The sequence below is a fragment of the Pseudomonas mandelii genome, assembly GCF_024138395.1.
Classification (GTDB): domain Bacteria; phylum Pseudomonadota; class Gammaproteobacteria; order Pseudomonadales; family Pseudomonadaceae; genus Aquipseudomonas; species Aquipseudomonas mandelii_E.
Map to the genome: position 1 here is coordinate 286,943 of NZ_JAMYDU010000001.1, position 227,750 is coordinate 514,692.

The following is a 227,750-nucleotide window of genomic DNA, read 5'->3' on the forward strand; positions in this document are numbered from 1 at the left end:
GAAGGGCGTTTACTCGTAGACCGCCATCGCGGGCAAGCCCGCTCCCACAGGTTATGTAGTGAGGCTGCAATCTTTGGCATCACACAAATCCTTGTGGGAGCGGGCTTGCCCGCGATGAGGCCCGAACAGTCAATGCAAGATTCAGCGCGGCATATACCCCAACTGCCAACGCCGCGGTATCTTCAACGACAACAACCCCAGCACCCCCGCCAGCAGCCCGCTGACAAACAGGGCCTTGAGCCCAAGATGATGTTCCAGCAAAGCCCCAATCACCGCACCAGCAAACATCCCGGCCCACGGGATCAATTGCACCCGCCAGCCATTGCGCCGCTCGCCAAGCATCCACCGCCCCAGCCCACGGCCAAACCGCGACAACGCGCCGGTGACGTAAGTCAGCCCGACCGGCAGGCCGTTCACTTCTTCCACGGCGGCATTGAGCATGCCCATGGCGATGATTGCCGCCAGCAGCGCTGGCAATTGCGTCTCATAGGGCCAGGCCGCAGCGCCGCAGAGCAGGGTGGCGATGCACAGCAGCAACGGCAACGCCCGTCGGCCACCGATCCGGCTGACGACAATGCCCAAGGCGTTGCCGGCGACGAATGTGGCCACGAGGATTACCAGGCGCAGGGTCAACCCGAGGTCGCCATCGCTGATAGCCACGGCCAGACGGGTGGTGTTACCGCTCATGAAGGAAACGAAGTCGCCACTGGCCATGAAGCCGATGGCATCGGTCATGCCGGCGAGCACCGACAAACTGGCGACCAGCGACAAGCCGATGCGCCCGCGCCATTTATGGGTATGCAAATGGCCCGGCGTGGCCCGGGTACTTGAAGGCGAAGGCAGCATCGAAAGCTTCCTTGAGCAGCGATGATTATTTGGTTAACCCATATAACTCGCAATACTCCAGCCAGTCCATGCCGGCCATCTCCGCGACTTCCTTATGCACCTCCAGGCGTTGGGCCTGGTAGTCCTCAGGCGTGGCGGCGGTCAGTTGCAGCGTCAACTCCCAGGCAAACAAACCCAGGCGCTCGGCCTCGGCTTCGAACGCTTCATGCAAGCGCTCGTCGCGGTACTGCGCCACCGTCACGCCCTTGGCCTGGGCCAACAGTGGATTCAGGTTATCCAGTTCGACGCGCAGTTCAGGATGCTCATCGAGAAACTTCTTCAGCGCCTGCTCGTGTTGCTGTTCGGTTGCCGCCATGGTCACTCCTTGGAAGACTGCTTTTTGCTCGCCTTGGCGGCCGCGGCCAGACACTCCAGAGCAAATTGCTCGGGGTAGGTCATCTGGATCGGCGTGGTTTCGCCTTTGACGGTTCTTTCGCCATCGAGAATGTAACGAATCCGCTTGTCGGTGACGCCAATTCGCTTGGCGATCCAGGAAGGTGTCTGACCGATCTGGCTGATCAGCTTGTCGGCGTATTCAGCGGTCGGTTTGTAGTATTCGGCGTTGGGTGTCATGACCTTTCCAGAAAAATGCGCCCGGAATAATGGGCGATGCGGCGTTAATGGCGCGACAGGGTGCGCGAATCGTTGCGCGGTGTCGCGGTATAAATGAAGTAAAGCAGAACGATACGCTGCGCTGCGGTGATACAGTCCGCTTTTTCCTGATGAGCGAACGCAATGCGAATTCTGATGATGGCGCTGGCCGCAACCTTGCTGGCGGGCTGTGCCGGATCGGCGATGAATGACGCCCGCACCAAAACCCCGTACAAAACCCTGACCTCGGACAAACCGGAAAAAGTCGTCGCCCAGTGCGTGCAATTTGCATGGCAGGACGAGGCGGTGTTCGGCGTGGATGCGGGCGCGTATTTGCAGCCGGGTGAGAAGGGTGGCTCCACGGTCTACACTCGTTCGGCCGAGTCCTTTGTGGACGTGACCACCGACGCCTCCGGTACAGCGTTGAGCTACTACGCGCAGCATGACGATTTTGTCGCCAAGCGCCGATTGGCGGCGTTGGCTACCTGTTTGTAAGCAGGCGCCTTGTGCACCGGGCAGATGCAGTTCCTGTGGGAGCGAGCTTGCTCGCGATGGCGGTTTGTCATTTGACATTGATATCGACTGACCCGCCGCTATCGCGAGCAAGCTCGCTCCCACAAGGTTTTGCGTTTTAATCAGCCCAAACGCTTCTGAAAAAAGAAGCGCTTATGGCCCGGCGGGTAATCGTCGATGTGCCCCAACTCGCTGTAGCCATGCTTCTTGTAAAACTCCGGCGCCTGGAAGTCGAAGGTGTCCAGCCAGATCCCGATACATTCCTTTTCCCGCGCCAGGTCTTCGGCCATTTGCATCAGCTTCGAACCCATCCCTTGTCCCCGGGCCTGATCCGGTACCGACAACAACTCAATGAAAAACCACCGGTAAAACACTCGGCCATAAAGCCCACCGAGAATCTCGTCGCTGTCATTGCGTACCAGCAAAGCAATTTGCTCCGACACCGTGGCCCCGGCCTTTGAGGCGTTGTAGGCGCGCAGCGGTGTGAGGATCGCCTCGCGCTCCTCCTGAGTGGCGTTTTTCGACAATTCGATTCGCAGGGTCATAGACAACACATCCTTATGGCAGTGAACACGGAGCCTATCCCGGTTGCGGTGATTGTTCTATCCCCCGCAGCCCAAGGAACCCCCGGGGCCCCTGGAATGTCTAGCCTAAACAGCGTCATTCCTGAACGCGGCCTATGAGGACACTCCGTGAATATTTTCGAAGCCTTGCGCGAAAGCCATGACCGCCAACGCACCTACGCCGATGCGCTGATCCAGACCAGCGGCGATACCCCCGAGCGGGTCGAGGCTTACAAGCAGCTCAAGTCCGAGCTTCAGGCCCACGAAACCGCTGAAGAGCGGCATTTCTACATCCCGCTGATGGAGTTCGATAATGGCGTCGACCTCAGCCGTCATGCCATTTCGGAACATCACGAGATGGACGAAATGATGGAGGAACTGGACGAGACTGAGATGTCCAGCCCGGCCTGGCTGGTGGTCGCGAAGAAGCTCGCCGAGAAGGTCAATCACCACCTGGAAGAGGAGGAGCAGAAGTTTTTCCAGATGGCCGGCAAGTTGCTCGACGACAAACAGAAAGAGACGCTGGCGGGTCAGTATGAGAAGGAATACAAGGCTCAGCTGTCTTAGCGCCAGGCTTTCGTTTTCGCCTAAGATGTGCGCCTTCTGACGAAAAAAGGGATGTTGTCATGTTGAACACAGCCGAGCGGGTCAACCTCATCGAGTCTCAGGTGTTGTCCCACGACTGGTACCTGCTCAAGAAAATCACCTTCGATTACCAGCGCAACAACGGCGACTGGCAGCGTCAGACTCGCGAAGTCTACGACCGCGGCAATGGCGCGGCGATTCTGCTGTTCAATCGCGAGAAGAAAACCGTCGTATTGACCCGCCAGTTCAGGCTGCCGGTGTTCGTCAACGGCCACGATGGTTTGCTGATTGAAGTGGCGGCGGGGCTGCTGGAAGGCGTTGCGCCTGAAGAGCGCATTCGTGCTGAGGCCGAAGAGGAAACCGGCTATCGCGTCCACCATGTGCAGAAGGTTTTCGAGGCCTACATGAGCCCCGGTTCGGTGACTGAAAAGCTGCATTTTTTCATGGCCGAGTACGACGCCTCTTCGAAAGTCAGCGATGGCGGCGGGCTGGAGGAAGAAACCGAAGAACTGGAAGTGCTGGAGTGGAAGTTCGATGACGCGCTGGCTGCGTTTTATCGCGGGGAGATCTGCGATGCCAAGACCATCATGCTGCTGCAGTATGCAGCGATGAAGGATGTCTTCGGAGCGGTTTGAGCCGGTTCGTCTGATTCGAGAGAGCGTTCAGGCACAATGGTCGAGCATTTCGGCACAGTATCCAGCCTTCGCGCTCTCTAGACTCGTACCTCACGCCAACACTCAGATGAGGTCACGATGAACATCAGAATAATCCTATCCGCATTGTCCATGGGGGTCGTGCTCACGGGGCACGCTGCCGAGTTCTCGCTGACGAGCCAGGATATTGCCGAGAACCGCCCGCTGACCAGTCGCGAGGTGTTCCAGGGCTTCGGTTGCGAAGGGGGGAATACGTCTCCCGAACTTTCCTGGCGCAACGCCCCATCGGGCACCAAAAGTTACGCGATCACGGTCTACGATCCTGATGCGCCCACCGGTAGCGGCTGGTGGCATTGGACGGTGGTCAACTTACCCGCTTCAACCAGCAGTTTGCCAAGAGGGGTCGGCTCGAACCTGCCTGCCGGTGCAGTACAAGGGCGAACCGATTATGGCCAACCGGGGTTTGGCGGAGCTTGTCCTCCTGTAGGGGATAAACCGCATCGATATCAATTCACCGTATGGGCGTTGAAAGTCGATAAGCTGCCACTCGACAATCAGGCCAGCGGAGCCTTGGTGGGCTATATGCTCAATGCCAACGCCTTGGCCAAAGCGACCATTACTTCAACTTACGGACGTTAAGAACGATGCGCCCTTGTTTCGGCATACAGCACCGGGAAAATATTATCGATGCTTGTGTCATACGGGCGCGACAGCCCCATACATTGCAACGGGTGCCGATATTCGCTACCGCGTTGTGTCGAGTGCGGCAGGGGGAAAAGCTGCTGCAATGGGATGACCGGCAGATGCGTGCAGGGCCGCAACATCTGATTCTGATGCCGGCCGGGCGTGAACTGGGCATCTCGAACTTTCCCGGCCTTCACGGTCACTACATCGCCGATGTGGTGATCTTTCCTGGTTCGACACTGCGTAACTTCAGCAGCCGATATGGCCAGCAGATCATGAGTCATCGCCGTGCCCTGAAGACAGATCTATGTGTTCCTCTGGACAGGCATACAACGCAGGCATGGGATCAGTTATTGGCCTCCATCAATGCGGATGCTCCAGATGCATTGCGCACCCACTATGGGGAAGCGGTTCTCCTGAGCCTGTGCCTTGGCGGCCAGGCCGGACCGCTGCTGATGGATCGCAACGATCCCCTGTGCGAACGGGTGCAGCAGTTGGTCATGGGCAGCCCGGAGAGGGACTGGACTGTTGCGGATGTCGCACAACACTTGAACCTTGGCGAATCGACTTTGCGTCGTCAACTGGCCAATGAAGGGGACAGTTTCAGGAATATTCTTGAAAGTGTTCGACTGGCTACGGCGCTGCAATGGTTACAAACCACGTCTCGTCCCATCGGTGAAATCGCCGGTGCCAGTGGTTACGCCTCGGCCTCACGTTTTGCAGTACGCTTTCGCTCGCACTATGGCTTGTCGCCACGGGAATTGCGGGCGGCGATTTAGATAATTCCTGTCCCCTGTCTTTTTGTAAGGGGCCGTTAGATAAACAAATCATCCATCCTGCCAGCCCCGTGGCACTCGTATCCTTCCAGTGTCAGTAGCCGTTCCTTAGCCTCAAGCCCACCGGCAAACCCCGTCAGTTTCCCCGACGCACCGATCACCCGATGACACGGCGCGATAATCGAAATCGGATTCTTGCCATTAGCCGCACCTACCGCCCGAACCGCGCTGGGATTGCCGATCTGCCGGGCGATCTCGCTGTAGCTGCGAGTCTCGCCAAATGGAATGGTCAGTAACGCCTGCCACACCTTCTGCTGAAATTCCGTCCCGGCAAAATCCAGTTCCAGCTCGAAACTGTTACGCGTGCCAGCGAAGTATTCCTGCAACTGCTGCGCGGTGCGCACCAGGATCGGGTTGTCCGCTGCTTCAGTCATCGGCCCCAGCCTTACCCGGCCCGGTTTGTCGTTTTCCCAGAGGATAGCCGCCAGTCGTGCGCCTTTCGCCACCAGTTTCAATTCGCCGACCGGAGACACCAGGGTGGTGAAGGTGTAAGTCATGCCGGCGGACTCCAAAAAAGTGTTTAACAGGGAGCCCAGCATACTGCCTCGTCGGGGAGGCGCAATACGCAATCCCAGCCATACTTGCCTACTGCTCTTGAACCGTTCCCTCTGTTTTTAACAGAGCCTAAAAACAAAAAGAGACCGACTCATGAAGTTCGAACCTTTTACCAAATCGCTCGTGGCAACCACATTGGCGCTGAGTTGCCTGACCGCCCACGCGGCCTCCGTCGCCCCGGTCGCAGCCGAAAACGGCATGGTTGTCACCGCTCAGCATCTGGCCAGCCACGTCGGCGTCGATGTGCTCAAGAGTGGCGGCAACGCTGTCGATGCCGCCGTTGCGGTGGGTTATGCGCTGGCGGTGGTGTACCCCGCGGCGGGTAACCTGGGCGGTGGCGGTTTCATGACGATTCAATTGGCGGACGGGCGCAAGACCTTCCTCGACTTCCGTGAAAAAGCCCCGCTGGCCGCGACCCCCGACATGTACCTCGACAAAGAGGGCAACGTGGTCCCGGAGTTGAGCACCCGCGGCCATCTTGCCGTTGGCGTGCCGGGGACCGTTTCGGGCATGGAACTGGCCCTGAAGAAATACGGTACCAAACCCCGCAAGGAAGTGATCGCCCCGGCAATCAAGCTTGCTGAAGACGGTTTTGTGCTGGAGCAGGGCGATGTCGACTTGCTGGAGTACGCCACCGACGTCTTCAAGAAAGACATGCGCGATTCGGGCTCGATCTTCCTGAGCAATGGCGAACCGATGCAGGTCGGCCAGAAACTCGTGCAAAAAGACTTGAGCAAAACCCTGCGGGAAATTTCCGAGAAGGGCGCCGACGGTTTCTATAAAGGTTGGGTGGCCGACGCCATCGTCACCTCCAGTCAGGCCAACAAGGGCATCATCACCCAGGCCGATCTCGACAAATACCAGACCCGCGAACTGGCGCCGATCGAGTGCGATTACCGTGGCTATCACGTGGTCTCGGCGCCACCGCCAAGCTCCGGTGGCGTGGTGATCTGCGAGATCATGAACATTCTCGACGGCTACCCGATGAAAGACCTGGGCTTCCGCTCGGCTCAGGCGATGCACTACCAGATCGAAGCGATGCGCCACGCGTATGTGGACCGCAACAGCTACCTCGGCGACCCGGACTTCGTGAAAAATCCGATCGCCCATCTGCTGGATAAAAACTACGCGACCAAAATCCGCGAAGTCATCGATCCGCAGAAGGCCGGCGTGTCCCGCGAGATCAAACCCGGCGTAGCGCCCCACGAAGGCAGCAATACCACCCATTACTCGATCGTCGATAAATGGGGCAACGCGGTGTCGGTGACCTACACCCTCAACGACTGGTTCGGCGCCGGCGTCATGGCGAGCAAAACCGGGGTCATCCTCAACGATGAAATGGACGACTTCACCTCGAAAATCGGCGTGCCGAACATGTACGGTCTGGTGCAAGGCGAAGCTAATGCCATTGCTCCCGGCAAGGCACCGCTGTCGTCCATGAGCCCGACCATCGTCACCAAGGACGGCAAGGTCGTCATGGTTGTCGGCACTCCCGGTGGCAGCCGCATCATCACCGCAACCCTGCTGACCATCCTCAACGTGATCGACTACGGCATGAACATCCAGGAAGCGGTGGATGCGCCGCGTTTCCACCAGCAATGGCTGCCGGAAGAAACCAACCTGGAGAACTTCGCCACCAGCCCGGACACCAAGAAAATGCTCGAAAGCTGGGGGCACAAATTTGCCGGGCCGCAGGACCCCAACCATATCGCAGCTATTCTGGTAGGTGCGCCTTCGCTGGAAGGCAAGCCAGTGGGCAAGAACCGCTTCTATGGAGCGAACGACCCACGGCGTAATACCGGGTTGTCACTCGGTTACTGAAACAGGCGATCACCGGCCACTTCATCTCCCTGGGTGGCCCCGATCCCCTGTAGGAGCTGCCGAAGGCTGCGATCTTTTGCCTTTGATGTCAGCGAAAGCAAGATCAAAAGATCGCAGCCTTCGGCAGCTCCTACAGGGGCTGAACGCAAGCTCGACAGCTGCTACAGAAAGGGAGTTGAATTCCATCGTTTTACCGACCTATCTAAGGAAGGAAACCATGAGCACCGCACTCCTGATCATAGATGTCCAACGCGCGCTGTGCACCGGCGAGTATGAATGCTTCGACATCCAGCGCGTCATCGACACCATCAACGATCTCAGCACCAAAGCCCGGGCCGCCGACATCCCGGTCATCCTGATCCAGCACGAAGAAGAGGGCGACCTGTTGCAATACGGCGGCGAAGGCTGGCAACTGGCCGACGGTCTGAAAACTTCATCCCAAGACCTGCGCGTGCGCAAAACCACCCCGGATTCGTTCTACCAGACTCACTTGCATGAACAGCTGCAAGAACTGGACGCCACACGCCTGATCATCTGCGGCCTGCAAACCGACTACTGCGTCAACGCGACCGTTCGCCAGGCGCATCAATTGGGCTACGACGTCGTGCTGGTGGCCGACGCCCATTCCACCATCGACAACGGCACGATGAGCGCCGAAGACATCATCGCCGAACACAACAAGGATCTGGCGCACCTGACCGGCTCCGTGGCGCGGATCGATGTTGTCCGGGCTAGCGAAATCAAAGTCTGAAAACACTATCAGCCCCGTGGCGAGCGAGCTTGCTCGCCTGGTGCTGGACGCAATCGCTGCGCCTATGGCATGGTCAAAAAAAATACGCCATGTAGCGAACAGGATCAGAACAATGGAGGAGGGTGATGAGGTCGGCGCCAAGGCGTCGATGGCAACGCTGAAAGCGTTCAATCTTTGCGTACTGCACTTGGGGCGTCTTGCCCGGAATCGTGGTGCATCCCGGTTCATCACCGACGGCCTGCAGGCATTTAGCCAACTGGTGCCCTTCGCTTCGGCCTGGTGGGGTGAGATGTCTGCGTCAGGCGTCGATGTTTCGCCCAGAAACTGGATGCATGGGCGAATCAATCTGCCCGAGTCGTTTGCCGCCGAGTGGCACACGTGTGCGCGCAACGACAAATTCTCCCATGACACCATGAGTCGACCCGGTGAGGTCTTGCGCGATAGCGGCTTCAATGACCCCAATGAAGAAGTGAACGCCTTCGCTCGGCGCCACGATCTCTACTACCTGATGTGTATCACCTTCGAATTGCCTGAAAGCGGCTTGATGTTCTTCGTCTGTCTCTACCGGGGCATTGATGCCTCGGCTTTCAACGACAACGAGGCCGATCTGTTCTCGGCTTTCTGCGACCACTTGTTGCAGCTGTGGCGATTCCAGGTACAGGACATGATTCGCTCCGACACGGGCAACGGGGCGTCTGATTTTGGCGTCGCGCGCATGGACGGCAGTTTGCTGTACGTGGGGGCAACGCTGTGCGCAGCCATCGAACGGGAGTTACCCGGCTGGAACGGTTCAATGCTTCCCGCGCAGGTGATCGCGCAACTGCAAAAGGCACCCTGCGTCATGCGCCTGGGCCGCTGCGTCCTGACACTGAGCCCTAACGCCGAACACGTCATCCTGTCGCTCGAAGCCCAGTCGCGCGGGGCGATGCTCGCGCCACGCGAGCGAACGGCAGCGATGCTGTTTGCCGCCGGCCATTCCTACAAGGAGATTGCCAAAATCCTGGAGTTGAGTCCTGCGACAGTGCGCACCTATCTGCGCAACTGCTACCTGCAACTGGGCGTGAAGAGCAAGGTGGAACTGGGTTCTGTACTGCGTTCAGCGACCTCGCTCGCGGATGCGACGCGCCGCGATTAAATCCGCCTACAACGCGCCCTCTGTAGGAGCGAGGCTTGCCCGCGAAGAACGATAACGCGGTGTGCCAGACCTGACGCCTTCGCGGGCAAGCCTTAATGCCAGTCAGTTAAGCAATTTCAGCCGCGATGCACTCTTTGTAGCAGCTGGCGAAGCCTGCGTTCGGCTGCGCAGCAGTCGTAAATCCGGCTGATGCGGTCTGCCTGACATACCGCGATCTCTGATTTTACGACTGCTTCGCAGCCGAACGCAGGCTTCGCCAGCTGCTACAAAGAGTGCGTCGCGGCTGAAATTGCTTAACTGATTGGCATTAGGGCAAGCCCGCTCCCACAGGGAAAGCATTGGCAATAAGCGTTGTGCCGGGCACCACCATCGCAGACCTACGGCAACAGCAAATACCCCGCACTCACCGCCAGCAACAACGCCATGATCCGGTTGAACAGGCGCATCCCCGCCGGATTGCTCAGATAACCACGCAAAAACGTCCCGGCATATGCCCAGCAACCCACCGACAAGTAGCAGATCACCAGATACACCGCCGCAAACTGCCACACCAGCCGCGCTTCGCCATCGGCGACAAACGCCCCCATCCCGGCCACACAGGCCAGCCAGGCTTTCGGGTTGAGCCATTGCATCACCGCGCCATACAGCATCGACGGCGCCCGACCTGACTCCTTGGCATCGAGCTGACCGTTATCAGTGGCCAATTTGAAAGCCATGAACAGCAGAAACGCCACCCCCGCCCATTGCACCACCCGCGTCAGCGCCGGCCAACGTTGCAACACTTCATGCAAACCCAACCCCATCAGCACCAACAGCAGCACGAACCCCAGGGTCGCCCCGGCCACATGCCGCTGACTGGCGCGAAAGCCGAACTGCGCGCCAGAGCTCAACGCCACGATGTTCACCGGTCCCGGCGTAATCGAAGCCGCCAGCGCAAACGCGGCCATGGAAAGAACAAGACTCATCGCATACCTCTTCAATTCAGTTGAACAGGCTTAAAGGTAAGGAGGCACCTGAGCGACGTATTGAAGAAAACTCCCCTCTGCGTTATTGCAAGCCTGCCACGATGTGCCCTGAGGCGGGCCTATACTCTAAGAGTCGGCACACTCGAAGCGACTTGCAATGGTGTTTGGTATACGGGGTATCGCGTCGAGTGATCGTTCACGCAGGCCACGGCCTGCCTTCGTCGTAGGGAGGAAAAGATCATGGCGCGTAAATATATTGACTGCCGCGAGTTTCCAAGCGCTTCCAAATGCTCGGTCGCGTTGTCCGCAGACTCTGAAAACGAACTGCTCGAGGCTGCCGCGCAGCATGCGGTCAGCGTTCACAAGCACACCGACTCACCGGAACTGCGTGCTCAACTGAAGACAATGTTTCACGACGGCACTCCGCCTGTTGAAGCACCGCGTCCCGCTTGATATGGCCCCCCGTAGGATCTGCCGAAGGCTGCGATCTTTTGATCTTGATCTTCGGCGATCTTGATGAAAATCAAGATCAAAAGATCGCAGCCTTCGGCAGCTCCTACGGGGATTTGGTGTGTATGGGAGACCTTGTTTGATGTCAGGTTTGAGCGCTTCAGAAAGTGCGTTGGCTTGATGAGTTCCTTTCTGCCAACTCTATGCACTTCAGCGCCAGGATCGTCGTCGGATCGACAAGAGTCACGGTGTGCCCATTGATTTCAAACGCCTCGCAATGGTCGAGCACCAGGGGCAATTCCGTACACCCCAGGATCAGCACCCCCGCCCCCAACTCACACAGGTGTTCGGCTGCCAGCAGCAGCTGTTCTTTGCAAAGCCCTTGGGTGAATCCGGCCTTGATGCCTCGCTGTCCATAGATGGCGTCCATGACCATCGCTTGGTAATCGACGCCAGGCGTGAGGATTTGAAGCCCGGCGCGACGGGCGGCCTGGTGATAAACCTGGCTTTGCACGGTACCGGATGTCGCCAAAAGACCGATTGCCTTACCCGAACCATATTTGTGCACTATCCATTCCACCGTCTCGGTCAGCATGTTCACGATGGGTACCCTCAGGTGCGTCTGAATACGCTCAACGAAAGCATGGGCGGTATTGCAGGGTATCGCGATGGCATTGGCGCCCGCGCTTTCGAGACGTTTGCAGGTTGCATACATCGCCATCGTGGGATCCGTTTCATCTCGTAGCAGACTGGCCGTTCGGTCCGGTATTTGCGGGTTTTGCTCAACCACCATTTTGATGTGTTCCTGATCCTTCCCCGCCGGCGTATGGGCGACCACCTTGCCCATGAAATCCACGGTGGCGGCAGGCCCGACGCCACCCAGGATGCCAAGTTTGAAAGGGGGACGTCTGGTCTGTCTGCTCTCCACCGTGGCGAAATTCGCGTAGATCTCATTGATGTCCAGGACGGCAACCCCTCGACGCTGCAGGTCAGCGCAGACCAGCGAAAGCTCTGTCATGCCGGGCAAGATCACCGTGGCGCCCTGCACCTGCAAGGAGAGGCACGCCTGGTAAACTGCTTCAAAGGGTACGCCTTCCAGGTGACCGTCCTTGATGCCGTTCAAGCCATACATGGCCTCCATCAACGCCGATTGCGCTTGCGGATCCGGGTAAACAATCTTGAAATCCTTTTCGAAATGTCGTTCGAACAACCCGCAATGGCGGACAAAGTCGGAGGCGATGACCCCCAGGGTCGCTTGCGGCTCGACGACGTGGCTAACGTGCCGGGTCAAAGCGGTCATCATGTCCAACACCGGAATGCCAAGCTCCTCCTGAATTTCAGCGCGAAAAGTATGACTAGCGAAGCATGGAAGCATCACGGCATCGAAGCCACTTTCCTCGAACGACTTGCACACCTGGAACACATAGAACTTGCGCGAAGTCATGCTCGCTCCGCTGTCCAGGGGCAGCAGCACGTCCTTGAAAGGGTGCTGCTCAAACAGGAAATGGTATCGGCCCTGGTCCTCCAGCACGGCTCTGGACTTGACCAACTTATAGAACAGATCGCCCCCGGCCAGTGACCCGAGCCCACCGACAATACCCAGTTTGCGGACAACAGAAGCTTTGTTAGTCGACTTCGCTTTAACCTTCATGACCTAACTCCTCTAGCCACCGAAACCGGTTCGGATCGAGACCGTACTGGAGCCTGTGCTTCGCCCTCCTCCACGGGTTCTTCATGAGGCTCGGACTTGGCGACGACGGCCGTTGCGATACTGTTCCCCACAACGTTGGTGGCCGTGCGAGCCATGTCCAGGAACTGGTCAATGCCAATGATCAGCAGCAGGCCGGCTTCAGGAAGATTGAACATGGGCAGCGTCGCAGCGACGACAACGACGGAGGCACGTGCCACACCCGCCATGCCCTTGCTGGTGACCATCAACGTCAAAAGAATCAGCAGTTGCTGGGTAAAGCTCAGGTCGATGTTGTACGCCTGGGCAATGAACATGATCGCGAATGCCTGGTACATCATCGAACCGTCAAGGTTGAACGAGTAACCCAGGGGCAACACGAAGCTGGACACCCGTTTTGGAGCGCCAAACTTCTCCAGCGCTTCAATGGTTTTTGGGTAAGCGGACTCGCTGCTGGCGGTCGAAAACGCCAGGAGGATCGGCTCGCGAATCAGTTTGCCGAGGTCAAAAACCGATCGTCCGAGGAACACATAGCCTGCGCCGAACAACACCGCCCAAAGGATGACAATCCCCAAGTAGAACTCGGCAATCAGCTTGCCGTAATCAACGAGTAAACCAAGCCCCTGGGTAGTAATGGCCGATGCGATGGCGGCGAAAACACCAATCGGCGCGAAAGCCATCACGTAGTCGGTGATCTTGAACATCACCTTCGCCAACTCCTCGATGGAGTCCGTTATCTTCGTGTAGCCAGCGCGTTTGACACCTGCCAGGGCGAATCCGAAGAACAGCGAAAAGACCACAATTTGCAGGATCTCGTTGTTAGCCATGGCCTCGGCAATACTGCGAGGGAACACATGACTGATGAAGGTCTTGAGACTGAAATCGCCCGTGTTGACTGGCACGGCCGCGGTTGCATGTTGAACAACCTCCATATTCAATCCGGCACCGGGTTGAAACAGGTTAACCAGCCCCATCCCGATCATCAGTGAGATGACTGAAGCCGTCACGAACCACGCCATTGCCCGCATGCCGATCCGTCCAACGGAACGAGAGTTACCCATGCTGGCGATGCCACCGACCAGCGTTGCAAAAACCAGGGGGGCGATGATCATCTTGATCAATCGCAGGAAAATATCGGTGACCATCGAAAAGTAAGCCGCAATCTCCTTGGCACTTTGCTCGCTCCCTGCGAAATGGTGACACGCCCAACCCACAAGCACGCCCAGCACAATGCCAATCGCAATTCGACGTGGAAGCTTATTTTTCTTCACGGAGCTGTCCTCAAGTAGTTATTGGATTTTTTTACTTGGCAGGGTCAATTTGATTCGCCCAATGCTCTGAGGGGCATTGGTGCTGTGCTGATTCTAAGGACCGGATCAACCAGGCTTGATGAGTAATCCTGCTAGGCCCATGCGCTTTTGGAATAGTTATTGAACAGCCGCGATGGCCAGGCGATTCCAACGTAAAATGGCGCTCTCACAGCGGGAGATCCCGATATGCAAATCAAATGGCTGGATGATCTTCTAGCGATTGCCGAGTTGAAAAATTTCTCGCGCGCGGCGGAGGTCCGGTGTGTGACGCAGTCGGCGCTGTCACGCCGTATTCGGTCACTTGAGGAATGGGTGGGCGTCGAGCTGGTTGACCGTGGCACCTATCCCGTCCAGCTCACCGCTGCCGGAGTGACTTTCTGTGAAGAAAGCAGAGAGGCGCTGGCGGGATTACTGAGACTGCGCTCAACGTTGCGCGAAGTGGAGCGAATGCCGGGACGATCCATTCAGGTCACGGCTGGCCACAGCCTCTCGATGACCTTTCTGCCTAAATGGCTCTCGCAGTTCCAGCAACACAATGAACAGTTCAATGCACGGGTGGTCGCCGCCAATATTCATGATGCCGTCATCGCGTTAGAGGAAGGCAGTTGCGATTTGATGATGGTCTATCACCACCCTCTCGCACCCATCCTGCTGAACCCTGAGCGTTTCGGCAGCCTGACGCTCGGGCACGATGCTTTCATCCCTTTGTGCGCGCCAAACGCCATAGGCGAACCGCTGTTCCGCTTGCCCGGAAGCTCCGGCAAACCGGTGCCCTATCTCGCCTACACCGCAACGACTTTTCTGGGGCGCGTCGCAGACATCGTTATCAAGAACGGCCCTGCACCGGTCGCGCTGGAGCGCTGTTACGAAGCGGATATGGCGATGCTGCTGATGCGCATGGCGATCGAGGGCTACGGCGTGGCCTGGTTGCCACAAAGCGCAGTCATCGACGAAATGGAGCGAGGGCTCTTGGTCAGAGCGGGTGGTGAGGAATGGAGTACGCGCCTGGAAATCCGGTCGTACTGCGCCATTGCCAATCAAAATCCGACGATGCGTAATCTCTGGAAAACCCTGGAAAGTGCCTCGTTACGCTTGCCTGCTGCCTCGATTTAAAGTAGCCGATGGTCGTTGCATTTCGTTCGTCGCCAGCGTTTGGCTTAAGCTGAATAAACCGGGACGAACGGAAACCTTAGTAATGGCGACCATTAACGGATCTGGATTGGCATCAAACGGTAACTCCCAAAGGAGACGACCATGTATGCGGTTATAAGAACCTACCTGGGTGCTGGAGCAAAGCAGCTTTTCGAGCTTTTGGAACAACGCAAGACCGACGTCGAAGCGACCCTGCGGACAGTGCCTGGCCTGGTCAGTTACACACTGCTGAATACGGGTGATGGCGGTACGGCGGTGACTGTTTGCACGGACAAGGCCGGCAGCGATGCAAGCTTGAAAGTTGCGCGCGAGTGGATTCAGAAGAATGCCTCGAATATCCGCGCGAACCCGCCGATCGTGACGGAAGGTCCGGTCATTGTGCAGATCAAATAGCACGCGCTTCCAGTTGACCTTAAATTAAAAGTGACAGACCGCGATTCAAGGCAAAAGCCGAGCGACCGTGGTCTGTCGCGTGTTTTTCCCAAGCCCTGTTCTTCTTGTTATCCCAACCCGTGCAAGGGCTGTGATTAAAGGTCTTGGCGTGGGCAATCCAACTTCACGGGCACAGCTCACTGCTCGTCGAATAGTTCGCCTGTGCACTTGCATGTAGAAGATCTCCTGCTTAACTCTGAACCTCCGGCCAATCAGTGACTCATTGGTCACGACGCCCGCATTGGCGGTATTTGCCTCGTGCTTCACTCTCAGGTCCACGTGTTCTGCTTTCTGCGATATGGCCCCTATGGGCAGTCGCTCACGCTCTGCGCTGAATCCAGTTGGTCAAGGAAGAAAATGACATGATGCCGAAAACTGCCATCATCGATGATTGGTAAGAAGTACAAGGTTTATACCGAGCATTATCTATCTGGAAAGTCACAGTGAAGTGCATAGCCACTTGACTCGCCAGGACTCTTCGCAAGGCAGTTTTTGATGCGCCTTGTACCAGTCCTTGCGGTTTAGCTCTATGACGATACGACGATGGAGTTTGGTCCATGCGAAAGAAAACAACAGCGGCGAGCGCTTTGCCCGGATCCGCGTCCCTTGTTAAAGCAGAGCGAAGCGCAGTATTTGGCCTACCTGGTCGAAGTCTGTTCCCTACATTGCGTACTCTGGCGCTGCAAGGAATCAAGCAGCCTATCCATAGTGCCCGCCATGCTCTAGCCCTTGGCGGCCAACTGGGCCGCGTGCTGATCGGCAATACGTCGCCTACCTCCCCGGTCCAGGATGCGCGCTTTCAGGACCCATCCTGGCGCTTCAACCCCTTCTACCGCCGCCGTCTACAGGCCTATCTGGCCTTGCAGAAGCAACTGAACGCCTGGGTCGACGAGAGCAGCCTGGCGGCCGACGACCAAGCCCGCGCACGCTTCATATTGGCTCAACTCGGCGATGCGCTGGCGCCATCCAACAGCCCGCTCAACCCGCTGGCGATCAAGGAACTGTTTGACACCGGCGGCGCCAGCCTGCTCAAGGGGATTGGTCATCTGATTGACGACCTGCAGCACAATGGTGGCATGCCCAGCCAAGTCAGCAAACAGGCTTTCGAGATCGGCCGGAATATCGCGATTACCCCTGGCGCCGTGGTGTTCCGCAACGAACTGCTGGAGCTGATCCAGTACCAGCCGATGAGCGAAAAACAGTACGCAACACCACTGCTGATCGTGCCGCCGCAAATCAACAAGTACTACATCTTCGACCTCAGCGTGGAGAAGAGCTTTGTTCAGTACGCACTGAAGAACGGTTTACAGGTGTTCATTATCAGCTGGCGTAACCCCGACGCTCGCCATCGCGAGTGGGGCCTATCGCGTTATGTACAAGCCATCGAAGAAGCCCTCGATGTGACCCGCGCCATCAGCGGCAGCAAAGAGGCCCATCTGATGGGCGCCTGCGCTGGCGGTCTGAGCATCGCCGCCCTGCAAGGCTATCTGCAAGCCAAACGACAGCTGCACAAAGTCGCTAGCGCAACCTATCTGGTCAGCCTGCTGGACAGTCAGATCGACAGCTCAGCCATGTTGTTCATCAATGAGCAAACCCTGAAAGCCGCCAAGCGCCGCTCCAATCAGCAAGGCGTGCTGGATGGCCGCGACTTGGCCAAGGTCTTCGCGTGGATGCGCCCGAATGACCTGATCTGGAACTATTGGATCAATAACTACCTACTCGGCAAGCAACCCCCGGCCTTCGACATCCTCTACTGGAACAACGACAGCACTCGCCTGCCGGCCGCCCTGCATAGCGATCTGCTGGACTTCTTCAAACTCAACCCGCTCACGCACCCTGGCGGCTTAAAGGTCTGCGGCAAGCCGATTGACCTGCGCAAAGTCACGGTCGACAGCTTCAGCATCGCTGGCGTCAACGACCACATCACGCCCTGGGACACGGTATACCGCTCGACCCTGCTGCTCGGTGGCGAACGGCGCTTCGTGCTATCCAACAGCGGGCATATCCAGAGCATCCTCAACCCGCCAGGTAATCCCAAGGCCAATTACCTGGAGAACGACAAACTGCCATCCGACCCACGCGCCTGGCATTTCGACACGCAGAAACACGATGGCAGCTGGTGGCCAGATTGGCTGGGCTGGATTCAGGCGCGCTCTGGTGAACAACACGAAATTCAGCTGGAGCTGGGCAATCAGAGTCACCCACCGATGGAGGCCGCTCCAGGCACCTACGTGCATGTGCCTTGAACCCTGACTTGAAGATTGAAAAGACCGGCCGGGGATCTCTCGGCCGGTTACCATCGCCTTCCGGGGTGAGGCACCATCCATCAGCATCCGCAGCAAAATAGTTCGATTGGGTCCAGTCTGAAATAACTGGCACAAACCTGAGGACTCAATTTTTTCGGTTCAAAACACCGCTCTGTTATTCCTGGACATGAAGTGCCGCGCTCAAGGACGTAATCCCCCAAGGCTATGTTCAAGGAGAAAGCACGTGTCAAACCACGCAGTTCAATCATCTTGTTCGGTGTGTGTAGTCATTCCGATGTACAACGCCGCGAACAGTATTCAAAAGGCGCTGGAGTCGCTGAGCCATCAGACCCGCCTGCCCGACAATGTCATCGTCGTTGACGATGGTTCAAACGACCTCGGTCCGCAAATAGTCAAAGACTACGCGGCGCCCTTTCCCTTGACACTCTTGCAGCAGGCCAACGAAGGGCCGGCCAGCGCACGGAACAAGGGTCTCCTCCACGCCGAAGAAACATTTGTTGCCTTCCTCGATGCCGATGACCAATGGCATCCGCAAAAACTGCAAAAGCAGTTGGCACTCTATGAAGAACTGACTCGCAAGGGACATCGGGTCGGACTCATCGATAGCTACCAGTTGAGTGAGTTCAGCGACGGGAAACGACAGCTGGAAGTACGACGAAAATGCGGTCGTCATTTCACCAATTTCATTCATGAAAACGTCATCAACGGTACGTCCGGCGTGTTGGTGATCCGCGAAGTGATTGTGGCCTTGGGCGGCTTCAATCAAGCACTGCATTTTTCCGAAGACCGCTTTTTGTGGACCCGGATCGCCGAGCACTGGGAGATTCATACAGTGCCGCAGGTGCTGGTAAAGCGTAGCGTCAATAGCGAAAACATGACCGCGCAACCACAAAAATACTACCCGCACAAAGTCAAATTCATCGAACTGTACCTCGCACGCTATGGGGCAATGCTGACCAAACAGCAGCGCATTCATTTCGTGCTCGCGAACCACGCGGAATTTCTCAATGCGTTTTCCAGGCGCGGTGAACACAAGCATGTCGTCACGGTGTTCAGGCGAATGCTTGAGTATTCGTGGCAAGCGCTGATTTTCTTTAAGGGCAAACCGACCCTGCGCTATCTCTATGCGCGGGTGAAAACATTGTGCGGAGCCGCTTGAGTTCCCCCTTTTTCACTTCCAGCCAGTTAAGGCGCAGAACCTATGGGAGCGGGCTTGCTCGCGAAAGCGGTGTGTCAGGCAACATTAATGGCGATTAATGGCGCTGCTTACCTGTTGTATCTGGCCTGGCAACTGTGGCGCGCCAATCCCGAGGCCGAGCAACTTGTGACCGGCGCCCCAGTTGGCATTGTCGCTCTGGCGGGGCAGGAGTTTCTGGTGGCGACGGGTTGATCTTTACCCTTGAGACGGCCCTTTCAGTTCGACCTGATTGCCGTCCGGATCGAAGCAATAGATCGACAACCCTTTACCTTCAGCGCCGAAACGCACGGCGGCTTTCTCGGGCGTCACGCCGAAGGACTGCAAGTGAGTGACCAGCGCTTCCTCGTCGAACGGTTCAATGCGCAGGCAGAAGTGATCGACGTTGCGCCGTTCGTGGCCAGCGCCGGCACCGCCCTTGCGGCCGAGTTCGCCCTGGATGTCGACGAGGTCGATCATCGAGGTGCCCGCACGCAAATGCACCATGCCCAGATCATCGCGGCGCTTGATCAGTTCGGCGCCGAATACCTCGCCGTAAAACGTGATGCTTCGTTCGAGATCCTTGACGCGCAGGACGATGTGATCGATGTGTTTGATCGTGAACGGTTGCATTAGGAGGATTCCTGAAAATATCGTTTACAGGATTATCGGTAACCCGATGACTGTAGCTCAGTGCTACAAAAATTCACTGTCGATTTTCCGGTGGAGTCGCCTGGCGACGCGGCCTATGCTCAGCCCATGAACCTACAAAACGCTGTGCTTCCGCCCCACGCCGAGATGGTTCGCGCCATGCTCGAACGCGACACCGCCTACGAGGGGGTGTTCTTTACCGCGGTCAAAACCACTGGCATTTTCTGCCGCCCCGGCTGTACGGCGCGCAAACCGAAGCCGGAAAACGTCGAGTTCTTCGCCCATGCCGATGAGGCGATGTCGGCGGGTTATCGGGCCTGTCTGCGTTGCAAGCCGCTGGACGCCGCGGCCATCGCGCCGGACTGGGTGCAGCGGCTGCTCACATCCGTGGACGCCGATCCCGACCTGCGCTGGACCGATGCCCAGTTGCTCGCCGAGGGCATCGAGCCGCTGAAACTGCGCCGCTGGTTCAAGCAGCATTTCGGCATGACCTTTCACGCCTGGCTGCGCAGCCGACGCCTGGGCATCGCCCTCGGCGGCATCAAACGGGGCGAATCCATCGACAACGCCGCGTTCGATTCCGGCTACGAATCCCTGAGCGGCTTTCGCGATGCGTTTCAAAAGTCGTTCCGCATCACGCCCGGCCGCGCCGCCCACAGCGAGCCCCTGCTGTTCACTCGACTGACCACACCGTTGGGGCCCATGATCGCCATGGCCGAACAGCGTGGGCTGGTGCTGCTGGAGTTTCTCGATCGACCGGCGCTGACCAAGGAAATCGAAGAATTGCAAAGCCGACATGGCTACGCCGTGGCCCCCGGGCATAACGGGCATTTGCAGCAGATCGGAGAAGAACTGGTGCAATACTTCGCTGGTAAACGAACCGGATTCAACGTGCCACTGCACCTGCCCGGCAGCGCTTTCGCCCGGCAGGTGTGGGCTGAACTGATGAAAATCCCCTACGGCCAGACCACTACTTATGGCGCCATCGCCGCGCAACTGGGCAAGCCCGGCGCCTGTCGCGCCGTGGGCCTGGCCAACGGCCAAAACCGCTTGGCGATTATCCTGCCCTGCCACCGGGTGATCGGTGCAGACGGCTCGTTGACCGGCTATGGTGGAGGGCAACCGCGCAAGGCGTTTCTGCTCAGGCTGGAAAGCGCCGCGGTGCAAATCACCCAACAACTGGCGTTCTGATCACTCCACCGTTTATTCAAAAAAAGTCATAAGGAAGGACATTCGATGGACACACTCGACCACCAATTCCACCAACTGCATCAGAGCGGCCTGCTGATTCTGACCAACGTCGCCGATGCCACCGGGGCGCGATTGGTGGAACAGCTGGGCAGCAAGGCCGTCGCCACCAGCAGCGCGGCGGTGGCCTGGGTTCACGGTTATCCGGATGGCAACACCTTGCCGCTTGAACGTCTCGTTTCCACCGTCGAATCCATCGCCCGAGTCATCACGGTGCCGTTGACCGTGGACATTGAGGCGGGTTACTCCGATGACCTGGGTCGGGTCGCAGAAGTGATCGACGCCGTCATTGCCGCCGGTGCCGTGGGGATTAACATCGAGGACGGTGCTTCGCCGCCCGAGCTGCTGGCCCGCAAGATCGAAATCGCTCGCCAAGTCGCCAATCGTCGGGACGTGAAGCTGTTTATCAACGCTCGCACCGACGTGTACCTCAGGGGCCTGGTGCCGGCCGAAGATCGCGTGGCAGAAACACTCAAGCGCGCCGCGTTGTATCAGGCTGCTGGTGCCGACGGGCTGTTCGCGGCGGGCGTCACGGCGGCGTATGAGATCGAAGCGCTGTGCCGTGGCACGACGCTGCCGGTGAACGTGCTCGGTTTCGCGGGCCTGCCTTCGCCTGAAGAACTGCAAGCCCTTGGCGTGCGCCGTTTGAGCGCCGGCTCGAGCATCGCCGAATTCCTCTACGGCGCCATGGCATCGGTGGCGAAAAGCTTTCTGGAAACCGGAAAACTCGATAGCGGCGACCTCAAGGCCTTCACTTATGGCCAAGTGAACGCCCTGCTGGCCCCCACCGGCAAAGTTTGACCGCAAGCAATGGAGTGCGGCGCTGCGGGGTGAGGGCTAATCTTCCCGCAGTCACCCGCGCTTCAGGATGTTCCATGCCCGACACCTATCAACTGGCCAGCGAATTTCTCTCGGCCCTCGATGCCGACTGGCAACGCCACATCAGCGCCATCGGCCCCTGTCTGCATCAGCCCCATGCGGCTCGCGATCCTTATGAGTCGCTGGTGCGGGCGATTGCCTATCAGCAACTGCATGCCAAGGCCGGCGACGCGATTGTCGGCCGGCTGCGGGCGTTGTTTCCGGCGAGCACCTTTCCCAGGCCTGAGCAGATTCTGGCCACAGACTTCGAGCAAATGCGCGGTTGCGGGTTTTCCGCCAGCAAGATCGCGACCATTCAGGGCATCGCTCAGGCAGCTCTGGACGGCGTCGTCCCGGATTACGCCACGGCCCTGGCCATGGATGACGAAGCATTGATTGAGCGCTTGATCACCTTGCGCGGGGTGGGTCGCTGGACGGTGGAAATGCTGCTGATCTACAGCCTCGAGCGGCCGGACATTTTGCCGGCCGATGACTTTGGGGTGCGCGAGGGATATCGGCGGTTGAAGGGGTTGGAGGTGCAGCCGACTCGTAAGCAGATGATTGAAATCGGGTTGGCGTGGCGCCCTTATCGGACGGTGGCGGCGTGGTATTTATGGCGGGTGCCCGGCCGGTAGACCACGTAATCGTTCATCGCGGGCAAGCCCGCTCCCACAGGGATTGAGTCTGTTCACAGATTTTTGTCCCTCCCACGGAACCTGTGGGAGCGGGCTTGCCCGCGATAGCGGCCGCTCAGCCACCCTGAATTCAACTGCCCGGCAACCCTGACCGTCTAGGCTGTGTTGAGTCATCCCAAGACCCGTCGGAGGTTCCCATGCAGCTCGAAGGCTCCTGCCATTGCGGCGCGGTGTCGTTCAGCCTGACCAGCGCCCACCCCTACCCTTATCAACGCTGCTATTGCTCGATCTGTCGCAAGACTCAGGGCGGTGGCGGTTATGCGATCAACATCGCGGGCGATACCGCCAGCCTCAAAGTGCGCGGTCGCAAGCACATCTCGATTTACCATGCGCGGCTCAAGGACAAAGGTGACAAACGCGCTCACCGCAGTACCGCCGAGCGGCATTTCTGTTCCGTTTGCGGTTCGGGATTATGGGTGTTCAGTCCTGAATGGCCGGACCTTATTCACCCCTTCGCCTCGGTCATCGACACGGCGCTGCCGGTGCCACCCGAGCACACGCATGTGATGCTCGGTTCGAAAGCATCATGGGTGGAAGTCCAGACACAGCCCGCTGACCGACAGTGCGATGTCTGGCCCGAAGAGTCCATCGCCCAGTGGCATGAGCGCCTGGGTTTGAGCCACTAAGCCCGTTCACAGTCTTTGACAGTTTCCCGACAAAGCTGTCAAAGATTGCTGGCCGGCACCCGCCTAGCATGGGCGCATCCAATTTCCCCTCGGGTGCTCCCATGTTCCGTTCGTTGTGTCTGCCGTTGACTTCATGCTGCCTGCTCATCTCTTCCGACCCATTGCACGCCGAAGACTGGCGCTACAGCCTGCGAGCCGGTGCCGCCAGCGTGCCGCGTTACAGCGGCAGCGATGAACGCGTAGTCGCGCCGCTGTTGGGGGCAAAGATCATCAGCCCTTATGGGGTTTTTCTCGATACTCAAAAGGGTTTTGGCTGGGCGTTTGATGAAGACGATTTCGGCCTGAGCGTGTACATCGGCGCCAGTGATGTGCGCAAGGATCGCAAGAGCGGATTCAAAGGCTCGGATGAACTCGACGGCATGGGCTCGATCAAGTCGCGCCCGCTGCTGGGGCTGGACGGGACCTATAACATGGGGCCGATCATCTTCGGCGCGACCTTCGAACATGCACTGGAAAAAGACGATGACGATCACGACACCGGTTCGGCCTGGAGCCGGTTGAAGCTGAGCATCAGCGCTCCGTTTTATGAGGGTGACTATGGCAAGCTCGTGGGCAGCCTCAACAGTCAGTTCGGCGACAGCAACTACATGCGCACCTGGTATGGCATCAGCGCGGCTCAGGCTTCACGCAGTCAGTTCCGGGCTCATGACACTCATGGCGGGCTGTTCAGTCGCGGGGCGGATTTGACCTGGTCGTTGCTGATCGATGATCAGTGGAGCCTTTCGACGGTGCTGGCCGTTCAGTACCTGGCCAATGATGCGGCGGACAGCCCGATTGTGAAGCGGCGGATGCAGACGTCGTTGGCTGGGCAGGTGGTTTATACCTTCTGAGATCGAGGATCGTTCCCACGCTCTGCGGGGGAACGATCAAAACCCTGTAGGAGCGAGGCTTGCCCGCGAAGGCGTCCGCAAGAACGCCACAGCTAATCGACATGCGCCCAGGTCATGCGAAACGACGCCCCGCCCCAAGGCGAGTCCCCCACTTCCACTTGCCCGCCATGGGATTGCGACACTCGTCGCACCAGCGCCAGGCCCAGGCCGAAACCACCGGTGCGGCGATCGCGGCTGGCGTCCAGGCGCGAGAACGGTTCGAAGATTTTCTCCCGCCCGTCCAGCGGCACGCCCGGCCCGTCGTCGTTGACCCGCACTTCGTAATGATCACCGGTGCGCACCAACGACACTTCCACCCGCTCGTCGGCGTAGCGAATGGCATTGCGCAGCAAATTGATCACCGCGCGGGCCATGAACCGCGGTTCGATGCGAACTTCGTCGACCTGACATTCGACAATCAACAGCTGCACCCCGGCGGCCTCAGCCTCCAGCGCCACGCTGCCAACCACGCTGTCGAGCCAGTTGCTGGCCTGAATGTTCTCCCGCGTGATCACCGTGGCGCCGCGCTCAAGGCTGGCGTAAGTGAGCAGCTCGGAAACCATCTCTTCCAGCTCGCCGAGGTCCGCGTACATGTCGGCGATCAGTTCGTGATTCTGGGTCGGGTCGGATTGTTGCTTGAGCTGATCAAGTTCAAACGACAACCGCGCAATCGGCGTGCGCAGTTCGTGGGACACCGCGTTGGTCAGCTCGCGATGATTGGCAATCAGGCCTTCGATGCGCGCCGCCATCAGGTTGAAGTGTTCGGCCAGGTCGCGAATGTTCGAACGCTTGGACAACTGGATGCGCGACGACAAGTCGTTATCGCCGAATCGCTCGGCGGCCAGGCGCAGTTTTTCCAGATCGCGCCAGTGCGGGCGCACCCAGAATAACAACACGAAACCGATCATCACCGCGATCATCAGATAGGCCGCGGCAATGTAGAACGACATCAGGCTCGGCTCGGCCGGCAGTTTGATGCTGAGCAGCTGCGAGCCGTCGTCAATGCGCGAGATGAATTGCGTGTACTCGTCGCGAATCACCAGCAGGCCTTGGGCCAACTCGGCTTTCTCCTGATCGGTCAGGGACAGTTGATCGGTCTCGACCAGGGTCAGGCCCAAGCCGTAGTGGGGGCGCACGGCTTCCAGTTGGCGCTCCTTGGCCGCACTGTCCAGGCCGCGCAACTGCTCGGCCAGCGACCAGGCCTGGCCCCGCCCCGCCTCTCGGTTGTAGCTCTGCATCTGACCGTCGAGAAGCGCATCGAACGTTCGCTCAACGGTTTGCAGGCCCAATACCAGGCCAACCGTCATCACCAGAAACAGCCCCAAAAATAACCGCAGCATTTACAGCTCCCACGCAAACGGATTGAACAGGTAACCCTTGCCCCAGATGGTCTTGATGCACACCGGCTCGCGCGGGTTGTCCTTGAGCTTGCCGCGCAATTTACTGATATAGACGTCGACGCTGCGGTTGAGGCCGTCGAAGGCGATACCGCGCATGCGGTTGAGAATGTCGTCGCGGGACAGCGTCTTGCCGGCGGCGCTGGCCAGCAACCACAGCAGTTCGAATTCCATGGTGGTGAGCTCGATGCCCTCGCCCGCCAATCGCACTTCGCGGCAGCTGCGGTCGATGCTCAAATGACCGAACTCCAGCGCGCTGCACACGCTGCTGTCCGGCATCTGACGGCGTTGCAAGGCGCGCAAACGCGCCAGCAGCACCGGTGGTTTGATCGGTTTGATCACGTAGTCGTCGGCACCGGATTCCAGGCCGAGGATGTGATCGAGGTCGTCTTCCTTGGCGGTGAGGATGACGATCGGCGTGTCGGATACGCTGCGGATTTCGCGGCACACGTGCAGGCCGCTCTGGCCCGGCAGCATCAGGTCGAGCACCACGATTTTCGGTTTGAAGTCGAGGAAAGCGGCCAACGCGAGATCACCGCGGTGCACCTGTCGGACCTCGAAGCCGTGTTGGGACAGGAAATGCGCGATCAGCCCGGCAAGCTTTTCGTCGTCTTCCACCAGCAATACTTTGCCAAAACCCAGGTTATCCATAACGACCGTTTGCCAACCCTTGAGTGAAGTGGCCGGCATTATGGCGCCAATCACGGGCGGGACGGTTATCGCAGGCAGCAAAAACCGGCCGCGTGGGCCGGTTTTTGGCGATGTTTCATTCTTTTAAGAGTTTTTAACAATTCAGACGCAAACGATCGCAACGTGCGGATGGAATGTGTTGGAGCACGGCTTGCCGGCGAAAGCGTCCTTGAGATCGCCTTCGCGGGCAAGCCTCGCTCCTACAAGGTTATGCGGCGGCTGGCACACCGCTGTGAAAGCGAAACTCCACATCCGGCGACTCGATCAATGCCTGCTCGGCGTCCCGAACTTTGTCGATCACCTGGGCGATGTCCTTGGCGTCACCGTACTGATAGGCCAGTTTCAGGTAACCCTGGAAATGCCGCGCCTCACTTTTCAGCAGACCGAAGTAGAACTTGCCCAGTTCTTCATCCAGATGCGGCACCAACGCCTCGAAACGCTCGCAGCTGCGCGCTTCGATGAAGGCGCCGACCACCAGCGTGTCCACCAGCTTTACCGGTTCATGGCTGCGCACCACTTTGCGCAGCCCCGAGGCGTAACGCCCGGCGGACAGCTGACGCAACTCGATCTTGCGCTTTTTCATCAGGCGCATGACCTGTTCGTGGTGCACCAGCTCTTCCCGGGCCAGACGCGACATCAGGTTGATCAGATCGACGTGGGAGTGGTATTTGGCAATCAGGCTCAACGCCGTGCTGGCCGCCTTGAATTCGCAGTTTTTGTGGTCGATCAGCAAAGTTTCCTGATCGGCCAGCGCGGCCTGGACCCAGCCATCAGGCGTGCGGCAGCCGAGGAACTCGTGAATTTCGGGAAGGATCATGGGGCTCACGGATAAAAGGTACAGAACGAAGGGCGCCGATTATACCGGGCTGCCGACAGACCACCAGCCGCGACCGTTGATATGCATCAAGTCGCCGAATGCCGACCAGCAACTATAGTTGTCCAACGCAGTATTTTTTACTTCATGGAGATTCCGATCATGCAAGCCATTCGCAGCATTCTGGTGGTCATCGAACCCGAGCATTCGGAGAGCCTGGCGCTCAAACGGGCCAAACTGATCGCTGGCGTGACCCAGGCCCATTTGCACCTGCTGGTCTGCGATAAAAAGCATGACCACGCTGGCATGCTGGGCGTGCTCAAGGCAGCGCTGTTGGAGGACGGCTATAGCGTCACCACCGAACAAGCCTGGAACGACAGCCTGCACGAAACCATCGTCGATGTGCAGCAAGCCGAAGGCTGCGGACTGGTGGTCAAACAGCATTTCCCCGACAGCCCGCTGAAAAAAGCCCTGTTGACCCCGGCGGACTGGAAACTGCTGCGCTACTGCCCGACTCCGGTGCTGCTGGTGAAAACCTCGAAACCCTGGACCGGCGGCGTGATCCTGGCGGCCATCGATGTCGGCAACATCGACGGCGAACACCGCACCTTGCACGCCAGTATCATCGATCATGGCTATGACATCGCCAGTCTGGCCAAGGCCCATTTGCACGTGATCAGCGCCCATCCATCGCCGATGCTGTCAGCGGCCGACCCGACGTTTCAGCTCAAGGAAACGATCGAGGCCAGTTACCGCGAGCAATGCAAGGCGTTCCAGGCCGAGTTCGACATTGATGATGACCACTTGCATATCGAGGAAGGCCCGGCGGATGTGTTGATTCCGTACATGGCCAAAAAACTGGGAGCGTCGGTGACGGTGATCGGCACCGTGGCGCGGACCGGGTTGTCCGGGGCGTTGATCGGTAATACGGCGGAAGTGGTGCTCGATGCGCTGGAGAGTGATGTGCTGGTGCTCAAGCCGGATACGGTCATGGATCATCTGGAGGAGATCGTGACTCAGCATTGAGATTTGCAGTGCCGGTTAAATCGCCTTCGCGGGCAAGCCTCGCTCCTACAGGTTATGTATCGATCATGAAAACACCGATAACCTGTAGGAGCGAGGCTTGCCCGCGAAGCTCTTAAGATTTACCCGCCAAACGCATCCTTGAGAAACCCCGGCGCAATGTAGCGCTGGTAATGCGCCTCAGACAGCAGAAAAAATTCCCGATCAATGGCATCGCGCAGTTCCGGCAGGTTCCAATCGCGGAACTCCGGCAGCAGCACCATCCCGTAGGCTTCCAGATTGTTGATGACCCGCGCCCCGCGGGCAATCAGCTGATAAGCCCAGCAATATTCCGACTGATGCGGCACAAAGCGGATCTTGCGCTGTTCCAGCTGCAGGCGCAGCAACGCGGGATCGAAAATCTCTACCTTGCTGGCCATCACCTGCGACAGCAGTTGCTCAAGACGCAGCCACACCGCGCGTTTTTCTTCCTCGTTGTAACCGTTCCAGTGAATCACTTCATGGTGGAAACGCTTGCAGCCACGGCACACCAGATCACCGTAAACAGTGGAGCAGAGGCCGACGCAGGGGGTCTTGATGGTCTGATTGGGCATAGGTAGGCAAAACACGGGAAAGCAGAACAGGTCGGCATGTTAGCCCTTTGTCTAACATTCATCACCCCTCAAAGTTCAGGGGCTAACTTACCTAAAAAATTTTTTTGCCGTAGAATCAGCCAGCCTTTTAAGGCGCCAATGTCCGTTAGAAGCTGTTTTCAAAGCGTCACGAGCACAGTCGTTCCTTCAGAGCGGTGTTGGCGAAGGGTTTTTCAGCGGTGAAAAACCTGACGCCAACCCTCATCAGCTCCCCGTTCTGCAGGCGTAAAACTTTGAAAGCAGCTTCTGTAAGGAATTGCCGGTAATTCTGGCTAAGCGGCCCACAACGCCACGCAGCGCATGAGTACGGCAATTTCGGGATGAGCGTCCCGGACACCCATTTGGGACCACTGATGAGGGTAATAACTGTGCTTGAAGCCTACCGCAAACATATCGAAGAGCGTGCAGCACTGGGTATCGTTCCCCAGCCGCTTAACGCCGAACAAACTGCAGGCCTGGTCGAGCTGCTGAAGAATCCCCCGGCTGGCGAAGAAGCCTTCCTCGTTGACCTGATCACCAATCGCGTTCCGCCAGGCGTGGACGAAGCTGCCTATGTAAAGGCCGGTTTCCTCTCTGCCCTCGCCAAAGGCGAAGCCAAATCCCCTCTGATCGACAAGAAACGCGCTGTTGAACTGCTCGGCACCATGCAGGGCGGCTACAACATCGTGACGCTGGTCAATCTGCTGGACGACGCCGAACTGGCGCCAGTGGCCGCCGAAGAACTCAAGCACACCCTGCTGATGTTCGATGCCTTCCACGACGTCGCTGAACGCGCCAAGAACGGCAACGTTCACGCCAAAGGCGTTCTGCAATCCTGGGCCGACGGCGAGTGGTTCAAGAACCGCCCTGTGCTGGCCGACAAGATCAGCCTGCGCGTGTTCAAGGTGACTGGCGAAACCAACACCGACGACCTGTCCCCGGCTCCGGATGCCTGGTCCCGTCCGGACATCCCGCTGCACGCCCTGGCCATGCTGAAAATGGCTCGCGACGGCATCGTGCCGGACGTGCAAGGCTCCATCGGTCCGATGAAGCAGATCGAAGAAATGCGCAACAGCGGCTTCCCGATCGCCTACGTCGGTGACGTGGTCGGTACCGGTTCGTCGCGTAAATCGGCCACCAACTCGGTGCTGTGGTTCTTCGGCGACGACGTTCCTTTCGTGCCGAACAAGCGTGCTGGCGGTTTCTGCTTCGGCAGCAAGATCGCTCCGATCTTCTACAACACCATGGAAGATGCCGGCGCACTGCCAATCGAATTCGATGTGACCAACATCAACATGGGCGACGTGATCGACCTGTACCCGCACGCTGGCAAAGTCTGCAAGCACGGTACCGACGAAGTCATCACCACCTTCGAAATGAAGACCCCAGTGCTGTTGGACGAAGTCCGTGCCGGCGGTCGTATTCCGCTGATCATCGGCCGTGGCCTGACCGACAAGGCTCGCGCCGAACTGGGTCTGCCAGCATTCGACCTGTTCAAGAAGCCGGATGCCCCGATTGAAAGCACCAAGGGTTTCACCCTGGCGCAGAAAATGGTCGGCAAGGCATGCGGCGTAGTCGGTGTGCGTCCAGGCACCTACTGCGAACCGAAGATGACTACCGTGGGTTCTCAGGACACCACCGGTCCAATGACCCGTGACGAACTGAAAGACCTGGCGTGCCTGGGCTTCTCCGCTGATCTGGTGATGCAGTCGTTCTGCCACACCGCGGCTTATCCAAAGCCGATCGACGTGACCACCCACCACACCCTGCCAGACTTCATCATGACCCGCGGCGGCGTTTCCCTGCGTCCGGGCGACGGCATCATCCACAGCTGGCTGAACCGCATGCTGCTGCCGGACACCGTCGGTACCGGTGGTGACTCGCACACCCGTTTCCCGATGGGCATTTCGTTCCCGGCCGGTTCCGGTCTGGTCGCATTCGCCGCTGCCACCGGCGTGATGCCGCTGGACATGCCGGAATCGATCCTGGTGCGTTTCAAAGGCGAGATGCAACCGGGCGTCACCCTGCGTGACCTGGTTCACGCCATTCCTTACTTCGCGATTCAGGCTGGCTTGCTGACCGTCGAGAAGAAAGGCAAGAAGAACGCCTTCTCCGGCCGCATCCTGGAAATCGAAGGCCTGGACAACCTGAGCATCGAACAGGCTTTCGAGCTGTCCGACGCCTCGGCCGAACGTTCAGCTGCCGGTTGCACCATCAAGCTGTCGAAAGAGTCGATCACCGAATACCTGCAATCGAACATCACCCTGCTGCGCTGGATGATCGGTGAAGGCTACGGCGATGTGCGTACCCTGGAACGTCGCGCTCAAGCGATGGAAGCCTGGATCGCCAACCCTGAGTTGATGGTTGCCGATGCTGACGCCGAATACGCTGAAATCATCGAAATCGACCTGGCCGACATCAAAGAGCCTGTGCTCTGCGCGCCAAACGATCCGGACGACGCCCGACTGCTGTCCAGCGTTGCTGGCGAGAAGATCGACGAAGTGTTCATCGGTTCGTGCATGACCAACATCGGTCACTTCCGCGCTGCCGGCAAGTTGCTGGAACAGGTCAAGGGTCAGCTGCCAACCCGTCTGTGGCTGTCGCCGCCGACCAAAATGGACGCTCACCAACTGACCGAAGAAGGCTACTACGGCATCTACGGCAAGGCCGGCGCACGCATGGAAATGCCAGGCTGCTCGCTGTGCATGGGTAACCAGGCACGTGTAGAGCCTAACTCGACTGTTGTGTCGACATCGACCCGTAACTTCCCGAACCGTCTGGGTGACGGCGCGAACGTCTACCTGGCTTCGGCCGAGTTGGCGTCCGTTGCGTCCATCCTGGGTCGCCTGCCGACCGTCGAGGAGTACATGGAATACGCTGGCAAGATCGACAGCATGGCGGCCGATGTTTACCGCTACCTGTCCTTCGACCAGATCGCCGAGTTCCGTGAAGCTGCAGCGAACGCCAACATCCCGGTCGTTCAAGCCTAACGTTACAACGCCATAAAAAACGCCGCCCATCGCGAGATGAGCGGCGTTTTTTTATGCCTGCTCCCAAACACCGCACAAAACCTGTAGGAGCGAGGCTTGCCCGCGAAAGCCATCACGCGGACAAACTGCAAGACCGCGTCATCGTTCTTCGCGGGCAAGCCTCGCTCCTACAGGGTATTCAGCGTGCCTGGAGGATCGGCACTCAAGCAGTCAGGGAGTAGATCAACGCAGTAATCGCCACCAGGCCCACCGCTGTCACGAAGACATTGGAAGCATGACCACGAAAGCGCGCCATGGCCGGAACCTTGCGGATCGCGTACATCGGCATCAGGAACAGGATTGCCGCGATGATCGGGCCGCCGAGGGTTTCGATCATGCCGAGAATGCTCGGGTTCAGCGTGGCAACGATCCAGCAGACCACCAGCATGAACGTCGCAGTCATACGGTCCAGCGTCTTCGGTGCCGGGCGCTTGCCACTCTTGACGATCAGGCCCTTCAAGCCTTCGCTGGCGCCGATGTAGTGGCCCAGGAACGACTTGGAGATGGCCACGAAAGCGATCAACGGCGCGGCGAAGGCGATGGTCGGGTTGCTGAAGTGGTTGGCCAGGTACGACAGGATCGACAGGTTCTGCGCCTTGGCTTCCGCCAGTTGTGCCGGCGACAGGGTCAGCACGCAGCTGAAGACGAAGAACAGCACCATCACCACCATCAAGAGGTGGGCGCGGGACAGGATCTGCGAGCTGCGCTCTTCGGCATGCACGCCGTAGCGACGCTTCTGGTCCACCGCAAACGCCGAGATGATCGGCGAATGGTTGAACGAGAACACCATCACCGGAATCGCCAGCCATAGAGTGTGCAGCAGCGCCGATGGCTCAGGCAGCGTGGTCGCGGTGCTGAGAATGCCGCCATTCCAGTGCGGAACCAGGAACACCGCCAGGAACAGCAGCGCGACGATGAACGGATACACCATCAGGCTCATGGCCTTGACGATCACCTGCTCACCGCAACGCACCACTGCCAACAGGCCGAGAATCAGCACGAACGACAGCACGGCGCGCGGTGGCGGCATGATGTGCAGTTGATGTTCGAGGAAACTGCCCACGGTGTTGGTCAGGGCCACGCTATAGATCAACAGGATCGGAAAGATCGCAAAGAAATACAGCAACGTGATCAGCGCACCGGCCTTGATGCCAAAGTGTTCTTCCACCACTTCGGTGATGTCAGCGCCTTCGCGGCCGGACAACACGAAGCGGGTCAGGCCACGGTGGGCGTAAAACGTCATGGGGAACGCCAGCAACGCCAGGACCAGCAGCGGCCAGAAGCCGCCTAGCCCCGCGTTGATCGGCAAAAACAGGGTACCCGCCCCGATTGCCGTGCCAAACAGGCCCAGCATCCAGGTGGTGTCATGGCGATTCCAGCTTTCGAGACTCGCTGGTGTCGCCGCTACATAGCGTTCGTCGACGCTATTGGCCTGATCATTCATCCGGTCGGATCTCCGCTTTCCGGTCACTTGCCACCCGGTCAGGACGAGTCGGAAAAAACCGACAGGCAGCGCCCTGGCCGAAACAGGGGCGCGATTGTCCGGGATTAATCAACAGAAGCAAAGGCTTAGCTGAGGAATGGTTATGCGGATCAGATGCGGCTGGCCCTGCGTTCTTCTGTAGGAGCGAGGCTTGCCCGCGAAGAACGATAACGCGGTACTCCTGATGGACCGAGGCGACTGGTTCGCGGGCAAGCCTCGCTCCTACACAGATTGCATTACGGCTGCGCAACATTCATCGCGGACAAATCCTCTCCATCTGCCTCGCACTGATCTAGTGTTGTCATTAGAAGGATCGCAGGCTTCGCCAGCTCCTACCCTTGGTAGCCAAAACCCCTGGCCATTGCCAAACCGCTCTGGCGTCAGCAATCTGAAGTGACGTTCGAGCCCCCGACATTCCGCTGCCCGCAGGAGCCCAGCATGACCGCAACTGTTCTGGTACTGGTTGAAACCATTAATGAATACCTGCCGATTCTCGAACATCAGGGGTTTCATTTGATCCTGGCCCCGACCCCGGCCGAGCGCGCCGCTGCCATTGCCCGACAGGGCAGTCAGATTGATGCGGTGCTGACCCGCGGTCCATTGGGCCTGCACGCCAATGAAATTGCCGCCCTGCCCAATCTCAAGATCATCTGCGTGATCGGCGCCGGCTATGAGCACGTCGACCTGCAAGCCGCCGCCGACCGCGGCATCACCGTCACCAACGGGGCCGGCGTCAATGCCTCTTCCGTCGCCGACCACGCCATGGCGTTGCTGCTGGCGCTGGTGCGCGACATTCCCCGTTGCGATGCTGCCGTGCGTCGGGGCGAATGGCCGAAAATCATGCGCCCTTCCCTAGCGGGTAAACGCCTGGGCATCCTCGGCCTCGGTGCCGTCGGCATCGCTATCGCCAAACGTGCCGCCAACGGCTTCGACATGAGCGTGAGTTACCACAACCGCCAGCATCGCAGCGACGTGCCCTACAGCTTCTGCTCGACGCCGACCGAACTGGCGCGCCACTCGGATTTCCTGATAGTCGCCGCACCCGGCGGGCTCGGTACCCAGCACTTGATCAACAGGCAGGTACTCGACGCTTTAGGGCCCAACGGATTTATCGTCAATATCGCGCGGGCCAGCGTGATCGTCACGGCAGACCTGATAAGCGCGCTGGAGCAACGACGGATTGCTGGCGCCGCCCTGGATGTCTTCGATAACGAACCCCAGGTGCCGGACGCCCTCAAGGGACTGGCCAACGTGATTCTGACGCCGCATGTCGCCGGATTGTCCCCGGAAGCCACCCAAGGCACCGTGGAACTGGTCGGCAAAAACCTGACGGCGTTTTTTTCCGGGCAACCGGTCCTGACCCCGATTGCTTTACCGCCGCCGTCGGCAGCCGCCCGGAACACTCATTAAAGGAACCACTAAAGGACGCCCAACAGCGTCCACAGTCGACGGGATTCGGCATCGGCGCTTATCAGCTCCCCAAGCAACTCGCTCAGGGGCTTGTTGCCCCACTCCACGCCCCGTTTAATCAAATAGGGCACCGGGCTGTGGGGTTCGGTGCGCGCCAGGTACTCGGCGATCAACAGCAATTGCCGGTACGCCTCTTCACGATTCGCCGGCTCGCTGAACGTCTGAGGGGCCGGGATGATGTCCGGCACAGCGGCTGGGCTCGATGTCGCCACCGCAGGCGTTTCGACAGGCGCCGGGGTTGGTTTTCGTGGGTGCATGGCGATGAACTCCTGAACCAGCGTCAACAACGCTTCGATCACATCCTGCAGCGCTTTGAAGCCTGGGGCCTGGTTGCCGAGATACGCGTCGCTCCACACCTCCAGGCGTTGCAAGTGCTGCTGGCTGAGCAGCAGCGTGCCCTGGCTGCGCAACCAGAATGACAACGGGGTGGCGCGAATCTGTTCGGTGAGTTTTTTCTGTTCGTTGCGCGCGTTCTCGGCTGAGGTCTTGGCCGTTTTACTGTCGCTGGCCTGTACCTGGAGCAGCTGCAACCGGCGCCAGGCATCCAGACAGAAACCATCGAATTCATTGTTGCGCGGCTCGAACAACGGCACTCGGGTCAGCAACACTTCAGCGTAGCGTCGAGCCAGCCATTCGAGCGGTATCACCCGCCATGACTGATCGCCGTCCTCAGCCTGTGGGTGCAGGTGCTCGGGATAGCGTTCGCATAACCCGGCCACCAGCGCCAGGCTGCCCGGCAAACCTTCGAGCCCGTCCTGATGCAGCCAGGCCTCCCCCAGCCAGGCGCTGAGCATCAAATCCTTGCTGCGTTCGAGCAGCAGGCTGGTGGTCAGTTTTTCCAGTTCCGGCCATTGGGCGCGCTTGATCGACGACTGCCACACCCCCGTGGGCAAACTGGTGTCGTCCTCACGGCGCAGTTCGCGCAACCGGTCGAACTCAGGCTCATAGCGCAGGTCCTGGCCACAGGGCGCCTCCGCGCTGATCGGTTCGAGCAGTTGGGTGATCAGTTCCGGCAACGGCGTTGAAGGTTGATTCACAGGCCCTCCTTTTGCGGTTCGATGTCCTGGGCTTCAATGCCCGCGGTCGATCTCGTCACCATGAACGGTGAGCGTGGGGCCCGGGTTGGCAAGGGCTGAATGGACAACGGCAATTTCGAGCCCTGGGTCATCAACGACAGACGCACAAACATCAGGGTTTGCTCGGCGGTGGCGGTGCTGGACTGCGTCGTCACGGGCAGGCGCAAGGTCAACGGAAAATCCGTGTAGTCCATGTTCGGCTGGCGTTGCACCGACACGTGCGAACGCATCAAGCGCAATAACGACCACGGACCGCTGTACTCCCAGCCCGCTTCCAGATCCCGCACCACCAGGCTCGGCTGTAACGGATCGTTGGCCGGGCGCTGGTAGCCATTTCGGGCCCAACGCAAGGTCAGCCGAATCGGTTGGCCGACCATCCAGCGCAGGTTCTGCTGAGCCTCGCCGGGGTAGCTGAGCTGTTGATTGCCGGCATTCAAGCCCCAGGCGATCACCTGATCGGCACCGCGTTCTTCCTCTCGATCGGTGCGCCAGCGCACGTCCATCTCCAGCCCCAACACACCGCTCTTGTCGCGCACAAACATCGGACCCAGCCAGGTGCTGGCTTGCTTCAGACGATTGAGAAAGTCCTCGGCGGCCAAGCGCTCCGGGGTCTGGCTCAGCAGCAATCCGGCCTGCGCCACCGGCAAACGCTTGTCGATCAGTTCCAGTAAATGCTGAACCCTGGCCGGGTCGGCGTCAGCCGCTTGAAGGCCATTGGCAAACGGAAAGCGCTCCGCCAGGTACTGATTGAAATAGTTGGCCAAGTCGTTCCACGCCGCCGCGGCCTGTTGCTGTTGCAGGAATTGGCAGCGTTGCATGGCGGTTTGTTGCAGATCCACCGCTCGTAACGCCAGTGTTCCGCGCCCGCCAGACAGGTTGGCGGTTTGCAGGATCTGGCCGCAGGACGTGGCGTCCATTTCGATGAAGTCGCGGCTCACCAACTGCTCGATCTGCGCCGGCGAACTGGCGGGATTCTGCTCCTTGTACTTGAGCAGTTCGTCGTTGAGCGCATTGAACTGCGTCACACGTTCATAATCCAGCGCCGAGAGATTCTGTTGCTGCACTTTCAGCCATTCCAGCGCCGAAGTGCGGCGCTCGGTGATGCCGAGCATGGTGTTGAATTGCTGCTTGAGGCTCAGTTTCAAATCCTGCACGTCGTTGGCGCCATACAGTTGCAGCCCCAGGTTTTTCGAGCCGTCCCACTGACTGATTTCGGCGCGTCCGCTGAACAGGGGCTGGGCGACGATTTCATCGAGGCCACTGATAACTTCGGCCAAGGCGCGGCGGTTCAAGGCTGTTTGCAAACGCGTGGCCAGATCGCTGCGACGCACCTCGACAAAGGCTTTCTGCAAGGCAATCGCCTGGGAGGCCTGCACATTGAAGACGCCGCCGTGGGCCTGCGCATTGTGCTCGCGCAGGCTCGACAACATGGCCTTGACCACCGCGCCTTCGGCCGCTTGCAGCAATGCACCGCGATACGCCGGGGGAATACGCGGCAACTCTTCGGCGGCGTAACTCTTGTAGCTGGCGAAATAGTTCAGCGCACTGTCGAGGTCATCGCCATCAACACCCTGCCCCTGCCCACTCGGGGCTTCGGACCGATCCGCCTGTAAGGCGATGGCCACAAAGTCACGTTTGAATAGCGCCTGCACGGCGTTATTGAGCTGCACCACATGTTCCTGCAAGACCAGTTGCCCACTGCCTTGCTGAATCAACAAATTATCCCGGGAACCGGCCTGAACGATCCATTGATCGCGAAAGCTCTGCTGCAGCTTGGCCGCCTGCATCTCCAACTGTTGTTCCAGTTGCGGTCCGAGCAAGACACTTTTGCGCACATTGTCCAGCAACTCGCGATAGCCAGGCACCAGGTCCTGACCTTTGCCCCGGCCCCACGCCGAATTCGTCAGGCCGATCACAGTTTGCAGGTCATCGACCAGTGCTCGCAAATCTTCGAGCTCGGTGAGGGTGTTGCCACTGCCGGCTTCGAGCCGTTCCAGATGCAGCTTGAGATAACCGGCCTGACGCACGAAATTGTCGGCCAAGAAATACTGATCCAGCCAGCGCTCCATGAGCCCGAGGAAATTTTCCTCGATCACCGGACTCTCGACGGTCAGGTCCAGTGGCCGCAAGTCGCTGCCATCCACATCGAATAACGCCCGGTTGTAAAAACCGGCACGGTGCAAAGTGCCGACGTTGAGGTTTAGCGATAACGCGTTGTTGCTCAGCAACACCAGGTCTTCGAGGGGGGCCTTGGGGCTGTTCAGCGCCTGACTGAACCACTGGTTCTGCTGCTCCAGACGTACCGCGCGCTCTACCAGATCCTTGGCCTTGACGTAGTTTTGCCATTGGGCCGGATCTTCGCTTTCAACGTTGCCCCGTCGTTCGGTGTTGCGGATGGTCTTGAGTTGCGCCAGCTCCGCGCTCAACAGGTCGCGCAACGGCAGCATCAAATGGTTGTGGGCGGTCAGGCGCAACTCGCTTGCCAGCTGCGCATCCAGCGAAGAGAACCAGGAGGTCGGAAATACCACCGAGGTGAAGCTCCAGCCCGGCGCCTTTTCCAGCACCCGCCAGAACCCCTGGACGTTGCGCCGGGTCGACTCCAGCCGATGAGATTCATCGGTGACCGCCGCGTAGTTTTTCTGCGCCCCTTGCAACAGGCGCGAGAGTTCATGGGCCTCCTTGACCGAATCCTGCCAGACCCACAGCATGCCCGCGCCCCAAACCACCGCGACCACCAGCGCCACTGCTCCGGTCACGCGCTGCCAGCGCTGACGCAGGCGTAACAGACGCGGCACCACCTGGGCCAGGCCGCGCTCGGCAACCACCCGCCGCTGCCACAATTGCCGGGCGAAGGCGCTTTGCTGCAACCCGGTGTCGTAGGCCGAAAAGCCGTCAGTGCTGTCTTCCGAGGGCTGATTGGCAGTGAAATAAATACCGCGAAAGCGCGGCGCCTCGCCTTGAGCATTGCCCTGAAAAACCGGCTCCAGCAAAGATTGCAGATGGCGCCGCATGGCTTCGAAGCGTTCCGGCAAGCCATACAATTCGCTGCTCAACTGCCCGGACAAGGCGCCGATTTCGATGATCGATTCCGCCAAGGCCCGAGTCACCTGATCCAGCGCCTGATCGCTCCATTGCGCTTGCCAGACCGCATCGATCCCGTGGGGCGACGACCAACCCACCGTGCGTTCGCGGGCCTCGACCGGTAGCGCGGTGATCAATTCCTGAAAGCCCGGCAACTCTTCCATGCCGGTAATGACCACGTACACCGGCAGGCTCAGCCCGAACCGTTGCAACACATCGATGAAGCGCCGGCGCGCCGCCAACCCGAGGGTCGTGGCTTGCTCGACGTTGCCCAAGCGGCTGACCGGCACCGTCCAGATCACCCCGTCCAGCGGACGTTGACTGCGCAGGCGCAAGATCAATCCCAGCAAGCGCCACCAGCCGCCCCGTTGCAAGTGCATGCCTTCATCCGGCAAAAACAGCGCCTGTGGCACCACCAATACCGCACCTTCAGGGTCCGACCACCAGCGACCGAACCAGGCCGGTTTGTCGGTGGGCTGCAAGCGCCACTGCGTACACAACTGCGTGCCCTGGGTTTCGTTGCCGAGCATCAGCAGCCATGGAATCTGGTAGCGGTCCTGGGCGCCCTGCTCCTGCTCCATGTGCCGCACCGCCAGGTAAAAACTGCGAATCGCCGCACCGCTTTGCGTGCGCAACCACCAAACCGCCACCCCGATAATCGCCAGCACCAACAGCACGGCGATGATGAGGCCGATAATCCCCAGCGTGCTCATGAGTCTTGCTCCGAGGCGGTCACGGAATCGGTCAACTGCAAGACCGGTTCGAGTTCCAGACGAATGTCACGCCAGAACAACTGCCCCAACCCGGTCAGCAGCAGCACCATGGCGAGAATCCCCAGGCCCAGGCGAAAACCGTCGGGCAACGAAAGGCGCACCGGCAATTGCACCGGCGGCACGGCCGAAGGTTGTTCGAGCCGGGCACTGACGTCGGCATAATCCGCCTCGTGCTGCCAGGCAAAGGTGAACAGCGCCAGGCGCCATTTTTCATGCTGGGCCTGATTCTGCTCGCCGCGCAGACGTCCCTGAAACCCCAACACCAGACACTGCAGATAGACATTGGCCAGATCGCGAGTGGTGGGGATTTGTTCGTCCAGCAGCTCCTTGATCGCCAGCGGTATCCGTTCACCGGCCTGACGGCTGGAATACAACCGCGATTCCAGCGGTTTTTCCTGCCAGGCCGACTGGCCCGGCCACGGCGTAAACAGCAAGGTTTCATCGACCAGCGCGACAAAGGCATAGACCAGCGCCTTGACTTGCTCTGTGGCGGCGTCACCGACTTTGGCGAATGCCGTTCTCCAAAGACGCTGGGAGATCTGCGTGGAGAGTTCGACCACCGCTTCCACCAGCGCCTCGTCCTCGCTGTCCTTGGGCAACTGGTTCCAGTCCTGGGACCATTGCTGCCAGGCCTGGCGAAAAGCACTGCTCAATGGTGCTTCGTGGAGGCCTCGTGTACCCGACCCGACATTGCCCTCAGACATATGACGTTCCTTCCTTGATCAAGCACTTTCACCCGCCTGGGCGACAAACAACACCACTTGCCATGGACTGCTGGCCAGCCTGGAAGCCGGTGCGGCAATCAGCAACGGCAACTGCCCGTCGAACCATTGGCCTTCGGCCGTTACCACAAACAACCGCGTATCGTCGCCAACGCTGTAGGCCACTTGTTCATTGCGACTCATGGCCTGATGGGACAACCCGCTCATGCGCTGGCGACTGAGCAGCGCGATGTGCGGCTGCGACGCAATGATCGCCCCGCGCAACCATTCACTCGCGGCCTGTTCGCTGGCACCGTTGGGCATGCGCAAACCGATGACCAGCCGTTGGTTCGGTTGGTCGTCGGGCAACTGAATCGAGAAAGTCTGTTCACTGCGTTCGAACGCCAGGCTGCGGTAACCGGCGCGAATCAGTTCGAGGGTCTTTTCAAGCCAGTCGAGCACCGCTTCATAGCCGCGCTGCAATTCAAGAAAATCCAGCGGAGCAAACGCCGGAACACCGGCCAATGGATCGAGCGCCGACCAAGCGCCAGCCAGCCCGAGCAGCAAGCCATACAGTGCCTGAGGCGTCGCCACCCGACTGTTCAGCAGGCCTTCGACTTCCGGCAGCCGCGCCCAGAGCGCCGTCAACTGACGGCGAATTTCCAGCGCGTCGTCCTGATTGCCGGCCTGCTGCGCCTGGCGCAAACGACCGGCGAGGAACATGCATTTCTCCCGCGCCCGGGCACATAGCCCCGCCACGCGCCGACCCACTACCGACTCAGGCAACAGGCACGGCGTCGGCGGGGTGTAAGGCAATTGAAGAAAGCCGCCGCCCTCCTTGCGAATTCTCAGCAGCGGCAGGCAGACGGAATCCGCCTTGTTCAACTGCGTGCACAAACGCGGGTTCGGACGCCAGACCGTGATCGATTCGGGGTACTCGCCGCTCGTGAGATCCGGCAACGCGTCGCCGACCACCGATTGCAATCGACCCTTGAGCGGCAGCAACTGCCCTGCGCGCCACAGCGGACTGATCGCCAGATACACCGTGACGGTGGCGTTGTCCGTGGCGTCGATCGCTTCACTGACGTCGAGCTCCAGCATCGGCCCCACACCAGCCTGCAGATTGACCGGCAAACCGTCCGGCAAGGTCGCCTGTAAATTGATCAGTCGTACCAGCCCGGCGCTCAATGCCGAAGGATCGAACTCGACGCGAGTCACGCCCCAGAACCACGGATTACAGGCCTGGGCAAAATGCGCCACCAGCGCCTCGGCCCGCAGCCCTTGCAACTGAAAATGCTGGGGCAACAACTGCATGCCCTCATGCCAGCAAACCGCGTCAGGTAGCAGACTCATACGATTCCCTTCGACCTCTGGTGGCGCCGCGCAAAAAAATGGGCGGTCTGGCCCGCTTTTCGTAGGAGCCAGGCATTGCTCTGGTCGTCCAGCCGTAACCGGTGTGCTCCGGGAGTGTTATAGCTGGCGAAGACTAAAAGTCCAGCCGCCCGCTTGCCCCCCAGCGGGAAGGGTTGTTTGTCGATGAATTGACCGGGCACCAGCTCCAGTCCCCACACCGTCATCAGCTGTCGGTAGTCGCGCTGGAACTGCTCGCGTTCGGCGAACCATTGCCGGGCGGTGATGCCCGACAACTGCTTGAGCAGGTCCGCGTCGTTCACCGCAATGAAGTCCACCGCAATCGGCGTGTCATCGTTGGCGCGGGGCGCGACGTCCAGCGTCAGGTTATCGAGGTCGACACGAGGCCCGAACAACGAACACCCGGCGAGTGACAGGAGCAGAACCACAGAAAAAAAACGGGTGTCCAAAATGAATTTTCCTTTTCTCGACACGGTCCAAAATTGTTTTTTGTTTGCTTTTTTATAGACCTGTTCTAGCGTCTTGGGTAGTTCGGTCGACACGCCGAATGTGGAAGGTTCGTCAAAGGAATGACAGGTCCTCTGCCCTCCCTTTCTAACCTACGGTCCAGTAAGGGAATGCGATGAAACGGGCCTCCCGATGCATTGCGCCCGCCTCATGCATCGGAGTCAGCCACCATGGCAGAAAGTACTCAGCACAAGCTCGACAGGGTTCGCCCGCCCCGGGTGCAAATCACCTACGACGTCGAAATCGGCAACGCCATCGAGAAAAAAGAATTGCCATTGGTTGTCGGCATTCTCGCCGACCTCTCCGGCAAGCCTCTCGAGCCACTCCCGAAACTGAATGAACGGCGCTTCACCGAAATCGACCGCGACAACTTCAACGAAGTGCTCGCCTCGATCGGCCCGCGCGCCACCTTGCAGGTCACCAATACCCTCAGCGGCGACGACAGCAAACTCAACATCGAGCTCAACTTCAAACACATCGACGACTTCGACCCGGTCAAGGTGGTTGAGCAAGTGACCCCGCTGCGGCGTCTGTTCGAAGCCCGTCAGCGTCTGCGCGATCTGTTGACCAAGCTCGACGGCAACGATGATCTGGACAAGCTGTTGCGCGACGTCATCGCCAACACCGAGGGTCTGCAAGAGATCAAGTCGGCCCGCCCGGAAACCGCCGCTCCCGCCCCCGCGGGCGATGCAGATGTACCGGCCGAACCGCAAGCCTGATCGTTCATCCACTTAGGGAGAATTCGCCATGCCCGCCTCATCCGCCGCGCAGAGCCAAGCCAGCGACAGCACAGCCCAGACCTTGTCCCTGCTCGATGAAATAATCGCCAAAGGCCGCATGGCCCACGACGACAGTCAGCAGGATTACGCCCGCGACATGCTCGCGGAATTCGCCACCCAGGTACTCGACGAAGGCATGGCCATCGACAAGGACACCGTGGCGATGATCAACGACCGCATCAGCCAGATCGACGAACTGATCAGCGCTCAGCTCAACGAAGTGTTGCACCACCCGGACCTGCAAAAACTCGAGGCCTCCTGGCGCGGCCTGCACATGCTGGTGCAGAACACCGAAACCAGTACTCGGTTGAAACTGCGGTTGCTCAACGTGACCCAGAAAGAGCTGCAGAACGATCTGGAAAAAGCCGTCGAGTTCGACCAGAGCGCACTGTTCAAGAAGATCTACGAAGAGGAATACGGCACCTTCGGCGGCCACCCGTTCAGCCTGCTGGTGGGTGACTACACCTTCGGCCGGCATCCGCAGGACATCGGCCTGCTGGAGAAACTCTCGAACGTCGCCGCGGCCGCTCACGCACCGTTCATTGCCGCCGCCAGTCCTCGACTGTTCGACATGAACAGCTTCACCGAACTGGCCGTGCCGCGTGACCTGTCGAAAGTCTTTGAGAGCCAGGAGCTGATCAAGTGGCGCTCGTTCCGCGAAAGCGAAGACTCGCGTTATGTGTCGCTGGTGCTGCCGCACTTCCTGCTGCGTCTGCCCTACGGCCCTGACACGTCGCCGGTGGAAGGCATCAACTACGTCGAAGACGTCAACGGCAGCGACCACGGCAAATACCTGTGGGGCAATGCCGCGTGGGCCTTGTCGCAACGGATTACCGAAGCCTTCGCCAAGTACGGCTGGTGCGCGGCGATTCGCGGTGCCGAAGGCGGTGGTGCGGTCGAAGGCCTGCCGGCCCATACCTTCCGCACCACCTCTGGCGACCTGTCGCTCAAATGCCCGACCGAAGTGGCGATCACCGACCGCCGCGAGAAAGAGCTCAACGACCTCGGTTTCATCGCCCTGTGCCACAAGAAAAACAGTGACGTGGCGGTGTTCTTCGGTGGCCAGACCACCAACAAGTCCAAGCTCTACAACACCAATGAGGCGAACGCCAACGCGCGAATTTCGGCGATGTTGCCGTACGTGCTCGCAGCCTCGCGTTTTGCGCACTACCTGAAGGTGATCATGCGCGACAAGGTCGGCAGCTTCATGACCCGCGACAACGTGCAGACCTACCTCAATAACTGGATCGCCGACTACGTGCTGATCAACGACAACGCGCCGCAAGAAATCAAGGCGCAGTACCCGTTGCGTGAAGCCCGAGTGGATGTGACCGAGGTCGCCGGCAAACCGGGCGCCTACAAGGCCACGGTGTTCCTGCGGCCGCACTTCCAGCTCGAAGAGCTGACCGCGTCGATCCGCCTGGTCGCGACCCTGCCGCCACCGGTAGCCGCCTGACCTGCCTCCCGCCGGCCAACCCGGCGGGATTCCCTCTGCTTATCTAGCACGATTACTTTCAGGAGTTTCATGCGATGGATGCAATCATTCTCGACCTCGGCGGCGACATCAAAGGCGATAGCCTGCTCGAGGGCTACAAGGACAAGATCGAAGTCATGTCCTACAGCCACAACGTGGCGATGCAGGTGACCAACGACGTCAGCAACTCGGAGCGGACCTCCGGCAAGCCGCACATCGGCGAGTTCACCCTGACCAAATTTGTCGACAGCTCGACGCCCTCTCTCAACGAATATTGCTGCGCCGGCAAACCAATCCCCGAAGCCAAAATCACCATCGGCCGCAACGCCGCCGAAGGCAGCGGTCAGCTGATGCCGTTCATCATCTACACCCTGACCAACGTCGTGCTGTCCAACGTCAGCGTCAGTGGCGGTACCGGTGGCAAACCGGTGGAAACCCTGTCGCTGAACTTCACCAAAATCAAATGGGAACTCACCGCACAGAAAGACGACGGCACCAAGGAAGGCACGGCCGCCTCGACCTGGGACATGGCCGCCAACAAACTCATCAAAGCCAAGTAAGCGGACGCGTCGGCCATGGCAGGCACCGGCATGCTCCCACCGTTGTTCGAGCGCCTCGCCGCAAGCGAGGTCGACACCGTGCAGGTGTTCGATCGCCAGGGGCTGCTCGACTCGGTACACACGGAGTTGCTGCGCTTGTTCAACACTCGACGCGGCCAACGTCCACTGACCTCCCCACCGAGCATTCTCGACTACGGCATCGCTGACTGGACCGCTTTGCAACAGCAGCGCAGCGATGACCGTCGTCAGTTGGCGCGGGAAGTCCGCGAGGCCATTACCCACTTCGAACCGCGCCTGCAATTGGGCGAGGTTCAGGTCAATCCGGTCCCCGGCCATCCGCAGCAACTGAGCATTCGGCTACTGGGCGAGTTGCGCAGCGGCCAGCAGCACTGGCCCGTGGCATTTGTCATCGAGAAGGTCAGCGATGGCCTTGAGGTGCGTCATGAGCGACTCGATTGACCCGCAACTGCTCGATTACTACCAGCGCGAACTGACCTGGCTGCGGCACGCCGGGAGCATTTTCGCCGAGCGTTATCCCAAGGTCGCCAGACGCCTGGAATTGTCCCCCGGTGAATGCCCCGACCCGCATGTCGAACGACTGCTCGAAGGTTTCGCCTTGCTCGCGGCACGCCTGCAACGACGGCTCGATGACGACTACGCCGAATTCAGCGACGCCTTGCTCGAACAGCTTTACCCGCTGGCCATGCGGCCGTTGCCGTCCTGCGCGATCGTGCAGTTCGAGCCGGACCCGAGCAAAGGCAACCTCGCCGGCGGTTACCCGTTGCCACGCGACACGCCACTGTTCGTCACCACCAGCAAAGGCGAAAGCATCCATTTCCGCACCAGCGCCGCGGTTCGCTTATGGCCGATAGAAATCAACGAAGCACTGCTGCTGGGCAGCGATGAAGCACAGGCTCTGACCGGTGTGGCGCAAGCGCGCTCGGCCCTGCGCCTGAGCCTGCGCTGCCTCGGTGAAAGCCAATGGTCGGAGCTGGCGATCAAACAGTTACGCGTGCACCTGGCCGCCTCCCCGGTGATCAACGCCTGCCTGTATGACCTGCTCGGCGCCCACGCCGTGAAGGTGCTGGCCGGCCCCATCGGCAGCGTGCCGAAAGTGCTGGCGGGGTTGCCAGACATCGTCGGTTTTGCCAGCGACGAAGTGCTGTTGCCGGACGAGGACGGTGTGCATCCGGGCATGCGCCTGCTCGCCGAGTATTTCGCCTTCCCGGACAAATTCAATTTCTTCGATATCCCGTTGGCCGGTGCTACCAGCGACAGCCAGACGCTGTACCTGTACATCGTTTTCGACCGCGCCCCGGCAAACCGGCTGCACCTTCAAGCCAGCGACTTTGCCTTGGGCTGTGCGCCGGTGATCAATCTGTTTCCGCGAACCTCGGAGCCTCTGCGCCCGGACGGCACCCGTAGCGAGTACCGTCTGGTTGCCGACAGTCATCGGGAAAACAGCGTCGAGATCCACAGCATCCGGGCGATGCGCGCCAGTTCCAGTCTGGGTGTGCAACGCGTTCCCGCCTATTACGGCAGCCAGCATATCGGCGGTGAAAAGCAATGCTACTGGCACGCGCGACGGGTCAGCGGCATGACCCCGAATCGTCTGGGCACCGACCTGATGGTGAGCCTGGTGGACACCCGCCTCGATCCATTGTCCGAGGCGATCGAATACAGCCTCACCGCCGAACTGCTGTGCACCAACCGACACCTGGCCCAGAGCCTGCCCGCTGGGACACCACTGGGTTTCGAACGACCGGGGCCGGTGGCCTGGGCTCGTCTGCGCAACCCACCCAGCCCACAGAGCTTGCCGCGACTGGATGGCGAATCCCGTTGGCGTCTGGTGTCGCAACTGACCCTCAATCATTTGTCGCTGGTCGAGGGGCCGCAGGCACTGGATGCCCTCAAGGAAATCCTCCAGTTGCACAACCTGCGCGACGAGGCCAGCGCCCTGCGACAGATTGAAGGCTTGCTGGGCCTTGGCTGCGAACGGGTGATCGCCCATGTCGGCGAAGACGCGTGGCGCGGCTGGCGCAATGGGCTGGAGGTTCAGCTGCAACTCGATCCGCAGCATTTCGTCGGCAGCAGCGCCGTGTTGTTTTCAGCGGTGCTGGCGCAGTTCTTTTCACTCTATGCCACGGCCAATCGCTTTGTGCGCACGGTCCTGGTCCAGTCAGACAAGGAGGTCAAGACATGGCAACCCCAAGCCGGCATGCCACTCTCCCTCTGAGCCTGAGCCAGAAGCTGCGACGCGACCCACAGGCGTTCGAGTTGTTGCAGGCGTTGCTGCTGCTGGAGCGCGAACACCCGCAAGCTGAATCCCTGGGCAGCGGCACTGCGCCTCAAGCGGAAGCCCTGCGCCTGCGCGGCCCGTTGACGCCGCTTTTTTCCGCCAGCGAAATCGAAAGCCTGACCCAGGAAGCCGGCCAGCAACCGACGCTCAGTACCCCGGTGTTTGGCCTCGGCGGGCCCGATGGCCCCCTGCCCTACGCCTATCAGGAATGGCTGCAGCAACGGGCACGCGCCAAGGATCATGCACCGGCCGAGTTCCTTGATCTGTTCCAGCATCGCTTGCTCAGCCTGCTGTACAAGGTGATGCGCAAACACCGGATTGCCATCGGCTTCACGGCCCCCGGCGTGTCCCCAGTGCAGGCGCAACTGCGGGCGCTGACCGGGTTGTTGCCCAAAGCCTTGCAGGAACGTCAGGCCGTTCCCGATTCCGCAGTACTGGCGTGCAGCGCGCTGTTTGCCGACGGGCGTCGCTCCCTCGCCGGCTTCGCCGCGATCGTGCGCGAGCACTTCGAACTGCCGGTCGCACTCAGCGCCTATGAAGGTGCCTGGCGGGAAATCCCACCCGCCAGTCGCAGCCGCCTGCAACCGGGAGGCCGCAATCTGCAACTGGGCCGTAGCGCCGTGGCCGGCACCCGAGTCTGGGATGAACACGCAGGCTATCGCCTGACCCTCGGCCCGCTGACCTCGGCGCAGGCGGCGCGATTTCTGCCGGACGGTGAATCCCATCCAGCACTGGCCAGCCTCAGTGCTTTGTACTTCGGCCCCGATCTGGATTGCACCCTGGTGCTGTTGGTGCGCGGCGCCAGCCCGATAAAACTCGGTCGCCAAGCCCCGCCCTTGCTCAGTTGGAACGGCGGCCTGCAACGCCAGACCAGTCTCGCCGTGCAACAGATCGAAACCCGCCTTCGTCAGCTGGAGATCACCTGAACATGGAACTGGCCAGCCTGATCGGACGCCTCAACCCGGACAATCGCCGCGCCCTCGAACGGGCCGCGCAACGCTGCCTGCAACGGGGTCATCATTACGTCGAAATCGAACACCTGCTGCTGGAGCTGCTAGATATCGAGGGCGGTGACTTCGCCTGGCTGCTGCCGCGCTTCGGCCTGGAGCGCGATGCCCTGACGGCGGAAATCAACAAGGCCCTGGAACTGTTCAAATCCGGCAGCACCCGCACCCCGGCGCTCTCGGCGCAAACCATCGGCTTGCTCGAAGACGCGGTGGTGCAAGCCAGCGTGCTCGGTCTCGACAGCATCCGTTCCGGTTTGCTGCTGCTGGCCTTGCTCGACCGCGATGAGCGCCGCAGCCTGCTGCTCAATAGCGCCTCGTCATTGTTGAAAATTCCCCGGGAAGCATTGCGCAGCAATCTGCTGGAGTGGACCGAAAACTCTCGCGAACACGTCGGCGGCACGCGGCCCGTTAGCGCCGGCAAGCCGCAGCCGAAACAGGATTCGGTGCTCGATCAGTTCACCCAGGACCTGACCGCCGACGCCCACGCCGGGCGCATCGACCCCATCGTCGGCCGCGACGGCGAGATTCGTCAGTGCATCGACATCCTGCTCAGGCGTCGACAGAACAACCCGATCCTGGTCGGCGCGCCGGGCGTGGGCAAGACGGCAGTGGTCGAAGGCCTGGCCTTGCGCATTGCCGCCGGCGATGTGCCGCCGTCGCTGCAGGAAGTCAGCCTGCGGGTACTCGACCTCGGGTTGTTGCAGGCCGGTGCCGGGGTCAAAGGCGAGTTCGAGCAGCGGCTCAAAGGCGTGATTGACGCGGTGCGCAGCGCCGACAAACCGATCATTCTGTTTATCGACGAAGCCCACACCCTGATTGGTGCTGGCGGCGCGGAAGGTGGCAGCGACGCGGCCAATCTGCTCAAACCGGCGCTGGCCCGTGGCGAGTTGCGCACCCTCGCCGCAACAACCTGGCTTGAGTACAAAAAATACTTCGAGAAAGACCCGGCCCTGGCCCGGCGTTTTCAGTTGGTGCAGGTGGAGGAGCCGGACGAAACCACTGCCGTGGAAATGCTCCGTGGCGTGGCCGCGAAACTGGAACAGCACCACGGCGTGCAAGTGCTCGACGCGGCGATCCACGAAGCGGTGAAACTGTCCCATCGATACATCTCCGGGCGCCAGTTGCCGGACAAGGCCATCAGTGTGCTCGACACCGCTTGCGCCCGGGTCGCCCTCGGCCAGCACGACGTGCCGCCACCGCTGGAAAGCTTGCGCCATCGCCAGCAAAGCCTCAAAGACGAAGTCGAACGCCTGCGTCGCGAACAGGCCACCGGGCTTGATCATCGTGAACGCATCACCCTGCTGGAAACCGAATCCGTCGGTAATGTGCAAGCCATTCGCGACCTGGAAATCCGCTGGAACGAAGAACGGATTGCCGTGCGCGAACTGCTGGAAACTCGCCGCGAATTACTCACCTTGAGCGAGCGCGCCGACAACGACAAACCGGACGAAGCCACCGACAGCCGCATCGATCATCTGGCCGCCGAACTGGTACGACTCGAGGCCGGTCTGGACGCCATACGCCAAGACGATCCGCTGGTGCCGGAACAGGTCGACGCAAAAACCGTGGCCGCCGTCATCGCCGGCTGGACCGGCATTCCGGTAGGCAAGATGCTCGCCGACGAAGCCCACGCCGTACGCACCCTCGGCCAACGCATGGGCCAGCGAGTCATGGGCCAAAGCACCGCGCTGAACACCATCGCTCAACGCCTGCAAGCCTACCGCGCCGGCCTCACCGACCCGCAAAAACCGGTCGGCGTATTCCTCCTGGTCGGCCCCACGGGCGTGGGCAAAACCGAAACCGCTTATGCGTTGGCCGATGCGCTCTACGGCGGTGAACGCAACCTGATCAGCATCAACCTCTCCGAATACCAGGAAGCCCACACCGTCAGCCAACTCAAAGGCGCCCCGCCCGGTTACGTCGGTTATGGCAGCGGTGGCGTGCTCACCGAAGCGGTGCGACGCAAACCCTATTCGGTGGTGCTGCTCGACGAAATCGAAAAGGCCCACCCGGATGTGCTCGAAGCCTTTTACAACGTCTTCGACAAAGGCGTGATGGAGGACGGTACCGGCCTGGTGGTGGACTTCAAAAACACCGTGATGCTTGCGACCAGTAACGTTGGAGCTGAATTACTGCTCGATACACCGGTGTCGCAACTGGGCACCGATGCCTTCAATGAAGCGCTGCATAAAGTGTTGCTGAAGGCGTTTCGGCCAGCGTTTCTGGCACGCATGACGGTGGTGGCATATCGGCCGCTGGATGAGGCGACGCTGGAAGGGATTGTGTTGGCGAAACTGGAGAAGTTGCGTGGGCGGTATAAGGCCGCGACCGGGAAGCAATTTGAGTTTGATGCCGGGATTGTGCAGGCGGTGTTGGCCAAGTGCAGTGCGGCGGGTGCAAGGGATGTTGAGAATGTGTTGATGACGCAGGTGACAGGGAAGTTGGCGGAGTGGGTGTTGGAATGAACTATTCCCGCCAGGTGCAGGGAATAAACGCTTGAACACTGTTTGAAGAGGTAAAGGACTATGTCGGAAATAGATTTCTCTCCCAAATTTATAAAGGCCGTCAATCGCATGATTAACCACAATTCACCAGGTGAGGTGGGATTACTGATGCGTTGGGATAATGATGACAGCATGCTCTGGACAATATGGTCAGAGCGCTTTTCGGACGGGTCGGGTTTAGCCGGATATAACAGACGGCAAGTGCAGCGATTGGAAATAAAAAAAGGCAATCTCGTTGCCTGCAAACCTACCGTGCTTGGCGGACATGCAGAAGAAATCATGATCCGGAGTTGGGATGGCTACCGAAAAGAAGTAAATAAAACAGACGACCCTAGAATTGTGGATATTTTCCTTACACACAGTCCATGCCTGGACTCTTCGAATATATTTTCCGATGAATTCGGAACATGGCCGAAAGGCTGCGCACCGAAACTCAGCAAGTTCATAAATGGCATCGGGAAAACCATCGAATGGCGAATCGCCTTCTGGGACTACTACGGTTCGTTTTCTTCCCGCTCGAACGCCATCGCCGCAGTGGAGATAATAGGAAAAATCAGTAACGCTACCATCTACAAAATATTCAAGTAGCTAACGCATACCGAGCCATTTCAGCAGGATATTGGCATGACGGAAAGACATAAAGTTGGTCGTTACTCAGGCGGCAATGTGGCAATGACAGGGGCAAACCCCATGTACGCCACCTGGCTAGCCGCTAACCAAGCCACTAATGGCGGCACCATTCCCGACTTGGCCAGTATTTGCCATGAATCCTCTTCGACTCGCCGCGCCTTGGCCGGTTCGGGAGCGTCCCATGGAACCTGTTTCGCGCTGATCGAACATTTCGATTCCGCACGTGGCTTACTAATGTACAAATTCGGCGACAGCGCACTGAAACTGGATCTCCTCGGAACCTACACCACCACAACCAAGAAAGTAGTTACGACCCTACGCGGACATGCGGAAATCAGTGCACTGGCCCAAGCGATCAACAGCGTTGCACTTCCGGATGGCGACTACAGCAACTTCATCACCCGTATTTATATCGAACTAAGTCCCTGTCATCTTTGTGGACCGCAGCTCGATCCCTATATCGGAAATTCGGTATTGATGTACAGCTACACCTATGGAAATGACACCGAGATGGGCGGCTGGGTCAGCGACAACCAAGCTGCCATACATGAGAAGGGCGGCAAGTTCAAGTGACAGCATAGTTATTGGTAATAGCCAACACTTGATTATTAGCCTGAGCAACGTTTTACCCGCTAGCAACAAATAAGGATCGACCATGAAATACAGAGCCACCATTGAAGAAGCACTGAAAGCCTGGCACGCCATCCGCTTTCATTGGCTCAAGAGCGCTGAAAGCAAGGCCGCCGCCAACCTTCTTCGTCAGCTTATCGATAGCAGTCAGTATGACAACGTGCTCAAACAAGCCGTTGAATGGTTCACTGACCAATGCAACGAGGCCTTCACCTATCAGAATGTTACCTATAGCCGACTCAAGACCACGTCGGCACTCTATGTGCAACTCAACACCCACCTGAAATCCGCCGAGGGACCGAATTTGTCGCCGGTTGCCAGCAGTTCCTCCTCGAGCGTCCCGACAACGATAAGGATGGGCAGCAGCGTTGCGCCTGTGTCCGGGAATTCTTCCAGTGGTCTTGGTCTTGGCCTCGCCCCTGCTTCCGCCTCTGGCCTGAGTCTTTCTTCTTCCAGTGGTGTGCGGCCTATTGAATTGCAAATAAGAAAGTATGAAAAGCTCTGGGCGAAGATCACGGTAACGGATATTCCCACCAACAAACATGGCGTTTACAACTACACAAAAGATGACCCGATCACAACGCAACAAAAAGGCTCTGCTTCGGGCGTGGTAGAAATTACACTGAGAATCGCAGGCAAACCGCTTGAAGCCCCAGAGTTCTGGGTTCTGTTGGGAGGCATGGTCCTGAAGTCAACATTTGGAAGATGCTTTAGCTGTGCCGCCGCGGCTGTTCACACGTTGGTCCATGATGAATACTTCGATCGATGCGAAGTGGTCATTATGGGTACTAAAAAGTATGATCATTACTTTGTTTGCGTCGCTAATACCCTAGGTGATATCAAATCCGGCGACGGCATTGCCATCGATATCTGGCAAGCAAATTTATCTAAAAAACCCGATGCTTATGCCCACTACCCAGCCAGTACCTTCACGTATTGGCACAAAGCGGAAATCATCTGCGTTATTCCCCAAAGTAGACGTACAGAATTTCGCGAGCTAGTAAAAACCCGAAATAACATCGAACACCCGAAATAGCATGCCTTAACCATCACCTGAGGTTGCTCGATGCCACGCACCATTGACAGCAACACCAGCCTTTCGCTGACTGCCTCAGCGTTGGCGGCGCTGTATCCTGAGTCCATTTGCGGCGAGGAAGCCCTCAACGGCCTAGGCAGGCAGACCTTGAATTGCCTCAACGACGGCACCTCATTAACCCTGACCACCGCCATCGCCACCCACCTCACCACCACCTTGCACAACGACGCCCAAACTCGCCCGTTCGACGCACTCGTCGCCGAAATCCGCCAACTACCCGCCGACGCCACCGCCGAACGCTATCAGTTGGTGCTGCGCCCGTGGCTTTGGTGGCTGACCCTGGCCAGCAACAACCGTGTGTTCCAGAACCTCAGCACCTCTGACATCGTCACCACGATTTTCAAGGCCCACGGGTTCACCGATTTCCTGCTGAAGCTAAGCGGCAGTTACACCCCGCGCGAATACTGCGTGCAGTACGGCGAAACCGATTTCGCCTTCGTTTCGCGGTTGCTGGAGGATGAAGGGATTTTCTGGTTTTTCACCCACGAGGACGGCAAGCACACGTTGGTGTTGGGGGACAGTAATGATGCGTTTGTGCAGATTCCCAACGGGCCGAAAGTCAGCTATCTCAGCCAGCAGTTGGGTGAACGTGAATTGCACGGTATCCGCTCCGGGCAGGTGTGTGTGCAGGCAGTGGCCGGGGTGTATCAGGCGACAGATTACGAGTTCACCACCCCGACCACCTCGCTCTACAGCAAGGCCGAAGCAGTCGCCGGGCCGCGGTCGATGTACGAGCATCCGGGCAGCTACAACGCCAAGACGCGCGGCGATGCGTTGACCAAGCAACGGGTCGACGGCTTGCGCAGTCAGGAGAAACGTTTCGTCGGTGAAAGCGATTGCCGCTGGCTGGTGCCTGGGCACTGGTTCACCCTCGCAGGGCACGATGATTCGACGTTGAATATCGATTGGGTGGTGACGGCGGTGACTCACGAAGCCAGCCATGACAATTATCGCAACCGCTTCGAAGCCATCCCCAAAACCACACCTTTTCGCCCGGCGAGAACCACACCCAAGCCGCGCATGCACACGCAAACAGCAATTGTGGTCGGTAAATCCGGCGAAGAAATCTGGACCGACGAATACGGCCGGATCAAGTTGCAGTTCCCGTGGGATCGCGACGGCAAGAACGACGAAGCCAGTTCCTGTTGGGTGCGGGTAGTGTTGCCCTGGAGCGGCAAGGGTTTCGGCATGCAGTTCGTGCCGCGGATCGGCCAGGAAGTCATCGTGACGTTTATCGATGGCGATCCAGACCGACCGCTGGTGACCGGTTGCGTCTACAACGGCGACAACGCCCTGCCCTATGCGCTGCCGGCGAATCAGACCCAGTCCGGGATCAAGACCCAATCATCCAAGGGCGGCGGTGGTTTCAACGAGTTGCGCTTCGAGGACAAGAAGGACGCCGAAGAGGTGTTTCTGCAGGCGCAGAAGGATCTGAAGATCAACGTGCTCAACGACACCACCGCCACCGTCGGCCACGACGAAACCCTCACCGTGCAGAACGCCCGCACGCGCACGGTGAAAGAAGGCGATGAGACCGTGACGCTGGAGAAAGGCAAACGCAGCGTGACCATCCAGACGGGCAGCGACAATCTCGATGTGAAGGACAGTCGCACGGTGACCGTGGGCGCAGACCAGACCCACAGCACCGGCGGCAACTACACGCACAAGGTCACGGGTGATTACAGCCTGACGGTGGACGGCAATCTGACCATCAAAGTGACCGGTACTCTGACCTTGCAAAGCGGTGGCAGTTTCACGATCAAAAGCGGCGCCGATCTGGCGGCCGAGGCCAGTACTTCGATCAGCCAGAAGGCCGGCACGTCCCTGAGCAATCAGGCCGGTACCTCGTTGGAGAACAAGGCCGGGACGACGATGACCAACGATGCCGGGATCAGCCTGACCAACAAGGGCGCCGCTTCGCAGACCGTGGATGGCGGCGGCATGCTGACCATCAAGGGTGGTCTGGTGCAGGTCAACTGACGAGGAGAACCGATGGCCATCACGCCGCTGGACCTGCAGCAGAACGATAAACACCTCAAAGGTCGCTTGTTGGATGGCCAGCTCGACGGTGCGTTGCACATCAAGGATGACGGTCGCGCGCAGGCCGATTTGCAGTACAGCCAGGGCGAGCTGCAAGGCACTACCCTGCTTTACCACCCCAATGGCAAGGTCTCGGCGCAGCTGCCGTTTGTTCGTGACAAGCTGCAAGGGATCGCCAGTTTCTATGCGCCGCAAGGCTGGCTACAGCGCAAGGCGACTTACCGCCGAGGGCTGCTGGATGGCGAGGCGTTCAATTACTTTCCCGATGGGCAACTGGCGGAGGCCGAGTTCTACCGCGACGGTGTGCGCGACGGACGCTATCAGCGCTTTCATTCCAACGGTAAAACTGCCGTCGAGGCTCGATATCTCAATGGTCAGTTGCTGGAGCCGGAACAGGGTTTTGCGAGCGATGGGCGACCGCTGGATGCTGAAGGCAAGCCGATTTCACGGGTGCGTTGGTGGTTTCGGCGCTGGAGTGATCCCGAGCAGACCTGAGCCCTGTAGCAGCTGGCGAAGCCTGCGTTCGACGGCGCAGCCGTCGCAAACCCTGAATACAAGGTATTCCTGACACTGCGAGGTGGCTGATTTCACGACGGCTTCGCCGCCGAACGCAGGCTTCGCCAGCTGCTACAAAGGTTGTTGGAAGTCAGGGAATCAGCATTTGCATTTGCCCTGGCATCACGATCTTGATGACGCCGGCCCAGTTGCACATCAACGTGCTGTTGGCATCGATGGCCGGCATGCCGCCCAGCAGCAGGGTCGGCGCGCCGCCGGGAATCCAGGGGGTGGCCGTGGCCGGGATGCACGGCATCGGCGTCAATACGCCCAGCGCGGCAGCGGTGGCGGCCGCGACCATCGGGTTGGCCATGCTCATGCACGTGCCGAACGGCATGACGTTCACCAGCGGAATGTGGTCCATGATGTTCGCCGCCGGCATGCCCCCGGTCAGCGTGCGGTTCACCGGCAGCACGTTGAGTACCGCCGGTGCCGCGCCGAAACTGCATTGCAGGGTCGCGGTGGCGCAAACTTGCGGACAGCCCATGTCGAATCTCCTTCCTGGAAGCAGCACTCCCCTGAACCATAGTCCGCCGAGCCTGTTCGCGCACATCAGGAACGCTGATTATCCAGCAACACGCTAACCTATAAGACCGAACCGCGCTTGTGGCGACCCCGGCGCACCATTAGATTAGCCAATGATGTCTGGCCTCCAAAATAAGCAGAAGGGATAAGCATGGCGCTTACTGACCAGTCCACCCGTATCCGCTCTGGCGAAGAACTCGATGCCAGCCTGATCGATCCGTACCTCAAGGCGCACATTCCGGGCCTGAGCGGCTTGCCGAAAATCAGCCAGTTTCCGGGCGGTGCATCGAACCTGACTTACCTGCTGGAATACCCCGAACAGGAATTCGTCCTGCGTCGGCCTCCATTCGGTCACAAGGCCAAGTCCGCCCACGACATGGGCCGCGAATTTCGCATCCTCAATCAGCTGCGAGACGGTTTCCCCTATTGCCCCAAAGCCTACGTGCATTGCACCGACGAATCAGTGATCGGCGCCGAGTTTTATGTGATGGAACGGGTCAAGGGCATCATCCTGCGCTCCGAACTGCCGCCGGAACTGGGCCTTGATTCAGCGAAGACCGAAACCCTGTGCAAGAGCTTCATCGACAAGTTCGTGGAACTGCACCAGGTCGACTACAAGGCCTATGGCCTGGGCGACCTCGGCAAACCCGAAGGCTATGTAGCACGGCAAATCAAAGGCTGGAGCGAGCGCTATGAAAAAGCCCTGACGCCGGATGCGCCGAGTTGGGAAGCGGTGAAGGCCTGGCTCAACGACAAGATGCCGGCCGATCACCCGACGTCGAGCATCGTCCATAACGATTACCGCTTCGACAATGTGATTCTCGACCCCGAGAACCCGATGCAGATCATTGGCGTGCTGGATTGGGAACTGACTACCCTCGGCGACCCGCTGATGGACCTGGGCAACACCCTCGCCTACTGGATCGAGGCCGATGACCCGGCGCCGGTGCAATTGATGCGTCGCCAGCCAAGCCACGCCCCAGGCATGCTGACCCGCCGTGAATTCGTCGATTACTACGCCGAGCGCGCCGGCATCCAGATCGACAATTTCGACTTCTACTACACCTACGGCCTGTTCCGTCTGGCCGGCATCGTGCAGCAGATCTACTACCGCTTCTTCCATGGTCAGACCCAGGACAAACGCTTCGCACAGTTCATTCACATGAACAAACTGCTGGAGCAGATGAGCCTGCAAGTCATCTCGAAATCCAGCCTCTGATCACGGCCGCTGACCGGGCCCATAAACAAGGAAAAATCATGTCCAAGACTCAGTTGTTCGACCTCGACGGCAAGATCGCTTTCGTCTCCGGCGCCAGCCGCGGCATCGGTGAAGCCATCGCCAAACTGCTGGCGCAGCAAGGTGCCCACGTCATCGTTTCGAGCCGCAAACTCGACGGCTGCCAGCACGTCGCCGATGCGATCATCGCCGCTGGCGGCAAAGCCACCGCCGTCGCTTGCCACATCGGTGAGATGGAACAGATCACCCAAGTCTTCGCCGGCATCCGCGAACAGTTCGGGCGCCTGGACATTCTGGTCAACAACGCCGCGACCAACCCGCAGTTCTGCAACGTCCTGGACACCGACCTCAGCGCCTTCCAGAAAACCGTCGATGTGAACATTCGCGGCTACTTCTTCATGTCGGTGGAAGCCGGCAAACTGATGCGCGAACACGGCGGCGGCAGCATCATCAACGTCGCCTCGATCAATGGTATTTCGCCGGGGATCTTCCAGGGCATCTACTCGGTGACCAAGGCAGCGGTGATCAACATGACCAAAGTCTTCGCCAAGGAATGCGCGCAATTCGGCATCCGTTGCAACGCCTTGCTGCCGGGTCTGACCGACACCAAGTTTGCTTCGGCGCTGGTGAAAAACGACGCCATTCTGAAAACCGCGTTGCAGCAGATTCCGCTCAAGCGTGTGGCGGATCCGAGTGAAATGGCCGGGGCGGTGTTGTACTTGGCGAGTGATGCGTCGAGCTACACCACTGGGGTTTCGTTGAATGTGGATGGGGGGTTCTTGTCCTGATTCGGTACTGCGAATAAACCGAAGGCAGCCTCAGGGCTGCCTTTTCAGTTTTCAGTACTCACCACTGATCGTTCCAACGCTCTGCGTGGGAATGCCTCACCGGACGCTCTGCGTCCGCTCTTTTGGGACGCGGAGCGTCCCTGGCTGCATTCCCACGCGGAGCGTGGGAACGATCAGATCGCAGCCATATCGGACCCAATTATAAGAATATTTATTCCATCATTTGCACATTAGGAATATTTATTCCATAAATAGCCCTCCTGAAAATAAGAATCCAAAGGACCCCGGCTATGCGCGAACTCGGTATCGGACTCATCGGCACAGGTTTCATGGGCCGCGCCCATGCCTTGGCCTTTCGCAACGTCAGCGCCGTTTTTGAATTGCCGCTGAAGCTCAAGCTCGCCGCCCTCGCAGACGCCGACCCGCTACGCGCCCGACATTGCGCCGACGCTTGGGGCTTCGATGCCGCTCACAGCGACTGGCAACAGCTGATCAATGATCCCAAGGTCAACCTGATCGCTATCACTACGCCTAATCATCTGCACTGCCCCATGGCCATGGCCGCCCTCGCCGCCGGCAAACCGGTGTACTGCGAAAAGCCACTGGCGGTGAACCTCGAACAGGCCAGCGCCATGCGCCTGGCCGCTAAAGCTGCAGGCGTGGTGACGCGGGTCGGGTACAACTATCAGCACAACCCGATCATCGGCCTCGCTCGGGATCTGATTCAAAACGGAGCGCTGGGGCAGATCATCAGTTTCCAGGGCGAATTCAGCGAAGACTTCATGGCCGATCCCGTTTCACCCTGGTCCTGGCGTTGCGACGCCGATTACGCCGGCGGTGCCTTGGCGGATCTTGGTAGTCACTTGCTGGCCATGGCCCGTCATCTGCTGGGCGATATCGAGGCGGTGTGCGCGGATACCCAGACCGTGCATGCCCAACGCCCTGTTACGTTGGGTGGTCAGGAACGACGCGAGGTCGCGGTTGACGATCAGGTCCACGCGTTGCTGCGGTTCGCCAACGGCGCGCGCGGCACGTTCAGCAGCAGTTGGCTCAAACACGGTTACAAGAATCACCTGAGTTTTGAAATCAGCGGCACCCGGGGCACCCTGGCGTTCGATCAGGAACGCTTGAATGAACTGCGGATGTATCGCGCAGGGCAAGGCGGTTTTCAACGGCTGCTGGCAGGGCCGGATTTGCCGGGTTATGCCGCTTTCAGCCCGGCACCGGGGCATCAGTTGGGTTACAACGAACTCAAGACCCTTGAAGTGCATGAGTTGGTGATGGCGCTGGCCGGCCTCGGTCAGGTTGGGACGGATTTCGAGCAGGCATGGGAAGTCGAACGCCTGGCGACGGCGATCCGTTTGGCGGCACAGGAGTCGCGGTGGGTCAGGATCGAAGAAATCTGACCAGACGCTCAAGCCACGCACGCCAGTTGAACAGAGGGCCACTGGCGGTACACGCCATCACACCGACGCAGGCTTACTGAGTGACGCAACGGGTCAGGGTCGTGGTCCGGGTCACCTGCCCTTCAACCCTCATATCACCCTGCACATCAGTATTTTCGGAGGTCTGACAAGTACGAACCGGTGCCGGTGGCGGCGCAGCGGGTGGTGGCGGCGGCGGACTCGCACAACCACCCAGAATCGCCGTGCAGAGTACGAGCGACAGTGGCGAAAAAGTAGGTATTCCAAAACTGTTCATAGGCTGACCCGCGATAAGTGATCGACACCTATGTGTGACAACAAAACATCCGCACAAAATCCACCAGCCAGCTGCGAGAAACAGATCGCCCTTGTTGGCACGCCGGCGTCTATGAAGCAGCGGACCGATGCAGGCCACTGCTCTGAAGCTCATACCGCAGCTCTTCAATCAACGCCGCCATTGCCTCTGGCGTCCTGAGCATCGCCATGTTCAACCCACTGACCACCAGATCCACCTGCCCCGTCGCCGGATGATAAAGCTTCACCGTCAACGAATTATCCCCTGTAAGCGCACACTCACAGGCCAATGGCGAAAAGCTGAGTTCCAATTGCATACGTAATTGCGTCAGATGAATCATCCCGGTTCACCTTGGCGACGACGTAAAATCGACCCCACGCTTGATCTGTTCGCACTCATGTGGCTGTTCCTTTAGCTGCATCGAAGAGGACGCGATACGACCCGAAGCCTCGTATCACACCCTCACAGCCTAGAAAAAGCAGCCCCTGAGCAAAACATCAAATTGCACCACCCCAACTAGTGCATTTGCATCTTAACGTTGCCCCTTGGGCCTACTCTCACTGGAGAACAGACCCCGTTCGCGAGCCCAGACAATCGCTTCACTGCGGCTGTGCACATCGAGTTTGGAATACACCGTCGACACATGATTACGCACCGTATTAGGCGCCAGTTTCAGGCGCGCAGCGATTTCCTTGTCGGCGAGGCCTTCACAAATCAGGCCGAGCACATCGCGCTCCCGGGCGGTCAGTTCGGTAAACGACACACTGGGCAATTGCGGGGAATTTACGTTCTTCACATTGGCCAGTTTCTCGATCAGCGTGCGACTGAACCAGGAGGCGTCTTTCATCACCTCTTCGATCGCCGACACCAATTCCAGCTCGGTGCGTTTGCGCTCAGTGATGTCCATCAACACCAGCAGGTAACAAGTACCCTCCTGAATGTTCACGGTGTCCGCCGAAACCGCGCAATCGATCAACCCGGCATCCTTCCCGCGCACCTTGATATCGATGCGATCCACGCGCCCGGTTTTCTCCAGGGCCGCAAACAGTCGCGTGCGAGTGCCCGCGTCCTCGATAAAACCGAGTTGCGCCACGGTCTTGCCGAGCACCTCTTCACTGGAAAACGCGAGGGTATCGAGAAAGGCTTCGTTGACGTCCATCACCACTTGATCGTCGGCGCTGCACACCAGGATCGGCACCGGGGTAAGGCGAAAGGCTTTGGCGAACCGTTCCTCGCTCTGGCGCAGAGCAATTTCGGCCTTGTGCCGCAGCTCCATGTCGACGAAGGAAAACAGCATGCAATCTTCGTCGTTGAGCTCGAGCGGTTGTCCGGCAACGATCACCTGTTTGCTGCCAACGTCGGGTAATTGCAGTTCGGCCTGCATCTGCGGAATGGTTGCCCCGTCACGCAAACGCTGCTTGGCCAGGTCCTTGTTTTCGGCGCGCTCCAGCACATCCAGCTCATAGGTCGAAGCGCCTATCACCTGATCGCGGGCATAACCGGTCATTTCCAGGAAGCCCTGGTTGACTTTGATGTAGCGCAAATCGCTGAGGCGACAGATCACCGCCGGGGCCGGGTTGGCATTGAAGGTCTTTTCGAAACGCTGCTCGGCGCTGGCCCACTCGGTGACGTCGTTCATGATCAGCACCAACGACTCCGGCTCGCCGGCGCGATCGGTCAGCACCATGCTGCGCACGCTGTGAACCCAGGTGCGCTCGTCGTTTTCGACTGGCGTCAATGCAACCAGCACATCACTGAACACCTCGCCGCGGGCAACGCGGCTGATTGGATAATGCTCCATCGCTACCGGGTGATTGTTGCGATAGCGCAAGGCAAACCGCTTCGCGTATTCCTTGGCATTGGCCCCCAGTTCACCAATCCGACTGACCCCGTGCATGGTCAGCGCGGCGTCATTGGCCCAGAGAATCGTCTGATCGAGCTCCAGCAGAATCACCCCGTCGGACAGGCCGGCGATGATCTGCTGCAACTGGCGGCGATTGGTTTCGGTGGTCAGGACGTCCTGGCTCATTGGATCTCCACGATTGCGACGGCGCCGTTACGCGCCGCCCTGTGAAGATTACGACCGCCGGGGGCTCTGATAGTGCGAATGAAGCGGCTGCCGGGACAACAAGATCATTTCGGGCCGATGGATTACTGCACTTCCAACCCCGTCTCCAACCCCGCCAACTTATCCGGATTACGCATGATGAAAATCCGGTTCACCCGTCCATCCTCGTCAAAACCAAAACTCAGCGATGCAACGAGTTCACCGTCGGTTTTGATGATCACGCCTTGAGCACCGTTGATTTGCGTGGGCAGCCATTCGTACGTCTGCCAGTAGGTGTGCAATGACTGGCCGATGAAGTCCAGCACGCTGTTGATGCCGAACAGGGTTTCGCGGATGGCCGAGGCCTTGCCGCCGCCGTCGGCGCAGAGTTCGACGTCTTCGGCCAGCAGCGCGGTGAGGGACGCGGTTGAGCCGCTGGCGATGGCGCTATGGAAGGCGTTCAGCAACTGGTCCTGACGCGCCGGCTCCGGCTGATAGCGGATTTGCCCGCTGCCCAGACCGGTCTTGGCCCGGGACACGAGCTTGCGGCAAGTCGCTTCCTGGACGCCGATCGCCTCGGCCACTTGCGAGTAATCCATGTCGAAAATTTCGTAGAGCAGGTACGCGGCGCGCTCCTTGGGGGTCAGCCGTTCCAGCAAGAGCAGGAACGCGGTGGACAATGACGAGGCCAATTCATGCATGTGTTCGGGTGAATGCTGATGGGTGGTGTGAATCGGCTCCGGCAGCCAGGTGCCGATGTAGTCGACCCGTGACGTGTGCGCCGAGCGCAGCACGTCAATGCAGTGCCGGGTGCAGGCCGTGGTGAGCCAGGCGGCTGGCGTGGTAATGGAGGCCCGGTCGGCCTCCAGCCATTTGATGAACAGCTCTTGCACCACATCCTCGGCGTCGGTGCGCGAGCCGAGAATGCGATACGCCAGACCGAGCAAAAAGGGCCGGCGCTGTTCGAACACAGCGGCGGCGTTTTCAGCGGAGTTCATCGATCAGTGCCTCGACACCTGCAAACGGTTCCACAGGTTGATCATGCCGATCTCGGCCGTCAAGGCGCCGATCTGCGCGTCGTTGAAGTGTTCGCGCAAGTCGCCGCGCAGGGTGGCGTAATCGGTCTTTTCGTCGAGTACGGTGAGGGCTTCGGTCCAGGCCAGGGCGGCGCGTTCGGCAGCGCTGAAATCGCTGACATGGCGCCAGACGATCAGGCGGTCCAGGCGTTCGTTGGTTTCATTGGCTTCGCGCGCCTCGCGGGTGTGCATCTTCACGCAGAAACCGCATTGGTTGATCTGCGAAGCACGCAGATGCAGCAGGTGTTTGAGCGTCGGGTCCAAATCATGGCTGTCGAGGGTGACATGGACTTGGGTCAGGCTTTCGAAAACCTGAGGGATGGATTGCAGCAAATTGACCGGTTGGGTGTTGGACGACATCGTGTTGCTCCGCTAGAGGGGTTCAACAGGATGACGATTGAGGATTCGGGTTTGTGACGTGGGGGCAATTTTTAATAGGTAAAAAGCGAAAGATCGCAGCCTTCGGCGGCGCTCACAGGCGCGTAGGAGCTGCCGAAGGCTGCGATCTTTTGACCTTCAAGCGGCCAATTCACCACGGGCAATCGCATCCGAAGCCGCCAGCATCGCCCGCAACAACACCGCACACCCCGCGGCCAGGTCATCCGGCGCGGCATTTTCGATTTCGTTATGGCTGATGCCGCCTTCGCAAGGCACGAAGATCATCCCGGCCGGGCCGAGTTCGGCGAGGAAGATCGCGTCGTGCCCTGCTCCGCTGACGATGTCCATGTGGGACAAACCCAACCCTTGAGCGGCGCCGCGTACCGCTTCGACGCAGCCTTTGTCGAAGTACAGCGGCGGGAAGTCGGCGGTGGGTGTCAGTTCAAAGGTCAGGCCATGTTCCTCGCAGGTGGTTTCGATGACTTCGCGAACTTCGGCGATCATCGAGTCCAGACGAGCCGGCTCAAGATGACGAAAGTCCAGGGTCATGCGCACTTCGCCGGGAATCACGTTGCGCGAGCCGGGGTAGGCTTGCAGGCAGCCGACGGTGCCGCAGGCGTGGGGTTGATGGCTGAGGGCGGCGCGATTGACCGCGCCGACGATCACTGAGGCGCCGACCAGAGCGTCCTTGCGCAGGTGCATCGGCGTCGGGCCGGCGTGGGCTTCGACGCCGCGCAGTTTCAGGTCGAACCATTTTTGCCCAAGGGCGCCCATCACCACGCCGATGGTTTTGCGCTCGTCCTCAAGAATCGGGCCTTGCTCGATGTGCGCTTCGAAATAGGCGCCAACCGCATGGCCGCTGACCTTGCGCGGCCCGGCATAGCCAATGGCGTTCAGGGCTTCGCCGACGGTCACACCCTCGGCATCGACCTTGGCCAGGGTTTCTTCGAGGGTGAATTTTTCCGCGAACACGCCGGAGCCCATCATGCACGGGGCGAAACGCGAGCCTTCTTCGTTGGTCCAGACCACCACTTCCAGCGGCGCCTCGGTTTCCACGCCCAGATCATTAAGGGTGCGCAAGACTTCGACCCCGGCCAGCACGCCGAAGCAACCGTCGAACTTGCCACCGGTGGGTTGAGTGTCGATGTGGCTGCCGGTCATCACCGGGGGCAGATTCGGGTTGCGCCCCGGACGACGGGCGAAGATGTTGCCGACAGCGTCGATGCTGACGGTGCAGCCGGCCTCCTCGCACCAGTTCACGAAGATGTCCCGGGCCTGGCGGTCGAGGTCGGTCAGGGCCAGCCGGCAGACACCGTCCTTGACCGTGGCACCGAGTTTGGCCAGGTCCATGAGCGACTGCCACAGACGGTCGCGATTGATGTGCTGGTGGGTGGACTGCAGAACGTCTATGGCAGCGTTCATGGTGATCTCCTCAGTTTTTCTTCTGATAGTTCCCACGCTCCGCGTGGGAATTCATCCATGGACGCTCTGCGTCCGCTTCTGGGACGCGGAGCGTCCCGGGCTGCATTCCCACGCAGAGCGTGGGAACGATCAAACCGCAGTTTTCACAACAGTAGGACTCGGCCGCATCACGCTCAACCCGTAATAAATCAGCCCACCAAGGACCGAGCCGGTGAACCAGCCGTAGCTGTAAAACCAGCTGAACGCATCGCTGCCCAGCGACAGCAGCGTCAACGCCACCGGCACGCCGAACGCGATAAAGCCGAACCAGTTCCACGCCGGGTAAACGTCATCGCGGTAGAGACCGGCCAGGTCCAGTTGCTGTTTCTTGATCAGGAAATAGTCGACCACCATGATCCCGGCGATCGGGCCCAACAGGCTCGAATAGCCCAGCAACCAGTTGGAATACACCGTCTCAAGGCTCAAATCCGAGACGATCAGCCCCAGCTTCTTCAACAGCTCATGGGCCATCAGCGCCAAGCCGACCAGCCCCGTGAGGATCACCGCTTTGGTGCGGTTAATGATCTTGGGTGCAACGTTCTGGAAGTCGTTGGTCGGCGAAACGATGTTGGCCGCGGTGTTGGTCGACAACGTGGCGATGATGATCAGCGCCATGGCCAGTGCAACCCAGACCGGGCTCTGGATATGGCCGATCAACGTGACCGGATCGGAGACGGTAACGCCCACCAGTTTTACCGAAGCGGCCGTCATCACCACGCCGAGGGAGGCGAACAGGAACATGGTCAGGGGCAAGCCGATGATCTGCCCGACGATCTGATCCTTCTGGCTTTTCGCGTAGCGGCTGAAGTCCGGAATGTTCAGCGACAAGGTGGCCCAGAAGCCGACCATCGCAGTCAGCCCGGCGGCAAAGTAACTGACCACGCTGGCCCCTTCCGGACGCTTGGCCGGGATCGCCATCAACTCGCTCATCGATACGTTCGGCATCGCCCACACCAGCAGCCCTACACCCACCAGCACCAACAACGGCGCCGAGAGGGTTTCCAGCCATTTGATCGAGTCCGCGCCGCGAATCACCACCCACAGGTTCAAGGCCCAGAACACCATGAAGCCGATCACTTCACCGGTGCCGCCGAGGGCTTTCCAGTCATCGAACACCGAGCCGAGAAACAGGTGAATCGCCAGCCCGCCGAACATGGTCTGGATGCCGAACCAGCCGCACGCCACCAGGGCACGGATCAGGCACGGAATGTTCGAACCGAGGATGCCAAAGGATGAGCGCAGCAACACCGGAAACGGAATGCCGTACTTGGTACCGGGGAAGGCGTTCAAGGTCAGCGGAATCAGTACGATGATGTTGGCGAACAGAATCGCCAGCAGCGCTTCGCCGACGCTCAGGCCGAAGTAGGCAGTGAGTACGCCGCCGAGGGTGTAGGTCGGCACACAGATTGCCATGCCGACCCATAAGGCGGTGATGTGCCATTTGTTCCAGGTTCGTTCGCGCACCTTGGTCGGTGCCATGTCGTGGTTATAACGGGGACTGTCGAGGACGTCGCTGCCGGCTTCTAGCTCAAACAAGCCGTCGCGCTCGGTCACTTGCGATCTGATCTGTTGCATGGCCGCTCCACTGTTCTTTTGATTATTTTTGCTCATCAGGGGCTGGCGCGAGTGCGCGAGCCGGACGATGGCCGGAGAAACTGACAACTTTCATGGACCGGCCAAGGTGTCAGCGGCGGCATCAATAAACGTGCCGGGTGCCCCGCTTGCGCATCGGGCCATGCCATAAAATTTTGCTAACCAACTGATGTTAATCAGCTTTATGTATCCAACTATTGAATCCGGGGTCATTTGCCATGCCACTCAGGCCGAATGTCAGGCAAGTTGTCCGAACAGTCAGGACTCAATCTGGTGCGTCGATCTTTTTGAAAGACTGCGCCCTCAACCATAGACCATCCACAAGCGGCTGATTTCACATAGAAAATCTCGTCTATTTTTGGAACCTGTCAAGTGCGTCAAAATGGTGAGAGACCTCACCATTTTGGTGATTTTCAGTTTTAATCGTTATTTTTCAATAAGTTAAAACGGTCATAAGCTTATAAAAAATATTCTTGCTCAATCGACAAACTGCAGCTAGCGTCTATTCTTGACAGCGCTGACAGGAATACACCGATTGGCGTCTGCTTCATATAAAAACATCTAGAACCGGCATCAGTCGGTCATGCCTGCGAGGAACTCGGAATGTCTCTGTTGATCCGTGGCGCCACCGTTATTACCCATGATGAAAGTTATCGCGCCGACGTCTATTGCGCCGACGGCGTGATCAAAGCCATCGGTGAAAACCTTGATGTTCCCGCCGATGCCGAAGTGCTCGACGGCAGCGGCCAATACCTGATGCCCGGCGGCATCGACCCGCACACTCATATGCAGCTGCCCTTCATGGGCACGGTGGCCAGCGAAGACTTTTTCAGCGGCACCGCGGCGGGGCTTGCCGGCGGCACCACCTCGATCATCGACTTCGTGATTCCCAACCCGCAGCAATCATTGATGGAGGCATTTCATCAATGGCGCGGCTGGGCCGAGAAGTCGGCGTCGGACTACGGTTTCCATGTCGCTATCACTTGGTGGAGCGAGCAGGTTCGCGAGGAAATGGCCGAGCTGGTCAGCCATCACGGGGTCAACAGCTTCAAGCATTTCATGGCCTACAAGAACGCGATCATGGCCGCCGACGATACGCTGGTGGCGAGTTTCGAGCGTTGCCTGGAATTGGGCGCGGTGCCGACGGTGCACGCGGAAAACGGCGAGCTGGTCTATCACCTGCAACGCAAGTTGATGGCCCAGGGCATGACCGGGCCGGAAGCGCACCCGCTGTCGCGACCTTCGCAGGTGGAAGGCGAAGCCGCGAGCCGGGCGATCCGCATCGCCGAAACCCTCGGCACGCCGCTGTACCTGGTCCATGTCTCGACCAAGGAAGCCCTCGACGAAATCACCTATGCCCGCAGTAAGGGCCAACAAGTCTACGGCGAAGTGCTGGCCGGGCATCTGCTGCTGGACGACAGCGTTTACCAACACCCGGACTGGCAGACCGCCGCCGGTTACGTGATGAGCCCGCCCTTCCGTCCTCGCGGCCATCAGGAAGCCCTTTGGCATGGCCTGCAATCAGGCAACCTGCACACCACCGCCACCGACCACTGCTGCTTCTGCTCCGAGCAAAAAGCCGCCGGCCGTGACGACTTCAGCAAGATCCCGAACGGTACCGCCGGTATCGAAGACCGCATGGCGGTGCTCTGGGATGAAGGGGTGAACACCGGGCGCTTGTCGATGCAGCACTTCGTTGCCCTCACCTCTACCAACACCGCGAAGATCTTCAACCTCTATCCGCGCAAGGGTGCGATCCGCGTGGGCGCCGATGCCGATCTGGTGCTGTGGGACCCGGAAGGTACGCGGACGATTTCAGCCAAGACCCATCACCAGCAAGTCGACTTCAACATCTTCGAAGGCAAGACCGTGCGCGGCGTGCCGAGCCACACCGTCAGCCAGGGCCGAGTGGTGTGGGCCGACGGCGATTTGCGGGCCGAGCGTGGTGCCGGTCGGTATGTCGAACGGCCGGCGTATCCGGCGGTGTTTGATTTGCTGAGCAAGCGGGCTGAGCTGCATAGGCCGGTTGCTGTGAAACGCTGATCCGTACCAATGATCGTTCCCACGCTCTGCGTGGGAATGCAGCCCGGGACGCTCTGCGTCCCATTGGAACGCGGAGCGTCCCTTGAGGCATTCCCACGCAGAGCGTGGGAACGATCAGCCCACCAGAGGCAGCACCTCAAATAACCGTGAGGCCAACACCGTGATCAAATCCCTGAACCACCTCCCGCATCCCCATGAGGATGCGGCCGCCCTCGCCGGCCAGTTCACCGATCTGGCGCCGCCGCTCAGCGACCGTCAGGCGCATCTGGAAGCCTCGCGCTGCCTGTATTGCTACGACGCGCCGTGCGTGAATGCCTGTCCGAGCGACATCGATATTCCTTCGTTCATCCGCAATATCCATCAGGAAAACGTTCAGGGCGCCGCGCAGAAAATCCTCTCGGCGAATATCCTCGGTGGCAGTTGCGCCCGGGTGTGTCCGACGGAGATCCTGTGCCAGCAAGCCTGCGTGCGCAACAACGCCCAGGAATGCGCGCCGGTGTTGATCGGCCTGTTGCAACGCTATGCCGTGGACAACGCACACTTCAGCGAACACCCGTTCCAGCGCGCCGCCGCAACCGGCAAGCGCATTGCCGTGGTGGGTGCCGGTCCGGCCGGTTTGTCGTGTGCGCACCGCAGCGCGATGCACGGCCATGACGTGGTGATTTTCGAGGCCCGGGAAAAGGCTGGCGGCCTCAACGAATACGGGATCGCCAAGTACAAACTGGTGGACGATTACGCGCAGAAGGAGCTTGAATTTCTGATGGGGATTGGCGGGATTGAGATTCGTCATGGGCAGAAGCTCGGCGACAATCTGACCCTCAGCGAACTGCATCAGCAATTCGACGCGGTGTTCCTCGGCCTCGGCCTGGCCGCCAGCAAACAGCTGGGGCTGGCCCACGAGGATGCCCCCGGCCTGCTCGCCGCCACCGACTACATCCGCGAACTGCGCCAGGCCGATGACCTGACGCAACTACCCCTGGCCGAGCGCTGCATTGTCCTCGGTGCCGGTAACACCGCCATCGACATGGCCGTGCAAATGGCTCGCCTCGGCGCTCGCGACGTGAATCTGGTGTACCGCCGCGGCGCCCAGGACATGGGCGCCACCGGTCACGAACAGGACATCGCCAAGGCCAATCAGGTGCGCCTGTTGACCTGGGCGCAACCTGAAGAAGTGCTGCTCGACGCTCAAGGCAACGTGCGCGGCATGCGCTTCGCTCGCACCCGACTGGTGGAAGGCCGCCTGCAAACTACTGGCGAAACCTTCGAACTGGCCGCCGACGCGATCTTCAAAGCCATCGGCCAGGCTTTCGACAGCAGTGCCCTCGCCGATCCGCTGGCCCGTGAACTCAAGCGTCAGAGCGACCGCATCCTCGTCGACGAACAGCTGCGTACCAGCATTCCCGGCGTGTATGCCGGCGGCGACTGCACCAGCCTTGATCAGGACCTCACCGTGCAAGCCGTGCAGCACGGCAAGCTGGCCGCCGAGGCGATCAACGCTCAACTCATGCTCAACGTGGAGGCTGCGTAAATGGCCGATCTCTCGATTGTTTTCGCCGGCATCAAAGCTCCCAATCCGTTCTGGCTGGCTTCCGCGCCGCCGACCGACAAAGCCTACAACGTGGTTCGCGCGTTCGAGGCTGGCTGGGGCGGCGTGGTCTGGAAAACCCTGGGTGAGGACCCGGCGGCGGTCAACGTGTCATCACGCTACTCGGCGCATTTCGGGGCTAATCGGGAGGTGCTTGGTTTTAACAACATTGAACTGATCACCGACCGCTCACTGGAAATCAACCTGCGGGAAATCACTCAGGTCAAAAAGGACTGGCCGGACCGCGCGCTGATCGTGTCGCTGATGGTGCCCTGTGTCGAAGAGTCGTGGAAAAACATCCTGCCGCTGGTGGAAGCCACCGGGGCCGATGGCATCGAGTTGAATTTCGGCTGCCCCCACGGCATGCCGGAACGAGGCATGGGCGCCGCGGTCGGCCAGGTGCCGGAATACGTCGAACAGGTCACCCGCTGGTGCAAGACTTATTGCTCGCTGCCGGTGATCGTCAAGCTAACGCCGAACATCACCGATATCCGCGTCGCCGCCCGTGCCGCTTACCGGGGCGGGGCTGATGCGGTGTCGTTGATTAACACCATCAACTCGATCACCAGCGTCAACCTGGAGCGCATGGTCGCCAATCCCGCCGTCGGCAGCCAAAGCACCCATGGCGGTTATTGCGGTTCGGCGGTGAAGCCGATCGCGCTGAACATGGTCGCCGAGATCGCCCGCGATCCGCAGACACAAGGCTTACCGATCTGTGGCATTGGCGGGATTGGCAGTTGGCGCGATGCGGCGGAATTCATCGCGCTGGGCAGTGGCTCGGTGCAAGTGTGCACGTCGGCGATGCTGCATGGTTTCCGGATTGTCGAGGAGATGAAGGACGGTTTGTCACGCTGGATGGACAGTCAGGGCTACGCCAGCGTGTCGGAGTTTTCCGGGCGAGCGGTGGGCAATACCACGGACTGGAAGTACCTGGACATCAACTATCAGGTGATTGCGAAGATTGATCAGGAGGCATGCATCGGTTGCGGTCGCTGCCACATCGCTTGCGAAGATACCTCGCACCAGGCGATTGCCAGTCTCAAACAGGCAGACGGAACGCATAAATATGAAGTGATCGATGATGAGTGCGTGGGCTGCAATCTGTGTCAGATCACGTGTCCGGTGCAGGATTGCATCGAGATGGTGCCGATGGATACCGGCAAGCCGTTTCTGGATTGGAATCATGATCCGAGGAATCCGTATCATGTCACGGTCTGAACGCAGCGTTGCCTGAACTGACGCCTTCGCGGGCAAGCCTCGCTCCTACAGGTTTAGCGTCGATCATTTAATGTGGCTCGACATAAAATTGTAGGAGCGAGGCTTGCCCGCGATGGGGTCAGCCGACGCACCGCACAACTCAAGGCTCCAACCCAATCCCGCGCAATATCACGCTGGTCACAGTCTGCACCGCCCGTTCGAACTGCATGTCCGACAGCGGCTGGTGATCATTAAGAATATTCACCTGGTGATCGAAGTCGGCGTAATGCTGGGTCGAGGCCCAGATCATGTACAGCAGGCTGGAAGGCTCCACCGGCAGGATGCGTTTGTCCTCTACCCACTGGCGAATTTTCGCTTCTTTCATCTTGGCCCAGTCGTACAGGCTGGCGTCCAGTTTCTCACCCAGTGTCGGCGCCCCGTGGATGATTTCGTTGGCCCAGACTTTCGAACCGTACGGCCGGCTGCGGGAATGGTTCATCTTGGCGCGGATGTAGCTGCTGAGCACCACTCGCGGGTCATCGAACATCTCAAAGCACAGGGCGTCCTGCTTCCAGACCTCCAGCAAACCCAGCAGCACCGCGCTGTACAGTTCACTTTTGGTGCTGAAGTAATAATGCAGGTTGGAACGCGGCAGTTGCACTTCGGCGGCGATGTCGGCCATGGCGGTGCTGCCGAAACCTTTTTCGGCAAAGATTTTTTCGGCCCCCAGCAGAATCTTTTCGACGTTACTGCGACGAATCTCGATCTTGTGATTGCCCATGAGGGCTCCCTGACAACAGCGTTGGTCAAGACTAGCATCCGCTCTGGATCGGGGCGACAAGGGAAAATACCGCCAACAATTTTCGCCCGAACACAAACCCCCTGTAGGAGCGAGGCTTGCCCGCGAAGAGGGTCTGTCATTCAACATTGATGTCGGCTGACAGTCCCTCTTCGCGGGCAAGCCTCGCTCCTACAGGGGGATGAGGTGTTCAAGCAGTCATCGTATGACTTGTGATTGACATTACTGCAATGCCTTGCGAATAATCGCCGCCAATGTTGTACGACGACGTATAACAAAAAATAAAAACAACAAAAAGTCAGGGAGCGTTACTGTGAGCAGACTCGCCCGCAATTCCTTCGCCAGCACCCCTCGCCCTACCGTCGCTCGTCGCCATTCCCTCAGCCTGATCGGTTGCAGCAGCCTGGCCTTCGTCCTGCCCATGACCAGCCAGGCCGAAGGTTTCGTCGATGACGCCAAGGCCACGCTCAACCTGCGCAACGCCTACTTCAATCGCAATTTCACCAACCCAGACAATCCCCAGGGCAAGGCTGAAGAGTGGACGCAAAACTTCATCCTCGACGCTAAATCCGGGTTCACCCAAGGCCCCGTCGGTGTCGGCGTGGATGTGCTTGGTATGTACTCGCAGAAGCTCGACGGCGGTAAGGGCACGGGCGGCACGCAGTTGCTGCCGATCCATGATGACGGCCGCCCTGCGGACAATTTCGGTCGCTTGGGCGTGGCGCTGAAAGCCAAGGTGTCGAAAACCGAATTGAAGGTCGGCGAATGGATGCCGGTGCTGCCGATCCTGCGCTCCGATGATGGTCGCTCGCTGCCGCAAACCTTTCGCGGTGGCCAGGTCACCTCCACCGAACTCAGCGGCCTGACGCTCTACGGCGGCCAGTTCCGGGGCAACAGCCCGCGCAATCACGCGAGCATGGAAGACATGTCGATGAATGGCAGAGGTGCGTTCACCTCCGACCGTTTCAACTTCGGCGGCGGCGAGTATGCATTCAATGAAAAGCGCACACAGGTCGGCGTCTGGTACGCGGAACTCAGCGACATTTATCAGCAGCAGTATTTCAACCTGAGCCACAGCCAGCCCATTGGCGACTGGACCCTGGGTGCCAACCTCGGTTACTTCATCGGCAAGGAAGATGGCAGCGCGCTGGCCGGCGACCTCGACAACAAAACCGCGTTCGCCCTGCTCTCGGCCAAATACGGCGGCAACACCTTCTATGTCGGCCTGCAAAAACTCAGCGGCGACAGCGCCTGGATGCGCGTCAACGGCACCAGCGGCGGCACGCTGGCCAACGACAGCTACAACGCGAGCTATGACAACGCCAAGGAACGCTCCTGGCAGGTGCGCCACGACTACAACTTCGTCGCCCTCGGCATCCCCGGCCTGACCCTGATGAACCGCTACATCAGCGGCGATAACGTGCACACCGGGGCGATCACCGATGGCAAGGAATGGGGCCGCGAAAGCGAACTGGCCTACACCGTGCAAAGCGGCGCATTGAAGAGCCTCAACGTCAAATGGCGCAACGCAACCATCCGCCGGGATTTCAGCACCAACGAATTTGATGAGAATCGCATCTTTGTCAGCTATCCGATTTCGTTGTTGTAAGGCGCGAAGCCTGCGTTCGGATGTAGGAGCTGTCGAGCTCGCGAGGCTGCGTTCAGACGTAGCAGCTGTCGAGCTCGCGAGGCTGCGTTCAGACGTAGCAGCTGTCGAGCTCGCGAGGCTGCGTTCGGCTGCGAAGCAGTCGCAAACCCTGAATGCACGGTGTGTCTGACGGACCGCAGTGCCTGATTTTACGACTGCTTCGCAGCCGAACGCAGCCTCGCGAGCTCGACAGCTGCTACAGCCGAACGCAGGCTTTGCCAGCTGCTACAAAAGAGTCGCGGTTGAAATTACTGAACTGACTGGCATTGGGGCTTGCTCTCTGGCCACAGGTTCAGTGCACTCATTGGATGAACACGACCCTCCGTCAATTTCAACCAAAGTCGCGTTGACAAGCATCGGAAAGCCCAATAATACTTCAGCAAGTCATACGACAACCTACAACAAGCCCAATAATAACAATTTCTGTTCAGGGACTTACATGACGACCCCATCCCCATTCAATCGCCTGCTCCTGACCGGCGCCGCCGGTGGCCTCGGTAAAGTCCTGCGCGAACGCCTGCGACCTTACGCCAACGTAGTCCGTCTGTCGGACATCGCCGACATGGCGCCAGCCATTGATGATCGCGAAGAAGTCGTGCCGTGCGACCTCGCCGACAAGCAAGCGGTGCATCAACTGGTCGAAGGCGTGGATGCAATCCTGCACTTCGGCGGCGTGTCGGTGGAGCGTCCGTTCGAAGAGATCCTCGGCGCCAACATCTGCGGCGTGTTCCATATCTACGAAGCCGCCCGCCGCCACGGTGTGAAGCGGGTGATTTTCGCCAGTTCCAACCACGTCATCGGCTTTTACAAGCAGGACGAAACCCTCGACGCCCACTCCCCTCGCCGCCCGGATGGCTATTACGGCCTGTCCAAGTCCTACGGCGAAGACATCGCCAGTTTCTACTTCGATCGCTATGGCATCGAAACCGTCAGCATCCGCATCGGCTCCTCATTTCCGGAACCACAGAACCGTCGAATGATGAGCACCTGGCTGAGCTTCGACGACATGACCCAACTGCTCGAACGTGCGTTGTACACCCCGAATGTCGGCCACACCGTGGTGTACGGCATGTCCGACAACAAGAGCATCTGGTGGGACAACCGATTCGCGACGCACTTGGGTTATGCGCCACAGGACACGTCCGAAGTGTTCCGCGAAAAAGTCGAAGCCCAACCAATGCCCGCCGAAGATGATCCGGCCCGGGTTTATCAGGGTGGTGCCTTTGTCGCGGCCGGGCCGTTCGGCGACTGAGCCCTCGCCAATCCCCACATAACAAAGCCAAGGGAATGCGCTGCCATGCAAGCCGAATTGATTGTCGATGCCCGCAATGCGGTCGGTGAAAGCCCGGTGTGGGTTCCCGAGGAAAACGCCCTGTACTGGGTCGATATTCCGACCGGTGGATTACAACGCTGGAATGCCGACAGCGGGCACGTTCACGCCTGGAAAGCCCCGCAAACGCTCGCCTGTATCGCTCGTCACAGCGCGGGAGGCTGGGTCGCCGGCATGGAAAGCGGATTTTTTCACCTGCACCCGCACAACGATGGCAACCTCGACAGCGAACGGCTGGCCCATGTCGATCACGCCCGTCCTGACATGCGCCTGAACGATGGCCGCTGTGATCGTCAGGGCCGTTTCTGGGCCGGCAGCATGGTGCTGAACATGGGCGCCAACGCCGCCGACGGCAGGCTCTATCGCTATAGCGCCGGGCAACGCGGGCCGCTCGACGCCCCGCTCAGCGGTTTCATCGTGCCCAACGGCCTGGGCTTCAGCCCGGACGGCAAGACGATGTACCTCTCGGATTCGCACCCGAACGTGCAGCAGATCTGGGCCTTCGATTACGACATCGACAGTGGCACGCCGTCCAACCGTCGGCTGTTCGTCGACATGCATCAATTCCTTGGCCGCCCCGATGGCGCGGCGGTGGATGCCGAAGGTTGCTACTGGATCTGCGCCAACGACGCCGGGCTGATTCACCGTTTCACCCCCGATGGCCGACTGGATCGTTCCCTCCCCATGCCGGTGAAGAAACCGACCATGTGCGCCTTCGGCGGCAGCCAGCTCGACACGTTGTTTGTGACCTCGATCCGCCCCGCTGACGACCATGACGAACAGTCGCTGGCCGGCGGCGTCTTCGCCCTCAACCCCGGCGTCAAAGGCTTGCCGGAACCGGTGTTCAACGAATTGCTTTAACCCCTCTGCTGCATCGCTGTGCCTTGAATAAAAAAACAACAAGACTGGAGACACAACCCATGGACTTCAAACGCACCTTGCTCGCCGCCGCACTTCCCGTCACTGCAGCGCTCACCTTCACCCTCAGCAGCGCCGCCCAGGCGCTGGAAATCAAATTCGCCGACATCCACCCCGCCGGTTACCCGACCGTGGTCGCCGAGGAACAACTGGGCAAAACCCTGGTGGCTGACAGCAACGGCAAACTGACTTTCAAAATGTTCGCCGGCGGTGTGCTCGGTTCGGAAAAAGAAGTCATCGAACAGGCTCAGGTCGGGGCTATTCAGATGGCTCGGGTCAGTCTCGGCATCGTCGGGCCGGTGGTGCCGGACGTGAACGTGTTCAACATGCCGTTCGTGTTCCGCGACCAGGCGCACATGCGCAAAGTCATCGACGGTGAGGTCGGCGATGAGATCCTCGACAAGATCACCAACTCCGAATTCAATCTGGTCGCCCTGGCCTGGATGGACGGCGGCACGCGCAATATCTACACCAAAAAACCGGTACGCAGCCTCGCCGACCTCAAAGGCATGAAGATTCGCGTCCAAGGCAACCCGATGTTCATCGACACCATCAACGCCATGGGCGGCAACGGCATTGCCATGGACACTGGCGAGATCTTCAGTGCGTTGCAGACTGGGGTCATCGATGGCGCGGAAAACAACCCGCCAACCCTGCTCGAACACAACCACTACCAGAACGCCAAGTTCTACAGCCTGACCGGGCACCTGATCCTGCCCGAGCCGATCGTGATGTCGAAAATCACCTGGGAAAAACTCAGCCCCGACCAGCAAGTGCTGGTTAAAAAAGCCGCCAAAGCCGCACAGGCCCAGGAGCGCACGCTGTGGGATGCGAAGTCGGCCAGTAGTGAAGAAAAACTCAAGGCTGCCGGCGTCGAGTTCATCACCGTCGACAAAAAACCTTTCTATGAAGCCACGGCTTCGGTCCGGGAAAAATACGGCGCGCCTTACGCCGACCTGATCAAGCGCATCGAAGCCGTTCAGTAACCCTCCCTGCATTCATGAAAGGCCCGGCACCGTTGACGAATGAATCGTCAGCGGCGCCCGGTTACGGTGAAACCCGATGAAGAATCTGCTGCTGCGCATCAACGACAGGATTTACATGACCTGCATCTGGGTCGCCGGCCTGTCGGTCCTGACTATTTCCCTGATCATTCCCTGGGGCGTCTTCGCCCGTTACGTCCTCGGCACCGGTTCCAGTTGGCCGGAGCCCACCGCGATTTTGCTGATGATGGTCTTCACCTTTATCGGTGCCGCCGCCAGTTATCGCGCCGGTGCGCACATGGCCGTGGCCATGCTCACCGACCGCATGCAGCCGCAAATGCGCAAGACCATGAGCATTGTTTCGCAGCTGCTGATGGCGACCATTTGCCTGTTCATGGCCATCTGGGGCACCAAGCTCTGTCTATCCACCTGGAACCAGTTCATGAGCGCCTTGCCCACCCTGCGTGTGGGCATCACCTACATGCCGATCCCCGTGGGCGGTGTGCTGACGCTGATTTTCGTGCTGGAAAAGCTCTTGCTCGGTGACCAGAGCAACCGTCGGGTCGTGCGTTTCGACCTGGTTGAAGAAAGCGAAGGTGCCGCATAAATGGACGCTCTGATTCTGCTCGGCAGTTTTATCGCTTTGATCCTGATCGGCATGCCGGTCGCCTACGCCCTGGGGCTTTCTGCCCTGATCGGTGCGTGGTGGATCGACATCCCGTTCCAGGCGCTGATGATTCAGGTCGCCGGTGGCGTTAACAAATTCTCGTTGCTGGCAATTCCGTTCTTCGTGCTCGCTGGCGCGATCATGGCCGAGGGCGGCATGTCCCGGCGATTGGTGGCTTTTGCCGGGGTGCTGGTGGGGTTCGTGCGCGGCGGGTTGTCGCTGGTGAACATCATGGCCTCGACCTTCTTCGGCGCGATTTCCGGCTCTTCGGTGGCGGACACGGCGTCGGTCGGTTCGGTGCTGATTCCGGAAATGGAGCGTCGCGGCTACCCGCGGGATTTCTCCACCGCGGTGACGGTCAGCGGTTCGGTGCAAGCCCTGCTGACGCCGCCCAGCCATAACTCGGTGCTGTACTCGCTGGCCGCTGGCGGTACCGTTTCGATCGCTTCGCTGTTCATGGCCGGCGTGGTGCCGGGGCTGTTGATGAGCGCGTGCCTGATGGTGCTGTGCCTGATCTTCGCCAGAAAGCGCAACTACCCCAAGGGCGAAGTCATCCCCATGCGGCAAGCGCTGAAAATCTGCGGTGAAGCGATGTGGGGCATGATGGCGATGGTCATCATTCTCGGCGGCATTCTCTCGGGCATTTTCACCGCCACCGAATCGGCGGCGATCGCGGTGTTGTGGTCGTTCTTCGTCACCATGTTCATCTACCGCGACTACAAGTGGAATGAGCTGCCCAAGTTGATGCACCGCACGGTGCGCACCATCTCGATCGTGATGATTCTGATCGGTTTCGCCGCCAGCTTCGGCTACATCATGACGCTGATGCAGATTCCGGCGAAGATCACCACGATGTTCCTGACCCTGTCGGACAACCGTTACGTGATCCTGATGTGCATCAACGTGATGCTGCTGTTGCTCGGCACGGTGATGGACATGGCACCGCTGATCCTGATCCTCACGCCGATTCTGATGCCGGTGATTCTGGGCATTGGCGTGGACCCGGTGCAGTTCGGCATGATCATGCTGGTGAACCTGGGGATCGGCTTGATCACACCGCCGGTGGGCGCGGTGCTGTTTGTCGGCTCCGCGGTGGGCAAGGTCAGCATCGAAAGCACCGTGAAAGCGCTGCTGCCGTTCTATGGCGTGCTGTTTCTGGTGCTGATGGCCGTGACCTACATTCCCGCCATTTCGCTGTGGTTGCCGCATTTGGTGTTGTGACCTCAAAAGATCGCAGCCTTCGGCAGCTCCTACAGGATTTGTGTTCGTCCGATATTTCACGGGTGTACGCGATTCCCAATGTAGGAGCTGCCGCAGACTGCGATCTTTTCACTATCGTCCGATATAACCTCAGGCAAGATCAGGCGCGCACCAACATGTACACCGCAACGATCAGACAAACGCTGGCAAAGCCCACCTGCAGCCCTCTGGCCGGCACCCGCGCGCAGAGTTTTCGACCGAGGATCATTCCGACGATGCTGGCGACAATGAACGATACGCCCAAACCATCGATCCGCACCCCGGCGCTGAACGCACCGATCACCCCGATCGCCGAGATCAGGCTGATCACCATCAACGACGTGGCGACGATCCCGCGCATTTGCACATCAGTCAGTTGCTTGAACGCCGGCACAATCAGAAAGCCGCCACCCACCCCGAGCAGCCCCGAGACCACACCGGTCACCGCGCCGAGTGCCGCGAGGGTCGCGGTGCATTTGGCGGTCCAGGAAAAACGCCCGGTCTGCTGATCGAGCATGCAGTTTTTCTGGCCCCAGTTGGCATGCCCGTGATCGCTGGGGCCATCGTCGGGCTTTTCCCGGCGCAGCATCCGCCAGGCCACCATGACCATCAGCAGACTGAACAGGATCATCAGGATCTTTTCCGGCAACTGATGCGCGAAGTAGATGCCCACTGGCGAAAACACCGCGCCCAGCAGTGCAATCAACAACGCCGCGCGATAGCGCACCAGACCATGACGCAAACCGTCGATAGCGCCGACGGCTGCCGCACTGCCTACCGCGAACAAGGCGACGGGCGCCGCTTGGGTCATGGTCAACCCCAACCCCAGCACCAGGGCCGGCACCGCAAGAATACCGCCACCGGCACCGGTCAAACCCAGCACCAATCCCATGACCACGCCGAAAAAACTGGCCAACAACATAAAACACTCGTCATCCGCGAAGAAAAGCCGGGATCGCCCGGTATCGATTGAGTGACAGGATAGAGCCCGCACAGCTTTTTTCATCAATTGAATTAATACGGGTCTGGCCAACGCAGGGAAAATGAAACTACCCTCAAGACTTATCCAAAAAGAAACGGCCACCATGCCCGCCTTGATTGAAGCCTTCCTCGACCCCGCCTCATCGACCTACAGTTACGTGATCTACGAACACGACGACGGGCATTGCGCGATTGTCGATCCGGTGCTGGATTACGACCCCGCCGCCGGGCGTACCGCGACCGTTCAGGCCGACAAAATCATCGCCTTCGTGCGCGAGCATCAGTTGCAGGTGCAATGGCTGCTGGAAACCCATGCCCATGCCGATCACCTGTCCGCAGCGCCCTATCTGCGTCGGGAACTGGGGGGCAAGATTGCGATTGGTCAGTCGATCAGCAAGGTTCAGGGGGTATTCAAGACGCTGTTTAATCTCGAACCGGAATTTAGCGTCGATGGTTCACAGTTCGATCACCTGTTTGCGCCAGACGAGTCATTCCGGATCGGCAACCTCAAGGCCACGGCCCTGCATGTGCCCGGGCATACCCCGGCGGACATGGCGTATTTGATCGACGGCGATGTGATTCTGGTGGGCGATACGTTGTTCATGCCGGACGTCGGCACCGCGCGTTGCGACTTCCCCGGCGGCAATGCCAACCAGATGTTTGCCTCGATCCACCAACTGTTGGCCTTCCCTGCCAGCGTTCGCCTTTACGTCTGCCACGATTACCCCCCGGCCGGCCGCGCCCCGCAATGCCAGAGCACGGTTGGCGAGCAGCGCAAAAGCAATATTCATATTCACGATGGCATTGATGAGGCTGCTTTCGTCGCCATGCGCACCCGGCGCGACGCCGGGTTGGGTATGCCGACGTTGTTGTTGCCGGCGATTCAGGTGAATGTGCGGGCGGGGAATTTTCCGCCGGCGGAAGAGAATGGCGTGAGTTACCTGAAGATTCCCCTGAATCAACTCTGACCGTCGATCGTTCCCACGCTCCGCGTGGGAATGCCGCCAGGGACGCTCCGCGTTCCGCTTGCGGATGTGACGCAGAGCGTCACGGGATGCATTCCCACGCGGAGCGTGGGAACGATCATCAAACGGGGGTTTCTTCAATTGGCCAACGTCAACCCATTCGCCGGCAACGGCAGCGCCGTCTTATACCTCACCTGCTTGAGCGCAAAGCTCGAACGGATGTTCGCCACCCCCGGCACTTTGGTCAGGAAGTCCATCATGAAGCGCTCCAGCGACTGAATGGTCGGCACCAGCACGCGGATCAGATAGTCCGGGTCGCCGGCCATCAAATAGCACTCCATCACTTCGGGGCGATCGGAGATCGCCTCTTCGAAATGCTGCAACGCCTCCTCCACCTGTTTCTCCAGGCTGACGTGAATGAACACATTCACATGCAGCCCCAGCAGGTCGGCATCCAGCAGGGTCACTTGCTCACGAATCAGCCCTAATTCTTCCATCGCCTTGACCCGATTGAAGCATGGCGTCGGCGACAGGTTCACCGAGCGCGCGAGGTCGGCGTTGGTGATGCGCGCGTTCTCCTGAAGGCTGTTGAGAATGCCGATATCGGTACGGTCCAGTTTGCGCATGAGACAAAACCACCTGTTTTTTATGTTTATGCAGAATTTTTATCCTCAAATGATCTCGAGCGCAACGAAACAGAGAGAAATATTCTTCTTGGGCCGGCCTATGATTGTTGTAGGACAAGAATTCTTTTACCGAAGAATGACTGCCAGCTCACTACAAGAAATTCACAAGATCGAGCGTAGAAGCCATGAACCAAGCGTACGAACCGCTGCGCCTGCACGTTCCCGAACCTTCGGGCCGCCCCGGCTGCAAAACCGACTTCTCCTACCTGCATCTGACTGACGCAGGCTTGGTGCGCAAACCCCCAATCGACGTTGAACCGGCCGACACGGCTGATCTGGCCAAAGGCCTGATTCGCGTGCTCGACGACCAGGGCAATGCCCTCGGTCCATGGGCCGAAGGCGTGCCAGTCGAGATTCTGCGTAAAGGCATGCGCGCCATGCTCAAGACGCGGATTTTCGACAACCGCATGGTGGTCGCCCAGCGTCAGAAAAAAATGTCGTTCTACATGCAAAGCCTTGGCGAAGAAGCCATCGGCAGCGCCCAGGCCCTGGCCTTGAACATCGACGACATGTGCTTCCCCACCTACCGTCAACAAAGCATCCTCATGGCCCGCGAAGTGCCGCTGGTCGACCTGATCTGCCAACTGCTGTCCAACGAGCGCGATCCGCTCAAGGGCCGTCAGTTGCCGATCATGTACTCAGTCAAAGACGCTGGTTTCTTCACCATTTCCGGCAACCTCGCCACTCAATTCGTCCAGGGCGTTGGCTGGGGCATGGCCTCGGCGATCAAGGGCGACACCAAAATCGCCTCGGCCTGGATCGGCGACGGCGCCACCGCTGAATCGGACTTCCACACCGCCCTCACCTTCGCCCACGTCTACCGTGCGCCGGTGATTCTCAACGTGGTCAACAACCAGTGGGCGATCTCGACGTTCCAGGCGATTGCCGGTGGTGAGGCCACTACCTTTGCCGGACGCGGCGTCGGTTGCGGCATCGCCTCTTTGCGAGTCGATGGCAACGATTTTGTCGCGGTTTATGCTGCCTCTGCCTGGGCCGCCGAACGTGCGCGCCGCAACCTCGGCCCGACCATGATCGAATGGGTCACCTACCGCGCCGGCCCGCACTCAACCTCCGATGACCCTTCCAAATACCGTCCTGCCGACGACTGGAGCCACTTCCCGTTGGGCGACCCGATTGCGCGCCTCAAGCAGCACCTGATCAAAATCGGTCAGTGGTCCGAAGAGGAACACGTCGCGGTCAGTGCCGAACTGGAAGCCGAAGTGATCGCCGCGCAAAAAGAAGCCGAGCAGTACGGCACCCTCGCCGGCGGCCAGATTCCGAGCGCCGCGACCATGTTCGAAGACGTCTACAAAGAGATGCCGGAGCACTTGAAGCGCCAGCGTCAAGAGTTGGGGATCTGACATGAACGATCACAACAATAAAATCGAGTTGGAAACCGCCATGACCACGACCACCATGACCATGATCCAGGCCCTGCGCTCGGCCATGGATGTGATGCTTGAGCGTGACGACAACGTCGTGGTGTTCGGCCAGGACGTGGGCTACTTCGGCGGCGTGTTCCGTTGCACCGAAGGGCTGCAGAACAAGTACGGCACCTCCCGCGTATTCGACGCTCCGATCTCCGAAAGCGGCATCGTTGGCGTCGCCGTGGGCATGGGTGCTTACGGTTTGCGGCCGGTGGCGGAGATCCAGTTCGCCGATTACGTTTACCCGGCGTCGGACCAGATCATTTCCGAAGCGGCACGCCTGCGCTATCGCTCGGCTGGCGAGTTCACCGCGCCGATGACCCTGCGCATGCCTTGCGGCGGCGGCATCTACGGCGGCCAGACCCACAGCCAGAGCATCGAGGCGATGTTCACCCAGGTCTGCGGTTTGCGCACGGTCATGCCGTCCAACCCTTATGACGCCAAAGGCCTGCTGATCGCCTCCATCGAAAACGATGACCCGGTGATCTTTCTTGAGCCAAAACGCCTGTACAACGGCCCGTTCGACGGCCACCACGACCGCCCGGTAACCCCGTGGTCGAAACACCCCGCCGCGCAAGTGCCGGACGGTTACTACACCGTGCCGCTGGACGTCGCCGCCATCGCTCGTCCGGGCAAGGACGTGACCATCCTGACCTACGGCACCACGGTTTATGTGTCGCAAGTCGCCGCTGAAGAAACCGGCGTCGACGCCGAGGTCATCGACCTGCGCAGCCTGTGGCCGCTGGACCTGGAAACCATCGTCAAGTCGGTGAAGAAAACCGGCCGTTGTGTGATCGTTCACGAAGCGACCCGCACTTGCGGTTTCGGCGCCGAACTGGTCGCCCTGGTGCAAGAGCACTGCTTCCACTACCTGGAAGCGCCGATCGAACGCGTCACCGGTTGGGACACTCCCTACCCGCACGCGCAAGAGTGGGCGTATTTCCCTGGTCCGTCCCGTGTGGGCGCGGCTTTGCATCGGGTTATGGAGGTCTGAATGGGCACGCACGTTATCAAGATGCCGGACATTGGCGAAGGCATTGCAGAAGTTGAACTGTCTCAGTGGCACGTCAAGGTCGGCGACATGGTCGTCGAGGATCAGGTGCTGGCCGATGTCATGACCGACAAGGCGATGGTCGACATCCCTTCGCCGGTGCATGGCAAGGTGCTTGCGCTTGGCGGACAGCCAGGTGAAGTCATGGCGGTCGGCAGTGTGCTGATCAGCATCGAAGTCGAAGGCGCGGGCAACGTTAAAGAGTCGGCTCAGCCAGTAGCGGTTAAAGAAGCACCCGTTGCAGCGCCGAAAGTTGCAGCCGTTGTTGAAAACAAACCGGTTGCGGCTCCTCGTCCGGCCGCCGCGTGCCAAGGCCCGATGGTTGCCCGCGAGGCCGATGAGCGCCCGCTGGCCTCCCCGGCCGTGCGCAAACATGCGCTGGACCTCGGCATTCAATTGCGTCTGGTGCGTGGCAGCGGCCCTGCCGGCCGGGTGTTGCACGAAGATCTCGAAGCCTATTTGGCGCAGGGTCATTCAAACGCCTCGGCACCTGCCTCTGCCGCTTACGCCCTGCGCAATGACGAAGAGCAGATCCCGGTGATCGGCATGCGCCGCAAGATCGCCCAGCGCATGCAAGACGCCACCCAGCGCGCTGCCCACTTCAGCTACGTCGAAGAAATCGACGTCACTGCCGTGGAACAACTGCGCGCACACCTGAACGAAAAACACGGCGCGACCCGCGGCAAGCTGACTTTGCTGCCGTTCCTGGTCCGCGCGTTGGTCGTGGCCCTGCGCGACTTCCCGCAGATCAACGCCCGTTACGATGACGAAGCGCAAGTCATCACCCGTCTTGGCGCGGTGCATGTGGGCGTCGCCACCCAAGCCGACATCGGTTTGATGGTGCCAGTGGTGCGTCACGCCGAAACCCGCAGCCTGTGGGACAGCGCCGCGGAAATCTCGCGTCTGGCCACCGCCGCGCGCACTGGCAAGGCCAGTCGTGACGAGCTGTCCGGCTCGACCATCACCCTGACCAGCCTCGGCGCCTTGGGCGGCATCGTCAGCACGCCGGTGCTGAATCTGCCGGAAGTGGCGATCGTCGGCGTGAACAAAATCGTCGAACGGCCGATGGTCGTCAAAGGCCAGATCGTGATCCGCAAGATGATGAACCTCTCCAGCTCCTTCGATCACCGCGTGGTCGATGGCATGGACGCGGCGCAATTCATCCAGGCCATTCGTGGCTTGCTCGAACAACCCGCCACCCTGTTTGTGGAGTAAGTCATGCAGACCCTCAATACCACGCTACTGATCATCGGCGGCGGCCCTGGCGGCTATGTGACGGCTATCCGTGCCGGCCAACTGGGCATTTCGACCATTCTGGTGGAAGGCGAATCGTTGGGCGGCACCTGCCTGAACATCGGCTGCATTCCGTCGAAGGCTTTGATCCACGTCGCCGAACAGTTCCACCAGACGCAACACCACAGCCAACACTCGGCGCTGGGCATCAGCGTGTCGGCACCGACCCTGGACATCAGCAAAAGCGTCGAGTGGAAGGACGGCATCGTTGATCGCCTGACTACCGGCGTCTCGGCATTGCTGAAGAAGCACAAGGTCGAGGTCATTCAAGGCTGGGCCAAGGTGATCGACGGCAAGACTGTCGAAGTCGGCGACACGCGTATTCAGTGCGAGCACCTGGTGCTGGCCACCGGTTCGAAAAGCGTGAACCTGCCGATGCTACCGATTGGCGGGCCGATCATCTCCTCCACCGAAGCCCTGGCGCCGACGTCCGTGCCGAAACGGCTGGTCGTGGTTGGTGGCGGCTACATTGGTCTGGAGCTGGGGATTGCCTATCGCAAACTCGGCGCCGAGGTCAGTGTGGTCGAGGCGCAGGACCGAATTCTACCGGCCTATGACGCCGAACTGACCCATCCGGTACACGAAGCGCTCAAGCAACTCGGCGTGAAGCTTTACTTGAAGCACAGCGTTGAAGGCTTTGATTCACAAGGCAATACCTTGCGAGTTCGTGATCCGAATGGCGATACCCTGAACCTGGAAACCGATCAGGTACTGGTGGCCGTCGGTCGCAAACCCAACACTCAAGGCTGGAACCTCGAAGCCTTGAACCTGGACATGAACGGTTCGGCGATCAAGATCGACAACCGTTGCCAGACCAGCATGCGCAATGTGTACGCCATCGGCGACTTGAGCGGCGAACCGATGCTCGCCCACCGGGCCATGGCCCAGGGGGAAATGGTTGCCGAACTGATCAGCGGTAAACACCGCGAATTCAACCCGACCGCCATCGCCGCCGTGTGCTTCACCGACCCGGAACTGGTAGTAGTCGGCAAGACCCCGGACGAGGCCAAGGCTGCGGGGCTGGACTGCATCGTTTCCAGCTTCCCGTTCGCCGCCAATGGCCGGGCGATGACGCTGGAGTCGAAAAGCGGCTTCGTTCGTGTTGTAGCGCGGCGGGACAACCATGTGATTGTGGGCTGGCAAGCGGTGGGTGTAGGTGTTTCAGAGTTGTCGACGGCGTTCGGTCAAAGCCTGGAAATGGGCGCCCGACTGGAAGACATCGCCGGCACCATCCACGCGCATCCGACGCTCGGCGAAGCGGTGCAGGAAGCGGCGTTGCGTGCCTTGGGCCACGCTTTGCACCTCTAAGGGCACACGGAAAAACCTGTAGCAGCTGACGAGCACCGCGAGGCAGCGTTCGGCGACGAAGTCGTCGTAATCCGGCCGACGCGTTCAGTCTGAAAGACCGCGATGGCAGATTTTGCGACGGCTGCGCCGCCGAACGCTGCCTCGCGCTGCTCGACAGCTGCTACATCGGGTGCATCGATAGTCGCAGAGATCGCATTCCGGGCTGCGAAATGGGCCCGGAATGAAGTATTGTTGTCCCCATCCAGAAAAATGTCAGAAGCCTTGAACCGTTTCGGCGGTTGTTAAGTGATAGAGGGTGTCATGGGTAACGAAAGCATCAATTGGGACAAGCTGGGTTTTGACTACATCAAGACAGACAAGCGCTATCTGTCGCACTGGCGTAATGGCGAGTGGGACAAAGGCACCCTGACCGAAGATAACGTGCTGCACATCAGCGAAGGCTCCACTGCCCTTCACTATGGCCAGCAATGCTTCGAAGGCCTGAAGGCCTACCGTTGCAAGGACGGTTCGATCAACCTGTTCCGCCCGGACCAGAACGCCGCACGCATGCAACGCAGCTGCGCTCGCCTGCTGATGCCGCAGGTGTCCACCGAGCAGTTCATCGAAGCGTGCAAGGACGTGGTGCGCGCCAACGAGCGTTTCATCCCGCCTTACGGCACTGGCGGCGCGCTGTACCTGCGTCCGTTCGTGATCGGCGTGGGTGACAACATCGGCGTGCGTACCGCGCCCGAGTTCATCTTCTCGATCTTCTGCATCCCGGTCGGCGCCTATTTCAAAGGCGGTCTGACCCCGCACAACTTCCTGATCTCCAGCTACGATCGTGCCGCCCCACAAGGCACCGGCGCTGCCAAGGTCGGTGGCAACTACGCCGCCAGCCTGATGCCGGGCTCCCAGGCCAAGAAGGCGCACTTCGCAGACGCCATCTATCTGGACCCGCTGACCCACACCAAAATCGAAGAAGTCGGCTCGGCCAACTTCTTCGGGATCACCCACGACAACAAGTTCGTCACCCCGAATTCCCCTTCGGTGTTGCCGGGCATCACTCGTCTGTCGTTGATCGAACTGGCCAAAACCCGTCTGGGCCTGGAAGTGGTCGAAGGTGATGTGCTCATCGACAAGCTGTCCGACTTCAAGGAAGCCGGTGCTTGCGGCACTGCCGCAGTGATCACGCCAATCGGCGGCATCAGCTACAACGATAAACTGCACGTGTTCCACAGCGAAACCGAAGTCGGCCCGATCACCCAGAAGCTCTACAAAGAGCTGACCGGTGTACAGACCGGCGACGTCGAAGCGCCAGCAGGCTGGATCGTCAAGGTTTGACGCGACTGTCCGTTTGAACACAAAAGCCCGGCCATCACGTTGAAGGCCGGGCTTTTTGTCGTCCGCGTATCGTGGAAAAGGTCACTAGACTTGCCACGTGCAACAGCCATCAACAGGTACCATCAAAACCATGGGAAAACTCTGGCGAAAGTATCTGGCCTTGCTGGACACTGACTTCACCACGCAAGTGTTCGACAACATCAAGAACTTGCTAGTGTGCGCCCTGCTGTTTGCGGCGGGCAGCAACGCATTGCACAGCGATCATTCTCTGTTTCTGGGATTGCTCGCTTCAAGCCTCACAGGTTGGGGGTTGATTGCAGTGTCAGGCATATTGATGTTGCTCAGTGTCAGTGATGGCCTGCGTCGACTGTCCAGGTTGCCGTATCACACAGCGTTTCAAATCATCCTGTTTCTGATTTATCTGATTCTGGCCTTGCGAGTGGTGGAAATCGTCTGGGCTTTCAGGGCGTAGCGGTCACAGCACGAGGTGTTTGCCAGCGCAACTCATCCTGAGCAATCCGGGCAAACAACCATTCCACAAACACCCGTGTCTGAGCCGTCACGTCCGGCGCCACACCGTAAATAACGCGGCAACGGCACACGCAACTCGGGCAACGGACAGATCAGCTGTCCACTCAACAGATGGGTGCCCAGCAAAGAGGTCGGGCACAAGGCTATGCCCTGTCCCTCCATGGCGGCCTGAAGCACCAGGTGCATGTGATCAAACTGTCGGGTGACCTGAGTGGCTGACAGACTTTGACCAAAGTGCATCGCCCAATGGTGCCAGTCTTCGCGACGTGCCTTGGCGGTCAGTAATGTGTGGCTGCTCAGCGAAGTGACGCAATGAAATCCGCCAGCCTGGGTGTCAGCCAAAGCACAGCAAAGGACGGACGTACATTAATCCTCACGGTAGGCAGCGCGGCATGTTGCTTGAGTGCAGCGGCGGCGCTGGCGATCTGTGACAGCCCGGCGCTGACCTGCTCATAAAAACGCTGACCGGCCGGCGTCAGCACCGATTGACGGATGCGCCGTTCGAACAGCAGCACGCCCAGGTATTCCTCAAGCAATTTGATGTGGCGGCTTACAGCACTGTGGCTGACATGCAGCTCTTCGGCCGCCAGCCTGAAGCTCTGATGACGAGCAGCCACGGCGAAGGCGCGAACAGCATTAAGCGGCGGTAGTTGATTTTTCATGCGTCTAATTTAGTTTGTACGGCGTACTGGTGATTCTGGTGCATGGCAGCTATGCCTTGCTCGCCAATGCCGCCAAAGGCTGGTTGTCGAGCCCGAAGGGTTCCTGGCTGGCGGCGAAAGTCTCGGGCGTGACCTTCGCTGGTTTTGGCGTGCTCATGGCTTCGTCAAGTCGCTAAGCCACAGGACTGGCGATCGCGCGACGTCTGTTCTCGGTGGCCGCTGGTGTTGTCGTCACCTGAACCGGCAATTCAACGGCGAACCGGCTACTGAGCTCCTTGCGTCCCACCGCCGTTAGCGCCAGCGCCCGACTGTCCAGATCCTGCGTCACCCATTTGCGTTTGATCGCCGTTTGCAGCAACGCCGCGCCCAAGGCGCCGCCCAGGTGCGGCCGACGCATGCTCCAGTCCAGGCACGGGCAGGCGAAGCGGCGGCGCAAGGTGCTCAGGTCTTTGACGTCGATTCCCAGTCCTTCGAACAACGCTTCACCGCTGGAGCTCAGCCGATAAGCCTGCTCATCGGTTTCCAGCAACCACCCCGCTTCGATCATCCGGTCATGCAGCAACACCGCCAACGTGCCGGCCATGTGGTCGTAGCAGGTGCGGGCGAATTGCAGTCGATCCGGAGTGCGCGGGTTGAACGTCGGCGCCGCGTTCTGGCCGATCACCATCAGTGCTTCGAGGGCCTGGGCCACGCGTTTGCCCGCGAGGCTGTAATAGCGGTGGCGACCCTGAACGTGCAAACGCACCAGCGCCAGTTCCTTGAGCTTGGCCAAGTGAGCACTGGCGGTCGAGGCGCTGACTTCGGCAACCGCCGCCAGTTCGGTGCTGGTGCGGGCGTGGCCGTCCATCAGCGAACAGAGGATTTTCGTCCGGGCCGGCTCGGCAATCGCTGCGGCCACTTGAGAGACGCCGATGTCGTGTTGTTCTGCGTTCATATTTCGCTCCCGGACGAATCGTCGTCTTTTCGAGAGGGAGATAGTAGCAACACTTTCCCGACCGACAAGGCTGCGACCCATGAACCCGATCATCGCTGCGACTCATGCCGATCCCTACCCCTATTACGCACAACTGCGCGCCGAAGGCGGACTGGTTTTTCATCAAGGACTGAAATTGTGGGTGGCCAGCAGCGCCCGAGCCGTTGCCGCCGTGCTGGCGCATCCGCACTGCCATGTCCGGCCATCCCATGAGCCGGTGCCCAAGGCAATTGCTCAAGGCATGGCCGGCAAGGTGTTCGGTCAGTTGATACGGATGAATGAAGGCGAACGGCAGCGTTGCCCGAGGGCGGCGATTGAGCCGGGGCTGGCGTTGATTGACGTGAACGAGGTCAATGCGTTGGTCGGCGCTCGGTTGATCACCCCGGGCGCCGACGGGTTGTACGCGGCAATGTTTCGCGGGCCAGTCTGCGTGGTGGCGGCGTTGCTGGGGTTTTCTCCGGCTCAGGGCCGGGCCATCAGCGAGCTGACCGCCGATTTCGTCGCCTGCCTGTCGCCCCTCAGCGATCAAGCGCAACTGGATGCCGCCCACGTCGCGGCGGAACAGCTGAAGGGTTATGTCATCGAGCTTCAGGACGACCCGAGCAATCGAAGCGCCCTGCTCGCCGGTATCCGGCAGCGTTTCGCGGTGACATCGACCGATTCTGAAATCTTGATCGCCAATCTGATCGGCCTGTTCTCCCAGACCTTTGAAGCTACTGCCGGGTTGATCGGCAATGCGCTACTGGCGTTGATTCGAAATCCACAGTTGGATTCGGCTCAAGTAGATGACCTGATCGCTGAAGTCCAGCGCTTCGACCCGTCGGTGCAAAACACCCGTCGCTTCGTCGCTGCGCCGTGTGAAATCGACGGCGTGCCGCTGAACCCCGGCGATGTCATCCTGGTGCTGCTGGCCTCGGCCAATCGCGATCCGCAGCTCAATGACGATCCCGATACTTTCCTGCTCGACCGCCCGAACCGTCGCAGCTTCACTTTCGGCGCGGGCCGTCATCAATGTCCGGGACAGGTGCTGGCGCTAAGCATTGCCAGCGCCACGCTGACTGAGATCCTGAAGATGAAACCTGCTTTGGACCCTTTGGCCTGGCACTACCGCCCTTCCCTGAATGGGCGCATTCCGCTCTTTGCCTGAAACATACCTCAAGCGTGGCGATGCTCGACCGTCAGGTGAGACAACTCATGAACCGGCGCCAAACGCTCGCGAATGGCGTCGGCATTGACACTCGCAGCAGCCACGACGCTGACGATCGCCGCCCGCGCCTGAGGGCCAACCTGCCAGACGTGAAGGTCACTGATGCGAACATCGTCCGTCGATTCGAGCAGCTCACGAATTTCGGCGGCGACGTGCTCATCGGTGGTATCCAGCAACACCGCGGCGCTATCGCGCATCAAGCCATAAGCCCATCGCGCGATCACGATGGCGCCGACGATCCCCATCACCGGGTCCAGCCAGACCCAGCCCAAGTAACGCCCGGCCAACAATGCCACGATGGCCAGCACCGAGGTCAACGCATCGGCCAGTACATGGAAATACGCCGAACGCAGGTTGTTGTCGTGATGATGAGCGTGGGCATGACTGTGATTGTGGTGCTCATGGCCATGATGCCCATGATTGCCCGATAGCAGAAACGCACTGACGATATTCACCGCCAGCCCGATCACCGCAATCACCGTCGCTTCGGTGAAGGCCACGGTGGTCGGTTGAAACAGTCGCGCGATGGATTCGCCGGCGATACCGATCGACACCAGGCCCAGCACTATGGCTGAAGCAAAACCCGCCAAGTCCCCAACCTTGCCGGTACCAAAACTGAAGCGCGAATTGTTGGCATGCCGCCTGGCAAAACCGTAGGCCGCCGCGGCAATGCCCAAGGCCACGACGTGGGTCGCCATATGAAACCCGTCCGCCAGCAGCGCCATGGAACCGGTGATGTAACCGGCGGCAATCTCGCCGATCATCATAACGAAGGTCAGCGCCACCACCCACAACGTGCGGCGGGCATTGTCATCGTGGGCAGCCCCCAGAAACAGGTGGTCGTGGGTAAAACGCGAAGCCGCAGGTGTCAGCGTCATGGTTCGGGCCTCTATTTGGAGTAACGGCGGATGGCTTGCAGCAAGTCTTCAACGCCTTCGGCGCGGGCTTCATCGCTGAGCCCGGGACGCGCCACATGCTCACGGGCGTGGGCGTCGATAAATTGATCCATCAAACCGTTGACCGCACCGCGAATCGCCGCGATCAGATGCAGGGTTTTGGCGCACTCGGCGTCGGACTCCAGCGCCCGCTCCACCGCCTGGACCTGGCCGGCAATGCGCCGGACGCGGTTGAGCAAGTCGTCTTTGTGTTCGTGGATGTGTGACATACGTATACCCCCTACCCCTATATGGCGTGCATGGTTACCGATGCAATTGGAGTTGGCAAGTCAGGTGGACCGAGTCATCGTTCATCGCGGGCAAGCCACGCTCCCACAAGTTCAGCGCAAACCCTGTGGGAGCGGGCTTGCTCGCGAAGGCAGTCTGACAAACAACGCATCATTTCTGGCATGCGCAATAGACCCGCATCGCAACACAATGCTGGGGGCAGCGTGCTAGGTGAACTGGCGATGAACCCGGCGCTGGACAACATCGATCCGCAGTAAATACACCGGCACCGATCGTTCCCACGCTCTGCGTGGGAATGCAGCCAGGGACGCTCCGCGTCCCAAAGAGCGGACGCAGAGCGTCCGGTGAGGCATTCCCACGCAGAGCGTGGGAACGATCAAAAACCCGCTCTCTCCTCACAGAGACAGCGGGTTTTGTCGTTTCAGCTTACACAACCATCAATCATCCCGCGTCAGCACTTCCAGCAATTCAATCTCGAAAATCAGATTCGAATTCGGCGTAATCGCGCCCATCGTCCGCTCGCCATAAGCCAGATGCGCTGGCACCAGCAGCTTGCGTTTGCCGCCAACCTGCATGCCCATGATTCCCTGATCCCAGCCCTTGATCACCCGCCCCGTGCCAATCACGCACTGAAAAGGTTTACCCCGGCTGTAGGAAGAATCGAATTCAGTGCCGTCTTCCAGCCAACCCCGATATTGAGTGGTGATCAGCGCGCCTTTGACAGCCGCTTTGCCATTGCCCACTTCAAGGTCGATTACCTGCAATTCATCATTCATTACATTCACTCTAGTGTGCTCTTGCCCGAACAAGCTTCATGGGCGCCGTTTTCCCAGAAATACAGACTGTTGGCAACCGTTTCAGTCTGTCTCCGGCGGTGGCCGTGAACTAAATCGACTGGACGAGCAGACGTTGAGTCATAGCCAGGTCGAATGACACGCTCAGTCGTTGCTTTGACCGAAAGGAATGCCGTTGAAGGTATGAGTGCAGCAATTGCAGTCAGGCGTCATTTGCTCAGCCGTCAGCTCAGGATTGACGATCCGCAGACGCCCCTGATCATCGACATACAAGCCACTGAAATAGCTCGACTCCCCCAGTCGCACCTGTTCCTGCCTTTCGCTTTCATGAAGGGCAACCATCCAGAAAACCGGTTCTGTTCGATCGAGGCGAGCCACCGCTTCGCTGAAAACCTCATCCCACTGTTCTCCAACGCGAGACAGCAGGAATCGGAATAACGGTGTGTAATCCAGGCCGTGCCGTCGGGTTCCATGCATCGATCCGCGTGACGATTCATTGTGGATTTCGGTTTTGGTGTGACGCTGATGCCGGTACTCACCCGAGTAATCATTCAGCCGAACACCCCTGGTACGAGTGTTGATCTTGCGGTAGAGGGGTTTCTTTTCCAACGAGTCGCTCCTGACATCCATTCAATCAAACACCCGATGCGTTTTACTTGAACGGTGGACAATATCAATCAGCCCGCCATGGCAAATTGTTTCAAACGACTTGAAGTGGCAGCAGCGTGATATCGGTGTATCAGCCAACAACGTTGTACCTTCATAGCTGACGCGTCTCGTCGCAGCCTTTATCCTATGCGCCCCCGCCGTATCGAGTTTCTGGAGTTTCGCCATGCCCCACGAAGGCAACCTGTTGCAAGCCGCTGTCGTCTTTTTATTCGCGGCGGTGCTCACCGTGCCCTTGGCCAAGCGCCTGCAATTGGGGGCTGTATTGGGTTATCTGTTTGCCGGGGTGATCATCGGGCCGTCGGTGCTGGGCTTGATCGGTAACCCACAAAGCGTCAGCCACATCTCCGAACTTGGGGTGGTGTTGTTGCTGTTCATCATCGGCCTTGAGCTGTCGCCGCGACGTTTGTGGGTGATGCGCAAGTCGGTGTTCGGCGTGGGCCTGGCGCAGGTGCTGCTGACCGGTTCGGTAATTGGTGTGCTGGCGTTGTTCGTCTTCGGCCAGTCCCTGAACAGTGCCATCGTGTTGGGCCTGGGGCTGGCGTTGTCGTCCACCGCGTTTGGTTTGCAAAGCCTGGCCGAGCGCAAGGAATTGACCAGCCCTCATGGGCGGTTGGCGTTCGCGATTTTGCTGTTCCAGGACATCGCCGCAATCCCGCTGATCGCGATGGTGCCGCTGCTGGCCGGCGGCGATCACACCACCAGTGCCGCCGAAGATCTGAACCATGGCTTGCGGGTGCTGGGGAGTATTGCGGTGGTGGTGATTGGCGGGCGTTATTTGCTGCGCCCGGTGTTTCGCGTGGTGGCCAAGACCGGCCTGCCGGAGGTGTCCACGGCCACTGCGTTGCTGGTGGTGATTGGTACGGCGTGGCTGATGGACCTGGTCGGCGTGTCCATGGCACTTGGCGCATTCCTCGCTGGTTTGCTGCTGGCGGATTCCGAATACCGTCACGAACTGGAAGCGCAGATCGAACCGTTCAAAGGCCTGCTGCTGGGGCTGTTTTTCATCAGCGTCGGCATGGGCGCCAATCTGAGTTTGTTGCTCAGTGCGCCGATTGCGGTGCTCGGGCTGACCGTGCTGCTGATCGCGATCAAGCTGCCGTTGCTGTTTGTGGTCGGCCGACTAGCCGGGGGGCTGGGCAAGGTCAATGCGATTCGCTTGGGCATCGTGCTGGCGGCCGGTGGTGAGTTTGCCTTTGTGGTGTTCAAGATCGGCCGGGATCAGGGCTTGTTCGAGCCGCGCCTGTACGACTTGCTGGTGTTGACCATCACCCTGTCGATGGCGCTGACGCCGCTGTTGTTGCTGGCCTGCGCACGACTGGTCAAACCCAAGGTTCAACCGGTGGAGGTGCCGGAGAAGTTTCGCGAAATCGACACCGACACACCGCGCGTGGTGATCGCCGGCATGGGGCGTATGGGGCAGATCGTGGCGCGGATTCTGCGGGCGCAAAACATCAAATTCGTCGCCCTCGACACGTCGGTGGAAACCATCGAACTGTCCCGCAGCTTTGGCGGCGTGCCAGTGTTTTACGGCGACCCGATGCGCCCGGAAATCCTCAGCGCGGCCAAGGTCGAACAAGCGGAATTTTTCGTGATCGCCACCGATGATCCGGAGACCAACATCAAGACGGCCGAGGTGGTGCACAAGCTTTATCCGCACATCAAAATCATCGCCCGCGCCCGTAACCGTCAGCATGTGCACCGGTTGGTGGATGTCGGGGCTCAGGCGGTGCGGGAAACCTATTACTCCAGCCTGGAAATGACCCGGCGGACGTTGGTTGGACTGGGTCTGACGCAGGCCCAGGCGGATGCGCGGATCAAGCGGTTTACCCATCATGATGAGCAGGTGCTGGAAGCTCAACATGCGGTGTATGACGATGCGGCCAAGGTGATGCAAACGGCGCAGGAAGCGCGGGCGGAATTGGCGAAACTGTTTGAGTCGGATCAGTTGGAAGAGCAAGCGGGTAAGGTTTGAACCGGATCGTTCCCACGCTCTGCGTGGGAATGCCGCCATGGACGCTCTGCGTCCGCTCTTGAAATGTGACGCAGAGCGTCACGGGATGCATTCCCACGCAGAGCGTGGGAACGATCACTTGGCAAGGAACCCACAATGGCTGACCAAACCTCCCCCGCCCTGAAGGAAATCTTCAACGCCGAACGCCTCGCGCACATCGCCACCGAGATGACCGCGGTCTATCCCGCTTTCGATGCCAAGGCCTTCCTGAAACTGGCCAAAACCGGTCTGGCGGAGTTGTCAGTCATGCAACGCATGGCCCGCGTCAGCGAATGCCTGCACGCGGTATTGCCACTCGGTTATGAAGAATCCCTCGACGTCCTACGCGCCCTCGCCCCGCGCCTGAACAGCGCCTTCGTCAGCATGTTTTTGCCCCATTACGTCGCGACCTACGGCGCTCACACGTTCGATCTATCGATGAATGCGCTCAAATATTTCACGGCCTTCGGCTCATCGGAATTCGCGATTCGGCACTTTCTGCGCAGCGATATCGAACGCTCGTTGGCGCTGATGCACGACTGGTCGCTGGATGAAAACCAACACGTCCGGCGCCTGGCCAGCGAAGGCAGCCGACCACGTTTGCCATGGTCGTTCCGCCTGGAGCCGGTTCAGGCCGACCCGACACTGGCGGCTGCGATCCTCGACAACCTCAAGGCCGACGACAGCCTCTACGTGCGCAAATCCGTGGCCAACCACCTCAACGACATCACCAAGGATCATCCTGAATGGGTGCTGGATCTGATCGAGGGTTGGTCACTGGAAAACAAGCACACAGCGTGGATCGCCAGACACGCCCTGCGCAGTTTGATCAAACAGGGTAACCAGCGGGCGCTGGCAATCATTGGCGCGGGTGGCAAGCCTGAGGTTGAAATCGTTGGGGTGAAGGTCGAACCGGCGGTGATTCGTCTGGGGGAGAAAATCACCCTGTCCTTCACGGTGAAATCCACAGTCCCGGAGAGTCAGCGACTGGTGATCGACTACGCGATTGACTATGTCAAAGCCAACGGCAGCACATCGGCGAAGGTGTTCAAGCTCAAGGCGATGACACTGCCCGGCAAGGCCACCGAATCCATCGTACGTAGCCAGCACATCAAAGAACTCACCACCCGAAAGCATTACCTTGGCCTGCACGCCGTGCACGTTCTGGTCAATGGCGAACGGCTGGCCAGCACGGCGTTCGAAATCCTCGCCTGAGCACCACAGCCTTCGCTTGAAATACGGTCCCTGTAGGAGCGAGGCGTGCCCGCGAAGGCGTCAGGTCTGGCACACCGCGTTATCGTTCTTCGCGGGCAAGCCTCGCTCCTACAAGGGAATGCTAAGGCGTATTAATGTGATCCAGAACCCGATTCGCCGTGATCTCCGCCACCATGATGCTATTCGAAATGCCCAGCAGGGCATGACGCGACTCCCCCTCTAGATGATCGACCAACTGATGGACCATCACATCGACCGAGGCCAGCGTCTCGACCAAAAAAACTGCCAGGGTTTCGGTAGTCGCCTCTGGGTCCACGGCAAACAGCTTGCTGGGTTTACGCGCGGTGGCTTTGATGTCGGCATTCGACGGGAAGTGGAAGTCGAGGGCGCGTTTGGCGGCCTCGTTGAGTTCTTTTGAATCGGGTTCATACGGGGATATCGGATCGGTGTCCGGCGGATTGGGCGTAGGTTTGATCATGAAGAAACTCCTGATTGTTCATTAGGAGCTACCCGCATCACTTGCAGATGATGGGTGGCAGCTCTGTGCGGGTCTGCAAGACCGGGAAACCAGGAACCCGGCAGATCCGAAGATCTCCCGCACAAAGCCGCCATTTCGCGGACATAAACGAGCGTCCTTTGGCTGGGCTATGCGACTGGTATTCCGGCGGGCTTGCAGACCCGATCACTGATGAGCAGTGACAGGAATCAAGTTACCGAGCGGGCCCTAGACGCACAAGCCGGCGGATTCTGTCTTACGTGTAGGGGGTGGCGCAAGGCGTTGTAGCCCTTAGGTGGTAACGGCAAGCTTCATTTAAACGCTCGCGATTTTTCTTGTTTAAACGTGCCCCCTGTAGGAGCGAGGCTTGCCCGCGAAGACCGATAACGCGGTGTGTCAGACTTGACGCCTTCGCGGGCAAGCCTCGCTCCTACAAAGGAATGGAGCCTTGCAGCAGATCCCGCTCGCGCTCACACAACTCCACCACGTAATCCCACAACACCCGCAGCCGCACGGACTTGTGCAACTCGCGCCGTGTGCTGATCCAATAACTGCGCTGGATGCTTTCATCCGGCAGCAACGGCACCAAGTCCGGATCGGCGCTGGCCATGTAGCACGGCAGCACGGCGATCCCCAGGCCCGAGCGCGCGGCCTGTTGCTGGGCGATGACGCTGGTGCTGTGAAAGACCACCTGAGGGTTGCGGCAGAAGCTGTTGAGGAACATCAGTTCCTGGCTGAACAGCAAGTCGTCAACGTAACCGATCCATGCATGGCGACCGAGGTCTTCGCGGCTGCGCAGTGGTGGCGAGCGGTCCAGGTAGGCCTGGCTGGCGTAGAGCGCCAGTCGGTAATCGGTGAGTTTGCGGGTGACCAGCATGTCGGCGGCCGGGCGCTCCAGGTGAATGCTGATTTCCGCTTCGCGGTTGAGGATGCTGACGAAGCGCGGCACCGCCACCAGTTCCACCTCCAATCCCGGATAGCGTTCGAACAGCCCGTTCATGCGGCTGGCGAGGAACATGATGCCCAGCCCCTCCGTCACCCCGACGCGGATCTTGCCCAGCGGCGCGGATGACTGGGTGATTTCTTCCTGAGCCAGCAGCGCGACATTTTCCATGGCCTCGGCGTGTTTGAGCAGCGCTTCGCCGGCCGGGGTCAGTTCATAGCCTTGGGCATGCTGGACGAACAGCGCGGTGCCGAGGCTTTTTTCGATGGCTTCGATGTGCCGGGCCACGGTGGCGTGGGTGGTGTTCAAACGGCGAGCGGCGGTGAGCAAGCGGCCGCTGCGCTGCAATTCGAGAAAAAACCGCAGGTCATTCCAGTCGAACATGAACCCTCCTTGTCGTTATGCCGTGTGAATGATGCTGTCTAAAAACGCACAGCAGCTGCGCAAAAACTAACATTCTTTTAACGAAAGCTAACAACTAGGATGACCGACAACAAGAACAACAATACGAGGTCAGGGATGCAGACTTCCCTTGATGAATACGACTACATCGTGGTCGGTGCCGGGCCGGCCGGTTGTTTGCTGGCCAATCGATTGTCAGCCAACCCGCAACATCGCGTGTTGCTGCTCGAAGCCGGCGGCCGCGATAACTACCCGTGGATTCACATTCCCGTCGGTTACCTGTTCTGCATCGGCAACCCGCGCACCGACTGGTGCTTCAAAACCGAAACGCAACCCGGCTTGCAAGGCCGCGCCCTGAGCTACCCGCGCGGCAAAGTACTCGGCGGCTGTTCCTCGATCAACGGCATGATCTACATGCGCGGCCAGGCCGGCGATTACGACGGTTGGGCGGCCGAGGGCAATACCGGCTGGAGCTGGCAAGACGTGCTGCCACTGTTCAAACACAGCGAAAACCATTTTGCCGGCGACTCGGAATTTCATGGCGCTGCCGGCGAATGGCGGATCGAGCGCCAGCGTCTGTCGTGGCCGATTCTCGATGCCTTCCGCACGGCGGCCGAGCAAAGCGGCATCGCCAGCATCGATGACTTCAATCAGGGCGACAACGAAGGCTGCGGCTATTTCCAGGTCAATCAGAAAGCCGGGATCCGCTGGAACGCGGCCAAGGCGTTTCTCAAACCGATCCGCCAGCGCGCCAATCTAACGGTGCTGACTGATGTTGAGGTGGACCGCGTGCTGCTGGAAAACGGCCGAGCCTCAGCGGTCAGCGCACGCTGGCAGGGCCAGGCGAAAACCTTCAAGGCGCGTAAGGAAATCGTCCTGTGTGCCGGTTCCGTCGGTTCACCGGGCATCCTCCAGCGTTCCGGTATCGGCCCTCGCCCGCTGCTGCAAAAACTGGGCATCGGCGTTGTCCATGAACTGCCCGGCGTGGGCGGCAACCTGCAGGATCATCTGCAACTGCGGCTGATCTACAAACTGGAAAACGCCCGCACCCTGAACCAGATCGCCGGCACGCTGTGGGGCAAGATGGGCATGGGCCTGCGTTATCTGTATGACCGCAGCGGCCCGCTGTCCATGGCCCCGAGCCAACTGGGTGCCTTCGCCCGTTCGGGGCCGGAGCAGACCTCGGCGAACCTCGAATACCATGTGCAACCATTGTCGCTGGAGCGTTTCGGCGAGCCGCTGCACGCCTTCCCCGCTTTCACTGCATCGGTCTGCGATCTGCGCCCGCAAAGCCGTGGCCGAATAGACATTCGCTCCGCCGACCCGCGGGAAGCGCCGCTGATTCAGCCCAACTACCTGAGCCATCCCGAAGACTTGCGAGTGGCAGCCGATGCCATCCGCCTGACCCGCCGCATCGTCTCGGCACCCGCGTTGCAAGCGTTCAAACCGGTCGAGTACCTGCCCGGTGACAGCTTGCAGAGGGAAGAGCAATTGCACGAAGCCGCCGCCCGGATCGGCACCACGATTTTCCACCCGGTGGGCACCTGCCGGATGGGCAGCGATGCGGACGCGGTGGTCGACGCCGAGTTGCGCGTCCACGGCATTCCCGGCCTGCGCATCGCCGACGCTTCGATCATGCCGCGAATCACCTCGGGCAATACCTGTTCGCCGACGCTGATGATCGCTGAGAAAGCTGCGCAATTGATCCTCAATCCCGACACAAGGAGCCCGCAGAAGCCAACTGTAGGAGCGAGGCTTGCCCGCGAAGAACGATGACGCGGTGTGTCAGGTCTGACGCCTTCGCGAGCAAGCTTCGCTCCTACAAAGATCGACGTACACCCCGCTTTATGGATAAACGCGGCAACAGCCCACAAGGCTGGCGTCGACAGTGGAACAACAAAAACAATCACTGTGAGGGATACCGATATGTCAGAACATGTTCAGCCCCTGGAAGCCGTCCGTAGTGCCGGCACCAGTCAGGAAACCCAGAAAGTCATCTTCGCCTCGTCCCTCGGGACGGTGTTCGAGTGGTACGACTTTTTCCTCTACGGCGCCCTCGCGGCGGTCATCAGCAAACAGTTCTTCGCCGGGGTCAACGACACCACGGCGTTCATCTTCGCGCTCATGGCCTTCGCCGCCGGCTTCATCGTGCGGCCGTTCGGTGCGCTGGTGTTCGGACGATTGGGGGACATGATCGGGCGTAAATACACGTTCCTCGCCACCATCGTCCTCATGGGCGTGGCAACGTTTTGCGTCGGTTTGTTGCCGACTTACGCGAGCATCGGCATCGCCGCGCCGATCATCCTCGTGGTGCTGCGCATGCTTCAGGGCCTGGCGCTGGGCGGTGAGTACGGCGGTGCCGCCACTTACGTCGCCGAACACGCACCGATGGGCAAACGCGGTTTCCACACCAGCTGGATTCAGTCCACTGCCACCCTCGGCTTGCTGCTGTCGCTGCTGGTGGTGCTCGGCTGTCGCTATTTTACCGGTGATCAATTCGAAGTCTGGGGCTGGCGCATTCCGTTCCTGCTGTCGATCGTGCTGCTGGGCATTTCCACCTGGATTCGCCTGAGCCTGCATGAATCCCCTGCCTTCGTGAAAATGAAAGAGGAAGGCAAACTCTGCAAGTCGCCGTTGCGCGATTCCTTCGGCAAATGGGAAAACCTCAAAGTGGTGCTGATCGCCCTGTTCAGCATCAACGCCGGGCAAGCGGTGACCTTCTACGCGGCGCAGTTTTATGTGCTGTTCTTCCTCACCCAGTTCCTGAAAATGGACCCGGCGCTGGCCAACAGCCTGCTGATCGTCAGCGTGATCATCGGCGCACCGTTCTTCATCTTTTTTGGCTGGCTGTCGGACAAGGTCGGGCGCAAACCGGTGCTGATGATCGGTCTGTTGCTGGCCACCGCGCTGTACTTCCCGATCTTCAAAACCCTGGCTCATTACGCCAACCCCGCCATCGACCAGGCCAGCCGTCAGGCACCGATCACCGTGCTGGCCGACCCGGCCACCTGCACCTTCCAGTTCGATCCGGTGGGCAAGGCAAAATTTGATAGCCCGTGCGACAAGGTCAAAACCTTCCTGGTCAAACAGGGCCTGCCCTACACCAGCGAAGCGGCCCCGGCCGGCAGCGCCGTGCAGGTCAGCATCGGCGAGGTGAAAATCGATGGCTATGACGAAGCGGCCCTGCGCGGCGCGGTGACCCTGGCCGGGTATCCGTCACACGCCGACACCCAACAGATCAACAAACCAATGATCGTGGCGCTGATCGTCGCGCTGATCATCATCTCCGCCATGTGCTACGGCCCGCTGGCGGCACTGATGGTCGAACTGTTCCCGACCCGCATCCGCTACACCTCCATGTCCCTGCCCTACCACATCGGCAACGGCTGGTTCGGTGGTTTCCTGCCGACGGTGTCGTTTGCCCTGGTGGTGTACACCGGGGATATTTTCTATGGGCTGTGGTACCCGGTGGTGATTACCGGGGTGAGCCTGGTGGTGGGAATGATGTGTTTGCGTGAGACGAAGAATGTGGATCTGGACAAGAACTGACGGCTAGCAGGAGGTTTGTGTGTGGCGAGGAGACTTGCTCCTCGCCAATCATCTAAGCCGTCATGCGATCTGTAGCAGCTGTCGAAGCCTGCGTTCGTCTGTAGCAGCTGTCGAGCCCCGGCGAGGCTGCGTTCGGCTGCGAAGCAGTCGTGAATCCGGCTGACGCAATCTGCCTGACGTACCGCAATCTTTGGTTTTACGACTGCTTCGCAGCCGAACGCAGCCTCGCCGGGGCTCGACAGCTGCTACAGCCGAACGCAGCCTCGCGGGCTCGGCAGCTGCTACAACCTCAGGTATCGAGCACTTCAAACGTCACTTCTTCAGGATAGAACGCCACATATCCACGAATCTGCGCAACAGACACTTTCGGGTGCTCATAACTCCAAACCGCATTGGCACCTTCATGCCCGGGGATTTGCAGGCTGAAATAGCTGGCATCGCCCTTGTACGGGCAATAGCTGGTGTGGTCGGTGCGGGCGAAATATTGTTCGGCGATGTCCTCACGGGGGATGTAGTACACCGGAGGATAATTGGCCTCACGCATGACCAGCGCCCGAGTGGATGACGCCACTTGAATGCCATGGAACTTCACCACCACGCAGCCAGGTTGAGGGCTGATGGCAATGGGATTACCGGGTCCGGGAGCTTTCATGGAATAAGATCCTCTGTACTGCTGCGCTGTAATCCGCGATCCGACAGGTATACCTCATGTTTCGGCATCGCGACTGCTTCACAGCCGAACGGAGCTTGCTTGAGCTACAGTGAAGCCCCCCAAAACAGCATGCCCCACACCTGGAGAGCAGCATGGACATTGCCAACATCCCCTTCGGCACCACCGATTGGTCGCAAATCGAACCTGCCGAACACCCGGGCGAGACTGGCAGCGCTCTGTGGCGCACCCGGCAGTTCGGCGCGATTCGTGCGCGCATCGTCGAATACACGCCGGGGTATCTGGCCGATCACTGGTGCTCAAAGGGGCACGTGCTGTTTTGCCTGGAGGGAGAACTGCACACCGAACTGGAAGACGGTCGAGTCTTCGTTCTCACGCCGGGCATGAGCTATCAAGTGGCGGACAATGCCGAAGCGCATCGTTCATCCACGGCCATTGGCGCCAGGTTGTTTGTGGTGGACTGACCGCTGTCATCAACCGCAACAGCTTAAGCTGTACATCCATACAGATAAAGATTGCTCCATCGCTCATCAGCCGCCATTCTGTGCACCTCTCGAACATTGATCGACGATGGTGGTTATGCAGCTGTACCTCTGTGAAAAACCTTCCCAGGCCAAAGACATCGCGGCCGTGCTCGGCGCCAAGCGTCGGGGCGACGGCTGCTGGCTGGGAACGAACGTCACGGTGACCTGGTGCATCGGCCATCTGCTGGAAACCGCACCGCCGGATGCCTATGACGCACGTTACAAGCGCTGGGTGCTGGCGGATCTGCCGATCATTCCAGAAAAATGGAAGATGACCGTCAAACCGCGCACGGCCAGCCAGTACAAGGCGGTCAAACGCTTGCTCGGCGAGGCCAGTGAACTGGTGATTGCCACCGACGCCGACCGTGAGGGCGAGATGATCGCCCGGGAACTGGTGGAGCATTGCCGTTATCGCGGGCCGATCCGGCGGCTGTGGCTGTCGGCGCTGGACGACGCGTCGATCCGCAAGGCACTGGCGGCGCTCAAGCCCGGCGTCGAAACGTTCAGCCTTTATCATTCGGCATTGGGGCGCTCCCGGGCCGACTGGTTGATCGGGATGAACATGAGTCGGCTGTTCACCCTGCTGGGGCGTCAGTCTGGCTATCAGGGTGTATTGCCGGTCGGTCGGGTGCAGACGCCGACCTTGCGCCTGGTGGTGGATCGCGACCGCAGCATTGCTGATTTCATCCCGGTGGCTTATTGGGCGATCGATGTGCCACTGTTGCACGACGGCACCGCGTTCACCGCCCAGTGGCGTGCGGCCTCCGACGTTTGCGACGATCAGGACCGCTGCCTGAATCAGGCGCTGGCTCAGAAAGCGGCTGCGGCCATTGGCGGTGCGGCGAGCGCTCGGGTGATCAAACTGCGCACCGAACGCATGCGCGAAGTCGCGCCTTTGCCGTTCGATCTGGGCACGCTGCAGGAAGTCTGCTCGAAGAAGCTGGGGCTCGGCGCTCAGGAAACCCTCGATATCGCCCAGGCGCTGTACGAAACCCACAAAGTCATCACCTACCCGCGCAGCGACTGCGGTTACCTGCCGCTGAGCCAGCACAGCGAAGCCCCAAGTATTCTTGCTGCGCTGAGGCAAGCCGACCCGGCCCTGAACGCGTTGCACGATTACCTGGAGCCCCAGCGTCGCTCACGGGCCTGGAACGATGCGAAGGTCAGCGCTCACCACGGGATCATTCCGACGGCGGCGGCGAAAAACCTCGACCGACTGGCAGGCAAGCAACGGGCGGTCTATACCCTGATTCGTGCGCGTTATCTGGCGCAGTTTCTGCCCAACCATGAGTACGACCGGACCCAGGCCGACTTCGACTGTGCCGGTGAAGCCTTGCGCGCCGTGGGCAAGCAGATTGTCGAGGCCGGCTGGAAACGCGCCCTGCCCGAGGCCCTCGCGCCTGCCAAGGGACGCGAAGCACCGGCGCCGCAAACACTGCCGGCACTGGCCGAAGGGCGTGACTGCGCGGTGGCCGATGTAAAGCTCAAGGACCTCTGGACCCAGCCGCCCAAGCCATTCACCGAAGGCGATCTGATCAAGGCGATGAAGAATGTCGCCAAACTGGTGGAAGACCCACTGCTCAAGCAAAAGCTCAAGGACACCACCGGCATCGGCACCGAAGCCACCCGCGCCTCGATCATCCAGGGCCTGCTGGACCGCGGCTACCTGATCAAGAACGGCAAAGCCTTGGCCGCGACACCGGCAGCGTTCAGCCTGATCGACGCCGTGCCGCGCGCCATTGCCGATCCCGGCACTACGGCGATCTGGGAGCAGGCCCTGGACATGGTGCAGAGCGGTGAAATGAGCCTGGAAGAATTCGTCACCAAACAAGCTGCATGGATGAGCAAGCAGGTGGCCCGTTGCGCCGGCCTGAATCTGACCATCAGCGGGCCGGCAAGCCCGGCCGGACGTGGCGCCACACCATGGAAAAACAAACGCAAACCGGCCAAACGCAAGCCCTCGACCGGTGCCAAACGAGTGGTGAAACCGGCGAGCAAGGCTTGAGGGTGGTCTAATGTTCTTCAACTGTAGGAGCGAGGCTTGCCCGCGAAGAATGCACCGCGGTTTTTCAGGTATTACGCGTCATCGTTCTTCGCGGGCAAGCCTCGCTCCTACAGGTTCTGCGGCGCATCAGGCAACAGCCCTGCTTTCTGAAAGGTACAACCATGACGACAATCAGAAACCAGCCCTCGATAGAACTGCACGCCGCTCAGCGCGACGAACTGGAAACCATCGAAAACCTGATGCAGTTCTACGTGTATGACTTCAGCGAATGGCTGCCGCTGAAACTTGGGGAAAATGGCTTCTTCAACATCCAGCCCAGGCTTGATTATTGGCGCAATCCTGCAACCAGACCGTTTCTGATCAAGGTTGACGGCGAGCTTGCCGGTTTTGTGAGCGTGGATAACGAAACCCATATCGTCGGCGCCGAGCACAACATCGGTTACTTTTTTGTCAGTCGACGCTTTCGTGGCCAAGGCGTCGCGAAGTTTGTCGTCTCTGCCCTCTTGAACCGGTTCCCCGGGCAATGGCAGATTTTCCACATCGAGGCCAACCAGACTGCGCAGCGGTTCTGGGCCAGGGTGATGCCCGATCTCACGAGCGGTGAATTCACCCTCCATCGCATGCCCATTGATGGTTATCCATGCACCGTTTACCGTTTTAAAACATCGCAGCCTTCGGCAACTCCTACCCCGGCCCCGTAGGAGCGAGGCTTGCCCGCGAAGAACGATGACGCGGTCCAGCAATGTGTCCGCGTGATGGCCTTCGCGGGCAAGCCTCGCTCCTACGGAAGGCTGCGATCTTGGCGATTCCAACGACGCCACAGCCAGCCACACCTGACTTTGCTAATTCCAAAACCACTTTGTCCGACAATATGTAGTGAGCATAAATATTCACTACAAAACCGTTGACGCCTCCGATTTGCCCTTGCATGATGCAGACATCTCCCCGATCGGGAGTACAGGCAACACGTTTGAGCAAGCTCGTCTGACCGCCGAGCTGTTTTCCCGGATACACGCTGCCCACAAGGCAGATTGAAGAAGCTGACCTGGCCTGAACGTCCAGTACAAGGACGAGAAGCGCTGGCGATCAATCCTCATGAAGCTTGTGGCCGACCCTGAAAATGTCGGCAGTGGCCTCCAGGTTTTCGCTGCTTCTCTTCGTTGTGACGCTATTGCGTAGCAGTTATTCAACACGACTACATGCAACAGACGCGGGACCCCGTCGTATTGACGGCCGACCGCTGACGTCCTGGTTTCGGTGCCAGGGATCAACTAACCGATGGGCTACTTGTATTAGCGAATCAATTTTGAAAGATCACCAAATGGTCAAGGGGCTTACAATGAATCTGAACAATCAACCTACTATCGATGAACTGGCTCGCTTGTTCGCTGCGCAAAAAGACAGCCAGGACAGCCATATTCTGTGGATCAGCAAATCGGGCCAGGTTCATATCGACTGCCTGTCGCCCCATGCCCACGAAGAAGCATTCGACCAGAACAACCAGAACCTGCTCGCCCGACTGAAGATGTACCGTCGCGGCCAGGGTTATGTCGGCAAGAAAGCCGCGGCCGACAAGGACTTCATCGGTAATGTGCTGCAAACGCTGAAACAGGCGTGGGCATCGATGCAGAACCAGAACGAAGTTCGGGTGATTGATCGGTTGTATTGATATCCCCCCTCAGTAACGAAGAAGGCCCCGCTCGGAATATCGAGCGGGGTCTTTTCGTTTGTCTCGTGCGCACCAAACAAAGCTATGGTTAACCGTATGCCCTGCTGGATTTCTGGAGGCTTGCGATGAACAAAATCCTGATCTTCATAGTGTTGGCGATGGCGAATGTTGCGCATGCGAACACCCTCCCTGGCATTCCCTCATTCGATGTGGACTGCCCCGGTAAAGTCGTCGTTCATGCGGACCAGGACGGCCCGGTATTGATCAACAGTAAAGAGGCGGTAACCAAAGCCATCAACGATCGTCGCTTCGAAGCCAGGGGTTCGGGCATCACGATCTCGATCATTCTCGCCGATGACGATTCGGTGACCGTGTCCTCCACCGGCAAGGCTCCCAACGGGCTGTGCCAATCAGTGGATGACTGACTTCGCCGACTCGACCGCAGCGCCCGACACCAGCTCCATAAAGGCCACCGACGCCGCACTGTGATAGTTGTTTTTGCGCCGAAGCAGCGCGGCCCCTCGGTTGGGTGCCTCCCCCAGCAGCGGAATTTTGCGCAATGCCCGTTCCGCAGTGGCGATGGGTTCCGGCAGGATGGTGGCCATCGGCGCGTGGCGAATGACCTCCAGCAGCGTACTCACCGAGTTCACCTCGATTGCCACTTTGGGCGTGATGTTCTGTTGCCGAAAATACCCGTCGATGGAGGATCGGGTGATGAAGTCCTGCGTCAGCAACGCGAAATCCAGTTGTGCCAGCTCCTTCGGCGACAGCGGGCTCTGGTGCTCGTACAGCGGATGACTGCGCCCGACCATCACGCCCAAGGTCTCGACAAACGCCGGCACGCACTCGATGTCGGGGCTCCTCACCGGGGTAAAGGCAATGGCGATGTCCAGCGAGTCATCGAGCAGCCCGACCTCGATGTCATCCATCGATAATTCGGAAATCTGCAGATGGATGTTCGGAAATTTCGCCACGTAGTCGCGCACCAGTGGCCCCACCAAATACGCCATGAACGTTGGCGTCATGGCCAGTCGCAAACTGCCGCGAGACAAATCCTTCACGTCATGCAGTGCGCGTTTCCCCGCTTCAAGTTCCACCAGTACCCGACGGGCACTTTCGATATAGGCCAGCCCCGCATCGGTCGGCTTGACCGTGCGCGAGGTGCGGTCGAACAGGCTGACGCCCAGGGTTTCCTCCAGTTGCCGGATCTGCTGGGACAGGGTCGGCTGGGAGACGTGCAACGCCTCGGCGGCGCGGGTGAAGCCACCGTGGTCGGCGACTGCCAGCAAGTAGCGCAAATGTCGGAGCAGCATGGGGGACACCATCTATAGGCAGGACTTATGTGAAGCATTGTATATCGGTCTTGGACCCTATTGATCAATCGACCGAAGATGGCTGCACTTTCCAGCGATAACCAATAGGAGTCACACCATGCAACAGTCCCATGCTTACCAAGACCCGAGTCTGGCCCTGACCACTTCGATCCTCGATGCCAAGGCGCGCAAGAATCTGTCCTGGCAGGATTTGACCGACGGCACCGGCCTGGGCCTGGCCTATGTCACCGCTGCCCTGCTCGGCCAGCATCCGCTGCCGGAAGCTGCCGCCAAGGTGATTGGCGAGAAACTCGAACTGGACGCCGACGCCGTGGCCGGCCTGCAGATTATTCCGCTGCGCGGTAGCCTTTCGGGTATCCCGACCGACCCGACCATCTACCGCTTCCACGAAATGATCCAGATCTACGGCACCACGCTCAAAGCCCTGGTTCACGAGCAATTCGGCGACGGCATCATCAGCGCGATCAACTTCAAGCTGGACATGAAGAAAGTTGAAGACCCGGAAGGCGGTTCGCGCGCGGTGATTACCCTGGACGGTAAATTCCTGCCGCTGCGTCCTTTCTAAAAACAACCCAGTCAATTAAGACGCAGAACCTGTAGGAGCGAGGCTTGCCCGCGAAGAACGATGACGCGTAGTACCTGAAAAACCGCGCTGCATTCTTCGCGGGCAAGCCTCGCTCCTACAGTTCTGCAGGCATTAGCCCCTCTCATTCATTGCAAGGACATCAGCCATGAAAGCCCTCATCGAAGGTTTATTGAAGTTCCAGAACGAAGCCTTCATCCAACGTACCGACCTGTTCAAACACCTGGCCACCACCCAGCATCCCGGCACGTTGTTCATCACCTGTTCCGACAGCCGCGTGGTGCCGGAACTGCTGACCCAGCAAGAGCCCGGCGAACTGTTCGTGGTGCGCAATGCCGGCAATATCGTGCCTTCTTACAGTCCGCATCCCGGCGGCGTGTCGGCCACGGTCGAATATGCGGTCGCGGTATTGGGCGTGACCGACATCGTGATCTGCGGGCATTCGGACTGCGGCGCCATGACCGCCATCGCCCAGTGCAAATGCATGGATAACCTGCCCGCCGTCAGCGGCTGGTTACAACACGCCGAGTCGGCCAAGGTGATCAATGATTCCCGCCCCCACGCCAGCGACGCAGCCAAGGTAAGTTCGATGGTCCGGGAAAATGTCATCGCCCAACTGGCGAATATCCAGACTCACCCGAGCGTGCGTCTGGCCCAGGAAAAAGGCCTGCTGAACCTGCATGGTTGGGTTTATGACATCGAGACCGGCTCAGTCGATGCTCTGGATGCCGACAGCCGCACGTTCCTGTCGCTGGCCGAGCATCCTGGCACCTGTGCGGTTTATGGCAAAGCGGTCGAAGCCGCCTGAGGGATTCGCACACCAAAGCCGCGCCAGGCTTGGCGCAGCGTTACCTCTTGTCATTTGTCGTCTGTCTTGGCTGACGAGGGTGGCCGACGCTCAGGAGTGTCTTCGGCATTAGGTGCTTCAGGAAAACTGCCTGGCGTGAACACGTGCGTCAGCAATTCGCTGGCATCGATGTCGACGACACCCTGAACCGAACGGGCCAGAGCAACAGCCTGCTCACATTGTCTATGGGTATTGACGCGGCCGCTCAATGCCACCCTGCCCGCATGGGTTTTGACATGGACATGCAGGCCAAGGGTTGAGTCGGCCAATGCCAGGGCCGACTTCACCCGGGTGGTAATCCACGCGTCGTGAACGACCGTTTCCAGATGATGAGAGTAATGTTGAAAGGAATGAAGTTTCATGGCGCCATCCTCACGTAATCAGATGCGCCGCCCGCCCCACCGCAGACAGGCACACACATTAAGTATAGTGCGTGGCGTTGCCTGCGGTCGGGGGGCTGTCCCTGATGCCGGCAAGATACAAGAGCGACGAATAACCTGTAGGAGCGTGGCTTGCCCGCGAAGAATGCACCGCGTTTTTTCAGGTATAACGCGTCATCGTTCTTCGCGGGCAAGCCACGCTCCCACGTTTGCGCGGCTGTTCTGGAGTGCCGTCTCAGCGTTTAACCGACAGATCCGTCTGAGTCATGCGGCTACGGATGGTAAACACACCATCCCCCGAGAGAATCGCGCTACGTGCAAACAGGCGCCCACTCTCCCAGTTCGAAAGCCCCAGTTCCGGCTTGTTCAGCGCGTACTGCCCATCGACCCAGCGGGTAATCCCGTTGCCGACAAAAGGTGCGTTGACCGCGTTGTAGAAACGCTCCTGCGACGGGGCATCCTCACTGATCAGCGACACGGTGAATTGCGGGCTGTAGCGGTTGAACAAGGCGATGGCGTGGTCCAGGTCATCGACGATCTTCAGGCTGACTTCCGGGGTTTCTTCCCATTCCCACTCGCGCCCCAATTGATCCTCAGGCAGCGGTTCGGCCAACGCTTCGGTCTGATAGCCTTCGGCGCGGTACACCTCGACGCTCGCGGTTTGCCAATCGGCCGGCAAACAAGGTTCGTTGCCCTCAACGATATGCAACTTGCAGCCCTGGCCCCGAGCGGTGCCGGCCTGTTGCAGCGCGTCGAGAAACAACGGCACCAGTTCGCCGGCGCGATCGCGGTGGATCAGGCAAACGTTGAGGGTGTTGCAGACTTTGCGGTCCAGCGAGTTGCGCACCACGGCGGCAAAGCGCCGGGCATCGGCGTCCTGGTCGGCGATCAGCCAGGCGCCACCGGTGCCGTGCAGGCTGACGGCAGTGCCGGCCTGCTGGGCGATGCTGCCCAACTGGCTGACTGCACGTCCCGAACCACGGGCCACGGCCAATGACAGGCGTCGGTCGGCGAACATCGCCCAACCGGCGGCGTGATTGACGCTTTCCACCAGCGACACCGCGCCGATCGGCAATCCGGCATCGCTCAGCGCCGGATTCAATGCATGGGTGACGATGGCCTGGGCGGTGCCCAACGCATCGCTGCCAATGCGCAGCACCGCCGTGTTGCCCGTGCGCAAAACACCGGCGGCGTCGGCAAAGACATTCGGCCGGCCTTCGAACACGAACGCGACGATGCCCAATGGCGACACCACTTGCTCGACTTTCCAGCCGTCATGCTCGACGCAGCTCACGACCTTGCCGCGGGTGGCCGGTGCATCGCGCCAGGCGCGCAGGCCGGCGATCATGTCGCGGCGCATGCGCTCATCGGCGAGCAACCGCGTGGTGGAACGCCCGCGTGCCTTGGCCCGCTCGATGTCAGTGAGGTTGGCGGCCGCAATCAGGGCCCAGCATTCCGGAGTTTCCAGGCGTTGCGCAAAGCGATCGAAGAACTCGCTAATGGCCTGATCCGAGACACTGGACATCGCCGCGAACGCCGCTTCGGCGCGCTCGATGGCGACTGCCGCTGCGTGCTGATCCGCCACGGGAATCAGCAACAATTCGCCGCTGACCTGCTCCACCAGCAGATGGTCGCCGGGCTGAAAGCGCGCCGCCAGTTCGGGGCTGACGACAGTGACACGATTACCGGCAAAAGGGATCGGCGTACCAGCGACTAGACGTTCGAGCGCGAGAGACATGAAACGGTTTCACCATGCAGGGGAGCGGCCAGAAAATGTATAGGAAAATCCGTGGAGCGTCATTCACCGGGGCGCAATGGCGGTTACTTTTTCGCCAGTCGAAATACATCTTGCTCCAGGCGATTGCTCCCCGGTTTGCGCCACGCGGCGTTCGCGTCATAAACCACCAGCAGCAAGGGCTCTTCTACGCCGGCGGTGCTGATAAAGGTCAGTCCTTCGGCATGATCGCAGCCTTTATCCCCTCCTTGCCCGTAGGGAACCTCCAGGACCGGCGTCAATTGTTCGCTGTAGACAAAACTCTCATCTGTTGGCCTGGCGCCGCCCTGCCAGCGAAATACGCTGACAGGCCCGTCGAGGTTCATCGTCGGCCCGGCCAGGATCAACATGTCGTCACCCTCGATGCATAAGTCCCTGACACCGAGTCCGCCCAACTGGAGAAAATGCTTTCGATATTTTCGCCCCCCAGGCCCGATTTTTTTCAGTGTCAGCGTGTGGGCGGTCTTGGGATGGTCCTCAGGTTCAATCTCCAGAACAATGGTCCAGCCCCGCAACACCGGCCCTCGCAACCCGATAAAAACACGTTTGCCGTTGATCTCTAGGCCTTCGGTATCGAACCCGTTGTCCTTGCCGGGAATGTGCAGAAAGGCTCCCACATGCTCGTCGTCCTTGAGCTCATCGAGCAATTCGTTGCCCAGTTGATTACCGGCCAATTGGGCCGCGACTCGATCATCGCTGGCGGTGCCCTTCACCAAAGTGAACGTCCCGTTTTCTTCGACCACCGGAATCCGGGCCAGGAGAAAACGATTGCCATCGCTGCTGACCGTTGCCAGACGCTCGGCGTTTTTCTTCAGGGACTTGGTGCTATCGGGTTTTTTCCGTTTCAGGCTGTGAGACCCCACAATCCAGAGATACCCCGTGTCGCGGTCGTAGCTCATGCCTTCCAGGTCTGCCTCAACGAATTCTTCGCCATCCTTCGGGATGACCGGCAGCGCCAACAGGGACGCCAACGGGAACTGTTTGTGCTGGTCAAACAGAAACTCGCCCGCATCGGTGCGCTCATGCAGGGTGAGGCGCTCCAGGCTCAAGGATTCATCATTGGCGACCCAGAGGGTATTGCCTATCTGGACCACGGCAGACAACCCTTTGCGCACATGAGCGTCCGGCTCATTGAAGACTAGAAGCGCGGAACCGAATTTCACCATGAAGTCACCTGCCCCTTCACCCGCTCGGGTGAGTCAAAGAATGCCTGCTTCACGGTAGCGGTCATCGGGCGCTAGTCAAGACAGGCCATCAGAACACTGACCAGCCAATCCGCTGACTCAACAACTCCAGCGCCGCCATGCCGGCGAGGGAATTGCCGGCGGTGTTCAATTCCGGGGACCAGACGCACACCGTGAATTGCCCGGGCACCACGGCGACGATGCCACCACCAACGCCGCTTTTGCCCGGCAGACCGACGCGATAGGCAAAGTTGCCGGCTTCGTCGTACAGCCCGCTGGTGGCCATGATCGAGTTGACTTGCTGGGTCTGGCGGGCGCTGAGGATCTGGGCGCCGCTGTGTTTGCAGAAACCGTCGTTGGCCAGAAAGCAGAACGTGCGGGCCAGATCCACGCAACTCATGCGCAGCGCGCAATGGCTGAAGTAGCTGCGCAGCACGGCTTCGACGTCGTTATGAAAGTTGCCGAACGATTGCATCAGATAAGCCATGGCCGCGTTGCGCGCGCGGTGCTGGTATTCCGACTCGGCGACCTTGCCGTCCACCATGACATTCGGGTTGCCGGACAAGCGCCGGACAAAATCGCGCATCGACAACGCCGGCGCGGCAAAACGTGATTGGTTGATGTCGCAGATCACCAGCGCACCGGCGTTGATGAAGGGATTGCGCGGGCGCCCGCGCTCGAACTCCAGCTGCACCAGCGAGTTAAACGGCTGGCCGGACGGCTCGTGGCCCAGGCGCTCCCAAATCGCTTCGCCGGAATGGTCGATGGCCTGCACCAGGCTGAATACCTTGGAAATACTCTGCACCGAGAACGGCGTGTCGGCGTCGCCGGCGCAAAACAACTCGCCGTCATTGCCATACACGGCAATGCCCAACTGATTGGACGGCACGGTGCCGAGGGCGGGAATGTAGTCAGCCACTTTGCCCTGACCGATCAACGGTCGGACTGCGTCAAGGATCTCGTTCAACAGCGCTTGCATGCCGGGTTCCGAAGTCTCGCCCCATGGGATTGCGGGGACACTGTCGCTAGACGCCCCAGGTCGGGGCTGAATCACAGTTTTGTATGGGAATGTATCTGTTGTGGCTCGGGATACATGAACTTGCGCCGGGCGACCTTTCGGACATACCACCCATACAGCAGGTTGCAACACTCCCGCCGTCCGCTGACCACCGGCAAAACCGGGTCGGCCCTTGCTCAGGAGTGTTGTCATGATGACCCAAGTTCCCCGTTACCACGGCTGGTCGCTGTTTGGCCTGCTGTCCTTGCTGGTGCTGTTGATGACCGGCCTGATTCTGCTGCTCAACCCGGATCTGGTGGAGGCCACGCGCAGCGCCATTCGCGCCACCGCACGGACCTCGTTTGCGCTGTTTCTCGCCGCCTTCACCGCGTCGGCCCTCGCTGTGCTGGTGCCCTCGCCTTTCACCCGATCGCTGGTGCGCGAACGGCGGTTCCTCGGCCTGGCCTTCGCGTTTTCTCACCTGGTACACGCCATCCTGATCTACAGCTATGGCCAACTGAACCCCGAGTTCTGGCCCGGCCGGACCACGGTCGGCAACATCCCGGGTTCGGTCGGTTATCTGTTTATTTTGCTGATGGCGCTGACCTCGTTCAAAACCACGACGCGGCTGATCGGCCCCAAAGCCTGGAAAGCGCTGCATGTGAGCGGTATGTGGGTGATCGCTGCGGTGTTCATCTATTCCAACTTCAAACGCATCCCCCTGAGCGCCTGGTACGTGCTGCCGTTCGGCGTAATGTTTTCGGCGATCGTCATTCGGCTGCTGGGCAAGATTGCACAGAAGTACAAACGGAGCCAGACCCGCGCCTATGTTTAACCCTCTGGCCGACCGTAGCAGCTGCCGAGCCCGCGAGGCTGCGTTCGGCTGCGAAGCAGTCGCGAAATCAGCCGATGCGGTCTTTCAGGTAAACCGCGCACACCGGGTTTGCGACTGCTTCGCAGCCGAACGCAGCCTCGCGCTGCTCGGCAGCTGCTACAGGTGATTGCCCGCCACCGATCAAATTCACAGAGATCAAACCCATGAACACCTCCCTTTCATCAGCCATCAAAAGCCTGCACCTGAACCTCGACCGTGCCGGCAACTGGATTGCCCCTCTGACCTTGCGATTGTTCCTGGCCTGGGAGTTTTTCGAGTCAGGCCTGGAAAAATGGAACGGCCAGAACTGGTTCGCCGACATCCAGCACCGCTTCCCGTTTCCCTTCAACCACGTGCCGGCCACGCTGAACTGGGAACTGGCGATGTGGGCCGAACTGATCTGCGCCCTCGCCCTGCTGGTGGGCCTGGGGACGCGCCTTTCGTCCATCATTCTGATCGTGGTCACGATCGTCGCGACCGCTGCCGTTCACTGGCCGGCCGATTGGTCTACATTGAGTGAACTTGCCCAGGGTTATGCCATCAGCAATAAAGGCTACGGCAACTTCAAACTGCCGCTGATCTACCTTGCAGCCTTCATGCCGTTGTTGCTCTCGGGGGCAGGCAAACTCAGCGTGGACGCGCTGTTGGCTCGATACTTCTGGCGGCGTAGTCACTGCTGATACGCCAGCGTCTCGGTAACTCACCCAACTTATGTAAAGGAGCCATCATGAGCGTAACCACCCAATGGATCGAGATCACCAGCGCCGAGGGCACATTCGGCGCTTACCTGGCCATCCCCCATACCCGTAAAGGTCCGGGGATTGTGCTGATTCAGGAAATCTTCGGCGTCAACGAACACATCCGCTCGGTCGCCGAGCAATACGCCGCCGACGGCTACCTGGTCATCGCGCCGGATCTGTTCTGGCGCAACGGCCACCGTATCGAACTGGGCTACGACGAAACGGGTTGGAAACGCGCCGTCGAACTGATGAACGCCACCGATACCAAAAAAGCGCAGGCCGACATCAAACTGGCCATCGACGCCCTGAAAGCACAGCCGGGGCTGGACGGCAGAATCGCTTCTATCGGTTTCTGCTTCGGCGGCATGCTCTCGTACAACACCGCGGCCAATGGTTTCGTCGATGTGGCAATCGCCTACTACGGCGGCGGCATTCAGAACCAATTGGATCGAGCCGATGAAATCAAAGTGCCCGTGCTGATGCACTTCGGCGAACAGGACAGCCACATCCCCATCGACGCCGTGAAACAAATCGCCGAGCGTTTCGAGTTCAACGACGACGTCGATATCGAGGTTTATCCGGGGGCCGAACATGGCTTCAACTGCTCACACCGTGACAGCTACAACCAGCGGGCGGCGGTAGAGGCACATGGCAATACGTTGCTGTTTTTGAGTCAGAACCTATAAGGCCTGATCGCCGGGGTTGGCGACATAAACAATCGGTGAGCATTCAATCCCGGAAACCAGCATGGACAAACTCTCGAAACCCAGACCGGCCTCAGTCCGTATCCCCTCCACGGTCTGGGCCCTGGGTTTTGTCAGCCTGTTCATGGACCTGTCTTCAGAGCTGGTACACAGCCTGCTGCCGATATTTCTGGTCACGACCTTGGGCGCGAGCGCGTTGACCGTCGGCGTGATCGAGGGCATCGCCGAAGCGACCGCGATGCTGACCAAGATTTTCTCCGGGGCCATCAGCGACTTTATCGGCCGGCGCAAAGGCCTGCTGTTGATGGGCTACGGTCTGGCAGCTTTGTCGAAACCGCTCTTTCCCCTCGCGCAGTCGGTGGAGGTGGTGTTCACCGCGCGTTTTCTGGATCGCATCGGCAAAGGTATTCGCGGCGCGCCGCGCGATGCGCTGGTCGCCGATATTGCACCCGCCGAAATCCGTGGCGCCTGCTTTGGCTTGCGCCAATCGATGGACACCGTGGGCGCCATTCTTGGCCCGATCCTGGCTATCGTGCTGATGCTCTGGCTCGGGCAGATCCATCTGGTGTTGTGGTTTGCGGTGATCCCGGCGGTGATCTCAGTGGCGCTGATTGTCGGCGGGGTAAAAGAACCGACCGCAGCCGCTGGCGAACGCGCCTTTCGCTCGCCCATTCACTGGAAGGTTCTGCGGGATTTTTCCCGTGGTTACTGGTGGGTGGTGATCATCGGCGGACTCTTCACGCTGGCCCGTTTCAGCGAAGCCTTTTTGGTATTGAAAGCACAGCAAACAGGCCTGACGGCCACTTGGGTGCCGATGGTGATGGTGGTCATGTCGCTGCTCTATGCGGTATCCGCCTACCCCGCCGGTTGGCTGTCAGATCGAATCAGCCGCACCAAAGTGTTGTGCATCGGCATCGTCCTGCTGATCCTGGCGGACCTGTTATTGGCGCAAGCGGATTCGATCATGACCATGCTCGCGGGAGTGGCCCTGTGGGGCCTGCATATGGGTTTCAGCCAAGGGATTCTCGCGACGCTGATCGCCGACACCGCGCCCGAACATCTCAGAGGCACGGCCTTCGGCCTGTTCAATCTGATCAGCGGCGTGTGCCTGTTGATCGCCAGTGTGCTGGCCGGCGCGCTGTGGGAGACCTCGGGCTCGGCGAGTACTTTCATCGTCGGGGCGGGGCTGGCGGCTGCGGCGTTGTTGTTGCTTGTGTTGCGTAAGCCCTAATGCTAGTAAATCAAGCCGCGACGCACGCTTTGTAGCAGACCCGCTCAACTGCCCTCATTAGCGTATGCTTCTTCAAAGAAGTAATCCTTCCAGCTGGCAGCCTTGTTTTTCAGCACACCGAGTTCCTGGAGTTTTTCGGCGTAGATGAAGGTGCGCTGGGGCACGACGGTGAAGTCGATTTCAGGATCGGCGACAATTTTCTCAACCAGTGGCAGCGCCAGCTTCGATTGTTCCACCCGGATATAGGTCTGGGCGGCTGCGGGTTTATCGGCCTTGATTATTTTCTCGGCCTCGGCGAGTGCCGCGTAAAACGCCTTGTAGGTTTTCGGATTTTCGTCATGGAATTTCTCGGTGGTGTACAGCACGTTAAACGTGGCCTGGCCACCCAATACGTCGTAGGAACTCAGCACCTTGTGCACGTTGGGACTCTCCAGCTCCTGATATTGGAACGGCGGACTGGAGAAATGTGAGTTGATCTCTGAACCGCCGGCAATCAGCGCCGTCGTCGCATCCGGATGGGCGAGGCTGATCGAGATGTCGTCAAATTTTTTGAAGTTTTGCGCACCAAACTGTTTCGCCGTTTCGATTTGTAAAGTGCGCGACTGGAAACCTACCCCTGCTGCCGGCACCGCGATGCGGTCCTTTTCGGTGAAGTCCTTGAGGCTTTTTACGTTCGGATTATTGGTCAGCAGGTAATTGGGCATCGACCCCAGCGAGGCGATGGCCTTGACGTTTTGTTTGCCCTTGGTCCGGTCCCAGATCGTCAGCATCGGCGGCACGCCTGCCGACACCACATCCAGCGCACCGGCCAAGAGCGCCTCATTCATCGCCGTGGCACCCGAAATGCTGTTCCAGTCGACCTTGATGTCGAGGCCCTGCTCCTTGCCATGTTTCTCGATGAGCTGCTGATCGCGCACCACATCCAGGATCAGGTAACCGATACCAAATTGCTGGGCAATGCTGATTTTGCCTTCAGCCTGAGCGCCGGGGCTGAGTAACGCACTCACCGCAGCCACGGAGGCTGCCAACAGCGTCAATGCGGAGCGTTTGAAAGGAGTCGCCATGAAAACCTCAACGTTATGGAAAGTGAGCACAATGCCGGTAAGTCAAGACGTAGAACCTGTGGGAGCGTGGCTTGCCCGCGAAGAACGATGACGCGTAATACCTGAAAAAACTGCGGTGCATTCTTCGCGGGCAAGCCACGCTCCCACAGGATTTTCGTCGCTCACATTTCAATTTCAGAGCTTGGCGATCGACACCTCGGTGGATTTGACGAAGGCAATCACCTCGCTCCCCACTTTCAATTCAAGGTCGCGCACCGAACGGGTGGTAATCACCGAGGTGACGATCCCGGAAGCGGTTTGCACATCGATTTCGGACACCACTTCACCCGCTACTATTTCCTTGATGACACCCTTGAACTGGTTCCGGACATTGATCGCTTTGATGGTCATGATGAGGCTTCCTGTCTGGTGTCGGGCGCATCCGCATGGATGTGCAGGCCCTCAAAGTGCACCACCCGAACCAGCAGCAAAAGGAATATATAGTTATCTATTTATTCCTTAATAGAATATTAGATAAATAATAAAATCGAATTAACAAATAGAATATAAGTATTTATCGTTATAAAAACATCAACGTCGACCAACAATCCCATCGCGAGCAGGCTCGCTCCCTCAGTTTGATTACCGCCTCACACAAATACCGCGCCGAACCAAATACCCTGTGGGAGCGAGCCTGCTCGCGATGAGGCCCTCACATAAGTCTCGCCGGTGCAGATGATGCCGGCGTGCGACCACACCGGCCCCCCTCGACCCTTCGGCTTATTGAACCAGTTGTCGGATCCCCAGTGCCAAAATCAAACTGCCACAGAGTCGATCAATTGCCTTTTTACTCCTTCGATACCCTGATGCGATCTCAGGTTGCGAAAGAGCGATTGCGACCACGCCATACCAAGTCATCGAAACCACCACTACGACCGCCAGCATCGATAAAAACGTGCCTGGCGAAACGTGGGCCGGGGCTGCCGCTGAAAAAATAGCGGCGTAAAAGGCCATGGATTTAGGGTTCCCGATATTCGTAACGACCCCTTGAATGAATGACTGCCGAAAGTTTCCGACAACAGCATTGTTACAAGGGGCAGGCGCACCCTTCCCGGCCTTGATCAAGAGTCGCAATCCAAACCACATCAGATAGGCGGCCCCCAGAACTTTTACGATCAGCGCCGCCCAAGGGAACGCAGCAAATACAACGCCGATACCCGCAATTGCACAGGTGGCCCAGATTAAGTTGACCAATACGATCCCTGCGACCAGGGCCAATGCTTCTGACCGCGTAGCCGCCACCGCTTTGTGGACCACTGCAACGAAATTTGGCCCTGGAATAACGACACCAGCCAGGTAAACCAAAAAAACTGTTAATACGGCGGGACCATCGATCATGTGCATTCCTTTGCGAGAGTTGTGGCCGGGAGACCTAGTCGATAACAGGTCGAATCTTGTGTTCGTTCTGGAGTGACAACCCTACTCCTCAAAGCGCCCCGAGGTATCACGATCGCGCTCGTATCGTCGCGTCAGCGGAAACAACGGCAACCAGGATTCGCGACGGACGATCCAGCTTTCGTAGGTGGGCTTCAATTGGTCAGGGGCATCCAGGGATCCCAGGTTCACTTCGATTTCGTCATTGGTGCGGGCGAAAACGGAGGAACCGCAGCGAGGACAGAAAAACCGCCCGGCGTAGTCGCGTGTTTCGCCCTCGATCGTCACCGCGTCCTGAGGGAATATCGCGGAAGCGTGAAACAGCGCCCCATGATGTTTGCGGCAATCGAGACAGTGGCAAAGGCCGACCCGGTATGGGAGGCCCGACGCCTCGATTCGGACGTTGCCGCACAGGCAACCGCCGGTGAATCGGTCCATGCTGCGTCTCCTCTAATCAAGCGCCGGTTTTAACCTTGCAAACGGCCATTATCGTGTGGTTGTGAAAATAGTAGCGAAGCCACCGCCATGGGTCGACTAATCTGAGTAGAGCACGAGCACAAACACGCCTCTAGCCTCAGGGGAAACGGGATGACCGGAAAAACAGCACGCCAATGCTCGTCATGGGTCCTGCCCTCCCTGCTCGCCATCAACCTGGCGCTGATGGCGGGATGTGCGGGTAAAGCTTCCACGGCTCGCTATTCGGCCTCAAACATAGGCTCAAACTGCTACGCAAAAGCGATACCTACGGCGGGCGAAGGTGGCTTGGCGTGGGGCGATACCTTGAGCATGGCTCGCAAAAAATCCATGGATAATTGCATCCGCTATGCCGGCCGATCCGGTGGTACGCCCGATACCTGCCAGGTGGTGTTGTCGGAGTGCAAAAATTAATAGCCCATTCTGTTCGCGGTCAGCCGCCTGACCAAACGCCAGTCGATCATGACCGAGGGCATCTGATTTACACGCCATTTTTTGGAGAACCAAGATGATCAGCAAGAACACGATTTGTCTCTGGTACGACGGCTCCGCGCTGGACGCTGCGACGTTCTACGCCGAGACGTTCCCGGACAGCGCCGTGGGCACTGTCCTTCGCGCGCCTGGCGACTATCCGGCGGGCAAACAGGGCGATGTCCTGACGGTTGAGTTCACGGTGATGGGCATCCCTTGTCTGGGGCTGAACGGAGGCTCGGCGATCAAGCACAACGAAGCTTTCTCGTTCCAGGTTGCGACCGACGACCAAGCCGAAACGGACCGTTTGTGGAACGCGATTGTCGGAAATGGCGGCCAGGAAAATGTATGCGGCTGGTGCAAGGACAAGTGGGGATTGTCGTGGCAGATCACACCACGCGTTCTGACAGCGGCGATAAACGATCCTGATCGAGCGGCGGCCAAGCGCGCATTCAACGCCATGATGGAGATGGGCAAGATCGACATCGCTGCAATTGAAGCGGCTGTGAAGGGTTAACCCGTGTTGGAAGATGTCCGGACCAGACTCGTTCACCCTGCAGCCCTGCCATACTGTTGAGCATGACCAGTGCAACCTTCCGCTTCTATGAGGAGCTCAACGATTTCCTGCCGGCCGAACGGCGGCGGCAGTCCTTCACCTGCGAGTGCGCGCAAGGGGCGACGGTCAAGCACATGATCGAGGCGCTCGGGATACCGCACACCGAGGTCGAGCTGGTGCTGCTCAACGGCGAGTCGGTGGGCTTCGAGCGGGTGATTTTCGACGGTGATCGACTGGCGGTGTATCCCAAGTTCGAAGCGCTGGACATCAGCCCGCTGCTCAAGGTTCGTGCGCAACCTTTACGGGTGTTGCGCTTCGTCGCTGATGCGCACCTTGGCGGGCTGGCCAACCTGCTGCGCATGAGCGGCTTCGACACCCTCTATGACAATGGTTTCGAGGATAGCGAGATCGCCGAGATCGCTGCGCAGCAAGGACGCATCGTGCTAACCCGTGACCGCGAACTGCTCAAGCGGCGGATCATCAGCCACGGCTGTTACGTGCATGCCCTGAAACCGTCGCTGCAGCTGCGCGAATTGTATGAGCGCCTCGACCTGGCGCGTAGCGCGCAGCCATTCAGCCTGTGCCTTCATTGCAACCTGCCGCTGCACGAGATCAGCCCGGAACTGGCCCGGCCGCAGGTGCCGCCACGCATTGGCGTCCTCTACTCGCACTTCCTGCGCTGCGACGCCTGCCAACGGGTTTACTGGGAGGGTTCGCACTGGCGCAGCATGTGTGCATTGCTGGCACCTCTGCTGGGCCGATAGCTGAGCGCATCCCGGTCAGTGAGTGTCAATAAAATCCGCTTTTAAATAAACACTGACAATACTCGGTTTGATCTAGGCTTGCATGAAGTCACGTGGGAGAACCCTACAATGCCCCTCGCTCTCAGAGATCCAGTCGCCATTGTTTTGGGTGTCTTCTTCTGCATGGCAGCGTGCGGTCAAGGGTTAGCAGACAGCAATCACCCACCGGCAATACTCCCACTGGAATCTGAGACGGTACCCAAACTCATTGCCTATCCGCCACTTGCCGAGCCGCTCGCTCGCGGAGTGGTCATCATCCAGTATCGAACAGAGCACGCCAGGATCATGCCGGTATTTGGCAAAGCGGCTGTTGAGGTATCACCACGTCTGGGTCACCTTCACGTGACCGTCGATGACTGGAAAGGTACATGGGCGCATACCAGTGAAGACCCGATTATCCTGGTCGGACTGAAGCCCGGCACTCACACGCTTCTTCTTGAAGTGGCCGACCCGACTCACAAGATCCTCACCAGCACGACAGTGAACTTTATAGTTCCGGAGAAGAAACCAACGGACACTCCCCACATTGACGATGGTCACGCAATAAAACCATAACTGTTCAGTGTTTACCTTTCCCCGTTTCCCACCCTTTTCCCGTAAAGCCGTTGGTCATCAGGAAAACAGCGGCAGCGCCTGCCTCTGCGTCGCTGCATGGACGCATTCCAGCGCAGCCGTTGCTTTGCGGACGATATCGGCATCGTTATGTGACGGGTGACGCCCGTGCCACCTTCGAAGCGGCGCGCGCTATGCAAACCCCAGGAACGACAGGATTACCACGATGATCACAACTACCCCGACGATGTAGATGATGTTGTTCATGAAATCCACCTCTCAACCTGGACAGGACTGCGTTAGAAAAACAAGGCACTGCACCTTTTTGCCGGGAACACGCATCGGCAGCGCTGCAAAATATTTTTTGCGAGCGACTGGCTTACCGTTACCGGGCGGGATTGGAGCCTGTACCGAGCCCCAATCCCGCCCTTCCTATTTATTGACCACCCGACAACGGTGGGGTTCGAGGCGGAATCAATCGTTTCGTTCCCGTCGACTCAAACGCCGAAGCCAAGCGCAGCAGCGTCGAATCGTCATAAGCACGACCGGCGAAGGTCAGCCCGACGGGCATGCCGATGTCCGGCATCACGCCCATCGGCACCGTGACCGTGGGAACACCCAAGTGGCGGATGGCGAGATTGCCGTTCGCGACCCAGACACCGTTACTCCACGCGATGTCCGCAGACTTCGGATCGACATCGGCATTCGCCGGCCCAACGTCGGCCACCGTCGGGAAGATCACCGCGTCGAGCCCCAACCGGTCCATCCAGTCCTCAAGATCGATTCGGCGCGTCTGTTCAAGGCCGCGTAGTCCGTCAGGCACCGTGGGGATCTGGTCCCAAGGGGTGATACCGCGCTCGGCCATCCGCACATATTCATCCATGCCAGCGGCAAGGTCGCCCTCACGGTTGGGCAGCGTTCCTGGGTCGTGCGGGAAGATCAGCGGTCCGTTCACATCGACCAGACGATTGAGTTCTGGATCGCCGTTGGCCCGCAGAAAATCGTCGAACGCCCAGGCCGTCAGATCCCACAACTCATGGTGAAGGAACTCTTTGGAAACCAGGCCGCGGTTGAACACGGTCGGTGCACCAGGACGATCACCTTCGCAATTGGAGACCAGCGGAAAATCGACCTCGATCAATTCGGCACCAAAGGCTTCGAGTGCCTTGCGAGCCTCCTCCCAGAGCCCGATCACGGAGGCACGGGTGTTGATTCGCTGGCCCGTCGGACCACCGATACCAGGCGCATCGCTCGTGCCCGCCTCGGGATCCGCGTTGATGTACATACGAGGAACGCCGAAGCGCTTTCCGGCGAGGGCATCGGTATTCGCGGCAAGCGACCTATAGGAAGCGGGACGCACCGAGGCGACACTCGGGATGGGCACCCAGGGTTGCATCCGCCACAGATCGCCGCGTGTGTCGGGATCGTCCGCCACTACCACATCGAGCACTTCGAGCAGGTCGGCCATGGTTCTGGCAAACGGCACGACCACGTCCATGGTCGGCGTCAACGGCCAGTTCCCGCGCACCGAGATCACTCCGCGCGAAGGCGTATAGGCACACAAACCATTGTTCGACGCCGGGCCACGTCCGCTCGACCAGGTTTCTTCGGCGAGGCCGAATGCCGCGAAACTGGCGGCGGTTGCAGTGCCGGCGCCGTTCGATGAGCCCGATGCGAAGGGGGCGGTGAGATAGTCAGCGTTGTAAGGGCTCTCGGCACGGCCATAAACCCCGCGCTGCATGCCGCCGTTGGCCATCGGCGGCATATTGGTCTTGCCCAGGCAAATCGCGCCAGCGGCACGAAGCCGTTCGATGGTGAACGCATCGCGATAAGCAATCAGGTTCGCGAAGGCGGGACTTCCGGAGGCTGCGGTGAGCCCTTTCACCAGATAACTGTCTTTGGCTGTATAGGGAATTCCATCGAGCGGCCCCAGCGTCTCGCCCTTGGCCCGACGGGCATCGGACGCCTGCGCTTCCTTGAGCGCATCGGGGTTGCGAACCACCACTGCATTGAGGGCGGTGGGCGTGTCGGGGCCGTCGTAGGCGTCGATCCTGGCGAGATAGGCCTGGACCAGCTCAACCGCCGTCGTCTGGCCGGACTCGAGCGCAGCACGCAGTTGGGCAATGGAAACCTCGGTGACCTCGATCATGCTGTTACCGTCGGCGGCTGATGGATTACTTGATGTTGGGCTCAGGGACATCACTTATCTCAAAATGGGTTTTCATATCAGTTGTCATTGCACGGCATTATGCGACAGCGCGCCTGGACCCGCGATGGTTTACGGCCGCCTACTGCGCCGTCCCGCCACGAGGTTTATAAAACAGAAACTTGCGGGTCTCGGCCGTCCTCGTGTATTTCTTCGCCCAGGCGGGCTTTACCGTTCTGTCGTGGAAATACAAAGCACCATGGGTGCGATCCGTGAGTTGCTTGTTGAGTGCCTTGCGCGCGATTTCCTTGGCGAGGGCATATTCGTTGTCTTCCTTTACCTGATCCGCACGTCCGTCGCACCACCACGAAAACTGGCAGGAGCCCGTTTCAGAACCTTGCTTGACCACGGCGCACACCGTATCGGGGAAGCCCTCCTGGCCGAGCCGGTTCATGACCACGCTGGCGACGGCTTCCATGTTGGCAGGCGCCACGCCTTTGGCTTCCCAATAGATACTGCGTGCAAGGCAAGTAATGGCATCGTCCAGCGGCGCGGCGCCCGCCGGATCGACTGCCTGCACTTCGGAGGTGGTAATGGCTTCGGACTTGGGCACCGGAAGTTCGCTGTCCTTTTCTGCCGCTTTCTGTTCCAGGACCTGCGCCTTGTCTTCAGCCGCTTCCTGTTTTTGCTCCTGGTCAGTCGCCAACACCTGATCTCCTAGAAGGATGATTGCGAAGCAGGTGACTACCCATTTTAATCGCATGATCGATCCTTCCGATGACACTGGCTTGAGCAATGAAACGGCGATGTTGTCGTGCTGACCTGCTGTGATTGTAGTCGTCGCACGTCATTCCAGCCGCCTGACAATAAACTGCATTCGAGGCGAAAAGGCATTGCATCGGGAGGGGGGAAATCGCGCATCATGGGCGCAGTCCGTCCAAGGGAGAATTTCATGCGCAGCCTGTCATCCGTTTTGCATCTTGCCGTGTTGTCATTCGGGCTAATGTTTAGCGTCGCCGCGTCGGCGGCTGATGAAACGCAGCTGGTCGAGTCGATCAACGTTTACCGCAGCCAGGCGCAGCGCTGCGGCGGCCAGGCGTCTTCGGAGTTGCCGCCACTGGCGAGCGATCCGCGCCTGGTGTTGTCCGCCAACAGTATCGGCGACTTGCAGCAGGCACTGGCCCGCGCGGCGTATCCGATGGTCAATGTGCAGGCGATCAGCTTGTCTGGCCCGCGTGATGCGCCGTCCGCCATGAAGGCGATTCAGGAGAGCTTCTGCCAAGTGGTGCTGGACCCGCAATTCGTCGACATCGGCGTCAGCCGCGATGGCCGTGAATGGCGCATTGTGCTGGCGCGTCCGCTGTTGACCGGGCGTCTGGGCGACTGGCAGGCAGAGGGGCAACAACTGCTTGAAGCGATGAACAGCGCCCGCGCTCAGACGCGCCAGTGCGGCACCCAAGCCTTTACCGCCACGACGCCGCTGGCCTGGAACGCCACGCTGGGCTCCGCGGCCGAGACCCATAGCCGGGCCATGGCCAACAATAACTATTTCGATCACAAGGACCGCGATGGTCGCACGCCGGGTGATCGGGCTGAATTGGCGGGTTATGCGGGTCAGCAAGTCGGTGAAAACATCGCCGCCGGGCAAGACACTGTGCGCAAAGTAGTCGATGGCTGGCTCGCCAGCCCGGGCCATTGCGCCAATCTGATGAACCCGCAATTTCGCGAGTTGGGTGCGGCTTATGCGGTGGACCCGAAGAGTGACGCGGGGATTTACTGGACGGCGATGTTTGGGACGCCGTGAAGGCTTGAATCGACAGTTGAAAAAGGAATCGTGATTTGAATAAAGCCCCCTCCTCGACCGTCGAACAGGACTTGTCGAAGCCTGAAACCATCAGTCTGCGGGAAGCGTTTCTGTTCTGGCTGAAGCTAGGCTTCATCAGTTTCGGCGGGCCGGCCGGACAGATCTCGATCATGCACCAGGAGTTGGTGGAGCGCCGACGCTGGATCTCGGAACGACGCTTTCTGCATGCCCTCAACTATTGCATGTTGCTGCCTGGGCCTGAAGCTCAGCAGCTGGCCACCTACATTGGCTGGCTGATGCACCGCACATGGGGTGGCGTGATTGCCGGCGCGCTGTTTGTGCTGCCGTCGCTGTTCATCCTGATTGCGTTGTCCTGGGTGTACATCGCGTTTGGCGAAGTGCCGGTGGTGGCCGGGCTTTTTTATGGGATCAAGCCTGCCGTGACTGCGATTGTGGTGCAGGCAGCCCACCGAATCGGCTCGCGGGCATTGAAGAACAACTGGCTGTGGGGGATTGCTGCGGCGTCATTCACAGCGATCTTCGTATTCAATGTACCGTTCCCGTTGATTGTGCTGGGCGCTGCGATCATCGGTTATGTCGGCGGACGTCTGGCGCCTGAACGGTTCCGCACCGGGGGCCACAGCGCGACGAAAAAATCCTTCGGCCCGGCTGTTATCGACGACGACACCCCGCCTCCCGAACACGCCCGTTTCAACCGTTTCAAATTGCTGCGCCTGTTGCTGGTAGGTGCTGTTCTGTGGGTATTGCCGATGGGAATTCTCACCGCCCTGTTCGGCTGGGAAGGCACCCTGACCCAGATGGCCTGGTTCTTTACCAAAGCGGCGTTGCTGACATTCGGCGGCGCGTATGCCGTGCTGCCTTATGTGTATCAGGGCGCTGTCGGCCACTATGGCTGGCTGACACCCACGCAGATGATCGATGGCCTGGCGCTCGGCGAAACCACCCCCGGCCCGCTGATCATGGTGGTGGCTTTCGTCGGTTTTGTCGGTGCCTATGTTCAGCAGGTGTTCGGCCCTGATCAAATGTTCCTGGCCGGCGCCCTCGCCGCCACGCTGGTGACCTGGTTCACCTTCCTGCCCTCGTTCCTGTTCATCCTCGCCGGCGGTCCATTGGTAGAGTCGACCCACAACGAACTCAGGCTCACCGCGCCGTTGACCGCGATTACTGCCGCAGTAGTCGGCGTGATTCTTAATCTGGCGTGTTTTTTCGGCTACCACGTGCTGTGGCCCAACGGCTTCAGCGGCCAACTCGACTGGCCTTCGGCGCTGATCGCCATTGCAGCGGCCATTGCCTTGTTCCGCTTCAAGCGGGGGGTGATCGAGGTGTTGTTGGGGTGCGCATTGATCGGGCTGGCGGTGCATCTGCTGCGCTAGCCTAATCAATGACTTTGTCGCTGCCTCTGTAGCTCAGTCTTCAGCCAGAGGTTGGCGGGTTGTACGCCTGCCGGACAGCGCACTTCATAGGCGCGGCCACTCATGCTGCTTTGGCTGGCCGCCAGATCGATGAAGTCTTCGGCGCTGTTGACCTTGTTCCGGTCTTCGAGGTACTTCAGCTTCTTCTGCAGATGCGCCCGGGCCTCAGCGCCCGGGTATTCACTTCCGTTACGCACAAACCGGCACTCACTGCGCTCGACAAAGTCCAGCAAGCTGTTTATTTCCCGGGTGGCTTGAGGTGGGGTTTGCGCCTGGGCCTCGAGCGCCATGGCGGTCAGGCCGATACCCGCCGCGATCAGCCAGTGGCTGAAATACCGAGTGAAACGTCCAGGCAGAATTCCCATGGTGATACCTCGCATGACTGACGGCAGATCAGAGCGGTGGTGCCCTCCGCTCTGAAGGCTGGCGGCTCGTATCAATCGTCGTCGCGGTCCCGATCGCGGTAACGACGGCGATCATCACGACGGTCGTAATCGCGGTCATACCCTCGATCATCACGGTAATCATAGCCTCGGTCATAGTCGCGACGGTATTCACGGCGGTGATCCCGATCGTACCTGTCGTCATCTTCCCAGTGAGGAAAGCAGCCTCCCAACAGGAGAGTACTTGCAATGGCCAGGGTCATTATCGCGGTGCGCTTCATTTGAACATCCTAAAAGCAAAGGTCAGAGCTGCGGGGATGAGGTGACGCTACCCACGAATTCAATCGCAGTGCGTGCAAACCGCAGATACGACCTTCCAGATGCACAATGATTCAGTGATCCCCGGGCCTTACAGCGTTCTTTGGCTGTTACCGATGGTTTTGGCTTTTTCGATGCCCCACTCCATCGCGCCTTCCATGTCCAGCAGGTGCGGTGACGGGTGGTTGTCCTCAACGATCATCGAACCGTCCGGCCGGTAAACACCGATGAACATCCCCAGCGAACCGTCCCTCAAGATCTCGGCCTTAACCTTGATCGTGCATCCGTTCGATAACGTTTCCGAGTGGATCATATGGCGCTCAGTCATGACTGCATTCCTCCCGTCGTAGCTCTCAGCGTAACTCATGCAACGCTGAGCGCGATGACGCTCAAGCGTCCACTTGCACCACCTCGATCCCCAATTTTTGATAATCCTCGACATTGCCCGAGGCCACATGACGTTCGGTGATCAGGGTATGCACACGGTTGCAAGGCGCAACAACGAAGGGCTCCACCGCCCCCAATTTGTCTGCGGTGGTGACGGCAATCACGTGGGAAGCGCTGGCGAGCATCGCCTGCTTCACCGGCACCTCATCGAAATGCAGCGAGCTGATGCCGACTTCCGGATGAATGGCACAGACCCCGGTGAACACCAGGTCGGCCTTGATCCCTTCGATCAGCCTCAGCGTTTCATGGCCGCCGGAAGACATCGTCGCGGGATTGAGCTGACCACCGGCGACGATTACCGTGATGCCTTTGTATTCGGCGAGGGTGATCGCGATCATTGGCGACGCGGTGATAGCCGTGATGCAGATGTCAGCGGGGAGCGAACGCGCAATCTGCAGCGTGGTGCTGCCGGAATCGAAAATCACGATCTGGCCATCTTTGACCCGGCGTGCGGCGAGTTGAGCCAGCCGTGTTTTCACTTCATCGGTTTCGCCGACCCGGGTGAAGTAATCCTTGCCCGTATCCTTGGGCCGCGGCAGCGCACCGCCGTGGACCCGCTGCACCAGCCCGGCGCTGGCCAGCTCCGACAGATCCCGGCGAATGGTGTCTTCGGACACGGCGAAATGCTGACTCAGTTCACAGGCCATGACCTTGCCGTCGCGTTCGAGGATCAAGAGGATTTTCTGACGGCGCAGCTGCGGGAGTTCGGCGATGGAATGCTCGGCTTGCATGGTTATGCCTGTTTTTGCGTGTTTGTGCGAGATTAGCCAAACGGCGGGATGAACACAACGGGCAACAGAAGGGAAAACGGGTCAAATGGCACACGCGAAACCTGTGGGAGCGGGCTTGCCCGCGAAGGCGGTGTGTCAGACGACATCAATGCTGGATGTGCAACCGCCATCGCGGGCAAGCCCGCTCCCACAGGATTGTGGGCAACTGATGCCCCTCACAACGCACTCACAATGAACTCGCGCAGCCATTGGTGCGCAGGGTCGCGATGAACGCGCTCGGGCCAGAGCATCGACATCTCGTAACCCGGGACATCAAGCGGTGGCTCGATCACTTCTAACGCCCCCGCATCGCGAACCAGCCGCGACGGCAGCATCGCCACCATGTCAGTGCTCTCCACTACCGACCTCACAAACAGGAAATGCGGGACTGAAAGCACCACCCGGCGTGTCATGCCCACCGCCGAAAGCGCTTGGTCGGTGACACCCTGAAAACTTCCACCATCCCGTGACACGATCACGTGGTCGAGCTTGCAGAACTGCTCAAGAGTCGGCCGCTTTTTAAACTGCGGATGGCCTGCACGGCCCACCAGAACATATTGCTCGGTAAACAACGCGCGACGTCGCAAGCCGAGGGGCGCGTCCTCGCTGGTGTGAAAAGCCAGATCGATTGCCCCCTGCTCCGCTTGCTTGGCGATCTGTAACGGAACCAGGTCAAACACCGCCAAACGCGTGCCCGGTGCTGCCGAACGCAGCCCGGCTAACGCAGGCAAAACGATAGTCGTCTCACCATAGTCGGACGCCATGATATTCCACGTCTGCCGGGCCTCGGCCGGGTTGAAAGGGCTGGCGGGCGACACGGCGCGCTCCAGGGCTTCCAGGGCCTGGCGCAACGGCTCGCGCAACTCATCGGCCCGGGCTGTGGGCCGCATGCCCCGTGGTCCTGGCAGCAACAGCGGATCGCCGAAAATGTCTCTCAACTTGGCGAGATGAACACTCACCGACGGTTGAGACAAACTCAGGCGTTGCGCCGCACGGGTCACATTGTGTTCCGAGAGCAAGACATCAAGGGTCAGCAACAGGTTGATGTCCAGGCGTCGCAGATTATTCATGGTAATACCTGGCATATTGGTTATTCATTTCCAATATACCTGGCAAAGCCCGACTCTGCAGCCTCCTGACACTGGAGACTAAGCCATGAAAGTTCTACTCGTTTATGCCCATCCCGAACCCAAATCATTGAATGGTTCGCTCAAAGACTTTGCCGTCAAACGCCTGGAGGCTGCCGGCCACCAGGTGCAGGTCTCCGATCTATACGCGATGGACTGGAAAGCCTCACTGGATGTTGATGACAGTCCCGGCCGGCCGACCGAATCGCGGTTCAATCCTTCGCTGGACTCAAAGCATGCGTTTGAAGAGGGTCGACAAAGCCAGGACATCGTCCTCGAACAGGAAAAACTGCTCTGGGCCGATGCCGTCATTCTGCAGTTTCCGCTGTGGTGGTTCTCGATGCCGGCGATTCTCAAAGGCTGGGTGGAACGCGTTTACGCCTATGGTTTTGCCTATGGCGTAGGGGAGCATTCCGATGCGCGCTGGGGTAACCGCTATGGAGAAGGCACGCTTGCGGGCAAACGGGCGATGCTGATCGTCACCGCGGGTGGATGGGAGTCTCATTACAGCCCTCGGGGCATCAATGGGCCCATCGATGACCTGTTATTCCCCATTCAGCATGGCGTACTGTTTTATCCCGGTTTCGACGTGCTGCCACCCTTCGTGATCTATCGCACGAGCCGAATGGATGAGGAGAGATTTTCAACGACCTGCGACGCGCTCGGCCAACGTCTTGATGACCTCGCAAGGACCGCACCGATTCCTTTTCGACCGCAGAATGCCGGCGCGTATGACATCCCGCAACTCACATTGCGCGCGGAAGTTGCTTCGGATCAATCTGGCTTTTCGGCTCACGTCAGACAGGCAGAGCGTGAGGGACCAGGTGTACATGCGCCAAACGCAAAAGCGAGTGCCGTGAGTTAAGTCGTAATGCGATCGGTAGCAGCTGTCGAGCTCGCGAGGCTGCGTTCGGCTGCGAAGCAGTCGTAGATTCAGAAATTGCGGTACATCAGGCAGACCGAGTTCACCGGATTCACGACGGCTTCGCAGCCGAACGCAGCCTTCGGCAGCTGCTACAAAGAACGCGTTGGGCTGAAATAATTTAACCGACTCGCAAACACGAAAAAGCCCGCACAAGGCGGGCTTTGGAAATCGATGTAGGTGGCCAGTGCTGGTCTCTGGCTTACAAGGTTTATCGGGCCTCTCACAGAACAGTAATTGTTGCTTTGGGCTGTTCTGCCTCACACGGCATAAGGGCTGGATCTCAGCGCGGAGATCTTTCTAACCGTGTACCCTTGGGAGCGCGCCCCACGCTTCCTCGCTATCCCTTTGCGCATCAGTCTGCGTCTTCACCTACCACTTCAGAATAGCAAATCGTTCGAAGCCTGGGTCGGGCTTTTTTAGACCGATTCCCTTCAAGGGGAATGACCGGTGGATGGAAAAATACTAACGCTGCGGGATGGACCTCCATATTCCGGTCAGGTGCTGCCGAACGCCGTGTAGGAGCTGCCGAAGGCTGCGATCTTTTGATCTTAAGCCTCCAAGCCACCGCAAATTTAATGAACCCCGCCCACACCCGCTCACCTAACTGAATGACTATCAGGAGGTGACCAATGCAAATCGAAACAATCTGGATCGTGCTCGCAGCAGTACTTGTGCTGATCGAGTTGTGGGCGATAAACAGAGTGCGAAAAGCCGAAGGCAAATCGAGCAACAAACTGGTGTGGATGGTGGTGATCGTGTTTGTGCCGCTATTCGGGCTGATCGCATGGGCCTTGGCGGGACCGAAGCACATCGCACTTAACCCGCACTCACCGCAGGCCAGGCAATAACGCCGGACGGCGTGCGGTAACGAGCTGCGAACTGCGCAATTTCAAAGAACAAAGCCCTGATGATTTGGGGCTTTGTCATTTCGGGCTGGAACACCTTCCGAAAATCCCGGAATGATCGGCACTCGCGCCGGCAACACGGTGCCAACACTCACTACGAACGCAACACCCCTATCGCCCGCCGATACTTCTCAACACGCTCCAGATCCTCCCAGGACGGCTGGGCAATCCGCGACAAGTCGCTGTTCTCTTCCAGATCCGCCAGTTTCACCACCCGCCCGATCGGGTTTTGCGCCACGCGCTCGACGAACGCCTCATAGGATTCGCCCGGCACCTTGGTCACCGACGCAATCGCCATCAGCACCGTTTCGCTAAAGCCTTCGTTACGCAGATCGTCGAAGCTGATGCCGCAATCCTCGACTACGTCATGCAACACCGCGACGATGCGCTCTTCCAGCGTGTTCACCCGCAGCATGACTTTCAGCGGATGCAGGATGTAAGGCGCACCGCCCTTGTCCACCTGCCCCTCATGCGCCGCCGCGGCGATGGCAATGGCGCGCTCCAGTGTCTGGCTCATGGGATTCTCCTCGGGTTAAATGCCGTAACGGCCGGTGAAATGAATGTTGCGACGCCCACCCTACGCGCAATGACCTGACCAGCGACCAGCTGCACACGACCCCATTGCGGGCATTCATAAAAGCCGGTGGGACAAGAAAAGCGTGGTCCACCCTACAATGCCAGGACGGATCAGTAGAGTGAAAAATCCGCATGAGGGTTTTCCACCATCCGGATATCCAGGCTACTTGGCCGTATTGCATTTACCTTGATAAGGCACGATGCGGTCAGCGGCATCGAAGTCGAAAATAGAGCGCCAGGGCTCGACGTCTGTATAGGTGACCAGTTTGCCCATATTAACTGGATCGGCTCGGCTTGGACCGGCACCAATGAGTGCTTGATCATCAGTGGTGCTCGGGTCGCTGTCGCGATCAAAGAGCAAAAATCCGAGCGAACTCTCGCCCTTGTATGCTTCGGCCCTGGGACGTTGCATCCGATATATCGACGCCTTTTTTCCTGCTTCCGCAAACTTCGGAATGATCTTCTTTGGATTGCCGTGTGGAAAAACAATATTTCCATTTACATAGGCTTGGCGCAATTGATCACTGCCGTCGTAATCGAACGAGATATTCCACCGCCAAATGTAGTAATGGCATAAATCAATATCGTAGATATATTTCTCGACGCTAGAGTCATCCTTCCTGACCTTTAGCGTTGCGCGTCCTTCTTTTACGAAAATTTTTCGGACATTTTCGCGAGAAGATCCAAGCGGTGTTTTCGATCTGATCAGAGCCGACATGTCATCGAGCGTTGCCGCTGACTCAAAGGAGAATGTTGATTCAGCGCTGGTCACCCTGACGCCACATAAAACAAGAAACAGCGCCAAACTGGCAGCATGAATTTTCCTCATAGCAACTCCGGCATGCGATGTAGCAGGAAAAAATGACAAAAGAAGGATAGATGCATTTCTACCCCCTGTGCCTGTTTCTAGCCGAGGCTGAATTGCCGCTCGCTGCCGGAGATGACCTCAATCAGCGTCGCTCATTCAGGCGAGCTTCTTGGGGGGTTTCTTGCACCACAAAGGACGTCAACCGTCCTATCAGTGGTGTCGCCAGTATACGAATGGCACGATGGTCAACCAGGCAACCCACCAGGCTTTGAATCCATACAACCGTAACTGGCTGGCCGAAAGAGTCGATGGACTGGCGATGGCCGTTGCAATTGCACAGGTGATTGCAGATTGAATCACCGCAGAAGTCTGCTGACGATATCGCCGATGGAGCTTGGGCATTTCCAGCACTCCTGAACGGCTGCGTCGCAAGTAGCGAGCAGCCGACTTTTATCGACCTTACTTGGCTTGGAGCAACTCAACAGTCTGCGCAGTCGTCAACAGCGCATTGGCGATGTAGCGGAAGTTGATCAGAGCGGCCAGGTAACCGTCCCCTTCAGGAGTAGTTGGACCGGCGGTGGCGTCACGAACCACGGCCACTTCAAACCCAAGCTCCAGCAGTTCACGCAAGTGCGACTCAACGCAGAGGTTCGCCGCCATGCCCGCCAGGATGATTTGCGACACGCCATGCTTGCGCAGTTGCAGTGCAAGATCATTGGTTTCCGGGCCATACACCTTGTGTGGCGAGGCGATAATGGTTTTGCCATCAAGGATGTATTGCTTGAACTCGGGCATAAAGTCGGCACCGGAGTTTTCGAAGCCATCGAGGTTCAACGGTCCCTTGCGATCAAACATGCCGATGTTGTGCATGACCTTTTCCAACGGCCCGCCGAAATGCCACTCGTGGTCGCACGGATAGTAGTAGTGCGGGGAGACGGCAACCGTGATGCCGGCGCTCTTGGCGGCGGCGAACAATTGGCCGAGGTGGTTGACGACATCGTGCTCGACGATGCTTTTACCAAATACGCCCCAGCTCACGCCCTCAGGGCTGAGGAAGTCGATTTGCGGGTCGATGACGACCAGCGCGGCGCGAGAAAGATCAATCTTCATGCCTGGATCTGGCAGCGTAGGAACTGCCGGGTCTGCATACTGGGGTGCAAGGCGAGTAGTCTCGTTGCTCATGACATTTGACTCCGATCGTCGATAAGAAAGTTGCTCTATGCCATGGCGTCCCAAGGGGTCGTTGTTTACCATCGGCAAGAACTTCATCCTATCTCCACGTCCTGATCCGGTTTTGTCAGCGCGTACAGAGTCTTTAACCGGTCGTCCCTATCATCATGGATATCCTGTCCGAACTCTTCGAACGCACAAACCTTCAGGGCAGGCTTTTTTTCTCTGGTCGGGTCGATGGCACGCTTGTTCTCGATAAACCTCCTGGCATGGCGTTCATCCATGTCATCAGTCAGGGCGATATCGACTTGGTTCAGCCCGGGTTACCGAAGATAGCGATCGCAGAACCCAGTGTGTTGTTCTGTCCGAGCAGCTGCCGTTACCAGTTACGCTCCAATACGGTTGAGGGCTCGAAGTTGATTTGCGCCTCCTTTCAATTTGGGCGCAACACGCTGCAACCCTTCCCTCTCGGACTCAAGGAAACACTGATCTTCCCATTCAGGGAACTGGAAAATCTCAGCCCGGTGATTGGCGCGCTACTTGCCGAATTTCAGGATCAAAGTGCAGGAAGAACCAAAGCGCTGAACTTGCTGCTTGAATACATTTTTGTCCTGATCGTGCGCCGCGCCGTGGCAGACGGAAAGATATCCAGTGGCTTGCTCTATGCCCTGCAGGACGGGCGCCTCGGCGCGGTATTCAACAGCATTCATTCAGTGCCGGATGCGCTCTGGAGCGTCGAGAAACTGGCGAGCCTGGCGAACATGTCCAGGTCGAAATTTTCAGCCTGCTTCACCCAGATAATGGGGATATCGCCCATGGGGTATGTCACCGCTTGGAGAATGAAGGTGGCTCAGGACATGCTTCGCGATGGCGTTCAGATCAAGGTGATTGCGGAGTCGGTTGGCTACAGCTCGCAGGCGTCTTTCTCGAAAAGCTTTCTGAACGTGATGGGCTGCCCGCCCGCTGAATGGCTGAAACGCGATGCCAATGCACAAGAACCGTTGGTGACCGCGCACGTGCAATCTGCATAGGATCATTCAGAGGCAAGCACTCTCACCACCGAAAATCCCACGACTGATCGTTCGATGAAGAAGCAGCCAGGATTTTGAAGTCTGACTCAAATCCCGTAGGAATCTTCTCATTGTGGTGAGGGGGCTTGCCCCCCGTTGGGCAGCGAAGCAGCCCAAAACTTGGCTAGCCCATTTCCTCAGACACACCGCTACGCCCGGTTTTGCGCCTATTTGGCAGCCAGCACTCATGTTAATATGCCATCACTCTTTCAATGAAGTACACCCACATGGATGTCACGTCTCGCCCTTCCAGCTTTTTTTCACTGCTTATCGTTGCTGTGATCCTCTCTGGATGCCAAGCAACAAAACCCGCTCAAATCACAACATCTGAGGCCCGGCCGGGGTTTGCGGTTTTCAACAGTGTGCTGTTCGAGGCACCCGAGCCGAACTCGATTGTGCGCGAGGGCGATCGAATCACCTATGTAGTGGCTTCGTCTCCAAGTCCGGAACTCCACTATCTGGCACGTTTCGACGCGAACTGCCGCCAGCCCGACGCGCAGATGGCCTACCGTAGCAAAGCGGGAATGGCTCGATTCTCCGTCAACCCGCGGGGGCGTTCGGAGGAATCCTGGCAATTACCTGCTGAACAAAAGAGCCAGTACCTGCAAAGTGCGCAGCTGAAACAGGTTTGTGCCCAGACTACACCTCCTCAATGGCGCGTGTTCTCGGCACCCGAGCATCAGGATTGGCAGATGATCGACCGCAGCAGCCTGAAAGTAAAAGGTGATGAGGTCACTTTCTGGACGGCTCGGGTACTACCCGGCGAGATGTTAGTGCCCGGCAAAAACGTCTTGTATGGGCAGGTACGCCAGCGGTGGACGGCCAACTGCGCCCTGCAACAACTGACCGCGTTAAGCCTTTTCTACCTTGATACTCACAGTCGTGTGCTCACTGGAAACATGCAGACAGATCTCAAGGCCATCGGCCCGCAAAGCCTCGGAGCCGAAGAGCGTCAGCTGGTTCAGGTAGCCTGTGGCAAACCGCAATCCCTGGACCAATACACACAATTTGAAGGGCGTGAGCAGTCGCCCTTCGAAGTGCCAGTTCCCGTCGTTGCCGCCCCGGTGTTGAAAGCCATCGAGGCATTAAATATGCCCAAACCGGAGAAAAGCATTCGGCACCTGCGCCGGGTGTTCAAGGATAACTCCGAGCCAAGACAGTATTCAGATGAAGCCGTGCGGCTCAACGGGCGTGACTCGCAATACCTTTCAGGCGAGGCGGGCAATCAACTGACGGAGCGTTTTAAAGAGCGAGGAAGTCAGTGGGTCAAGGCTACTTTCCGAGGCCTGATTGTCCTGGCTGGAAGTGAATTCAGCACTCGTGCAGGTGAGATAACGATCGAGGACGAGGCGCTGACGAACCTCAGCTTCGAGGGCGATTGGGCGAACATGCCGGTTGGCGCACTCTTGCGATACACGGCGCAGGATATGCAGCTTCTTTATACCAACGGCGGCAAAGGTCCCAGAACCTTAGTGCCGGTCGACAACAGATATAGCTGTGAGGTGCAGTCGCAGAAACCCGCCAGCACGTATCACCCGAGTTTGACCGGGACTGCCAAGGTACTCAGTTGCACGAAAGATAACTACCAATACAGCACCTCCATTTACGTCTACCTCGAAACGTATGGAATGTTTGTGCCGATTCAATACGTCACGCAGAACGTGCTGGGCGAATGGACGATTGAGGTAGTGGAATCTTGAGTTGGCAGGCCATTAGCAAAAAAACCGTTGAAGTGGAAGCACAATCTGCTTCCGCGTTTTCACATCAATGCCAAAACCCGACAAGGAACGCACATGAACTTCTTTAAAAAGCTTCTCGATTCACTGAGAAGCCCTGCTACCCGAGACCTCCGGGTCGAACCGCAAATCCAGGCATTCCAGAAGCTGGTTGATATCGATGAGTTGAACGAGGCTGAAGCGTCCAATCTGGCGGCGCGACTCGCCGGCGAAGCGTGCCTGGATCGTCATTGGCACTCTGTCGGCACCGTCGAGCGGGATGTCATTGCCTATATGATCAGTCCGAGTTTCAGGGGTGGCCCTGACTGGCCCTCGACTCGTCAGGCCTACCGGGTGGTCCGCCGTGGTGACTCGATAATCCTTGCCACCGACGGCCTGTCGGATCCATTCGATGGAGTTGAAGGGATGGGCAATGGTTTCGAGATGGAATTGTTCATGGAAACAGCTGACATACCCGAGCACGCACGTGGCTCACTTGGTGAGGTCGATCCATTAAAAAACAGCTGGGCATTCGAACTGTTGGAGCACGTTGCCAAAACGGTGGCCGACGCTGGAGGAGTCACCGAACGGCTCGATCAGCACGGGACGTTATCTCTCGAAATTCCCGGGCTCAGCTTGTCGCACCATATGAGCGATCAACTCCCAAAAAGCTTTGTGACCGAGGACGACTGTACAGGCGTTCTGCTGGGAGCCCTGCAACCGGATTTTCCGACCCGACTGGATGACATGCCGTTATCTCCGGTCAGGTTGGTTTCGATGGTATTGATCACCGCATCGGAGCTTGAATATGTCCGATCGGGTGGGCGAGCAGCACGCGAAGATCTGGTCAGCCGTTTGAAGGCCGCCGGCATCGGACATATGAGCAATCTGAATCGTGCCAGCGTTGTGTGAAAACCGAGCGGCCGCTTTCATGTGAGCCTCAAAACATGCACTCAACATCGCACAGCCACTTCATGACACACAGGCTGCTTACCTTGCGGAGTAACGCGACGGTGTGACTTCAGACGCAGTCGAGTGACAGACTCCTCAAAGCGCGCCCCGCCCCCTCACTATCACGAGCAATGCCGCTTATGCCCCCCACAACCCCCCAAAATTAATGAACCCTGCCGAGCCTCCCCACGGGAAATCCCGCGCTTGGTCCTTGATTGTAGGAGCGGCCAGGATTTTAAAGTCTGCAAAACACGTAGGAATCTGCCCTTTGTGGCGAGGGAGCTTGCTCCCGCTGGGATGCGAAGCAGCCCTAAACCCTGCTAGCCCGTTTCCTCAGACACACTGCAACGCCCGGTTTTGCGGCGGCTGCGCCACCGAACGGGGGCAAGCCCCCTCGCCACAGTGACCGCGTGTGGTCCTACAGCCCGGTTGCGGTTGCCAAAATCACTGCCTAGAGTGGGTCTGTCGCTGAGCGAATTCAGCGATAGGGTTTCGCAGCCCTGACGATACGTGTAGTAACCTTGCACCCCATAACCAGCAACGGTCGCACAAAAGCGCCCGTACTCCGTTTTATGGTGGCTGTGTGTGGGAGACCTTCGGGTCTGCCGGGTTCCTCGTATCCTCGGTCTGCGAACCCGCACATAGCTACCACCCATTCGTTTCGCAGCGAACGGGAGTAGCTCTTCTTACAGATTCGAGGAAGATTTACTTATGAGTACGAACACCCCGCTCCGCCACTACACCCCCATGTCCCACTTCGCCACCGACCACCCCGTCCTCCTCATCGACGCCGATGCCCCACTGCGCGAACTCCACAACTGTCTCAGCGAACGCCTCAACGCCGTCCTCAAATACCTCAACCTCATGGCCTGCACCAGCTTGCCGGACTACGCCGAGCACGACATCAACACCGTCACCAACATCGCCCGGATCATGGTCCAGGATGTGAGCGATGTGTTTCGGGTGATTGAGCAGCAGGGGTTTGATAAGCCGTAAAATCAAATAGGTGACAGATCTATTTGTTTAAATAGATCCGTCACCTATTTTCCATTTTCCAGTAAGGCAAACAGCCACGGACACTCTCAGAGAATCGAGTGATTTACCGCATGTCCCGGTTGTGCGCAGAGATCAATGCCAAGGGACATGACAAAACGGTTACTGATGATTCGAGACTTCTCGCAAGGCCCCGTCTCCAGGACCTCCCAGACACCAGCAATCAGTAAACCTGCACCCGCCACAACTCCCGCGACGAAGAAGCCGCCGACATCGGCAACCGCCCATGCAGCGTCCGATAATTATCAATCAGCACCAAATCCCCTTCACTCCATTGATGAGCAATCATGCACTCCGGGTCATAAACCAGCGCATTGACCTGTTCCAACAACGCCTGCTGAGCCTGCTCGTCATGATCTTGCACAGACTGACTCAAGGTCTGCAGTGTCGAATCAGTGCCCTCTTGGTAACGCAGGATGAGTTCGCCGCTCCGGGGATGGTGATCCACCAGGCTGTACATGCGCGGCGAGCCGCCGAAGTAGGTCATTTTGGTGTAGTAGGTGATGTTCACATCCTGCCATTGTCGCGCGACTTGCTGTCCGACTTTGCGCAGTACGTTTCGGCTGTCGACGATGGTGGTTTGGCCCTCGCCCGGCTGAGGCGCGGTCTTGCAGTACAGCATGAATTTGCTGGCGCAGAATTTCGGGTTGCGTTGAACCTGTGCGTCGCTGTCGGGCAGCATGTTCAGGTCCCAGTGCAATGGCGTTTTCTCCAGCGAGTGCACCACGCCTTGGGGTTTGTCTGCAGGCTTGACCACGTGCACGGCGCCGAAGGCCCATTCGTACAGCGTGCCGAAGCGTTCGCAATCGCGCGCAAAGCTGTCCTGGTCGTCGAAGCGGCAGCCCTTGAGGCAGACGAAGCCAAAGGTTTCCACCAGTGCCTCCAGCAGGCCGGTGGACAGTCGCTCAAAACCCAGCCCCAACGGGTCTCGCACCACCAGGCCAAACAGCGGCAGCTTTTGCAGTTCGTATTCGAAGCCTTTGGCCTGTGGGTTTTCTGTTTGGTGGTAGAGCCACGGCCGCCCTTGCCAGGTGACCAGCACATGGTGGTCGAGGTCGACTTGGGCGCGGGCGCGAAGGGTTTGGCTGCCATCGAGGTTGCACACCGGTACGGCGTGCCAGGGGCTGTCGACACGGGTCAGCCCTTCGGCCAAGCCGAAGGTAAATTTGGGCCCGGCATTGCTGTATTGATGGACCGACAAGCGAATGTCATCGCCGAAGAAACGATCCACTGCCGCATTCAATGCCTGCCCGCGATACATCATTTGGTAGGCTTTGAAGTTGATTTGTTGCAGGTACTCGTCCTCGCTCTGCCCTTCTTCACGGCACAGACGCAGGTCGTTGTAGAGGTGACTGCAGAGGTGGTCATGGGCCTGGCTGAGGGATTCATCGCCGCGGCTCTGTTCGATCAGATCCCCAAGGTTTTTCCAGGGCAGACGGGCCTGCTTGATCAGGCTGGCGCGAACCGACTCGGCACTTTGGGCCTGTGGGAACAGGTCTTCCATGCTGACCCACTGAATCGTGTGGGTGGTGGACAGTTCACGCAACGCCCGGTTGTAGGTCTCGCGAACGTCGTCGGCGACTCCAACAATGTCGTTGAAGGTCGTGCCGTCACTGAGGATCGACACCACGCAGCCCGGTGCGTGCAGCGCGGCGATGGCCTGGCCGAGCTGGTCGAGGCGCTCGATGGCCATGACCTCGCCGTAGTCCGGCAGCACGCCGAACGTCTGGTCGCTGGCGTTTGGCGATTTGCAGGGGAAGCCTGGCAAAACCAGACGCACCGGCAGGCTCTGATCGAAGTAATGCCCCAGGCGTTGCGCGAGATGCGCTCTGCCTTGTGTGTCGAAACAATCATCCGTGCCTTTGAGCAGATAACCAGCCAGTAAATCGCTGACGGCAGCGATCCATGCGTCTCTATGTTCCATAGAACAACTTCCTTGAGAGTGTGTGTATCAATAGGATTTGATGGTGTCGCCATGCTCGGTGAATGCATGCGCTGTAGCGCAGACTTGCTGCAGAATGCGCAGCAACCCGGTCGGGTGTTCACAACAGAAGTTGGGGGTTTGGGCCTGCAATGTAAGGGGCTGGCCATACCCCCAAGTGACCGCCGCCGAGTACATACCTGCAGCACGGGCGGTCTTCAGGTCGATGGTCGTGTCACCGACGAACAAACAGCGTTGCGGATCAACCGACAATCGCCGGGCGGCTTCCCATGCCACATTCGGCTGAGGTTTGAGCGCCCTGCCCGCGCGATGCCCCAGAATCGTCCCGAAGGTATTCTGTGGAAGCAGCACATCGGCTACTTGAAGGGCCATGTCCTCGGTCTTGTTGGTCACGATTGCCAGCGGCACTTGTAACTGGCGACAGCCTTCGAGCAAGGCAATCACACCGCTGAATGGCCGGGAAAATTGAACAAGGTTGTTTTGATACAGCGCCACATAACGCTGGTGCAGGGCGACCGCGTCGGCTATGCCAAACCGCGTGGCAACCTGCTCGATCATCGCCGTGACCCCGCCGCCGATATAACCGCGCACCGTTTCCGCTGTCTGCGCCGGGCAACCGTGTTCGAGCAACACCTGGTTCAGGCACCAGGTGATGTCAGGCAAGGTGTCGACCAGGGTCCCATCCAAATCGAAGAGTACGGCTTCGACCCGCAACCGAGACGCCATCATTGCGCACTGGCGTAGTGACAAGGACGCCCCTTGCGAAACACCAGACGGTGGTAGCGCTCATCGACATTGCTGCGTTTTTCGAGGGTGACCACACCCCGTCGCTTGATGGCCACCGAATGCCAGGGCGTACGCCACAGGTCACTGGTTGGTACCAACCGGATACCGATTTTCGTCGACACCGCCAGTTGCGGGTGAATCGACAGGCGCAGGCAATGCGGGTAGCGCGCCTGTAACAGTGCACTCCAGGCTTCACTGCGCTGGATCACTCGCTGCGAGGCCGGTTTGGCGACTTTCTTTATCGCATTAAGGCTCATGCCGGCGAATACCTTGAGCCCCAAGTAATCCTCGGAAAGAAAGCGATGGATGCCGCAGTACATCAACATCATGTGCGGATCATCCTTGAAGCGCTGCTGCAACAAGATCAATGACTGACCGTGCTCGATCATCATCTCCTCACGCATGGCGTCCAGACAATCAAGCGGAGGATAGGCATCCCTGAGGTCGAAATGGGCGAACGTGCCGGGATAGTGCTGTTCGGCGTAGTCCTGGATAGCGTCGGTGTAGGCCTTAACGTCCGCATCCGGAACATGCACCAAGTCAGAGAATACATAGCCATCGGAGCAGATATGAATCAGCGCGCCCGGTGCGTAGATCTGCTGGATCTCATTGCACAGGCGATGTAGCTCGTCAATTGCATGATGTTCAGCAAGATCGGGTAGATGGCTGAGGGTTTTCTTGCGACTCGGCGACTTACCGGGAAAGGCTGGCAAGACCATTTCGACCTTGCGACCGCTCTCGACCGCTTGCATGACCTTCGCCAGATGGGGTTCCAGCACCTGCGCCGAAAGTTCGTGATCCTCCCCCGGAGCAAGGCTACGGCGGCGGAACAGGCATTCGAGGATTTGCTGGGCAATGGTCATGTGTGGGGTGTTCTGATGCTCATGCACCAACTGACCGCACACCTGTTGAGCAACGGTGTTTGAACCTTGCATAGACAATCCCTTGTGTGGTGAATAACAGCCTTCTTTTGGCCGTCAGCAGATATTCCTTACCTGCGGGGCGGATAAATTCCTACAAGTCGTTAGGTCTGTCAATCGTGGCAATCAGGAATATTGCGGGCTGATTTGTGGTCGAGGGCTCGACACGAATGCCATCGAACAAAAATTAAGGAACTGTGTTTTTTCGTGACTACACTCATGACTGGTAGCTTTTGGCTACCAACGTGATGGGTCCCAACAGGAAATTTACAAATAGAAGGGAATCTGATGAGCAAATTAAAAGCCCCCCCGTTTGCCTGCGCTGCATTGTTGTTTTTCGGCTGTGATTCAATGGCGCTGGCTGCTACCGATATTCTGGATCAGGGATGGAATGACACCACCCTCTCCAATTGGCATGACCTTTCACAGGGATCGAGAATTCTCCCTCTCTCCTGGGCGCTTGCATTGGAAGAGCCCGCTTCAGAGGAGAGGTTCATGAATGACAAAGCGATCTCGGCCTACGGTTACACGCCTTATCAGCCGTCTTATAAAGGTAAGCATTTTACGTTGCCGATGGGTTTCGTTTTGGATGATAGCCACGACAACAAGCTGTCTTTCACGAAACTCCGTTGGTTTTTTGGACAAGGGACGCAAGAGCCGTGGGTGGGGATGAACTGCTCTGCGTGTCACACGGCTCAAATCAATTTTGAAGGACAGAACCTTGTTATCAATGGCGGGCCAACGAACGCCGACTTTCAAAATTTCTTTAAGGCGTTGAGAGCGGCTTTAAGTACAACAGCTTCCGACCCTGAAAAATTTGAACGCTTTGCAAAGAGTGTCCTGGGTGATGACCTGTCGAAAGGGAATCGCCATCGGCTGAAAAAATCCCTGGATAGCTTGAATGCGTTTTATGCACAAAACGAGACCCTGAATGCCACAGATCTGCAATATGGCCCAGGTCGCCTTGATGCAGTGGGCCACATTCTCAACAAAATCAGTCAAGTCACCCAAGCGAAACCACCTACCCCTAACCCCTCTGATGCTCCGGTAAGTTATCCATTTCTGTGGAATACGCATCAGCATAATGTCCTCCAATGGAACGGAATGGTCGGCAAAAAAACACTCCCCTCGATAAAAAAAGACGGCGGCCTCGATGTTGGAGGTCTGGGGCGTAATGCTGGAGAGGCCATCGGCGTGTACGCCGATATTCGACCAGTTAAAGAAAATCCGGCCAAGCCAGGATTTATCTCCAGTGTGAACGTGAAAAACCTGGATGTTCTAGAACGTTCTCTTTATACCCTGAAGCCTCCGCAATGGCCGGGGTCGCTGCCAAAAGACCTCACGTCAGGCGCCAAATTATTTACGGAAAATTGTGCCGGCTGTCATGTACCCCTTGATAGAAACGATCTCAAGACGGCCATCACAGCGGTCATGATTCCAATCTCTGCCAATGAAAATCTAAATCCTCGGGGCCCAAATGACAGGACCATTAGCACGGACCCCTGGATGGCGTGTAATGCCTATCAATTTAAAGCGGATGCTGGTGTGTTAGCGGGTTATTCCAAAGTGGGTAGTCCAAAAGAAACCATTCAGCCAAATGACCTTCTCTACAACATGCTGGGTGTGACCGTCCTTGAGACATTACTTGGCAAAGGACGCGATCTCGCCGAGTTGGCTTTCGATGGATTGCTTGGAATAGATACCAAACCTCAAAAAGTCCCTGGATTCAAGGACCGTGCCTTGTTCAGCGATGTTGATGAGAAAGCGCTACGGTTAATCAACTGCTACCGTGACAGCCCAAAAGTTGCTCTTCTCGCCTATAAAGCAAGACCCCTCACCGGCATTTGGGCCACAGCGCCCTATTTGCATAACGGCTCTGTGCCGACCCTGAACGACCTTCTCCTGCCACCCCGTCAGCGTCCTTCAAGTTTTTACACAGGGACTAATGAATTCGATAATCAAAAGGTGGGATTCAAGACCGAGAAATCGGACAAGAATTGGTTTCTTTTCAACACCAAGCTTGAGGGCAACAGCAACGCCGGGCATGACTATGGCGTGGGTAGCCTCAGTGATGTTCAAAGGTCACAGCTTCTCGACTACTTGAAGTCACTTTGAGCTGAGTCACAGACGCCCGCACCTGAGGCATGGAGGGGTAATCGCTAGTAGGGGCGACCAAAAATAGTGGTCGCCCCTGCCGAGGCCGTTAGAGGTTTAATGCTTGCTTTAGATATCAGAAGTTAGCCGGGGTGTTGGCGCTGATGATTTCAGCCTCATCCGCGCCAATATTGCGAAACCGATGCGGCAGCGTCGTCGGAAAGTAATACCCATCTCCGGCATTCAGCACACTAATCTGTCCATCCACCGTCAGCTCAACCGTGCCACGGGTTACGAGCCCGCACTCCTCCCCTTCAGCATGCACAATCGGCTCTTCGCCCGAACTCGCCCCAGGCGCGTACTGCTCGCGCAAAAGCCGCATCTGCCTACTCGGCACCGAAGCGCCAATCAGCAACAACCGCAACCCATGACGCCCGAGATCCGGCTGTTCATTGGCGCGGAACACGTATTGGTGCTCGCGAGGCGGTTGGTCGAAGGTGAAGAAGTCCGCTAAAGACATGGGGATGCCTTCGAGCAGTTTTTTGAGGGAGCTGACGGAGGGACTGACGCGATTCTGTTCGATCAGGGAAATGGTGGCATTGGTGACGCCGCTACGCCGGGCCAGCTCGCGCTGGGAGAGTTTGTAGCTTTCGCGTACTAATTTGAGTCGTGAGCCCGTGTCCATGACAGCCTTATGCGAAGAATACTTAAGGGGTAATGGGGGTGGGTGGCGGGCGACTGGTGGCCGCGGATTACGCCGTTTCCCGTCCCGGAACCGTGGAAGGCGGGTATTAAATCACGTTTGTTGGTGTTGCTCAGCAGGTTCGATAAACGGCTGTGAAAAAAGCCGGCGGGCCCCTGATGCAGGTCGGTCAGATGCGGGAATTGTGGGAGTGAGCCTGCTTGCGATGGCGGTGTGTCAGGCGATATTGATGGCGGCTGATATGGCCTCATCGCGAGCAGGCTCGCTCCCACAGTTTGGTCCGGGTTGACCATCAACTTGGTGTTCGGCCTGGATCCCTGTGGGCGCGAGCCTGCTCGCGATGGCGGTGTTTCAGGTGACATCAATGTTGACTGTGCCGCCGTCATCGCGGGCAAGCCCGCTCCCACAGGTATTGTGGTGCCGCCAGTTGCGGTTGGGTTAGATACCGAAACGGTCGCGTAGCGCGTAATACGCGGCGCCCATGGCGGTGAGTGGGGCCTGGAAGGTGCGGCCACCGAGCATCGGCATGTGCGGCAGGGAGGCGAAGGCGTCGAAGCGTTCGGCGTCGCCGCGGATCATTTCCGAGATGAGTTTGCCGGCCAGGTGCGAGCAGGTGACGCCGTGGCCGCTGTAGCCTTGCATGTAGTAGGCGTTTTTTTCGATGCGGCCGAATTGCGGCATGCGTGACATGGTCAGCAGGAAGTTGCCGGTCCAGCGGTAGTCGATTTTTACGTCCTTCAATTGCGGGAAAGTCTTGAGGATTTTTGGTTTGATCAGTTGTTCGATGTCGTCGGGCTCGCGAGCGCCGTAGACCACGCCGCCGCCGTACAGCAGGCGGTTGTCGGCGGTGAGGCGGTAGTAGTCGAGCAGGTAGTTGCAGTCCTCGACGCAGTAGTTGTTGCTGATCAGGCTGCGGGCGACTTTTTCGGACAGCGGCTCAGTGACGACGATTTGCGAACCGCAGGGCATGCTTTTGCGCGTGACGCGGTTGTCGAGGTCTTGAGGCAGGTAGGCGTTGCCGGCGATCAGCAGGTACTTGGCCCGCACCACGCCTTTGGCGGTGCGCACGGTGATCGGTTCGCCGTAGGTGATTTCCACGGCAGCGGACTGTTCGTAGATTTTGCCGCCCAGGCTGATGATCGCGGCGGCTTCGCCAAGGGCCAGGTTCAGCGGGTGGATGTGGCCGCCCTGCATGTCGAGCAGGCCGCCGACGTAGTTGTCGCAACCCACTTCGCGCTTGATATCAGCGGCGTCGAGCATTCTCAGGTTTTTGTTGCCGTAGCGCTCCCAGCTGCTCTTCTGTTCGGCCAGGCCATTGAGTTGTTTTTTGTTCAGCGCTGCGAAGATGCCGCCGGGGCGGTAATCGCATTTGATGTCGTATTCTTTGATGCGCGAACGGATGATGTCGGCGCCTTCGAAAATCATGCTGCCGAGCACTTCGGCGGTTTTGTCGCCGTAGCGCTCTTCGATGACATCGACGTCACGGCTGTAGGAGTTGACCAGTTGGCCGCCGTTGCGACCGCTGGCGCCGAAGCCGACTTTGGCGGCTTCCAGCACGGTGACGCTGTAGCCCGCTTCGCTGAGGAACAGCGCCGAGGACAGACCGGTGTAGCCGGCGCCGATCACGCAGACGTCGCAGTCCACCGCTTGTTCCAGCACCGGGAAGTCACCGGTGAAGTTACGGGTCGCGGCGTAGTAGCTGTTTACATGGGTTTGTTGAACAGAGCTTTGTTTCATACGTTTCTCCGAGGGCCGCCGACATGTGCCGGCGACCGCCGCTGTAAAAGGGTTAGAGCTTGATCCAGGTCGCTTTGAGTTCGGTGTATTTGTCGAACGCATGCAGCGATTTGTCTCGACCGTTACCCGACTGTTTGAACCCACCGAACGGCGCGGTCATGTCGCCGCCGTCGTACTGGTTGACCCAGACACTGCCGGCGCGCAAACCGCGAGCGAAGGTGTGAGCTTTGCTGAGATTGCTGGTCCAGACACCCGCAGCCAGACCGAAGATGCTGTCGTTGGCGATCTGCAGGGCTTCTTCAGCGGTGTCGAAGGTGATCAGCGACAGCACCGGGCCGAAGATTTCTTCCCGGGCGATGGTCATGGCGTTGGTCACGCCGTCGAAAATCGCCGGTTCCACGTACAGGCCACCGGTGTCTGCGAGGGTACGATTGCCGCCGGCGATCAGTTGAGCGCCCTGCTCTTTACCGATCTGGATGTAGCGCAGCACGTTCTCCAGTTGGCGCTGATCGACGACTGCGCCGACAGTGGTTTCAGGATCGAGGGCGTGCCCCGGTTTCCAGGCTTGCAGTGCTTCCACCAGCAATGGAATGAATTGCTCGCGGATAGAGCGTTCCACCAACAGACGCGAGCCGGCGGTGCAGACTTCGCCCTGGTTGAAGGCAATCGCGCTGGCCGCTGCTTGTGCTGCCGCGCGCAAGTCCGGCGCATCGGCGAACACCACGTTCGGGCTCTTGCCGCCCGCCTCCAGCCAGACGCGTTTCATGTTGCTTTGACCGGCGTAGATCAGCAGTTGCTTGGCAATCGCGGTGGAGCCGGTGAAGGCCAGCACGTCGACGTCCATGTGCAACGCCAGCGCCTTGCCGACGGTGTGACCGAAGCCCGGCAGGACGTTGAACACGCCTTTAGGGATACCGGCGTCGAGGGCCAGTTGCGCGATGCGGATAGCCGTCAGCGGTGACTTTTCCGAAGGCTTGAGGATGAACGAATTGCCTGCCGCCAAGGCCGGGGCGAATTTCCAGCTGGCCATGATCAGCGGGAAATTCCACGGCACGATGGCAGCGACCACGCCTGTCGGTTCACGGGTGATAAGGCCGAGTTGGTCGTGTGGCGTGGCGGCAACTTCGTCGTAGATTTTGTCGATGGCTTCGGCGCTCCAGCGGATCGCGTTGGCGGTCGCGGGGATGTCGATGCTCATGGAGTCGCTGATCGGTTTGCCCATGTCGAGGGTTTCAAGCAGCGCCAGTTCTTCCTGGTTCGCCAGGATCAAATCCGCGAAGCGAATCAAAATGCGCTTGCGTTCTGCTGGCGCCAACCGCGCCCAGATGCCGGATTCGAATGTGCGTCGCGCGACGACTACCGCCGCATTGGCGTCGGCTTCGTCGGTGCTGGCGATGTTCGCCAGGAAGCGGCCGTCGACCGGGCTGATGCATTCGAAGGTATCGCCGCTGAGTGCCGGGCGGTATTGGCCGTCGATGAATGCGCGGCCTTCTAGTGTGAGGGACTGGAAGCGTTGCTCCCAGTCGCTGCGAGTGTTTGTCATGGTTGTGACTCTACGCAGAGGAATAAGTAGTCGTTGGATTGAGCTGGCGAAGGTGGAGTGTCAGGCGATTCCAACGGTGATTGTGCTGCCGTCTTCGCGGGCAAGCCTCGCTCCTACAGGGTTTGTGCCCGACACATCATCCCTGTAGGAGCGAGGCTTGCCCGCGAAGGGGCCATCAAACCGTATGCAAGTACCAGTTGTACTCAAGGTCCGAGATGGAGTTTTCGAACTCGGCCAGCTCGCTTTCCTTGCACGCGACGAACACGTCGATGTACAGCGGGTCGATGTAGCGCGCCATGACTTCGCTGTCGTCCAGTTCACGCAAAGCATCGCGCAGGTTGTTCGGCAGGCTTTGCTCGTTCTGCTCGTAGCTGTTGCCTTCGACCGGGGCGCCCGGTTCGATTTCGTTGGTCAGGCCGTGGTGAATACCGGCCAGTACCGACGCCATCAGCAGGTACGGGTTGGCGTCGGCGCCGGCAACGCGATGCTCAATGCGCACGGCATCCGCCGAACCGGTGGGCACGCGGACCGCTACGGTGCGGTTGTCGATGCCCCAGCTTGGCGAGTTCGGTACATAGAACTGCGCGCCGAAACGGCGGTACGAGTTGACGTTCGGGCAGAGGAACGCCATCTGCGCCGGCAGGGTCTCGAGCACACCGCCGATCGCGTGACGCAGTGCGGCGTTCTGCTCGGGATCCTCGCTGGCAAAGATGTTGTTGCCTTGCTTGTCGAGAATCGAAATGTGCACGTGCAAACCGTTGCCCGCCTGGCCCGGATACGGCTTGGCCATGAAGGTGGTATCCATCTCGTGGTCGTAGGCGATGTTCTTCACCAGACGCTTGAGCAGCACCGCGTAGTCGCAGGCCTTTATCGGGTCGTTGACGTGATGCAAGTTCACTTCGAATTGCGCCGGGGCGCTTTCCTTGACGATGGCGTCGGCAGGAATGCCCTGCTCTTTCGCGCCTTCGAGGATGTCTTGCAGGCAATCGACGTATTCGTCCAGGTCGTCGATCAGGTACACCTGAGTCGACATCGGACGCTTGCCCGAAACCGGCGAGCGCGGCGATTGCGGACGACCGTTCACGTTGTCCTGGTCAATCAGATAGAACTCGAGTTCGAAGGCTGCGCAAATGGTCAGGCCCATGTCATCGAACTTGCTCACCACTTGACGCAACACTTCACGCGGGTCAGCGAAGAACGGCTGGCCTTCGAGTTCGTGCATGGTCATTAACAGCTGCGCGGTCGGGCGCTTCTGCCAGGGTTCGATGCTGAGGGTATTGGGGATGGGGAAGCAGATTCGATCCGAGTCGCCGATGTCCAGACCCAGCCCGGTGCTTTCCACCGTAGAGCCGTTGATGTCCAGAGCAAACAGTGACGCCGGGAGGTTAATGCCTTTTTCGTAAACCTTATGAAGACTGGTGCGTTCGATGCGCTTGCCGCGCACCACACCGTTCATATCCGCAATCAGAAGGTCGACGTACAAAACCTCAGGATATTTCTTAAGGAATGCGTTTGCTTCGTTGAGTTGAACGGCACGCAGAGGGACCGACATGATGCACCTATTAGCTGTTAATTATTATGTTCACTACCCTTTCACGAGCCCAGTCAATCCGAAAGGCAAAGTGAAGTCAATAGCGAACACTTGGCCTTTCAACCTTTATTTTCTGGCCTTTTCTGGACACGAGAGTGCCATATCAGTCTTGTGCACCGCGTAAATCCTGAAGATCGGACGTGTGGTGTTTAGAATTTTTTACATGAGAGTTGTTAATTAAAATCAACAAGGCTAAGCTCCGGAAAAGCTCGTTCAAGTGTGAAACTTCGAGGTGATAAAAATGGCATTCAAGCCATTGATCGGCGTTACTGCGTGCATCAAACAGATTGGCCTGCACCCCTACCACGTCAGCGGCGACAAGTATTTGCGTGCTGTCAGCGTCGCGGCTTTGGGGTTGCCCGTGGTCATTCCTTCTTTAGGCGATCTGACCGAAATCGATGACCTGCTCGCGCAGCTCGACGGTCTGTTGCTGACCGGCTCGCCGTCCAATGTGGAACCCTTCCACTATCAAGGCCCGGCCAGTGCCCCCGGCACGGATCACGATCCGCAACGGGACGCGACCACCCTGCCCTTATTGCGCGCAGCCATTGCCGCCGGCGTTCCGGTGCTCGGCATCTGTCGGGGCTTTCAGGAAATGAACGTGGCGTTCGGTGGCAGCCTGCATCAGAAGGTGCATGAACTGCCTGGCTACCTCGATCACCGCGAAGCGGATCATCCGGACCTGGCTGTGCAATACGCGCCTGCTCATGCGGTCAACGTGCAGCGGGGTGGCGTGTTCGAAGCGCTGGATTTGCCGCAGATGTTCCAGGTGAACTCGATTCACAGCCAGGGCATCGACCGGCTCGCTCCTGGCCTTCGCGCTGAAGCTGTCGCACCGGATGGTTTGATCGAGGCGATCTCTGTCGAGCACAGCAAGGCCTTCGCCGTCGGCGTGCAATGGCACCCGGAATGGCAGGTGCTTTCGAATCCCCCCTATTTGAGTATTTTCCAGGCGTTTGGCGAAGCGTGCCGGCAACGGGCGGCGCTGCGTAATACGCGCTGACTTCAAAAAGCATTCAACGATTTAACTGCCCCCGTGAGTCTGGCGGGCGTGCCTTTGCGCGCCGGTCGCTCACGTAATAGATGAACCGCAATAACAACAAGTACGACCAGGCAGCCAGGATGGCGGTGCCGAATAAGCCCTCCGGTACGGGTAAACGCCAATCCCTGTAGGAGCGAGGCTTGCCCGCGAAGGCGGTGTATCAGGCAACGATGATGTCGACTGACACACCGCCTTCGCGGGCAAGCCTCGCTCCTACAAGGGGCCGCGTTATGACTGGCATCGGGTTGCAATCCACTCTTAAGTCAGGCCGCGTTGGCCCGACGACTGAAACCTGTTGGGAGTTTCATATGGCAAACGCCTCCAGCATCTACAGGAAGGCTCTCGAAGGTCACCAGGCACCGAAAAAGGTGTTGGTGAAAGTCGACCGCGTCACCAAGAAATTCGACGAAACCACCGCCGTGGACGATGTGTCCCTGGAGATCCATCAGGGTGAAATCTTCGCCCTGCTCGGCGGTTCCGGCTCCGGCAAATCGACGCTGCTGCGCATGCTCGCCGGCTTCGAGCGCCCGACTGAAGGGCGGATTCTGCTCGACGGTGTCGACATCACCGACATGCCGCCGTACGAACGGCCGATCAACATGATGTTCCAGTCCTACGCCTTGTTCCCGCACATGACAGTGGCACAGAACATCGCCTTCGGCCTCAAGCAGGACCGCTTGCCCACCAGCGAAATCGACGCCCGTGTCGAAGAGATGCTGCGGTTGGTGCACATGACCCAATACGCCAAACGCAAACCGCATCAGTTGTCCGGCGGCCAGCGTCAGCGCGTGGCATTGGCGCGTTCGTTGGCCAAGCGTCCGAAGCTGTTGTTGCTCGACGAACCGATGGGCGCACTGGATAAAAAGCTGCGCTCGCAGATGCAACTGGAGTTGGTGGAAATCATCGAACGCGTCGGCGTGACCTGCGTGATGGTGACCCACGATCAGGAAGAAGCCATGACCATGGCCGAACGCATCGCGATCATGCACTTGGGCTGGATCGCCCAGATCGGCAGCCCGGTGGACATTTATGAAGCGCCGGTCAGCCGAATGGTCTGCGAATTCATCGGCAACGTGAACGCCTTCGACGGCACCGTGGTCGAGGACCTGGAAGGTCACGCGATCATTCACAGCCCGGATCTGCAACAGAAGATTTACGTCGGCCACGGCGTGAGTACGTCGGTGCAGGACAAGTCGATCACCTACGCCATCCGCCCGGAAAAAATGCTGGTCAGCACCCTCAAGCCCGAGACTCGCTACAACTGGTCCGAAGGCAAGGTGCATGACATCGCTTACCTCGGCGGTCACTCGGTGTTTTATGTGGAGCTGCCCGGCGGCAAGATCGTGCAGTCGTTCATGGCCAACGCCGAACGCCGTGGCGCGCGTCCGACCTGGGACGATCAAGTCTACGTGTGGTGGGAAGACGACAGCGGCGTGGTACTGCGCTCATGAGAACCTTCAATCAGCAGTTTCTGCGCCTGGTGCCCAGCGGCCGCAAACTGGTCATCGGCATTCCGTTCCTGTGGTTGTGCCTGTTTTTCCTGTTGCCGTTCTTCCTGGTGATGAAGATCAGCTTCTCGGAAGCGGCGCTGGCCATTCCTCCCTACTCCGAGATTTACACCTTCGCCGAGCAGAAATTTCAGCTGCTGCTGAACATCGGCAACTACTCGCTGCTGACCGAAGATGAGTTGTACATCTCGGCCTACTTCGGCTCGTTGAAGGTCGCGTTTTTCAGCACGCTGATGTGCCTGGTGATCGGCTTCCCGATGGCCTACGCAATCACCAAGGCCAACAAGGAAACGCAGAACGTTTTGCTGCTGTTGATCATGATGCCGACCTGGACCGCGATCCTGATCCGCGTCTATGCGTGGATGGGCATCCTCAGCAACAACGGTTTGCTCAATGGGTTCCTGATGTGGACCGGGCTGACGTCGCAGCCGATCGAGATCCTCAATACCAACACGGCGGTCTATATCGGGGTGGTTTACGCGTACTTGCCGTTCATGGTGTTGCCACTGTACGCCAACCTGGTGAAGCACGATCACAGTTTGCTGGAAGCCGCGTCGGACCTGGGTTCGAGCAACTTCAACAACTTCTGGAAAATCACTGTGCCGCTGGCCAAGAACGGAATCATCGCCGGTTGCATGCTGGTATTCATTCCAGTGGTCGGTGAGTTTGTGATTCCGGAACTGTTGGGCGGCCCGGAAACCCTGATGATCGGTCGTGTGCTGTGGCAGGAGTTCTTCAACAACCGCGACTGGCCGGTGGCATCCGCATTGGCGGTGGTGATGCTGGCGATTCTGATTGTGCCGATTCTGCTGTTCAACCGCAGCCAGGCTAAAGAGATGGAGGGACGGGGATGAAACGCTTCGGATTTTCAAAGTTCATGCTGATTTTCGGCCTGTCGTTTATCTACCTGCCGATGCTGATTCTGGTGATCTACTCGTTCAACGCCTCGAAACTGGTGACGGTGTGGGGCGGCTGGTCGGTGAAGTGGTACGTCGGCCTGCTCGACAACTCGCAACTGATGGGCTCGGTGGTGCGCTCGCTGGAAATCGCCTGCTACACCGCGATTGCCGCCGTGGCGTTGGGCACCCTCGCCGCTTTCGTGCTCACCCGTGTGACGCGCTTCAAGGGTCGCACGCTGTTTGGTGGCTTGGTGACGGCGCCGCTGGTGATGCCGGAAGTGATTACCGGTCTGTCGCTGTTGCTGCTATTCGTGGCCATGGCGCAGTTGATTGGCTGGCCGCAGGAGCGTGGCCTGGTGACGATCTGGATTGCGCACACCACATTCTGTGCAGCGTACGTGGCGGTGGTGGTGTCGGCGCGTTTGCGTGAGCTAGACCTGTCGATCGAAGAAGCGGCCATGGACCTGGGTGCGCGTCCGTTCAAGGTGTTCTTTCTGATTACCATTCCGATGATCGCGCCGTCGCTGGCGGCGGGCGGCATGATGTCGTTTGCCTTGTCGCTGGATGATTTGGTGCTGGCGAGTTTCGTCTCTGGCCCCGGCTCCACGACCCTGCCGATGGAAGTGTTCTCGGCGGTGCGTCTGGGCGTGAAACCTGAGATCAATGCCGTGGCCAGTCTGATTCTGTTGGCGGTGTCGCTGGTGACGTTCCTCGTCTGGTACTTCAGCCGCAAGGCCGAGGCCACGCGCAAGCGGGCGATTCAGGAAGCGATGGACCAGACAGCCAGCGAGTCGTGGCAGCAACCGAAAAACCAGCGAGTCGAAGCGACGGCCTGACGAAGAACCTGTAGGAGCGAGGCTTGCCCGCGAAGAACGATGACGCGTAATACCTGAAAAACCGCGGTGCATTCTTCGCGGGCAAGCCTCGCTCCTACAACCGGCATCAGGGCTTGCCCGTTTTGTGTTCTATAAAAAGAAAATGGAGTTGTACCGATGAAAATGTTTGGCAGGACTCTGCTGACACTGTCCTTATTGGGCGCGATGGCTACCGGTGCCCAGGCCAATGACAAGGTATTGCGCGTCTACAACTGGTCGGATTACATCGCCCCGGACACCGTCAAGAAGTTCGAAGACGAGACCGGCATCCGCGTGACCTACGATGTGTTCGACAGTAATGAAACCCTTGAGGCACGCTTGCTGGCGGGTAAATCCGGCTACGACATTGTGGTGCCGTCCAACAGTTTCCTGGCCAAGCAGATCAAGGCCGGCGTCTATCAGCCGCTGGATAAATCGAAGCTGTCGAACTGGAAAAACCTCAACCCGGTGCTGCTGAAAAACGCCTCTGCCAGCGATCCTGACAATGGTCACGCTTTCCCGTACATGTGGGGTTCGATCGGCATCGGGTACAACCCGGCCAAGGTCAAGGAAGTGCTGGGCACTGATGCCCCGGTGAACTCCTGGGACTTGCTGTTCAAACCGGAAAACGCCGCGAAGCTCAAAGCCTGCGGCATCAGCTTTCTTGATTCGCCGACAGAGATGCTCCCGGCCGCCCTGCACTATCTGGGCTACCCGGTGAATTCTCAGGACAAGACGCAGATCGCCGAAGCCGAAGCGCTGTTCATGAAGATACGGCCGTCGGTGGCTTACTTCCATTCATCGAAATACATCTCCGACCTGGCCAACGGCAACATCTGCGTCGCCGTCGGTTACTCAGGCGATGTGCTGCAAGCCAAGGCCCGCGCCCAGGAAGCCGGTGACAAGGTGAAAATCGAATACAGCATCCCGAAAGAAGGCGCCGGCAGCTTTTACGACATGGTCGCCATCCCCCGGGACGCAGCCAACGTCGACAACGCCTATCTGTTCATGAACTTCCTGATGCGCCCGGACATCATCGCCGAAGTCACCAACAGCGTCGGCTACAGCAACGCCAACGCAGCGGCCACGCCACTGGTGGATGAAGCGATTCGAAACGACCCGGGTTCCTATCCGCCGCAAGCGGTGATGGCGACGTTGTATGCCATTCCAGATATGCCGATCGGTATTCAGCGGGTGATGACCCGGGGCTGGACGCGGGTGAAGCTGGGTAAGTAAATGTGCTACACCCCCTGTAGGAGCGAGGCTTGCCCGCGAAGGCGGTATGTCAGTCGACATCATCGTGCCTGATACACCGCCTTCGCGGGCAAGCCTCGCTCCTACAGGGGTAGCAGGCCGGCCCCACACTTCTGATCGTTCCCACGCGCAGCAAAGGAATCCCTCCACGGACGCTCCGCGTTCGGCTCTGGAAGGAACGCGGAGCGTCCCGGGCTGCATTCCCACGCAGAGCGTGGGAACGATCAATCTCAGGCGCCTTTATGCAGAGACCAACGGCCATTCGGCCAGCGCCCGGTACCGGCCTTTATGGGACTCGAACAAGGTGAAGCGATCCGCACGCAGAAAAAACTCTGGTGGCGTAGCGGATTCAGGGACTGGCGCCCGGTAGTCGCGCATCAGGGTCAAATGCGGGCGAAATTCCCGACGGGTGTCTTCGAAGCCAAACGGCAACATGGCCTGCTCCAGCGCATACACCAACCGCAGCAACTGCGGTTCTGCCTGCTCGGGCGCCAGCAACAAAACCCCGGAGCGACGCCAGACTTCCAGACGATCAAGCACAACCGTCAACGGCACGCCAGGCATCCGCACATTGGCGGCGGCCTCGCAGACGCCCGCTATCTGCGCCATCCCCACCGTGCCGAGAAACAGCAGCGTCAGATGAAAGTTTTCCGCCGGCACCGGTCGCCCGACATTGAGTTCCAGCGCGCTCCGCCATTGGGCAATGGCCCGGCGTTGTTCGGGGGCGCAGTTCAGGGCGAAGAACAGCCGCTTGAACGGCTCACGGGATTCATCGCTCATGTCTGCCACCTCAAGGCTTCGGGGACCCTTTGATTTTACAAAGGGATACCACGCCAGCAAGTGCATTTCTGGCACCTGCCGACATGCGCGTTATAGTTCAAGCAACCGAATCGACGGGAGGGCGCCATGCGTCAGATCATCAGCAAAGAGCCATGGTGGGCCGTGCCACCGAAACCCGGCCAGGATGAGTCCGAGCTGGAATGGGGCTGGCTGGTTCATTACAACGAAGGTGAGCCGCGTTTTGAGTTCATCAAGGAGCGACCGTCGGACAGCGAAATTCGTAACCGCAAGAGTTGCAGGACCGCCCCGACGCCGGAGTGATCCTGCGACGATTTCAGGCTTTCACGATCATCTCGAAACCGCCAAAAATCATGCGCTGACCGTCAAACGGCATCGGATTGACGTCGGGTTGCATCCGCGGATCGCTCATGAGTTTCGCCATCCCGGCGTCACGAGTGGCCTTGTCGGGCCAGACGATCCAGGAAAACACCACGGTTTCATCTTCCTTGAGTTTGACGGCCATGGGAAACGAGGTCAATTTGCCATCAGGCACGTCGTCTCCCCAGCATTCAGCGAGGCTCAGGGCGCCGCTTTCCTTGAAGATCTCGGCGGCGGATTGTGCGTGTTGCTTGAATTTTTCGCGGTTGGCGGTGGGTACTGCTGCAACGAAGCCATCGACGTAAGCCATGATTGGTTTTCCTCAAGTTATGGGTTGATCCGCTGGGTAGTCGAATCAGCGTGGCTCCAATCGACAGTTCCTGCATCCAGACCGACCGACGGCTCGGCTGGCGGTTCGAGGGTGAGGGCCAGGCTGCCCTCGATCTGCCTGGCCATGTACAGCGTTCCGGCCATGACGCCGGTGGCGGGGTTTTGCACCAGCTTCACCCATGCCTTGTCGAACGAGTTGCCCAGGCTGCTGCGGATCAGCGCTTCGCTATCGGGCCGATCGTTGGCCTGAATAATCGCGCGCACCCCCGCCACCCCCACGGAAATCAACGCCCCGGCCGCCTTCCCGGCCACTGCCGCCACCGCACTGGCCGCCCCTCGGGGGGCCATTTCGGCTTGTATTCGCTTGCTGGCACGCTTGGCCACCGGCGCCATGCCGGCGTCCGTCGAAGCAATACCCTTTTCGCCGCCCGCCGTGTGGATCGTGTCGATCAGCGCCAGATAGGCCGGCAATTTGCTCAGCTCGGCATGCACCACCTGATACAGCGAAGCGTCACGGGCGGACGGTGGGCCGAGTGAAATAGCCGGGATTTTCTGGATGCGACCGTTGAGCTGCGCCATTGGCACGCCATGACGTTTGGAAATAACCTCGAGTTGCTGACCCATCAGTTGCACATAAAACTCTGTCGCCTGGCCGAGGATCGCGTCGGGATCGATCTCCACCGCCACCGGTTCCAGCACGCGTCGGTGATATTGCTCCAGCAAATAAGCCGACAGGCGTTTGACCGTCGCATCCTGCTCGTCCCCGGCATTGATGGCGTACCAGCTGACTTTCATCGACAGCCATTCCTGGGTCCAGTAGCTGCTGAACCACGGAATGAAGACTTCTTCGGTTTGCTGATAAACCCGCGTGCGCCAGTGCTCCATGGACCCGCGGGCAAAGACTCTGGCCTGTTCGGTGGCCTGTTGCGAAGCGGCGACAATCTCCCGGTCCACCTGCTGCCAAGTGCTCTGGGACACCACCACCGGCACCACGACTACTGGGGCAGGCGTGGGCGTGGCGCATCCCGCCAATATCACCAACACAGCGACGATCAGCGAACGCAGGTTCAAGATCGCGGTGTCCTACAGACTTCGCCGAACGGAGTGTTCGACGCTAAAGAGCGTGCTGATTTGAGTATAGGTCGGGGCCGGGGGCCGTCTGTCAGATGGATGGGTGCCGCCCTCCAGGACGCCTTCGCGGGCAGCGAAAAGCCTTCAAGATCACCGAAGATCACCACCATCATTCACATCAATATTCACCATCGCCACGAACGCCTTCCGCAAAAAAACCGTCAGGTGCAGGATTAATCTCATCCCCAATCAAACCCCGCACCGGAGGGGCAAATCATGTTGATCCATCTCCTGACCTGCCTGGCCCTGACGGCCGTCACCCTGACCTTGTTTTCCCGCTTCGTGCTGGACATCGATAAAATCGAGGAGCCGAAATCATGATTTATGCCATCAGCCTCGCCGTGAGTTTTCCGGTGTTCGGCAGCAACTACTATTCGCAACAGGTCGTGTCTCGCAAAGCAGTGGCGCTGGTGTTCGACGAGCACTTCGAGGGCTTGCTGATGCCGGCAGCGGCCAACCACTTCAGTAACGAAGTGGTCGGGCTCAACGATCAGTTCCGCTTTTTGAACGATGTGCTGCTCGAGCATCTGCTGGAGACCGAAATGACTCAGCCCCTTTCGGCACAAGCGTTCACCTTCTGACACGCTCGTGCCCATCTTGCTAACTGGTACTCAGGATCCGCACCGGGCCTTGCCGATTGAGAACTTCGATCATGACGTTTTCTCCCGAGCGCCTGAGCATCAAGTCCACGCATTCAGAACCCACTGCCAAACGCTGTATGGCGATGGTGTCCAAAAACGCCGGGAGCACCGGTTCGTCGAACAGAATGTTGAGCTTCCTCGGCCTGAAGCTCAGCCCCAGGCAGGACTGAATCATCGACAACGGCGCAGCAGCGGCCCAGGCCTGAGGCATGCAGGCGACTGGATAGAACGTCGGCCCCTGGGTGCGTTGCCGGGCAAAGCCGCAGAACAGTTCGGGCAAGCGCCGCAGATCGATGTAGGTCGAGGCAGCGAACAGACCTTCGAAAATCCGCGCCGCGTCCCGACGGTAACCGTAGCGGGCGAAGCCGGCGGCGATCAGCGCATTGTCGTGGGGCCAGACAGAACCGTTGTGATAACTCATCGGGTTATAGCGAGCCTGGGAGGACGCGACGGTGCGCACGCCCCAGCCGGAAAAGGATGAGCGGTCCATCAGGGTGCTGACGACCGATGCCGCGCGTTCCGGGTACGCGATGCCCGCGAACAGCGCATGGCCAGCATTGGAGGTACGGATTCGACAGGGCTTCTTGTTGCCATCCAGCGCCAATACATAAGTGCCCAGTTCTTCGTCGAAGAAGCGGTTATCGAATTCTTCGCGCAAGCGTTGCGCCTTGTATTTCAGGCGTTGGGCCCGCTCTGGATCACCCAGCCGACGGGCGATTTTGGCGGCACCGGTCCAGGCGCCATACACATAGGCCTGAACTTCGACAATCGCAATCGGGCCCACGGCCATTTGCCCATCGGCATGGAAAACCGAATCGTGGCTGTCCTTCCAGCCCTGGTTGATCAGCCCCTCGGCGGACTGCCGGCCATACTCGACAAAACCGTCGCCATCGCGGTCGCCGTATTCCTCGATCCAGCTCAGCGCCGCCTCAATATTCGGCCAGAGCTGACGCACCGTGCCCAAATCATTGGTGCGCTCCAGGTACGCGGCGGCCAGCATGACGAACAGCGGCGTGGAGTCGATGCTGCCGTAGTAGCGTCGGAACGGCACTTCGCCCAGTTCGGCCATTTCTCCGAGTCGTATTTCGTGCAGGATTTTACCGGGCTCGGAATCGGCATGGGCGTCGACGATGGTTGCCTGATTGGCGGCCAGATGCCCGAGCACGCCTTTGGCGATACCGGGATCGAACCACAGCATCTCCCATGCCGTGATCAGCGCATCTCGTCCGAAAACGGTGCTGAACCATGGAATGCCGGCATAGGGATATAGCCCCTCGGGGGTTTTGGTCATGAGCATGTAGAGGTCGGAAACGCTGCGGCTGACCGCCTCGTTGAACACATCGTGGGAGGTCAGCACCGAGGCCGCCCGCGAAGAGAATGTGCGTAACTCGCGCCGGGCATCGCGCAATGAAATAAAGAACCCGTGGCGCACCGTAAACGGTGGGTTTTGCACACCGCAATTGATGTCCATGAACAGTGACTGGCTTTCCCCCGGGGCCAGCCGAACCTCGAACAACGCCGAATCGCAGGTCAGGCTGGCCGGCACCGGAGCGAAACGCAGGCGAGTCATGCGCCGCTTGTGGTCCAGGCCGGTATAGGAAAGCACCACTTCTTCATCGGTGATCTCTGCCCGGTGCCCTTCACCGCGTTGCGGACGCCGGGCACCGCGAACTTCGAACAGGTCTTTGAAGTCGGCCGCGAACTGGATTCTCAATTGCAGATGCCGGGGGGCATCGTCGAAATTGCGCAGGGTCAGGCGTTCGTAGCAGGAGCCTTTCCATAAGAACCGTGAGCGGCGCAGATGGATCAAATCGTGGGGCAGGATTTTATCGCCATGTGCATCGAACAAATCCGGGTTGGTCAGGTCGCAGGTGAGCATCGCGTTGTCATCACGCAACGTCGAACTGAGCAATAGCGGCCGCGCGCCGTTGAGCGTCAGGTAGAGCCCGGAAAGGTGTCGGGTATCGGTATGGAAAATCCCTTGCGGGCTGTCGTCCGCAAACAGCACGTCGCCATTGGGATCGAACACCCCAAAGGTGTCGTTGTTTTTCAGGTTACGCAAACGCAGCTCCTGCAGCGACGCGGTGGCCGGAATATCGAAGGGCGTGGAGGGATGGCCATAGGTGTTGCCCGCCGTCAGATGGCGATACAACTCCAGATAGTGATTGGTCATGCGCTCGACCGTGAACCGTTCGTCGAACCTGGCCCGCACCTTGCGCCGATCCAGCTCTGCCAACCGCTGCACCGCCGCTACCGCCCCAGGGATTCCATCGACGATGTAACCGGACACACCCTCGTCGATCACTTCCGGCACTGAGCCCTGACCAAACGCAATCACCGGCGTGCCGCAGGCCATGGCTTCGATCATGACCAGACCGAACGGCTCTGGCCAGTCGATGGGAAAGAGCATGGCGCGGGCATTGCCCAGCAAGTCTGCCTTTTGCGATTCATCGATCTCGCCGAGAAATTCGACATTCGGATGGGTGGCGATCATCGGTGCGATGACTTCTTCCCAATACACTTGATCCGCCTTGTCGACCTTGGCCGCGATCTTCAGTGACAACCCGGCCTTCGAGGCAATCTCGATGGCCCGGTCCGGGCGTTTTTCGGGAGAAATGCGCCCCAGAAACACCAGATAGTCGCCGCTTGGTTCGGGGTTGAACGTCAGCAGGTCGCTCGGAATGCCGTGATAGACATTGCCCACCCAATTGACGTCGCCCTTCACCGGGGTGCGCTGCGCCTTGGAAATCGAAACCAGCGGCACCTCGGGAAAGTGAGGGTAGAAGGATTGGTAATCGCCAATATCCAGACGCCCGTGAAGCGTAGTCACGCTGCGCCCGGCCAAGTGCCGAATCAAGGGAAAATGGTAGATATCGATATGAAAATGCATCACGTCGAATTGGTCCGCCTGACGCAACACCTGATCGAGCATCAGAATGTGATGAGGTGCTCCGTCCTTGACGCGTGGATCGAACCGCAGGGCCTGGTGCGCGCTCGACTCCAGACGTGCCGAGGTTTGCGAATCACCGCTGGCGAAGAGCGTGACATCGTGTCCCTGTCGCACCAATTCTTCAGTCAGGTAAGACACAATCCGCTCAGTGCCACCGTACAACCGGGGCGGACAACGTTCGGTAAGCGGCGCGATCTGAGCGATCCTCATTGAGGGGCCCTCCGTCATGGGGTCGAAGGATAAAGGCCTCCTGCGCCTCGGCGTTTCTGTTCGCCGAGGTGTGGCGGCTTTATCCTCGATTGACGGTGCATTCGCCATAACAGTTCCATCCGGTTATACGACCTGTAGCAGCTGCCGAGCCCGCGAGGCTGCGTCCGGCTGCGAAGCAGTCGTGAGTCTGTCTGACGCGATATGCCTGATGCACCGCAATTGCCGGTTTTACGACTGCTTCGCAGCCGAACGCAGCCTCGCGGGCTCGGCAGCTGCTACAGAGTGCGTTCGGCTGAATGGCTTAACTTACCGTCATAAAGTTATAGGCCTCGGGCTCACCGGTCGCCGCTCTCCAGACTTCTGAGCAATTGACCTAAGCCGTCTGCAAAACACGTCGGCTCGGTGAACCGAAAACGTTCAAGCAAACGCTGGTTATTGGCCCGGGAATGGCGGATGTCACCGGAGCGCGGTGCAGCGTAATTCAATGCCAGAGGCCGGCCCAGCAGTGTGCTCAACGTGGCCGCCAGCTCGTTGATGCTGGTGGAGCGGTTGAAACCGACATTGACCGGTTCGCCGCTCGGCTCCGATTCTTTCACTGCCTGTACCAGCACCTTTACAAGGTCTTCTACGTAGACGAAATCCCGCGTTTGCTCGCCATCCCCATACACAGTGACGGGCAAGTGTTTCTTGGCTCTTTCGCTGAAGATACTGATGACCCCGGAGTAAGGGGATGAAGGATCCTGGCGCGGTCCGTAAATGTTGAAGAAGCGCAGAATCACTGGCTCCAGACCATGCTGGCGGCGGTAAAAATCGAAGAAATGTTCACTGGCCAGTTTGTCCGCGGCATAGGGCGTCAACGGGGCTTTGGGCGTGTCTTCGGTGATGGCCGTGCCTTCGCCGTTGTTGCCATAGATGGCGGCGCTGGAGGCGAACACCACCCTTCTCAGGCCGGCCTGGCGCATGGCTTCGCAGATATTCAGCGTCCCGATGAAGTTGCTTTGGTGAGTGGCGACCGGGTCTTCGACCGACGCCTGAACCGAGGCGACCGCGGCCAGATGCACCACCGCGCTGCAATCTTTCAGCGCGCGCTCCACTGTCGGCCCGTCCGCGACATCCCCGACTATCAGGCTCAAATGCGCACGATCCACCGGCAGATTCGCCAGTTTGCCGGTTGAAAGATCATCCAGTACCCGTACGCCATAGCCGTTTTCAAGCAAGGCTTCGACCAGGTGCGAACCAATGAAGCCCGCGCCACCTGTCACAAGAATTCGATCAGCAGACATGGCAAATTCACTCTGGAGTAGTGGTTGTAGGTCGATCCATCGCGACGAACTCCTCGACTCTTTCCATGAGCTCCCGGCCGGCGCTGAACATCTCTTGCCAGTCCGTGGGAAAGCGAACATTCAAGGGCAATTGATCGATTCGCCAGCGCGACGGCAGTGGGTCATCGAACCGGGCTGCAACCTGCAAGCCCATTTCACTGGCGGCAAACGGGCCGCGCAGCACCGTCGGCGTGCGCCCGGCGCTGTCTACTGCCTGCACCACATGCGCGGCCAGCCACTGGCCATCCGGCATGCGCACGCGCAGCGGCTGACCGATCGCGGCGTAACTGATATTGAGCGGTTCCAGATAAATCCATAGCAGCGGGTCCTCCAACCGCTCCAGGCGCATCAACAACGTGCCGGCGCCGACGTTTTCGCCGGGCGTCACCAGCACTTCCGCGATCCGGCCGCTCTGCCCCGCCTTGATCGACAACGCGGCGAGACGTGTCTTCAACCACTGCTGCTCGGCGTTCTGCTGAATGATCTCGCGCTCAACGCCCTGGGAGGGCTGACGCGCCAGTTGTTCGCGGCGTTCGAACGCCAACAAGTCCGCTCGAAACCCGTCGAGCTCCGACTGCGCCGCCAGCACTTCACCGCGAGCGGCCGCGCCTTGGCCAACCAGATACTCCAATTCGCTGATTTTTTGTTCCGCCCTGCCGATTCGGGTCTTGAGTAACTGGCGTTCGCGACCGCCCAGTTGGGCAGTGACTTTGCCCGTGCCGGTGCCCGTCGCCTTGGTCGGCATGGCGGCCAGTTGCGCCAATCGGGCCCGCCATTCCGGGTTGTCCAGGGTGACCAGCATTTGATCGGCCTGGACTTGCTCACCGGCCTTGGCAAACAGCTGATCGACCCGGCCGGCATCGCGCGCGCGCACCTCGTAAATCGGCAGGCGCAATTGCGCCGGCGCGTCGATCATCAGCATGCTGTACGCCAGTTTTCCACCGAGCCAGATCAAGGGGCTGGCAACCAGCAACAGAATCAAATACCAGCGCGCGCGAAAGGCCATGCGCTTGCCCGGTGCGTACAGCACGCTCAAGCCCTGTTCCTGGGTGGGGTTCAATTCTTTGCGACTATCGAAACGAATTTTCATGACGGCTCACCGTTTTGGGAAGTCTCTCCAGGCCTGCCAGTCAATACCGGCAACCCCCCGCGGTTGTAATTGTTCGCGCCAGGCGCTGGCCTGATGTTTCAACTGTTCAGTCGATGCGCCAGCCCAGCTTTCCGTGGCTGGCAATTCGGGTTCTGTGCTTTGGGCCAAACGAAACTGCAGCGCCGGCCAGCGCTGGGCGATCTGCTCCGTCATGCGTGCGCTGTTTTTCGGGTTGCGGGTGTAGATCATCAGGCTGACCTGACGCACACCGGCGTCGGGAAGCTCACACGGCACACAGGTTTGCCCAGGCTTCGGTTCAGCGAACCAGCGATGATGGCTGGATATTTCCACCGGCCACGGGCTCTCGCTGGACGCCATGCGCAAGGTATCGAGCCAGTTTTTCAGGCGCTGATCCGGGACTGGCATGCCCAGTTGTTCGACTTCGAGGTCCAGATGCAGGCTGCTGAATGCAAGCCCCTTCAACTTCTTCAACAAATCGCTGAGCTGATGGCGATCCGGCGGCTCGATCCAGCTCGAATCGCCGAGCAACAGACTCACTTGCAGATCTTCTCGGGCCGCGTCCTGAAGCAGTTGCTCCAGCCGTCGCCGGGTGGTCACCAAGTCATTGACCTGTGCGCCCTTGAGGCCGAGGTAGATTTTGTCCATCCCGGCCTTGCGCAGCGCCTGAAGCTCCGTCTCACGCCGATCAGGGTCGAGCAACGCTTCACTGTCCCAGACGTAACTGGCCTGGGACCATTTGCCCGCCCCCGTCCCTGCCCCAGCCCCGACTTTCGGCGCTGCCGCTGACGTGGACGCCAGCAAGAAACGCGGTTGCGCGAGTTCAAGTGCTGCTGATGCAGAGGCAGGCGCCACAATAGACGAGGCCGCCACCGACGGCACCAGCGGGGTCCATTCCTGATGCTCAGTGCCCAGCAACGCGGAGAAGCGCGGGTTGTCATCGATGAACAGGTTCAAATCGGCCTGACGCAACCAGGCGGTGTGCCAGGCTGCAATCCGTTCGAAACCGGTCTGAAAATAGAGGCGCTGGGTGGTCAGCGAGGTTTCCAGGTTATTGCCCGAGACGGAACGCTTGCGTTCTTCATCAAGCGCCCTTTCCGCGATTTGCCATTGTTGGGTCCGTTGATTGATCGTCGCCAACGCAGAGTTCTGCGCGCGTAGCGTTTTGCTCAGTTCCTGCCCCAGCGCACGCTGTTCGGCGGTGACCCGTTCGGTCGCCGCCTCGTAGCGTGCTTCGGCGACTTGCCGACGCGCACGCGTGTTGCCGACCAGATCAAACGGCACGGAAAACACCAGGTTGGCTTCCAGGCCGCTGCCGGCCTTATCCGAGCCGCTGCGGTATTCCCGCGAGCCGGCGAGGATCACGTCGGAATCGATAGAGGAATACCAGGGATTGTCGCGCTCTCGATCAGCCTGTTCGCGCAGGTTTTGCTTTTCGGTCACCCGTGGATGTTGATTCATCACGGTCTGCCATTGGGCCAGGGGTTGCGGCCTGAGCGCCAAAGGCTCGGCCACGGCTTGCGCGGAGGGCGGGATATCGGTCATGGCGACGCTGGACAAATCCTCGCGAATTTCAGTCTCGACCTGATGCAATGCATTGCAGCGGTCGGCGACGCCCGCCCATTCACTCATTTGCAACTGGGCTTCAGAGACGCGCATCAGGCCGCTCTGTAACCGCGTGCGAATGGCGTTGTCGGCATTCTGGGCAATCGGGGTCAGCCTGCCGCACAACGCGACCTCCTGTTGCACACGCCACCAATCCGCGTAGGCGCTGCGCACGGCCAGACGCTGGGCGGCGCGCACCAAAGCCACGCGCATCTGCTGCCGTTGCCGCTCGTATTGACTGGCCTGCACCAGATCCAGCTGACGCTTGAGGCTCCCCAACAATGGGTGACGGATTCCCAGGCTGACATTGCGCCCGTAGTAATCATCGCGTACGTCATCGGTCACCAGTTCCCGATAACGACCGGTGCCGGCAGTGGCAAAGGCCTGCCAGCCGGCCCTGTCTTTCTGAAGTTTGGTTTCTCCATCAAGGGCTCGCAGGTCGGCCTCGCCGGCGCGAAACAGGGGGTCCGATTGTTGCTTGTCGATCAAATCCTGAAGGGGCAGCGGTTGTGCGACAAGCGCCGCAGGGGGTAGCGACAGCGTCAAGGCTAGCAGTACGGATCGCATATCAAAACCTCGTGGCTCGTTTAAGAACCCACCACGGCGCCATAGAGGTCTCTTCATGGCCTCGACGAAACATCTCGTTGAGCATGGCCACTGCGCTCCAGCACCGAATGAGTAGCATGAACAGAGGGAAGACAGGCACCAACAACGCCAGGGTCACGTCCTGTCGAGGTCGATCGGACACCATCGTCAACATGGCGCCGAACAGCAGCATGGTGATCAACAGGTACAGTAGGTAGATCAGCGCAAACAGAAACAACAGCGTCTTGCCCGGCAAAATGAATAACGCCAGCAAGGTGTAGATGAGGATGATGAAGGGCAGCACCAACTGGAAAAAGAAGCCACTGACCAGGATCATCAGGAAGCTTCGCCAGCCCAGTAAATCCGGGTTGATGTTGTGGTTGTGCTTTCTGACGTAGAGAAAAAACAGGTCGCCGTCCCAGCGCAAACGCTGCATCAGAAACTGCCTGAGGGTCGCGGGTGCATCGGTGTGCCCGATCGCTTCCGGCTCGAAAGGAATCTTCAAGTCATATCGCTTGAAGTAACTTTTGATGCGCAGCGTCAGGTCCAGATCTTCCGCGGTATGGGTGTTCCAGCCACCGATTTTCATCAGAAAACTGCGACGGAAAGCGCCAAAGGCACCTGAGACGTTATTCACCAGGTTCCATTCGGCCAGACCGATTTTCGACATGTGAATCGACAACACGTATTCCAGCGCCTGCATCGCCGTGACCCAGGAGCCCCAGACATTGCGCACCCGCAGACTGCCAGCGACCGCAGGCACCGAAGGGTCTTCGAAATTGCGCACGATGGCGCTGACCATGTTGTTGTCGAAGGATGTATCTCCGTCGAGCGCCATCACGATTTCGCCGCTGGCGTGGGCCAGGCCGGCGTTCAGTGACGACACCCGTCCGCCCCTCTGCCATTTGGCAATCGGGCGCAAATGGCGCCGGGGGTACAACAGCGGGTCCACGTAAAAACTGCGAACGGCACTGAGCGTCGGTTGATTCATCGTGGCGCCGTCCACCACCGGAATCATCTCGATGTGGCCGGGGTACGTCTGCTCGCACAGGCTTAACAACGTGGTCTGGACATCCATCCCTTCGCTGTAGCAGGTGATGATGCAAGAGACTTTGGGCCGATAGAGACTGGTCTTCGGCACGCTGGTGCGTCGACGGGCAAACCAGCGCAATACGCCGAGGAGCACCATGATCGTCAGTGGCAATTCAAACATCAGAAACAACGGAAAGAGCATGAAGAACAATCGGCTCAGACCATCCGTCCCCATGAGCGCGCTGAGCAGGCTATAGAGTTGCTCCATTAGCGGGCTCATGGCTTAAATCAACTCGCTGGCAAGGCGGGCCAGCAGCAGCTCACCGTCTTCTTGCTCGAGTAAATCCCCGGGGGCCGTGAAACTGACGACGCGCAGGGAAATGTCACTGACCTCCGGTGCGGAAAACAATTCGGCGACCCGGCCCAGACGCTGGGTGACAAACTCCAGCCCTTTGCTATCGGTGTGCGGCAGCATGATCCAGAAGAACTCTTCGGTGCTTCGCGAACAGCGGTCGGTTTCCCTGACGGATTCCTTCAGCCGATCCGTCAGGCTATCGATGAAAGCATGCCCGCGGTGCTCGCCAAGACGCGCCAGCGTACCGGCCAGATTGACGAAGCGCAGGCCGAGCAGTGAGAACGCTGGCTGCTGGTAACGGCGCACCACCTGAAGCTGCCAGGTCAAAAGCTCGTAGAAATCTTTGCCGCCCAATAAATTGAGGCGGCCGAAATGGTTGATCGATCGATCATTGAAGTCCTGGCGACACCGGAAGCGCCCCGCTTCCGCCAGGCGAAAGTCTCGAACTTCGCGTATGCGCAACTTGTCGGGCGCGTGGGACAAGCCGCAATCCAGGCAGCGCGCCTGCACATCGGCATCGACAAAAAACGCCTGGCATGAACGGCAGCGATAATTTTCCAAAGGGCGGTCGTAGTCACTGCCAATGTGCCGCAAACGGTTCAGGCAGTTGGGGCAGAGCAACAGGCCATCCTTGAGAAACGACTCCTGACTGCCCACGTGACCACAGGTGAAGCAGTGCAATGAAGGTTGCCGTGAAATGTCCATCGCCTGGCATTCGGCGCACACATCAATGTAATTGAGGCGCCCCGAACCACAGTCCGAACATAGACGAACCCGATCGACCAGCACACCTTCTTCCAGCCATTCGTGCTGCACCATCAAACTGAGCCAGGCAAACGGGTTGACCTGCTCGCTATCCGCCAGTGCCTCGAGCAGCGGATAGCGATAATGCTGGGGGACTTCGGGGTCGCGCAGGGCATACACATGGGCGTCGGCGCGCAACCACAGCCACGACAACACCCGACCTTCAAACCGCTCGGGCGCAGAACCCTGTCGGAACAGGTTGAAGCGCTCTCGCCAAATACCCCACAGCGTTTTTATTTCGCTTGTCTCGGCAGGGCATGCACCATCGCCCAGTGCTTCACACCAGCCATCCTGATCCCGACAGCAGTAAACAAGCTGATAGCGATAGGCCGTAGTTGAGCGCAATTTGCGCAGAACTCGCCCGGCATAAGCCGCGGGCATATCAAGCAACAGCACATCAAATGCAGGCGCAGCCAATAAGCTGCTTAGATCCGAAAAGTGTTTGAGGTCAGGGATATTAGAACTGGCAACTCTATTACCAAGAACCGCAATACGAGGATTTGGAGTCGACATGATGCACTCCCCCTAAGAAGCGAGCTAAGTGTGATCCAACACAAGACTACCAACACTAGCACTCCGTCAGAAAAATGCCCGACTAATTACCTAGTTATTTTTTGACACTAAGAACGCCAAAATCTCGCCACCAAAAAGTTGCAACCACCTATTAATCACCCCATTACCAATTAATTAACAAACTCAAATAATATACATATAAATCAATTATTTGTGATTATAGCAAGCTAAGCAACAAGGCGTTTTGGATGGATATACAGGGTATTCAAATGCGTCTTGTTGCCAATCGAAAAACCTTTTGCCAAATTGCAGGCGCACTCGCGTGTCAGCGATACTACCCGGCATTCAATAAGTTCAACGTTATTCGTCGGCAAAACAACTACAACTGCATACTTGAATGTGTAACAACCCCTTTACATTAGCGGCTTATCGACATCATTCAATTAGAACACTTTATAACTTTCATGAATTGTTTTCTGAGCCACTTAATAAAGAGTTGTGATGACTAAACCGTCGCCAGAGATGAATAACCAATAACGTGAAGAATGCAGCGGCCACTGCCAGCGCCATATCGGCCTGAGAGTCCCATGGGTCATTTTGTGCAGCGACAAAAGCCTTCGCCGTGTCTCTTCCCAAGTACTGCCCCCCTATCCATTCGACGATTTCATAGACAGCCGAGGTCGACAGGATAATATTCAGCGCGATAAACCCGACCCAGAATCCCCGTAGCGGCGTGATTCGCACCAGCACTTCCCGAATCGGATAGACCATCAAGAGTCCATAGGTCAGATGGACCAGCCGATCGTAATGATTGCGTTCAAACCCAAAGGTTTTGTTGAGGCTGATCCCGGTCAAGGCTAAGCACCAGCGGTCGTAGGGCACCAGCGCGTAGGTGTAGTGCGAACCCAGCTCATGAATACACAGAAAAACGAACACCAGGCTGATGGAAACGGCAGACAAACGGAACCGTCGATAAACGCCGACCAGGACCATTACCAGCAGCAGGGCCAACAGATTTTCCAGAACCCAGTCCACTCGGCTATGGGGTGAAATCCCCAGCGCTATGACGATAAGAAGAAATGCAATCAACAGCGCCAGGTCGTATCGCGGATGTGCCTTCGGTTGCATGGCTTGAGCCCCTCCAAAGGTCTCGCTCGGCCACTGTAGATTAGTTGGATTCGCGCACCGCGGTACGACCCGAGACTTGCGCCGCAAAGGCTTATGCAGGCCGGCGCACTGCCCTCACCTTATCCACTATGGGTGCCGATGATCGTAGGAGCTACGTTCAACCGTAGGAGCTGTCGAGCTCCGCGAGGCTGCGATCGGCCTGTAGGAGCTGTCGAGCTTCGCGAGGCTGCGATCGGCTGCGAAGCAGTCGTAAAACCAGAGCTCGCGGTGTATCAGTCAGAACGCGTCATCCGGATTGACGACTGCTTCGCAGCCGATCGCAGCCTCGCGGAGCTCGACAGCTCCTACAGGCCGATCGCAGCTTGGCGGTTCGACAGCTCCTACAAAGAGGAGATCGCGGTTGACAGTAATCGACCCTGACGCTCAAGCCCTTCGCGTGGAGCAGTGCTCCACAATGAGCTGAGTGAGCGCTGCCACAATCGCCTGATCCGCTTCAGCAGAGGCAAACAACCGAAACTGCGCACCCGGCAAATCCGGCAATCCTTGCTCGGCCCCCAGAGCCGCCAGTCCCTGCCCCAATTGACTGACCGTCATGGGTGCCACCGCGAAACCAGCCAACGCCGCCGCTCGCAACCCGGCGGTGCTGGTGCATGACATCGCCGTACGTTGGGCGATCCCCGCCTGAGCCAGCCGCCTCAACGCTATCTCACGATAAGGACAGGGCTCAGGGAACAGCGCCAGCGGCAACGGTGTCGGCAATTGGGTGACCGGTTGCGCCGACCAGGCCCATACCAGCGGTTCTTGCCACAGGAGCAACCCCGCTTCACTGGTTTCGCACAGAGAACCGATGACCAACTCAAGATCGCCTTGCTTCATCAGGTTCAACAACGTGCCAGGGATGCCCACTTGCACGTCGATTTCCATGCCCGGGTACTGCGCCGCGAAATCCTGAAAAGCCCGCAGCAATCGCGCTTCGACAAAATCCTCCGACACCCCGATCCGCACCCGCCCGTGAAACGGCGTGCGCGTCAGTTGCGCCCAAGCATCACGGTTCAACGCGAGGATCGTGCGCGCATAAGCAATCAGGCGCTCGCCATCGGGCGTCAATTGCTGGGAACGGGTCGTACGCTTCAACAGCGGTTTACCGACCTGTTCTTCCAGTCGCCGCAAGTGACCGCTGACCGCAGACTGGGTCAGGTGCAGCTTTTCGGCTGCGCGACTGAAACCATCTTCATCGACGACGGTGACGAATGTTTTTAACAACAGCACATCGAACATAGTTTTATTCGTGATTAATGACTTGTTTATTCACGATTTATATTCCAAATAAAACTATGTTGCAATAATCCAACCTCCATCGTCCGAGACACGCCATGACCACCCTTCTGCATATCGAATGTTCCCCGCGCAAACAGCGGTCAGCCTCCCTTGAAGTCGCTCGCAGCTTCATTGCGCGCTATCAAGAAAACACCCCGGACACCGAAATCATTACCCTCGATCTTTGGGAGATGGTGTTGCCGGAATTCGACGGGCAGGCAGTGGACGCCAAATACGCCGGGCTCAATGGCACGCCCTTGACCCCGGCGCAGCAAGACGCCTGGAACACCTTGAAAGATCTGGCCGCGTACCTGCACCGCGCGGACGTCCTGGTGATGTCCGTACCGCTGTGGAATTTCAGCATCCCGTACAAACTCAAGCACTTCATCGACCTGGTGTCGCAGAAAGACATTTTATTCAGCTTCGACCCGGAACGCGGTCTGGAAGGCATGCTGCACAACAAAACCGCCGTGGTGATGTACGCCCGCGGCCTGGATTTTTCAGCGCAGTCGATCACGCCAGCGGAGCGCTTCGACTTTCAGAAACCCTACGTGGAAGCTTGGCTGCAATTCATCGGCGTGAGCGATGTGCACTCGGTGATTGTCGAGAAAACCATCCTGGGGGAAGACGTTGACCTGAGTGCGCGTAAGGCTGCGACTCAGCAGGCCATGAGGCTGGCAGACAGTCTCGTGCTGTAAACTCACCGCGGTACGTTAAGTCGTAATGCGACAGCTGCTACAGCCGCCCCACATACAACCACCTCAAACAAGAGATCCCCATGGCAAACCATGACATCACCTTTCTCCCCGACCCAGACCCGGAATCCATCTCCTCCGACGTCGCCGGTTTCGGTGGCCTGCTGGTCTCCACTCAAATCCCTACCCGCGCCGACGGCAGTCTGGAGCTGGGTGGCATCGCCGAGCAGAGCGAGTGCACTCTGCAAGCGCTCAAGGTGGCGCTGGAGCTTGCCGGCAGTTCCATGGACCGGGTGCTGCATCTGACCATCTACCTCACTGACATGGCCGACCGCGCCGCTTTCAACGAAGTCTACAAGCGCTTCTTCGCCAAGCCCTGGCCGGTTCGCGCCGCCGTTGGCGTAGCCTCTCTGGCCGTCGAAGGTATGCGTGTGGAAGTCACCGCGATGGCGGCCAAGGGCTGAGTCCGCAGAGTTGTCCGGTGGCCCTGCTGCAGCAAGCAGCCCGCCACCGGGCACCCCTTCCATTACGCCCAATGTTGAGCCGGACGATGGGGCGCACAGATGGCATAATCGCAACCTGCTCATAACAGGGGCGTATAAATGACCGCTGAAAGCTACGACCAACTCGCGATCTTCTCGGCCGTGGCAAAGGAGCGCAGTTTCACCCGCGCCGCTGCCAAGCTGGGCATGTCACAGCCCGCTTTGAGTCGGGCGATGCGTCAGTTGGAGGAGCGGCTGGGCGTCAGGCTGCTCTCTCGCACCACCCGAAGCGTATCCCCGACCGAAGCGGGGGAACATCTGCTGCAAGTGATCGCCCCCCGCTTCGAAGAAATCGACAACGAGCTGGCATTGCTCAGCGAATTCCGCGACAAGCCGGCCGGCAAACTGCGCATCACGGCCGGCGAGCATTCCGCGATCACAATCCTGCAACCCGTGCTCGGGAAACTGCTACCCGACAATCCCGATCTGAATATCGAAATCATCGTCGACTACGGCTTTACCGATATCGTGGCTGAGGGTTTCGACGCCGGTGTACGGCTGGGTCAGCAGGTGGCCAAGGACATGATCGCGATGCGCATCGGCCCTGACATGCGCATGGCGGTTGTCGGCTCCCCGGCGTATTTCGCCCGATATTCGAAGCCAGACATCCCGTTTGATCTCATGGAGCACAACTGCATCACCCTGCGCATGCCCACTTACGGCGGCCTGTTTCTCTGGGAGTTCGAAAAAGACGGACAAGAACTGAAAGTTCGGGTCGAAGGCCAACTGGTGTTCAACACCATCGCCATGCGCCTGGAGGCCGCCCTCCAGGGGTTGGGGCTGGCCTATATGCCAGAGGATCTGGTGCAGGAACATGTGGCGCAAGGTCGGTTGATTCGCGTGCTCGAAGATTGGTGCGAGCCGTTTTCTGGCTACCATCTCTATTATCCGAGCCGGCGCCAGAGTTCACCCGCCTTTACATTGCTGCGCGAAGCCCTGCGCTATTTGGGCTGATTGGCCTGCAGGGTGACGTCCAGCGCCGCGCCGGCACGCTTGGCCGCGTCGACGTCGCCTTGGCTGTGCAAAACCTGGATCAGTTGACGCAATTGTGAAGCGCTCAGACCGACCCGCAAACTGGCGGCCATGTGCGAACGCAGTTGCGGCTCCACACCCGGCGTGGCGGCCAGCGCTGCGACCGTCGCCAGCTCTCGACTTTGCCAGTCCAGGTTGTCGCGTTCGAAGATGTCGCCGAACAAATGCGCCTGCAAGTACTGGTTGATAATGGGTGCGAAGTCGAACAGCGGGCCCTGGACGGGCGCACCTGAAATGCGGGTCTGGTTGGCCTTGCCCACCGCCAGCAGTTCATCGCCGGTGGGTATGATGCGACCGGGCTCGCGCCCTGGGGCATCCTGAATGCCGCGTTGTTTGCGCGCCTCCACTACTTTCATCAACTCGCCGAGCGCGTTGAGACTGCGCGGAAAACCGCTGTAGGCGTAGAGTTGCACGAGGATTTCCTTCGCCTCGCTGACGGTCAGCCCCGCATCCAGTCCTTGGTTCAAGGCAGCGTTGAGCCTGGGCATATTGCTCGTGGCCATGGAAGCTGCAATCAACGGGATGGCCTGCTGCCTGGCGGAGAGCACCTCGGAAGCGGCTTGGGCTGCGGGCATGGCTTGTGGCGCCACGGGGCGCTGAGCGCTGTATTGTTCATCGGTGACTTTCTCCAGCCATTGCACGCTCTTGCCATCCACCGCGCCGGTCACAGCCAGATGAGTCATGGTGCTCGTCGGTGCGGCACCGTGCCAATGCTTGACGCCCGGCGGGCAGACGATCACATCTCCCGGGCGAATTTCCTGCACGGGCTTGCCCCACTCCTGCGTCAGGCCCATGCCGGAAATCACCACCAACCGTTGTCCTGCGGGATGGGTATGCCAGGCCGAGTGCGCGCCCGGCTCGAAGGTGACGTAGGCGCCGGACGCATTGATCTCGCCGGTGGCGGGAAACAAGGGATCGACGCGCACCCGCCCGGTGAAATAATTCGCCGGTCCCGCTGCCGAAGCCTGGGTGCCTGCCCGGTTGATCTGCTGGGTGGCCCGAGACTCACTGGCACTGTCTGCACCGGCGGCGCTGGCGAAGGGAGCCGCGGCGCATACCGCGATGCCTAAAAGGGTGTTTTTCATAATGACGGATCCTTCAAGTCAGAGCGTTCTGGCGTAAAACGCGGTCAACTGGCTCATTGCAACGTCCACATACTCAGGCACCCAATAGGTTTCGATATGGGTCGCGCCATCGATCGTGAACAACTTCTTGTCCTGGGTGCCGGTGGCCTTGGCAAAGGCTTGCTCCGACATGTACAGGCTGTCGGCCTTGCTGCCCGCGATCATCAGCAACGGCTTGTCGATCAGTTCGATCTGATCCGTGGCATCGAAGCTCATCAGATCCAGCAGGCTGCTCATGGTGTATTTGAAGGTCGAGTTGGGGTGTGCGTGCGTCTTCCAGTAGTACTCGTAACCCTGTCGATACAGATCAAACGGCAATTTGGCGATCTGCTCATCGGTCAGATTGGCATCCCCTGCATAGCGAATTTCGCCACCCGCCGCTTCCTGGGCGCGGGCTGCAGAGGCCTGCTGCAAGCGCTCCTGAATAGTGGACAGTTGCGAATCCATGTAGCCATTGCGGCGAACCAGCCCGGAGTTGAACATGCTCACGGTCGCGATCGACTGGAAGCGCCTGTCGGTTTGCGCCGCCTTCAATGAATAGCCGCCACCGCCGCAGATGCCAAGCAAGCCTAGACGCGCACTCTCGACGCCCGGATAGCGGGCGATGAAGTCCGCCATGCCATGGATGTCCTCGATGCGATATGCGGATTTGTCCACGTTGCGCGGCTGACCGCCACTGGCACCCTGATACGCCGCATCCGCAGTGATCGTAATGTAGCCCTGATCAGCCAGGCGCTGGGCATACAGCCCTGCGACTTGTTCCTTCACCCCGCCGTTGGGATGCGCCACGATGACGGCGGGATATTTCTTGCCCGAATCATAGTTCGCGGGGGTGTAGACGTTGGCGGAAATGTCCAGGCCGTTGAGTTTGTACGTGACTGGATGGATGTTGACCTTGCCCGGTTCGTTCTTCATCAACGCGCCAGCATAGGTCAATGTGTATGGATTGCGCATGTAGTCCGCGGCCTCGACCTCGGCTGCCGATATCCCGATCATGGCGGCCATAAGGGTGGCCTTTATCGTTCTCTTCATATGAATCTCCTGCCAATTTCTGATTCCGAGGGGCACGGCAGCCATCGCCGTGCTCGCAGTCAATCCAGGTCTTTTTCTGCAAGGAACTTCGAAACCAGATCCGCGATTTCGACGTTGTTGAGGTCCGAGAACGGGAAGTGGCTATTGCCCTTGATCCCGATCTCCGGCAGATGGATGAGTCTTACGTCACCGCCATGCCGGTTCACCGTATCTCGCCACAGGCGCGCCATTTCAAGCCGGGCACGCCAGCTATCCTGCGCCGGTAAACGAACCGGTTTGTCGGGGATGTTGTCGCCGTAGAAGATGACAATGGGGATGCGGGTCAGCGCTTCGAACTGCGTCTTCGATACGACTTGCGCCGAGAGTGTGTCGAAAGCGCTGGGAATCGGCGCGGGAACCTCCCCCTCTGGAAACACGAAGCTGCTACCCGGTTCGAACGCGACGATGGCCCGCACATTGCGGCTCTTGATCGCCGTCAGCCAACCGGGCCCGCCACCCTGCGAATGGGTGAACAGGAGGGCCGGACCCGTTTTTTCCAGCAGCGCGGAAACACCCTCGGAGACGACCTCAATCTCGTAAGGACCGGTGTTGGGCGTCATCGAACGGAAGAACTGCTCCTGCGCCTCCTGCCCACGCGGAAACTGGCTGCCCTTGAAGATCTCGGGCCACAGACCGATGCGAAACTGGTTGAACCACAGCTGCTCGTCCGCCACCGGTTTGATCGTCGTTTCAACCAGACTGCGGCCCGCATCGCCACGGCGCGGCTGCTCGATCAGCCAGGTGGAGAAGCCACGACGCAGGAAGATGTTCTGGAATCCTTCACGTCCGTCAGCCGTCGTTTCCCAGGATTTCGCAGACTGCCCCGCGCCATGCCACATGACAATCGGGAGCGGGCGCGCGTCAACCGGAACCTGGTAGAACGCATACACGTGGTCGCCGTGATAGGTTTGGCCATCGGGCTTGGTCGGTGTGTACGGATCGAAGATACCCGGTTGAGTGATCAGCCCACCGCCGACCATCAGGCTCCCCTGATCCTTGATGACTAGCGGACTGCGATCACCCGCATTCACCACCGCCCAGCTGCACAAAGCGAAACAAAGAGTGCCCACCCTCGCTACGGCGGGCACGTATTTGCGGATGATGTGTCGGGTCATGGCTTGCTCTCGGCTTGAAATCACAGAGAAGCAAGTTACCCTTCGACTATTGATTGATAAATAGTACTAATCGGATAGCACTGATACCAAAATCACATAAGTCGGTGAGCCAAAACTCACTCGGTAGCAGGCTCTTGGTGAACGATGGGGACTTTTACTTTACCAACCGTTTTTCCTTGGAAGGCCTGTAGCCGAAGTACGAGCTATAGCACTTGCTGAAATGACTGGGCGACACAAAGCCACAGGCAACCAGCACGTCTACCTGGGACAGCTCTGTGTGTTGAAGCAGTCGACGCGCTTCGGTGATGCGCAGCTCCATGTAATATCGCTGCGGCGTTGTCCCGAGCTGTTCCTTGAACAAGCGTTCGAGTTGTCGCCGGGAACGGCCCGCGTAGACCGCCAGTTGCTCCAGCTCCAGAGGCTCTTCGAGGTTGGCGTCCATCAGCTTGACCACCTCTCGCAACGGCGCGCTCACACAGATATTTTCAGCCGGTTTGATGCGCCGGTAGCGAGACTCCTCGAAAGCAAGAATGTCCTCGATACCCTCGACGAGCGCTTTATCATGCAGTTCCTTGATCCAGTCCAACGCCATATGAAATGCGCCAGAGGGGCTGGACGCGGTGAGCCGGTCTCGATCGATGACATAAGGCTCACTGGTGACATGCGTCGCCTTGGAGATTTCCGCGAGTGCGGGGCGATGTTCGGGGTGAATGGCGCAACGGTATCCATCGAGCAGGCCTGCGCTGCCCAGGAACCATGCGCCATTCCACAACCCGGCCAGACTGACGCCCTGATCTGCCGCCATCCGCAACAGGCTGATGAACTCATCAGTCGCCTTCAGCTCTGTCCTGTAGCCGCCGCAAATAACCAGCAGGTCCAGGTTGTGAATGGCTGAAGAATCGATGCGTGCATCCGGCCGAATGACCAGGCCCAGATCGCTGATGACCTCCCCTTCATTCAAGCCGAACGTTCGGGAAGAGAACAACCCGGGGCGCAGAAGATTCGCGGTAACAATCGTATCCAGTGCTTGGGTGAAGGCAGGCAGCGAGAAATGCTCGAGCAGCAAAAAGCCCGCCCGAGTCATTCGAGCAGGCTCACCCGTGTTTTCATTCAGATAGCGGAGGTTTTTGCCCTTCATGCCTCCGCTGAATTGACGTCGTTCAATCAATGTTCGACCCACTCGGTTACGTTAACCAACCTGTCATTTGGTGCGCTGATAAAGCGTCATGCTACCTGCAGAAACTCGAAAAGCCCTAGCGCCATTATGCAACGATCAGTCGGTTGGCCGGGGACGAGACGTTGAAAAACCCGAACTCCCTCCATACCGCTGTATCCAATGTATAGGCCAATGGAGGTGCGATATGAACAATGATGACCGTGTTAATGACGAGGAATCAGAAACGACCTCGAACGCCCCGCCTACCGATACGTCTGGCAAACCCGACGATGTGGTCGAAAGCGAGCTTGAGGACCGCGACAGCGACGCCGAAAGTTTAGATGAAGCGCGAAACCAGGAGCGGGAGGCTGAAGAGCTCAGGCAAAAAATAGCGGAGATAGAACGTAAGGTAGCGGATGGTAATTAGCAAAATGCCGGAGGGGCGAGATCCTCAAATTGCCTGTCGACAAGTGCTCAGTCTTATCGCGGTGCTGTTGTTGGTTTATTGATCGTAACGAATGTCACTGATATCGATAGCCACCAACAGCTGCGACGCGATCGCATGATTATTCGTGTCACGGCGATAGGCCCTGCGCTTGCTGGGCATATGGAGTCCCTGGGCTTGGACATAGTCGTGAACGTATTGGGTAGCGGGAAATCCGCCACTTACGTCGACGCTGTAGTCGTGCCGGCGCAGCAGAAAGTCTTCACCAAAGTAGAAGTCCTGTACCGGACAGTGCGTGACCACGCTCTGCGCAAAGTGCACCCGCAAACGACGCCAACGTTGGTCGCCCTCTTCCCAGGGTTCGACCTCTTCAACCCTGACACCCGGCAGGATGAACAGAAATGGCATCGTCATGTAAGACCACAGCGCGTAACCGTTGAAGTACGCCCGGTGAAGCGGATCCCATGGTGTCGTTTCTCCGTGGTCACGGAAAGACTCCCGCGGATCCGAGCGCTCCGCCACCACCTGGCCATCCGTGGTTTCAATAGCGATTCGATCGGGCGTGTACGCCGTACGTTGGTTCGGGGCTCCGAAAGGCATCACCGACGCTCTCTGCTCATGCAGCCAGACAGTCATCTGACGCGAGTCGCTATCCTGGGTCAGTCCCTTCATGCCCCACAGTGAACCGCCGGTCACAATGCTGGCGCTCACCGTGTTGAACCTGTTCCAGCGTTCTTGTCCGCCATGGGCTATCAGTACCTGTTCAAGCAGATCGCAGTTCTGTTCGTTCATGGCGATAACCCTCTTCGTTTTTGAGCCGGCCCACCCGCGTGGTTTAGACGATCTGCACCGAACGCTGTACGTTCAGAACCCAAGAGAGCGAAGGCTGAGGCAACAATATCCCCACGCCCAACGTCTATCGCGTGGGTTTTAAACCCCTTGGCCAAACCTCTGGAAGCCCACACCATGAACGTCTTGAACATTAACAACGCTAGCAACAACAGCTTACCCAACAGATTATCGCTCGGGGTTAAAACCATGGCGGTTGGCACCTACGGTGCTTACTTTGCACTCGCCATCATCTACTTCTGGTTCGGCGGCATGAAATTCACCCATTACGAGGCGCAGGGGTTGGTTCCGCTTGTGAGCAACAGCCCTCTATTGGGATGGACTTATGACATTTTCAGTGTAGATGTCTTTTCTCGCTTACTCGGAGTCCTGGAGATCTCGATCGGTGCTCTTATTGCGGGTCACCTGCTATCACCCAAGCTTTCTTTAGTGGGTGGAGCGTTGTCTGCCGGACTGTTTTTCACGACGTTGACCTTTATGCTTTCGACACCCGGAGTGGTTGAACCCGGCCTCGGTTTTCCAGCCATTACGGTTGCTCCGGGCCAATTTCTCCTTAAAGACATAGGGTTGCTTGCCGCTTCCATATTCGTGGCGGGCCATTCTCTGGCCAAGTTGGAAACCCGTTGAACTGATAACTTCCCTCCAGGGATGGCCTGAAGCAGTCCGATGCCCTCAGGCCATGTCCTTATCACATACTGTCACGATCACGATCCAGGCTCAGGGGGAGATCAAGCGCTCCGCCCCCTCTCGCGTCAGCGATTTCATCCAGTCCCGGGGGCTGCTGCCCGTCTTGCGGCGAAACGCACGAGCAAGCGCTGAAGGACTTTCATAACCGACTTCGTCGGCGATCAGCGTAATCGGGCGGCCTTCACGCAGGCGTTTCTGCGCGAGGCTGATCCGCCAGCTCAGAAGATAATCCGCGGGTGTCTGCCCGATAACGGATCGAAAATGCGCGGCATAGGCGGCGCGCGACATGTTCGACTCACTCGCCAGTTCTGCAACTGACCAGGCATGATGGGGTGCGTTGTGCATCTGCACCAGAGAGCGCGCCAGCCGCGAATCGGCCAGTCCCGCCATCATTCCGGTACTTAACGCCTGGTGGTCGAGCAGATGCCGGAGCAGCAAGATGATCAGTAGCTCGAATAAGCGATCAAGCATTGCTTCCCTGCCACAATGTCCGGATGCCGCCTCACCGAACAGCCATCTCAATGTATCGGCCAGCAGCGGCAGCTCATCCAGGGACAGCACCAAAAATTCGGGTAACGAAGCAGACAATGGGTTCCCGACACCACCATCAAATTCCATTGACGCGCACAACAGTCGAGCCCCTTCGGGCTCACTCGGGATGAGTTGATGCCGGCTTGGGCGTGGCAAAAAAATCAGGCTGGGACGGGTCAGTAGCAAGTCGCTGTCATCGGGGCGCCGTAAAGTGACGTGACCTGCCTGCAGCAGGTGAATATGGCCGCGCTGGTCAGCGCCATCGTATGACGCCACATCGCAAAGCTTGCCACTGTGAAACAGGTGGGCGCGGACGCCGAACTGTGACAACAAAGTAGACAAGCGGTCCATATGGAATCTCATGGCAAGATAGAGACGATCAGGATCATATCACCGATAAAACACTGCACGGCTCATCCATCCGAAACCTGGCTCTAGTGTTCGGACTGGTGTGCCATGGATCGTTCAATGCCCTTCGCACAGATTGCAATTGGGCCAAAAACGGTCAATATCGCCCCTTTTCGTCTACCCTCTCAAAGCGTCAGGTAGCCATCAGCGTGTGTCAGGCGCCTCGACATTCTTTCGTTAACACACCGGAGATCTTCCATGCTCAAGCGTACCCTGGCATTGGCCATCGGCTTGACCCTGTCATTTTCCACCCTATTGGCGCAGGCCGCCGATACGCTGAAAGTCAGCGCAATTCCCGATGAAGCCCCTACCGAACTGCTGCGCAAGTTCAAGCCACTTGGCGCCTATCTGGAACAACAGTTGGGCATGAAGGTTGAGTTCGTGCCCGTCAGCGACTACCCGGCCGTGGTCGAGGCGCTGGCCACCGACCGCATCGACCTGGCCTGGCTGGGCGGCTTCACGTTCGTGCAGGCACGCCTGAAAACCGGCAATGCCATTCCGCTGGTACAGCGCGAACAGGACGCCAAATTCACCAGCAAATTCATCACCGCCGACCCGGCCGTCAAATCACTCTCTGACCTCAAGGGCAAGACCTTTGCATTCGGCTCGGTGTCCTCCACGTCGGGCAGTCTCATGCCGCGCTACTTTATGCTCAAGGACGGCATCAAGCCTGAAACCTACTTCAGTCGCGTGGGCTACTCCGGTGCCCATGACGCCACTGTCGCGTGGGTCCAGGCCGGCAAGGTGGACGCCGGGGTACTGAACGCCAGCGTGTGGGAAAAACTGGTCGCCGCCGGCAAGGTCGACACCACCAAGGTCAAAGTGTTTGCGACCACCCCGGCCTACTTCGACTACAACTGGACGGTGCGCGGAACCCTCGACCCGGCGCTGGCGGCCAAGATCAAGGCAGCCTTCCTGGCGCTCGATCCGGCGAAGCCTGCGGACAAGGAAATTCTGGACCTGCAGGCCGCCAGCCGATTCATCGAAACCAAGCCTGAGAACTACAAAGGCATCGAGGAAGCCGCACTCGCCGCCGAACTGCTCAAATGACATTGCATCTGACCCAGGTCAGCCTTACCCACGCCAATGGCGTCCAGGCGCTGCGTGGCGTGGACCTGCACATCGGTGCAAGTGAACAGGTCGCCATCATCGGCCCGTCCGGCGCGGGCAAGTCGAGCCTGCTCAACTTGCTCGCCACTGCCTTGCGACCGGGCAACGGCGAGCTGCAAGTGCTCGGCGAGCGAGCCTGGCAGCTTTCTGCCCGTCAGCGTCAACGTCTGCGCGCGCGCATCGGCCTGATCCATCAGTCGCCTCCCCTGCCACCGCGCCAACGCGTGGTCACTGCGGTTCTGGCCGGAAAGCTGGGTCAATGGGGCTTGGGCAAGAGCCTGTTGAACCTGGTGCATCCACTGGATATTCCGGGTGCACGCGCGGCATTGGCCAGGCTGGACCTGAGCGACAAATTGTTCGCGCAATGCCAGCAACTGTCCGGTGGACAGTTGCTGCGCGTGGGCATTGCCCGCGTTTTGTACCAAGCGCCCGAGGTGTTGCTGGCCGATGAGCCGGTATCGGCCATGGACCCCGTGTTGGCCCAGCACACGCTTTCGGTGCTCTGCAGCCATGCCCGGCAACACAACGTCACCCTGGTTGCCAGCCTGCATGCGGTGGAACTGGCCCTGGCGCACTTTTCGCGCATCATCGGCTTGCGTGATGGACAGATCCTGTTCGACCTTCAAGCCAGCGAAGTCGACCGAGAGTTGCTGGACAAGCTCTACGCCAACGAACAATTGCTCTCCCCACCGATTGCTCCGGCGCCCTTGAGTGTGCAGATTCCCCGATGCTGACCCGTGATACCCGAGATCCGGCCACCCGACCCCGCCTGCTGCTCACCTTGCTGGCCCTTGCCTTGCTGTGGCCGGGCATCCACTTCAGCGAGTTGGACCTCAGCGTGTTGGTGGCGAGTGACAGTCAAAGCGAGATGGGCCGGTTTGTATCCGCCTTCTGGCCACCGGCCCATGGCGAAGAATTCATTAAGCTGTTGTTGCAAGCCACCCTGCAGACCTTGGCCATCGCCACGGCCGGCATGGCCCTGGCGTTGCTGTTGGCAGTCCCCGCCAGCCTATTGGCTAGCCGTGCTTTGTCGCTGTCTGCTGCCTCCCGTGCCGGGCACCCGAGCTATTGGGGCCAACTGCTGCGCTGGCCTGTACGCGGTTTATTGATCTTCCTGCGCAGCGTGCCGGAAATCGTCTGGGCCCTGCTATTCGTGCGCGCCGTCGGCCTCGGCCCGACGGCCGGCGTGCTGGCGATTGCCATTACCTACAGCGGCATGTTGGGCAAGGTCTACGCGGAAATTTTCGAGTCGGTTGACCAGCGTCCGGCTCACGCGCTACTGCAATCGGGCAGTGGTCGGCTCGCAGCTTTTTTCTACGGGATCCTGCCCAATGTCGCTGCGGAGTTGCTGTCATACACGGTGTACCGTTGGGAATGCGCCATCCGCGCCTCGGTGGTGATGGGCTTTGTCGGTGCCGGCGGTTTGGGCCAGCAAATAGATCTGTCGTTACGCATGTTCGCCGGCGGTGAAGTGGCCAGTTTATTACTGACGTTCCTCGTACTGGTGCTGCTCGCCGATCAACTCAGCCGCCTGCTGCGCTGGAGGCTGGCATGAATCGCCTGATCAACCTGGCACTGCTGCTCTGCATCGGCGCAGCGGTAGTCGCCTCGTTCATCTATCTGGGCATCGACCTCGGCGAGCTAGGCGGCACCGGCAATCTGAAGCAGATGGGCGCTTATGCGCAGCGTTTTCTCAGCCCGGATCTGAGCCCCAGCCATCTGCAAGCCATCGGCCACGGCGCATTGGAAACCATTGCCATGTCTGCCCTGGGCACACTGCTGGCGGCGGTATTCGGCCTGCTATTGGCATTGCCCGCGGCCGGGCGCTTCGGCTGGCCATTACAGAGTGCGTCGCGCCTGGTGCTCAACGCCTTGCGCGCGGTTCCGGAACTGGTGTGGGCTGCACTGATGGTCCTTGCCGCCGGTCTCGGCCCCAATGCCGGCACCCTGGCATTAGCCCTGCACACCACCGGCGTGCTCGGTCGGCTGTTCGCCGAAGCGCTGGAAAACACTCCACCAGAACCCGCCGAAGCTATCCGCTTGCAGGGCGGCAATGCCATCTGGGCTTTCTGTTACGGCACACTGCCCAACCTGTTGCCACAGCTACTGGCCTACGTTCTGTACCGCTGGGAAAACAATATCCGCATGGCCAGTGTGCTCGGCTTCGTCGGCGCCGGTGGTTTGGGGCAAATGCTCTATGTCAGCCTCAGCCTGTTCCAGGAAGCCCAAGCCAGCACGGTTATTCTGGTCATGCTGTTACTGGTATTGGCCGTCGATACGTTGAGCAGCTGGAGCCGTCAGCGGTGGGTCAAGGCCTGAGTGCATTCGCGGAACGGCGCAAGCCTGGGCAAACAGCACCAGGAACGACTCGCGCGGCGCCTGTCGTGACCGGCAGAAATCGGCCAGAAGCGACACTGGGATGCGCCTGGAAAACGAGTTGATTCAATGGGCATCAAAATTGACTGTGTGTGCCTACACGATGGCTGATATCTTTCCCGCGCACCAAATCGCGTCCAATCGACGCTGATCCCATCAAGGAAGATAAAAACAATGAAAACATTATTCATCGCTTCGCTCGGGACCGCGTTCCGCGGCCTCTCAATCAAACATTAGAGGCTGCACTGAACATGAATCGCCTACTTCTTTCTACCTCCCTTCTTGCCGCATTCACTGCAGCAATACATATCTTCGTCGGTACGCCGGAAATCGAAGGGCCATTGCTTCAATCTACGCTACCGCAAGAGGTGAGTCTTCTTCTCTATGCGTGCTGGCATCTAGTCTCTGTGACATTAACGCTGTCTGCCGTAGCCTTCTTTATCTCAGCTCGCACCATTGATACATCCCCACAGCACATGACAAAACTGCTTTCCTGTATGTGGCTTTGTTTTGGCCTGGTATTTATCGCCGTGGCGTTGCTGTACTCCGACGTCTCAATGCTGATCAAGCTACCCCAATGGACTTTACTGTTACCTGTAGGTGCTCTTGGTCTCTGGGGTTCCTCTGACAAAGGGTTCAAATCGCTTCGCTCTCTGGGATCAAGTTCCGCGGCCCCTTGATGAGCCTGCTGAAAACCCGGACCAGGTGCTCACCGACAACGTCGATCGATGGCTGATTTATGATCGTCATCGCAGTCATCACTTTTTTCTCCAGACAAAAAATCCCGCACCAGGCGGGACTCATGGCTAAGCTGTACGCTTTACGCATGGAGGCATTTATGAAGTACACAACAGTTTTACTGGGTGTCGCTTTGCTCGGTGGCTGCTCTTCGTACAATGAGCGCGGCACCGGCGAAGGCGGGAGAGAAATAACCAACAAGGGCTACACCGTCCGCTGTGACGCGACACCCGCCAATCAGCCAGGTTGCTATACGCCGCCGCCATCGTGGGCCTGGTGGCCCTCAGACAGCATCCAATTCAAGTTGGGCGCGAACTGACACGTTCGGTTCGGCATTGATGAAGGCAGGACCGCCATCAAGGAGACGGTCAGTTGATTGGAGCGTCGCAATGCATTGACAGGAACGCTGCTTCGGTCAGTCGGGCGATGGTGCCGATGCCTTGGGCTTGTTCATTGCGGATTGTCATGTTCACTGATGTTTTCTTTGGTGTCCTGGTCGATGATGCTGCGAAGCACCTCAAATAGAGGGTTGGCATCAGTGTATTTTTTGCCATAGGCCAGATTGAATTCGTAATCGAAGTCCGGTGGGTTCTTGCCCTGATTGTGCTGAAGGATTGTCTCCAGTTTGTCTAGCGCCTTGACGGCTTTCGCCTCTGGCGACAGCGCGTCCTCATAGTCATCCCAGAGCGCCAGGATCTCAGCTTTTAGCGTTTCATCCAGTGCATTGGTCAAGACCAGAAGATCGTTTCTCTCTTGCTCGCTTTTGTTGGGAAACGATTCTTTGCTGACGGCAGGAATGTCTCCATTGATGGCCTCTCCCAAGTCGTGAATGACGCACATCTTGAGCATTTTCAGCCTATCGAGACCGGACAGTTGATCCTCGAAAACAATGGCCATCAGGCAAAGGCGCCAGCTATGTTCTGCCGTGCTTTCGGTGCGCCCGGAAGAGGTATGCGCGCTTCTGAGTACATCCTTGAGCTTTTCCGCCTCGCGTAGAAATTCGAGGCGCCTTTTGATTTTTTCGATGTCCATAAACCCCTCTGACTCAGTCGGCGAACAGCGTGCCGTTCACCCTTGTTGAGGCCAGACTAGATCTGAAGTTGTTCAGCGTCCACGCATAAAATATGCGTGCAAAAGGGGATGCGATCAGTCAGAGCGTCTCTACCAAACGTGCTGCTGTTCCGTCTGAGAGTGGGATACGTGTCCAGCGACAGGCTCTGGCTGATAGGAACGAGGAGAGAGTCATTGGTGCCGGTTATAAATTCCAGCGCTGGTGGTGCGAAAGCTTCCCGCCATCCCGATTCATCTAGAGCGAACTCCTTGCTAATGATCCCTGGCGTTGCAAAGCGCCATAGCGAACGACCAAGCAGTTCGCTAATCGGGCTGGCGAATTGGGCTGCGCGCGACGGGGAGCAAGCCAGCAAACGATGCGTCAGATCACAAATGAGATGAACGGGACGTGAGCTTTGCCTGACCAGCCGAGCCAACGCTTGATCGGCGGCTGCATCGAGGCGAGCGGCCAGCAATTGCTCAAGCTTTTCGTGTGCGAGGGGGTCCATTGCCTGTACGCCACTTTCCCAGCGAGAAATGGTCGATTGGGTGACGCTGAACAACTCCGCGGCATGGGATTGTTTTACGCGGTGTAGCAGACGCCATCGCCTGAGCGCAACGCCAGGCAAAGCTGGCTTTAGCAACATGTCAGGCATTTCGGATTCCGGAAGAGTGACGGGTTGGCTAGTTTGATTTATGCAGGGCCATGCTGCAAATTGGTTGGATAAATGGAACCGGCTGGAAGGTGCTCCCTTTGCAACGATTTTGTCGGCGCTTGCTTATAACTTCTCTCTGAATGACTGCTTCTGGCCGATTTCTACCGGCGTCAACGGCAGCGATGGGTCAACCCCAGCGCGGTATGCGTTGAGATTGGAGACAGTGTGCCTTTTGTTTCACGCTTGGGGCTTCTGAACGCTCGTATTTAGCGCAGAACGTCTTTATTCATCAACAGGTTTTGGAGGAGTGATCATTCGTGCCTAGTTAACCAAAAAAAGCCTCCGAAAAAGACGGAGGCGATATCACGAAAAAGTAGTATCACTCTTTTGTCGAAAATAGACCTTTTGGCAGCTCTTTACCATTTTCGTTGTAAGCGGCCTTGACGCTAATATAAGACTCCATTTCGTCGATATAGCCATCTTTATTAGTGTCTTTTTTTGCAAATACTGCTTGAGCGCCTGGTGCAACAACCAGGAACTCTGCAAGCGAGACTCGAGCATCATGATCGGTATCAATCGAATTGAAAATCGCGTCGCCACACTTGCCTTCACCGCATTTTCCTTCAGCGGTGGTTGCCTTCGAGGGTTTGGCGTTGGTTTCACTGGAACCGCATTTGCCCTCGCCACATTTACCTTCCGAGGCTTTATCTGCAGCGGCTAGTTGATAACCCTGAGGCAATGCTTCTACGGCAAAGGCGGCGGATGACGCTAAGCTAATGCCGGACAGGGCAAGAGCTGCCAAGCCGAGGCTTGTTTTATTCGAGAACGAACGGGACATATTACTTCTCCGGATATTGTTGCGCGACCAAGCCGCGCAGGACATGCCAGAAAGGGAAAAACCTCTAGAAGGTAAAAGGCAAAACGGATGAAACCAGAAATCTCTGGCGACATACGCGCAACCACGTTTACTTCAACAGGCAGATCTCATTTGGGCGAAATCATTTAGCCGTAGCCCTGTATCCTTGATGTATCGGTAAAATGGGTATTTGTAAGTCAATGTTTAAAAGTTTCTTCGGGATACAATAAAATACATATATATGATTCAATTCAGCAACAGATACTAAATTTTGAATTAGGGTTCTGGGCCTCTTCACCCAGTTTGGCCTTTTGCCTCTCATTTCATGGTTAGTACCTATGGCAGTGATCGGCTAACCGTTCAAAAATCCAATTACGCTGGGTTTGCATTGCACAGAGCAAACCACCGTGGTCAGCAGCAGGTTTCAAATCTTGAATGACGTAAAACGCAACGTGCTGCACTTGCACACACGGTTGTGACTCCATAAAAAATCCGGAGCCTTAAGGCTCCGGATTTTTTTGTGAACTATTGGACACTATCGCAAGCAGCAGGCTTTATCGTGCGGGCCGAATGACCGAGCTGAACTGAACGCCACTGCTGGCTTACTCCGCAAGTGTGGCCTTCGCAGCGGGCGCCTTGCGTGCGCGCATGACCCGGAAGGCTAAGAAACCGGCCACGGCGAAGGCGGCATTCAGAGCGACCATCGGCAAGGCCGAGTCGTCCTGAAGTCGACTGAGCAATAGGCCGGAAATAGTCGCGCCAGCCATCTGGGCAAAACCGATAAAGCCCGCCGCCAACCCTGCGCGAGTCGGGTTGGGAATCACCGCGCCAGCGACCGAACCCGGCAAGACCATGCCCGCGCCCAGAGTCAGCACCATCTGTGGCAGCATCAAGCCGAGCACTGATGGGCCGTTAAGTTCATGGAGCACCAGGCCCAGGCTGGCGCCAACCGCAACTAGGCTGGTGCCGATACCCACGATTTTTTCCGGACCGAACTTCATGATCGTACGGTTGGTAAAAATCGCACCAGCGATCATCCCCGAAACGATACCGCCGAAAACCAGGCCATACTGGGTCGGGCTCAAGCCGAGTTGCCCAACGAACACCCGCGAGGAGCCGGCAATAAAGCAGAACATCGCGCCATAGGTGCAGGTAATGGCCATGGAAAAGCTGCGCAAGGATGAGCTTTTAAGTAACACAGCGTAGTTGCTTAAAAGTGTTTTCAACCGACCCGCCTGTGGGTCGCGTTGCAGATTGGTCTCCTTGAAGAACAGCGAGGCGATCAGCGCAAGTGCGCCAAATAATACAGTGGCGAACACAACCGTGCGCCAACCTCCAGCGTGGGTAGCGATCAGCCCGCCAAGCACCGGTGACAGCATGATCGCACTGAGCATGCCAATCACCGTGATGGCCATTATCGGGCCCGCTTTCTCTTTCCAAACATCGCGCACGATGCTCCGCGCCACTACCAACGCAGCGCAGGCACCCAGCCCCTGAAGCGCTCGGCCACCGATGAACTCGGCCATATTCCCTGCAAACGCCATCCATAGAGAAGCAAGCACATAAATGGCGACCCCAGCGAGCAGCAACGGCCGGCGACCGATGCGGTCGGATAGCGGGCCTAAGAAAAGTTGCCCGAGGCCAAAGACAGCGACAAACACTGATAAAGCCGCCAAGGAGGCACCCGGCGCGGCGTTAAGCCCCATCTCAAGGTCTCGCAGGCTAGGGATCAGCAGCTGGGTAGATATTTCACCTAGGCCGCAAAGCCCGATTAGGAGGGCAAGCAACCCACTGGAACGACTAGGATGTTTCATGGCTATTTCCAAGGTGACGTGAGGGAGGCTCGCTCAATCTGTTGGGTTTCTGGCTGGCGCATTAACACGAGGTCGCAAGCGCAAAAAACCCGCGGAATTATGATCATAATAATTTATTGCTGTAAATATGATAGGCATAATTTTACTTGCCGTTTATCTCCTCAGGATCCCTTGGGCACCTTCGCATGCCGAACGCGTTAATAGCTTTGCGTGGAGACTGGCTTAAGCGCCCAGGATCACGACATTGAAAAAATGTGGGCTCAATTGCCAAGACGTGGTGGCTGGCTAAGTAAAGTTACGCTGCTACGCTTGAATTGTCGGAGCTGCCGACAAAAGACGACATGTTCCGGTCAGCCAAAGTTTCCGAGTGATTCGGGATAGATCAACCAGCCTACCGTGAACAACTCTGTCGACACCTGTCCCCTACCGCCGATCGTGCCCAGCCGAGCCGATTTAAAGCGCTTATGCACGAAACCAATGCATGTATTTACTCGCGAAGGAATCGAGCGAAGGGGCGTGAGTTTTAGCGCGCTTCAATTACTACGCAGGCTGCGCACCGCTCAAGCGGGGACCCGCATGCTTTTAGGCAAATCTCATGGAGATTCATATGAGAATTCAGTTGCTTACGGCTGCATTGATCTTCGTTTGCGCGGCGTCATCAGGTGCGGTACTCGCCGGTGACTCCCCCCTTAGTGCGGTTAAACAGGAAATCAAGCTCACGAAGGTCACACCCCAGTACTGGCGTGTCACGTTTCACAACCCTCCGTACAACATCTACGGGCCGGAAACCATGCCGCAGTTGAACGAGGTAGTGACGGCCATCGAGTCCGATCCGAAACTGGTGGTCGTGGTGTTCGACAGTGACGTGCCGGATTTCTACCTGACCCACTATGATTTCGTGCCGCCGTTGACTGATACAACCAGCATGCCCAATGGGCCGACCGGCCTGCCACCGCTACCCGACATGCTGGTGCGATTAAGCAAGGCGCCAGTGGTCTCGATTGTGTCGATACAAGGCCGTGCGACTGGCGTCGGCAGCGAACTCGCCCTGGCCAGTGACATGCGCTTCGCCAGCCGAGAAAAAGCCATTTTGTCGCAATGGGAAATCGGCGCCGCACTGGTTCCCGGAGGTGGCCCGATGGCTCGCCTGCCGCGGCTGATGGGACGAGGGCGGGCACTGGAAGTCCTTTTGACCGGCAATGACATCAATGGCGAGCTCGCCGAGCGTTATGGCTACGTCAATCGCGCCCTACCCGATGCCGAACTCGACACATTCGTCGACACCATGGCTCGCCGCATCGCCCGGTTCGACAAACAGTCAATTGCCGACATCAAGAGACTGGTCGACGCGGCCAGCCTTCCACCCAATGAAGCCATCGCCTCAGAATGGGAAGGTTTCATCGGTTCAGTGAAACGTCCGGCGGCGCAGGCGCGGATCAAGCAATTGATGGAGCTTGGATTGCAGACGAAAGCCGACGTTGAGAAACGCCTGGCGCATTACACCGGCACCTTGGGTGAGGAATCGAAATAGTTTTCACGCTTTTTTGAAGGAGTCGAATGCAATGTTTTGCATAGCTGAAAGCAGGGCTTCGTCTTGCAGATGCAGTTTTTGATTTTTCAAGAGGCTGAAAACGCAACGCCCTGAATCAAACGGGACTTTGTGTCGGCGCCCAAACTTCGTACCAGGCATCACAGCCAAAACCTTCTCCTGATTTGGAGGTATTCGATGAGTACTAGCACCGAACTCGACTCTTTCACCGGTTGGGCTGCTATGGCGGCCGGCGCTCCACTGGAGCTCTATAGCTATAATCCCGGTCCGTTGGGAGATGAAGAGGTAGAGGTCGCTATTGAGTATTGCGGCGTCTGCCACTCTGACCAGTCGATGATCGATAACGAATGGGGGCTGAGCCAATATCCTTTTATCCCCGGTCACGAAGTGGTCGGCAGCATCGTGCGCATGGGTACGCACGTGCGCGGGCTCGACGTAGGGCAACGCGTGGGGATTGGTTGGTACAAGGGCAGTTGCATGCATTGCTCCTCGTGTATCGGTGGCTCACACCACTTATGCGGTACTGTCAAACCCACCATCATTGGTAGCAACGGTGGCTTTGCGGATTACCTGCGTTCGCACTGGGCCTGGGCTGTTCCGTTACCGAAAGAACTCGACCCTGCCATGGCCGGGCCACTGTTCTGCGCTGGCTCGACGGTCTTCAATCCACTTCTGGAATTCGAAGTTAAACCCACTGACCGCGTCGGCGTAGTGGGCATTGGTGGCCTCGGTCATCTGGCACTTCGCTTCCTTAACGCCTGGGGGTGCGAAGTCACGGCCTTTACCTCGACCTTGAACAAACAGGACGAAGCCAAGCGTCTGGGTGCACACAACGTGATTGCCTCGACCGATAGCAATGCACTGAGAGCCATTGCCGGCACCCTGGATTTTCTCTTAGTTAGCGCCAGCGCGGATCTCGACTGGCCGGCCATGCTCGAAACGCTGCGCGGCAAAGGCCGACTGCATTTTGTAGGCATCGTGCCGAGCGCTATTCCAGTACATGTTTTCAACCTGATACCACAACAGAAAAGCTTGTCCGGCTCACCGATCGGTTCGCCCAATAACACGGCAACCATGCTGGAATTTTGCGCACGTCATAATATCCTGCCGCAGGTGGAGATATTCCCCATGAGCCGAGTTAACGAAGCCATCGATCATTTGCGCAGTGGCAAGGCCCGATACCGCGTCGTGCTGGACGCGAACAAATGACAAACCGACGTGGCAAGTGCGCTACACGCACTATCAAATTCGCGCTTGCGATGTATTGACCGCGCGTCTTAAGTACTTGCCCGCCGCCATCTACCTGAGAGGACAATCCATGCCTTCGATCTCGCTCAAACTGTCGGGTCCACGCAATCCCAACTTGGGTCAGCAAGCTATGGTTGTTATCAATCAGCTCACTGCCAAGGTATTGGGCAAACAGCCTGAACTCATGGCAACGACCGTCGAATATATCGCCAATGAGGATTGGTTCATCGCAGGGAAACCGTTATCGCAAGCAGGGGGCAGCGCGTTCCATCTTGTTATCAGCATCACTGACGAGACTAATACAAAAAAAGAAAAAGCGCGTTTTCTCCTTGAGGTTCATTCCGCTATGAAAAAACTACTTCCAGACCTACATGACATTTCCTACGTGTACCTCATCGATGCACGCGCAACAGCCTACGGCTATGGCGGCCGCACGCAGGAATGGCGCCATCAGCAACCCGCCGTGTGAACAATCCCGTTTCCTAGTCGATTACCCGGATCGGCAGTTAATGGTTATGGGCATTGGCGATGTGAGACCGCTGGCTTTTGAAGGCCGCGGTCTCCTCAACATTTTCAATTCGAGTTCAATCGGTATTTCAGTTCAGAACTGTTTGAACACAACCGGTACACAGGCGTCATCAGAGCAGACGCAAACGAATTCCGATTCGTGAATCCCACCGGGCGACGACATAGTCGTTCGCAATGCCGTGTGGGTCGCGAGTGATACTCCAACACAACTTCCAATGGATGGCGCAGTTGCAGGCTGGCAAAGCGCTTCACCTGACTGCGACAGCAATATCCCGTTGCCAGCGCCTCGTTCTTTTCTTTCAGTTTGCCGGCCCAGGACTGCTCAAAAATGGTCCGTGAGTGGCCTTGGTTGCGTGTTTCATGGCCGAAGGTGCCGGACATGCCGCAGCAGCCGGTCGCCTCAGTCGTCAACTTGAGCCCGAGCCGGGCAAAAACGGCTTCCCATTGCGAAGTGCTGGCCGGGACATTGGTTTTCAAAAACCGAGTGGCAACGTCGGCGAGCTGGGGCGGCTGCGGATCTGGCTCTGCGACTGACGAGGCGACCATTAGAGATCAGTTGAGCGAATACCTTTTACATTTCTTGCAGAATCCCCTTAACTTGATCGTTTCGGAGACCACCATGCTTCGCGCATTTGAACAAAGACTCGACCCCTTCCCGCCCGACGAGGTACCACCGCCACCCGAAGGCCTGGCTCGGTTCCTTTGGGCGTGCACTCGGGGCGCCCGCCGCTATATCCTTGCGTTTGCGCTGCTCAGTGCCGGTGTGTCGATCTACGAAGCCTGGTTGTTTTCTTTCCTTGGGCAGGTCGTGGATCTGCTCTCGACCTGGCAGGCAGGTGGTGATGCGGCCGCGCAGGAAAGTCGCGTGTTGTGGGGCATTGGCATCGTAATGGTGGCCAGCATCGGACTGGTGGCGTTGCGTACCATGGTGCAGCACCAGATTTTGGCGATCAATCTGCCGTTGCGGCTGCGTTGGGACTTCCACCGCCTGATGCTGCGGCAAAGCCTTTCGTTTTTTTCCGATGAGTTCTCCGGCCGGGTCACCACCAAGGTGATGCAGACTGCGCTGGCCGTGCGCGACGTGCTGTTCACCCTCATCGAAATCGCCCCCGGGATCGGGGTGTATTTCATCGCAATCATTGCACTGGCCGGCGGCTTTGCACTGAAACTGATGCTGCCTTTCGTTGCCTGGATCGTGTTGTTCGGGCTGGCCATGCTGTACTTCGTGCCTCGCTTGGGGGCAGTCGGGCAGGAACAGGCCAATGCGCGGTCGATGATGACCGGGCGTATCTCGGACGCCTACACCAACATCACTACGGTGAAGCTGTTCTCCCACTCCAATCGAGAAGCGCACTTCGCGCGTGCAGCGATGGAGGACTTCAAGCAAACCGGCTTCCGCCAGATGCGCCTGGTCAGCCAGTTCGAGATCGTCAACCAGGCATTGGCGGTGGCGTTGATCATGGCAGCAGGTGGTTATGCGCTGTGGTTATGGCACCAGGGTGAGGTCGGCGCTGGCGCCGTGGCGGCAGTCACCGCGATGGCGTTGCGTATCAATGGCATGTCGCACTGGATCATGTGGCAAATGACCTCGCTGTTCGAGAGCATCGGCACCGTACAGGATGGCATGGCGACGCTGACCCTGGGCACCAAGGTGCAGGATGCTCCGGGTGCGGGCGTGCTAGTGACCTCTGGCGGCGCAGTAACCTTCGATAATGTGAGCTTCAATTACAATGGCGAACGCCAGGTGCTCAATGGCCTGAGCCTGAGCATTCGCCCGGGCGAAAAAATCGGCCTGGTTGGCCGCTCTGGCGCCGGCAAATCCACGCTTATCAACTTGCTGCTGCGCTTCTATGACGTCGACAGCGGGGAGATTCGCATCGACGGTCAAAACATCGCACACGTGACACAAGATAGCCTGCGCGGCGCCATCGGCATGGTCACCCAAGACACTTCCCTGCTGCACCGTTCCATTCGCGACAACATCGCCTACGGCCGTCCCGACGCGACCGACGCGCAAATCCGCAGCGCCGCGGCGAATGCTCAAGCTGATGGGTTCATCAGCCAACTGAGCGACCGGCAAGGTCACACCGGCTACGACACCTTGGTGGGCGAGCGCGGCATCAAGCTTTCGGGCGGCCAGCGCCAGCGCGTCGCGATTGCCCGAGTGATGCTCAAGAACGCCCCGATCCTGCTACTTGACGAGGCTACCAGCGCGCTGGATTCGGAAGTCGAAGTGGCCATTCAGGAAAGCCTCGATGAAATGATGGAGGGCAAAACCGTCATCGCCATCGCCCATCGGCTGTCCACGATTGCGGCGATGGATCGACTTATTGTCATGGATGATGGCCGCATCATCGAACAGGGCACCCACACCGAATTGCTCGCCAGGAATGGCATCTATGCACGGCTGTGGCACCACCAGAGTGGCGGATTCCTGGGTGAGGATCAGGGGGTTGCCGAGGTTATGGATCAAGAATGAGCGTGAACGGCCCGGGGGGATGATCTGCAAGCGGCTGCTTAGGGTCCGATCGCGGGCCTTCGCGAAAGGCAGAAATCGGCCAAAAGCGGTCACACGTGGATAAACCATGGTGAAAATGGACGTTCAAAAATCTGGGAGGCTGGTGAGTGAATTCACTTAAACTCGTCGTGGGAGTACTGGCCTTAGGTTTTTGGTTTTCTTCATTTTTTGTCTGGAAGTACTTTGATGCTCACGGGCTGAGAACACCGGATCCTCAAAGTGGAAAAATCTACCCGCTGGATACGCACGGATCGGTTGTATATCTAACGTTCCGTGAGCATTACTTTTTGTACGGCTTGATCATCGCCGGCATAGTGTTCTTCCTGCTCAGCGTTGTTTTTTATTTTGTTGGGCGCAAGCAACTATAGTTTGTTCGCCCAAGTTGGGTTCGGTGATCTATATCAGTAACGCACGAGAAAGCGCGCAGAAGTACTCAGAGTGATGATGTATATCGAATTTGGTGAGTACCATTTCGGCTCTTGGGATCCTAGCAGGTTAGAGAGGCCTCCCACTGGTACCTTCTGGTCGCTATTTGCCAGGTATTGATCGACAGCTATGGGTCGTTTTGCGCCAGTCACGACAGGCAGAAAACGGCCAGAAACGGACGCTGGACAGCGCACGACAGCATGTCTCTAAGATCGCAATCCAACGTCATTAACGATGCTGATCACATGTCTACGCCCAGGCTATCCGCTAACGCCCTCAGCTTCAGTGTTACGGCGATGATCTCGTCTTTCGTCATTCCACAATATGTAGGGAGTGATTCGGACGGAATGTGCTGCGCGAGAGCTGGCCCACATGCAATGAGATACCTAAGCTCTCGCTTGGTCACCGTGAGGTTTACACATTCAATATCGGAAAGATCGTCCATTCAAATCCCAAGCGAACCCAGAGCTGTCGTTAATCCACATTTATACGCCTGCGCCTCACAATCTGTCAGTGATGTTCCCAACCACCCTTGGCTAATTGTGCTTTCTGACACTGTCCGCTTTGGGTCGGTTGCGGGCCTTCGCGAAAGGCAGAAATCGGCCAAAAGCAGTCGTTTGGGAGGGGTAATAAATCTGTCTCCTTTTCCCTATGGGAGTGTCTTTACGTAGGGGGCACGAAGCTAACAGGCCGTTAAAAAACTATCTGCGTTGGCAATACTGCGTTAAAGACGGCCTGCTAGCGAGCTTGCACGACCTTAGGCAAGCTCGGATTGCAGCAGGCGTGGGTTGAACATGTCGTTGGCGATCATCCGCGCGGGCTCTCACCGCCGTGCTGCTGGCAGAGGAATTCGCGTATCGCTTCGGCGGTTCGCCTGGCGCTGGTGACCACGAAAAAATGCCCCTCGCCCTGCAGGACATGCAGTTCGGCACGGCGGATGGTGCGGCGTAGGATGTGCGCGTTGTACAGCCGCACCAGGGTGTCGCGTTCGCCGGTGAGAATCAGCGTGCGCTGGCGCAGACGGAACAGCCGCAGCAGGCTGGTCCAGCCGACCAAGGCGGTGAACTGGTGGTAATAGGTCCGCGGGTTGACCGTGATCATGCCGTTCACCACACCGAAGCGCAGCAGCGTCTGTATTGAATTGCGCGAGCCTTCTTGCTTGCGCAGTTTGGCGCTTTTGCTCCTGCCAAAAAAATCCAGGATGTCGGCGGGCTTCACCAGCATTGCCGGACCGGCTGAGGTCGCCGCGAGGATCAGTCGACGCACCATGCTCGGGTAACGCAGGGCGAATTCTTGCGCCAACGCACCGCCCCAACTCACGCCGAACACATCGACCTGGTCGATTCCCAATTGCTTGAGCATCTCAGCGATCAGGTCGGCATGGCGCGGTAGACGCATCGGCCAGCGGGGCATTTGCGATTTGCCGACCCCGGGCACGTCCAACGTAATGGTCTTGTAGTCCACTAGTTCATCGCGCAGGGGATCGAAGGTACGGATCAAACCACCCAGGCCGTTGAGCAAGAGCAGCGGTGAGCCTTGGCCGCGGATTGAAACGTTCAACTGCAAGTCTTTAATGGTTAATTTATGCGTTGTCATGGTTTCCCCCTTGGCCTATCCGCTGTAGACAGCGTCTGGCGTGCATATGATCCCAAGCCACTTTGACGAGGAAAATGCCCAACATCACCCCTGATGAAATTAATCGTGACCGACCTCGATCTGCGAGAGTTGGAGACCTGCTGCCCTTCGTAACAGGCAGAAAACGGCAAGAAGCAGACATTCAGTTCAGAGTGATTGGCACCGCCAATCGGCAGTCTCTCGTCTGTTGATACTCGTCTCAACAGCCTAAGATACGTTTTGAGAACGGCCGGAAAGCTGCGAAAAATTCCAAACCTTTGACTGCCCTGCTATCTGATACGGAGAGCCTGTCACTTTGAATTATGGACAAGACGTTGCAGTTGTTAAGGCCTTTCAAAGGCTTGCGCGATCAATTGACATTGAGTTTCCAGAACGCCTCGCGACTCTAATGGGAATCGCACATACAGGAACGGCAGCACTGAGTAGCCTTGAAGATTTTCTATGGCTTGATGCCGAACAGGCTGAGCGAGAAATCAATGAGTGGCTTAATCCTGATGACCAGCAAGGTCGGACCTTTCTTCCCTTTGCGGCTACAGGCGGTGGTGAGCCTTACTGCGTGGTTCGATTGGAAAACGGCGCTTCGGGGATTGCTCAGGTACTTCATTTTGCACAGCCATCCTCACTTGCCTACGCCGATGTCTCTTCGTTCGTGACAAGGGAGTACGTGCGCGTCGCTAGAGATCTATCTTGGCTACCGCCTAAAGCAGACTTCAGTTTTGCACTGAAAAGTGAAGTGGCATTAATCCATGCCGCCCTACTACCCGCAGATTATTCACTTCTTGAGGCCCTGTTCAGTCGGCAGTGTGTTGCCATGAACTACCAGGCTGGGCCTCGAAGTATCCCGAAAATTGTCCAAGCCTTTATTTCTCAAGAAGAAGAGGAATCTCTAGCCGCCCGACTGCGCCATCCAGACCCAATTGAATTCGAAGCTATTCGCGCCTGAATGCGCTAATTGTCCATTTCGTGCTCGGAGCCTAAAATTGGGCAAGTTATTGGCCAATAATTGACGATTGCGGCCCTTCGCGACAGGCAGAAATGGCCAATGAGGAGACATTAGTTTAGTACGCAACAGTAGTGTGATCGATAGGGCTAAAATCATGATTTTCATCAGATTTGTATGCGTTCGCTCCCTGACCTTCTTGGTCTTGTTGTTCGGACTTGGATTGGGATGTGGTGCAATTCTCTCAGGCTTCGACGTACGGAAACTGCCCTCCCGAGATGAATAGCCGAGCAGGGTCTTTGTTAGTTGATGCGCGCGGAGATTGGTCTTCCCTTCTTAAGCATCAGAGAGTCTTCGCTTCTTGTGATTATGGTGAGCTGGGCGAGGGCTACTCTGAAGCCGTGGCGAACCTCTTCGCCTAAAGATGGGATCAGTTCAGTACATTTGTCGCACTTGCAAAAACACACCCTAACTTTCAAAATTGGGCGATACGACATATCGATGCGACTGTCTCAGATGATGACATGAATAGAATTATATTGAATTCCAATACATGCATTAATAATGCAGCGGTGGAAAAACTTTGCAGGGTTATTCGGCAGAGTGCTGCAAATGCCTTGATGGAATCCGCACGGATGCGACGATAAATTTGAGGGATAGGTTCTACGCCTATGTCAGCGGCAATCCGTTAAGTTACAAACATCTGCTCAGGTTGCGATATTTCTCAGGCAGTCGCCGCAGCCTGGTTTGGTCGCCGGCACTCCCGGGTTGCCGAGCCAGTCCGCCGGCCATACGATTCAATTATTCTTCAGGCGGAGGACTCATTGTGAAGCCGGTGATGCTCCTGACGCGCGTCCTGGCGCCTGCCATCGCTCTGGCGCTGGCATCCGCCGGCCTGCATGCCGACGACCTGTTCGCGCCATTGCGCGACGCCATGGTATGGGAGATCGCCAACATGTCGTCCATCACCCGCGACGATACCGGCAGGGTCGAGTTTGCCGCGCCGGTGATGGCCGGAAAAAGGGGACGGATTTATTTTCACTACTCTAAACGTCCGCTATTGATCAACGGCAACTAAGGGTCGGTTGCTGCCCGTCCTGGCGGCGAATATCTGTCTGAACACTTTCGGCTACTATACCTTCTGGCCGCTGGACTCCGCCAAGCTACGAGATATTGCATGGAAACTGTCGACGCAAACCGCCTGAAGATCTGGCAAGTACTTTCAGAGTTTTTTCTCGATACTGGGATCACCGACTCGACTTTTGACTATGTTGCTCGCGTAGTCTTGGAAACAGGCTATTTGCCACAAGAAATTCACAGCATCCTGTGGGGTGAAGTTTTCCCGGCACTTGAGGGAAACCTCAAATCCATTGCAGGTGAATGGGCGGGATGGACAGATAAATGGTTGTTAGAGCATCTGTCGGTATGTGAGGTCTCTACGAGCAAATTGGGTGACAGCGGCATCATTAAAGAAATCAGAAGATGCTGGGGGCAAGTGGCAATACGGCTTCCGCCGGCATATGCCTGAAACTCGACTTCATTCAATTCCCCTAGTAGCTACCGGCTCCTATCGGCCAAAAACGGTCATTCAGATGGGCAGAACGCACTGGGCATGGGTTTGGCCGAGGCATTTGGACTCGATCCCAAGGCGGGTTTGATGGTGGGTTCTATTTCCCTCACGGGAGGGGTGAGCACCACTCTGGCCTGGGCACCGATTTTCGTCGAAAAGCTGGGAATCAATACGCGCATGAACTGGGCATCGCCAGCAATACTGTCGGCCTGATTGCCGCTTGCGTGATCGGCGGCCCTATCGCCAACTACGAAACCAGCGTTATTGCTTCCGGATTCGGGGGGATTACCTACTCGGGCCATCGCGCCAGCGCCGCAGGTCGGCCAGCCAAGCCTCCGGTCGCTCGATCAGCGTCTCGTACTCGCCGCGCCAGACTTCGCCGCTGTCGCCGTCCAGAGTGATCAGCTCGCCCTCGGCCAGCACCTCGCCGTTGGCGAACTGCAGGTAGCCGCGCTTGGCTTCGACGTGCAGGCTGTTGCAGCCGACCAGGCAGACCTTGTCCAACTGCCGTGCCACCACCGCCGCGTGGGCGGTGCGCCCGCCGCGCACGCTGAGCACGCCGTTGGCCAAGGCGATACCGGCGAGGTCCTGGGTCGCCATCTCTGTCCTCACCAGGATTACCGGCCGACCGGCTTGGTGCAATGCTTGCGCCGCGGCCAGGCTAAGGGCGATACAGCCGCTGGCGACCCCAGGGCTGGCGGTCAGGGCATGCGCCAGCGGCATGTCGCCGGGGCGCAGCGCCAAGTGGCGGCGGCCGACAGCCTCCAGGTCCAGACCCGCGAGCCGTTCCAGGGCGCGCGCCGGGTCGATCTGGCCCTCGCGCACCTGCTCGACCGCTACCACAACCGCCGCCCAGGGCGTGCGCTTGCCCGAGCGGGTCTGCAACAGGTAGAGCACGCCTTCCTCGATGGTGAATTCGAATTCCTGCATGTCCCCGAATGCGGCCTCGAGCACCGTGGCGGCCTCCTGCACCTCGGCCGCCAGCGTCGGCATGCAGCGCTCGAACAGGTCCAGGTCGCCCAGCGCGTGGCGGCCGGAGACGAGGTCCTCGCCCTGGCTGTTGAACTGGAAGTCGACATATAGGCGCTTCTCGCCGGTTGCGGGGTCGCGGCTGAAGGCGACCCCCGAGCCCGAGGTGCCGCCGCTGTTGCCGAACACCATCGCCTGCACCGTGACCGCAGTGCCGAGGCCTTCCGGGATGTCGTTGAGCCGGCGGAAGGTCGCCGCCTTGCCCGAGTCCCAGGATCCGAGGATCGCCAGTACCGCGCCCTGCAGCTGGTCCTGCGGATTCTGCGGGAACTCCTGGCCGGTTACCGCACGGAACAACTCAAGGCTCTCCCGGGTGAGCGCGCGCAGCGCGTGGAAGTCGAACTCCGCCGGGGTGGCGACCCCCGCAGCGGCGAGATGCTGGACGGTCAGATCTTCGAAGCTGTCCGCCGGCGCGGCATGCACCACTTCCGCGTAGCTTCTCACCAGGCGCCGGTAGGAGTCCCACACCAGGCGCGGGTTGCCGGTGGTGCGCAGCACCCCTGCGGTAGTGGCGTCGCACAGTCCGATATTGAGCAGGGTCTCCAGCATGCCCGGCATGGACACCGGCGCGCCGGAACGCACCGACACCAGCAGCGGCCGGCGGAGGCCGCCGAAGCTGCTGCCGCTGCGCTGTTCCAGCCAGCGCATGTGATCCACCAGCGCACCGCCGAGCGTCGGCAGCGCGCCTCCCGCCTGATGCCAGGCCTGGTACCAGTCGGTGGTGAGAACGAAGGCTGGCGGCACCCTCAGGCCGGCCGCGGCCATGCCCGCGAGGTTCCAGGCCTTGACCCCGAGCCGATCGGCGCCGGCCGCCGGTGCCGCCTCGCCGGCACCGATATGGAAGATCTGCTGGGTGAGGGGTAGGTCGTTCATGGGCACTCCTCATAGGGCCGCGCGGGCCAGCGTCTGATCCCGCAGCATCTGCACGGTGTGCCTGAGGGCATCGGTCGCGCGCTCCAGATTGCCGGCGATGGCGTCGAGCACATAGAGTTCGCGCGCCTCGATTTCCTCGGCAAGCAAGGCATGGCGGACTTGGCGCAGAGTGTCATCGGCCATCTTCTCCAGATCGACTACCCGGTACACCGCCTGAAGGAACTCCTGCATGTCCTCGCGCGCCGTTCCCTGCCCCAGCGCCTGCGCCGTGACCAGTGCCTTAAGGTATCCCTGAGTCGCCGACAGGGCGAGCGCGAACAGTGCCGCCAACGGAGAAGCGGCCGGGTGTGCCAACGGACTGCGCGGCAGCAGCGAGCAGTGAAAGGCTGCCTCTTCCAGCTCATCGGTGACGTCGTCGGCACAGCTGGCGAGCCGGAGCATGAATTCACCGCATTCGACGTGCGGGCTCGTCTCGCGCACGCGCAGCACCAAGTCGTCGGCGCGCCGCTCCCAGTCCCTGGCGCGCAGGGCGCGGGCCGCCAGGCACTGGTTGAAGTCGGCGATGCCTAGTTGCAGCCAGGCGTCGCGCAGGCTTTCGGCGATCTCGACGGTGTAGGCCGCGTGTTCGACCACGGCGTCGAACAGGTCCTGTTCAGCACTGCGAAAGTAGCTGAAGAACTCGGCTTGCAGCTCGTCGTACACCAACGCCTGGGAGCGCCCGGCGAGCAGGGCATTGCTGCAGGCTGCAAGCACGAACTGTAGCAGTTGGCGCGCCTGCGGCAGGCCGATGATCTGATGGAGCTGCTCGCCATAACGCAGGCTGCCGCGACCGGCCGACTTGAGCGTGTCGTACAGCAACTGCTGGCCACCGCAGAGCAGGAAGGCCATGTGCCCATAGCCGTTCTTCGCCGCCCAGGACAGCAGCGCGACCGTCTCCTCTTTCGGCAGGAACGCCTTGAGCTGCTTGCGCGCCTTGTTCCAGTCGATCAGGAATACCAGCCGTGAGCCCAACAGGTCGAGGAACTGCAGCAGCTTGTCGCGCTGGGCGGAGCGGAAGCGACCAATGCACAGATGATAGAGTCCATCCTCCATGGTCGGGTCCTTGCGCGAACGGGCGCCTTCCCAGTCGACTTCGACGCCATCGAACAAGCCTTGGAAGAACTGCAGGCGCTGATGGTGGACATCGGTGTAGGTGACGGTCACCTCGTCCACGCTCACATGCACCACCAGAACATGGGCGTCGGTGGTGCCGATGTCGTTCTGGATGATCAGGGTGTCGCCCGAACGGGTCACCGTGGTGCCTAGGCCGGGATGGTTGAACTTGAGCGGCGCCGTCCGGTGGAGGCCGGCCATGAACGCGCGTACCGCATCCCGATCCGCCTCGTCGATGTTGTAGACCGCCGCCCCTTCTAGATGCTCCGCGGCGAGCCGGCTTTGCACTTGGTTGAGCACCCTGTGCGCATCCATCACCAGCAGATGCCAGCTGTCACCAGCTTCGCGGTCGCCGGAGGTCAGCAGGCCCAGGGCTTGGTCGTCGAGCAGGTCGTCGGCGGGACGCTGGACCCGTTCTGACAGACGCGCAAGTCGCGTAGTGAATTGCGCCTCTTCGCCGCTCCCAGCTTCGCCGCTTGCCAGCAGGCCGAGCGGCACCAGCATTTCCTGCATGTCCTCGACGATGCCGCAGACCAATCCCTCTGCATAAGGGATGCGATAACGGCCATTCTCCTGCAAGGCACTGCCGACCACTGTATCCAGCTCTACACTATCCACACCGCAGGCCAAACGCTCAACGTGCAGTGAGGAAAAAGGCAAGTCTGGTTGTCGCGCATGGGAGCGAGCCGCCTGCAACAGGGCGAACCGGTATTTCAGCCGTTCATTGGCGGCGAGCGCCCTGTTCACCAAGGCCGGCAGGGCGATGTCCTCCTCGCCTAGGGCAAGCACGATCTTGCTCTTGTCCACCATAATGAGACCTCGCCGGGACCTTTCCTCTGTTTCTTCAGATTAGTCGCGTACGGTGTCGCCCTGGGCGCGACTGGATGATCGGCAGCGGAGGTCATGGCCGCTCGTAATAAACGTGTTGGAACAGGACAGAGGGGGAAGGCTGGTTTCAGCGGGGAATGCCCAGATATTTTCTCAGGCAGTCGCCGCAGCCTGGTTTGGTCGCCGGCACTCCCGGCTTGCCGAGCCAGCCCGCCGGCCATACGATTCGACTACTACTCAGGCGGAGGAGTCATTGTGAAGCCGGTGATGCTCCTGACGCGCATCCTGGCGCCTGCCATCGCTCTGGCGCTGGCATCCGCCGGCCTGCATGCCGACGACCTGTTCGCGCCATTGCGCGACGCCATGGTGCGGGAGATCGCCAACATGTCGTCCATCACCCGCGACGATACCGGCAGGGTCGAGTTTGCCGCGCCGGTGATGGCCGCAATGGCCAAGGTGCCACGCCATAAGTTCGTCCCGCCCGACGAGGTGCCCTACGCCTACGAAAACCGCCCGCTGCCGATCGGCTATGGCCAGACCATCTCCCAGCCCTACATCGTCGCCCTGATGACCGACCTGACGCAGGTCGGGCCCGGCGACGTGGTACTCGAGATCGGCACTGGCTCGGGCTACCAGGCGGCGATCCTCGCCGAGCTGGCACAGGCGGTCTACACGATGGAGATCATCGAGCCGCTGGCAGTGCAGGCCCGGGAGCGCCTGGGCCGGTTGGGATATGCGAAGGTGCAGGCCCGGCTGGGCGATGGCTACCACGGCTGGCCCGAGCACGGGCCTTACGACGCCATTCTCGTCACCGCCGCCGCCAGCCATGTGCCGCCGCCACTGATCGCCCAGCTCAAGGCCGGCGGACGGATGGTAATCCCGGTCGGCGCGCCATTCATGATCCAGTACCTGCTGCTGATCGAGAAGGCCGGCGATGGCAGTGTGTCTACCCGGCAGGTGCTGCCTGTGCGCTTCGTGCCGCTGGTCGGAGGCGGTTGAGCATGCATTCGCCACCATTGCTCGCCCTGGCGCTGCTGTCTGCCTCCGCGCTCGGCTATGAGGTGCTGCTGCTGCGCCTGCTTTCGATCATCCAGTGGCATCATTTCGCCTACATGATGATCAGCGTCGCGCTGCTCGGCTACGGCGCTGCCGGCACCGCCGTGGCGCTGGCGCGGCCTGTGCTGGCGCCGCGCTTCCGCGGCGTGTTCATCGGCGGCGCGGTGCTGTTCGGGCTGAGCGCCATCGCCTGCTTCAGCCTGGCCCAGCAGGTTCCGTTCAATCCCCTCGAGATCCTCTGGGACGCGCGACAGTCGGCGCGCCTGCTGATGGTCTACCTGCTGCTGTTCGTGCCGTTCTTCTGCGCGGCGGTGTGCATCTGCCTGACCTTCACCTGCTTTCAGGAACAGATTCATCGGATCTACGCCTTTGACATTCTCGGTGCCGGCGTGGGCAGCCTCGCGATCGTCGCCGCGCTGTTCGCCCTGACGCCCGTCGATGCGCTGCGGCTGCTGGGTGGCACCGGCATCGCCGCCGGGGCGCTGGTCGGCATGACTTGCACGGGGCATAGGCGCTGGCTTGCGCCGTTGCTGCTGGCGGCGGCAGTCGCGGTGCCGGCCGGCGTGCCCGCGCGCTGGATCGCCCTGTCACCCTCCGAGTACAAGGAACTGAGCCAGACGCTGCGTATTAAGGATGCGCGCGCAATCGCCCAGACCTGGAGTCCGCTGGGCCTGCTCACGGTCGTCGACAGCCCGACCATTCCCCTGCGCCACGCGCCGGGCCTAAGCCTCAACGCGACGCAGGAACCACCCGCACAACTGGCCATTTTCACCGACGGCGACGGCCTTTCCGTGCTGAACCGCTATGACGGGCGCCGCGAGCCGCTCGCCTATCTGGGCTACCTGACCTCGGCTCTGCCCTATCACCTGCTGCACCAACCCCGCGTGCTGGTGCTGGGCAGCGGCGCCGGCGCCGATGTGCTGCAGGCGATCTACCACGGCGCCAGCGCGGTGGATGCCATCGAACTGAACCCGCAGGTGATCGATCTGGTCCAGCGCCGCTTCGCCGACTTCTCCGGCAAGCCGTACAGCGCGCCCAACGTCCGTGTGCTGATCGGCGAGGCGCGCGGCCTGGTGGCTTCGCGCGGCGAGCCTTACGACCTGATCCAGATCGCCCTGCTGGACTCCTTCGGCACCGCCTCGGGCGGCCTGCATGCGCTGTCCGAGAACTACCTGTACACGGTGGATGCCTTCGCCGAGTACCTGCGCCATCTCGCGCCCGGCGGCCTGTTGGCCATCACCCGCTGGGTCACCCTGCCGCCCCGCGATGTTCCCAGGCTGCTGGCCACCGCGGCCGCGGCCATCGAGCACGACGGGCAGGCCAGCGCGGCGCACCGTATCGTCATGATCCGCGGCTGGAAGACCGCGACGCTGCTGGTCAGCAACAAGGATTTCGACGACGCCGGCATCGCCGTGCTGCGGGAGTTCTGCCGGGCGCGCTCCTTCGACCTGGCCTACTACCCAGGGATGACCGTGGCCGAGGCGAACCGCTACAACCTGCTCGACCGGCCCTGGTTTTTCGAAGCGGCGCAGGCCCTGCTGTCCGACAAGCGCGCGGAGTTCCTGGCACGCTACAAGTTCGACGTGCGTCCGACCATGGATGACCGGCCGTATTTCTTCCACTTCTTCAAGTGGCGCTCGCTGCCGGAACTGCTGGCGCTGAAGGAGCAGGGCGGCCTGTCAATGCTGGAGTGGGGCTATCCGGTGCTGATCGCCACGCTGCTGCAGTCCAGCGTGGCCGCCGTGCTGCTGATCCTGGCGCCGCTATGGGTGGCGCGCCGGCGCCAGCGGCGCTCTCGGAATGCGGCTTTGACCAGGTTCGAACTTCGGGTCGTGTCCTACTTCGCCGCCATCGGCTTCGCCTTCATGTTCGTGGAAATCGCCTTCATTCAGAAGTTCACCCTTTTCCTCAGTCACCCGTTGTATTCGGTGGCGGTAACGCTCAGCGCGTTCCTGATCTTCGCTGGCCTGGGCAGCCGTTACTCCGGCCGGCGGCGGGGGGACATTGGAACGGGTGTGGGGCCCCGTTATCCGCTCGCGCGGCCAGTCCTGGCGATCTGCGCGATCGCCCTGCTCTACCTGATCGCCCTGCCCCCGTTGTTCCAGCTGCTGGCGCCAATGCAGACCCTCGCCAGGTTCGGCATCTGCGCCGCGCTGGTAGCGCCGCTGGCGTTCGCCATGGGCATGCCGTTTCCGCTCGGACTCGGGCGCGTCTCCGCGCGCGCCGAAGCACTGGTGCCGATCGCCTGGGGCGTCAACGCCAGCGTATCGGTGGTGGCGGCCGTGCTGGCGACCCTGCTGGCGATCCACTTGGGCTTCACCGTGGTGTTGCTGCTGGCGTTGCTGCTATATCTCGCGGCGGCGGCCGCGTTTCCCTGACCGCGGCGGTCCGGAGCGAAACGTCAACAGACCCTGGTGAGACGAATGGCCTGTTGGAACGCCGGCTGCCGATGGTGACCGGCAGAAACCGGCCAGAAGCGGACACTGGCCAGACACACAGCGCTGTAGGAGCGATGTGCCCACGCCGCTGAGATAAGGCAAATATTCTTAAGGAGAAGGTCATGTCAGATAAAGATCCTCCCGATCGGCAAGGACGAGAAATCTCTGGACCAGCGGGGCCAGGACGTGACTCCCGTTAGGTTGCGAATGCGCCAGATCCTTCTTATCGCGTGCCTTGCATATCTGGCAACTCTTGTCGGCGCCTTTGTGGTCCTTGTGCTGCTGCCAACCTTCGAGGAAGTGGGCCGTCTTAAGCATGGGTGCTATCGAACAGACGCTTTGCTGCCCTACGTGGAATGCCGAGGTTTTTTTGCTTGGCCGCTCGCAAAAGTTGTACTTAATCTTCCCTATCAGGTCGTGTTTGTACCAATGTTTACGGTGTATACCGCTCCTGAGTTTGAACCGCGTCCGTTCTTGTTGCTCCTGAGCTTTGGTGTCCTGCTTTGGTTGCCCCTCATCTATTTGGGCTGGCGGGGCTTCCAACGAATCGCAACCTAACAAACGGTTCAAGGCCGTTCGCTTCGCTCATCGGATTCGCAATAGCTGCGCTTTTGTTCACCTGTGAGCTTAATCGTTATGAATGTCTGCAATGGGTCGATAGCTGCCTGTCATACCGGTCCACTTCCGTCCAAAAGCTTTGGGATGAGCGCTGTTAAGGAGGTTCGCCGGCTACCACATCAGCACATTCAAATTGCATCGGATTTCACCCCCTGCACCACGGGAAATCCGCGCAGCTTGGCCGACCACGTCACCATCAGCGTGGCCACCAACAGCACCAGTAGTGCGGGAGGGAACGCTTCTACGCCGAGTCGGTCGAGTAGCAGACCTCCCACAATGCCCCCGCCAGCAATTGCGGTGTTCCAAGCAGTCACGAGCATGGATTGTGCGACATCTGACGCATCGCCAGCAGTTTGGGCCAATGCCGTTTGAAACAACGTCGCGGCACCGCCAAAGGCTAATCCCCACGCGCCAATCGCTACGAAAACGGCAACGGGTTCGGTGGCTGCTATACCCAGCACCATCGCTGAAATCCCAAACAATGCGGTACTCGCCAAGGTCAGCGCACGCAGGTACTGGTCGATTAACACCCCAACAATCCAAATGCCCAGCAGCGATGTGATTCCGAAGACCAGCAGTACTACATCCGTCTGCGCCCCCAGGCCGGCCACTTGCAGAAACGGGGCGATGTAGGTGTAGAGAATGTTGTGCGCAAGGACGAACGCCAGTACCACGAAGAGCACGGGGCGAATGCCCCGCAGTGTGAATACATGGTGCAGCGACAGACGTTTTTCTTCAGTCTTTCCGGCGAAGTCCGGCACGTTGAAGCGCACCCATGCCATCAGCAGCACGGCCAGCAGGCTCATGATGCCGAAGCACATGCGCCATCCCAGAACGTTGCCCAGAAAGGTTCCGGCCGGGATGCCCAGCGAGAGCGCCAGGGGTGTGCCCACCATCGCAATCGCGATGGCGCGGCCTTTGCGGTGTTCGGGCACCAGGCGCGCGGCATAGCCGGCCAATAACGCCCACAACAGCCCCGCCGCAACGCCGGCCAGAAAGCGCGCGGCGATCGTCAACGTGAAGCTGGTCGAAAACGTCGTGACCGTGTTGGCAATGGCAAAGCCGGCGATGGCAGCGAGTAGCACGGGACGGCGACGAAATCCTTGTGTGGCCGCCGTTAACGGTATGGCGGCCATTAGCGATCCAATGGCATAGGCGGTGACGGTTTGCCCGACCCACGCCTCGGAGACGGCCAGCCCCAGTGCCATTTGCGGTAGCAGACCAGCCGGCAGTGCCTCGGTAAGGATGGTGATGAAGGCGGCCATTGCCAGCGCCAACAAGGGTGCATAAGGCATGCGATCCTGCACTTCCGAATTCATTGGTCTAGCTCCGTGACGCCGTATACCGCGTCGCGCAGGTCGGTTACGAACCGTCCCGACATGCCCTCGTATAACGTGTTGGTGAAGGCGACGACACTCAGCTTCTGCTGTCGATCCACACTCCACGAATGGCCATAGGCGCCACCCCAACGCCAGGTGCCTGGCGACTCGGGGGTGACCGCCACGGCCGGATCGCGCAGTACCGAGAACCCCAGACCAAAGCCGAACCCCGGTGCAGCGGGCAGGTCCCGGCCGCCGGTTTGATCGCGTGCCATCTCCTCGACGAGTGCCGTGGACAGCAGCTCACCGCCGCCGCGACGCAATGTTTCAAGGAGGCGCAGGAAGTCCTCGGCTGTTCCGGCCATGCCGGCACCACCCGAGGCAAACGCCTGCGGGTTGAAGATGCGGGCGGGGCTGAACGGGATGCCGATCGCCCCCTCGAACGGCGAAACGATTTCGCCTTCGGCCAGCGCATGGGGCTCGGGAGTCGCACTGACGTAGGCAGTAGGCACGCGCGATGGGTCAAACGCGGCAAAGCCGGTATCGGTCATGCGCAGCGGATCAGTCACGAGCTGGCGCACCGCATCAGCCAATTGCTCGCCCTGCACCCGCTGAATCACCGCCCCCAGTACATCGGTTGCCAGCGAATAGCCCCAGGCCGTGCCGGGATCGTACAGCAGCGGCACGCTGGCGATGCGGCTCAGGTTCTCGGTGAGGCTGACGGTGGACGCATCCATGCCGTCCGAGACACCGGCCTGTGCATAGGGGCCGTGCGCATCGGCTTCCAAAAAACGATAGCCAAGCCCCGCAGTGTGACTGAGCAAATGCCGCACCGTAATGCGGGCAGCACGTCCATCAGCCAACTGTGGCCGAAACTCGGGCAACCACCGCTCAACGCTGTCATCCAGACCGAGACGACCTTGCGCTACCAACACCAGGGCCGCCGTCGAGACAATGGGTTTGCTGATCGATGCCAAGCGAAACACCGCCTCTACGCTCATCGGCAACCGCCTCTCGCGGTCGGCCCAGCCGGCCGCCTGGCGATGGACCAACTCGCCATCGCGGGCCACCAGTATCACCGCGCCAACCAAGCGCTGCTGCTCCAGCGCCTGCTGGACCGTTGCTTCAATGCGCGCGGACAACTGACGTGAAAGCGTGCCCGTGGATAAAGCGACTTCGGGGAGGGTCATGTGCAGTTCCTTCTAAGAGTGGAGAGCCCCGCCACGATAGAAAGTCCTGGATTAAAGAAAAACTGGGGTAGAGTTCCATTTTATGCGGAGCAGAACATCCGCAATGGAGAGCAGCATGGACAGCTTGAACGGCTTTGTGGTGTTTGTGCAGGTCGCTGAAAATCGCAGTTTCGTTGCGGCCGGCCGAGTGCTGGGGGTGTCGGCGTCGGCCATCGGCAAGAGTGTGGCGCGGCTGGAAGAGAAGCTCGGTGTTCGCCTGTTTCACCGCAGTACGCGCAGCGTCACGCCGACTGCCGAAGGCATGCTGTTTCTGGAGCGCAGCCGTCGGATTCTGGCCGAAATCGAGGCGGCTCAACTGGAACTGTCGCAAGCCAGCGTCGCTCCACGTGGGCGCTTGAGGGTCAGCCTGCCCTTGGTCAGTTCGTTGGTACTTCCGGTGCTCGGCGACTTTATGCGCGAGTACCCGGCCATTGAATTGGACCTAGACTTCAGCGACCGCCTGGTCGATGTGATCGAGGAAGGTTTCGACGTCGTGGTCAGAACCGGCGCGCCTAGGGATTCGCGTTTATCGGCGCGTAAGCTCGGTTCATTCCGTTCGTTGCTGGTCGCCTCCCCGGCCTACCTGGCAGCGCGTGGTACGCCAAAAGTGCCAACCGATCTACTGCAACACAGCTGCCTGCACTACCGTTTCCCCAATAGTGGCAAGCTGGAAACCTGGGCCTTGCGTCGTACTGCTGAGGAGCCCGAGTTAGCCTTGCCCATTTCGATGATCTGCAACACCATCGAAACCCGTTTGTGCTTTGCCTTGCGAGGATTGGGTATCGCCTATCTGCCGGAGTTCTCAGTCAGGCAGGCCCTCGCCGAGGGGCAGCTGTGGACCGTTTTGCCAGAGCACACAGAGCGCAATGGCGAGTTCCATTTGCTGTGGCCTGCCAGTAAACACCCCTCTCCCAAGGTGCGTGTATTCGTTGATTTCCTCTGCGCCCGGGTATTTCCGGGGAAAAAGGGGACGGACTTATTCTCACTACTCTAAACGTCCGCTATTGGCCGATTGCTGCCCATCCTGAAAGACTGCAATCGGCCAAAAGCAGCCATTGCGCCTTTCGTTTTGGTCAGTAAGGCCGAACCCTTCTATGATCAAGCGATTACGCGCAAGGAGCTGCCTTGATGGATTACCTGATTCGAAGCGCTATGAATGCAGATGCCCCGGCTATCAGTCGAACGATCATTAACACTCTCCGCGAGTCCAATGCTCAGGACTACTCATCGGAAATCATCGGTCAAGTGGCGCAAAGCTTTTCTCCCCCGGCAATTCTTCAATTGTTGTCTCGGCGTCAGGTACTCGTAGCAATAGTCGACAGTCATATCGTTGCAACTGCAAGTCTTGATCAGGACGTTGTCCGAAGCGTGTTTGTCGACCCGACCTATCAAGGGAAAGGGATCGGAAGACATCTGATGGAGAGGATTCAATCGATCGCCATAAATGCAGGCCTGAGCCTGCTACGTGTCCCCTCTTCAATCACCGCGGAAGGCTTTTATGCTTCTCTTGGCTTTAAAAAAATCCGCGACGAATTTCACGAATCGGAGCGCACGATCATCATGGCGAAGACATTGGACCTGTAGCGCTACAGCGTCCGAGGAGATACCAGGATCAAAAAATGGATTTGATATCTTGATACATTCAGAAACTCAACCGCGCACCAGGTAGGCTCCTGAGGGAACTCGATATCGCAGCTTCTTGCATTTACCGGGTGCAGGCTGATGCCCCGGCGGGCGATCAGGAAACCAGATTCGGCATTTACCCCGAGGCGGCCAATGGCCGCGGGGAATCTCAACCCCAGCGGACGCCCGCTCCGGCTCGACATTACCCATTTGCAATTTTCCTTCGGATCCGGCTCTGCCAGCCGTCGGTGCATTCGAAATCCGATCTGTCTCTGCGCTAGCGAAGTTGCCAGCGTCACGCCCCGTGTCCGGGGTGGATTGCTCAGCAACCGCCATTTCCACTTCGCGGCGCCTTTGGGTCTCCTTTTCCAGACCCTTTTGTACTGCGACCAGGTCCTCTTTGGTATTGGGTGGGGTACCCGAAACCTGGGCATGCTGCGCCGCCTGGATCAATTGGAAGTTGCGGTTGCGTAACTCGACGTTGCGACCAACCCGCATGTTCGAGCGCACCGCCAAGGTTTCAGCCTGCTGGTACTGCCCCTGCTGAAGACGCAACACACCAAGGTAATGCAGCGTCGCGGGATTGTTCGGCTGGATATGCAGCGCACGCTCCAGCGTGGCGGCGGCCTGGTCCAGTTGGCCATTTCCATACTGTCGCGAGGCTTTTTCGATCAGGGTGGTTGATGCGCTGTTGCTTTGCGCGGGCGCTCTTCGCTCGGCAGCAATCGAGCAAAGCGACGCGACGGTGCAGAACGCCAAGATGAGACCCGGCAGAAAACTCTTGGTTGGCATCAGGGGGCGGACTCGGCTGATCTAGGATGGCACTGCCGTAAACAGGCCACAGCGCTGCTCGGCATCTCCGATACAGGGCCCCCATTGACCTGGCCAGTACCCTGAAGTTCCCGCTTGGGGTGGACGGCCATTGGCCTTGAACCAACCTCGGACGGCCGCTCAACGGCACAACAACCCCATGGGCAAACCAGACCATAGCGCTCTATGATTGAGCCCCATGACGACCTCTCTTCCGATCCGCCAACCCTGCCCGCCCGGAGCCTGCATCTGCGAGCGTGAGCCGTTACTGGAAACCCCCGGCGCGGATTTGCGCATCCTGAGCCTGACCCGGTCGGAGGAGAAGCGCCTGATTGAACGCCTGGAAAATCTCCAGAGCCTCGACGATCTGGTGCGCCTGCAACGCCGGATGTATGAGCAGTTGGGTCTGCGCGTTGAGATCGTCCCGGGCTTCAATGAAGTGCGCACCATGCGCGGCATTAACATCACCCTCGGCGAACTCCCGGGCCTGTGCCGCAAAACCCGTCAGTCGATTCCGGCGGCGATTCGCCGCGGATTGGAGAAGCGCCCGGAGATTGCCTACGAGCTGCTCAATGCCAACGACTTGTTGCGTGATGCCTGACGGTTTGCGCTCCACTATTTTTTCATCCCGACCCGCCGCCGCATTTCGGCAGTAATCGTCTGTCGGGTTTTCTTCAGGTCGGCCCAGGGTTCGTCACCGATCTCGGCCAGGCGTTCATGCACGTTGTGCACGTTCCATTGATTGCCGCCCTTGAGCTCCGCCACCTCTTCGCCAAAGATCGGCACCGACACCGGCAGCCCTTCGCGGGTGCGCGCGGCGTAAGCGCAAATAGTGGTGGCGCCCAGACCGTTGCGCAGGTAGTCGATGAAGATACGCCCGACGCGGTTTTTCGGTCCGGACACCGCGGAAAAACGATCCGGCAGTAGTTTGGCCATGTGGCTGACGATCGCGTGGCTGAATTCCTTGACCTCGTCCCAGCCGTGTTTGCGGGTCAGCGGTACGATCAGGTGAATCCCCTTGCCGCCGCTGGTTTTGAGAAACGCCTTGAGGCCCAGTTCATCCAGCACCGTGAGGGTTAGCTGAGTCGCTTCGATCATGCTTTTCCAGGGCAACGCCGGATCCGGGTCGAGATCAAGGACGAAGCGATCGGGTTTATCCAGATCGACTGACGTGGCGTTCCAGGTGTGCAGTTCCACCGTGCTCATCTGCACCGCGCCGATCAGCGCTTTGGCGTTGTTGATGATCATCACCGGTTGGCCCGTCAGTTCTTTGTCCAGGGTAACAATCCCCGGAATGGCCAGGCGTTCGGCGTTCTTCTGAAAGAACAGTTCGCCGGCGATGCCGTCCGGCGCGCGCACCAGCGCCACCGGCCGGTCCTTGAGTTGCGGCAAAATCCATTCGGCAGCGCTGGCGTAGTACTCCGCCAGTTGCATCTTGGTGGTGCCGCTGCTGGCGTCGATCACCCGGTCCGGATGCGTGATGCGCACCTTGCCGCTGGCCAGGCCGATCTGCGACGGCGCGACAGTCGACTGCGCGTTTTTTGGTTCGGCGGCGTCAGGTTTCTCGGCGACGGATTGCTTCTTGGCCGTGGAGTTTGCTGCGGCGGTTTTCGAGGCTGATGTTTTCGAGGCTGAAGTGTTCACGGTTTTCGGCAACTCCTCGGTGATTTCTTTGGCAGGCTTGTCATCACGCAAACCATGGAACACGGCGTGGCGCACCGAACCGTCCTTGGTCATCTCGGCAAAAGCCACCTCCGCCAGCAGTGTGGGTTTGAGCCAGTGCACGCCTTTGGCTTCAAAACCGCTGGGCGGATTGACCACCGACGGCTTTTTCGTCTGCAACGGTTTCAATTGTTCATAAATGCGCATGAGAGTCGCCTCGTTGAACCCGGTCCCAACCTTGCCGGCATAGCGCAATTCACCGCTGTCGCGGTCGTGCAACCCCAGCAACAACGCGCCAAAAGCACTGCGCGCGCCTTTGGGGTCGGTGAAGCCGACCACGATGAATTCCTGCCGATGCTTGCACTTGAGTTTGATCCAGTCACTGGTGCGCCGAGACACGTAAGGCGACCCCAGGCGCTTGCCGATCAACCCTTCCATCTTCATTTCGCAAGCACTGTTGAGCAACGCCTCCGGGGATTCGCCGAACGCGTCGGAGAATCGCAACAGCGGATTCTCATTGGGCTTGAGCACGGTCGCCAGCGCCGCCCTGCGCTCCTCGACAGGCACTTCGCGCAGGTCCACGCCATTGAGGTAGGGCAAGTCGAACAGGTAGTAAACGATGCTGCCACTTCGGCCGGAATCGAAGGCGTTTTGCAGCGCCTGGAAATCCGGAACACCTTGCTCGTTGGCCACCACCATTTCGCCGTCGAGCCAGGCAGATTCCAGGCCCAGCGCTGCCAGTGCCTCGGCTTGCCCGGGCAATTTGTGGGTCCAGTCGTGACCGTTGCGGGTGAAAAGTTTGACGTCGCCATGGTCGATGCGCGCCATGACCCGATAGCCGTCGAACTTGATCTCATAGCTCCATTCGCCACTCGGCGCGGATTCGACCAGTGTCGCCAGTTCGGGTTTGAGCAGCTCAGGCTGCTTGGCTTTGCGCGCGCCCGTCAGTTGTGGCGACTTTTCCTTACGCGCCTTGGCCGGGGCTTTTTTGATCGGTTTGGGCTTTTCCGCTCCGTGTTTTTTTTCCACGATGGTGCGGTCGCTGAGCACGCTGTCCGGCTCGGCGGCGACCACGTCGTATTCGCTGTCGGATCTGGCGGCGCTGTCCTGATGTTTGATCAGAAACCATTGTTCCTGCTTGCCCGGCATATGCGTGCGCACGAGGTTCCACAGGCCGCCTAGCTTTTCTCCCTGTAGTTCGAATTTCAGCCGGCCCTTGGTGTACGCCTTGGCCGGATCATCTTGGGGAATCCACACCCCACGGTCCCAGACGATCACATCGCCAGCGCCGTAATGCCCTTCGGGAATGGTGCCCTCGAACGTGGCGTAATCCAGTGGATGGTCCTCAACGTGGATGGCCAGGCGCTTGACCTTGGGGTCCAGCGACGGCCCTTTTGGCACGGCCCAACTTTTCAGCGCGCCATCGAGTTCCAGGCGAAAGTCGTAGTGCAGGCGGGAGGCGTCATGCTTCTGAATGCAGTACTGCAAGGCATGGTCCTTCGCCGTTTTTTTGCCCGGGCGTTTGACGGCAGCCGGTTCCGAGGTTGCCGAAAAATCGCGCATCCGGTTGTAATCGTCCAGGTTCTTGTTCATGGCTCACCTACCGCTCGTTGCGGGACCGGGCTGGCGCAAGGTTGTTCGCCGGTTTCTATCAGCAGTTGATCGACAGCTCGCGCCAACGCCTGGGGCATCGAGCGTCCCTCGCGCAATGCCTGTTCCACCGCGTACCGTTGCCGATCCGCGCTGGTGCCTTCGATCAGCATGCGCCGGGCCTGTTTGAAGACGTCTTGCACGCCCAGTTGCTGCGCGGTTTGGGCAAACGTCACTTGCGCCAGGGCTAGCCATTGCTCGACCGAGATCGTCGGTTCGTGGTCCTTGCGAATGAAGGTGCCGTGAATGCCGTAACGCTTGGCGCGCCAGCGATTTTCCTTGAGGATCCAGTAAGCCGTCCGGTTGAAGTTCGCCCCGGGCAGCGGCTGCGCGATGGCGTCAGCGACCATCAGGCGAAACAGCGAAGCGATGCACAGCGCGTCATCCAGCCGTGGGCAGGCATCGGTGATGCGCAGCTCCAGCGTGGGAAACCGCGCGGCCGGGCGCACGCTCCACCAACAGTCGCTGGGCTGCCGGATCGAGCCGGTCCGGGTCATCAGCGCGACGTAGTGATCGAACGCATCCTGATCCTCGAAAAACTCCGGAATGCCCATGCGCGGCCACTCCTCGCAGGCGACTTGGCGATAGCTCATGAAACCGCTGTCTTCGCCCTCCCAAAACGGTGACGAGGTGCTGAGCGCCAACAACAGCGGCACCCACGGCAAGACTTCGTTCATGACCCGAATACGGTCCAGATGACCGGGCACTTCGACGTGCACGTGCAACCCGGACAACAGGCTGCGCCGGGCCACTCGCTGGTAGTCGTCGAACAGTTGATGGAAATGCGCCTGGTCGGTCGGTTGCTGAATCCGCCAATCCGCCAAGGGGTGACTGCCGGCGCTGAGCAGGCCCAGGCCGAACGGCTCCAGAGCACGTCTCAGGGCACTGCGGGTGGTGGCCAGGTAATCGGCGGCGTCCGGCAAGCTGCTGAAAACCGGTGAGGCGACTTCAATCTGCCCCTGGAACATTTCATAGGCGAACGACTGGCCCAACGCCGCCCTGCACGCCTCGATCGCCTGGGCCGAGGGCTGCCCCGGCATGCGCCGGGTGACGAGGTCGGTGAGGAAGTATTCTTCTTCAATGCCGAAGTTCAGGCGCCTGCTCATCAACGTTTTCCCCAATGCCTGGGCCGAGACGCGTCACGGTCAGCGCGACGACGGCAATCCGTTCCACCCGTTGATAACCTGGTGTCTCCAACTCTTCACCGAACACATCGGGATCGACTTCGCGATACGTCCAGCCGAACCCCGGGGCCTCCAGACGCGGAGTGAGGGCCTCCAGAAACGGGTCGCGGCCATCGACCATTGCCGCGCCGGTGTACAGCAACAACGAGCCGCCGGGTGCCAGCCGACCAAGTGCCTGCTCGACAATCCGCAGTGACAACTCCGCGCCCAGCGCGCCACCGCCATGCCGGTAGGCACGCTCGGCGGGGTCGGCCATGTAGGGTGGATTGGCGACGATCAGGTCAAAATATCCGTCGACATCCTGCAGCAAATCGCTGGCCTCGACGCTGACGTTGGCTACTTCCGCGAGCGCGGCGTTGATGGCCGTCATGCGCAGCGCCTCCGGGTTGATGTCCAGCGCCAACACCTCGGCTTCGCGACGGGCGCGGGCAATCAGAATGGCACCGACACCGGCGCCACAGCCGATGTCCACGGCGCGCCTGATCGGGGCGAAATTCTGCTGCAGATGGGCGTGAATCAGTTGCGCGAACCGATAAGTGTCGGGGCCGAAGAATACTGAATCGGCGGCCTCCGTCGGAAAGGCCGAATGCACGAACAGCAAGTCGTCGAGGCTGGACCAGCGCACCCGGCTTTTCAGCCGGCCGTTGCACTCCTCCAGCACCTGCGCCTGTTGCAACTGGCGTTGTTCATCCGCCGACAACAGCCCTGGCTCAAACGGCCGCGACCAGCCAAAGACATCGCGCAGGGTCTCGGCCCGCCGGGCTTCGGCGCGAGTATTGACCCGCTGATGAGTCAGCGGCGTCGGCGTGATGAATCGGTACCCGTCAGCCTGCAAGCGCCGTCCCAGTTGCACCAGCGCCAGGTCGGCGGCAGACAGTTGTTCTTCCTGACTCATAAACCGCTCCCGTGGATAAAAAAGCGTTCTAGAGAAGACTGGATTTGAGTTCGATAAACCGGCGCGTCGCCAACAGACCGGCAGGATGGCCATGCCGATGAGGCGAAAGCCACGGCATCAACACCGACATCTGCTCGTGCCCGCTCAGACCGTTCAGCGCGGTTTGCAGCTGCTGAACATCCGGATCGCTCTCAGGCACCGGCATCTGCGCCGTAACGCTGCTGCCGCGCCTTACCGCAGCCACCGGCTGCTCTGGCTTCCAGTCACCGGCGATCCAGTCATGCAGCAATTGTTTTTCGTAGGGGCTGAATACGCCGAACATCGCGGCGCCGGCGCCGTCGATCAATTGCCAGAAACGACTGGCCTGCGGGTCTTGGTGGCGCTTGATCCAGCCTTTGTTTTCCATGGCCGCCAGCAATCCTGGCAATTGCTCGGGTGAAGACAACCATTGATTGACGGTCTTGCCTTCAAAGCGGCTGTAATCGGAATGCATGTGCTGGCCGAACGGGCGTTTGCGTTCAAGCATGCTCAGTACTTCACTGTCGAGGTCGAACGACTCGATGATCGCCCGGCTGCCCTGCCCTAGGTCGTTGAGCCGATAACCCAGCGCCACCCGACGCAAAAAGTCATCACGGTCGCCTTCCACCGGGAGCAATTGCAGCACAGCCTGCACCGCCTTGTGGGCATGCCCGGTGCTGGCATTGTCGATGGTCACATGGAGCGTGAAATAAAGCGGATCGATGCTCAGTTCGCTGAGTTCATAAGCGCTGATCAACAAGTGCAGCGGCAGCAGTTCATAGCCGAGGTTGTAGCCGATCACTTCCGGCAAACACTCGTCGGTGCAATAGCCGAGCGCCAGTTGAATAGCGCCTTGCAGGTAGCGTTCATCGGCAATCGCCGAGGAGTCTTGCAGGCCATGTTCGGCGAGCAGTTTGCGGTAGATCACCACATGATTCTGCGCCGGGTTGCCCTCGCCCAACTCTTCCAGATAGGTGCACAACAGACCGTCGAAACGCGGGTCACGCCAGTGCCGCAACAGGCCATAAAGCCAGGCGCCATCCACCAGTTTGGTCGGGGCAACCGCTTGCAGGAAAAACAGCGCATGCGCCTTATTGCTGAAGAACTGTCGCCCCCCGCCCGCCTTGCGCTGCTGAAGGTAGTCGGCGTACTGCCGGGCCACGTCGACGCTGTGCTGTTCGACCCAGTTTTGCAGGGCCGAGAGATCCCGTGGCAGCTCTTCAGGCAGGTGCGCCGCTTGCTGCAATTGCTCCTGCAGGAAGCGCTGGGCGAGCGCGTGTTTTTGCGCGTCATCGTCGCTCAGCAACAACTGTTCATAGAGCGACTTTATGCCGCCCGCGGCAGTTATCGCGTGTTCGTGGGCAGGCCGGGATGCAAGTCGTGTCAGGGCAGTCATGGAATAATTTTCTCGCTCTGAGGCCAGTGACAGGACGCTGGATCAGCACGTCTCTATCAGCAGAGCGGCGGTGCCTGAAAAAAATTCCATTGGCGTTGAAATTGGCCGGACAGACGGGCCAGCGCCGCGGTACGCCAGCTCCTACGCGGCCACACTCTCCCCGTAGGAGCTGCCGCAGGCTGCGATCTTTTGATCTTGGGCATTTTCAACACCGCTGAAAATCAAAAGATCGCAGGGGAATGCTCAGACAACGCCACCCTTGGCCTGTTGCTCCAGGTGCAGCTGCAACTCTGGATCGATCTTCAACGCAGCGGCCAATTCATCCAGATAGTTGCGTTCGGCGTCCTGCTGATCGTCCACCAACATCACGCTGGCCAGGTACATCTCGGCGGCCATGCCCGGGTCTTGGGCAGATTGCGCCACATCGGCGGCATCCAGTGGCCGGGCGACTTCGTCATCGAGCCATTGCTGCAGTTGCGGATCGTCGGTGTGGCGGCCGATTTCGGTGCTGATCATGTGTTTCTCGGCATCGTCGATGCGGCCATCGGCCTTGGCGGCGGCGATCAAGGCGCGAAGGATGGCGTTGCTGTGGTCTTCGACTTCCGGTCCCGACAACAAGTCCACAGTGCGCGGCGCCTGCTGTGGTGCCGAGGCCTGGCTGCGTTGCCAGGCCTGATACGCCTGGAACGCCATCATCCCCAAAGAGGCCAACGCCGCGTAGTTGGTGCCGCCCGAGCGTGTCTGGGCCGAACGGCCGATGGGTGAGTTGCCGCCCAGCAGACCACCGAGCAAACCACCCAAGCCGCCGCCCGCACCGGCACCCGCACCGGCACCCGCGCCGCGCCCTAACAGACCACCAAGCAACCCGCCAAGATCGCCCAAGCCTCCTTGAGCTGACGCCGCACCACCACTTTGTTGCGGCTGCGAGCCCCGGCCGGCTCGCAGTAATTGCTCAAGCAAATCGCTGGTGTTCATGACGACGTCCTCATCAATGGGCAGAAACTCAGTCAGGCAACGATAGTCCTCGCCCGACATTCCGCCAACTCCTGGCTGACGTCGTGTGTACTGCCCTTGCCCTTCACACTCGATGTTCAATACGTGCCCCGGATATTTCCGGGGTATTTTTTTGTGCGGCGGCTAAGATTCATAGGTGGTGAACCTTATTCCCGAAAATCCGGTCGATACCTGCAACCCGACCCGGTTTGCCGACGCCCCCACACGAGGGTGATAACTGGCTTGCTTCACTTTCTGGAGAACGCCCCGTGATATCCACTGTACACATTGCCAGGCTCAAAGCATGGGGCGCCCATGGTTTTACCGCCACTGGCGTGGTCACAGCCTTCCTCGCGACCCTCGCCTTGTTGGAAAACCAGCCCACCAATTGCCTGCTGTGGCTGGGCGTGGCGCTGATCGTCGACGGTCTGGACGGCGCGCTGGCACGCAAGGTCAATGTGCAGTCGGTGCTGCCAAGTTTCGACGGTTCGATCCTCGATCTGGTAATCGACTACCTGACGTATGTGTTTATCCCGGCACTGTTCATCTATCGCTACATTCCGTTGCCGGACTACACCCTGCTACTGACCGTGTCGCTGATTCTGGTCTCGTCGCTGTTTTGCTTCTGTAATGTCAACATGAAGAGCAAAGACAACTACTTCCAGGGCTTCCCCGCCGCATGGAACGTGGTTGCGCTATGCCTGTACATCATCGATCCGTCGCCATGGATTACCTTTCTCACGGTTATTGGCCTGGCATTGTTGACCGTGACCCGCATGAAATTCCTGCACCCGTTCCGCGTACGGCGATTCATGCCAATCAACATTGCCGTGACGGCCATTTGGCTGCTGTGCAGCTTGTCGCTGGTGGTCAACCACCCGGTCGTCAACCCTCTGGTCATGGGCTTGTGGCTGCTGATGTCGGCCTACTTCCTGGGGATCTGCTTCTGGCGCACGGCGCTGGAGTGGTTCGACAGTTCGCGGCTCAAATAGGCACGGCGATCATGCCCATCCACATCGTCCAACTCGGCTCCCCCCGCACAGCGCACGAAGGCCTGCGCCTGGGCACGGTACGCCGCCCGCCTCGGGGCGTACCAAAGGCCGAATTTGCCAGCCGGGATTTTTACGATGTGTGGCAACCGCTGCTGTCCCCCAGCCCCGAGTTGGTGGCCGAAGCCAAAGCGGCGGAAGATGCCAAAGCCTGGAGCGCCTTCAAACGCAAATTCAAGGCCGAGATGAACGAACCCGCGCCCAGCCAGATGCTCGACCTGCTGGCCGCCCTCTCCCATCAAACGTCGCTGGCCGTGGGGTGTTATTGCGAGGAAGAGGCACACTGCCACCGTTCCGTATTACGGGAATTGCTGGAGGCACGGGGCGCGAAGATAGGGTGAACACCTATTCCCCTGTAGGAGCGAGGCTTGCCCGCGAAGAGGCCAGCCCATTCAGCATCAATGTTGCCTGGACACACCGCCTTCGCGAGCAAGCCCGCTCCCACACATTAGAACTTCAGCGTGACACCCATCGCATGAACCCCCACGAAAGAGAGCATGGTCAATAATTAATGAATTGAGGTGTATTGAACGGGAGGTTTGTCATGTCTGGTCAAGCTCGCTTCATGCTCGTCGCCTCGCCCCTGATGGAACACAGCCCGGCCTTCGATCGGGCCGCAGCGCTGGCCAAGGCCGAGGATGCGGCCCTGCATATCGTGGCCTTCGACTATCTGGAAGGCCTGGCGACCGCCGGCATGGTCAACGAAAAGGCCCTGGAGCAGATGCGTCTGGGCTATGTCGAGCGTCACCGCCAGTGGCTCGAGGAACAGGCCCGTCCCTTGCGCAAGATCGGTGTGCACGTCACCACGGAGGTGACTTGGGTCGAAAAGCCGTTGGAGGAAATCCTGATTCACCTCAAAGAGCAGCCGATGGATGTGCTGATCAAGGCGCTGGAGCACCCATCACGCTTGTCGCGGCTGGTGTTTACTCCCCTCGACGTGCATCTGCTGCGCGAATGCCCGGTACCGCTGCACTTCGTCAGTCATGCCAGGCATGCGTTGCCGCGCAAGATCCTCGCGGCGGTCGACCCCTTCCATCGTGATGACCATTACAAAAGCTTCAATGACCGGATTCTGCACGAAGCGTCAAAACTGGCGAGCGCCTGTAACGCCGAGCTCGATGTGGTCTACGCCTATGACCTTTCGTCGATCAGCTCGGACGAGTTCAGTTTCGAAAACGGCTCGGCATTTTTCGCTTCGGACAAAGCCAAAACCCTGTTCGACTTTCAGGAGGATGCCTTCAACGAATTGGCCGCGCGCAACGGCATCGCGCCGGAGCAACGGCACATGCTCATGGGCAGCCCGACCAAGGTGTTGACTCGCTACGCCGATACCTATGACGTCGACGTGATTGTCATGGGCCGGGTCGGCCATCGCGGCATGGGCCGGTTGATCGGCAGCACGGTGGAGCATCTGCTGTACAAAATGCCGTGCAGTGTGTGGGTGGTGTACACCGAGCGGCTGGATGAATGATTGCGCCGCACGCGGTCCTTTGTAGGAGCTGCCGAAGGCTGCGATCTTTTGATCTTGATCTTTTGCGATCTGGAGGTCCTCGAGAATCAAGATCAAAAGATCGCAGCCTGCGGCAGCTCCTACAGTGTTGCCCTGTCAACGCCGTGTAATCACCACCTCCAGGTATTCACTGGGTACCACCAACGACCGCTCCCCCGCCCGGTTCAGGCGATTCAGCAGTTCGGTCAGGTCGTTTTCCAGGGCCGCGCCCTCTTCGGGTGGCAGGGTCGCAAAGGCCTTGTGAACCGGCCCATACCAGGTACGGAAGGTGTCGATCCAGTGCGCGGCCGAGCGATAGCGGAAGTTGAACAACCGCCGTGTCACCTGGAGCTGGAAGTCGCGCTGGTCGAAGTGCGAGTGCAACCAGGCTTCGGTGCCCCAGTTCGAAGGTGGTTGCGCTCCTGGCGGTGGCGGCATGTGGCGGCCCAGGGTCTTGAACACCTGGCCGATGTAGCCTTCAGGCGTCCAGTTGGCAAGGCCGATCCGCCCGCCAGGACGGCACACCCGCGCCAGTTCCGCTGCAGCCTTGGGCTGATCGGGCGTAAACATCACGCCAAAGGTTGAAAGCACGGCATCGAAACTGGCGTCTTCGAACGGCAGGTCCTCGGCATCGGCCACCTGAAAGGTCACGTCCAGGTGTTCCGCCCGTGCGCGGTCTTCGCCGCGTTCAAGCAGCTTGGCCACGTAGTCGGTGGACGTGACCTTGCAGCCCCGGCGCGCGGCGGCGAGCGTCGCATTTCCGTTGCCGGCGGCGACGTCCAGCACCTGCTCATCACACAGCAAGTCGCAGGCTTCGGCCAGTTGTTCGCCGACGATCTGTAAGGTGGTGCCGATCACGGTGTAGTCGCCGCTGGCCCACGTGGCCATTTGACGGTTTTTCAGGGCAGTGAGGTCAATGGGTGTGCTCATGAAGTCTGCTCCGTTGCGGTTGGAACTTGTCCGGCTCACTCCGCCGTGGTGGGATCGATGATGTTCATGACCCGGGAAACGCTGCTGATGGGAAATTCACCCTTTTTGGCGTGCTCCCTGATCAGTCCCTCGTTCGGCGCGATGTACACGCAGTAAATCTTGTCGCCAGTGATGTAACTCTCCAGCCATTGCACCTCTGGCCCCATCTCGCGCAATACATCGCAGGACTTTTGCGAGATCGCTTTGAGTTCCTGTTGCGGCAGTGCGCCGGCGCCCGGAAGCTCGCGTTCAATAATGAATTTAGGCATGGCAACGTCCTTTTCTTGAGGGGTGATAACAGGATCGGCATGATCCCGTCGTCCACGAACTATCGCCCCCGAATACGTCGGCGTCCTGTCCGGTCGTCTGGCTGAGTCACGAAATACACCGCTCTCCGATGCATGGTCGTCCATCTGTAACGCCGGATTAACAGGTGGGCCCGCTTTAGGCGGCAGGCGCTTTGGCCTCTTCCAGCAGTTGCCTGATCATCTGCTCCTGAGTCTCGTATCGGCCTTCGCCAAAGTGGGTGTAACGTACCTGCCCCTTGGCGTCGATCAGGTAGTGAGCGGGCCAGTACTGGTTATTGAAGGCGCGCCAGATCGCATAATTGTTGTCGATCGCCACCGGATAGGTAATGCCGAGTTTTTTCACCTGATCGCGGACGTTGTCGATGATGCGTTCGTAACCGTACTCAGGGGTGTGCACGCCGATCACCACCAGGCCATCTTTCTCATATTTTTTCGCCCAGTCCTTCACGTAGGGCAAGGTGTGCTGGCAGTTGATGCAGTCGTACG

At 59.0% G+C, this 227,750-nt stretch carries 213 protein-coding genes and 6 pseudogenes (1 of these 219 cut by a window edge); 118 read left to right on the top strand and 101 right to left on the bottom strand.

What is annotated here, in order from left to right; translation table 11 throughout:
* Positions 1-141: 141 nt before the first annotated feature.
* The 3 genes from NHU87_RS01210 to NHU87_RS01220 are packed head-to-tail and all read right to left on the bottom strand — an operon-like array spanning position 142 to position 1,458.
* Positions 142-846, bottom strand: coding sequence for a YoaK family protein (locus NHU87_RS01210; RefSeq protein ID WP_253544887.1), 705 nt, complete (start codon positions 844-846; stop codon positions 142-144).
* A gap of 25 nt (positions 847-871) precedes the next feature.
* Positions 872-1,201, bottom strand: coding sequence for a DUF6388 family protein (locus tag NHU87_RS01215; protein ID WP_253544888.1), 330 nt, complete (start codon positions 1,199-1,201; stop codon positions 872-874).
* A 2-nt stretch (positions 1,202-1,203) separates the two neighbouring features.
* Complete coding sequence (locus NHU87_RS01220) at positions 1,204-1,458, bottom strand: hypothetical protein (protein WP_008008546.1); 255 nt, start codon at positions 1,456-1,458, stop codon at positions 1,204-1,206.
* Between the two features lie 162 nt (positions 1,459-1,620).
* On the opposite strand from NHU87_RS01220, the gene NHU87_RS01225 reads away from it, so the two are divergent.
* Positions 1,621-1,971, top strand: coding sequence for a hypothetical protein (locus tag NHU87_RS01225; protein ID WP_253544889.1), 351 nt, complete (start codon positions 1,621-1,623; stop codon positions 1,969-1,971).
* 140 nt (positions 1,972-2,111) lie between these two features.
* On the opposite strand, the gene NHU87_RS01230 is transcribed toward NHU87_RS01225, so the two are convergent.
* Complete coding sequence (locus NHU87_RS01230) at positions 2,112-2,534, bottom strand: GNAT family N-acetyltransferase (protein ID WP_253544890.1); 423 nt, start codon at positions 2,532-2,534, stop codon at positions 2,112-2,114.
* A gap of 147 nt (positions 2,535-2,681) precedes the next feature.
* Between NHU87_RS01230 and NHU87_RS01235 the strand changes: the two genes are divergently transcribed.
* The 4 genes from NHU87_RS01235 (at position 2,682) to NHU87_RS01250 (ending at position 5,253) form a co-directional block, all read left to right on the top strand.
* Positions 2,682-3,119, top strand: a complete 438-nt coding sequence (locus NHU87_RS01235) for a hemerythrin domain-containing protein (protein ID WP_253544891.1) — start codon at positions 2,682-2,684, stop codon at positions 3,117-3,119.
* 59 nt (positions 3,120-3,178) lie between these two features.
* Positions 3,179-3,772, top strand: coding sequence for an NUDIX domain-containing protein (locus tag NHU87_RS01240; protein ID WP_253544892.1), 594 nt, complete (start codon positions 3,179-3,181; stop codon positions 3,770-3,772).
* Positions 3,773-3,889: 117 nt separating this feature from the next.
* Entirely contained in the window at positions 3,890-4,429 is a 540-nt protein-coding gene (locus tag NHU87_RS01245; protein ID WP_253544893.1) for a kinase inhibitor, read from the top strand.
* A 5-nt stretch (positions 4,430-4,434) separates the two neighbouring features.
* The gene (locus NHU87_RS01250; RefSeq protein WP_253544894.1) at positions 4,435-5,253 is read left to right on the top strand and encodes a helix-turn-helix transcriptional regulator; all 819 of its coding nucleotides are present in this window, start codon (positions 4,435-4,437) and stop codon (positions 5,251-5,253) included.
* A gap of 35 nt (positions 5,254-5,288) precedes the next feature.
* Here the strand turns inward: NHU87_RS01250 and NHU87_RS01255 are convergent, their stop codons facing one another.
* Positions 5,289-5,807 carry a methylated-DNA--[protein]-cysteine S-methyltransferase gene (locus NHU87_RS01255; protein WP_253544895.1) on the bottom strand — a complete coding sequence of 173 codons (519 nt, stop codon included), beginning with the start codon at positions 5,805-5,807 and terminating at the stop codon, positions 5,289-5,291.
* Between the two features lie 151 nt (positions 5,808-5,958).
* Here NHU87_RS01255 and ggt point away from each other — a divergent pair, with 151 nt between their 5' ends.
* The 3 genes from ggt (at position 5,959) to NHU87_RS01270 (ending at position 9,572) form a co-directional block, all read left to right on the top strand.
* Positions 5,959-7,686 carry a gamma-glutamyltransferase gene (gene ggt, locus NHU87_RS01260; protein WP_253544896.1) on the top strand — a complete coding sequence of 576 codons (1,728 nt, stop codon included), beginning with the start codon at positions 5,959-5,961 and terminating at the stop codon, positions 7,684-7,686.
* Between the two features lie 217 nt (positions 7,687-7,903).
* Entirely contained in the window at positions 7,904-8,437 is a 534-nt protein-coding gene (locus NHU87_RS01265; RefSeq protein WP_253544897.1) for a cysteine hydrolase family protein, read from the top strand.
* A 112-nt stretch (positions 8,438-8,549) separates the two neighbouring features.
* Positions 8,550-9,572 carry a helix-turn-helix transcriptional regulator gene (locus NHU87_RS01270; RefSeq protein ID WP_253544898.1) on the top strand — a complete coding sequence of 341 codons (1,023 nt, stop codon included), beginning with the start codon at positions 8,550-8,552 and terminating at the stop codon, positions 9,570-9,572.
* A 377-nt stretch (positions 9,573-9,949) separates the two neighbouring features.
* Here the strand turns inward: NHU87_RS01270 and NHU87_RS01275 are convergent, their stop codons facing one another.
* Positions 9,950-10,537 (bottom strand): LysE family translocator, encoded by a 588-nt coding sequence (locus NHU87_RS01275; protein ID WP_253544899.1) that lies wholly within the window; start codon positions 10,535-10,537, stop codon positions 9,950-9,952.
* 240 nt (positions 10,538-10,777) lie between these two features.
* On the opposite strand from NHU87_RS01275, the gene NHU87_RS01280 reads away from it, so the two are divergent.
* Positions 10,778-10,990 carry a DUF1059 domain-containing protein gene (locus tag NHU87_RS01280; protein ID WP_007937743.1) on the top strand — a complete coding sequence of 71 codons (213 nt, stop codon included), beginning with the start codon at positions 10,778-10,780 and terminating at the stop codon, positions 10,988-10,990.
* Between the two features lie 157 nt (positions 10,991-11,147).
* Here the strand turns inward: NHU87_RS01280 and NHU87_RS01285 are convergent, their stop codons facing one another.
* Complete coding sequence (locus NHU87_RS01285; RefSeq protein ID WP_253544900.1) at positions 11,148-12,638, bottom strand: amino acid racemase; 1,491 nt, start codon at positions 12,636-12,638, stop codon at positions 11,148-11,150.
* Entirely contained in the window at positions 12,635-13,945 is a 1,311-nt protein-coding gene (locus NHU87_RS01290; RefSeq protein WP_253544901.1) for a dicarboxylate/amino acid:cation symporter, read from the bottom strand. Before NHU87_RS01290 ends, NHU87_RS01285 begins: the two co-directional genes overlap by 4 nt.
* Before the next feature lie 225 nt (positions 13,946-14,170).
* Between NHU87_RS01290 and NHU87_RS01295 the strand changes: the two genes are divergently transcribed.
* The 5 genes and pseudogenes from NHU87_RS01295 to NHU87_RS01315 all read left to right on the top strand — a co-directional run.
* Complete coding sequence (locus NHU87_RS01295) at positions 14,171-15,097, top strand: LysR substrate-binding domain-containing protein (RefSeq protein ID WP_253544902.1); 927 nt, start codon at positions 14,171-14,173, stop codon at positions 15,095-15,097.
* A 141-nt stretch (positions 15,098-15,238) separates the two neighbouring features.
* A complete protein-coding gene (locus NHU87_RS01300) occupies positions 15,239-15,529 on the top strand; it encodes a hypothetical protein (protein WP_253544903.1) in 291 nt (96 codons plus the stop codon).
* A 596-nt stretch (positions 15,530-16,125) separates the two neighbouring features.
* Positions 16,126-17,814, top strand: coding sequence for a class II poly(R)-hydroxyalkanoic acid synthase (gene phaC / locus NHU87_RS01305; protein WP_253544904.1), 1,689 nt, complete (start codon positions 16,126-16,128; stop codon positions 17,812-17,814).
* 244 nt (positions 17,815-18,058) lie between these two features.
* The gene (locus NHU87_RS01310; RefSeq protein ID WP_253544905.1) at positions 18,059-18,994 is read left to right on the top strand and encodes a glycosyltransferase family 2 protein; all 936 of its coding nucleotides are present in this window, start codon (positions 18,059-18,061) and stop codon (positions 18,992-18,994) included.
* A gap of 93 nt (positions 18,995-19,087) precedes the next feature.
* Positions 19,088-19,222, top strand: a pseudogene (locus NHU87_RS01315) (LysE family translocator); the annotation flags it as partial.
* Positions 19,223-19,228: 6 nt separating this feature from the next.
* On the opposite strand, the gene NHU87_RS01320 reads toward NHU87_RS01315, so the two are convergent.
* Positions 19,229-19,642: a VOC family protein gene (locus NHU87_RS01320; protein ID WP_253544906.1), complete on the bottom strand. Its 414-nt coding sequence runs from the start codon at positions 19,640-19,642 to the stop codon at positions 19,229-19,231.
* 126 nt (positions 19,643-19,768) lie between these two features.
* Between NHU87_RS01320 and NHU87_RS01325 the strand changes: the two genes are divergently transcribed.
* The 5 genes from NHU87_RS01325 (at position 19,769) to NHU87_RS01345 (ending at position 23,977) form a co-directional block, all read left to right on the top strand.
* Positions 19,769-20,851: a bifunctional transcriptional activator/DNA repair enzyme AdaA gene (locus NHU87_RS01325; protein ID WP_253544907.1), complete on the top strand. Its 1,083-nt coding sequence runs from the start codon at positions 19,769-19,771 to the stop codon at positions 20,849-20,851.
* A 45-nt stretch (positions 20,852-20,896) separates the two neighbouring features.
* Entirely contained in the window at positions 20,897-21,709 is an 813-nt protein-coding gene (locus tag NHU87_RS01330; RefSeq protein WP_253544908.1) for an isocitrate lyase/PEP mutase family protein, read from the top strand.
* Between the two features lie 74 nt (positions 21,710-21,783).
* Complete coding sequence (locus NHU87_RS01335; RefSeq protein ID WP_253544909.1) at positions 21,784-22,401, top strand: DNA-3-methyladenine glycosylase family protein; 618 nt, start codon at positions 21,784-21,786, stop codon at positions 22,399-22,401.
* A 197-nt stretch (positions 22,402-22,598) separates the two neighbouring features.
* Positions 22,599-23,087 carry a GFA family protein gene (locus tag NHU87_RS01340; protein ID WP_253544910.1) on the top strand — a complete coding sequence of 163 codons (489 nt, stop codon included), beginning with the start codon at positions 22,599-22,601 and terminating at the stop codon, positions 23,085-23,087.
* A 101-nt stretch (positions 23,088-23,188) separates the two neighbouring features.
* Positions 23,189-23,977, top strand: coding sequence for a MipA/OmpV family protein (locus NHU87_RS01345; RefSeq protein WP_253544911.1), 789 nt, complete (start codon positions 23,189-23,191; stop codon positions 23,975-23,977).
* A 92-nt stretch (positions 23,978-24,069) separates the two neighbouring features.
* On the opposite strand, the gene NHU87_RS01350 is transcribed toward NHU87_RS01345, so the two are convergent.
* From NHU87_RS01350 to NHU87_RS01360, 3 genes are all read right to left on the bottom strand, one after another.
* Positions 24,070-25,356, bottom strand: coding sequence for an ATP-binding protein (locus NHU87_RS01350; RefSeq protein WP_253544912.1), 1,287 nt, complete (start codon positions 25,354-25,356; stop codon positions 24,070-24,072).
* Positions 25,357-26,064, bottom strand: coding sequence for a winged helix-turn-helix domain-containing protein (locus tag NHU87_RS01355; protein ID WP_253545610.1), 708 nt, complete (start codon positions 26,062-26,064; stop codon positions 25,357-25,359).
* Between the two features lie 247 nt (positions 26,065-26,311).
* On the bottom strand, positions 26,312-26,920 hold the full coding sequence (locus NHU87_RS01360) for a tRNA-(ms[2]io[6]A)-hydroxylase (protein ID WP_007906324.1): 609 nt from the start codon (positions 26,918-26,920) through the stop codon (positions 26,312-26,314).
* A 159-nt stretch (positions 26,921-27,079) separates the two neighbouring features.
* Between NHU87_RS01360 and NHU87_RS01365 the strand changes: the two genes are divergently transcribed.
* The gene (locus NHU87_RS01365) at positions 27,080-27,943 is read left to right on the top strand and encodes a universal stress protein (RefSeq protein ID WP_253544913.1); all 864 of its coding nucleotides are present in this window, start codon (positions 27,080-27,082) and stop codon (positions 27,941-27,943) included.
* 119 nt (positions 27,944-28,062) lie between these two features.
* On the opposite strand, the gene NHU87_RS01370 is transcribed toward NHU87_RS01365, so the two are convergent.
* Positions 28,063-28,533 carry a DUF1289 domain-containing protein gene (locus NHU87_RS01370; protein WP_048394589.1) on the bottom strand — a complete coding sequence of 157 codons (471 nt, stop codon included), beginning with the start codon at positions 28,531-28,533 and terminating at the stop codon, positions 28,063-28,065.
* A 407-nt stretch (positions 28,534-28,940) separates the two neighbouring features.
* Between NHU87_RS01370 and acnB the strand changes: the two genes are divergently transcribed.
* The gene (gene acnB, locus NHU87_RS01375) at positions 28,941-31,541 is read left to right on the top strand and encodes a bifunctional aconitate hydratase 2/2-methylisocitrate dehydratase (RefSeq protein ID WP_253545612.1); all 2,601 of its coding nucleotides are present in this window, start codon (positions 28,941-28,943) and stop codon (positions 31,539-31,541) included.
* Positions 31,542-31,743: 202 nt separating this feature from the next.
* On the opposite strand, the gene NHU87_RS01380 is transcribed toward acnB, so the two are convergent.
* On the bottom strand, positions 31,744-33,024 hold the full coding sequence (locus NHU87_RS01380) for a serine/threonine transporter (RefSeq protein ID WP_253544914.1): 1,281 nt from the start codon (positions 33,022-33,024) through the stop codon (positions 31,744-31,746).
* A gap of 477 nt (positions 33,025-33,501) precedes the next feature.
* Between NHU87_RS01380 and NHU87_RS01385 the strand changes: the two genes are divergently transcribed.
* Positions 33,502-34,473: a 2-hydroxyacid dehydrogenase gene (locus NHU87_RS01385; RefSeq protein WP_253544915.1), complete on the top strand. Its 972-nt coding sequence runs from the start codon at positions 33,502-33,504 to the stop codon at positions 34,471-34,473.
* Between the two features lie 8 nt (positions 34,474-34,481).
* Here the strand turns inward: NHU87_RS01385 and tssA are convergent, their stop codons facing one another.
* The 5 genes from tssA to NHU87_RS01410 are packed head-to-tail and all read right to left on the bottom strand — an operon-like array spanning position 34,482 to position 41,984.
* Positions 34,482-35,570 (bottom strand): type VI secretion system protein TssA, encoded by a 1,089-nt coding sequence (tssA, locus tag NHU87_RS01390; protein WP_253544916.1) that lies wholly within the window; start codon positions 35,568-35,570, stop codon positions 34,482-34,484.
* Positions 35,567-39,403, bottom strand: a complete 3,837-nt coding sequence (locus tag NHU87_RS01395) for a type VI secretion system protein (RefSeq protein ID WP_253544917.1) — start codon at positions 39,401-39,403, stop codon at positions 35,567-35,569. Before NHU87_RS01395 ends, tssA begins: the two co-directional genes overlap by 4 nt.
* Complete coding sequence (locus tag NHU87_RS01400) at positions 39,400-40,167, bottom strand: DotU family type IV/VI secretion system protein (protein WP_253544918.1); 768 nt, start codon at positions 40,165-40,167, stop codon at positions 39,400-39,402. The genes NHU87_RS01395 and NHU87_RS01400 overlap by 4 nt, the downstream gene beginning before the upstream one ends.
* Positions 40,168-40,185: 18 nt before the next feature.
* The gene (gene tssK / locus NHU87_RS01405) at positions 40,186-41,517 is read right to left on the bottom strand and encodes a type VI secretion system baseplate subunit TssK (protein ID WP_253544919.1); all 1,332 of its coding nucleotides are present in this window, start codon (positions 41,515-41,517) and stop codon (positions 40,186-40,188) included.
* Entirely contained in the window at positions 41,514-41,984 is a 471-nt protein-coding gene (locus tag NHU87_RS01410; protein WP_253545614.1) for a type VI secretion protein, read from the bottom strand. The genes tssK and NHU87_RS01410 overlap by 4 nt, the downstream gene beginning before the upstream one ends.
* Positions 41,985-42,212: 228 nt before the next feature.
* Between NHU87_RS01410 and tssB the strand changes: the two genes are divergently transcribed.
* From tssB to NHU87_RS01470, 12 genes are all read left to right on the top strand, one after another.
* Positions 42,213-42,761 (top strand): type VI secretion system contractile sheath small subunit, encoded by a 549-nt coding sequence (tssB, locus tag NHU87_RS01415; protein ID WP_253544920.1) that lies wholly within the window; start codon positions 42,213-42,215, stop codon positions 42,759-42,761.
* Positions 42,762-42,789: 28 nt separating this feature from the next.
* Positions 42,790-44,277 (top strand): type VI secretion system contractile sheath large subunit, encoded by a 1,488-nt coding sequence (gene tssC, locus NHU87_RS01420; protein WP_038984146.1) that lies wholly within the window; start codon positions 42,790-42,792, stop codon positions 44,275-44,277.
* A 74-nt stretch (positions 44,278-44,351) separates the two neighbouring features.
* The gene (locus tag NHU87_RS01425) at positions 44,352-44,855 is read left to right on the top strand and encodes an Hcp family type VI secretion system effector (RefSeq protein ID WP_038984147.1); all 504 of its coding nucleotides are present in this window, start codon (positions 44,352-44,354) and stop codon (positions 44,853-44,855) included.
* A 15-nt stretch (positions 44,856-44,870) separates the two neighbouring features.
* Entirely contained in the window at positions 44,871-45,314 is a 444-nt protein-coding gene (tssE, locus tag NHU87_RS01430) for a type VI secretion system baseplate subunit TssE (RefSeq protein WP_253544921.1), read from the top strand.
* Entirely contained in the window at positions 45,298-47,091 is a 1,794-nt protein-coding gene (gene tssF / locus NHU87_RS01435; protein WP_253544922.1) for a type VI secretion system baseplate subunit TssF, read from the top strand. Before tssE ends, tssF begins: the two co-directional genes overlap by 17 nt.
* Positions 47,055-48,080, top strand: coding sequence for a type VI secretion system baseplate subunit TssG (tssG, locus tag NHU87_RS01440; protein ID WP_253544923.1), 1,026 nt, complete (start codon positions 47,055-47,057; stop codon positions 48,078-48,080). The genes tssF and tssG overlap by 37 nt, the downstream gene beginning before the upstream one ends.
* Before the next feature lie 2 nt (positions 48,081-48,082).
* The gene (tssH, locus tag NHU87_RS01445) at positions 48,083-50,626 is read left to right on the top strand and encodes a type VI secretion system ATPase TssH (protein WP_253544924.1); all 2,544 of its coding nucleotides are present in this window, start codon (positions 48,083-48,085) and stop codon (positions 50,624-50,626) included.
* A 60-nt stretch (positions 50,627-50,686) separates the two neighbouring features.
* A complete protein-coding gene (locus NHU87_RS01450; protein WP_253544925.1) occupies positions 50,687-51,253 on the top strand; it encodes a hypothetical protein in 567 nt (188 codons plus the stop codon).
* A 36-nt stretch (positions 51,254-51,289) separates the two neighbouring features.
* Entirely contained in the window at positions 51,290-51,868 is a 579-nt protein-coding gene (locus tag NHU87_RS01455; RefSeq protein ID WP_253544926.1) for a hypothetical protein, read from the top strand.
* 82 nt (positions 51,869-51,950) lie between these two features.
* Entirely contained in the window at positions 51,951-52,961 is a 1,011-nt protein-coding gene (locus NHU87_RS01460; RefSeq protein ID WP_253544927.1) for a hypothetical protein, read from the top strand.
* A 30-nt stretch (positions 52,962-52,991) separates the two neighbouring features.
* The gene (gene tssI, locus NHU87_RS01465) at positions 52,992-55,001 is read left to right on the top strand and encodes a type VI secretion system Vgr family protein (RefSeq protein ID WP_253544928.1); all 2,010 of its coding nucleotides are present in this window, start codon (positions 52,992-52,994) and stop codon (positions 54,999-55,001) included.
* Positions 55,002-55,013: 12 nt separating this feature from the next.
* The gene (locus NHU87_RS01470) at positions 55,014-55,556 is read left to right on the top strand and encodes a toxin-antitoxin system YwqK family antitoxin (RefSeq protein ID WP_253544929.1); all 543 of its coding nucleotides are present in this window, start codon (positions 55,014-55,016) and stop codon (positions 55,554-55,556) included.
* A gap of 151 nt (positions 55,557-55,707) precedes the next feature.
* On the opposite strand, the gene NHU87_RS01475 is transcribed toward NHU87_RS01470, so the two are convergent.
* On the bottom strand, positions 55,708-56,103 hold the full coding sequence (locus NHU87_RS01475) for a DUF4280 domain-containing protein (RefSeq protein WP_007899527.1): 396 nt from the start codon (positions 56,101-56,103) through the stop codon (positions 55,708-55,710).
* A 189-nt stretch (positions 56,104-56,292) separates the two neighbouring features.
* Here NHU87_RS01475 and NHU87_RS01480 point away from each other — a divergent pair, with 189 nt between their 5' ends.
* The 3 genes from NHU87_RS01480 to NHU87_RS01490 all read left to right on the top strand — a co-directional run bounded on the left by NHU87_RS01480 (position 56,293) and on the right by NHU87_RS01490 (position 59,572).
* The gene (locus NHU87_RS01480; protein WP_253544930.1) at positions 56,293-57,360 is read left to right on the top strand and encodes a phosphotransferase family protein; all 1,068 of its coding nucleotides are present in this window, start codon (positions 56,293-56,295) and stop codon (positions 57,358-57,360) included.
* A 38-nt stretch (positions 57,361-57,398) separates the two neighbouring features.
* Complete coding sequence (locus tag NHU87_RS01485) at positions 57,399-58,166, top strand: SDR family oxidoreductase (RefSeq protein WP_008009686.1); 768 nt, start codon at positions 57,399-57,401, stop codon at positions 58,164-58,166.
* Positions 58,167-58,456: 290 nt separating this feature from the next.
* Positions 58,457-59,572 (top strand): Gfo/Idh/MocA family protein, encoded by a 1,116-nt coding sequence (locus NHU87_RS01490; RefSeq protein ID WP_253544931.1) that lies wholly within the window; start codon positions 58,457-58,459, stop codon positions 59,570-59,572.
* A gap of 404 nt (positions 59,573-59,976) precedes the next feature.
* Here the strand turns inward: NHU87_RS01490 and NHU87_RS01495 are convergent, their stop codons facing one another.
* From NHU87_RS01495 to NHU87_RS01520, 6 genes are all read right to left on the bottom strand, one after another.
* Entirely contained in the window at positions 59,977-60,225 is a 249-nt protein-coding gene (locus tag NHU87_RS01495; RefSeq protein WP_253544932.1) for a DUF1652 domain-containing protein, read from the bottom strand.
* Positions 60,226-60,417: 192 nt separating this feature from the next.
* Positions 60,418-61,914 carry a helix-turn-helix transcriptional regulator gene (locus NHU87_RS01500; protein ID WP_253544933.1) on the bottom strand — a complete coding sequence of 499 codons (1,497 nt, stop codon included), beginning with the start codon at positions 61,912-61,914 and terminating at the stop codon, positions 60,418-60,420.
* A 122-nt stretch (positions 61,915-62,036) separates the two neighbouring features.
* A complete protein-coding gene (sigJ, locus tag NHU87_RS01505; protein ID WP_253544934.1) occupies positions 62,037-62,930 on the bottom strand; it encodes an RNA polymerase sigma factor SigJ in 894 nt (297 codons plus the stop codon).
* Between the two features lie 3 nt (positions 62,931-62,933).
* Positions 62,934-63,368, bottom strand: coding sequence for a carboxymuconolactone decarboxylase family protein (locus NHU87_RS01510; protein WP_192343633.1), 435 nt, complete (start codon positions 63,366-63,368; stop codon positions 62,934-62,936).
* 156 nt (positions 63,369-63,524) lie between these two features.
* A complete protein-coding gene (locus NHU87_RS01515) occupies positions 63,525-64,808 on the bottom strand; it encodes a Zn-dependent hydrolase (protein ID WP_253544936.1) in 1,284 nt (427 codons plus the stop codon).
* A 129-nt stretch (positions 64,809-64,937) separates the two neighbouring features.
* Entirely contained in the window at positions 64,938-66,422 is a 1,485-nt protein-coding gene (locus NHU87_RS01520; RefSeq protein WP_253544938.1) for an NCS1 family nucleobase:cation symporter-1, read from the bottom strand.
* A 621-nt stretch (positions 66,423-67,043) separates the two neighbouring features.
* Here NHU87_RS01520 and hydA point away from each other — a divergent pair.
* The 3 genes from hydA to preA all read left to right on the top strand — a co-directional run bounded on the left by hydA (position 67,044) and on the right by preA (position 71,286).
* Positions 67,044-68,483 carry a dihydropyrimidinase gene (gene hydA / locus NHU87_RS01525; protein ID WP_253544940.1) on the top strand — a complete coding sequence of 480 codons (1,440 nt, stop codon included), beginning with the start codon at positions 67,044-67,046 and terminating at the stop codon, positions 68,481-68,483.
* Positions 68,484-68,643: 160 nt separating this feature from the next.
* Positions 68,644-70,011: an NAD(P)-dependent oxidoreductase gene (locus NHU87_RS01530; protein ID WP_253544942.1), complete on the top strand. Its 1,368-nt coding sequence runs from the start codon at positions 68,644-68,646 to the stop codon at positions 70,009-70,011.
* The gene (gene preA, locus NHU87_RS01535) at positions 70,012-71,286 is read left to right on the top strand and encodes an NAD-dependent dihydropyrimidine dehydrogenase subunit PreA (RefSeq protein ID WP_253544950.1); all 1,275 of its coding nucleotides are present in this window, start codon (positions 70,012-70,014) and stop codon (positions 71,284-71,286) included. It begins immediately after the preceding gene.
* Positions 71,287-71,425: 139 nt separating this feature from the next.
* On the opposite strand, the gene NHU87_RS01540 is transcribed toward preA, so the two are convergent.
* On the bottom strand, positions 71,426-72,046 hold the full coding sequence (locus tag NHU87_RS01540) for a TetR/AcrR family transcriptional regulator (RefSeq protein WP_253544952.1): 621 nt from the start codon (positions 72,044-72,046) through the stop codon (positions 71,426-71,428).
* 331 nt (positions 72,047-72,377) lie between these two features.
* On the opposite strand from NHU87_RS01540, the gene NHU87_RS01545 reads away from it, so the two are divergent.
* From NHU87_RS01545 to NHU87_RS01570, 6 genes are all read left to right on the top strand, one after another.
* Positions 72,378-73,673, top strand: coding sequence for an OprD family porin (locus NHU87_RS01545; RefSeq protein ID WP_253544954.1), 1,296 nt, complete (start codon positions 72,378-72,380; stop codon positions 73,671-73,673).
* Positions 73,674-74,151: 478 nt separating this feature from the next.
* Entirely contained in the window at positions 74,152-74,964 is an 813-nt protein-coding gene (locus tag NHU87_RS01550) for an NAD-dependent epimerase/dehydratase family protein (protein ID WP_253544956.1), read from the top strand.
* Between the two features lie 45 nt (positions 74,965-75,009).
* Positions 75,010-75,903: an SMP-30/gluconolactonase/LRE family protein gene (locus NHU87_RS01555; protein ID WP_253544958.1), complete on the top strand. Its 894-nt coding sequence runs from the start codon at positions 75,010-75,012 to the stop codon at positions 75,901-75,903.
* 59 nt (positions 75,904-75,962) lie between these two features.
* Complete coding sequence (locus NHU87_RS01560) at positions 75,963-76,946, top strand: TRAP transporter substrate-binding protein (protein ID WP_253544960.1); 984 nt, start codon at positions 75,963-75,965, stop codon at positions 76,944-76,946.
* A gap of 76 nt (positions 76,947-77,022) precedes the next feature.
* Positions 77,023-77,550, top strand: coding sequence for a TRAP transporter small permease (locus NHU87_RS01565; RefSeq protein ID WP_253544962.1), 528 nt, complete (start codon positions 77,023-77,025; stop codon positions 77,548-77,550).
* The gene (locus NHU87_RS01570; protein ID WP_253544964.1) at positions 77,551-78,831 is read left to right on the top strand and encodes a TRAP transporter large permease; all 1,281 of its coding nucleotides are present in this window, start codon (positions 77,551-77,553) and stop codon (positions 78,829-78,831) included.
* A 139-nt stretch (positions 78,832-78,970) separates the two neighbouring features.
* On the opposite strand, the gene NHU87_RS01575 is transcribed toward NHU87_RS01570, so the two are convergent.
* On the bottom strand, positions 78,971-79,771 hold the full coding sequence (locus NHU87_RS01575) for a sulfite exporter TauE/SafE family protein (protein WP_253544966.1): 801 nt from the start codon (positions 79,769-79,771) through the stop codon (positions 78,971-78,973).
* A 163-nt stretch (positions 79,772-79,934) separates the two neighbouring features.
* Here NHU87_RS01575 and NHU87_RS01580 point away from each other — a divergent pair, with 163 nt between their 5' ends.
* A complete protein-coding gene (locus tag NHU87_RS01580) occupies positions 79,935-80,798 on the top strand; it encodes an MBL fold metallo-hydrolase (RefSeq protein ID WP_253544968.1) in 864 nt (287 codons plus the stop codon).
* Positions 80,799-80,932: 134 nt separating this feature from the next.
* Here NHU87_RS01580 and bkdR read toward each other — a convergent pair whose 3' ends face one another.
* A complete protein-coding gene (gene bkdR, locus NHU87_RS01585) occupies positions 80,933-81,421 on the bottom strand; it encodes a Bkd operon transcriptional regulator BkdR (protein WP_017339472.1) in 489 nt (162 codons plus the stop codon).
* Between the two features lie 185 nt (positions 81,422-81,606).
* Here bkdR and NHU87_RS01590 point away from each other — a divergent pair, with 185 nt between their 5' ends.
* The 6 genes from NHU87_RS01590 to NHU87_RS01615 all read left to right on the top strand — a co-directional run bounded on the left by NHU87_RS01590 (position 81,607) and on the right by NHU87_RS01615 (position 88,352).
* Complete coding sequence (locus tag NHU87_RS01590; protein ID WP_008005369.1) at positions 81,607-82,842, top strand: 3-methyl-2-oxobutanoate dehydrogenase (2-methylpropanoyl-transferring) subunit alpha; 1,236 nt, start codon at positions 81,607-81,609, stop codon at positions 82,840-82,842.
* Position 82,843: 1 nt separating this feature from the next.
* A complete protein-coding gene (locus NHU87_RS01595; protein WP_253544970.1) occupies positions 82,844-83,902 on the top strand; it encodes an alpha-ketoacid dehydrogenase subunit beta in 1,059 nt (352 codons plus the stop codon).
* A complete protein-coding gene (locus NHU87_RS01600; protein WP_253544972.1) occupies positions 83,903-85,174 on the top strand; it encodes a dihydrolipoamide acetyltransferase family protein in 1,272 nt (423 codons plus the stop codon).
* A 3-nt stretch (positions 85,175-85,177) separates the two neighbouring features.
* Positions 85,178-86,560 (top strand): dihydrolipoyl dehydrogenase, encoded by a 1,383-nt coding sequence (gene lpdA / locus NHU87_RS01605; RefSeq protein WP_253544975.1) that lies wholly within the window; start codon positions 85,178-85,180, stop codon positions 86,558-86,560.
* 300 nt (positions 86,561-86,860) lie between these two features.
* Positions 86,861-87,880, top strand: coding sequence for a branched-chain amino acid aminotransferase (locus NHU87_RS01610; protein ID WP_237884550.1), 1,020 nt, complete (start codon positions 86,861-86,863; stop codon positions 87,878-87,880).
* Positions 87,881-88,010: 130 nt separating this feature from the next.
* Complete coding sequence (locus tag NHU87_RS01615; RefSeq protein ID WP_253544977.1) at positions 88,011-88,352, top strand: hypothetical protein; 342 nt, start codon at positions 88,011-88,013, stop codon at positions 88,350-88,352.
* Here the strand turns inward: NHU87_RS01615 and NHU87_RS28400 are convergent.
* Positions 88,342-89,073 (bottom strand): annotated as a pseudogene (locus tag NHU87_RS28400) (LysR family transcriptional regulator). The gene NHU87_RS01615 and the pseudogene NHU87_RS28400 overlap by 11 nt on opposite strands.
* 17 nt (positions 89,074-89,090) lie before the next feature.
* On the opposite strand from NHU87_RS28400, the pseudogene NHU87_RS01630 reads away from it, so the two are divergent.
* Positions 89,091-89,249, top strand: a pseudogene (locus NHU87_RS01630) (LysE family translocator); the annotation flags it as partial.
* On the opposite strand, the gene NHU87_RS01635 reads toward NHU87_RS01630, so the two are convergent.
* Positions 89,246-90,007, bottom strand: coding sequence for an ArsR/SmtB family transcription factor (locus tag NHU87_RS01635; protein ID WP_253544981.1), 762 nt, complete (start codon positions 90,005-90,007; stop codon positions 89,246-89,248). The pseudogene NHU87_RS01630 and the gene NHU87_RS01635 sit on opposite strands and share 4 nt — an antisense overlap.
* Before the next feature lie 79 nt (positions 90,008-90,086).
* On the opposite strand from NHU87_RS01635, the gene NHU87_RS01640 reads away from it, so the two are divergent.
* Positions 90,087-91,193 carry a cytochrome P450 gene (locus NHU87_RS01640; RefSeq protein ID WP_253544983.1) on the top strand — a complete coding sequence of 369 codons (1,107 nt, stop codon included), beginning with the start codon at positions 90,087-90,089 and terminating at the stop codon, positions 91,191-91,193.
* A gap of 8 nt (positions 91,194-91,201) precedes the next feature.
* Here the strand turns inward: NHU87_RS01640 and dmeF are convergent, their stop codons facing one another.
* The 4 genes from dmeF to NHU87_RS01660 all read right to left on the bottom strand — a co-directional run bounded on the left by dmeF (position 91,202) and on the right by NHU87_RS01660 (position 93,840).
* Positions 91,202-92,131, bottom strand: a complete 930-nt coding sequence (gene dmeF / locus NHU87_RS01645) for a CDF family Co(II)/Ni(II) efflux transporter DmeF (protein WP_253544985.1) — start codon at positions 92,129-92,131, stop codon at positions 91,202-91,204.
* Between the two features lie 11 nt (positions 92,132-92,142).
* Positions 92,143-92,418 carry a metal/formaldehyde-sensitive transcriptional repressor gene (locus NHU87_RS01650; RefSeq protein ID WP_028940239.1) on the bottom strand — a complete coding sequence of 92 codons (276 nt, stop codon included), beginning with the start codon at positions 92,416-92,418 and terminating at the stop codon, positions 92,143-92,145.
* A 456-nt stretch (positions 92,419-92,874) separates the two neighbouring features.
* Positions 92,875-93,213: an FKBP-type peptidyl-prolyl cis-trans isomerase gene (locus NHU87_RS01655; protein WP_030129388.1), complete on the bottom strand. Its 339-nt coding sequence runs from the start codon at positions 93,211-93,213 to the stop codon at positions 92,875-92,877.
* Between the two features lie 162 nt (positions 93,214-93,375).
* A complete protein-coding gene (locus NHU87_RS01660; RefSeq protein WP_253544987.1) occupies positions 93,376-93,840 on the bottom strand; it encodes a hypothetical protein in 465 nt (154 codons plus the stop codon).
* Positions 93,841-94,063: 223 nt separating this feature from the next.
* Between NHU87_RS01660 and NHU87_RS01665 the strand changes: the two genes are divergently transcribed.
* Together NHU87_RS01665 and NHU87_RS01670 are read left to right on the top strand one after the other, a co-directional pair.
* Positions 94,064-95,872 (top strand): monovalent cation:proton antiporter-2 (CPA2) family protein, encoded by a 1,809-nt coding sequence (locus tag NHU87_RS01665; protein WP_253544989.1) that lies wholly within the window; start codon positions 94,064-94,066, stop codon positions 95,870-95,872.
* 135 nt (positions 95,873-96,007) lie between these two features.
* Positions 96,008-97,105 (top strand): DNA alkylation repair protein, encoded by a 1,098-nt coding sequence (locus NHU87_RS01670; RefSeq protein ID WP_253544991.1) that lies wholly within the window; start codon positions 96,008-96,010, stop codon positions 97,103-97,105.
* A 121-nt stretch (positions 97,106-97,226) separates the two neighbouring features.
* Here NHU87_RS01670 and NHU87_RS01675 read toward each other — a convergent pair whose 3' ends face one another.
* Positions 97,227-97,583, bottom strand: a complete 357-nt coding sequence (locus tag NHU87_RS01675; protein WP_253544993.1) for a DUF6124 family protein — start codon at positions 97,581-97,583, stop codon at positions 97,227-97,229.
* A gap of 448 nt (positions 97,584-98,031) precedes the next feature.
* A complete protein-coding gene (locus NHU87_RS01680; protein ID WP_253544995.1) occupies positions 98,032-98,928 on the bottom strand; it encodes a LysR family transcriptional regulator in 897 nt (298 codons plus the stop codon).
* A gap of 135 nt (positions 98,929-99,063) precedes the next feature.
* Between NHU87_RS01680 and NHU87_RS01685 the strand changes: the two genes are divergently transcribed.
* A complete protein-coding gene (locus tag NHU87_RS01685; protein ID WP_253544997.1) occupies positions 99,064-100,722 on the top strand; it encodes a GMC family oxidoreductase in 1,659 nt (552 codons plus the stop codon).
* Between the two features lie 150 nt (positions 100,723-100,872).
* On the top strand, positions 100,873-102,495 hold the full coding sequence (locus NHU87_RS01690) for an MFS transporter (RefSeq protein WP_253544999.1): 1,623 nt from the start codon (positions 100,873-100,875) through the stop codon (positions 102,493-102,495).
* Between the two features lie 289 nt (positions 102,496-102,784).
* Here the strand turns inward: NHU87_RS01690 and NHU87_RS01695 are convergent, their stop codons facing one another.
* Entirely contained in the window at positions 102,785-103,147 is a 363-nt protein-coding gene (locus tag NHU87_RS01695) for a DUF427 domain-containing protein (protein ID WP_253545001.1), read from the bottom strand.
* A 152-nt stretch (positions 103,148-103,299) separates the two neighbouring features.
* Between NHU87_RS01695 and NHU87_RS01700 the strand changes: the two genes are divergently transcribed.
* The 5 genes from NHU87_RS01700 to NHU87_RS01720 all read left to right on the top strand — a co-directional run bounded on the left by NHU87_RS01700 (position 103,300) and on the right by NHU87_RS01720 (position 107,788).
* Positions 103,300-103,629 (top strand): DHCW motif cupin fold protein, encoded by a 330-nt coding sequence (locus NHU87_RS01700; protein ID WP_253545003.1) that lies wholly within the window; start codon positions 103,300-103,302, stop codon positions 103,627-103,629.
* Positions 103,630-103,744: 115 nt separating this feature from the next.
* A complete protein-coding gene (locus tag NHU87_RS01705) occupies positions 103,745-105,694 on the top strand; it encodes a DNA topoisomerase III (protein WP_253545005.1) in 1,950 nt (649 codons plus the stop codon).
* A 161-nt stretch (positions 105,695-105,855) separates the two neighbouring features.
* Positions 105,856-106,395 (top strand): GNAT family N-acetyltransferase, encoded by a 540-nt coding sequence (locus NHU87_RS01710; RefSeq protein WP_253545007.1) that lies wholly within the window; start codon positions 105,856-105,858, stop codon positions 106,393-106,395.
* A gap of 638 nt (positions 106,396-107,033) precedes the next feature.
* The gene (locus tag NHU87_RS01715; RefSeq protein WP_038984224.1) at positions 107,034-107,363 is read left to right on the top strand and encodes a hypothetical protein; all 330 of its coding nucleotides are present in this window, start codon (positions 107,034-107,036) and stop codon (positions 107,361-107,363) included.
* Positions 107,364-107,488: 125 nt separating this feature from the next.
* On the top strand, positions 107,489-107,788 hold the full coding sequence (locus tag NHU87_RS01720; RefSeq protein ID WP_253545009.1) for a hypothetical protein: 300 nt from the start codon (positions 107,489-107,491) through the stop codon (positions 107,786-107,788).
* Here NHU87_RS01720 and cynR read toward each other — a convergent pair.
* On the bottom strand, positions 107,774-108,676 hold the full coding sequence (cynR, locus tag NHU87_RS01725) for a transcriptional regulator CynR (RefSeq protein WP_253545011.1): 903 nt from the start codon (positions 108,674-108,676) through the stop codon (positions 107,774-107,776). The two genes, NHU87_RS01720 and cynR, sit on opposite strands and share 15 nt — an antisense overlap.
* Positions 108,677-108,794: 118 nt before the next feature.
* Here cynR and cynS point away from each other — a divergent pair, with 118 nt between their 5' ends.
* Entirely contained in the window at positions 108,795-109,262 is a 468-nt protein-coding gene (gene cynS, locus NHU87_RS01730) for a cyanase (protein ID WP_253545013.1), read from the top strand.
* Positions 109,263-109,428: 166 nt separating this feature from the next.
* A complete protein-coding gene (locus tag NHU87_RS01735; RefSeq protein WP_253545015.1) occupies positions 109,429-110,088 on the top strand; it encodes a carbonic anhydrase in 660 nt (219 codons plus the stop codon).
* Between the two features lie 50 nt (positions 110,089-110,138).
* Here NHU87_RS01735 and NHU87_RS01740 read toward each other — a convergent pair whose 3' ends face one another.
* The 4 genes from NHU87_RS01740 to glsB all read right to left on the bottom strand — a co-directional run bounded on the left by NHU87_RS01740 (position 110,139) and on the right by glsB (position 114,444).
* Positions 110,139-110,489: a BON domain-containing protein gene (locus NHU87_RS01740; RefSeq protein WP_253545017.1), complete on the bottom strand. Its 351-nt coding sequence runs from the start codon at positions 110,487-110,489 to the stop codon at positions 110,139-110,141.
* A 253-nt stretch (positions 110,490-110,742) separates the two neighbouring features.
* Positions 110,743-112,245: an aldehyde dehydrogenase family protein gene (locus NHU87_RS01745; protein ID WP_253545019.1), complete on the bottom strand. Its 1,503-nt coding sequence runs from the start codon at positions 112,243-112,245 to the stop codon at positions 110,743-110,745.
* 83 nt (positions 112,246-112,328) lie between these two features.
* On the bottom strand, positions 112,329-113,447 hold the full coding sequence (locus NHU87_RS01750) for a DUF3616 domain-containing protein (protein WP_253545021.1): 1,119 nt from the start codon (positions 113,445-113,447) through the stop codon (positions 112,329-112,331).
* A gap of 88 nt (positions 113,448-113,535) precedes the next feature.
* Positions 113,536-114,444, bottom strand: a complete 909-nt coding sequence (glsB, locus tag NHU87_RS01755; protein ID WP_007904438.1) for a glutaminase B — start codon at positions 114,442-114,444, stop codon at positions 113,536-113,538.
* Between the two features lie 229 nt (positions 114,445-114,673).
* Between glsB and NHU87_RS01760 the strand changes: the two genes are divergently transcribed.
* A complete protein-coding gene (locus tag NHU87_RS01760; RefSeq protein ID WP_253545023.1) occupies positions 114,674-115,297 on the top strand; it encodes a ferric reductase-like transmembrane domain-containing protein in 624 nt (207 codons plus the stop codon).
* 67 nt (positions 115,298-115,364) lie between these two features.
* On the opposite strand, the gene NHU87_RS01765 is transcribed toward NHU87_RS01760, so the two are convergent.
* Positions 115,365-115,502: a hypothetical protein gene (locus NHU87_RS01765; RefSeq protein WP_253545025.1), complete on the bottom strand. Its 138-nt coding sequence runs from the start codon at positions 115,500-115,502 to the stop codon at positions 115,365-115,367.
* Between NHU87_RS01765 and NHU87_RS01770 the strand changes: the two genes are divergently transcribed.
* From NHU87_RS01770 to NHU87_RS01780, 3 genes are all read left to right on the top strand, one after another.
* Positions 115,501-116,016, top strand: coding sequence for an HvfX family Cu-binding RiPP maturation protein (locus NHU87_RS01770; protein WP_253545027.1), 516 nt, complete (start codon positions 115,501-115,503; stop codon positions 116,014-116,016). The genes NHU87_RS01765 and NHU87_RS01770 overlap by 2 nt on opposite strands.
* Before the next feature lie 47 nt (positions 116,017-116,063).
* The gene (locus NHU87_RS01775; RefSeq protein WP_253545029.1) at positions 116,064-116,762 is read left to right on the top strand and encodes a dienelactone hydrolase family protein; all 699 of its coding nucleotides are present in this window, start codon (positions 116,064-116,066) and stop codon (positions 116,760-116,762) included.
* 61 nt (positions 116,763-116,823) lie between these two features.
* On the top strand, positions 116,824-118,011 hold the full coding sequence (locus NHU87_RS01780) for an MFS transporter (protein ID WP_253545030.1): 1,188 nt from the start codon (positions 116,824-116,826) through the stop codon (positions 118,009-118,011).
* A gap of 44 nt (positions 118,012-118,055) precedes the next feature.
* Here the strand turns inward: NHU87_RS01780 and NHU87_RS01785 are convergent, their stop codons facing one another.
* The 4 genes from NHU87_RS01785 to NHU87_RS01800 all read right to left on the bottom strand — a co-directional run bounded on the left by NHU87_RS01785 (position 118,056) and on the right by NHU87_RS01800 (position 120,926).
* The gene (locus tag NHU87_RS01785) at positions 118,056-119,075 is read right to left on the bottom strand and encodes an ABC transporter substrate-binding protein (RefSeq protein WP_253545032.1); all 1,020 of its coding nucleotides are present in this window, start codon (positions 119,073-119,075) and stop codon (positions 118,056-118,058) included.
* Between the two features lie 174 nt (positions 119,076-119,249).
* On the bottom strand, positions 119,250-119,465 hold the full coding sequence (locus tag NHU87_RS01790) for a TOBE domain-containing protein (RefSeq protein ID WP_253545034.1): 216 nt from the start codon (positions 119,463-119,465) through the stop codon (positions 119,250-119,252).
* 369 nt (positions 119,466-119,834) lie between these two features.
* Entirely contained in the window at positions 119,835-120,452 is a 618-nt protein-coding gene (locus NHU87_RS01795) for a LysE family translocator (protein WP_253545036.1), read from the bottom strand.
* 81 nt (positions 120,453-120,533) lie between these two features.
* Complete coding sequence (locus tag NHU87_RS01800; protein ID WP_253545038.1) at positions 120,534-120,926, bottom strand: GFA family protein; 393 nt, start codon at positions 120,924-120,926, stop codon at positions 120,534-120,536.
* 150 nt (positions 120,927-121,076) lie between these two features.
* Between NHU87_RS01800 and NHU87_RS01805 the strand changes: the two genes are divergently transcribed.
* The 4 genes from NHU87_RS01805 (at position 121,077) to NHU87_RS01820 (ending at position 123,347) form a co-directional block, all read left to right on the top strand.
* On the top strand, positions 121,077-121,376 hold the full coding sequence (locus tag NHU87_RS01805; RefSeq protein ID WP_253545040.1) for a hypothetical protein: 300 nt from the start codon (positions 121,077-121,079) through the stop codon (positions 121,374-121,376).
* Positions 121,377-121,470: 94 nt separating this feature from the next.
* Positions 121,471-121,950 carry a VOC family protein gene (locus NHU87_RS01810; protein WP_253545042.1) on the top strand — a complete coding sequence of 160 codons (480 nt, stop codon included), beginning with the start codon at positions 121,471-121,473 and terminating at the stop codon, positions 121,948-121,950.
* Between the two features lie 62 nt (positions 121,951-122,012).
* Entirely contained in the window at positions 122,013-122,753 is a 741-nt protein-coding gene (locus NHU87_RS01815; RefSeq protein ID WP_253545044.1) for a Mut7-C RNAse domain-containing protein, read from the top strand.
* 108 nt (positions 122,754-122,861) lie between these two features.
* A complete protein-coding gene (locus NHU87_RS01820) occupies positions 122,862-123,347 on the top strand; it encodes a DUF6130 family protein (protein WP_253545046.1) in 486 nt (161 codons plus the stop codon).
* A gap of 433 nt (positions 123,348-123,780) precedes the next feature.
* Here NHU87_RS01820 and NHU87_RS01825 read toward each other — a convergent pair whose 3' ends face one another.
* Together NHU87_RS01825 and NHU87_RS01830 are read right to left on the bottom strand one after the other, a co-directional pair.
* Positions 123,781-125,493, bottom strand: coding sequence for an amidase (locus NHU87_RS01825; RefSeq protein WP_253545048.1), 1,713 nt, complete (start codon positions 125,491-125,493; stop codon positions 123,781-123,783).
* A 139-nt stretch (positions 125,494-125,632) separates the two neighbouring features.
* Positions 125,633-126,253 (bottom strand): cell wall hydrolase, encoded by a 621-nt coding sequence (locus NHU87_RS01830; RefSeq protein ID WP_253545050.1) that lies wholly within the window; start codon positions 126,251-126,253, stop codon positions 125,633-125,635.
* Positions 126,254-126,442: 189 nt separating this feature from the next.
* Here NHU87_RS01830 and NHU87_RS01835 point away from each other — a divergent pair, with 189 nt between their 5' ends.
* Together NHU87_RS01835 and chrA are read left to right on the top strand one after the other, a co-directional pair.
* Entirely contained in the window at positions 126,443-127,294 is an 852-nt protein-coding gene (locus tag NHU87_RS01835; RefSeq protein ID WP_253545052.1) for a CAP domain-containing protein, read from the top strand.
* A gap of 35 nt (positions 127,295-127,329) precedes the next feature.
* Positions 127,330-128,688, top strand: a complete 1,359-nt coding sequence (chrA, locus tag NHU87_RS01840; RefSeq protein ID WP_253545054.1) for a chromate efflux transporter — start codon at positions 127,330-127,332, stop codon at positions 128,686-128,688.
* 5 nt (positions 128,689-128,693) lie between these two features.
* Here chrA and NHU87_RS01845 read toward each other — a convergent pair whose 3' ends face one another.
* The 5 genes from NHU87_RS01845 to NHU87_RS01865 form a co-directional block, all read right to left on the bottom strand.
* On the bottom strand, positions 128,694-129,092 hold the full coding sequence (locus tag NHU87_RS01845; RefSeq protein WP_253545056.1) for a DUF5329 domain-containing protein: 399 nt from the start codon (positions 129,090-129,092) through the stop codon (positions 128,694-128,696).
* 71 nt (positions 129,093-129,163) lie between these two features.
* Positions 129,164-129,391: a hypothetical protein gene (locus NHU87_RS01850; protein ID WP_253545058.1), complete on the bottom strand. Its 228-nt coding sequence runs from the start codon at positions 129,389-129,391 to the stop codon at positions 129,164-129,166.
* Positions 129,392-129,519: 128 nt separating this feature from the next.
* Complete coding sequence (locus NHU87_RS01855; RefSeq protein ID WP_253545060.1) at positions 129,520-129,756, bottom strand: hypothetical protein; 237 nt, start codon at positions 129,754-129,756, stop codon at positions 129,520-129,522.
* A 61-nt stretch (positions 129,757-129,817) separates the two neighbouring features.
* Complete coding sequence (locus NHU87_RS01860) at positions 129,818-130,606, bottom strand: DeoR/GlpR family DNA-binding transcription regulator (RefSeq protein ID WP_253545061.1); 789 nt, start codon at positions 130,604-130,606, stop codon at positions 129,818-129,820.
* A 215-nt stretch (positions 130,607-130,821) separates the two neighbouring features.
* The gene (locus NHU87_RS01865) at positions 130,822-131,715 is read right to left on the bottom strand and encodes a LysR family transcriptional regulator (protein WP_253545062.1); all 894 of its coding nucleotides are present in this window, start codon (positions 131,713-131,715) and stop codon (positions 130,822-130,824) included.
* A gap of 85 nt (positions 131,716-131,800) precedes the next feature.
* On the opposite strand from NHU87_RS01865, the gene NHU87_RS01870 reads away from it, so the two are divergent.
* Together NHU87_RS01870 and NHU87_RS01875 are read left to right on the top strand one after the other, a co-directional pair.
* Positions 131,801-132,637, top strand: a complete 837-nt coding sequence (locus tag NHU87_RS01870; RefSeq protein WP_253545063.1) for an NAD(P)H-dependent oxidoreductase — start codon at positions 131,801-131,803, stop codon at positions 132,635-132,637.
* Positions 132,638-133,326: 689 nt separating this feature from the next.
* The gene (locus NHU87_RS01875) at positions 133,327-133,545 is read left to right on the top strand and encodes a PLD nuclease N-terminal domain-containing protein (RefSeq protein ID WP_253545064.1); all 219 of its coding nucleotides are present in this window, start codon (positions 133,327-133,329) and stop codon (positions 133,543-133,545) included.
* Between the two features lie 151 nt (positions 133,546-133,696).
* Here NHU87_RS01875 and NHU87_RS01880 read toward each other — a convergent pair whose 3' ends face one another.
* The 3 genes from NHU87_RS01880 to NHU87_RS01890 form a co-directional block, all read right to left on the bottom strand.
* A complete protein-coding gene (locus NHU87_RS01880; RefSeq protein WP_253545065.1) occupies positions 133,697-134,119 on the bottom strand; it encodes an HD domain-containing protein in 423 nt (140 codons plus the stop codon).
* Positions 134,120-134,341: 222 nt separating this feature from the next.
* Positions 134,342-135,007 (bottom strand): hypothetical protein, encoded by a 666-nt coding sequence (locus NHU87_RS01885; protein WP_253545067.1) that lies wholly within the window; start codon positions 135,005-135,007, stop codon positions 134,342-134,344.
* A 438-nt stretch (positions 135,008-135,445) separates the two neighbouring features.
* Entirely contained in the window at positions 135,446-136,168 is a 723-nt protein-coding gene (locus NHU87_RS01890; RefSeq protein ID WP_253545069.1) for a cysteine hydrolase family protein, read from the bottom strand.
* A 155-nt stretch (positions 136,169-136,323) separates the two neighbouring features.
* Here NHU87_RS01890 and NHU87_RS01895 point away from each other — a divergent pair, with 155 nt between their 5' ends.
* The 4 genes from NHU87_RS01895 to NHU87_RS01910 all read left to right on the top strand — a co-directional run bounded on the left by NHU87_RS01895 (position 136,324) and on the right by NHU87_RS01910 (position 140,888).
* Positions 136,324-137,187, top strand: coding sequence for a helix-turn-helix transcriptional regulator (locus NHU87_RS01895; RefSeq protein WP_253545071.1), 864 nt, complete (start codon positions 136,324-136,326; stop codon positions 137,185-137,187).
* Between the two features lie 266 nt (positions 137,188-137,453).
* Positions 137,454-138,926 (top strand): hypothetical protein, encoded by a 1,473-nt coding sequence (locus NHU87_RS01900; RefSeq protein WP_253545073.1) that lies wholly within the window; start codon positions 137,454-137,456, stop codon positions 138,924-138,926.
* 93 nt (positions 138,927-139,019) lie between these two features.
* Entirely contained in the window at positions 139,020-139,853 is an 834-nt protein-coding gene (locus NHU87_RS01905; RefSeq protein WP_253545075.1) for a suppressor of fused domain protein, read from the top strand.
* 750 nt (positions 139,854-140,603) lie between these two features.
* Positions 140,604-140,888, top strand: a complete 285-nt coding sequence (locus NHU87_RS01910; protein ID WP_253545077.1) for a fructose-bisphosphate aldolase — start codon at positions 140,604-140,606, stop codon at positions 140,886-140,888.
* A gap of 220 nt (positions 140,889-141,108) precedes the next feature.
* Here NHU87_RS01910 and NHU87_RS01915 read toward each other — a convergent pair whose 3' ends face one another.
* From NHU87_RS01915 to NHU87_RS01925, 3 genes are read right to left on the bottom strand one after another with little or no spacing between them, the layout of a single operon-like run.
* On the bottom strand, positions 141,109-142,869 hold the full coding sequence (locus tag NHU87_RS01915; protein WP_253545079.1) for an isocyanide synthase family protein: 1,761 nt from the start codon (positions 142,867-142,869) through the stop codon (positions 141,109-141,111).
* Positions 142,870-142,896: 27 nt separating this feature from the next.
* On the bottom strand, positions 142,897-143,613 hold the full coding sequence (locus tag NHU87_RS01920; RefSeq protein ID WP_437180814.1) for an HAD family hydrolase: 717 nt from the start codon (positions 143,611-143,613) through the stop codon (positions 142,897-142,899).
* Positions 143,613-144,608, bottom strand: coding sequence for an isocyanide synthase family protein (locus tag NHU87_RS01925; protein ID WP_253545083.1), 996 nt, complete (start codon positions 144,606-144,608; stop codon positions 143,613-143,615). Before NHU87_RS01925 ends, NHU87_RS01920 begins: the two co-directional genes overlap by 1 nt.
* A gap of 273 nt (positions 144,609-144,881) precedes the next feature.
* On the opposite strand from NHU87_RS01925, the gene NHU87_RS01930 reads away from it, so the two are divergent.
* A complete protein-coding gene (locus NHU87_RS01930; protein WP_253545085.1) occupies positions 144,882-146,708 on the top strand; it encodes a di-heme-cytochrome C peroxidase in 1,827 nt (608 codons plus the stop codon).
* Between the two features lie 115 nt (positions 146,709-146,823).
* Here the strand turns inward: NHU87_RS01930 and NHU87_RS01935 are convergent, their stop codons facing one another.
* The 4 genes from NHU87_RS01935 to NHU87_RS01950 all read right to left on the bottom strand — a co-directional run bounded on the left by NHU87_RS01935 (position 146,824) and on the right by NHU87_RS01950 (position 152,222).
* Positions 146,824-147,372, bottom strand: coding sequence for a cupin domain-containing protein (locus NHU87_RS01935; protein WP_008011722.1), 549 nt, complete (start codon positions 147,370-147,372; stop codon positions 146,824-146,826).
* A 456-nt stretch (positions 147,373-147,828) separates the two neighbouring features.
* Positions 147,829-149,127, bottom strand: coding sequence for an NAD(P)/FAD-dependent oxidoreductase (locus NHU87_RS01940; protein ID WP_253545087.1), 1,299 nt, complete (start codon positions 149,125-149,127; stop codon positions 147,829-147,831).
* 52 nt (positions 149,128-149,179) lie between these two features.
* Entirely contained in the window at positions 149,180-150,670 is a 1,491-nt protein-coding gene (locus NHU87_RS01945; RefSeq protein ID WP_253545089.1) for an aldehyde dehydrogenase, read from the bottom strand.
* Positions 150,671-150,845: 175 nt separating this feature from the next.
* Positions 150,846-152,222, bottom strand: coding sequence for a glutamine synthetase family protein (locus NHU87_RS01950; RefSeq protein WP_253545091.1), 1,377 nt, complete (start codon positions 152,220-152,222; stop codon positions 150,846-150,848).
* Positions 152,223-152,502: 280 nt separating this feature from the next.
* Here NHU87_RS01950 and NHU87_RS01955 point away from each other — a divergent pair, with 280 nt between their 5' ends.
* The 5 genes from NHU87_RS01955 (at position 152,503) to NHU87_RS01975 (ending at position 157,800) form a co-directional block, all read left to right on the top strand.
* A complete protein-coding gene (locus tag NHU87_RS01955; RefSeq protein ID WP_253545093.1) occupies positions 152,503-153,264 on the top strand; it encodes a gamma-glutamyl-gamma-aminobutyrate hydrolase family protein in 762 nt (253 codons plus the stop codon).
* Positions 153,265-153,611: 347 nt separating this feature from the next.
* Positions 153,612-154,754 carry a polyamine ABC transporter ATP-binding protein gene (gene potA, locus NHU87_RS01960; protein ID WP_253545095.1) on the top strand — a complete coding sequence of 381 codons (1,143 nt, stop codon included), beginning with the start codon at positions 153,612-153,614 and terminating at the stop codon, positions 154,752-154,754.
* A 29-nt stretch (positions 154,755-154,783) separates the two neighbouring features.
* Positions 154,784-155,665, top strand: a complete 882-nt coding sequence (locus tag NHU87_RS01965; protein ID WP_253545616.1) for an ABC transporter permease subunit — start codon at positions 154,784-154,786, stop codon at positions 155,663-155,665.
* Entirely contained in the window at positions 155,662-156,546 is an 885-nt protein-coding gene (locus NHU87_RS01970; RefSeq protein ID WP_038983843.1) for an ABC transporter permease subunit, read from the top strand. Before NHU87_RS01965 ends, NHU87_RS01970 begins: the two co-directional genes overlap by 4 nt.
* 156 nt (positions 156,547-156,702) lie before the next feature.
* Positions 156,703-157,800, top strand: coding sequence for a polyamine ABC transporter substrate-binding protein (locus NHU87_RS01975; RefSeq protein ID WP_253545097.1), 1,098 nt, complete (start codon positions 156,703-156,705; stop codon positions 157,798-157,800).
* A gap of 258 nt (positions 157,801-158,058) precedes the next feature.
* Here the strand turns inward: NHU87_RS01975 and thpR are convergent, their stop codons facing one another.
* Positions 158,059-158,598 (bottom strand): RNA 2',3'-cyclic phosphodiesterase, encoded by a 540-nt coding sequence (gene thpR / locus NHU87_RS01980; RefSeq protein ID WP_253545099.1) that lies wholly within the window; start codon positions 158,596-158,598, stop codon positions 158,059-158,061.
* A gap of 126 nt (positions 158,599-158,724) precedes the next feature.
* On the opposite strand from thpR, the gene NHU87_RS01985 reads away from it, so the two are divergent.
* Complete coding sequence (locus tag NHU87_RS01985) at positions 158,725-158,919, top strand: hypothetical protein (protein WP_030128949.1); 195 nt, start codon at positions 158,725-158,727, stop codon at positions 158,917-158,919.
* A gap of 13 nt (positions 158,920-158,932) precedes the next feature.
* Here NHU87_RS01985 and NHU87_RS01990 read toward each other — a convergent pair whose 3' ends face one another.
* Both NHU87_RS01990 and NHU87_RS01995 read right to left on the bottom strand, forming a co-directional pair.
* The gene (locus tag NHU87_RS01990) at positions 158,933-159,286 is read right to left on the bottom strand and encodes a DUF1428 domain-containing protein (RefSeq protein ID WP_253545101.1); all 354 of its coding nucleotides are present in this window, start codon (positions 159,284-159,286) and stop codon (positions 158,933-158,935) included.
* A 17-nt stretch (positions 159,287-159,303) separates the two neighbouring features.
* The gene (locus NHU87_RS01995) at positions 159,304-160,377 is read right to left on the bottom strand and encodes a hypothetical protein (protein WP_253545103.1); all 1,074 of its coding nucleotides are present in this window, start codon (positions 160,375-160,377) and stop codon (positions 159,304-159,306) included.
* A 377-nt stretch (positions 160,378-160,754) separates the two neighbouring features.
* On the opposite strand from NHU87_RS01995, the gene NHU87_RS02000 reads away from it, so the two are divergent.
* Positions 160,755-161,018 carry a hypothetical protein gene (locus tag NHU87_RS02000; protein ID WP_253545105.1) on the top strand — a complete coding sequence of 88 codons (264 nt, stop codon included), beginning with the start codon at positions 160,755-160,757 and terminating at the stop codon, positions 161,016-161,018.
* Positions 161,019-161,037: 19 nt separating this feature from the next.
* On the opposite strand, the gene NHU87_RS02005 is transcribed toward NHU87_RS02000, so the two are convergent.
* From NHU87_RS02005 to NHU87_RS02045, 8 genes are all read right to left on the bottom strand, one after another.
* Positions 161,038-164,238 carry a glycogen debranching N-terminal domain-containing protein gene (locus NHU87_RS02005; protein ID WP_367399001.1) on the bottom strand — a complete coding sequence of 1,067 codons (3,201 nt, stop codon included), beginning with the start codon at positions 164,236-164,238 and terminating at the stop codon, positions 161,038-161,040.
* A 335-nt stretch (positions 164,239-164,573) separates the two neighbouring features.
* A complete protein-coding gene (locus NHU87_RS02015; protein ID WP_253545107.1) occupies positions 164,574-165,521 on the bottom strand; it encodes an NAD-dependent epimerase/dehydratase family protein in 948 nt (315 codons plus the stop codon).
* Between the two features lie 7 nt (positions 165,522-165,528).
* The gene (locus tag NHU87_RS02020) at positions 165,529-166,650 is read right to left on the bottom strand and encodes an HlyD family secretion protein (protein ID WP_253545109.1); all 1,122 of its coding nucleotides are present in this window, start codon (positions 166,648-166,650) and stop codon (positions 165,529-165,531) included.
* Between the two features lie 6 nt (positions 166,651-166,656).
* Positions 166,657-168,840: a TolC family protein gene (locus NHU87_RS02025; RefSeq protein ID WP_253545111.1), complete on the bottom strand. Its 2,184-nt coding sequence runs from the start codon at positions 168,838-168,840 to the stop codon at positions 166,657-166,659.
* A 1-nt stretch (position 168,841) separates the two neighbouring features.
* A complete protein-coding gene (locus NHU87_RS02030; protein ID WP_253545113.1) occupies positions 168,842-170,158 on the bottom strand; it encodes a glycosyltransferase family 2 protein in 1,317 nt (438 codons plus the stop codon).
* A gap of 15 nt (positions 170,159-170,173) precedes the next feature.
* The gene (locus tag NHU87_RS02035) at positions 170,174-171,562 is read right to left on the bottom strand and encodes a diguanylate cyclase domain-containing protein (protein WP_253545116.1); all 1,389 of its coding nucleotides are present in this window, start codon (positions 171,560-171,562) and stop codon (positions 170,174-170,176) included.
* A gap of 462 nt (positions 171,563-172,024) precedes the next feature.
* Positions 172,025-172,690 (bottom strand): DUF2238 domain-containing protein, encoded by a 666-nt coding sequence (locus tag NHU87_RS02040; RefSeq protein WP_253545119.1) that lies wholly within the window; start codon positions 172,688-172,690, stop codon positions 172,025-172,027.
* A 423-nt stretch (positions 172,691-173,113) separates the two neighbouring features.
* Positions 173,114-173,968 (bottom strand): LysR substrate-binding domain-containing protein, encoded by an 855-nt coding sequence (locus tag NHU87_RS02045; protein ID WP_253545121.1) that lies wholly within the window; start codon positions 173,966-173,968, stop codon positions 173,114-173,116.
* Positions 173,969-174,063: 95 nt separating this feature from the next.
* Between NHU87_RS02045 and NHU87_RS02050 the strand changes: the two genes are divergently transcribed.
* The 3 genes from NHU87_RS02050 (at position 174,064) to NHU87_RS02060 (ending at position 176,198) form a co-directional block, all read left to right on the top strand.
* The gene (locus NHU87_RS02050; protein WP_253545124.1) at positions 174,064-174,705 is read left to right on the top strand and encodes an FMN-dependent NADH-azoreductase; all 642 of its coding nucleotides are present in this window, start codon (positions 174,064-174,066) and stop codon (positions 174,703-174,705) included.
* A gap of 80 nt (positions 174,706-174,785) precedes the next feature.
* Positions 174,786-175,166 carry a RidA family protein gene (locus tag NHU87_RS02055; protein ID WP_038983873.1) on the top strand — a complete coding sequence of 127 codons (381 nt, stop codon included), beginning with the start codon at positions 174,786-174,788 and terminating at the stop codon, positions 175,164-175,166.
* A 138-nt stretch (positions 175,167-175,304) separates the two neighbouring features.
* Positions 175,305-176,198 (top strand): LysR family transcriptional regulator, encoded by an 894-nt coding sequence (locus NHU87_RS02060; RefSeq protein ID WP_253545126.1) that lies wholly within the window; start codon positions 175,305-175,307, stop codon positions 176,196-176,198.
* Here the strand turns inward: NHU87_RS02060 and NHU87_RS02065 are convergent.
* The 4 genes from NHU87_RS02065 to NHU87_RS02080 all read right to left on the bottom strand — a co-directional run bounded on the left by NHU87_RS02065 (position 176,186) and on the right by NHU87_RS02080 (position 180,754).
* Positions 176,186-177,361, bottom strand: coding sequence for a (R)-mandelonitrile lyase (locus tag NHU87_RS02065; protein WP_253545128.1), 1,176 nt, complete (start codon positions 177,359-177,361; stop codon positions 176,186-176,188). The two genes, NHU87_RS02060 and NHU87_RS02065, sit on opposite strands and share 13 nt — an antisense overlap.
* An 18-nt stretch (positions 177,362-177,379) precedes the next feature.
* Entirely contained in the window at positions 177,380-178,432 is a 1,053-nt protein-coding gene (locus tag NHU87_RS02070; protein WP_253545130.1) for an alpha/beta hydrolase, read from the bottom strand.
* A 59-nt stretch (positions 178,433-178,491) separates the two neighbouring features.
* Positions 178,492-179,586, bottom strand: coding sequence for an alpha/beta hydrolase (locus NHU87_RS02075; protein ID WP_253545132.1), 1,095 nt, complete (start codon positions 179,584-179,586; stop codon positions 178,492-178,494).
* Between the two features lie 154 nt (positions 179,587-179,740).
* Entirely contained in the window at positions 179,741-180,754 is a 1,014-nt protein-coding gene (locus NHU87_RS02080) for a GlxA family transcriptional regulator (protein ID WP_253545134.1), read from the bottom strand.
* A 193-nt stretch (positions 180,755-180,947) separates the two neighbouring features.
* Here NHU87_RS02080 and NHU87_RS02085 point away from each other — a divergent pair, with 193 nt between their 5' ends.
* The gene (locus tag NHU87_RS02085; protein ID WP_253545136.1) at positions 180,948-181,169 is read left to right on the top strand and encodes a hypothetical protein; all 222 of its coding nucleotides are present in this window, start codon (positions 180,948-180,950) and stop codon (positions 181,167-181,169) included.
* A 75-nt stretch (positions 181,170-181,244) separates the two neighbouring features.
* Here the strand turns inward: NHU87_RS02085 and NHU87_RS02090 are convergent, their stop codons facing one another.
* Positions 181,245-181,979, bottom strand: a complete 735-nt coding sequence (locus tag NHU87_RS02090) for a hypothetical protein (RefSeq protein WP_253545138.1) — start codon at positions 181,977-181,979, stop codon at positions 181,245-181,247.
* A 174-nt stretch (positions 181,980-182,153) separates the two neighbouring features.
* On the opposite strand from NHU87_RS02090, the gene NHU87_RS02095 reads away from it, so the two are divergent.
* Positions 182,154-182,663, top strand: coding sequence for a YkgB family protein (locus NHU87_RS02095; RefSeq protein WP_253545141.1), 510 nt, complete (start codon positions 182,154-182,156; stop codon positions 182,661-182,663).
* A gap of 90 nt (positions 182,664-182,753) precedes the next feature.
* On the opposite strand, the gene NHU87_RS02100 is transcribed toward NHU87_RS02095, so the two are convergent.
* Complete coding sequence (locus NHU87_RS02100; RefSeq protein ID WP_253545143.1) at positions 182,754-183,605, bottom strand: AraC family transcriptional regulator; 852 nt, start codon at positions 183,603-183,605, stop codon at positions 182,754-182,756.
* Positions 183,606-183,860: 255 nt separating this feature from the next.
* On the opposite strand from NHU87_RS02100, the gene NHU87_RS02105 reads away from it, so the two are divergent.
* The 5 genes from NHU87_RS02105 (at position 183,861) to NHU87_RS02125 (ending at position 188,205) form a co-directional block, all read left to right on the top strand.
* Positions 183,861-184,712, top strand: a complete 852-nt coding sequence (locus tag NHU87_RS02105) for a putative selenate ABC transporter substrate-binding protein (protein ID WP_253545145.1) — start codon at positions 183,861-183,863, stop codon at positions 184,710-184,712.
* Complete coding sequence (locus tag NHU87_RS02110; RefSeq protein WP_253545147.1) at positions 184,709-185,506, top strand: phosphonate ABC transporter ATP-binding protein; 798 nt, start codon at positions 184,709-184,711, stop codon at positions 185,504-185,506. Before NHU87_RS02105 ends, NHU87_RS02110 begins: the two co-directional genes overlap by 4 nt.
* Entirely contained in the window at positions 185,500-186,327 is an 828-nt protein-coding gene (locus NHU87_RS02115; RefSeq protein ID WP_253545149.1) for a PhnE/PtxC family ABC transporter permease, read from the top strand. The genes NHU87_RS02110 and NHU87_RS02115 overlap by 7 nt, the downstream gene beginning before the upstream one ends.
* Complete coding sequence (gene phnE, locus NHU87_RS02120; protein ID WP_253545151.1) at positions 186,324-187,091, top strand: phosphonate ABC transporter, permease protein PhnE; 768 nt, start codon at positions 186,324-186,326, stop codon at positions 187,089-187,091. The genes NHU87_RS02115 and phnE overlap by 4 nt, the downstream gene beginning before the upstream one ends.
* A gap of 796 nt (positions 187,092-187,887) precedes the next feature.
* Positions 187,888-188,205, top strand: a complete 318-nt coding sequence (locus NHU87_RS02125; protein ID WP_253545153.1) for a hypothetical protein — start codon at positions 187,888-187,890, stop codon at positions 188,203-188,205.
* A 131-nt stretch (positions 188,206-188,336) separates the two neighbouring features.
* On the opposite strand, the gene NHU87_RS02130 is transcribed toward NHU87_RS02125, so the two are convergent.
* The 4 genes and pseudogenes from NHU87_RS02130 to NHU87_RS02145 all read right to left on the bottom strand — a co-directional run bounded on the left by NHU87_RS02130 (position 188,337) and on the right by NHU87_RS02145 (position 192,262).
* Complete coding sequence (locus NHU87_RS02130) at positions 188,337-188,918, bottom strand: HD domain-containing protein (protein ID WP_253545155.1); 582 nt, start codon at positions 188,916-188,918, stop codon at positions 188,337-188,339.
* Positions 188,919-189,036: 118 nt separating this feature from the next.
* Positions 189,037-189,592 (bottom strand): annotated as a pseudogene (locus tag NHU87_RS02135) (helix-turn-helix domain-containing protein).
* Positions 189,593-189,971: 379 nt separating this feature from the next.
* Positions 189,972-190,430 carry an HvfA family oxazolone/thioamide-modified RiPP metallophore gene (locus tag NHU87_RS02140; protein ID WP_253545157.1) on the bottom strand — a complete coding sequence of 153 codons (459 nt, stop codon included), beginning with the start codon at positions 190,428-190,430 and terminating at the stop codon, positions 189,972-189,974.
* 620 nt (positions 190,431-191,050) lie between these two features.
* Positions 191,051-192,262: a multidrug effflux MFS transporter gene (locus tag NHU87_RS02145; RefSeq protein ID WP_253545619.1), complete on the bottom strand. Its 1,212-nt coding sequence runs from the start codon at positions 192,260-192,262 to the stop codon at positions 191,051-191,053.
* Between the two features lie 607 nt (positions 192,263-192,869).
* Between NHU87_RS02145 and NHU87_RS02150 the strand changes: the two genes are divergently transcribed.
* From NHU87_RS02150 to NHU87_RS02160, 3 genes are all read left to right on the top strand, one after another.
* Complete coding sequence (locus tag NHU87_RS02150) at positions 192,870-193,793, top strand: enoyl-CoA hydratase/isomerase family protein (protein WP_253545159.1); 924 nt, start codon at positions 192,870-192,872, stop codon at positions 193,791-193,793.
* 195 nt (positions 193,794-193,988) lie between these two features.
* Positions 193,989-195,020, top strand: coding sequence for an NADPH-dependent aldehyde reductase Ahr (gene ahr / locus NHU87_RS02155; RefSeq protein WP_253545161.1), 1,032 nt, complete (start codon positions 193,989-193,991; stop codon positions 195,018-195,020).
* A 109-nt stretch (positions 195,021-195,129) separates the two neighbouring features.
* On the top strand, positions 195,130-195,528 hold the full coding sequence (locus NHU87_RS02160; RefSeq protein ID WP_253545162.1) for a tautomerase family protein: 399 nt from the start codon (positions 195,130-195,132) through the stop codon (positions 195,526-195,528).
* A 245-nt stretch (positions 195,529-195,773) separates the two neighbouring features.
* Here the strand turns inward: NHU87_RS02160 and NHU87_RS02165 are convergent.
* A pseudogene (locus tag NHU87_RS02165) lies at positions 195,774-196,061 on the bottom strand (hypothetical protein); the annotation flags it as partial.
* Positions 196,062-196,206: 145 nt separating this feature from the next.
* On the opposite strand from NHU87_RS02165, the gene NHU87_RS02170 reads away from it, so the two are divergent.
* Together NHU87_RS02170 and NHU87_RS02175 are read left to right on the top strand one after the other, a co-directional pair.
* Positions 196,207-198,066 (top strand): ABC transporter ATP-binding protein, encoded by a 1,860-nt coding sequence (locus tag NHU87_RS02170; RefSeq protein ID WP_253545163.1) that lies wholly within the window; start codon positions 196,207-196,209, stop codon positions 198,064-198,066.
* A 146-nt stretch (positions 198,067-198,212) separates the two neighbouring features.
* Positions 198,213-198,473 (top strand): hypothetical protein, encoded by a 261-nt coding sequence (locus NHU87_RS02175; protein ID WP_253545165.1) that lies wholly within the window; start codon positions 198,213-198,215, stop codon positions 198,471-198,473.
* A gap of 865 nt (positions 198,474-199,338) precedes the next feature.
* Here the strand turns inward: NHU87_RS02175 and NHU87_RS02180 are convergent.
* Positions 199,339-200,127 carry an alpha/beta fold hydrolase gene (locus tag NHU87_RS02180; protein ID WP_253545167.1) on the bottom strand — a complete coding sequence of 263 codons (789 nt, stop codon included), beginning with the start codon at positions 200,125-200,127 and terminating at the stop codon, positions 199,339-199,341.
* A gap of 334 nt (positions 200,128-200,461) precedes the next feature.
* Between NHU87_RS02180 and NHU87_RS02185 the strand changes: the two genes are divergently transcribed.
* The 4 genes and pseudogenes from NHU87_RS02185 to NHU87_RS02200 form a co-directional block, all read left to right on the top strand.
* On the top strand, positions 200,462-201,109 hold the full coding sequence (locus tag NHU87_RS02185) for a hypothetical protein (protein WP_253545169.1): 648 nt from the start codon (positions 200,462-200,464) through the stop codon (positions 201,107-201,109).
* An 823-nt stretch (positions 201,110-201,932) separates the two neighbouring features.
* The gene (locus NHU87_RS02190; protein ID WP_253545171.1) at positions 201,933-202,184 is read left to right on the top strand and encodes a hypothetical protein; all 252 of its coding nucleotides are present in this window, start codon (positions 201,933-201,935) and stop codon (positions 202,182-202,184) included.
* Positions 202,185-202,283: 99 nt separating this feature from the next.
* The gene (locus NHU87_RS02195; protein WP_253545173.1) at positions 202,284-202,634 is read left to right on the top strand and encodes a DUF7079 family protein; all 351 of its coding nucleotides are present in this window, start codon (positions 202,284-202,286) and stop codon (positions 202,632-202,634) included.
* A gap of 69 nt (positions 202,635-202,703) precedes the next feature.
* Positions 202,704-202,924: pseudogene (locus NHU87_RS02200) on the top strand (sodium/glutamate symporter); the annotation flags it as partial.
* A 37-nt stretch (positions 202,925-202,961) separates the two neighbouring features.
* On the opposite strand, the gene NHU87_RS02205 reads toward NHU87_RS02200, so the two are convergent.
* Both NHU87_RS02205 and NHU87_RS02210 read right to left on the bottom strand, forming a co-directional pair.
* Positions 202,962-204,578: a PEP/pyruvate-binding domain-containing protein gene (locus NHU87_RS02205; protein WP_253545175.1), complete on the bottom strand. Its 1,617-nt coding sequence runs from the start codon at positions 204,576-204,578 to the stop codon at positions 202,962-202,964.
* A 9-nt stretch (positions 204,579-204,587) separates the two neighbouring features.
* Positions 204,588-206,540, bottom strand: coding sequence for a hypothetical protein (locus tag NHU87_RS02210; RefSeq protein WP_253545177.1), 1,953 nt, complete (start codon positions 206,538-206,540; stop codon positions 204,588-204,590).
* 273 nt (positions 206,541-206,813) lie between these two features.
* Between NHU87_RS02210 and NHU87_RS02215 the strand changes: the two genes are divergently transcribed.
* From NHU87_RS02215 to NHU87_RS02225, 3 genes are all read left to right on the top strand, one after another.
* Positions 206,814-207,557, top strand: coding sequence for a protein-L-isoaspartate(D-aspartate) O-methyltransferase (locus tag NHU87_RS02215; protein ID WP_253545179.1), 744 nt, complete (start codon positions 206,814-206,816; stop codon positions 207,555-207,557).
* Positions 207,558-207,559: 2 nt separating this feature from the next.
* A complete protein-coding gene (locus NHU87_RS02220; protein WP_253545181.1) occupies positions 207,560-209,992 on the top strand; it encodes an SAM-dependent methyltransferase in 2,433 nt (810 codons plus the stop codon).
* A gap of 267 nt (positions 209,993-210,259) precedes the next feature.
* Positions 210,260-210,610, top strand: coding sequence for a hypothetical protein (locus tag NHU87_RS02225; RefSeq protein ID WP_253545183.1), 351 nt, complete (start codon positions 210,260-210,262; stop codon positions 210,608-210,610).
* A 188-nt stretch (positions 210,611-210,798) separates the two neighbouring features.
* Here the strand turns inward: NHU87_RS02225 and NHU87_RS02230 are convergent, their stop codons facing one another.
* Both NHU87_RS02230 and NHU87_RS02235 read right to left on the bottom strand, forming a co-directional pair.
* The gene (locus tag NHU87_RS02230) at positions 210,799-211,989 is read right to left on the bottom strand and encodes an MFS transporter (protein ID WP_253545185.1); all 1,191 of its coding nucleotides are present in this window, start codon (positions 211,987-211,989) and stop codon (positions 210,799-210,801) included.
* The gene (locus NHU87_RS02235) at positions 211,986-213,179 is read right to left on the bottom strand and encodes a serine hydrolase domain-containing protein (protein ID WP_253545187.1); all 1,194 of its coding nucleotides are present in this window, start codon (positions 213,177-213,179) and stop codon (positions 211,986-211,988) included. Before NHU87_RS02235 ends, NHU87_RS02230 begins: the two co-directional genes overlap by 4 nt.
* A gap of 115 nt (positions 213,180-213,294) precedes the next feature.
* On the opposite strand from NHU87_RS02235, the gene NHU87_RS02240 reads away from it, so the two are divergent.
* A complete protein-coding gene (locus tag NHU87_RS02240) occupies positions 213,295-214,212 on the top strand; it encodes a LysR family transcriptional regulator (RefSeq protein ID WP_253545189.1) in 918 nt (305 codons plus the stop codon).
* Positions 214,213-214,346: 134 nt separating this feature from the next.
* Entirely contained in the window at positions 214,347-214,802 is a 456-nt protein-coding gene (locus tag NHU87_RS02245; protein WP_253545191.1) for a GNAT family N-acetyltransferase, read from the top strand.
* A gap of 66 nt (positions 214,803-214,868) precedes the next feature.
* On the opposite strand, the gene NHU87_RS02250 is transcribed toward NHU87_RS02245, so the two are convergent.
* The gene (locus tag NHU87_RS02250; protein WP_253545193.1) at positions 214,869-215,633 is read right to left on the bottom strand and encodes a tetratricopeptide repeat protein; all 765 of its coding nucleotides are present in this window, start codon (positions 215,631-215,633) and stop codon (positions 214,869-214,871) included.
* A gap of 217 nt (positions 215,634-215,850) precedes the next feature.
* Between NHU87_RS02250 and NHU87_RS02255 the strand changes: the two genes are divergently transcribed.
* Positions 215,851-216,252, top strand: coding sequence for a hypothetical protein (locus NHU87_RS02255; RefSeq protein WP_253545195.1), 402 nt, complete (start codon positions 215,851-215,853; stop codon positions 216,250-216,252).
* A gap of 14 nt (positions 216,253-216,266) precedes the next feature.
* Here the strand turns inward: NHU87_RS02255 and ligD are convergent, their stop codons facing one another.
* The 5 genes from ligD to NHU87_RS02280 form a co-directional block, all read right to left on the bottom strand.
* Complete coding sequence (ligD, locus tag NHU87_RS02260) at positions 216,267-218,906, bottom strand: DNA ligase D (protein ID WP_253545196.1); 2,640 nt, start codon at positions 218,904-218,906, stop codon at positions 216,267-216,269.
* The gene (locus NHU87_RS02265) at positions 218,903-220,069 is read right to left on the bottom strand and encodes a carboxylate-amine ligase (RefSeq protein WP_253545198.1); all 1,167 of its coding nucleotides are present in this window, start codon (positions 220,067-220,069) and stop codon (positions 218,903-218,905) included. Before NHU87_RS02265 ends, ligD begins: the two co-directional genes overlap by 4 nt.
* Positions 220,041-221,042, bottom strand: coding sequence for a methyltransferase (locus NHU87_RS02270; protein ID WP_253545201.1), 1,002 nt, complete (start codon positions 221,040-221,042; stop codon positions 220,041-220,043). Before NHU87_RS02270 ends, NHU87_RS02265 begins: the two co-directional genes overlap by 29 nt.
* Before the next feature lie 28 nt (positions 221,043-221,070).
* Entirely contained in the window at positions 221,071-222,456 is a 1,386-nt protein-coding gene (locus tag NHU87_RS02275; RefSeq protein ID WP_253545202.1) for an iron-containing redox enzyme family protein, read from the bottom strand.
* 243 nt (positions 222,457-222,699) lie between these two features.
* The gene (locus tag NHU87_RS02280; RefSeq protein ID WP_253545205.1) at positions 222,700-223,491 is read right to left on the bottom strand and encodes a tellurite resistance TerB family protein; all 792 of its coding nucleotides are present in this window, start codon (positions 223,489-223,491) and stop codon (positions 222,700-222,702) included.
* 227 nt (positions 223,492-223,718) lie between these two features.
* Between NHU87_RS02280 and pcsA the strand changes: the two genes are divergently transcribed.
* From pcsA to NHU87_RS02295, 3 genes are all read left to right on the top strand, one after another.
* Complete coding sequence (gene pcsA / locus NHU87_RS02285) at positions 223,719-224,441, top strand: phosphatidylcholine synthase (protein ID WP_253545207.1); 723 nt, start codon at positions 223,719-223,721, stop codon at positions 224,439-224,441.
* Positions 224,442-224,452: 11 nt separating this feature from the next.
* Entirely contained in the window at positions 224,453-224,839 is a 387-nt protein-coding gene (locus NHU87_RS02290) for a DUF488 domain-containing protein (protein ID WP_253545209.1), read from the top strand.
* Positions 224,840-225,042: 203 nt separating this feature from the next.
* Positions 225,043-225,969: a universal stress protein gene (locus NHU87_RS02295; protein WP_253545211.1), complete on the top strand. Its 927-nt coding sequence runs from the start codon at positions 225,043-225,045 to the stop codon at positions 225,967-225,969.
* Between the two features lie 135 nt (positions 225,970-226,104).
* Here the strand turns inward: NHU87_RS02295 and NHU87_RS02300 are convergent, their stop codons facing one another.
* The 3 genes from NHU87_RS02300 to NHU87_RS02310 form a co-directional block, all read right to left on the bottom strand.
* Positions 226,105-226,917: a class I SAM-dependent methyltransferase gene (locus NHU87_RS02300; protein ID WP_253545213.1), complete on the bottom strand. Its 813-nt coding sequence runs from the start codon at positions 226,915-226,917 to the stop codon at positions 226,105-226,107.
* A gap of 35 nt (positions 226,918-226,952) precedes the next feature.
* Complete coding sequence (locus tag NHU87_RS02305; RefSeq protein WP_253545215.1) at positions 226,953-227,225, bottom strand: DUF4242 domain-containing protein; 273 nt, start codon at positions 227,223-227,225, stop codon at positions 226,953-226,955.
* A 175-nt stretch (positions 227,226-227,400) separates the two neighbouring features.
* Positions 227,401-227,750: the 3' end of a cytochrome c biogenesis protein DipZ gene (locus tag NHU87_RS02310; protein WP_253545217.1), read on the bottom strand. The gene runs 862 nt beyond the window's last position; 350 of the gene's 1,212 nt are visible here — the last part of the coding sequence; the start codon falls outside the window, past its right edge; it ends in the stop codon at positions 227,401-227,403.

Excerpts from the sequence above, each read along its gene's own strand:
- NHU87_RS01210 (WP_253544887.1), bottom strand. The coding sequence starts at position 846 with ATGCTGCCTTCGCCTTCAAGTACCCGGGCCACGCCGGGCCATTTGCAT.
- NHU87_RS01215 (WP_253544888.1), bottom strand. The coding sequence starts at position 1,201 with ATGGCGGCAACCGAACAGCAACACGAGCAGGCGCTGAAGAAGTTTCTC.
- NHU87_RS01220 (WP_008008546.1), bottom strand. The coding sequence starts at position 1,458 with ATGACACCCAACGCCGAATACTACAAACCGACCGCTGAATACGCCGAC.
- NHU87_RS01225 (WP_253544889.1), top strand. The coding sequence starts at position 1,621 with ATGCGAATTCTGATGATGGCGCTGGCCGCAACCTTGCTGGCGGGCTGT.
- NHU87_RS01230 (WP_253544890.1), bottom strand. The coding sequence starts at position 2,534 with ATGACCCTGCGAATCGAATTGTCGAAAAACGCCACTCAGGAGGAGCGC.
- NHU87_RS01240 (WP_253544892.1), top strand. The coding sequence starts at position 3,179 with ATGTTGAACACAGCCGAGCGGGTCAACCTCATCGAGTCTCAGGTGTTG.
- NHU87_RS01245 (WP_253544893.1), top strand. The coding sequence starts at position 3,890 with ATGAACATCAGAATAATCCTATCCGCATTGTCCATGGGGGTCGTGCTC.
- NHU87_RS01250 (WP_253544894.1), top strand. The coding sequence starts at position 4,435 with ATGCGCCCTTGTTTCGGCATACAGCACCGGGAAAATATTATCGATGCT.
- NHU87_RS01255 (WP_253544895.1), bottom strand. The coding sequence starts at position 5,807 with ATGACTTACACCTTCACCACCCTGGTGTCTCCGGTCGGCGAATTGAAA.
- ggt (WP_253544896.1), top strand. The coding sequence starts at position 5,959 with ATGAAGTTCGAACCTTTTACCAAATCGCTCGTGGCAACCACATTGGCG.
- NHU87_RS01265 (WP_253544897.1), top strand. The coding sequence starts at position 7,904 with ATGAGCACCGCACTCCTGATCATAGATGTCCAACGCGCGCTGTGCACC.
- NHU87_RS01270 (WP_253544898.1), top strand. The coding sequence starts at position 8,550 with ATGGAGGAGGGTGATGAGGTCGGCGCCAAGGCGTCGATGGCAACGCTG.
- NHU87_RS01275 (WP_253544899.1), bottom strand. The coding sequence starts at position 10,537 with ATGAGTCTTGTTCTTTCCATGGCCGCGTTTGCGCTGGCGGCTTCGATT.
- NHU87_RS01280 (WP_007937743.1), top strand. The coding sequence starts at position 10,778 with ATGGCGCGTAAATATATTGACTGCCGCGAGTTTCCAAGCGCTTCCAAA.
- NHU87_RS01285 (WP_253544900.1), bottom strand. The coding sequence starts at position 12,638 with ATGAAGGTTAAAGCGAAGTCGACTAACAAAGCTTCTGTTGTCCGCAAA.
- NHU87_RS01295 (WP_253544902.1), top strand. The coding sequence starts at position 14,171 with ATGCAAATCAAATGGCTGGATGATCTTCTAGCGATTGCCGAGTTGAAA.
- NHU87_RS01300 (WP_253544903.1), top strand. The coding sequence starts at position 15,239 with ATGTATGCGGTTATAAGAACCTACCTGGGTGCTGGAGCAAAGCAGCTT.
- phaC (WP_253544904.1), top strand. The coding sequence starts at position 16,126 with ATGCGAAAGAAAACAACAGCGGCGAGCGCTTTGCCCGGATCCGCGTCC.
- NHU87_RS01320 (WP_253544906.1), bottom strand. The coding sequence starts at position 19,642 with ATGCAACCGTTCACGATCAAACACATCGATCACATCGTCCTGCGCGTC.
- NHU87_RS01325 (WP_253544907.1), top strand. The coding sequence starts at position 19,769 with ATGAACCTACAAAACGCTGTGCTTCCGCCCCACGCCGAGATGGTTCGC.
- NHU87_RS01330 (WP_253544908.1), top strand. The coding sequence starts at position 20,897 with ATGGACACACTCGACCACCAATTCCACCAACTGCATCAGAGCGGCCTG.
- NHU87_RS01335 (WP_253544909.1), top strand. The coding sequence starts at position 21,784 with ATGCCCGACACCTATCAACTGGCCAGCGAATTTCTCTCGGCCCTCGAT.
- NHU87_RS01340 (WP_253544910.1), top strand. The coding sequence starts at position 22,599 with ATGCAGCTCGAAGGCTCCTGCCATTGCGGCGCGGTGTCGTTCAGCCTG.
- NHU87_RS01345 (WP_253544911.1), top strand. The coding sequence starts at position 23,189 with ATGTTCCGTTCGTTGTGTCTGCCGTTGACTTCATGCTGCCTGCTCATC.
- NHU87_RS01350 (WP_253544912.1), bottom strand. The coding sequence starts at position 25,356 with ATGCTGCGGTTATTTTTGGGGCTGTTTCTGGTGATGACGGTTGGCCTG.
- NHU87_RS01355 (WP_253545610.1), bottom strand. The coding sequence starts at position 26,064 with ATGGATAACCTGGGTTTTGGCAAAGTATTGCTGGTGGAAGACGACGAA.
- NHU87_RS01360 (WP_007906324.1), bottom strand. The coding sequence starts at position 26,920 with ATGATCCTTCCCGAAATTCACGAGTTCCTCGGCTGCCGCACGCCTGAT.
- NHU87_RS01365 (WP_253544913.1), top strand. The coding sequence starts at position 27,080 with ATGCAAGCCATTCGCAGCATTCTGGTGGTCATCGAACCCGAGCATTCG.
- NHU87_RS01370 (WP_048394589.1), bottom strand. The coding sequence starts at position 28,533 with ATGCCCAATCAGACCATCAAGACCCCCTGCGTCGGCCTCTGCTCCACT.
- NHU87_RS01380 (WP_253544914.1), bottom strand. The coding sequence starts at position 33,024 with ATGAATGATCAGGCCAATAGCGTCGACGAACGCTATGTAGCGGCGACA.
- NHU87_RS01385 (WP_253544915.1), top strand. The coding sequence starts at position 33,502 with ATGACCGCAACTGTTCTGGTACTGGTTGAAACCATTAATGAATACCTG.
- NHU87_RS01395 (WP_253544917.1), bottom strand. The coding sequence starts at position 39,403 with ATGAGCACGCTGGGGATTATCGGCCTCATCATCGCCGTGCTGTTGGTG.
- NHU87_RS01400 (WP_253544918.1), bottom strand. The coding sequence starts at position 40,167 with ATGTCTGAGGGCAATGTCGGGTCGGGTACACGAGGCCTCCACGAAGCA.
- tssK (WP_253544919.1), bottom strand. The coding sequence starts at position 41,517 with ATGAGTCTGCTACCTGACGCGGTTTGCTGGCATGAGGGCATGCAGTTG.
- tssB (WP_253544920.1), top strand. The coding sequence starts at position 42,213 with ATGGCAGAAAGTACTCAGCACAAGCTCGACAGGGTTCGCCCGCCCCGG.
- tssC (WP_038984146.1), top strand. The coding sequence starts at position 42,790 with ATGCCCGCCTCATCCGCCGCGCAGAGCCAAGCCAGCGACAGCACAGCC.
- NHU87_RS01425 (WP_038984147.1), top strand. The coding sequence starts at position 44,352 with ATGGATGCAATCATTCTCGACCTCGGCGGCGACATCAAAGGCGATAGC.
- tssE (WP_253544921.1), top strand. The coding sequence starts at position 44,871 with ATGGCAGGCACCGGCATGCTCCCACCGTTGTTCGAGCGCCTCGCCGCA.
- tssF (WP_253544922.1), top strand. The coding sequence starts at position 45,298 with ATGAGCGACTCGATTGACCCGCAACTGCTCGATTACTACCAGCGCGAA.
- tssG (WP_253544923.1), top strand. The coding sequence starts at position 47,055 with ATGGCAACCCCAAGCCGGCATGCCACTCTCCCTCTGAGCCTGAGCCAG.
- tssH (WP_253544924.1), top strand. The coding sequence starts at position 48,083 with ATGGAACTGGCCAGCCTGATCGGACGCCTCAACCCGGACAATCGCCGC.
- NHU87_RS01450 (WP_253544925.1), top strand. The coding sequence starts at position 50,687 with ATGTCGGAAATAGATTTCTCTCCCAAATTTATAAAGGCCGTCAATCGC.
- NHU87_RS01455 (WP_253544926.1), top strand. The coding sequence starts at position 51,290 with ATGACGGAAAGACATAAAGTTGGTCGTTACTCAGGCGGCAATGTGGCA.
- NHU87_RS01460 (WP_253544927.1), top strand. The coding sequence starts at position 51,951 with ATGAAATACAGAGCCACCATTGAAGAAGCACTGAAAGCCTGGCACGCC.
- tssI (WP_253544928.1), top strand. The coding sequence starts at position 52,992 with ATGCCACGCACCATTGACAGCAACACCAGCCTTTCGCTGACTGCCTCA.
- NHU87_RS01470 (WP_253544929.1), top strand. The coding sequence starts at position 55,014 with ATGGCCATCACGCCGCTGGACCTGCAGCAGAACGATAAACACCTCAAA.
- NHU87_RS01475 (WP_007899527.1), bottom strand. The coding sequence starts at position 56,103 with ATGGGCTGTCCGCAAGTTTGCGCCACCGCGACCCTGCAATGCAGTTTC.
- NHU87_RS01480 (WP_253544930.1), top strand. The coding sequence starts at position 56,293 with ATGGCGCTTACTGACCAGTCCACCCGTATCCGCTCTGGCGAAGAACTC.
- NHU87_RS01485 (WP_008009686.1), top strand. The coding sequence starts at position 57,399 with ATGTCCAAGACTCAGTTGTTCGACCTCGACGGCAAGATCGCTTTCGTC.
- NHU87_RS01490 (WP_253544931.1), top strand. The coding sequence starts at position 58,457 with ATGCGCGAACTCGGTATCGGACTCATCGGCACAGGTTTCATGGGCCGC.
- NHU87_RS01495 (WP_253544932.1), bottom strand. The coding sequence starts at position 60,225 with ATGATTCATCTGACGCAATTACGTATGCAATTGGAACTCAGCTTTTCG.
- NHU87_RS01500 (WP_253544933.1), bottom strand. The coding sequence starts at position 61,914 with ATGAGCCAGGACGTCCTGACCACCGAAACCAATCGCCGCCAGTTGCAG.
- sigJ (WP_253544934.1), bottom strand. The coding sequence starts at position 62,930 with ATGAACTCCGCTGAAAACGCCGCCGCTGTGTTCGAACAGCGCCGGCCC.
- NHU87_RS01510 (WP_192343633.1), bottom strand. The coding sequence starts at position 63,368 with ATGTCGTCCAACACCCAACCGGTCAATTTGCTGCAATCCATCCCTCAG.
- NHU87_RS01515 (WP_253544936.1), bottom strand. The coding sequence starts at position 64,808 with ATGAACGCTGCCATAGACGTTCTGCAGTCCACCCACCAGCACATCAAT.
- NHU87_RS01520 (WP_253544938.1), bottom strand. The coding sequence starts at position 66,422 with ATGCAACAGATCAGATCGCAAGTGACCGAGCGCGACGGCTTGTTTGAG.
- hydA (WP_253544940.1), top strand. The coding sequence starts at position 67,044 with ATGTCTCTGTTGATCCGTGGCGCCACCGTTATTACCCATGATGAAAGT.
- preA (WP_253544950.1), top strand. The coding sequence starts at position 70,012 with ATGGCCGATCTCTCGATTGTTTTCGCCGGCATCAAAGCTCCCAATCCG.
- NHU87_RS01540 (WP_253544952.1), bottom strand. The coding sequence starts at position 72,046 with ATGGGCAATCACAAGATCGAGATTCGTCGCAGTAACGTCGAAAAGATT.
- NHU87_RS01550 (WP_253544956.1), top strand. The coding sequence starts at position 74,152 with ATGACGACCCCATCCCCATTCAATCGCCTGCTCCTGACCGGCGCCGCC.
- NHU87_RS01555 (WP_253544958.1), top strand. The coding sequence starts at position 75,010 with ATGCAAGCCGAATTGATTGTCGATGCCCGCAATGCGGTCGGTGAAAGC.
- NHU87_RS01560 (WP_253544960.1), top strand. The coding sequence starts at position 75,963 with ATGGACTTCAAACGCACCTTGCTCGCCGCCGCACTTCCCGTCACTGCA.
- NHU87_RS01565 (WP_253544962.1), top strand. The coding sequence starts at position 77,023 with ATGAAGAATCTGCTGCTGCGCATCAACGACAGGATTTACATGACCTGC.
- NHU87_RS01570 (WP_253544964.1), top strand. The coding sequence starts at position 77,551 with ATGGACGCTCTGATTCTGCTCGGCAGTTTTATCGCTTTGATCCTGATC.
- NHU87_RS01575 (WP_253544966.1), bottom strand. The coding sequence starts at position 79,771 with ATGTTGTTGGCCAGTTTTTTCGGCGTGGTCATGGGATTGGTGCTGGGT.
- NHU87_RS01580 (WP_253544968.1), top strand. The coding sequence starts at position 79,935 with ATGCCCGCCTTGATTGAAGCCTTCCTCGACCCCGCCTCATCGACCTAC.
- bkdR (WP_017339472.1), bottom strand. The coding sequence starts at position 81,421 with ATGCGCAAACTGGACCGTACCGATATCGGCATTCTCAACAGCCTTCAG.
- NHU87_RS01590 (WP_008005369.1), top strand. The coding sequence starts at position 81,607 with ATGAACCAAGCGTACGAACCGCTGCGCCTGCACGTTCCCGAACCTTCG.
- NHU87_RS01595 (WP_253544970.1), top strand. The coding sequence starts at position 82,844 with ATGAACGATCACAACAATAAAATCGAGTTGGAAACCGCCATGACCACG.
- NHU87_RS01600 (WP_253544972.1), top strand. The coding sequence starts at position 83,903 with ATGGGCACGCACGTTATCAAGATGCCGGACATTGGCGAAGGCATTGCA.
- lpdA (WP_253544975.1), top strand. The coding sequence starts at position 85,178 with ATGCAGACCCTCAATACCACGCTACTGATCATCGGCGGCGGCCCTGGC.
- NHU87_RS01610 (WP_237884550.1), top strand. The coding sequence starts at position 86,861 with ATGGGTAACGAAAGCATCAATTGGGACAAGCTGGGTTTTGACTACATC.
- NHU87_RS01615 (WP_253544977.1), top strand. The coding sequence starts at position 88,011 with ATGGGAAAACTCTGGCGAAAGTATCTGGCCTTGCTGGACACTGACTTC.
- NHU87_RS01635 (WP_253544981.1), bottom strand. The coding sequence starts at position 90,007 with ATGAACGCAGAACAACACGACATCGGCGTCTCTCAAGTGGCCGCAGCG.
- NHU87_RS01640 (WP_253544983.1), top strand. The coding sequence starts at position 90,087 with ATGAACCCGATCATCGCTGCGACTCATGCCGATCCCTACCCCTATTAC.
- dmeF (WP_253544985.1), bottom strand. The coding sequence starts at position 92,131 with ATGACGCTGACACCTGCGGCTTCGCGTTTTACCCACGACCACCTGTTT.
- NHU87_RS01650 (WP_028940239.1), bottom strand. The coding sequence starts at position 92,418 with ATGTCACACATCCACGAACACAAAGACGACTTGCTCAACCGCGTCCGG.
- NHU87_RS01655 (WP_030129388.1), bottom strand. The coding sequence starts at position 93,213 with ATGAATGATGAATTGCAGGTAATCGACCTTGAAGTGGGCAATGGCAAA.
- NHU87_RS01665 (WP_253544989.1), top strand. The coding sequence starts at position 94,064 with ATGCCCCACGAAGGCAACCTGTTGCAAGCCGCTGTCGTCTTTTTATTC.
- NHU87_RS01670 (WP_253544991.1), top strand. The coding sequence starts at position 96,008 with ATGGCTGACCAAACCTCCCCCGCCCTGAAGGAAATCTTCAACGCCGAA.
- NHU87_RS01675 (WP_253544993.1), bottom strand. The coding sequence starts at position 97,583 with ATGATCAAACCTACGCCCAATCCGCCGGACACCGATCCGATATCCCCG.
- NHU87_RS01680 (WP_253544995.1), bottom strand. The coding sequence starts at position 98,928 with ATGTTCGACTGGAATGACCTGCGGTTTTTTCTCGAATTGCAGCGCAGC.
- NHU87_RS01685 (WP_253544997.1), top strand. The coding sequence starts at position 99,064 with ATGCAGACTTCCCTTGATGAATACGACTACATCGTGGTCGGTGCCGGG.
- NHU87_RS01690 (WP_253544999.1), top strand. The coding sequence starts at position 100,873 with ATGTCAGAACATGTTCAGCCCCTGGAAGCCGTCCGTAGTGCCGGCACC.
- NHU87_RS01695 (WP_253545001.1), bottom strand. The coding sequence starts at position 103,147 with ATGAAAGCTCCCGGACCCGGTAATCCCATTGCCATCAGCCCTCAACCT.
- NHU87_RS01700 (WP_253545003.1), top strand. The coding sequence starts at position 103,300 with ATGGACATTGCCAACATCCCCTTCGGCACCACCGATTGGTCGCAAATC.
- NHU87_RS01705 (WP_253545005.1), top strand. The coding sequence starts at position 103,745 with ATGCAGCTGTACCTCTGTGAAAAACCTTCCCAGGCCAAAGACATCGCG.
- NHU87_RS01710 (WP_253545007.1), top strand. The coding sequence starts at position 105,856 with ATGACGACAATCAGAAACCAGCCCTCGATAGAACTGCACGCCGCTCAG.
- NHU87_RS01715 (WP_038984224.1), top strand. The coding sequence starts at position 107,034 with ATGAATCTGAACAATCAACCTACTATCGATGAACTGGCTCGCTTGTTC.
- NHU87_RS01720 (WP_253545009.1), top strand. The coding sequence starts at position 107,489 with ATGAACAAAATCCTGATCTTCATAGTGTTGGCGATGGCGAATGTTGCG.
- cynR (WP_253545011.1), bottom strand. The coding sequence starts at position 108,676 with ATGCTGCTCCGACATTTGCGCTACTTGCTGGCAGTCGCCGACCACGGT.
- cynS (WP_253545013.1), top strand. The coding sequence starts at position 108,795 with ATGCAACAGTCCCATGCTTACCAAGACCCGAGTCTGGCCCTGACCACT.
- NHU87_RS01735 (WP_253545015.1), top strand. The coding sequence starts at position 109,429 with ATGAAAGCCCTCATCGAAGGTTTATTGAAGTTCCAGAACGAAGCCTTC.
- NHU87_RS01740 (WP_253545017.1), bottom strand. The coding sequence starts at position 110,489 with ATGAAACTTCATTCCTTTCAACATTACTCTCATCATCTGGAAACGGTC.
- NHU87_RS01745 (WP_253545019.1), bottom strand. The coding sequence starts at position 112,245 with ATGTCTCTCGCGCTCGAACGTCTAGTCGCTGGTACGCCGATCCCTTTT.
- NHU87_RS01750 (WP_253545021.1), bottom strand. The coding sequence starts at position 113,447 with ATGGTGAAATTCGGTTCCGCGCTTCTAGTCTTCAATGAGCCGGACGCT.
- glsB (WP_007904438.1), bottom strand. The coding sequence starts at position 114,444 with ATGCAAGCGCTGTTGAACGAGATCCTTGACGCAGTCCGACCGTTGATC.
- NHU87_RS01760 (WP_253545023.1), top strand. The coding sequence starts at position 114,674 with ATGATGACCCAAGTTCCCCGTTACCACGGCTGGTCGCTGTTTGGCCTG.
- NHU87_RS01770 (WP_253545027.1), top strand. The coding sequence starts at position 115,501 with ATGAACACCTCCCTTTCATCAGCCATCAAAAGCCTGCACCTGAACCTC.
- NHU87_RS01765 (WP_253545025.1), bottom strand. The coding sequence starts at position 115,502 with ATGGGTTTGATCTCTGTGAATTTGATCGGTGGCGGGCAATCACCTGTA.
- NHU87_RS01775 (WP_253545029.1), top strand. The coding sequence starts at position 116,064 with ATGAGCGTAACCACCCAATGGATCGAGATCACCAGCGCCGAGGGCACA.
- NHU87_RS01780 (WP_253545030.1), top strand. The coding sequence starts at position 116,824 with ATGGACAAACTCTCGAAACCCAGACCGGCCTCAGTCCGTATCCCCTCC.
- NHU87_RS01785 (WP_253545032.1), bottom strand. The coding sequence starts at position 119,075 with ATGGCGACTCCTTTCAAACGCTCCGCATTGACGCTGTTGGCAGCCTCC.
- NHU87_RS01790 (WP_253545034.1), bottom strand. The coding sequence starts at position 119,465 with ATGACCATCAAAGCGATCAATGTCCGGAACCAGTTCAAGGGTGTCATC.
- NHU87_RS01795 (WP_253545036.1), bottom strand. The coding sequence starts at position 120,452 with ATGATCGATGGTCCCGCCGTATTAACAGTTTTTTTGGTTTACCTGGCT.
- NHU87_RS01800 (WP_253545038.1), bottom strand. The coding sequence starts at position 120,926 with ATGGACCGATTCACCGGCGGTTGCCTGTGCGGCAACGTCCGAATCGAG.
- NHU87_RS01805 (WP_253545040.1), top strand. The coding sequence starts at position 121,077 with ATGACCGGAAAAACAGCACGCCAATGCTCGTCATGGGTCCTGCCCTCC.
- NHU87_RS01810 (WP_253545042.1), top strand. The coding sequence starts at position 121,471 with ATGATCAGCAAGAACACGATTTGTCTCTGGTACGACGGCTCCGCGCTG.
- NHU87_RS01815 (WP_253545044.1), top strand. The coding sequence starts at position 122,013 with ATGACCAGTGCAACCTTCCGCTTCTATGAGGAGCTCAACGATTTCCTG.
- NHU87_RS01820 (WP_253545046.1), top strand. The coding sequence starts at position 122,862 with ATGCCCCTCGCTCTCAGAGATCCAGTCGCCATTGTTTTGGGTGTCTTC.
- NHU87_RS01825 (WP_253545048.1), bottom strand. The coding sequence starts at position 125,493 with ATGATCGAGGTCACCGAGGTTTCCATTGCCCAACTGCGTGCTGCGCTC.
- NHU87_RS01830 (WP_253545050.1), bottom strand. The coding sequence starts at position 126,253 with ATGCGATTAAAATGGGTAGTCACCTGCTTCGCAATCATCCTTCTAGGA.
- NHU87_RS01835 (WP_253545052.1), top strand. The coding sequence starts at position 126,443 with ATGCGCAGCCTGTCATCCGTTTTGCATCTTGCCGTGTTGTCATTCGGG.
- NHU87_RS01845 (WP_253545056.1), bottom strand. The coding sequence starts at position 129,092 with ATGGGAATTCTGCCTGGACGTTTCACTCGGTATTTCAGCCACTGGCTG.
- NHU87_RS01850 (WP_253545058.1), bottom strand. The coding sequence starts at position 129,391 with ATGAAGCGCACCGCGATAATGACCCTGGCCATTGCAAGTACTCTCCTG.
- NHU87_RS01855 (WP_253545060.1), bottom strand. The coding sequence starts at position 129,756 with ATGACTGAGCGCCATATGATCCACTCGGAAACGTTATCGAACGGATGC.
- NHU87_RS01860 (WP_253545061.1), bottom strand. The coding sequence starts at position 130,606 with ATGCAAGCCGAGCATTCCATCGCCGAACTCCCGCAGCTGCGCCGTCAG.
- NHU87_RS01865 (WP_253545062.1), bottom strand. The coding sequence starts at position 131,715 with ATGAATAATCTGCGACGCCTGGACATCAACCTGTTGCTGACCCTTGAT.
- NHU87_RS01870 (WP_253545063.1), top strand. The coding sequence starts at position 131,801 with ATGAAAGTTCTACTCGTTTATGCCCATCCCGAACCCAAATCATTGAAT.
- NHU87_RS01875 (WP_253545064.1), top strand. The coding sequence starts at position 133,327 with ATGCAAATCGAAACAATCTGGATCGTGCTCGCAGCAGTACTTGTGCTG.
- NHU87_RS01880 (WP_253545065.1), bottom strand. The coding sequence starts at position 134,119 with ATGAGCCAGACACTGGAGCGCGCCATTGCCATCGCCGCGGCGGCGCAT.
- NHU87_RS01885 (WP_253545067.1), bottom strand. The coding sequence starts at position 135,007 with ATGAGGAAAATTCATGCTGCCAGTTTGGCGCTGTTTCTTGTTTTATGT.
- NHU87_RS01890 (WP_253545069.1), bottom strand. The coding sequence starts at position 136,168 with ATGAGCAACGAGACTACTCGCCTTGCACCCCAGTATGCAGACCCGGCA.
- NHU87_RS01895 (WP_253545071.1), top strand. The coding sequence starts at position 136,324 with ATGGATATCCTGTCCGAACTCTTCGAACGCACAAACCTTCAGGGCAGG.
- NHU87_RS01900 (WP_253545073.1), top strand. The coding sequence starts at position 137,454 with ATGGATGTCACGTCTCGCCCTTCCAGCTTTTTTTCACTGCTTATCGTT.
- NHU87_RS01905 (WP_253545075.1), top strand. The coding sequence starts at position 139,020 with ATGAACTTCTTTAAAAAGCTTCTCGATTCACTGAGAAGCCCTGCTACC.
- NHU87_RS01910 (WP_253545077.1), top strand. The coding sequence starts at position 140,604 with ATGAGTACGAACACCCCGCTCCGCCACTACACCCCCATGTCCCACTTC.
- NHU87_RS01915 (WP_253545079.1), bottom strand. The coding sequence starts at position 142,869 with ATGGAACATAGAGACGCATGGATCGCTGCCGTCAGCGATTTACTGGCT.
- NHU87_RS01920 (WP_437180814.1), bottom strand. The coding sequence starts at position 143,613 with ATGGCGTCTCGGTTGCGGGTCGAAGCCGTACTCTTCGATTTGGATGGG.
- NHU87_RS01925 (WP_253545083.1), bottom strand. The coding sequence starts at position 144,608 with ATGCAAGGTTCAAACACCGTTGCTCAACAGGTGTGCGGTCAGTTGGTG.
- NHU87_RS01930 (WP_253545085.1), top strand. The coding sequence starts at position 144,882 with ATGAGCAAATTAAAAGCCCCCCCGTTTGCCTGCGCTGCATTGTTGTTT.
- NHU87_RS01935 (WP_008011722.1), bottom strand. The coding sequence starts at position 147,372 with ATGGACACGGGCTCACGACTCAAATTAGTACGCGAAAGCTACAAACTC.
- NHU87_RS01940 (WP_253545087.1), bottom strand. The coding sequence starts at position 149,127 with ATGAAACAAAGCTCTGTTCAACAAACCCATGTAAACAGCTACTACGCC.
- NHU87_RS01945 (WP_253545089.1), bottom strand. The coding sequence starts at position 150,670 with ATGACAAACACTCGCAGCGACTGGGAGCAACGCTTCCAGTCCCTCACA.
- NHU87_RS01950 (WP_253545091.1), bottom strand. The coding sequence starts at position 152,222 with ATGTCGGTCCCTCTGCGTGCCGTTCAACTCAACGAAGCAAACGCATTC.
- NHU87_RS01955 (WP_253545093.1), top strand. The coding sequence starts at position 152,503 with ATGGCATTCAAGCCATTGATCGGCGTTACTGCGTGCATCAAACAGATT.
- potA (WP_253545095.1), top strand. The coding sequence starts at position 153,612 with ATGGCAAACGCCTCCAGCATCTACAGGAAGGCTCTCGAAGGTCACCAG.
- NHU87_RS01970 (WP_038983843.1), top strand. The coding sequence starts at position 155,662 with ATGAAACGCTTCGGATTTTCAAAGTTCATGCTGATTTTCGGCCTGTCG.
- NHU87_RS01975 (WP_253545097.1), top strand. The coding sequence starts at position 156,703 with ATGAAAATGTTTGGCAGGACTCTGCTGACACTGTCCTTATTGGGCGCG.
- thpR (WP_253545099.1), bottom strand. The coding sequence starts at position 158,598 with ATGAGCGATGAATCCCGTGAGCCGTTCAAGCGGCTGTTCTTCGCCCTG.
- NHU87_RS01985 (WP_030128949.1), top strand. The coding sequence starts at position 158,725 with ATGCGTCAGATCATCAGCAAAGAGCCATGGTGGGCCGTGCCACCGAAA.
- NHU87_RS01990 (WP_253545101.1), bottom strand. The coding sequence starts at position 159,286 with ATGGCTTACGTCGATGGCTTCGTTGCAGCAGTACCCACCGCCAACCGC.
- NHU87_RS02000 (WP_253545105.1), top strand. The coding sequence starts at position 160,755 with ATGATTTATGCCATCAGCCTCGCCGTGAGTTTTCCGGTGTTCGGCAGC.
- NHU87_RS02005 (WP_367399001.1), bottom strand. The coding sequence starts at position 164,238 with ATGAGGATCGCTCAGATCGCGCCGCTTACCGAACGTTGTCCGCCCCGG.
- NHU87_RS02015 (WP_253545107.1), bottom strand. The coding sequence starts at position 165,521 with ATGTCTGCTGATCGAATTCTTGTGACAGGTGGCGCGGGCTTCATTGGT.
- NHU87_RS02020 (WP_253545109.1), bottom strand. The coding sequence starts at position 166,650 with ATGAAAATTCGTTTCGATAGTCGCAAAGAATTGAACCCCACCCAGGAA.
- NHU87_RS02025 (WP_253545111.1), bottom strand. The coding sequence starts at position 168,840 with ATGCGATCCGTACTGCTAGCCTTGACGCTGTCGCTACCCCCTGCGGCG.
- NHU87_RS02030 (WP_253545113.1), bottom strand. The coding sequence starts at position 170,158 with ATGGAGCAACTCTATAGCCTGCTCAGCGCGCTCATGGGGACGGATGGT.
- NHU87_RS02035 (WP_253545116.1), bottom strand. The coding sequence starts at position 171,562 with ATGTCGACTCCAAATCCTCGTATTGCGGTTCTTGGTAATAGAGTTGCC.
- NHU87_RS02040 (WP_253545119.1), bottom strand. The coding sequence starts at position 172,690 with ATGCAACCGAAGGCACATCCGCGATACGACCTGGCGCTGTTGATTGCA.
- NHU87_RS02045 (WP_253545121.1), bottom strand. The coding sequence starts at position 173,968 with ATGTTCGATGTGCTGTTGTTAAAAACATTCGTCACCGTCGTCGATGAA.
- NHU87_RS02050 (WP_253545124.1), top strand. The coding sequence starts at position 174,064 with ATGACCACCCTTCTGCATATCGAATGTTCCCCGCGCAAACAGCGGTCA.
- NHU87_RS02055 (WP_038983873.1), top strand. The coding sequence starts at position 174,786 with ATGGCAAACCATGACATCACCTTTCTCCCCGACCCAGACCCGGAATCC.
- NHU87_RS02060 (WP_253545126.1), top strand. The coding sequence starts at position 175,305 with ATGACCGCTGAAAGCTACGACCAACTCGCGATCTTCTCGGCCGTGGCA.
- NHU87_RS02065 (WP_253545128.1), bottom strand. The coding sequence starts at position 177,361 with ATGAAAAACACCCTTTTAGGCATCGCGGTATGCGCCGCGGCTCCCTTC.
- NHU87_RS02070 (WP_253545130.1), bottom strand. The coding sequence starts at position 178,432 with ATGAAGAGAACGATAAAGGCCACCCTTATGGCCGCCATGATCGGGATA.
- NHU87_RS02075 (WP_253545132.1), bottom strand. The coding sequence starts at position 179,586 with ATGACCCGACACATCATCCGCAAATACGTGCCCGCCGTAGCGAGGGTG.
- NHU87_RS02085 (WP_253545136.1), top strand. The coding sequence starts at position 180,948 with ATGAACAATGATGACCGTGTTAATGACGAGGAATCAGAAACGACCTCG.
- NHU87_RS02090 (WP_253545138.1), bottom strand. The coding sequence starts at position 181,979 with ATGAACGAACAGAACTGCGATCTGCTTGAACAGGTACTGATAGCCCAT.
- NHU87_RS02095 (WP_253545141.1), top strand. The coding sequence starts at position 182,154 with ATGAACGTCTTGAACATTAACAACGCTAGCAACAACAGCTTACCCAAC.
- NHU87_RS02100 (WP_253545143.1), bottom strand. The coding sequence starts at position 183,605 with ATGGACCGCTTGTCTACTTTGTTGTCACAGTTCGGCGTCCGCGCCCAC.
- NHU87_RS02105 (WP_253545145.1), top strand. The coding sequence starts at position 183,861 with ATGCTCAAGCGTACCCTGGCATTGGCCATCGGCTTGACCCTGTCATTT.
- NHU87_RS02110 (WP_253545147.1), top strand. The coding sequence starts at position 184,709 with ATGACATTGCATCTGACCCAGGTCAGCCTTACCCACGCCAATGGCGTC.
- NHU87_RS02115 (WP_253545149.1), top strand. The coding sequence starts at position 185,500 with ATGCTGACCCGTGATACCCGAGATCCGGCCACCCGACCCCGCCTGCTG.
- phnE (WP_253545151.1), top strand. The coding sequence starts at position 186,324 with ATGAATCGCCTGATCAACCTGGCACTGCTGCTCTGCATCGGCGCAGCG.
- NHU87_RS02125 (WP_253545153.1), top strand. The coding sequence starts at position 187,888 with ATGATCGTCATCGCAGTCATCACTTTTTTCTCCAGACAAAAAATCCCG.
- NHU87_RS02130 (WP_253545155.1), bottom strand. The coding sequence starts at position 188,918 with ATGGACATCGAAAAAATCAAAAGGCGCCTCGAATTTCTACGCGAGGCG.
- NHU87_RS02140 (WP_253545157.1), bottom strand. The coding sequence starts at position 190,430 with ATGTCCCGTTCGTTCTCGAATAAAACAAGCCTCGGCTTGGCAGCTCTT.
- NHU87_RS02145 (WP_253545619.1), bottom strand. The coding sequence starts at position 192,262 with ATGAAACATCCTAGTCGTTCCAGTGGGTTGCTTGCCCTCCTAATCGGG.
- NHU87_RS02150 (WP_253545159.1), top strand. The coding sequence starts at position 192,870 with ATGAGAATTCAGTTGCTTACGGCTGCATTGATCTTCGTTTGCGCGGCG.
- ahr (WP_253545161.1), top strand. The coding sequence starts at position 193,989 with ATGAGTACTAGCACCGAACTCGACTCTTTCACCGGTTGGGCTGCTATG.
- NHU87_RS02160 (WP_253545162.1), top strand. The coding sequence starts at position 195,130 with ATGCCTTCGATCTCGCTCAAACTGTCGGGTCCACGCAATCCCAACTTG.
- NHU87_RS02170 (WP_253545163.1), top strand. The coding sequence starts at position 196,207 with ATGCTTCGCGCATTTGAACAAAGACTCGACCCCTTCCCGCCCGACGAG.
- NHU87_RS02180 (WP_253545167.1), bottom strand. The coding sequence starts at position 200,127 with ATGACAACGCATAAATTAACCATTAAAGACTTGCAGTTGAACGTTTCA.
- NHU87_RS02195 (WP_253545173.1), top strand. The coding sequence starts at position 202,284 with ATGGAAACTGTCGACGCAAACCGCCTGAAGATCTGGCAAGTACTTTCA.
- NHU87_RS02205 (WP_253545175.1), bottom strand. The coding sequence starts at position 204,578 with ATGAACGACCTACCCCTCACCCAGCAGATCTTCCATATCGGTGCCGGC.
- NHU87_RS02210 (WP_253545177.1), bottom strand. The coding sequence starts at position 206,540 with ATGGTGGACAAGAGCAAGATCGTGCTTGCCCTAGGCGAGGAGGACATC.
- NHU87_RS02220 (WP_253545181.1), top strand. The coding sequence starts at position 207,560 with ATGCATTCGCCACCATTGCTCGCCCTGGCGCTGCTGTCTGCCTCCGCG.
- NHU87_RS02225 (WP_253545183.1), top strand. The coding sequence starts at position 210,260 with ATGCGCCAGATCCTTCTTATCGCGTGCCTTGCATATCTGGCAACTCTT.
- NHU87_RS02230 (WP_253545185.1), bottom strand. The coding sequence starts at position 211,989 with ATGAATTCGGAAGTGCAGGATCGCATGCCTTATGCACCCTTGTTGGCG.
- NHU87_RS02235 (WP_253545187.1), bottom strand. The coding sequence starts at position 213,179 with ATGACCCTCCCCGAAGTCGCTTTATCCACGGGCACGCTTTCACGTCAG.
- NHU87_RS02240 (WP_253545189.1), top strand. The coding sequence starts at position 213,295 with ATGGACAGCTTGAACGGCTTTGTGGTGTTTGTGCAGGTCGCTGAAAAT.
- NHU87_RS02245 (WP_253545191.1), top strand. The coding sequence starts at position 214,347 with ATGGATTACCTGATTCGAAGCGCTATGAATGCAGATGCCCCGGCTATC.
- NHU87_RS02250 (WP_253545193.1), bottom strand. The coding sequence starts at position 215,633 with ATGCCAACCAAGAGTTTTCTGCCGGGTCTCATCTTGGCGTTCTGCACC.
- NHU87_RS02255 (WP_253545195.1), top strand. The coding sequence starts at position 215,851 with ATGACGACCTCTCTTCCGATCCGCCAACCCTGCCCGCCCGGAGCCTGC.
- ligD (WP_253545196.1), bottom strand. The coding sequence starts at position 218,906 with ATGAACAAGAACCTGGACGATTACAACCGGATGCGCGATTTTTCGGCA.
- NHU87_RS02265 (WP_253545198.1), bottom strand. The coding sequence starts at position 220,069 with ATGAGCAGGCGCCTGAACTTCGGCATTGAAGAAGAATACTTCCTCACC.
- NHU87_RS02270 (WP_253545201.1), bottom strand. The coding sequence starts at position 221,042 with ATGAGTCAGGAAGAACAACTGTCTGCCGCCGACCTGGCGCTGGTGCAA.
- NHU87_RS02275 (WP_253545202.1), bottom strand. The coding sequence starts at position 222,456 with ATGACTGCCCTGACACGACTTGCATCCCGGCCTGCCCACGAACACGCG.
- NHU87_RS02280 (WP_253545205.1), bottom strand. The coding sequence starts at position 223,491 with ATGTCGGGCGAGGACTATCGTTGCCTGACTGAGTTTCTGCCCATTGAT.
- NHU87_RS02290 (WP_253545209.1), top strand. The coding sequence starts at position 224,453 with ATGCCCATCCACATCGTCCAACTCGGCTCCCCCCGCACAGCGCACGAA.
- NHU87_RS02295 (WP_253545211.1), top strand. The coding sequence starts at position 225,043 with ATGTCTGGTCAAGCTCGCTTCATGCTCGTCGCCTCGCCCCTGATGGAA.
- NHU87_RS02300 (WP_253545213.1), bottom strand. The coding sequence starts at position 226,917 with ATGAGCACACCCATTGACCTCACTGCCCTGAAAAACCGTCAAATGGCC.
- NHU87_RS02305 (WP_253545215.1), bottom strand. The coding sequence starts at position 227,225 with ATGCCTAAATTCATTATTGAACGCGAGCTTCCGGGCGCCGGCGCACTG.